Source organism: Rhizobium sp. RSm-3 (genome assembly GCF_001854685.1).
GTDB classification, from domain to species: domain Bacteria; phylum Pseudomonadota; class Alphaproteobacteria; order Rhizobiales; family Rhizobiaceae; genus Rhizobium; species Rhizobium ecuadorense.
The window spans coordinates 54650-282905 of the sequence record NZ_MAWZ01000024.1 but is presented as its reverse complement, the minus strand read 5'-3'; the positions used below and the strand labels follow the sequence as shown (position 1 = coordinate 282905).

The 228256-nt window shown below is 61.7% G+C and carries 209 protein-coding genes, 2 pseudogenes and 2 riboswitches (2 of these 213 cut by a window edge); of the genes and pseudogenes, 78 read left to right on the top strand and 133 right to left on the bottom strand.

Annotation, left to right across the window (positions count from 1 at the left end; genetic code table 11):
* Together BBJ66_RS20390 and BBJ66_RS20385 are read left to right on the top strand one after the other, a co-directional pair.
* A protein-coding gene (locus tag BBJ66_RS20390; protein ID WP_071089271.1) for a hypothetical protein crosses the window boundary here: on the top strand, positions 1-3414 show its 3' portion. It extends 3606 nt beyond the left edge of the window; 3414 of the gene's 7020 nt are visible here — the last part of the coding sequence; its start codon lies off the left edge, out of view; its stop codon occupies positions 3412-3414.
* Positions 3415-3636: 222 nt separating this feature from the next.
* Positions 3637-4197 carry a cysteine hydrolase family protein gene (locus tag BBJ66_RS20385; RefSeq protein ID WP_071089268.1) on the top strand — a complete coding sequence of 187 codons (561 nt, stop codon included), beginning with the start codon at positions 3637-3639 and terminating at the stop codon, positions 4195-4197.
* 42 nt (positions 4198-4239) lie between these two features.
* Here the strand turns inward: BBJ66_RS20385 and BBJ66_RS20380 are convergent, their stop codons facing one another.
* Both BBJ66_RS20380 and BBJ66_RS20375 read right to left on the bottom strand, forming a co-directional pair.
* Positions 4240-4740: an AAA family ATPase gene (locus BBJ66_RS20380; protein ID WP_071089265.1), complete on the bottom strand. Its 501-nt coding sequence runs from the start codon at positions 4738-4740 to the stop codon at positions 4240-4242.
* Between the two features lie 165 nt (positions 4741-4905).
* On the bottom strand, positions 4906-5655 hold the full coding sequence (locus BBJ66_RS20375; RefSeq protein WP_071089262.1) for an aminoacyl--tRNA ligase-related protein: 750 nt from the start codon (positions 5653-5655) through the stop codon (positions 4906-4908).
* A gap of 367 nt (positions 5656-6022) precedes the next feature.
* Between BBJ66_RS20375 and BBJ66_RS20365 the strand changes: the two genes are divergently transcribed.
* Positions 6023-6898, top strand: a complete 876-nt coding sequence (locus tag BBJ66_RS20365) for a D-alanyl-D-alanine carboxypeptidase family protein (protein WP_049732013.1) — start codon at positions 6023-6025, stop codon at positions 6896-6898.
* 12 nt (positions 6899-6910) lie between these two features.
* Here BBJ66_RS20365 and BBJ66_RS20360 read toward each other — a convergent pair whose 3' ends face one another.
* From BBJ66_RS20360 to BBJ66_RS20340, 5 genes are all read right to left on the bottom strand, one after another.
* Positions 6911-8164 (bottom strand): sensor domain-containing diguanylate cyclase, encoded by a 1254-nt coding sequence (locus tag BBJ66_RS20360; RefSeq protein WP_071089256.1) that lies wholly within the window; start codon positions 8162-8164, stop codon positions 6911-6913.
* 147 nt (positions 8165-8311) lie between these two features.
* Complete coding sequence (locus BBJ66_RS20355) at positions 8312-8923, bottom strand: ABC-type transport auxiliary lipoprotein family protein (protein ID WP_049732011.1); 612 nt, start codon at positions 8921-8923, stop codon at positions 8312-8314.
* Between the two features lie 24 nt (positions 8924-8947).
* Positions 8948-10318, bottom strand: a complete 1371-nt coding sequence (locus BBJ66_RS20350; protein ID WP_049732010.1) for an MlaD family protein — start codon at positions 10316-10318, stop codon at positions 8948-8950.
* An 8-nt stretch (positions 10319-10326) separates the two neighbouring features.
* Positions 10327-11169 (bottom strand): ABC transporter ATP-binding protein, encoded by an 843-nt coding sequence (locus tag BBJ66_RS20345; RefSeq protein WP_071089253.1) that lies wholly within the window; start codon positions 11167-11169, stop codon positions 10327-10329.
* Position 11170: 1 nt separating this feature from the next.
* Positions 11171-12340: an ABC transporter permease gene (locus BBJ66_RS20340; protein ID WP_184345536.1), complete on the bottom strand. Its 1170-nt coding sequence runs from the start codon at positions 12338-12340 to the stop codon at positions 11171-11173.
* 98 nt (positions 12341-12438) lie between these two features.
* Between BBJ66_RS20340 and dgcA the strand changes: the two genes are divergently transcribed.
* Complete coding sequence (gene dgcA, locus BBJ66_RS20335; protein ID WP_049732007.1) at positions 12439-13422, top strand: N-acetyl-D-Glu racemase DgcA; 984 nt, start codon at positions 12439-12441, stop codon at positions 13420-13422.
* On the opposite strand, the gene BBJ66_RS20330 is transcribed toward dgcA, so the two are convergent.
* The 3 genes from BBJ66_RS20330 to BBJ66_RS34775 all read right to left on the bottom strand — a co-directional run bounded on the left by BBJ66_RS20330 (position 13374) and on the right by BBJ66_RS34775 (position 15766).
* On the bottom strand, positions 13374-14591 hold the full coding sequence (locus BBJ66_RS20330; protein ID WP_071089249.1) for an MFS transporter: 1218 nt from the start codon (positions 14589-14591) through the stop codon (positions 13374-13376). The genes dgcA and BBJ66_RS20330 overlap by 49 nt on opposite strands.
* A 165-nt stretch (positions 14592-14756) precedes the next feature.
* The gene (locus BBJ66_RS20325) at positions 14757-15599 is read right to left on the bottom strand and encodes a UDP-2,3-diacylglucosamine diphosphatase (protein WP_049732005.1); all 843 of its coding nucleotides are present in this window, start codon (positions 15597-15599) and stop codon (positions 14757-14759) included.
* A gap of 8 nt (positions 15600-15607) precedes the next feature.
* Positions 15608-15766 (bottom strand): hypothetical protein, encoded by a 159-nt coding sequence (locus BBJ66_RS34775; protein ID WP_160320268.1) that lies wholly within the window; start codon positions 15764-15766, stop codon positions 15608-15610.
* Between BBJ66_RS34775 and BBJ66_RS20320 the strand changes: the two genes are divergently transcribed.
* Positions 15743-16492: a histidine phosphatase family protein gene (locus BBJ66_RS20320; protein WP_071089638.1), complete on the top strand. Its 750-nt coding sequence runs from the start codon at positions 15743-15745 to the stop codon at positions 16490-16492. The genes BBJ66_RS34775 and BBJ66_RS20320 overlap by 24 nt on opposite strands.
* Positions 16493-16583: 91 nt before the next feature.
* Here BBJ66_RS20320 and BBJ66_RS20315 read toward each other — a convergent pair whose 3' ends face one another.
* Positions 16584-19736, bottom strand: coding sequence for an efflux RND transporter permease subunit (locus BBJ66_RS20315; protein WP_071089247.1), 3153 nt, complete (start codon positions 19734-19736; stop codon positions 16584-16586).
* A 5-nt stretch (positions 19737-19741) separates the two neighbouring features.
* Positions 19742-20959: an efflux RND transporter periplasmic adaptor subunit gene (locus BBJ66_RS20310; RefSeq protein ID WP_184345535.1), complete on the bottom strand. Its 1218-nt coding sequence runs from the start codon at positions 20957-20959 to the stop codon at positions 19742-19744.
* A 194-nt stretch (positions 20960-21153) separates the two neighbouring features.
* Here BBJ66_RS20310 and BBJ66_RS20305 point away from each other — a divergent pair, with 194 nt between their 5' ends.
* A complete protein-coding gene (locus BBJ66_RS20305) occupies positions 21154-21714 on the top strand; it encodes a TetR/AcrR family transcriptional regulator (RefSeq protein WP_049732047.1) in 561 nt (186 codons plus the stop codon).
* 216 nt (positions 21715-21930) lie between these two features.
* Here BBJ66_RS20305 and BBJ66_RS20300 read toward each other — a convergent pair whose 3' ends face one another.
* On the bottom strand, positions 21931-23370 hold the full coding sequence (locus BBJ66_RS20300) for an FAD-binding oxidoreductase (protein WP_049732002.1): 1440 nt from the start codon (positions 23368-23370) through the stop codon (positions 21931-21933).
* A gap of 300 nt (positions 23371-23670) precedes the next feature.
* Between BBJ66_RS20300 and BBJ66_RS20295 the strand changes: the two genes are divergently transcribed.
* A complete protein-coding gene (locus BBJ66_RS20295) occupies positions 23671-25983 on the top strand; it encodes an NADP-dependent malic enzyme (RefSeq protein WP_071089243.1) in 2313 nt (770 codons plus the stop codon).
* 46 nt (positions 25984-26029) lie between these two features.
* Here BBJ66_RS20295 and BBJ66_RS20290 read toward each other — a convergent pair whose 3' ends face one another.
* The gene (locus tag BBJ66_RS20290) at positions 26030-26560 is read right to left on the bottom strand and encodes a ribonuclease H family protein (RefSeq protein WP_071089241.1); all 531 of its coding nucleotides are present in this window, start codon (positions 26558-26560) and stop codon (positions 26030-26032) included.
* 153 nt (positions 26561-26713) lie between these two features.
* Here BBJ66_RS20290 and BBJ66_RS20285 point away from each other — a divergent pair, with 153 nt between their 5' ends.
* Complete coding sequence (locus BBJ66_RS20285; protein WP_049731999.1) at positions 26714-27805, top strand: DUF2865 domain-containing protein; 1092 nt, start codon at positions 26714-26716, stop codon at positions 27803-27805.
* Between the two features lie 22 nt (positions 27806-27827).
* Here BBJ66_RS20285 and bluB read toward each other — a convergent pair whose 3' ends face one another.
* On the bottom strand, positions 27828-28517 hold the full coding sequence (gene bluB, locus BBJ66_RS20280; RefSeq protein ID WP_071089239.1) for a 5,6-dimethylbenzimidazole synthase: 690 nt from the start codon (positions 28515-28517) through the stop codon (positions 27828-27830).
* 42 nt (positions 28518-28559) lie between these two features.
* A riboswitch (cobalamin riboswitch) is annotated at positions 28560-28746 on the bottom strand.
* Between the two features lie 171 nt (positions 28747-28917).
* Between bluB and BBJ66_RS20275 the strand changes: the two genes are divergently transcribed.
* From BBJ66_RS20275 to BBJ66_RS20260, 4 genes are all read left to right on the top strand, one after another.
* A complete protein-coding gene (locus tag BBJ66_RS20275; RefSeq protein WP_071089237.1) occupies positions 28918-30324 on the top strand; it encodes an MFS transporter in 1407 nt (468 codons plus the stop codon).
* A 200-nt stretch (positions 30325-30524) separates the two neighbouring features.
* Positions 30525-32399 carry a methyl-accepting chemotaxis protein gene (locus tag BBJ66_RS20270; RefSeq protein WP_071089235.1) on the top strand — a complete coding sequence of 625 codons (1875 nt, stop codon included), beginning with the start codon at positions 30525-30527 and terminating at the stop codon, positions 32397-32399.
* A 59-nt stretch (positions 32400-32458) separates the two neighbouring features.
* The gene (locus tag BBJ66_RS20265) at positions 32459-33040 is read left to right on the top strand and encodes a hypothetical protein (RefSeq protein ID WP_071089233.1); all 582 of its coding nucleotides are present in this window, start codon (positions 32459-32461) and stop codon (positions 33038-33040) included.
* A gap of 322 nt (positions 33041-33362) precedes the next feature.
* Complete coding sequence (locus BBJ66_RS20260) at positions 33363-34427, top strand: 3-deoxy-7-phosphoheptulonate synthase (RefSeq protein WP_071089231.1); 1065 nt, start codon at positions 33363-33365, stop codon at positions 34425-34427.
* Here the strand turns inward: BBJ66_RS20260 and BBJ66_RS20255 are convergent.
* Positions 34424-35251, bottom strand: coding sequence for a TolB family protein (locus BBJ66_RS20255; RefSeq protein WP_071089230.1), 828 nt, complete (start codon positions 35249-35251; stop codon positions 34424-34426). The two genes, BBJ66_RS20260 and BBJ66_RS20255, sit on opposite strands and share 4 nt — an antisense overlap.
* Positions 35252-35348: 97 nt before the next feature.
* On the bottom strand, positions 35349-37031 hold the full coding sequence (locus BBJ66_RS20250) for an NAD+ synthase (RefSeq protein WP_071089228.1): 1683 nt from the start codon (positions 37029-37031) through the stop codon (positions 35349-35351).
* 190 nt (positions 37032-37221) lie between these two features.
* On the opposite strand from BBJ66_RS20250, the gene BBJ66_RS20245 reads away from it, so the two are divergent.
* Entirely contained in the window at positions 37222-37752 is a 531-nt protein-coding gene (locus BBJ66_RS20245) for a DUF1003 domain-containing protein (RefSeq protein WP_049731991.1), read from the top strand.
* On the opposite strand, the gene BBJ66_RS20240 is transcribed toward BBJ66_RS20245, so the two are convergent.
* Entirely contained in the window at positions 37749-38147 is a 399-nt protein-coding gene (locus tag BBJ66_RS20240; RefSeq protein ID WP_071089226.1) for a GFA family protein, read from the bottom strand. The two genes, BBJ66_RS20245 and BBJ66_RS20240, sit on opposite strands and share 4 nt — an antisense overlap.
* Before the next feature lie 297 nt (positions 38148-38444).
* Between BBJ66_RS20240 and BBJ66_RS20235 the strand changes: the two genes are divergently transcribed.
* On the top strand, positions 38445-40280 hold the full coding sequence (locus tag BBJ66_RS20235) for an ABC transporter ATP-binding protein (protein ID WP_071089224.1): 1836 nt from the start codon (positions 38445-38447) through the stop codon (positions 40278-40280).
* A 72-nt stretch (positions 40281-40352) separates the two neighbouring features.
* On the opposite strand, the gene BBJ66_RS20230 is transcribed toward BBJ66_RS20235, so the two are convergent.
* Complete coding sequence (locus BBJ66_RS20230) at positions 40353-41726, bottom strand: class II 3-deoxy-7-phosphoheptulonate synthase (protein WP_049731988.1); 1374 nt, start codon at positions 41724-41726, stop codon at positions 40353-40355.
* Between the two features lie 254 nt (positions 41727-41980).
* Between BBJ66_RS20230 and BBJ66_RS20225 the strand changes: the two genes are divergently transcribed.
* On the top strand, positions 41981-43264 hold the full coding sequence (locus BBJ66_RS20225; protein WP_049731987.1) for a pilus assembly protein TadG-related protein: 1284 nt from the start codon (positions 41981-41983) through the stop codon (positions 43262-43264).
* Positions 43265-43279: 15 nt separating this feature from the next.
* Here BBJ66_RS20225 and gor read toward each other — a convergent pair whose 3' ends face one another.
* Complete coding sequence (gene gor, locus BBJ66_RS20220; RefSeq protein WP_071089222.1) at positions 43280-44665, bottom strand: glutathione-disulfide reductase; 1386 nt, start codon at positions 44663-44665, stop codon at positions 43280-43282.
* Between the two features lie 183 nt (positions 44666-44848).
* On the opposite strand from gor, the gene BBJ66_RS20215 reads away from it, so the two are divergent.
* Positions 44849-45067 (top strand): hypothetical protein, encoded by a 219-nt coding sequence (locus BBJ66_RS20215; RefSeq protein WP_003569075.1) that lies wholly within the window; start codon positions 44849-44851, stop codon positions 45065-45067.
* A gap of 45 nt (positions 45068-45112) precedes the next feature.
* On the opposite strand, the gene BBJ66_RS20210 is transcribed toward BBJ66_RS20215, so the two are convergent.
* The 3 genes from BBJ66_RS20210 to rpiA form a co-directional block, all read right to left on the bottom strand.
* Positions 45113-45397, bottom strand: a complete 285-nt coding sequence (locus BBJ66_RS20210; RefSeq protein ID WP_049731984.1) for an acylphosphatase — start codon at positions 45395-45397, stop codon at positions 45113-45115.
* 95 nt (positions 45398-45492) lie between these two features.
* On the bottom strand, positions 45493-46062 hold the full coding sequence (locus tag BBJ66_RS20205; RefSeq protein ID WP_003579679.1) for a DUF2059 domain-containing protein: 570 nt from the start codon (positions 46060-46062) through the stop codon (positions 45493-45495).
* Positions 46063-46077: 15 nt separating this feature from the next.
* Positions 46078-46776, bottom strand: coding sequence for a ribose-5-phosphate isomerase RpiA (gene rpiA / locus BBJ66_RS20200; RefSeq protein ID WP_049731983.1), 699 nt, complete (start codon positions 46774-46776; stop codon positions 46078-46080).
* Here rpiA and BBJ66_RS34770 point away from each other — a divergent pair.
* A complete protein-coding gene (locus BBJ66_RS34770; protein WP_160320266.1) occupies positions 46775-46927 on the top strand; it encodes a hypothetical protein in 153 nt (50 codons plus the stop codon). The two genes, rpiA and BBJ66_RS34770, sit on opposite strands and share 2 nt — an antisense overlap.
* A 39-nt stretch (positions 46928-46966) precedes the next feature.
* Positions 46967-47677: an HAD family hydrolase gene (locus BBJ66_RS20195; RefSeq protein WP_049731982.1), complete on the top strand. Its 711-nt coding sequence runs from the start codon at positions 46967-46969 to the stop codon at positions 47675-47677.
* Positions 47678-47843: 166 nt separating this feature from the next.
* Here the strand turns inward: BBJ66_RS20195 and BBJ66_RS20190 are convergent, their stop codons facing one another.
* Together BBJ66_RS20190 and BBJ66_RS34610 are read right to left on the bottom strand one after the other, a co-directional pair.
* Positions 47844-49754, bottom strand: coding sequence for a L,D-transpeptidase family protein (locus BBJ66_RS20190; protein ID WP_071089220.1), 1911 nt, complete (start codon positions 49752-49754; stop codon positions 47844-47846).
* Between the two features lie 70 nt (positions 49755-49824).
* Positions 49825-50091: a hypothetical protein gene (locus tag BBJ66_RS34610; protein WP_128146124.1), complete on the bottom strand. Its 267-nt coding sequence runs from the start codon at positions 50089-50091 to the stop codon at positions 49825-49827.
* 61 nt (positions 50092-50152) lie between these two features.
* On the opposite strand from BBJ66_RS34610, the gene fumC reads away from it, so the two are divergent.
* Complete coding sequence (gene fumC / locus BBJ66_RS20185; protein ID WP_071089218.1) at positions 50153-51544, top strand: class II fumarate hydratase; 1392 nt, start codon at positions 50153-50155, stop codon at positions 51542-51544.
* Between the two features lie 173 nt (positions 51545-51717).
* Here fumC and BBJ66_RS20180 read toward each other — a convergent pair whose 3' ends face one another.
* Entirely contained in the window at positions 51718-52545 is an 828-nt protein-coding gene (locus BBJ66_RS20180; RefSeq protein ID WP_071089216.1) for a VCBS domain-containing protein, read from the bottom strand.
* Between the two features lie 258 nt (positions 52546-52803).
* Between BBJ66_RS20180 and BBJ66_RS20175 the strand changes: the two genes are divergently transcribed.
* Positions 52804-54411, top strand: a complete 1608-nt coding sequence (locus tag BBJ66_RS20175) for a fumarate hydratase (RefSeq protein ID WP_071089214.1) — start codon at positions 52804-52806, stop codon at positions 54409-54411.
* A 23-nt stretch (positions 54412-54434) separates the two neighbouring features.
* Here the strand turns inward: BBJ66_RS20175 and BBJ66_RS35655 are convergent.
* Positions 54435-54615, bottom strand: a pseudogene (locus tag BBJ66_RS35655) (hypothetical protein).
* Between the two features lie 348 nt (positions 54616-54963).
* Between BBJ66_RS35655 and BBJ66_RS20165 the strand changes: the two are divergent.
* Positions 54964-56031, top strand: coding sequence for a GGDEF domain-containing protein (locus BBJ66_RS20165; protein ID WP_071089212.1), 1068 nt, complete (start codon positions 54964-54966; stop codon positions 56029-56031).
* A 49-nt stretch (positions 56032-56080) separates the two neighbouring features.
* Here BBJ66_RS20165 and BBJ66_RS20160 read toward each other — a convergent pair whose 3' ends face one another.
* On the bottom strand, positions 56081-56692 hold the full coding sequence (locus tag BBJ66_RS20160) for a pyridoxamine 5'-phosphate oxidase family protein (protein WP_071089210.1): 612 nt from the start codon (positions 56690-56692) through the stop codon (positions 56081-56083).
* A 36-nt stretch (positions 56693-56728) separates the two neighbouring features.
* Positions 56729-57709 carry an alpha/beta hydrolase gene (locus BBJ66_RS20155; protein WP_071089208.1) on the bottom strand — a complete coding sequence of 327 codons (981 nt, stop codon included), beginning with the start codon at positions 57707-57709 and terminating at the stop codon, positions 56729-56731.
* 47 nt (positions 57710-57756) lie between these two features.
* On the opposite strand from BBJ66_RS20155, the gene BBJ66_RS20150 reads away from it, so the two are divergent.
* A complete protein-coding gene (locus BBJ66_RS20150) occupies positions 57757-58224 on the top strand; it encodes a MarR family winged helix-turn-helix transcriptional regulator (protein ID WP_071089206.1) in 468 nt (155 codons plus the stop codon).
* Positions 58225-58227: 3 nt separating this feature from the next.
* Here BBJ66_RS20150 and BBJ66_RS20145 read toward each other — a convergent pair whose 3' ends face one another.
* Entirely contained in the window at positions 58228-59418 is a 1191-nt protein-coding gene (locus BBJ66_RS20145) for a low temperature requirement protein A (RefSeq protein ID WP_071089203.1), read from the bottom strand.
* Between the two features lie 23 nt (positions 59419-59441).
* Positions 59442-59816, bottom strand: coding sequence for a gamma-butyrobetaine hydroxylase-like domain-containing protein (locus tag BBJ66_RS20140; protein ID WP_071089636.1), 375 nt, complete (start codon positions 59814-59816; stop codon positions 59442-59444).
* A gap of 136 nt (positions 59817-59952) precedes the next feature.
* Between BBJ66_RS20140 and moaA the strand changes: the two genes are divergently transcribed.
* The gene (moaA, locus tag BBJ66_RS20135; protein ID WP_071089201.1) at positions 59953-60999 is read left to right on the top strand and encodes a GTP 3',8-cyclase MoaA; all 1047 of its coding nucleotides are present in this window, start codon (positions 59953-59955) and stop codon (positions 60997-60999) included.
* A 384-nt stretch (positions 61000-61383) separates the two neighbouring features.
* Here the strand turns inward: moaA and BBJ66_RS20125 are convergent, their stop codons facing one another.
* The gene (locus BBJ66_RS20125) at positions 61384-62169 is read right to left on the bottom strand and encodes a class I SAM-dependent methyltransferase (protein WP_071089197.1); all 786 of its coding nucleotides are present in this window, start codon (positions 62167-62169) and stop codon (positions 61384-61386) included.
* 115 nt (positions 62170-62284) lie between these two features.
* Here BBJ66_RS20125 and BBJ66_RS20120 point away from each other — a divergent pair, with 115 nt between their 5' ends.
* Genes BBJ66_RS20120 through BBJ66_RS20110 form a run of 3 tightly spaced genes read left to right on the top strand, consistent with a single transcriptional unit; the run spans position 62285 to position 65244 of the window.
* On the top strand, positions 62285-63421 hold the full coding sequence (locus tag BBJ66_RS20120; RefSeq protein ID WP_071089195.1) for an ABC transporter substrate-binding protein: 1137 nt from the start codon (positions 62285-62287) through the stop codon (positions 63419-63421).
* Positions 63422-63427: 6 nt separating this feature from the next.
* The gene (locus BBJ66_RS20115) at positions 63428-64498 is read left to right on the top strand and encodes a FecCD family ABC transporter permease (RefSeq protein WP_071089193.1); all 1071 of its coding nucleotides are present in this window, start codon (positions 63428-63430) and stop codon (positions 64496-64498) included.
* Positions 64492-65244 (top strand): ABC transporter ATP-binding protein, encoded by a 753-nt coding sequence (locus BBJ66_RS20110; RefSeq protein ID WP_071089191.1) that lies wholly within the window; start codon positions 64492-64494, stop codon positions 65242-65244. Before BBJ66_RS20115 ends, BBJ66_RS20110 begins: the two co-directional genes overlap by 7 nt.
* Positions 65245-65355: 111 nt before the next feature.
* On the opposite strand, the gene BBJ66_RS20105 is transcribed toward BBJ66_RS20110, so the two are convergent.
* From BBJ66_RS20105 to BBJ66_RS20090, 4 genes are all read right to left on the bottom strand, one after another.
* Positions 65356-66306, bottom strand: coding sequence for a sugar-binding transcriptional regulator (locus tag BBJ66_RS20105; protein ID WP_049731965.1), 951 nt, complete (start codon positions 66304-66306; stop codon positions 65356-65358).
* Positions 66307-66327: 21 nt separating this feature from the next.
* Positions 66328-67794 carry an FGGY family carbohydrate kinase gene (locus BBJ66_RS20100; protein WP_071089189.1) on the bottom strand — a complete coding sequence of 489 codons (1467 nt, stop codon included), beginning with the start codon at positions 67792-67794 and terminating at the stop codon, positions 66328-66330.
* Positions 67795-67863: 69 nt separating this feature from the next.
* A complete protein-coding gene (locus tag BBJ66_RS20095) occupies positions 67864-68820 on the bottom strand; it encodes a transketolase family protein (RefSeq protein WP_071089187.1) in 957 nt (318 codons plus the stop codon).
* Positions 68820-69629 (bottom strand): transketolase, encoded by an 810-nt coding sequence (locus BBJ66_RS20090; protein ID WP_071089185.1) that lies wholly within the window; start codon positions 69627-69629, stop codon positions 68820-68822. The genes BBJ66_RS20095 and BBJ66_RS20090 overlap by 1 nt, the downstream gene beginning before the upstream one ends.
* A 211-nt stretch (positions 69630-69840) precedes the next feature.
* On the opposite strand from BBJ66_RS20090, the gene BBJ66_RS20085 reads away from it, so the two are divergent.
* The 5 genes from BBJ66_RS20085 (at position 69841) to BBJ66_RS20065 (ending at position 75196) form a co-directional block, all read left to right on the top strand.
* The gene (locus BBJ66_RS20085; protein WP_071089184.1) at positions 69841-70821 is read left to right on the top strand and encodes an ABC transporter permease; all 981 of its coding nucleotides are present in this window, start codon (positions 69841-69843) and stop codon (positions 70819-70821) included.
* A gap of 115 nt (positions 70822-70936) precedes the next feature.
* Complete coding sequence (locus tag BBJ66_RS20080) at positions 70937-71866, top strand: sugar ABC transporter substrate-binding protein (RefSeq protein ID WP_003540275.1); 930 nt, start codon at positions 70937-70939, stop codon at positions 71864-71866.
* A gap of 28 nt (positions 71867-71894) precedes the next feature.
* Entirely contained in the window at positions 71895-73373 is a 1479-nt protein-coding gene (locus BBJ66_RS20075; protein WP_049731961.1) for a sugar ABC transporter ATP-binding protein, read from the top strand.
* Positions 73374-73395: 22 nt separating this feature from the next.
* Positions 73396-74184 (top strand): SDR family oxidoreductase, encoded by a 789-nt coding sequence (locus BBJ66_RS20070; protein WP_071089182.1) that lies wholly within the window; start codon positions 73396-73398, stop codon positions 74182-74184.
* Between the two features lie 229 nt (positions 74185-74413).
* Positions 74414-75196, top strand: a complete 783-nt coding sequence (locus tag BBJ66_RS20065) for a glucose 1-dehydrogenase (protein WP_049731959.1) — start codon at positions 74414-74416, stop codon at positions 75194-75196.
* On the opposite strand, the gene BBJ66_RS20060 is transcribed toward BBJ66_RS20065, so the two are convergent.
* The 5 genes from BBJ66_RS20060 to BBJ66_RS20040 all read right to left on the bottom strand — a co-directional run bounded on the left by BBJ66_RS20060 (position 75186) and on the right by BBJ66_RS20040 (position 81565).
* Positions 75186-76943, bottom strand: a complete 1758-nt coding sequence (locus BBJ66_RS20060) for an acetyl/propionyl/methylcrotonyl-CoA carboxylase subunit alpha (protein ID WP_049731958.1) — start codon at positions 76941-76943, stop codon at positions 75186-75188. The two genes, BBJ66_RS20065 and BBJ66_RS20060, sit on opposite strands and share 11 nt — an antisense overlap.
* A 10-nt stretch (positions 76944-76953) precedes the next feature.
* On the bottom strand, positions 76954-78585 hold the full coding sequence (locus tag BBJ66_RS20055) for a 5-oxoprolinase/urea amidolyase family protein (protein WP_049731957.1): 1632 nt from the start codon (positions 78583-78585) through the stop codon (positions 76954-76956).
* A gap of 7 nt (positions 78586-78592) precedes the next feature.
* Positions 78593-79399, bottom strand: coding sequence for a putative hydro-lyase (locus BBJ66_RS20050; RefSeq protein WP_071089180.1), 807 nt, complete (start codon positions 79397-79399; stop codon positions 78593-78595).
* Between the two features lie 20 nt (positions 79400-79419).
* The gene (locus BBJ66_RS20045; RefSeq protein ID WP_071089178.1) at positions 79420-80184 is read right to left on the bottom strand and encodes a LamB/YcsF family protein; all 765 of its coding nucleotides are present in this window, start codon (positions 80182-80184) and stop codon (positions 79420-79422) included.
* A gap of 124 nt (positions 80185-80308) precedes the next feature.
* The gene (locus tag BBJ66_RS20040; RefSeq protein WP_049731954.1) at positions 80309-81565 is read right to left on the bottom strand and encodes an NRAMP family divalent metal transporter; all 1257 of its coding nucleotides are present in this window, start codon (positions 81563-81565) and stop codon (positions 80309-80311) included.
* 417 nt (positions 81566-81982) lie between these two features.
* On the opposite strand from BBJ66_RS20040, the gene BBJ66_RS20035 reads away from it, so the two are divergent.
* Positions 81983-82645 carry a GntR family transcriptional regulator gene (locus BBJ66_RS20035; RefSeq protein ID WP_049731953.1) on the top strand — a complete coding sequence of 221 codons (663 nt, stop codon included), beginning with the start codon at positions 81983-81985 and terminating at the stop codon, positions 82643-82645.
* A 213-nt stretch (positions 82646-82858) separates the two neighbouring features.
* On the opposite strand, the gene BBJ66_RS20030 is transcribed toward BBJ66_RS20035, so the two are convergent.
* Positions 82859-83626: an SDR family oxidoreductase gene (locus tag BBJ66_RS20030; RefSeq protein ID WP_071089176.1), complete on the bottom strand. Its 768-nt coding sequence runs from the start codon at positions 83624-83626 to the stop codon at positions 82859-82861.
* Positions 83627-83968: 342 nt separating this feature from the next.
* Here BBJ66_RS20030 and BBJ66_RS20025 point away from each other — a divergent pair, with 342 nt between their 5' ends.
* From BBJ66_RS20025 to mobB, 3 genes are read left to right on the top strand one after another with little or no spacing between them, the layout of a single operon-like run.
* Positions 83969-84877, top strand: a complete 909-nt coding sequence (locus BBJ66_RS20025; RefSeq protein ID WP_049731951.1) for a DMT family transporter — start codon at positions 83969-83971, stop codon at positions 84875-84877.
* Between the two features lie 9 nt (positions 84878-84886).
* The gene (mobA, locus tag BBJ66_RS20020) at positions 84887-85516 is read left to right on the top strand and encodes a molybdenum cofactor guanylyltransferase MobA (RefSeq protein ID WP_049732044.1); all 630 of its coding nucleotides are present in this window, start codon (positions 84887-84889) and stop codon (positions 85514-85516) included.
* Positions 85513-86031, top strand: coding sequence for a molybdopterin-guanine dinucleotide biosynthesis protein B (gene mobB / locus BBJ66_RS20015; RefSeq protein WP_049731950.1), 519 nt, complete (start codon positions 85513-85515; stop codon positions 86029-86031). The genes mobA and mobB overlap by 4 nt, the downstream gene beginning before the upstream one ends.
* Here the strand turns inward: mobB and BBJ66_RS20010 are convergent.
* The 3 genes from BBJ66_RS20010 to BBJ66_RS20000 form a co-directional block, all read right to left on the bottom strand.
* Complete coding sequence (locus BBJ66_RS20010; protein WP_281024334.1) at positions 85966-88107, bottom strand: ATP-binding protein; 2142 nt, start codon at positions 88105-88107, stop codon at positions 85966-85968. The genes mobB and BBJ66_RS20010 overlap by 66 nt on opposite strands.
* The gene (locus BBJ66_RS20005; protein ID WP_071089171.1) at positions 88100-89611 is read right to left on the bottom strand and encodes an ATPase domain-containing protein; all 1512 of its coding nucleotides are present in this window, start codon (positions 89609-89611) and stop codon (positions 88100-88102) included. Before BBJ66_RS20005 ends, BBJ66_RS20010 begins: the two co-directional genes overlap by 8 nt.
* 159 nt (positions 89612-89770) lie before the next feature.
* On the bottom strand, positions 89771-90664 hold the full coding sequence (locus BBJ66_RS20000; RefSeq protein ID WP_071089169.1) for a LysR family transcriptional regulator: 894 nt from the start codon (positions 90662-90664) through the stop codon (positions 89771-89773).
* Positions 90665-90810: 146 nt separating this feature from the next.
* Between BBJ66_RS20000 and BBJ66_RS19995 the strand changes: the two genes are divergently transcribed.
* Together BBJ66_RS19995 and BBJ66_RS19990 are read left to right on the top strand one after the other, a co-directional pair.
* The gene (locus tag BBJ66_RS19995; protein WP_049732043.1) at positions 90811-91206 is read left to right on the top strand and encodes a (R)-mandelonitrile lyase; all 396 of its coding nucleotides are present in this window, start codon (positions 90811-90813) and stop codon (positions 91204-91206) included.
* A 117-nt stretch (positions 91207-91323) separates the two neighbouring features.
* Positions 91324-92313, top strand: a complete 990-nt coding sequence (locus tag BBJ66_RS19990; protein WP_071089167.1) for an aldo/keto reductase — start codon at positions 91324-91326, stop codon at positions 92311-92313.
* 192 nt (positions 92314-92505) lie between these two features.
* Here BBJ66_RS19990 and BBJ66_RS19985 read toward each other — a convergent pair whose 3' ends face one another.
* From BBJ66_RS19985 to BBJ66_RS19935, 11 genes are all read right to left on the bottom strand, one after another.
* Positions 92506-93981 (bottom strand): HlyD family type I secretion periplasmic adaptor subunit, encoded by a 1476-nt coding sequence (locus tag BBJ66_RS19985; RefSeq protein WP_071089165.1) that lies wholly within the window; start codon positions 93979-93981, stop codon positions 92506-92508.
* Positions 93978-96185, bottom strand: coding sequence for a type I secretion system permease/ATPase (locus tag BBJ66_RS19980; protein ID WP_071089163.1), 2208 nt, complete (start codon positions 96183-96185; stop codon positions 93978-93980). Before BBJ66_RS19980 ends, BBJ66_RS19985 begins: the two co-directional genes overlap by 4 nt.
* A gap of 66 nt (positions 96186-96251) precedes the next feature.
* Positions 96252-103997, bottom strand: a complete 7746-nt coding sequence (locus BBJ66_RS19975) for a beta strand repeat-containing protein (protein ID WP_244511718.1) — start codon at positions 103995-103997, stop codon at positions 96252-96254.
* Between the two features lie 32 nt (positions 103998-104029).
* Positions 104030-104920 carry a hypothetical protein gene (locus BBJ66_RS19965; protein ID WP_071089157.1) on the bottom strand — a complete coding sequence of 297 codons (891 nt, stop codon included), beginning with the start codon at positions 104918-104920 and terminating at the stop codon, positions 104030-104032.
* A 933-nt stretch (positions 104921-105853) separates the two neighbouring features.
* A complete protein-coding gene (locus BBJ66_RS19960; RefSeq protein ID WP_071089155.1) occupies positions 105854-106285 on the bottom strand; it encodes a hypothetical protein in 432 nt (143 codons plus the stop codon).
* A 347-nt stretch (positions 106286-106632) separates the two neighbouring features.
* Positions 106633-107268 (bottom strand): maleylacetoacetate isomerase, encoded by a 636-nt coding sequence (gene maiA, locus BBJ66_RS19955; RefSeq protein ID WP_071089153.1) that lies wholly within the window; start codon positions 107266-107268, stop codon positions 106633-106635.
* Positions 107265-107417, bottom strand: a complete 153-nt coding sequence (locus BBJ66_RS35020) for a hypothetical protein (RefSeq protein WP_190238024.1) — start codon at positions 107415-107417, stop codon at positions 107265-107267. Before BBJ66_RS35020 ends, maiA begins: the two co-directional genes overlap by 4 nt.
* Before the next feature lie 31 nt (positions 107418-107448).
* Positions 107449-107868 (bottom strand): organic hydroperoxide resistance protein, encoded by a 420-nt coding sequence (locus tag BBJ66_RS19950; RefSeq protein WP_071089151.1) that lies wholly within the window; start codon positions 107866-107868, stop codon positions 107449-107451.
* 212 nt (positions 107869-108080) lie between these two features.
* Entirely contained in the window at positions 108081-109403 is a 1323-nt protein-coding gene (locus BBJ66_RS19945) for a sensor histidine kinase (protein ID WP_071089149.1), read from the bottom strand.
* Complete coding sequence (locus BBJ66_RS19940; RefSeq protein ID WP_071089147.1) at positions 109400-110140, bottom strand: response regulator; 741 nt, start codon at positions 110138-110140, stop codon at positions 109400-109402. Before BBJ66_RS19940 ends, BBJ66_RS19945 begins: the two co-directional genes overlap by 4 nt.
* Positions 110141-110254: 114 nt before the next feature.
* Positions 110255-111289: an alpha/beta fold hydrolase gene (locus BBJ66_RS19935; RefSeq protein ID WP_071089145.1), complete on the bottom strand. Its 1035-nt coding sequence runs from the start codon at positions 111287-111289 to the stop codon at positions 110255-110257.
* Between the two features lie 327 nt (positions 111290-111616).
* Here BBJ66_RS19935 and BBJ66_RS19930 point away from each other — a divergent pair, with 327 nt between their 5' ends.
* On the top strand, positions 111617-113383 hold the full coding sequence (locus tag BBJ66_RS19930) for a cytochrome c biogenesis protein DipZ (protein ID WP_071089143.1): 1767 nt from the start codon (positions 111617-111619) through the stop codon (positions 113381-113383).
* A 53-nt stretch (positions 113384-113436) separates the two neighbouring features.
* Positions 113437-114195, top strand: a complete 759-nt coding sequence (locus tag BBJ66_RS19925; protein ID WP_071089141.1) for an alpha/beta fold hydrolase — start codon at positions 113437-113439, stop codon at positions 114193-114195.
* Between the two features lie 88 nt (positions 114196-114283).
* On the opposite strand, the gene BBJ66_RS19920 is transcribed toward BBJ66_RS19925, so the two are convergent.
* Positions 114284-116479, bottom strand: coding sequence for an OmpA family protein (locus BBJ66_RS19920; RefSeq protein ID WP_071089139.1), 2196 nt, complete (start codon positions 116477-116479; stop codon positions 114284-114286).
* A gap of 330 nt (positions 116480-116809) precedes the next feature.
* Here BBJ66_RS19920 and BBJ66_RS19915 point away from each other — a divergent pair, with 330 nt between their 5' ends.
* The 4 genes from BBJ66_RS19915 to BBJ66_RS19900 all read left to right on the top strand — a co-directional run bounded on the left by BBJ66_RS19915 (position 116810) and on the right by BBJ66_RS19900 (position 119769).
* Positions 116810-117583, top strand: a complete 774-nt coding sequence (locus BBJ66_RS19915; RefSeq protein WP_071089136.1) for a transporter substrate-binding domain-containing protein — start codon at positions 116810-116812, stop codon at positions 117581-117583.
* 113 nt (positions 117584-117696) lie between these two features.
* On the top strand, positions 117697-118503 hold the full coding sequence (locus BBJ66_RS19910; RefSeq protein WP_071089134.1) for an ABC transporter permease: 807 nt from the start codon (positions 117697-117699) through the stop codon (positions 118501-118503).
* Positions 118500-119330: an ABC transporter permease gene (locus tag BBJ66_RS19905; RefSeq protein ID WP_071089132.1), complete on the top strand. Its 831-nt coding sequence runs from the start codon at positions 118500-118502 to the stop codon at positions 119328-119330. The genes BBJ66_RS19910 and BBJ66_RS19905 overlap by 4 nt, the downstream gene beginning before the upstream one ends.
* Positions 119331-119502: 172 nt before the next feature.
* Positions 119503-119769: an usg protein gene (locus tag BBJ66_RS19900; RefSeq protein WP_003594110.1), complete on the top strand. Its 267-nt coding sequence runs from the start codon at positions 119503-119505 to the stop codon at positions 119767-119769.
* Between the two features lie 16 nt (positions 119770-119785).
* Here the strand turns inward: BBJ66_RS19900 and BBJ66_RS19895 are convergent, their stop codons facing one another.
* Complete coding sequence (locus BBJ66_RS19895) at positions 119786-120511, bottom strand: DUF2270 domain-containing protein (RefSeq protein WP_071089130.1); 726 nt, start codon at positions 120509-120511, stop codon at positions 119786-119788.
* A 113-nt stretch (positions 120512-120624) separates the two neighbouring features.
* Between BBJ66_RS19895 and BBJ66_RS19890 the strand changes: the two genes are divergently transcribed.
* From BBJ66_RS19890 to BBJ66_RS19875, 4 genes are all read left to right on the top strand, one after another.
* Positions 120625-121443: a class I SAM-dependent DNA methyltransferase gene (locus tag BBJ66_RS19890; protein WP_049731930.1), complete on the top strand. Its 819-nt coding sequence runs from the start codon at positions 120625-120627 to the stop codon at positions 121441-121443.
* A gap of 102 nt (positions 121444-121545) precedes the next feature.
* Positions 121546-122232 (top strand): glutathione S-transferase family protein, encoded by a 687-nt coding sequence (locus BBJ66_RS19885; protein WP_071089128.1) that lies wholly within the window; start codon positions 121546-121548, stop codon positions 122230-122232.
* Positions 122229-122570: an ArsR/SmtB family transcription factor gene (locus BBJ66_RS19880; protein WP_071089126.1), complete on the top strand. Its 342-nt coding sequence runs from the start codon at positions 122229-122231 to the stop codon at positions 122568-122570. Before BBJ66_RS19885 ends, BBJ66_RS19880 begins: the two co-directional genes overlap by 4 nt.
* Positions 122567-123043 (top strand): SRPBCC family protein, encoded by a 477-nt coding sequence (locus BBJ66_RS19875; RefSeq protein ID WP_071089124.1) that lies wholly within the window; start codon positions 122567-122569, stop codon positions 123041-123043. The genes BBJ66_RS19880 and BBJ66_RS19875 overlap by 4 nt, the downstream gene beginning before the upstream one ends.
* A gap of 16 nt (positions 123044-123059) precedes the next feature.
* Here the strand turns inward: BBJ66_RS19875 and BBJ66_RS19870 are convergent.
* From BBJ66_RS19870 to BBJ66_RS19835, 9 genes and pseudogenes are all read right to left on the bottom strand, one after another.
* A pseudogene (locus BBJ66_RS19870) lies at positions 123060-123501 on the bottom strand (DUF1801 domain-containing protein).
* Positions 123502-123534: 33 nt separating this feature from the next.
* Positions 123535-124005: a DUF1801 domain-containing protein gene (locus tag BBJ66_RS19865; protein ID WP_071089120.1), complete on the bottom strand. Its 471-nt coding sequence runs from the start codon at positions 124003-124005 to the stop codon at positions 123535-123537.
* A complete protein-coding gene (locus BBJ66_RS33385; RefSeq protein ID WP_083335589.1) occupies positions 123975-124223 on the bottom strand; it encodes a hypothetical protein in 249 nt (82 codons plus the stop codon). The genes BBJ66_RS19865 and BBJ66_RS33385 overlap by 31 nt, the downstream gene beginning before the upstream one ends.
* A gap of 35 nt (positions 124224-124258) precedes the next feature.
* Positions 124259-124669: an SRPBCC family protein gene (locus BBJ66_RS19860; RefSeq protein ID WP_071089118.1), complete on the bottom strand. Its 411-nt coding sequence runs from the start codon at positions 124667-124669 to the stop codon at positions 124259-124261.
* Complete coding sequence (locus tag BBJ66_RS19855) at positions 124666-124989, bottom strand: ArsR/SmtB family transcription factor (RefSeq protein ID WP_071089116.1); 324 nt, start codon at positions 124987-124989, stop codon at positions 124666-124668. Before BBJ66_RS19855 ends, BBJ66_RS19860 begins: the two co-directional genes overlap by 4 nt.
* Before the next feature lie 211 nt (positions 124990-125200).
* Entirely contained in the window at positions 125201-127981 is a 2781-nt protein-coding gene (locus tag BBJ66_RS19850; RefSeq protein ID WP_071089114.1) for a hypothetical protein, read from the bottom strand.
* Between the two features lie 4 nt (positions 127982-127985).
* Positions 127986-129668 (bottom strand): molecular chaperone HscC, encoded by a 1683-nt coding sequence (locus BBJ66_RS19845; protein WP_071089112.1) that lies wholly within the window; start codon positions 129666-129668, stop codon positions 127986-127988.
* Between the two features lie 476 nt (positions 129669-130144).
* Positions 130145-131320 carry an FMNH2-dependent alkanesulfonate monooxygenase gene (gene ssuD, locus BBJ66_RS19840; RefSeq protein ID WP_049731921.1) on the bottom strand — a complete coding sequence of 392 codons (1176 nt, stop codon included), beginning with the start codon at positions 131318-131320 and terminating at the stop codon, positions 130145-130147.
* Positions 131321-131670: 350 nt separating this feature from the next.
* Positions 131671-132042, bottom strand: a complete 372-nt coding sequence (locus BBJ66_RS19835; RefSeq protein WP_071089111.1) for a hypothetical protein — start codon at positions 132040-132042, stop codon at positions 131671-131673.
* 161 nt (positions 132043-132203) lie between these two features.
* Here BBJ66_RS19835 and BBJ66_RS19830 point away from each other — a divergent pair, with 161 nt between their 5' ends.
* Together BBJ66_RS19830 and BBJ66_RS19825 are read left to right on the top strand one after the other, a co-directional pair.
* Entirely contained in the window at positions 132204-133073 is an 870-nt protein-coding gene (locus BBJ66_RS19830; RefSeq protein WP_071089109.1) for an NAD(P)-dependent oxidoreductase, read from the top strand.
* Entirely contained in the window at positions 133070-133753 is a 684-nt protein-coding gene (locus BBJ66_RS19825) for a DNA alkylation repair protein (RefSeq protein WP_049731918.1), read from the top strand. Before BBJ66_RS19830 ends, BBJ66_RS19825 begins: the two co-directional genes overlap by 4 nt.
* Positions 133754-133798: 45 nt before the next feature.
* Here the strand turns inward: BBJ66_RS19825 and BBJ66_RS19820 are convergent, their stop codons facing one another.
* The 5 genes from BBJ66_RS19820 to BBJ66_RS19800 all read right to left on the bottom strand — a co-directional run bounded on the left by BBJ66_RS19820 (position 133799) and on the right by BBJ66_RS19800 (position 138578).
* Positions 133799-134698, bottom strand: coding sequence for a LysR substrate-binding domain-containing protein (locus BBJ66_RS19820; protein WP_071089106.1), 900 nt, complete (start codon positions 134696-134698; stop codon positions 133799-133801).
* Positions 134699-135142: 444 nt separating this feature from the next.
* Positions 135143-136165, bottom strand: coding sequence for a porin (locus BBJ66_RS19815; RefSeq protein ID WP_049731916.1), 1023 nt, complete (start codon positions 136163-136165; stop codon positions 135143-135145).
* A 660-nt stretch (positions 136166-136825) separates the two neighbouring features.
* Complete coding sequence (locus BBJ66_RS19810; protein ID WP_003540387.1) at positions 136826-137314, bottom strand: Lrp/AsnC family transcriptional regulator; 489 nt, start codon at positions 137312-137314, stop codon at positions 136826-136828.
* Positions 137315-137383: 69 nt separating this feature from the next.
* Positions 137384-138016, bottom strand: a complete 633-nt coding sequence (locus BBJ66_RS19805) for a uracil-DNA glycosylase family protein (protein ID WP_071089104.1) — start codon at positions 138014-138016, stop codon at positions 137384-137386.
* 4 nt (positions 138017-138020) lie between these two features.
* Entirely contained in the window at positions 138021-138578 is a 558-nt protein-coding gene (locus tag BBJ66_RS19800; RefSeq protein WP_049731914.1) for a thermonuclease family protein, read from the bottom strand.
* Between the two features lie 106 nt (positions 138579-138684).
* On the opposite strand from BBJ66_RS19800, the gene BBJ66_RS19795 reads away from it, so the two are divergent.
* A complete protein-coding gene (locus BBJ66_RS19795) occupies positions 138685-140220 on the top strand; it encodes a sensor histidine kinase (protein WP_071089102.1) in 1536 nt (511 codons plus the stop codon).
* A 48-nt stretch (positions 140221-140268) separates the two neighbouring features.
* Here the strand turns inward: BBJ66_RS19795 and BBJ66_RS19790 are convergent, their stop codons facing one another.
* Together BBJ66_RS19790 and cobT are read right to left on the bottom strand one after the other, a co-directional pair.
* Positions 140269-140658: a diacylglycerol kinase gene (locus tag BBJ66_RS19790; protein ID WP_049731912.1), complete on the bottom strand. Its 390-nt coding sequence runs from the start codon at positions 140656-140658 to the stop codon at positions 140269-140271.
* Positions 140659-140785: 127 nt separating this feature from the next.
* Complete coding sequence (gene cobT, locus BBJ66_RS19785; protein ID WP_071089100.1) at positions 140786-141802, bottom strand: nicotinate-nucleotide--dimethylbenzimidazole phosphoribosyltransferase; 1017 nt, start codon at positions 141800-141802, stop codon at positions 140786-140788.
* 188 nt (positions 141803-141990) lie between these two features.
* Between cobT and BBJ66_RS19780 the strand changes: the two genes are divergently transcribed.
* The 5 genes from BBJ66_RS19780 to BBJ66_RS19760 all read left to right on the top strand — a co-directional run bounded on the left by BBJ66_RS19780 (position 141991) and on the right by BBJ66_RS19760 (position 145348).
* Positions 141991-142773: an adenosylcobinamide-GDP ribazoletransferase gene (locus BBJ66_RS19780; protein WP_071089098.1), complete on the top strand. Its 783-nt coding sequence runs from the start codon at positions 141991-141993 to the stop codon at positions 142771-142773.
* Between the two features lie 18 nt (positions 142774-142791).
* The gene (locus tag BBJ66_RS19775; RefSeq protein WP_071089633.1) at positions 142792-143010 is read left to right on the top strand and encodes a DUF1289 domain-containing protein; all 219 of its coding nucleotides are present in this window, start codon (positions 142792-142794) and stop codon (positions 143008-143010) included.
* Positions 143007-143708, top strand: coding sequence for a TIGR02281 family clan AA aspartic protease (locus BBJ66_RS19770; protein ID WP_049731909.1), 702 nt, complete (start codon positions 143007-143009; stop codon positions 143706-143708). The genes BBJ66_RS19775 and BBJ66_RS19770 overlap by 4 nt, the downstream gene beginning before the upstream one ends.
* Positions 143709-143869: 161 nt before the next feature.
* Positions 143870-144307, top strand: a complete 438-nt coding sequence (locus BBJ66_RS19765; RefSeq protein WP_071089095.1) for an EamA family transporter — start codon at positions 143870-143872, stop codon at positions 144305-144307.
* Positions 144308-144421: 114 nt separating this feature from the next.
* Positions 144422-145348 carry a LysR family transcriptional regulator gene (locus tag BBJ66_RS19760; protein ID WP_071089093.1) on the top strand — a complete coding sequence of 309 codons (927 nt, stop codon included), beginning with the start codon at positions 144422-144424 and terminating at the stop codon, positions 145346-145348.
* Here the strand turns inward: BBJ66_RS19760 and BBJ66_RS19755 are convergent.
* The 12 genes from BBJ66_RS19755 to BBJ66_RS19700 form a co-directional block, all read right to left on the bottom strand.
* Positions 145311-146048 carry an SDR family oxidoreductase gene (locus BBJ66_RS19755; RefSeq protein WP_049731906.1) on the bottom strand — a complete coding sequence of 246 codons (738 nt, stop codon included), beginning with the start codon at positions 146046-146048 and terminating at the stop codon, positions 145311-145313. The two genes, BBJ66_RS19760 and BBJ66_RS19755, sit on opposite strands and share 38 nt — an antisense overlap.
* A 108-nt stretch (positions 146049-146156) precedes the next feature.
* The gene (locus BBJ66_RS19750) at positions 146157-146918 is read right to left on the bottom strand and encodes an ABC transporter permease (RefSeq protein WP_049731905.1); all 762 of its coding nucleotides are present in this window, start codon (positions 146916-146918) and stop codon (positions 146157-146159) included.
* Positions 146915-147841, bottom strand: coding sequence for an ABC transporter ATP-binding protein (locus tag BBJ66_RS19745; RefSeq protein ID WP_071089092.1), 927 nt, complete (start codon positions 147839-147841; stop codon positions 146915-146917). The genes BBJ66_RS19750 and BBJ66_RS19745 overlap by 4 nt, the downstream gene beginning before the upstream one ends.
* A gap of 466 nt (positions 147842-148307) precedes the next feature.
* Complete coding sequence (locus BBJ66_RS19740) at positions 148308-149921, bottom strand: glycoside hydrolase family 43 protein (protein WP_071089090.1); 1614 nt, start codon at positions 149919-149921, stop codon at positions 148308-148310.
* Between the two features lie 249 nt (positions 149922-150170).
* Positions 150171-151202, bottom strand: a complete 1032-nt coding sequence (mgrA, locus tag BBJ66_RS19735; RefSeq protein WP_049731902.1) for an L-glyceraldehyde 3-phosphate reductase — start codon at positions 151200-151202, stop codon at positions 150171-150173.
* Positions 151203-151408: 206 nt separating this feature from the next.
* Positions 151409-152542, bottom strand: a complete 1134-nt coding sequence (locus tag BBJ66_RS19730) for a Gfo/Idh/MocA family protein (RefSeq protein WP_071089085.1) — start codon at positions 152540-152542, stop codon at positions 151409-151411.
* A gap of 8 nt (positions 152543-152550) precedes the next feature.
* Positions 152551-153312 carry a sugar phosphate isomerase/epimerase family protein gene (locus tag BBJ66_RS19725; protein ID WP_071089083.1) on the bottom strand — a complete coding sequence of 254 codons (762 nt, stop codon included), beginning with the start codon at positions 153310-153312 and terminating at the stop codon, positions 152551-152553.
* A gap of 38 nt (positions 153313-153350) precedes the next feature.
* Positions 153351-155810 carry a beta-mannosidase gene (locus BBJ66_RS19720; RefSeq protein ID WP_071089081.1) on the bottom strand — a complete coding sequence of 820 codons (2460 nt, stop codon included), beginning with the start codon at positions 155808-155810 and terminating at the stop codon, positions 153351-153353.
* Between the two features lie 294 nt (positions 155811-156104).
* On the bottom strand, positions 156105-157211 hold the full coding sequence (locus BBJ66_RS19715; RefSeq protein ID WP_071089080.1) for an ABC transporter ATP-binding protein: 1107 nt from the start codon (positions 157209-157211) through the stop codon (positions 156105-156107).
* A gap of 4 nt (positions 157212-157215) precedes the next feature.
* Complete coding sequence (locus BBJ66_RS19710) at positions 157216-158160, bottom strand: carbohydrate ABC transporter permease (RefSeq protein ID WP_049731897.1); 945 nt, start codon at positions 158158-158160, stop codon at positions 157216-157218.
* Positions 158153-159061, bottom strand: coding sequence for a carbohydrate ABC transporter permease (locus tag BBJ66_RS19705; RefSeq protein WP_049731896.1), 909 nt, complete (start codon positions 159059-159061; stop codon positions 158153-158155). Before BBJ66_RS19705 ends, BBJ66_RS19710 begins: the two co-directional genes overlap by 8 nt.
* Before the next feature lie 166 nt (positions 159062-159227).
* Entirely contained in the window at positions 159228-160463 is a 1236-nt protein-coding gene (locus BBJ66_RS19700; RefSeq protein WP_071089077.1) for an ABC transporter substrate-binding protein, read from the bottom strand.
* 453 nt (positions 160464-160916) lie between these two features.
* On the opposite strand from BBJ66_RS19700, the gene BBJ66_RS19695 reads away from it, so the two are divergent.
* Complete coding sequence (locus BBJ66_RS19695) at positions 160917-161954, top strand: LacI family transcriptional regulator (RefSeq protein ID WP_049731894.1); 1038 nt, start codon at positions 160917-160919, stop codon at positions 161952-161954.
* 30 nt (positions 161955-161984) lie between these two features.
* Here the strand turns inward: BBJ66_RS19695 and BBJ66_RS19690 are convergent, their stop codons facing one another.
* A complete protein-coding gene (locus tag BBJ66_RS19690) occupies positions 161985-162902 on the bottom strand; it encodes a LysR family transcriptional regulator (protein ID WP_071089075.1) in 918 nt (305 codons plus the stop codon).
* 173 nt (positions 162903-163075) lie between these two features.
* Between BBJ66_RS19690 and BBJ66_RS19685 the strand changes: the two genes are divergently transcribed.
* From BBJ66_RS19685 to BBJ66_RS19675, 3 genes are read left to right on the top strand one after another with little or no spacing between them, the layout of a single operon-like run.
* The gene (locus tag BBJ66_RS19685) at positions 163076-163690 is read left to right on the top strand and encodes a C39 family peptidase (RefSeq protein WP_071089631.1); all 615 of its coding nucleotides are present in this window, start codon (positions 163076-163078) and stop codon (positions 163688-163690) included.
* A 32-nt stretch (positions 163691-163722) separates the two neighbouring features.
* Positions 163723-164799 carry a D-alanine--D-alanine ligase family protein gene (locus BBJ66_RS19680; protein ID WP_049731892.1) on the top strand — a complete coding sequence of 359 codons (1077 nt, stop codon included), beginning with the start codon at positions 163723-163725 and terminating at the stop codon, positions 164797-164799.
* Positions 164800-164801: 2 nt separating this feature from the next.
* Positions 164802-165335, top strand: a complete 534-nt coding sequence (locus tag BBJ66_RS19675) for an AAA family ATPase (RefSeq protein ID WP_071089073.1) — start codon at positions 164802-164804, stop codon at positions 165333-165335.
* Between the two features lie 31 nt (positions 165336-165366).
* On the opposite strand, the gene BBJ66_RS19670 is transcribed toward BBJ66_RS19675, so the two are convergent.
* The 5 genes from BBJ66_RS19670 to gndA form a co-directional block, all read right to left on the bottom strand.
* The gene (locus BBJ66_RS19670; RefSeq protein ID WP_049731890.1) at positions 165367-165984 is read right to left on the bottom strand and encodes a class I SAM-dependent methyltransferase; all 618 of its coding nucleotides are present in this window, start codon (positions 165982-165984) and stop codon (positions 165367-165369) included.
* Positions 165985-166078: 94 nt separating this feature from the next.
* Complete coding sequence (locus BBJ66_RS19665; RefSeq protein ID WP_049731889.1) at positions 166079-166588, bottom strand: GNAT family N-acetyltransferase; 510 nt, start codon at positions 166586-166588, stop codon at positions 166079-166081.
* Between the two features lie 13 nt (positions 166589-166601).
* On the bottom strand, positions 166602-167108 hold the full coding sequence (locus BBJ66_RS19660; RefSeq protein ID WP_049731888.1) for a GNAT family N-acetyltransferase: 507 nt from the start codon (positions 167106-167108) through the stop codon (positions 166602-166604).
* A 13-nt stretch (positions 167109-167121) separates the two neighbouring features.
* Positions 167122-167880 carry a carbon-nitrogen hydrolase family protein gene (locus BBJ66_RS19655; RefSeq protein ID WP_049732041.1) on the bottom strand — a complete coding sequence of 253 codons (759 nt, stop codon included), beginning with the start codon at positions 167878-167880 and terminating at the stop codon, positions 167122-167124.
* A 102-nt stretch (positions 167881-167982) separates the two neighbouring features.
* The gene (gene gndA, locus BBJ66_RS19650; RefSeq protein ID WP_190238023.1) at positions 167983-169434 is read right to left on the bottom strand and encodes an NADP-dependent phosphogluconate dehydrogenase; all 1452 of its coding nucleotides are present in this window, start codon (positions 169432-169434) and stop codon (positions 167983-167985) included.
* A 204-nt stretch (positions 169435-169638) separates the two neighbouring features.
* Here gndA and BBJ66_RS19645 point away from each other — a divergent pair, with 204 nt between their 5' ends.
* The 3 genes from BBJ66_RS19645 to BBJ66_RS19635 all read left to right on the top strand — a co-directional run bounded on the left by BBJ66_RS19645 (position 169639) and on the right by BBJ66_RS19635 (position 171259).
* Positions 169639-170430, top strand: a complete 792-nt coding sequence (locus BBJ66_RS19645) for a helix-turn-helix domain-containing protein (RefSeq protein WP_049732040.1) — start codon at positions 169639-169641, stop codon at positions 170428-170430.
* Positions 170431-170500: 70 nt separating this feature from the next.
* Positions 170501-170899 (top strand): polyketide cyclase, encoded by a 399-nt coding sequence (locus tag BBJ66_RS19640; protein WP_071089069.1) that lies wholly within the window; start codon positions 170501-170503, stop codon positions 170897-170899.
* Positions 170900-171259 carry a VOC family protein gene (locus tag BBJ66_RS19635; protein ID WP_071089067.1) on the top strand — a complete coding sequence of 120 codons (360 nt, stop codon included), beginning with the start codon at positions 170900-170902 and terminating at the stop codon, positions 171257-171259.
* Positions 171260-171273: 14 nt separating this feature from the next.
* Here the strand turns inward: BBJ66_RS19635 and BBJ66_RS19630 are convergent, their stop codons facing one another.
* From BBJ66_RS19630 to BBJ66_RS19600, 7 genes are all read right to left on the bottom strand, one after another.
* Entirely contained in the window at positions 171274-171990 is a 717-nt protein-coding gene (locus BBJ66_RS19630) for a PAS domain-containing protein (RefSeq protein WP_049732039.1), read from the bottom strand.
* Between the two features lie 284 nt (positions 171991-172274).
* Complete coding sequence (locus BBJ66_RS19625; protein WP_049731884.1) at positions 172275-173210, bottom strand: lipid A biosynthesis lauroyl acyltransferase; 936 nt, start codon at positions 173208-173210, stop codon at positions 172275-172277.
* A 7-nt stretch (positions 173211-173217) separates the two neighbouring features.
* Positions 173218-174246: a zinc-binding dehydrogenase gene (locus tag BBJ66_RS19620; RefSeq protein WP_049731883.1), complete on the bottom strand. Its 1029-nt coding sequence runs from the start codon at positions 174244-174246 to the stop codon at positions 173218-173220.
* Between the two features lie 151 nt (positions 174247-174397).
* Positions 174398-175684: a beta-ketoacyl-ACP synthase gene (locus BBJ66_RS19615; protein ID WP_071089065.1), complete on the bottom strand. Its 1287-nt coding sequence runs from the start codon at positions 175682-175684 to the stop codon at positions 174398-174400.
* 12 nt (positions 175685-175696) lie between these two features.
* Positions 175697-176902 carry a beta-ketoacyl-ACP synthase gene (locus BBJ66_RS19610; RefSeq protein ID WP_071089063.1) on the bottom strand — a complete coding sequence of 402 codons (1206 nt, stop codon included), beginning with the start codon at positions 176900-176902 and terminating at the stop codon, positions 175697-175699.
* Complete coding sequence (locus BBJ66_RS19605) at positions 176899-177381, bottom strand: 3-hydroxyacyl-ACP dehydratase FabZ family protein (RefSeq protein WP_049731880.1); 483 nt, start codon at positions 177379-177381, stop codon at positions 176899-176901. Before BBJ66_RS19605 ends, BBJ66_RS19610 begins: the two co-directional genes overlap by 4 nt.
* A 115-nt stretch (positions 177382-177496) precedes the next feature.
* Positions 177497-177775: an acyl carrier protein gene (locus BBJ66_RS19600; protein ID WP_003540486.1), complete on the bottom strand. Its 279-nt coding sequence runs from the start codon at positions 177773-177775 to the stop codon at positions 177497-177499.
* Positions 177776-178216: 441 nt separating this feature from the next.
* Here BBJ66_RS19600 and BBJ66_RS19595 point away from each other — a divergent pair, with 441 nt between their 5' ends.
* Positions 178217-178939, top strand: coding sequence for a Crp/Fnr family transcriptional regulator (locus tag BBJ66_RS19595; protein ID WP_071089061.1), 723 nt, complete (start codon positions 178217-178219; stop codon positions 178937-178939).
* Here BBJ66_RS19595 and BBJ66_RS19590 read toward each other — a convergent pair.
* The 8 genes from BBJ66_RS19590 to BBJ66_RS19555 all read right to left on the bottom strand — a co-directional run bounded on the left by BBJ66_RS19590 (position 178929) and on the right by BBJ66_RS19555 (position 185569).
* A complete protein-coding gene (locus BBJ66_RS19590; RefSeq protein ID WP_049731878.1) occupies positions 178929-179357 on the bottom strand; it encodes a L,D-transpeptidase in 429 nt (142 codons plus the stop codon). The two genes, BBJ66_RS19595 and BBJ66_RS19590, sit on opposite strands and share 11 nt — an antisense overlap.
* Positions 179358-179505: 148 nt before the next feature.
* Positions 179506-179706 carry an ECs_2282 family putative zinc-binding protein gene (locus BBJ66_RS19585; protein ID WP_049731877.1) on the bottom strand — a complete coding sequence of 67 codons (201 nt, stop codon included), beginning with the start codon at positions 179704-179706 and terminating at the stop codon, positions 179506-179508.
* Positions 179707-179799: 93 nt separating this feature from the next.
* Positions 179800-180780 carry an adenosylcobinamide-phosphate synthase CbiB gene (gene cbiB, locus BBJ66_RS19580; protein WP_071089059.1) on the bottom strand — a complete coding sequence of 327 codons (981 nt, stop codon included), beginning with the start codon at positions 180778-180780 and terminating at the stop codon, positions 179800-179802.
* The gene (cobD, locus tag BBJ66_RS19575) at positions 180777-181799 is read right to left on the bottom strand and encodes a threonine-phosphate decarboxylase CobD (RefSeq protein ID WP_071089057.1); all 1023 of its coding nucleotides are present in this window, start codon (positions 181797-181799) and stop codon (positions 180777-180779) included. Before cobD ends, cbiB begins: the two co-directional genes overlap by 4 nt.
* Positions 181796-183103: a cobyrinate a,c-diamide synthase gene (locus tag BBJ66_RS19570; RefSeq protein ID WP_071089055.1), complete on the bottom strand. Its 1308-nt coding sequence runs from the start codon at positions 183101-183103 to the stop codon at positions 181796-181798. Before BBJ66_RS19570 ends, cobD begins: the two co-directional genes overlap by 4 nt.
* Complete coding sequence (gene cobA / locus BBJ66_RS19565; RefSeq protein WP_071089053.1) at positions 183100-183939, bottom strand: uroporphyrinogen-III C-methyltransferase; 840 nt, start codon at positions 183937-183939, stop codon at positions 183100-183102. Before cobA ends, BBJ66_RS19570 begins: the two co-directional genes overlap by 4 nt.
* Positions 183940-184128: 189 nt before the next feature.
* Complete coding sequence (locus BBJ66_RS19560; protein WP_071089050.1) at positions 184129-185079, bottom strand: nucleoside hydrolase; 951 nt, start codon at positions 185077-185079, stop codon at positions 184129-184131.
* A gap of 70 nt (positions 185080-185149) precedes the next feature.
* Positions 185150-185569: a cobalamin biosynthesis protein gene (locus tag BBJ66_RS19555; protein WP_071089048.1), complete on the bottom strand. Its 420-nt coding sequence runs from the start codon at positions 185567-185569 to the stop codon at positions 185150-185152.
* A gap of 148 nt (positions 185570-185717) precedes the next feature.
* Here BBJ66_RS19555 and BBJ66_RS19550 point away from each other — a divergent pair, with 148 nt between their 5' ends.
* Complete coding sequence (locus BBJ66_RS19550; protein ID WP_071089046.1) at positions 185718-186503, top strand: TSUP family transporter; 786 nt, start codon at positions 185718-185720, stop codon at positions 186501-186503.
* A gap of 37 nt (positions 186504-186540) precedes the next feature.
* Here BBJ66_RS19550 and cobO read toward each other — a convergent pair whose 3' ends face one another.
* The 4 genes from cobO to cobU are packed head-to-tail and all read right to left on the bottom strand — an operon-like array spanning position 186541 to position 192732.
* Positions 186541-187176, bottom strand: coding sequence for a cob(I)yrinic acid a,c-diamide adenosyltransferase (gene cobO, locus BBJ66_RS19545; protein WP_049731869.1), 636 nt, complete (start codon positions 187174-187176; stop codon positions 186541-186543).
* Between the two features lie 4 nt (positions 187177-187180).
* Positions 187181-191149 (bottom strand): cobaltochelatase subunit CobN, encoded by a 3969-nt coding sequence (gene cobN / locus BBJ66_RS19540; protein WP_071089045.1) that lies wholly within the window; start codon positions 191147-191149, stop codon positions 187181-187183.
* 4 nt (positions 191150-191153) lie between these two features.
* On the bottom strand, positions 191154-192203 hold the full coding sequence (gene cobW, locus BBJ66_RS19535) for a cobalamin biosynthesis protein CobW (protein WP_071089043.1): 1050 nt from the start codon (positions 192201-192203) through the stop codon (positions 191154-191156).
* Between the two features lie 4 nt (positions 192204-192207).
* Entirely contained in the window at positions 192208-192732 is a 525-nt protein-coding gene (cobU, locus tag BBJ66_RS19530; protein WP_071089042.1) for a bifunctional adenosylcobinamide kinase/adenosylcobinamide-phosphate guanylyltransferase, read from the bottom strand.
* Positions 192733-193034: 302 nt separating this feature from the next.
* Positions 193035-193431: riboswitch (cobalamin riboswitch) on the bottom strand.
* Between the two features lie 227 nt (positions 193432-193658).
* Here cobU and BBJ66_RS19525 point away from each other — a divergent pair.
* Complete coding sequence (locus BBJ66_RS19525; RefSeq protein WP_071089040.1) at positions 193659-195449, top strand: chloride channel protein; 1791 nt, start codon at positions 193659-193661, stop codon at positions 195447-195449.
* A 20-nt stretch (positions 195450-195469) separates the two neighbouring features.
* Here the strand turns inward: BBJ66_RS19525 and BBJ66_RS19520 are convergent, their stop codons facing one another.
* From BBJ66_RS19520 to BBJ66_RS19510, 3 genes are all read right to left on the bottom strand, one after another.
* Positions 195470-196555 carry an adenylate/guanylate cyclase domain-containing protein gene (locus BBJ66_RS19520; RefSeq protein WP_071089038.1) on the bottom strand — a complete coding sequence of 362 codons (1086 nt, stop codon included), beginning with the start codon at positions 196553-196555 and terminating at the stop codon, positions 195470-195472.
* Positions 196556-196772: 217 nt separating this feature from the next.
* Complete coding sequence (locus BBJ66_RS19515) at positions 196773-197543, bottom strand: SDR family oxidoreductase (RefSeq protein ID WP_049731863.1); 771 nt, start codon at positions 197541-197543, stop codon at positions 196773-196775.
* Positions 197544-197762: 219 nt separating this feature from the next.
* Positions 197763-199217, bottom strand: coding sequence for a cobyric acid synthase (locus tag BBJ66_RS19510; RefSeq protein WP_071089036.1), 1455 nt, complete (start codon positions 199215-199217; stop codon positions 197763-197765).
* A 733-nt stretch (positions 199218-199950) separates the two neighbouring features.
* On the opposite strand from BBJ66_RS19510, the gene BBJ66_RS19505 reads away from it, so the two are divergent.
* Together BBJ66_RS19505 and BBJ66_RS19500 are read left to right on the top strand one after the other, a co-directional pair.
* Entirely contained in the window at positions 199951-200952 is a 1002-nt protein-coding gene (locus BBJ66_RS19505; RefSeq protein WP_184343503.1) for a glycine betaine ABC transporter substrate-binding protein, read from the top strand.
* Between the two features lie 34 nt (positions 200953-200986).
* Positions 200987-201337 carry a hypothetical protein gene (locus tag BBJ66_RS19500; RefSeq protein ID WP_049731861.1) on the top strand — a complete coding sequence of 117 codons (351 nt, stop codon included), beginning with the start codon at positions 200987-200989 and terminating at the stop codon, positions 201335-201337.
* A gap of 76 nt (positions 201338-201413) precedes the next feature.
* Here the strand turns inward: BBJ66_RS19500 and BBJ66_RS19495 are convergent, their stop codons facing one another.
* From BBJ66_RS19495 to BBJ66_RS19485, 3 genes are all read right to left on the bottom strand, one after another.
* Entirely contained in the window at positions 201414-201569 is a 156-nt protein-coding gene (locus tag BBJ66_RS19495) for a hypothetical protein (RefSeq protein ID WP_003540537.1), read from the bottom strand.
* 99 nt (positions 201570-201668) lie between these two features.
* Entirely contained in the window at positions 201669-202610 is a 942-nt protein-coding gene (locus tag BBJ66_RS19490; protein WP_184343505.1) for a LysR family transcriptional regulator, read from the bottom strand.
* Between the two features lie 404 nt (positions 202611-203014).
* Positions 203015-203623 carry a LysE/ArgO family amino acid transporter gene (locus tag BBJ66_RS19485; protein ID WP_071089034.1) on the bottom strand — a complete coding sequence of 203 codons (609 nt, stop codon included), beginning with the start codon at positions 203621-203623 and terminating at the stop codon, positions 203015-203017.
* A gap of 101 nt (positions 203624-203724) precedes the next feature.
* On the opposite strand from BBJ66_RS19485, the gene BBJ66_RS19480 reads away from it, so the two are divergent.
* Positions 203725-204618: a LysR family transcriptional regulator ArgP gene (locus BBJ66_RS19480; protein WP_071089032.1), complete on the top strand. Its 894-nt coding sequence runs from the start codon at positions 203725-203727 to the stop codon at positions 204616-204618.
* Between the two features lie 40 nt (positions 204619-204658).
* On the opposite strand, the gene BBJ66_RS35800 is transcribed toward BBJ66_RS19480, so the two are convergent.
* Both BBJ66_RS35800 and greA read right to left on the bottom strand, forming a co-directional pair.
* Positions 204659-204931 (bottom strand): hypothetical protein, encoded by a 273-nt coding sequence (locus BBJ66_RS35800; RefSeq protein WP_425287884.1) that lies wholly within the window; start codon positions 204929-204931, stop codon positions 204659-204661.
* 125 nt (positions 204932-205056) lie between these two features.
* On the bottom strand, positions 205057-205539 hold the full coding sequence (gene greA / locus BBJ66_RS19470; RefSeq protein WP_049731856.1) for a transcription elongation factor GreA: 483 nt from the start codon (positions 205537-205539) through the stop codon (positions 205057-205059).
* 234 nt (positions 205540-205773) lie between these two features.
* Between greA and BBJ66_RS19465 the strand changes: the two genes are divergently transcribed.
* Entirely contained in the window at positions 205774-206493 is a 720-nt protein-coding gene (locus BBJ66_RS19465) for an MgtC/SapB family protein (protein WP_049731855.1), read from the top strand.
* A gap of 35 nt (positions 206494-206528) precedes the next feature.
* Here the strand turns inward: BBJ66_RS19465 and BBJ66_RS19460 are convergent, their stop codons facing one another.
* The 3 genes from BBJ66_RS19460 to BBJ66_RS19450 are packed head-to-tail and all read right to left on the bottom strand — an operon-like array spanning position 206529 to position 207243.
* Positions 206529-206714, bottom strand: a complete 186-nt coding sequence (locus tag BBJ66_RS19460) for a DUF3008 family protein (RefSeq protein ID WP_049732037.1) — start codon at positions 206712-206714, stop codon at positions 206529-206531.
* A 32-nt stretch (positions 206715-206746) separates the two neighbouring features.
* Complete coding sequence (locus BBJ66_RS19455; RefSeq protein ID WP_049731854.1) at positions 206747-206956, bottom strand: DUF2945 domain-containing protein; 210 nt, start codon at positions 206954-206956, stop codon at positions 206747-206749.
* Positions 206957-207009: 53 nt separating this feature from the next.
* Entirely contained in the window at positions 207010-207243 is a 234-nt protein-coding gene (locus BBJ66_RS19450) for a DUF2171 domain-containing protein (protein WP_049731853.1), read from the bottom strand.
* 278 nt (positions 207244-207521) lie between these two features.
* On the opposite strand from BBJ66_RS19450, the gene BBJ66_RS19445 reads away from it, so the two are divergent.
* Positions 207522-207722: a hypothetical protein gene (locus tag BBJ66_RS19445; RefSeq protein ID WP_049731852.1), complete on the top strand. Its 201-nt coding sequence runs from the start codon at positions 207522-207524 to the stop codon at positions 207720-207722.
* A gap of 93 nt (positions 207723-207815) precedes the next feature.
* On the opposite strand, the gene BBJ66_RS19440 is transcribed toward BBJ66_RS19445, so the two are convergent.
* Positions 207816-210608, bottom strand: a complete 2793-nt coding sequence (locus BBJ66_RS19440) for a DEAD/DEAH box helicase family protein (protein ID WP_071089030.1) — start codon at positions 210606-210608, stop codon at positions 207816-207818.
* Between the two features lie 411 nt (positions 210609-211019).
* Between BBJ66_RS19440 and BBJ66_RS35890 the strand changes: the two genes are divergently transcribed.
* On the top strand, positions 211020-212042 hold the full coding sequence (locus BBJ66_RS35890) for a GlxA family transcriptional regulator (protein WP_049732036.1): 1023 nt from the start codon (positions 211020-211022) through the stop codon (positions 212040-212042).
* A gap of 55 nt (positions 212043-212097) precedes the next feature.
* Here the strand turns inward: BBJ66_RS35890 and BBJ66_RS19430 are convergent, their stop codons facing one another.
* Positions 212098-213429: a diguanylate cyclase gene (locus BBJ66_RS19430; protein ID WP_049731850.1), complete on the bottom strand. Its 1332-nt coding sequence runs from the start codon at positions 213427-213429 to the stop codon at positions 212098-212100.
* A 186-nt stretch (positions 213430-213615) separates the two neighbouring features.
* A complete protein-coding gene (locus tag BBJ66_RS19425) occupies positions 213616-214446 on the bottom strand; it encodes a response regulator (protein WP_049731849.1) in 831 nt (276 codons plus the stop codon).
* Positions 214447-214698: 252 nt separating this feature from the next.
* Between BBJ66_RS19425 and BBJ66_RS19420 the strand changes: the two genes are divergently transcribed.
* Positions 214699-215682 (top strand): squalene cyclase, encoded by a 984-nt coding sequence (locus BBJ66_RS19420; RefSeq protein WP_071089028.1) that lies wholly within the window; start codon positions 214699-214701, stop codon positions 215680-215682.
* Here the strand turns inward: BBJ66_RS19420 and BBJ66_RS19415 are convergent.
* The 3 genes from BBJ66_RS19415 to BBJ66_RS19405 form a co-directional block, all read right to left on the bottom strand.
* Positions 215668-216279 (bottom strand): TetR/AcrR family transcriptional regulator, encoded by a 612-nt coding sequence (locus tag BBJ66_RS19415; protein WP_071089628.1) that lies wholly within the window; start codon positions 216277-216279, stop codon positions 215668-215670. The genes BBJ66_RS19420 and BBJ66_RS19415 overlap by 15 nt on opposite strands.
* An 11-nt stretch (positions 216280-216290) precedes the next feature.
* Positions 216291-216800: a DinB family protein gene (locus BBJ66_RS19410; protein ID WP_071089026.1), complete on the bottom strand. Its 510-nt coding sequence runs from the start codon at positions 216798-216800 to the stop codon at positions 216291-216293.
* Positions 216801-216918: 118 nt separating this feature from the next.
* Positions 216919-217443, bottom strand: a complete 525-nt coding sequence (locus BBJ66_RS19405) for a DUF6428 family protein (protein WP_049731845.1) — start codon at positions 217441-217443, stop codon at positions 216919-216921.
* Positions 217444-217485: 42 nt separating this feature from the next.
* Between BBJ66_RS19405 and BBJ66_RS19400 the strand changes: the two genes are divergently transcribed.
* From BBJ66_RS19400 to arsC, 4 genes are read left to right on the top strand one after another with little or no spacing between them, the layout of a single operon-like run.
* Entirely contained in the window at positions 217486-217842 is a 357-nt protein-coding gene (locus tag BBJ66_RS19400; RefSeq protein WP_071089024.1) for an ArsR/SmtB family transcription factor, read from the top strand.
* Entirely contained in the window at positions 217839-218297 is a 459-nt protein-coding gene (gene arsN2 / locus BBJ66_RS19395) for an arsenic resistance N-acetyltransferase ArsN2 (RefSeq protein ID WP_071089022.1), read from the top strand. The genes BBJ66_RS19400 and arsN2 overlap by 4 nt, the downstream gene beginning before the upstream one ends.
* A gap of 5 nt (positions 218298-218302) precedes the next feature.
* Positions 218303-219376, top strand: coding sequence for an ACR3 family arsenite efflux transporter (gene arsB / locus BBJ66_RS19390; protein WP_071089020.1), 1074 nt, complete (start codon positions 218303-218305; stop codon positions 219374-219376).
* A 2-nt stretch (positions 219377-219378) separates the two neighbouring features.
* Entirely contained in the window at positions 219379-219801 is a 423-nt protein-coding gene (arsC, locus tag BBJ66_RS19385; RefSeq protein ID WP_071089018.1) for an arsenate reductase (glutaredoxin), read from the top strand.
* 6 nt (positions 219802-219807) lie between these two features.
* Here the strand turns inward: arsC and BBJ66_RS19380 are convergent, their stop codons facing one another.
* From BBJ66_RS19380 to BBJ66_RS19360, 5 genes are all read right to left on the bottom strand, one after another.
* Positions 219808-220074: a hypothetical protein gene (locus BBJ66_RS19380; RefSeq protein WP_049731840.1), complete on the bottom strand. Its 267-nt coding sequence runs from the start codon at positions 220072-220074 to the stop codon at positions 219808-219810.
* Between the two features lie 112 nt (positions 220075-220186).
* Complete coding sequence (locus BBJ66_RS19375; protein WP_071089016.1) at positions 220187-222733, bottom strand: mechanosensitive ion channel family protein; 2547 nt, start codon at positions 222731-222733, stop codon at positions 220187-220189.
* 90 nt (positions 222734-222823) lie between these two features.
* Positions 222824-223375, bottom strand: a complete 552-nt coding sequence (locus BBJ66_RS19370; protein ID WP_071089014.1) for a DUF924 family protein — start codon at positions 223373-223375, stop codon at positions 222824-222826.
* Between the two features lie 83 nt (positions 223376-223458).
* Positions 223459-224523 (bottom strand): histidine kinase dimerization/phosphoacceptor domain -containing protein, encoded by a 1065-nt coding sequence (locus BBJ66_RS19365; protein ID WP_071089013.1) that lies wholly within the window; start codon positions 224521-224523, stop codon positions 223459-223461.
* 231 nt (positions 224524-224754) lie between these two features.
* A complete protein-coding gene (locus BBJ66_RS19360) occupies positions 224755-226200 on the bottom strand; it encodes an MFS transporter (protein WP_071089626.1) in 1446 nt (481 codons plus the stop codon).
* A 533-nt stretch (positions 226201-226733) separates the two neighbouring features.
* On the opposite strand from BBJ66_RS19360, the gene BBJ66_RS19355 reads away from it, so the two are divergent.
* Complete coding sequence (locus BBJ66_RS19355) at positions 226734-228059, top strand: ABC transporter substrate-binding protein (RefSeq protein ID WP_071089012.1); 1326 nt, start codon at positions 226734-226736, stop codon at positions 228057-228059.
* Positions 228060-228178: 119 nt separating this feature from the next.
* On the top strand, positions 228179-228256 hold the beginning of the coding sequence (locus BBJ66_RS19350; protein WP_071089623.1) for a carbohydrate ABC transporter permease. Its footprint extends 891 nt past the window's final position; only the first 78 of its 969 coding nucleotides appear in the window; the start codon lies at positions 228179-228181; its stop codon lies beyond the right edge, outside the window.

The window sequence follows — 228256 nt, the reverse complement described above, 5'->3', positions numbered from 1 at the left end:
GGCCGTCTGACCGATGCCCATGTTCGGCTCGGAGGCCTCGCCGACGAGGCCGCGGCACGCATCGAAGGCGGGCTCACCTCTGCCCATGAGCGCATCCGCACGACGCTTGAGGATCGCGCCAACGCCATCGACCTATCGCTGAACCAGGCCCATGCGCTGATCAACGATACGCTGACCGAACACGCGACCAGCATCGGCACTTCGGTGGCGACGAGCGTCAGCATGCTCGAAATGTCGCTGGAGGACCGTGAAGCCGCGATCCGCCAGGCCATCGATGCCGGCGCCCAGACGTTGGAAGACCGCATGCATGCCGGCGCCGGCCAGATCGCCGGCCGCTTCCAGGAGGCGGCAAATGCGATTTCCAGCTCCACCCAGAATCTCTCCGCCCAACTCGATCAGTCGGTCGGAAGCCTGGCAGGCCGTTTTGAAGAAACCGGATCGCGTGTTGAATCCGGACTTGCGGCGATCGAGACCCGCATCCGCGACGGCGTCGGCGGCGTTGCCGAAAAGGTCGAAGCCGCCAGCGGCCAGCTCTCCGGCGTGCTTACCGACGGCATCTCCCGTCTCGGCGCGCTCAGCGACGACGCCAACCAGCGTATCTCGGCGACGCTCGAAGGCAGCGCCGCAAACCTCACGCAGGCGATCGACAGCCGCACCGCCAATCTGGCCGAGACGCTCGACAGCCGTGCCTCTAGCCTGACCGGCGCCATCGACGGCCGCACTATGAGCCTTGGCGAAACCCTCGACCGCGGCAATGAGCGCATCGAGGAACGTCTCTCCACCATGGACCGTGCGTTGACCGTCGGCCTCGATGCCGTCAACCGCACCATCGAAGGCAAGGCCGCCGGCCTCGCCTCGACGCTGCGCAGCGCGGTTGCCGAAGCGGCTCAGGGAATGGAAGGCGAAGCGACGAGAACCACCGAACTGCTCGGCAAGACCGGCCAGCAATTCGCCGTGGATCTCAATGCCAAGAGCGACGAATTCACCCGCACCATGGATGAGCGCTCGTCGCAGATCGTCACCCGCGTCGCTGAGGCCCAGAGCAGGCTCGCAAGCCAGGCCGCTGCCGTCGCCCAGACCTTCTCGGAAGCCGGCAACGCCATCGTCAACAAGGTTGCCGAGGCCGAGACCATCGTCGGCACGCAGGTCAATGCCATCTCCAAGACACTGTCGGATGCCGGCCAGTCTCTGGAGACGCGCGGCGATGCCATCCGCTCGACGCTGTCGGGAGCCGGAAGCGAGATTTCCGCCACCATGGCGGATGTCGATCGGGCGCTCGAAGCCCGCAGCAGCGCCATCCGCTCCAATCTCGAAGAGCGTGCCCGCGAGATCGATACGACCTTCTCCGAGATCGACCGGGCGCTCGAAGCGCGCGGCAATTCGATCCGCGCGACGCTGGACGAGCGCACCCGCGACCTCAACTCGATGCTGGCGGGCCGTTCGGTCGAATTGACGCGCATCCTCGACGAAACCGCCCGTCCGATCATCGATCGCTACACCGATGCCGGCGAGCAGGCCGCCGCCCGCATCACCGCCGCGGCCAACCTCAGCGCCGATCGTCTGCGCGCCGAAAACGAAGCGCTCGCCAGCGCCGTTGCCGCCCGCACCGAGAATGTCGCCAATGCCGTCAGCGCCATCGAGAACAGCCTGGTCGGCAACGTCAACGGCCTCGTCGAGCGCATGTCGGAAAGCAGCGCGGCGATGGCGATGATGATGAACCGCGCCGCCGAGCAGCTGGCGAGCGTCGACAGCCGTCTCGGTGAAACCACGACGCGCTTTGCCGACTCCACCACCAAGGCTGCCGAGATGGTCAACGCCTCGACCCGGCTTCTCGAAGGCAAGGTCGACCGTCTTTCCGACATTTCGGGCCAGACGCTGTCGCAGGTCGGCGGCATCATCGGCCGCTTCGACGAACACTCCAAGGTCCTGACCCAGGCCTCGCAGCTTCTCGGCGCCGCCCAGTCCAACCTCGCCTCGACGCTCGAGGAGCGCGAAGGCGCGCTGCAGGCTCTCTCCGTCAGCCTGGTCCAGCGCTCCGACGAGATCGAAAACACCATGCGCGGCCTCGGCGGCATGATCGAGACGGTATTCGAGCGGGCGGAGCAGCGCTCCAACCAGGTCACCGGCAATCTGCGCCAGGGCGTGCAATCCTCCTTCGCCGATATCGGCCGTATTCTCACCGAAACCGAAAAGCGCGCCCAGGAAGCCGCCGAGACGATGCGCGAGGCGATCACCCGCGCCGGCGACGAGGCCAATACGACGATCGACGGCACCTTCGCCAATGTCGAGCGCCGCTCCGGCGATCTCTCCAACCGTATTCGTGGCGGTCTGACGGCCTCGCTGTCGGAAGTCGAGCGCATGCTCGGCGAAGCCGGCCGCGCCTCCGACGGTGCCGCCCAGAACATGCGGGAAGCGTTGCGCGAGGCGATCGATGATGCCGTCGGCCGCTTCTCCGGCGCCACCGATGATATCCGCCGCTCCGCCGCCGACATCCGCAACGAGCTCGACGCCACCCGCGCCGAATTGAAGCGCGGGGCCTTCGACCTTCCCGAGGAAGCCAAGGAAAGCGCCTCGGCCATGCGCCGGGCCGTCGCCGAGCAGATCAAGGCGCTGCAGGACATCTCCCAGCTTGTCGGCCGCTCCAGCCAGCAGCTTGAGATCTCCGAACCCGTCGCCCGCACGCTCGCCCAGGCGCAGCCGACCCCACGTGCCGCCCAGCCCCCCGCAAGCCAGCCAGTCGCAAGCCAGCCGGTCGCAGCCCAGCCGCAGCAACCGGTGGCGCGTCCGCCAATCGAAGCGACGGGTCTGCGCGGAACGATCGCCCCGTCTGCACCGGCTGCCGCCCCACAGCGCGCCGCTCAGCAGCCTGCCCCCACCCGTCAGGAGCCAAGCCGTCAGGACGTAGGCCGCCAGGAACCGGCCCGTCCGGAAAGCGGCGGCTGGATCAGCGATCTTCTGCGCGGCGCATCGCGTGAGGAGGCCGCCGACGAGGCGCCTGCCCGTACCCCGGCCCGCCCGACGGAAACCGCCGCACCGGCCGCGCGCAGCAATGACAGCCGCAATCCGCGCCACGTCGTCGAATCGCTGAACTCGCTCTCGGTCGATATCGCCCGCGCCATCGACCACGATGCCTCGGTGGATCTCTGGCGGCGTTACCAGCGCGGCGAGCGTGACGTCTTCACCCGCCGCCTCTATACGCTGAAGGGCCAGCAGACCTTCGACGAGATCAAGCGCAAATACGACCGCGAACCGGAATTCCGCACCGCCGTCGACCGCTATATCGGTGATTTCGAAAAGCTGCTCGCCGACGTCGCCCGCACCGACCCGAACCAGACTGTCACACAGTCTTACCTGACCTCGGATACGGGCAAGGTCTACACCATGCTCGCCCATGCAGCCGGCAGGCTCAGCTGAGTTTGCCGATCTGAATTGAAGAGGGAAAGCCGCTTGAACATGGGTCAGGCGGCTTTTCTCGTAAGATGCCAGCGCGGCTAAAGCGCGTCGCATCAAATTTGATTCATGCGGCGCGCTTTAGTACTTTGTTTTTATGCATGTCATTATTCCGGAACCGCTGCACACTTCCGGGCGACATGCATTAGGATCTCTCTGGCGACAAGCAAGGAAAACCTCCCCCGAATGACCCAGGCCCTTCTGATCATCGACGTGCAGAATGCGATCCTCTCCGGAAAAGCCTCACCGGAGCGGCAGCCTCAGATTGATAGCGCACTCGACGAGACCGTCTCGCGGCTGGCCGCGCTTCAAGAAAAAGCCCGGCAGGCGGGCGCGCCGGTCGTGCTGGTCCAACATGACGGCGATAGCGGCCATCGACTGGCGGTCGGCACGGAAGGATGGGCGCTGCGGCGGGAGATTGCGCCGGGACCAGGCGAGGTCGTCGTGCGCAAGAAAAGCGCCGACTCCTTCTTCGAGACCGACCTCGCCGAACGCCTCGACGAACGCTCGGTCACCCACCTCGTCATCGGCGGCTGCATGTCGCAATTCTGCGTCGACACGACGGCCAGACGCGCCGTGTCGCTCGGATACGACGTGACGCTGATTGCCGACGGTCATACCACCGGCGACACAGCCACCCTCACCTTCTCCGAGATTGTCGCCCACCACAATGAAACGCTCGACGGTTTCGATGCAGGCAAGGCGACGGTGGATATCCGCCCTGCCGCCAACATCGCCTTCTCTTAAAACTCTGCATGCCCGACTTGAAATCAAACCGGAAGCGGGCGATCAATTCCCCAGCCTGACGATCAGCGCATCGACGATCTCTTGTACGTGCTTCGCAGCCGTATCGACAACGATCGGCCTCTGCCCCCAGTCCTCATAGACGTGCTCGACGATTTGCTGCCACGTCGGTTTGACAAGACCTTCGACGTCGGTTTTACGCGTCTCGGCCCGGCGGCGGTGCTCGATCTTGTCGGAGCAGATCACCTCGACCTCGATCGCGGTCACCGCAGACCGCGCCGCGACCGCCAGCCAGGCGTCGCGGGTTATCTCAAGCGGATTGACCGAGTCGGCGATCACCACGCTGCCGAGCGTGAGATTGTCCTCGGCAACCCCATAGGCGACGACATAACCTGCCGGACCGACCTCTCTTGAAGGGTCACCTGCGGCTCTGATCGCCTGCTCGATCGTGTCGACCCTCACATGTACGGCTCCCAGCCGTTTCGCGAGCGCGCGGGCCAGAGTCGTTTTTCCGCACCCCGGCAAACCGCCAAAGATAATCAGCATGGTTTCTCCTACTGTTGTTCAAGGAATGCGCGGCAGGCCAGGGAGATACAGCAATCGTAGCAACGAGACGCCCGAACGTTCAAGACGGGCAAGCGACCACAGCTCGCGTCCAACCGCACCGTTGCATGAAAAACCGGGACCGCAGCGCGATCCCGGCTCCCATTCTCACCGATCGGCCGCTATGCCCCAATTATAGATGCAACGGTCGAGGCCGATGGCGATTTCGAGCACGAGGACGTCATGGTCGATGGCCGGTCCCTTCTTCGGTTGCGACCGGTAGCGCTGCGGAAAATCAGTGCGCCGCGAGATCGAGCAGATCTCCATCCACTTGTCGCCATTGTCGACCTCGATATCCATCGTCACCTCGGAATAGGCGGGCAGCCGGTCGGAGGGCACGATCCGCGTCGGCAGATGGATGAGCGAGGCAATCATCCGGCGTACCGGTTCGAGGCAGGCGGCGTGATAGTCGTTGCCGCTGTCGGCCGTGAAGGCGCATTGGAATTCGAGCTGCCAGAACTCCTTCAGCCGCATGTGTTTGGTCGGCTGCTCCTGCTCGCGGCGATAGGACCGGCCGGCCTGCCAGACGCAAAGCGGCAGCCGCGTCTTCGAGTGATTGCCGAGAACATGCTGCATATAGGCATAGGTCGACGGCGTGGTCTCAGGCCTCAGCACCAGCGCAGTATCGCTGGCGGAGAGCTGTTCCTGGACCCAGATATCGGCGTTCGAATAGGCGTTGGAAACCAGCGCCCGCGGCATCAGCGCCGGCGCCTCGACCCTCCTGACATCCCAGGCCGGATTGACCGATCTGAGAAAGCTGCGGACCTCCTGCGAAAAGAAGCCGATCATATGATCGCGCAGATGGATCTCGCGCTCCTCCCAATGGACGAGCGAATTGACATGATAAAGATTGAGCACGGTGCCTGTCTCCCTGGCAGCCTTGATAGACGTGGTGAGGGGCTTTACGTCCAGCCGTGCGCTGGACGCCTGGAGCGCCCAACGTCACAGCAGGACGCGGAGACCTCGTCCGTCGAAAGCGCGCATAATCGCGACCTGCAGGCAGGTGCTGAAATGGCCGGAGAAAGGCGCGCGCTTCATGCTCATGATGAATTTTCTATGGGCCGCGCGCGCCATTGTCAAAACCCAAGACGGTGAGACAAAATGAATCAGCTGTGGATGGGGCTTTTTAATTGCTGCCTGTCCTTCATTTTGTCACAAACTTTCTCGATCCGCTTGCGTTTAGCCAACGGCTCCCCTCCGTTCAACGACAGAGACAGTAACATCGATGACCAAGACGACCTCCCGGCTCCTTGCCACCGCGCTCTCTTCCGCCGTGCTGGTGGGCGCATTCACCCAGGCTCAAGCCGGCCAGGCAAGCTTCGTCGTCGATGCGCAGTCCGGTCAGGTTCTCGAAGCCTCCAATCAGGACGATCTGAACTATCCGGCGTCGCTGACCAAGATGATGACGCTCTATCTCGCCTTCGAGGCCCTGCATGAGGGGCGTCTCAGCTGGGACCAGAAACTGACCATGTCGGAAAATGCCGAGAGCAAGGAGCCCTTCAAGCTCGCCGTCGGCGCCGGCCGCCAGGTAACGCTGCGCGAAGCGGTCGAAAGCATCGTCGTCCTGTCTGCCAACGACTCTGCCGTGGCGATCGCCGAACAGCTCGGCGGCTCCGAACAGACCTTCGCCAAGGCGATGACCGACAAGGCACGGCAACTCGGCATGTCGAATACGGTCTTCAAGAATCCTTCGGGTCTTCCCGATCCGGAGCAGGTCACCTCGGCGCGCGATATGGCGACCCTCGGCCTCTCGCTGATGCGGGACTTTCCCGAGGAGTTCAAGCTCTTCTCCATGCGCGGCTTCCAGTTTCGCGGCATGAAGCTGCGCGGTCACAACAATCTCATGTATCGCTATGACGGCGTCGACGGCATCAAGACCGGCTATACCGATGCATCCGGCTACAATGTCGTGACGTCGGCGCTGAAGGATGGCCGCCGCGTCGTCGGCGTCGTCATGGGCGAGAAGACTGCAAGCTTGCGCGATGACAAGATGGCAGGCCTGCTGGATAGCACGCTTCCGTCGTCCTCGACCGCCACGGCATCCACGACACCAGGCAAACAGCCGGGAGCGACGATGACGGATGCGCAGCCGACGAAGTAGGCTGTATCCTGTCTATCTGAAAGCCACTTCCAGGTGCTGCCGGTCCTGGGCGATCACCTTGCAATTCGTTTCGAATGCTTCTCCCTTGATGGCAAGAATGAACTCGGAAGGAATGCCGGCCGAATTCGAAACCGAAATGCCGGCGCTTTCCGAGCCGATGGATTTGACGGTGCAGTCGATGGTCGAGCGCCGATCGTTGAAGAGGATCGAACCTGCCTTCAGTACCCGTCGCCGCGCGCCGATCGCATGATCGGCGTGGATAGAACTCCATGACACGCAGCGGTTCCGGCCACCATGTTTGGCCTGATACATCGCGGCATCCGCCTGCGCTAGCAGGGTCTCGATGTCCTTGCTGACGATCGAGAGCGCCGAGCTTCCCAAGCTCGCCGTGACATGCAGGACGCCATGATCGCCGCGGATCGGCTGCGAGGCGATGGCGGCCCTGAGCTTTTCGGCGACGGCGATAGCCCCTTCCCGATCGACATGCGGCAGGACGACGGCGAATTCTTCGCCTCCGATACGCCCGAAAAGATCGCCGGCGCGAAGGGTCGCCTTACAGATCGATGCTACCGCCTTGAGAACCTCGTCCCCGGCGGCGTGCCCATGCCTGTCGTTCACCTGCTTGAAATGGTCGATATCGAAGACGATGCAGGACAGGTCATGCTGGTGCCGCAAAGAAATCGAAATCAGCTGATCCGCTTCCTGCTTGAAAGCGCGCCGCGTCATCGCCTCCGTCAGGCTGTCGGTGGCGGCCGACTGCACGAGTTCGAGACGGTCCATCGCCGCCCCCGCCAATTCCTCGAGAATGGCAAGGTCTCTGCTGCCGAACGATCTTGGCCGGCGATCGATCGCGCAGACCGTGCCGATCATGTGCCCGGCTTTCGTTCTCAACGGCACGCCGGCGTAAAAGCGGATATGGTCCTCGCCCGTCACTGCGGAATGTTTTGAAAAGCGCGCATCCTTGGTGGCATCCTGCACGATAACAGGTTCGTCGCAATCCACGACGCAGCGGCAGAACGTGTCCTCGAGCGACACCTCATCGGCTGCAAGGCCGGAACAGGCCTTGTACCACTGCCGGTGCCCATCGATCAGGGATACGATGCCGATATCAATGGAAAATATCTGCTTTATCAGGCGGACGATCCGCTCGAAGCCTTCGTCCCTCGGCGTGTCGAGGAGATCGAGTTGCTGCAGCGCAGCCAAACGGTCGTTTTCACGCTGGATCGCTTCCGACGACGATTTTCCGAATACGCGTGCGACCACCATGCAGCATGCCTCCTGACAGCGATAACATGATGCGTTCCACAAATTCGTGAAGAAATTGAATACGATGGCAGCCCCAGCCTCATGGGACCAAATATTTTTCAGAATCGGCAACTCTCGATGTCGACGCAGCCGCCGCCAAAGGCCATCTCAGATTGAGCGCAGCGTCCAGTTGACGATCTCGGAGGCCACCGTGGAGAAGGCGCGGTCGAGGCCCTTGACGAAGCCGGCATTGTCGCCACCGGCCGGCGCCATGGCGCGGAACACCTTCTGGGCGCGCACCGAGCCGTTGCGGTCGTTGAGAATCTTGGCGGAAATTTCGACCACCGCCTGGTTGCCGTTCGAAGCGTCGATCTCGAAGGAGCGGATATCGGTGACGACCTGATAATCGATCGCCAGTCCCTGCCCCGGCATGCCGACGCCACCGAGCTTGCCGGAGTTCTCGAAGGCTTCCACCAGCTTCGACTGCACCATGCGTGGCAGCTTGTCGCCCCATTGCGCCTTCGAGAGATACTGGATTTCCGAAGACGATACGCGGATGACGATCTGCTCGCTGCCGAGCGCACTCAGCGCCGTTGGTGATGCGATCAGGATCTGGCGGGATTTGGCCGCAGGTCCGTCGCCGTCGACTGCGGCGGACAGGTCATAGGTATCGTTCTTGGCCGCGGTGCCGCACCCGGAAAGGATCAGCGCCGTCAGCGGCAGCGCGATCACCGTTCCCCTGATCCAAGAACGGCGCGACAACAGATGCGATGCGACCATATTAGGCTACCCCTGACTTCCCAGTTAACGCCGCGTCCGGCCGTCATATTGCTTGACCGTGTCCCCGCCGAAGATCAGGCGTTGCGGATTGCGGTCGAAGTTGGTGATCGTATCGTTCAGATTATTCACGGTTCCACGCATGTCGTTGACGAGCGTCTGCACGTCGCGCAAGCCGCCGCTGGAGAATTTCTGCAGATTGTCGGCGATAGGCCCGATGCGCGCATTCAGGTTGTCGGCGACCTTCTTGAAGGATTCCAGCGTCTCGCGCGCTTGAGCGAACATCGATTGCGTATTGTCGGTTCCGAGCAACGCGTCGACTTTGATAAGGATGCCGTCGATGCGGGTCGAGGCCGAATTCAGCTTGTTGGCAAGCTGCGAGACGTCCTGAATCGTCTGGTCGATATCTTTCTGGCGCGACGAAACCGTGTTGGCGACATCGCGGATCGAGGCGACCGCGGCACGTGCATCCTTGGTTGCCTGCGCGATGTCGTCGACAGAGCCCTTCACCTTGGTGGGGTCGATCTGGGCGACGAGCGTGTCGACGCGGTCGAGCGTCGCCTGGGCCTGTTTGCCGAAATCGTTGAAGGTGGTGGCCGTCTGGTCGAACTTCTGGATCGCCCCCTTGAGGTCACCGGAGGCATCGGCGACATTGGCGGTGATCTTCTCGGCGTTGGAAACGATGTTGTCGATCTTCTGCGCGTCGACCGCCTTGACCAGCGACTCCACCGCTTGAAGCGTCGAATCGACACGGCCCGAAACCGCCTTGACCGTATTCGAAAGCTCACCGACGCTCTGCAGGAAGGCATCGATATTGCCGGAGTTCTTGGCAAGCGCATCCGAGAAGGTCTCGGCATTCTTGAACGTCTGGGTCAGGGGCGCGCGTGAATCTTCGATGAATCCCTGAAGTTCGCCGACCGCGTCGTTGGCGCGATCGAGGATCTTGTCGGCGGTGGCGAGAAGATTGGTGACGCTCGACTGGTCGGCGACGATGACGGCGCGTTTGCCGTTGTCGATCGCGTGCTGGAGGATGCTTTCCTCACCCTTGCGGCCGCCGGACAGTTCGATGTAGGCGGCTCCCGTCAGGCCTTGGATTTCAAGGGCGGCCTTGGTCGAGGGGTAGATCGGCGCATCGGTGCGCACCTGGGTGAAAGCCAGCGAATATTGCGGATCGTCGGCATCGATCGACAGCGTCTGCACCGAGCCGATCTGAATGCCGTTGAAACGTACCGGCGAGCCGACGCTGAGGCCGTTGGCCGAGCCCGGAATACGCACGATCAGCTCTGTCATCGGGCCGCCGCGGCCATATTCGGCCATCCAGTAGACGAAGCCGAAGGCCGCCGCGATCACCAGCACCGTGAAAAAACCGACAATCGTGTAATTGGCTTTGGTTTCCATTTATCCGGTCACTTCCCGCTGCTGCCGTGCCGCGCGCCATCATTCTGCGGCACGATCGAGCGCGCCCGCTTACCCTTGAAATAGGCCTGCACCCACGGATCGTCATAGGCCAGCATGTCGTCGATTGTGCCTTCCACCATTACCCGTTTCTTTCCGAGCACGGCAATACGGTCGCAGACCGAAAACAGGCTGTCGAGGTCATGCGTCACCATATACACGGTCAGTCCCAGACTATCACGCAGGTTGGCGATCAGGTCATCGAATTCGGCCGCGCCGATCGGGTCGAGACCAGAGGTCGGTTCGTCCAGGAAGACGAGTTCGGGATCGAGTGAGAGCGCCCGGGCAAGGGCTGCGCGCTTGATCATGCCGCCGGACAGTTCGGACGGGTATTTGTCGGCGGCATCGGCGGCAAGCCCGACCATGCGGATCTTCAGATGCGCCAATTCGTCCATCAGCGAGCGCGGCAGGTCGAGATATTCGCGCATCGGCACCTGGATGTTTTCCTTGACCGTCAGCGACGAAAACAGCGCTCCCTGCTGAAACAGCACGCCGAGCCGCATGTCGAGCGCGTTGCGCTGCGGCTCGTCGAGCTCGTCGAAATCCTGGCCGAGGATCTTGATCGTGCCGGAGCGGCGCGGCAGCAGCCGGAGCACGGTGCGCATCAACACCGATTTGCCGGTGCCCGATGCGCCGACGAAACCGAGGATCTCACCGCGATAGATATCGAGGTTGAGATTGTCGAGAACGACCTTGGAGCCGAAGCCGACGGTGACGTCGCGCGCCGAGAGCACGATGTCTCTCTCGTTCCTGTCTTCCGTATCGATCGGTTTCTCGTCCACGCGATTCGCCATGCTAGAAGTCGATCGCTGCATAAAACATCGCAAAAAGCCCGTCCATCAGGATGACGACGAAAATCGCCTTCACCACCGCGGCGGTCACATGCTGGCCGAGCGATTCCGCGCTGCCGCCCACCTTCAGCCCTTCGACGGCGGCGACGATGCCGATGACCAGCGCCATGAACGGCGCCTTGATCATGCCGGAGAGCACCGTCGACAGCGTTACCGCCTCATGCAGACGCGACAGGAAGTTGGCAAAGGTGATGCCGGAATAACCCCAGGCGACGGCTGCCGCACCGGCGAGCGAGGCGAAATTCGCCAGCACCGTCAAAAGCGGCAGCGCGATGGTCAGCGCCACCAGCCGCGGAAAGATCAGCACGCCGATCGGGTTCAGCCCCATCACCTTCAGCGCGTCGATCTCCTCGCGCATCTTCATCGAGCCGATTTCGGCGGTGATCGCGCTGCCCGAACGGCCGGCGATCATGATCGCGGTCAACAGCACGCCGATCTCGCGCAATTGCAGAATGCCGACGAGGTCGACGACGAAGACCTCGGCACCGAAGTAGCGCAGCTGGAAGGCGCCCTGCTGGGCAATGATCGCTCCGATCAGAAACGACATCAGAAGGATGATCGGAACGGCGCGAACGCCCATATGGTCGATCTGGTTGACGATCGAGGCCGGCGAAACGCCGCTGCCGCGGCCGAACTTCATCTGCGCGCCGCGCACGGCCGAGCCGAGGATATACATGGCGGCGGCAAAATTGTCCCAGACGTCGTAGGTCATCTTGCCCACAGGCGCGAGGATGCGCGCGGCAATCGAAACCTTTTCCTTCTGCTCCGGCTCCGGTTTGGCCGGCTCCTCGGAAAACATCGCCAGCATTTCGTCGATATGCGGATTGGTGCCTTGGAAGCGGACGGTCCGACCGGCCGCCTCCTCTTCCTTTTTCAGCCGGCACAGCAGCCAGATCCCGGCGGTATCGATATCGGTAATGTCGGAGAGATCGACCGTCAGGTCACCGGCCTTCTGATGCAGCAGCTTCTCGAAGTCGCGCAGCACGAAATGCACATAGGCGCTGCGCCAGTTGCCCTTAAGACGCACATGCTGCCCCGAACCATCGGATTGGTCGTCCACATCTAGTGAGGCAATGTTGCGATTCTCGGCGTTCAAGATACTTCTATCTTTCAGGGCTTACGGTGACATTGCCGACTCGGCGGATCCTTCGTCGCCCGGCGCGTCAATATACAGAAGCAACGTGCGATTTCCATGCTCACAGGACAGCAATAATGCCGCGCACCCTCGATATCCAGATGAATTCCTTTCCGATTGCCGGGACCTTCACCATCGCGCGCGGCGCAAAGACTGCGGCCGATGTGATTACCTGCACGCTTGCCGAAGACGGTGCGCTGGGGCTTGGCGAATGCGTGCCCTATCGCCGCTACGGTGAGACCATGGAGAGCGTTTTTGCCCAGATCGAGGCCGCGCGTCCGCTGATCGAGGCCGGACTTTCGCGCCGCGACCTCTTGTCGGCGATGCCGCCGGGGGCTGCCCGCAATGCCGTCGATTGTGCCCTCTGGGACCTCGAAGCGAAACGAACGGGTCAAAGCGTCGCGGCCCGCCTCGGCCTTGCCGATCCGAAGCCGCTCACCACCGCCTACACCATTTCGCTCGGTGAGCCGGAGGTGATGGCTGCAAAGGCGCGCGAACATGCCGGCCGCGCCCTGCTGAAAGTCAAAGTCGGAACCGGCGACGACGAAAGCCGTATCCGCGCCGTCCGCGCCGCCGCGCCCGATGCAACAATCATCCTCGACGCCAATGAGGGCTGGCCGGAGGCCGTGCTGGAGCGTCATCTCGACATCGCCGCGCAAGCGGGCGTGGCTCTCGTCGAGCAGCCGCTGCCGGCCGGCCGCGACGCTTTGCTTGCCGAAATCCGCCGCCCGCTTCTCGTCTGCGCCGACGAGAGCGTTCACCACACCGGCGATCTCGCAAGTCTTGCCGACCGTTATGACGCGATCAACATCAAGCTCGACAAGACGGGCGGCCTGACGGAGGCCTTGGCGATGAAGGCCGAGGCCGAACGGCTCGGCTTCAGCATCATGATCGGCTGCATGGTCGGCACCTCGCTTGCCATGGCGCCGGCCGTGCTGCTCGCCCAGAATGCCGATTTTGTCGATCTCGACGGCCCGCTGCTACTTGCCCGCGACCGCGAACCCGGCCTGCGCTATGCCGCTTCCCTGGTCTTTCCGCCCGAAAGCATGCTCTGGGGCTGAAGGTAATAGGCTGAGATGACGAGGCCGAGGCCGGAGAACGCGACCAGCGCCATGACGTAGTAGCTGACGACGCCGAGCCAGGCATAGAGATAACCCGACGCTAGCGTCATCAGCGCCATCGCCATGCCGACATAGAAGAAGTAGGCGCCCTGCGCCGAGGATTCCTGTGTCTCCTGCACCGTCGCCATGATCCGCCGCTGCACCCCTGTGTGCACAAAGGCATAGGTGAAGCCGTGGAAACATTGCAGCAGGAAAAACCCGGCAAAACCCGTATTCATCGGAAACAGTATCCAGCGGCAGACGCTGACGGCACAGCCGAAGCGGATCAGCGTCCAGGCGTTGAAGCGCCGGTTGAGACGCTTCGACAGGAAGAACACCGTCACCTCCGAAGCGACGCCGGCGCTCCAGAGCAGGCCGACCTCGGTGCCGGAAAAGCCGAGATGATGCCAGTAGATCGACGAGAACGCGTTGAGCACCGCATGGCTCGACTGCTGGATGGCGACCCCGATCAGCAGCAGCAGCAAATGCGGCTCGCGCAGCCCGCTGCCGGTGGCGGCCGGAATGTTGATCGGCTGGCCGCGCCGCCGTGTCGGCCCGATCCGCGGGCAGAAGATCGCCATGACGACCGTCATGGCAAAGCCGAACACCATGACATCAAGCACCAATCCGCCGCCCCACCGGTTGATCAGCTGGCCACCAACCAGCGTCGAGACAATGAAGGCAATCGAGCCCCAGACGCGCATCGATCCGTAATCGAGCCCCCAGCGGCGCACACCCGAAATGACAATCGATTCGACAACGGGCACATAGGGCGCGAAGGTGGCGCCCTGCAGCGCATAGACGATCGTCACCGGCCAGAAGCTCGTCGTCCAGAAAAGCGCGATCGCCGTCAGCAGCGACAGGCCGCCCGACCAGAGCAGCACGTCGGCGCGCTCCTTCAGACGGTCGGCGATCATGGCAACGACAGGCGCCACCAGCACGCGGACCACCATCGGTATGGCAAGGATAATGCCGATCTCGTGGTCGCTGAAGCTGTGGGTCGCGAGCCAGACGGGAAAGAACGGCAGGACGATGCCGTTGACGAGCAGCGGCGCGCAATAGGAAAGCGCGCTGAGCAACCGGAAGCGCGGCGGCGCTCCCTCACTCGGGGAATGTTGAGCGGGAATCATTGGTGGACCTGAAGGAAACTGGTCGTTGTCCTAACACACCACCCTGGAGGCGACCATTGCGAGAAATAGCCCTCCTGAAACGTTTTAGAAAATAAATACGCCCTGTCGCCTGACGGTAACGGCCAAATCAATGGGAGCGCGGCGCGGATCCGCCGACGCCGAAAATCAGGCCGCTTGCGGAGCCAATTCGCCTTCGTTGCGCATTTCGATGGCGGCAAGCGCCGGCACGCTGCTGGCGAGCGCCCGCCAGGTGATCAGTTCGAAGGTGCCGTCCTCATGCTCGGCGACCGCCGTGCAGCTTTCCACCCAATCGCCCGTATTGATGTAGCGGATGCCGTCCATCTCCTGGATGATGGCATGATGGATGTGTCCGCAGATCACGCCGTCTGCGCCGCTTTTGCGGGCTTCCTCTGCCACGACGCGCTCGAACTCGCCGATGAAGTTGACGGCATGTTTGACCTGCAGCTTTGCCCAGGCCGAGAACGACCAGTATGGCATGCCGAGGCGGCGGCGCACGGCCGCCAGCAGGATGTTGATGCGGATCGCCGTATCGTAGGCCCAGTCGCCGAGATAGGCGAGCAGACGGGCGTTGCGGACGACGACGTCGAATTCGTCGCCGTGCAGGATCAGATATTTCTTGCCGTCGGCGCCGTCATGCATCATGCGGTCGACGACCTCGATGCCGCCGAAATGCATGCCCGGGAAGTCGCGCAGGAATTCGTCGTGATTGCCGGGGATATAGACGACGCGTGTGCCTTTACGCGCTTTGCGCAGCAGCTTTTGGACCACGTCGTTGCAGACCTGCGGCCAGTACCAGCTGCGCTTCAGGCGCCAGCCGTCGACGATGTCACCGACCAGCACGATCGTATCGGCCTCGTGGTGGCGCAGGAAATCCAGGAGGAAATCAGCCTTCGCGGCCTTCGAGCCGAGATGGACATCGGAAATGAAGAGCGTGCGGAAATGTCTGGGTTCCATCATGTCTATCACGAGCTTTCGCTCATGCCCCATCTTTCATCTCACCTTCCAAAACCAGACTCGTGTTTCAGGAAGATGACAAACCGGGGAAAAGCCGGCGCGGTGGCGATGTTGCCCTGCACATCGAGCACGTTCATGATGACGGCGATTCCAGATCCGACAATGCGGGATGGCTGATGCGCCTCTTTCTCGTTCGCCACGGCGAATCTCTCGGCAACCTCAACGAACAGGCCTATCGCCAATTCGGCGATCACAACGTGCCGCTGACTGAGTGGGGCCACCGCCAGGCGGTCGAAGCCGGCAGCGCCATCGCCACCTATCTGAAGGCATTGCCGCGCGCCGATTTCGGCAAGCTGCAGATCTGGTATTCGCCATTCCTCAGGACACGGCAGAGCAAGGATGCGTTGCTCACAGCCCTGCCGGAAAGTGCCGTCGGCGACATCCGGGAGGATTACCTGCTGCGCGAGCAGGATTTCGGCCTCTTCACCGAAATCTACGACCATGCCGAACAGAAGCAGAAGTTTCCCGAAGAGTTCGAAAAATGGGCGAGGCTGCGCAGCAACAGCGGCAAGTTCTACGCCCGGCCGCCGGATGGCGAGAGCCGGGCGGATGTGGCTCAGCGGGTGCGCCTGTTCCTTCAGACCGTCATGCGCGACGCCGAAAACAGCAGCCACAACGTCGTCATCGTCGGTCATGGCGTCACCAACCGGGCGATCGAAATGAATTTCCTGCACCGCCCCGTCGAATGGTTCGAACGCTCAGACAATCCCGGCAATGCCGATATCACGCTGATCGAGGGGACGCGCTTGCAAGGATACCAGTCGATCCTGCTGCACCAGGCCGCCGACCGGCAGCCGGGACAGGAAGGTGAGTTGCGCGACGCCTATGGCGCCGACGTGACGATCGCGCCCAAGGCCAGCGAGTAGGTTTCGGCGGGTTACGCAAGGCAACCCGCCAACTCTTCACTTCAGATCATTCGTCACCTCAGGCGATCAATCACTCCGGTGACTCGTCACCCTATGTCGGCGACGTCACCGTTGCCGGTTCCGGTCCGGTCTGGGCCTCCTCGGTCACGGTCTCCGGCGGCTTCGTCCGCAACAGACGCAGCACGAAGACGAAGAAGACGGGAACGAAGAAGATGGCCAGAACCGTTGCCGAAATCATGCCGCCGAGCACGCCGGTGCCGATCGCATTCTGGCTGGCCGCACTTGGGCCGGTGGCGATCGCCAGCGGCACCACGCCCAAGGTGAAGGCGAGCGAGGTCATGATGATCGGCCGGAAGCGCAGGCGAGCGCCTTCGATCGCGGCATCCATCAGCGACTTCCCTTCGGCGAAACCATCCTTGGCGAATTCGACGATCAGGATGGCGTTCTTCGCCGACAGGCCGATGATCGCGATCAGGCCGACCTTGAAATAGATGTCGTTCGACATGTCGCGGCTCATCACCGCGAGCACGCAGCCGATCACCCCAAGCGGCACGACCAGCATCACCGACAGCGGGATCGACCAGCTCTCGTAGAGCCCCGACAGCAGCAGGAAGACGAAGAGGATGCTGAGGCCGAACAGGAACGGCGCCTGCGATCCCGATCTGAGTTCCTCCAGCGACTGGCCGGTCCATTCGAAACCGAAGCCATCTGGAAGCTCGGCGGCGAGCCGTTCCATCTCGGCAATCGCCGCGCCCGATAAATATCCCGGCGCCGGAGCGCCCGAAATGCGAACGGAAGGATAGCCGTTATAACCGACGATCTGTGCCGGTCCCTTCTGCCACTCGGCGACCGCGAAGGATGAGAGCGGCACCATGCCGCCGCTCGCATTGCGGACGTTGAGCTTCATCAGGTCTTCGGCCTGAAGCCTGCTCTTGTCCTGCGCCTGCACGATGACGCGCTGCATGCGGCCGGAATTCGGGAAGTCGTTGACGTAGCTCGAACCGAGATTGGCGGTGATCGTGTTGTTGATGTCGGCGAAGGCGATGCCGAAAGTGTTGGCCTTTTCGCGATCGATGACGAGCACCAGCTGAGCGGAATCCGGCATGCCTTCCGGCCGGATGCCTGATATCACAGGATTCTGCGATGCCTTGCCGAGCAGCATTCCCGCCGCCTCGGTCAGGGCCGCCTGGCCCTTTGCCCCGCGATCCTGCAGGCGAAAGGTGAAGCCGTTGGTCGTGCCGAAGCCTTCGATCGGCGGCGGCGACAGCGCGAAGGATGTCGCATCCTTCAACGCAAACAGCTGCATGTTGACGCGGTTGGAGATCTCCTGCACCGAATTGCCCGCGCCGCGTTCGGCCCAGTCCTTGAGGGTGACGAACACCAGGGCGGCATTCGGCCCCTGCCCGGAAAAGCTGAAGCCCTGGATCGCGACGACGTTCTCAACCGCCGGCTCCGTCTTGAAGATCGCCTCGATGCTTTCGAGCGAGGCGACCGTGCGGTTGCGGCTCGCCTCGGGAGGCCCCTGCACGTCGACGATCAGGAAGCCCTGGTCCTCATCCGGCACGAAGCTGCTCGGCAGGTTGACGAAGAGATAGCCGAGACCGACGACGAGCGCGACATAGACGACCATGACCCGCCAGGAGCGCTTGGCCAGTCCCTCGACAGTGCGGGCATAACGGCCGGTCAACCGGTCGAACTTGCGGTTGAACCAGCCGGCGATGCCCTTCTTCTCGTGATGGCCCTTGATCGGCTTCAGGAAAGTGGCGCAAAGCGCCGGCGTCAGCGACAGCGCCAGGAAGGCCGAAAACAGGATCGAGACGACCATGGTCAGGCTGAACTGGCGGTAAATGATGCCTGTCGAGCCGGGGAAGAACGCCATCGGCACGAAGACGCAGGACAGCACCAGCGTGATGCCGAGGATGGCGCCGGTGATCTGCCGCATCGCCTTTTTGGTCGCCTCCTTCGGCGACAGCCCTTCCACCGCCATCAGCCGCTCGACGTTTTCGACCACGACGATGGCGTCATCGACCAGAATGCCGATAGCAAGCACCATCGCGAACATCGTCAGCACGTTGATCGAGAAGCCGGCGGCAAACATCACCGCCAGCGTCCCGAGCAGCGCGACGGGCACGACCAGCGTCGGAATGATGGTGTAGCGGAAGCTCTGCAGGAAGATGAGCATGACGATGAAGACGAGGGCCACGGCTTCTGCGAGCGTATGCGCCACCTTCTCGATCGATGCCGAGACGAAGGGGCTGGTATCATAGGGAACGGAATATTCGACGCCCGCAGGGAAGAAGCGCGACAGCTCCTGCATCTTCGCCTTGACCAGATTGGACGTGTTGACGGCATTGCCGGTCGACGACAGCTGGATGGCGATGGCAGCACTCGGCTGCCCGTTCAGCCGGGTGGAGAAGCTGTAGCTTTCACTGCCCTCCTCGATCCGCGCGACGTCGCGCAGCCGGACGTTCGAGCCGTCGGCATTGGCGCGCAACACGATGTCGCCAAACTCCTTGCTGTCGGTCAGCTGCCCCTTGACCAGCACCGTCGCCGTCAGGTCCTGCGAGATCGGATTGGGGGCGGCGCCGATCTGGCCGGCCGCGACCTGAGCGTTCTGCGCCGAAATCGCCGTGCTGATATCGGATGCGGTGAGGTTCAGGCCGACCATCTTGTCGGGATCGATCCAGATTCGCATCGCCCGCTGCGAGGCAAACAGCTGCGCGCGGCCGACGCCGTCAAGACGGCGCAATTCCCCGATGACGTTTCTGTTGAGATAGTCGCCGAGCGCCACCTCGTCGGTCTTCCCGTCCGTCGATGTCAGCGAGATGAACATCAGGAATCCTGACGACGCCTCCTCAACCGTGATGCCCTGATCCCTGACGGTCTGTGGCAGCCGCGGTTCGACACGGCGGATGGCGTTCTGGACGTCGACGGAGGCCTGGTCGATGTCGGTGCCCGCCGCAAAGGTCGCGGTGATCGTCATCGCGCCCGAGGTATCGGAGGTCGATTCGAAATAGGAGAGATGTTCGACCCCGTTCAGCTCTTCCTCGACCTGGCGGGTAACGCCCTGATAGATGTCCTGCGGCGATGCGCCGGGATAGCTGGTGGTGATGCTGAGCTGCGGCGGCGCGACCTTCGGATATTGCGCCACCGGCAGGAACGGCAGCGCGATCAGGCCGGCGATGGAGATGAAGATCGCAAAGACCCAGGCAAGGATCGGGCGATCGATAAAGAAACGTGCCATCGATCTTACTCCGGCTTCCTGGCGTCACCTGAGGCGACTTCGCCGCTACGCCACTCCTCAGGCGCAACCTTGGCGCCCGGCTGCAGTTTCTGCACGCCGTCGACGACCAGGCGTTCGCCTGCGGACAGGCCGCTTTCGACCACCCATTCATTGCCGGAGGATTGACCGAGTTCGACATCGCGCGGCTGCGCCACGTCTCCCTCTTCCACGACATAGACCTGCGCCTTGCCATCGGCCGCGCGGATGACGGCGCGCTGCGGGATGAGGATCGCTTTCTCGCGGACGGCCTGCTCGATGCGGACCCTGACGTAAAGACCCGGCAGCAGATCGCCCTTGGGATTGGGGAATTCGCCGCGCAGGGTGACCTGGCCTGTCGTCGCATCGACGCTGGCGCTGCGGAAGAGCAGCTTTCCGGCTTGGCCGTAGACCGTGCCGTCGTCGAAGACCAGCTTGATGTCGGCCTTGCCCGGTTCCGTCGAGGCGAGGCTGCCGTTTTCGACCGCCCGCTTCAGCGCCAGCAACGCGCCGGAGGATTGCGTGAAGTCGGCATAGACGGGATCGATCTGCTGGATCATCGCCAGCGCATCGCCGGCATCGGCCGTCACCAGCGCACCTTCCGTCACCAGCGCGCCGCCGATGATGCCTGATATCGGCGCCCGGACGTCGGTATAGCCTAGATTGATCTTCGCTTCGTCCAGTGCCGCCTGCGCCAGCGCGACATCGGCGTCGGCCTGGGCAAGGGCGACAGCGGCCGCATCATATTCGACCCCGCTTGCGACATCGCGGTCGCGCAGCGACTTCTGGCGATCCAACTGCTGGCGCGCATTCAGCTGCGTCGCCCCGGCACGCTCGAGGCTTGCCTCGGCGCTTGCGACGCGAACCCGGAACAGGGCCGGATCGATCCGGTAGAGCACGTCGCCCTGATGAACGAGACTGCCCTGCTCGAAGACCCGCTCCTGCAGGATGCCGGAGACCCGGGCCCGCACCTCCGAAACCCGCGTCGCGGCAATGCGGCCGGGCAATTCGCTGACAACGGGAACCGGACGCGCATTCAACGTCAGCACGCTGACGGCAGCCGGCGGCATGGCGCCGCCTTCCTGAGCGTAAGCCCGCGGGCCTGCACCGAGGAACAGCGCCAGCACCAGCGCATAACGCAATGATTTCGTATGAAAAAACATGTTCACAAGCCTTCCTGACGGTCCCGCTGAGGTCCAAAAAAGCATAGCCCGCCGAAATGACGTTCGGCGGGCCTCCTGAGCCGACAGATAGTCGATCTTTTTTCGATTTTCAAGATACCTACCGGTTGGTATGATAGCTGCATCACTTTTCGAGGTGCCATAGCCCGGTGATCCCGGGAGTGATAATGATCCCCTCCGGTTTCCTCTTCGCGAATCTTATCTCGAACACAGGTCATGCATTGGTAGATAGCCCCCGCAACAGAAAGAAACAGCCGGATGTGGTGCGCCAGGCTCTCCTCGATTGCGCCACCCGGCTGGCGCTGGAGCACGGCCTGCCCGCCGTCAGCCTGCAGGCGGTCGCCAGTGCTGCCGGCGTCACCAAAGGAGGCCTGTTTCACCATTTCCCGAATAAACAAGCTCTCGTGGAGGCCGTCTTCGACGGCATGATGGAAAGCTTCGACCGCGAGATCGATGAAGAGCTGGAAAGGGATAGCGGCGGCCACGGCACGTTCACCCGCGCCTATGTCCGCACCCTGTTTGCCGACCGCGCCCTCAACAGCAGCCCGTGGTCGGCGCAAACCATGACCGTGCTTGCCGACCCCTACTCCAAGAGCCTCTGGCACAAATGGATCAATGACCGGCTCGCCAGACACGCCGGAACGGATGCGGGCACGCGGCTCGAGATCGTCCGCCTGGCGGCGGACGGGGCCTGGCTGACCCATGTTCTAAGGCCCGACGACCAAGCCGCGTCCGACGACACGGCTCTGCTGCAGGAGTTGATCGAGCTCACCACTAAGTGACGCGCAACCGGCCTGTCACCGTCCGGCGCTCGCAAACCTACGGAAAAACCCCTCCCCACAAGGGCGAGGGACTTAGATGCGGTGCCGGCGTACTCCATATCATCGTGTCATCCGCGGAACGGCCGATGTCTGCCTCAGGTGGCGCCGCGCGTTAGTCCCTCCCCCTTGTGGGGAGGGGTTGGGGAGGGGTTTTACGACTGCCGGTTCCGTATCCCTTCAGGCAGCCCGCACAGCCGCCATCGGTTTGACGTTCTGGTTCATCCGGAACAGATTGTTCGGATCGTAACGCCGCTTGATTTCGGCAAGCCGCCCGTAATTGGCGCCGTAGGCCATTTCGACCCGATCGGCCTCGTCCTCAGGCATGAAGTTGATATAGGCGGTACCGACTGCGTGCGGCTTGGTTGCTTCGAAAAGTTCCCGCGCCCAACCGGTGCAGCTTGCGTCCATCCCGGCCTCCCGCCAGCGCGCATGCACATTCATGACGAAATGCGAGTTGCGCTGCGGAAATGCGGTGGCTTCGGTCGGAATGCGGCCGGCCGCGCCGCCGACATGGCCGACGAATATCTCGCATTCCGGGCCAGGCAGCCTGCGCACGGCGTTGAGAAGAACGTCGATCGCCGCATCCGAGAGCGAGGCGAAATCCTGGCTCTTCCAGTAATTGCGCGCACCTGGCGTCAGCAGCGGATCGAATGCCTGCTGCCAGCCGGTAAACGGCACTGGGCCGACGACATCGGCAATCGGTTTTCCGATCGCCCGCAATCTTTCCGTCGCCTTTTCCCCGGCCGCGATGTCTCCGCAATAGCACATGGCGAGCACCACGATCTCCTTGCCGTGCCATTCGGCCGGAAGGAAGGGCAGCGGCGGCGCCTGGCGCATCACCACCCAGCAGGTCAGTTCATCGGGTGCGGCTTCCAGCGCCTGCCGATATTCCCTCAGCACCTTTTCCGCGTCAGCGAAGGGATGCACCACCAGTCCGGCGAGAACCTCTGTCTTGAGCGGGTTGAGCTGGAACTCGAAAGAGGTGACGACGCCGAAATTGCCGCCGCCGCCGCGCAGTGCCCAGAAGAGGTCCGGTCTTTCCGTCTCGCTCGCCTTGACCAGTTCGCCGTCGGCCGTCACCACATCGACCGAGACCAGATTGTCGATCGTCAGCCCGAATTTGCGGGTCAGCCAGCCGAAGCCGCCGCCGAGCGTCAGGCCGGCAATGCCGGTGGTGGAATTGATGCCGGTCGGCAGTACCAGCCCGAAGGCCAGCGTTTCCTGGTCGATATCGGCAAGCGTTGCCCCCGGCTCGATCCTGGCGCGGCGCGTCTCCGGGTCGACCCGCACCGATTTCATCGCCGACAGGTCGATGACGACGCCGCCCTCGCAGACGGCGTTGCCGGCAATGCCGTGGCCGCCGCCGCGCACCGAAACGAGCAGATTGTTGTCGCGTGCAAACCGCACCGCGCGCACGACATCGGCAGCCCCGGCGCAACGCGCGATAAGCCCGGGCCGACGGTCGATCATCGCATTCCAGATCGCCCGCGCCTCGTTGTAATCCATGTCTTTACTGGTCAGGAGATTACCGCGAAATCCGGCGGCAAACGCATCGATGGCCACATCATTGACCATCGTCTGCCCCTTTTGCAGGGTCGTCAGGTTCAAATTGTCCATGATTTCCTCCATGCGACCGGCGCCCCGCACCGTCGCGGCGGCATATTGCGCCTGCCGTGGTCGCCAAACAAGTTTTCAAAAAGGATTAGCTAGTTGCTCCCGCCGCGATGAGACTCCACGCAAAGAACGCATTGGGTGTGCCGTGGTTACCCCCCTCTGCCATGCCGGGCAGAGGGGGGTAACCCCACGGCACAATCTAGTCCTCGCGAAAACTTCTCCCATCCCCCATTTCCATACTGTCGCCCGTATCCGATTGATGTATGGAGGGAACTCCAGAAAAAGACGTGCACGGAGGCGGCAATGGATCACCAGGATAAATCCAAGACGGACAAGAACCTGACAAGCGGCGATCTCGACGCGCAGGCGCTGTTCTTCCACCGCTATCCCCGCCCCGGCAAGCTGGAGATCCAGGCAACCAAACCGCTGGGCAACCAGCGCGATCTGGCGCTCGCCTATTCACCCGGCGTCGCCGCCCCTTGCCTTGCCATCCGCGACAATCCTGAGATGGCGGCTGAATATACCTCGCGCGCCAATCTCGTCGCCGTCATCTCCAACGGCACCGCCGTGCTCGGCCTCGGCAATATCGGCCCGCTGGCCTCGAAGCCGGTCATGGAGGGCAAGGCCGTGCTCTTCAAGAAATTCGCCGGCATCGATGTCTTCGATATCGAGATCGACGCGGCAAGCGTCGACCAGATGGTCTCGACCGTCAGCTCACTGGAGCCGACCTTCGGCGGCATCAATCTCGAGGACATCAAGGCGCCGGAATGTTTCGAGGTCGAGCGGCGTCTGCGCGAAAAGATGAAGATCCCGGTCTTTCACGACGACCAGCACGGCACGGCGATCATCGTCGCCGCCGCGATCCTGAACGGGCTGGAACTCGCCGGCAAGGCGATCGAAAACGTCAAGATCGTCGCCTCAGGCGCGGGTGCGGCCGCCCTTGCCTGCCTCAACCTGCTGGTGACCCTCGGAGCAAAACGCGAAAATATCTGGGTCCACGATCTCGAAGGCCTCGTCTATGAGGGCCGCACCGAGCTGATGGACGAATGGAAATCCGTCTATGCCCAGAAGAGCGACACCCGCACGCTCGCCGAAAATATCGGCGGCGCCGATGTCTTCCTCGGCCTGTCGGCCGCCGGCGTGCTGAAGCCGGAACTGCTGGCGCAAATGGCCGACAAGCCGTTGATCATGGCGCTCGCCAATCCGACGCCCGAAATCATGCCGGATCTCGCCCGTGCCGCCCGCCCCGACGCGATGATCTGCACCGGCCGTTCGGATTTCGCCAACCAGGTGAACAACGTCCTCTGCTTCCCCTATATCTTCCGCGGCGCGCTCGATTGCGGCGCCGAGACGATCAATGAGGAAATGAAGATGGCCGCCGTGCGCGCCATCGCCTCGCTTGCCCGCGAGGAACCGTCCGATGTCGCCGCCCGCGCCTATTCCGGCGAGACCCCGGTCTTTGGCCCGGATTACCTGATCCCCTCGCCCTTCGACCCGCGCCTCATCCTGCGCATCGCGCCTGCCGTTGCCAGGGCCGCCGAACAGAGCGGCGTGGCGCGCCGCCCGATCCAGGATTTCGACGCCTATCTCGATCAGCTGAACCGCTTCGTCTTCCGCTCCGGCTTCGTCATGAAGCCGATCTTCGCCGCGGCCAAGGCCGCCGAGCGCAAGCGCGTCATCTTCTCCGAAGGCGAGGACGAACGCGTGCTGCGCGCCGCCCAGGTTCTGCTGGAGGAAGGCCTTGCCGACCCGATCCTGATCGGCCGCCCGCAGGTCATCGAGACGCGCCTCAAACGCTACGGCCTGCGTATCCGGCCGCTGCAGGACTTCGAGGTCATCAATCCTGAGGACGATCCGCGCTTCCGCGAATATGTCGATCTCTATTTCTCCCTCGTCGGCCGCCGCGGCGTCATCCCCGAAGCCGCCCGCACCATCGTTCGCACCAACACCACCGTCATCGGCGCGCTGGCGCTGAGGCGCGGCGAAGCCGATGCGCTGATCTGCGGCCTCGAAGGCCGCTACGAGAAGCACCTGCGCGACGTCCGCCAGATCATCGGCAAGCGCAAGGATGTCCGTGATTTCTCCGCCCTCAGCCTGATGATCTCGCAGCGCGGTGCCACCTTCTTCACCGACACCTACGTCACCTTCAACCCGAGCGCCGAGGAGGTTGCCGAGGCAACGGTGCTGGCGGCCGAGGAAATCCGCCGGTTCGGCATCACCCCGCGCGCCGCCCTCGTCTCGCACTCCAACTTCGGCTCGCGCGAATCCGAAAGCGCCACCAAGATGCGCAATGCCCTGCAGCTCGTGCGCGAGACCGCCCCCGATCTCGAAGTCGACGGCGAAATGCACGGCGAAAGCGCCATCACCGAAGAGCTGCGCAAACGCGTCATGCCTGATACGACGCTGCATGACGAGGCGAACCTGCTGGTCTTCCCGAACCTCGACGCCGCCAACATCACGCTCGGTGTGGTCAAATCGATGACGGACGGCCTGCATGTCGGCCCGATCCTGCTCGGCACCGCCCTGCCCGCCCATATCCTCGCCCCCTCGGTCACCTCCCGCGGCGTCGTCAACATGGCCGCACTCGCCGTCGTCGAGGCATCGCAGCCGGCGTAAGCCGCTTGCGGCCGAGCAACGACGCCTGAAATCGGCCAGCGCCGTATCAGCCCCGGATCGACAGGCGTCCTCTATCGGCGAGCGCGTCCGCGCGCTCGTTACCGGCAATCCCCGAATGCCCCTTGCACCAGGCAATGGTCACCTGGGCGTTTTGGGATAGCTGAAGATCGACGGCTTTCCAGATGTCCGCATTGTCGATCATTCGCCTTCGCCCCTGTCCATTCGGGCTGCTTTTCTTCCAGCCGTTATTCTTCCAGATATGTCGCCTGCTGTTGCAGCCTTTGACGGCATAGACGGAGTCGGACCAGATGGTCGCGGGTTCGCCGGTCGGTTGGCTGTTGACCCACATGGCGGCCCTGAGAACGGCGGTCAATTCCATGGAATTATTGCTGGAATCGTTGACGCCACCGAAGTCGGAGGCGATTTCCACCCCATCGCGATAAGCGACAAACGACCAGCCTCCATGCCCGGAACCGGGCTCAAAACAACCGTCCGCGAAGAGGTGAAGGCCGTGTTGGGTCTCCGAGACGCCTGATGTCGGCGCAAAGGATCGGGTCTCGTCGGGAATGCCTGTCATTTTAACCGAGTCTCGGGCGATTGCTGGATAAGATCAGGAAAATACGCTAATATTTTCTCTGAGCTTATTAAGAGAAATCCGTTAAGGGAAAACGCGCGGCCGATTGAAGTCGCATTCGACCCACCGACCGTTTGCTCATTCCGGGACGACGCCGTGAAACGCCGAAACCTGTCTCTCGCCCTTCTCCTCGCCTTCGCAGCGCCCGCCGTCGCGCAGACCAATGCCATCTGCGAGGACCTGCGCGGCCGCCTCGCCGACCTGCCGCGATCGATCGGCAATGGCAATGGCCCGGAAGCCCGCCAATATGCCAGCGCCATGGCCGAGCAGAACCTCGAACTGCGCAAGGTTCGCAACGACATGCGCAGTTACGGCTGCACCTCTGGCAGCATGGTGGTGATCGGCGGCGAGAATGCCGATTATTGCGCCGAGCTCTCACAGGCCGAAGGCCGGATGATCGACAATATCGCTTATCTCCAGGACCGTCGCAACGAGCTGACCGGCCGGAACGGCGCCGATGACGACCGCCGCGAACTGATGGCCGCGCTCGACAGCAACGGCTGCAACAGCGAGAATTTCTATGCGCCGGACGAGCGCAGCGCCGACGAGCCTGCCCCGAGCGTCGAGGAGCAGGCGATGCGTTCCGATACCTTCATTCCGCTCGGCGGCGGCGAGGAGGCCGATCCGCGCTACGGCCTGCCGCGGGCCGAGATGCTGTCGCCGGTCAGCACCATGTGCGTGCGCAGCTGCGATGGCGGTTTCTTCCCGATCAGCTCGAACGCCACCTCGGTCGATTTCGGCCGCGACGCTGAGACCTGCGCCAAGATGTGCCCGGGGATCGAGACCGAACTCTTCTATCGCGAGGTGACGAGCACGGAAGCCTCGAACATGATCTCGGTCGCAACCGGCACGCCTTACAGCGCCATGAAGAACGCCTTCGCCTACAAGAACCGCGCGCCCGGTGAAAAGAACGCCTGCGCCTGCAATCTCACCGCCTATTACGACGAGATGCGCGGCAAGCAGGCAGCAAGCCAACCGCCGCAGCAGGGCTCGATCACCACCATCCGCACCAATCCGCCGGTGAAGGCCGCCGCGACACCAGCCGCGCCGCAGACACCGGTGCCGGATCGCCCCTACGACCCCACGCAAAACAAGGTCCGCCAGGTCGGCCCGCAGTTTCTGGCCGGCGACCAGGGCTCGATCGATCTCGCCAATCCCGCCGCACCTGGCCCCCAACCGCAGCAGTAGCAGCCGCAGCAGCAGTGATTGGCTACGGCTCGTTGCGTCCCCAACCGTCGTGAAAGACGAGTTCTTCGAGCGGCAGCCGCTGCCGCCAGCCTTTGACCGATAGTTCCGGCTGGTCATAGAGCCGATCAACGAAACCGGCGCAGAGCCAGGCGACCACCTCGATATGCTCGGGTATGCCGAGAATGCTCTTCAGCTCGCCCTCGCGAAAAATGCTGACCCAGCCGATGCCGACCCCTTCGGCGCGGGCCGCCAGCCAGAGATTCTGGATGGCGCAGACCGTGGAATAGCTATCCATCCGCGGATTATGCGTACGCCCCAGCACGACGCTGCCGCTGCGGGTGGGATCGCAGGTCACGCAGATGCCGAGCGGCGCCTCGACGATGCCTTCGAGCTTGAGGGAGCGGTAGGCCTGGCGCCGCTCACCCTCGAACATCGATGCCGCTTCCTCGTTGGCCTTCGAAAAGGCATCCCGGACGCGCGCGCGCACCGTTGGGTTTTTCACCAGAATGAAATTCCACGGCTGCATGAAGCCGACAGAGGGTGCATGGTGGGCGGCCGTCAGCAGCCGCGCCACCACATCGTCGGGCAAGGGATCGGGCAGGAACTGGCTGCGAACGTCGCGCCGCGTCATGATCGCATGATAGACGGCCTCGCGTTCGGCCGAGGAAAAACCGGACGCCACTGACAGGGCATCCTCATCTAAGGGTCGCATCGTCAAATCCCCAACAACGCAACCGCCCGCCGTCCGCGCGGGTTGGGTCTATCTTGCCAGGCCGGTCTTCTGACTTGGCGTCACCCGTCTGCCGCAGCCTTCCCGGCAAAAGCCAGTGGCATGATAAAACGGCGGACGTCGGCCTTACAGCGTTGGGCACGTTCCGGTCTTGCACCGGATTCCCGATTCTCCCGCTTGAAAAGCGGGCACCTGACGGCGCATCTATTTCAGCAAACCGGCTCTGCGGCAAGCGGCCTCATGCCGCGTTCACCCGTATGTGACATCGATCGCGTGGACAGCTGCGCATCGCTCCCGTAGAACTCAACAGATCCCGACCGACGCCCATGGCGCCGCGATTTGTCTCTTTGCACCCCGGTTGCCCGTGCCCCGCTTCACGCCCATGATCCTTGCGGTCGCCCTGTTCATGGAACAGATGGATTCGACCGTGATTGCCACCAGCCTGCCGGCGATAGCCGCCGATATCGGCACATCGCCGATCGCGCTGAAGCTTGCCGTCACCAGCTATCTCGTGGCGCTGGCGATCTTCATTCCGATCAGCGGCTGGATGTCGGATCGTTTCGGTGCGCGCAACATCTTCCGCATGGCGATCTTTGTCTTCATGGTGGGTTCGGTCGCCTGCGCCTTTTCCAATTCGATCGCGGCCTTCGTCGTCTCGCGGCTGATCCAGGGGGCCGGCGGCTCGATGATGACGCCGGTCAGCCGCCTGCTGCTGGTCCGGGGAACGCCGCGCCACGAACTCGTCGATGCCATGGCGTGGCTCACCATTCCGGCGCTGATCGGCCCGATCATGGGGCCGCCGATCGGCGGCTTCCTCACCACCTATCTCAGCTGGCACTGGATCTTCTGGATCAACATCCCGATCGGGGTGCTCGGCATCATCCTCGTCACGCGTTTCCTGCCGGCGGTCGAACCGCGCAGCCCACGGCCGATGGATTTTCCGGGCTTCTTCCTTTGCGGCATCGGCTTTTCCGGCTTCGTCTTCGGCCTCTCGGTCATCAGCCTTCCCGCCGTGCCCGTCATCTACGGTTACGTCACGGTGGCGATTGGCATCCTTGCCGGCCTCCTCTATCTCCTGCATGCCCGCCGCGCGCCCTATCCGCTTCTCGATCCGAAAATGTTCCACTACCCGATGTTCCGGGCGGCGATCCTCGGCGCCTCCAATTTCCGCATGGGGCTCGGCGCCCTGCCCTTTCTGATGCCGCTGATGCTGCAGCTCGGCTTCGGCCTGACGCCGCTGCAATCGGGTTCGGTCACCTTCGTCAGCGCGCTCGGCTCGATGGGGTCGAAATTTGCCGCTTCGCGCACCTTCAATGCCTTCGGTTTCCGCACCGTCATATCGATCACCACCTTGCTGGCGGCGATCTTCCTCGGCATCAACGGGTTCTTCACCACTGAGACGCCGCTGCCGCTGATCATGGCCTGCCTGCTGATCGGCGGCCTCTTCCGCTCCATGGCCTTCTCGGGCGTCAATGCCATGGCCTTCGGCGATGTCGACGATGCCGACAGCAGCCAGGCGACCGCAATCAATGCCGTCGCCCAGCGTATCTCCATGGCGATGGGTGTGGCGATCGCCGGCGGCATCCTCGAAATTTCGAGCAGTCTTCATGGCGGCAGGCTGCTGGTTTCGGATTTCCACATCGCCTTCTTCAGCGTCTCGGCAATCTCGGCGCTCGCCTGCATCACCTTCCTGCGCCTGCCGCGCGACGCCGGCGCGGAACTGACGACACGCCGCCGTAAGCACCGCCAGGCCGAGCCGGAAGAGGCCATGGCGGAAAACAGCCCTTGATCCCGCAGGCCGCCGCTTCGGTATCCCATTCTACTTTATGATTTATTCACACATCGAAGACACACTGCGTCTGCTCGTTTTGGGTCGCAAGGGGGACATGGGTATGAGTGCTCATGCTGCGACCGCCGGCGTGGATGCCTGTATTGATAGGCTGGTCGGGACCATAGCCGACTGAGCCCGCGTTTCGAGGCCCCCGCGGCATGTTCCAATTTTTAAAAGCGATGCCTCTGACAGCCAAGCTGGCGGCGATTATCGTGGCCGTCAACCTTTGCGGCATCTCCGCCTTTGCCACCTATACGTGGATGTACGAAACCAAGGCGTTGATCGATGGCGCCAAGGCGAACTGGTCCAAGGATGTGGAGCAGTTCGCCTCTCTGGCCGCCGGCGGCGTCAAATGGGGCAAGGCGAATGCTGTTCGCGAGGCCTATTCGCTGTATCGCGACGATCCCACGCTTGACCTTGTTCAGTTTGCCGCCTTCAACGCCGAACTTGCGGCCGTCGATACATGGACGCGCGACGGCGTTGACGGTTTGCCCGCACCTGCCGATCTGGCGAAGCGCCTCAGCGCCAAACCTGAGAAAACGACGATCGATGACAGCGGAATATCTGCCGGTGTTGTGACGATCATCGCGCCGCTTCCGCTGGATAAATCAGGCAAGGCCACCGGCTACGTCGTCACCAACTGGTCGGTCGAAAAAATCGCTGCTGAGGTCAAGCAGAAAGTGCTGATCTCGCTGCTGACGCAGTTCGCGATCACCGCCATGGCCGTTGTCGCTTTCCTTCTCGCCATGCGCAGCCTCGTCGGCCGCCCGCTCAGAATTCTCAGCGCGCGGATTAGCGCCTTGCAGAAAGGCGATCTGGCCTCTCCCGTCACCTACCGGGAAAATGGCGATGAGATCGGTTTCCTGGCGCGTGCCCTGGAAGTTTTCCGTAACGAGGCGATTGCCAAGATCGAAAGAGAGCAGGCCGCTGCCGAGCAGAGCGCCTCGTTCGATGCCGAACGGGCACGCAACGCATTGTTGACGGAAGAGACCAGCAACGCTCAGCGCCTGGTCATGACAGCGCTCGCAAATGAACTGGAAAAGCTCGCCGCCGGCGACTTTTCGATACAGCTCGCCGATCTCGGTCCTGAATTCGATAAATTGCGGCAGGATTTCAACAACATGGTCCACGCGGTCGCAGCCGCGCTGACCGAGATCAAGACCGCCTCCGTCGCGGTTGAAGGCGGCTCTAGCGAGCTGGCATCCTCCGCCGATCAGCTCGCCAGGCGGACAGAGCAACAGGCAGCCGCTCTGGAACAGACCGCCGCGGCACTCGATGAGGTGACCACGACAGTCAGAACATCGTCGCAGCGGGCCGAAAATGCCGGCAAGCTGGTCGAGGAAACGAAGCGCAGCGCCCATGTCTCGGCGACCGTGGTACGCGATGCGATCGGGGCGATGGACCGGATCCAGACCTCATCGAGCCAGATCGGCCGCATTATCGGCGTCATCGATGAAATCGCGTTCCAGACGAACCTGCTGGCGTTGAACGCCGGCGTCGAGGCGGCGCGCGCCGGCGAAGCCGGCAAGGGTTTTGCGGTCGTCGCGCAGGAAGTGCGCGAACTCGCCCAGCGCTCCGCTAATGCGGCAAAGGAAATCAAGAATCTGATCAATGTCTCCGGCCAGGAAGTGGCGGCCGGCGTCGGGCTGGTGAACGAAACCGGCGATGCCCTCTTGAAGATCGAGGAGCAGATCAACCGCATCAGCGACAGCATCGCTTCGATCGTCCAGTCCTATCGCGAACAGGCGACCGGCCTGCAGGAAATCAACGGCGCCATCAATCAGATGGACCAGGCCACGCAGCAGAATGCAGCAATGGTCGAGGAGACCAACGCCGCCTGCCAGGAGCTGCGCACGCAGGGACGCCTTCTGCAGGACTCGGCCGGCCGGTTCACTGTCGGCGCCTCTGCCGCCAGCCAGCCCAAACCCGCTCAGCTCGTTCGTCAATCTCACCCCGAACCCAGAGCCTTGGTGCAGCGGCATGCAGGAAATGCCGCCGTTGCCGCTGCTCCCGGTGCCTGGGAGGAGTTCTGACCTCGTCTTAGTTCGATAAGCTTTATTCCTCAGCACCCATAATCAGGAAGGGAACAGTTATGAAGAAAGTTGTGTCCGCATTTCTTTTGGCCTGCACCGCAATTGCCGTGCCGACGGGCGTATCCATGGCGCAGGATGCGAAACTCGCCCCGATCTCCGACTACGTCACAAGCGATATAAAGCCATGGCTTAACGACCCGGTCATCATCGAGGCCATCAAGGCGCAGAATACCGCAAACGCCAATCTGGGCCAGGCCGATATCGACGCTCTCGACAAGAAGTGGCGCGCCGAGGTCGATGGTTCCGACCATTCGATGATCGACGGCGTGCTTGGCAATGCGTTGTCGAAATTCCTTCAGGAAAAGAAAGAGGCTTCCGGCGGCAAGATTGCCGAGATCTTCGTCATGGATGCAAAGGGGCTGAATGTCGGCCAAAGCGATCCCACCTCCGACTACTGGCAGGGCGATGAAGGCAAGTTCCAGAAATCCTTCGGCGCCGGCAAGGACGCCGTCTTCGTCGATGAGATCGAAAAGGACGAATCGACTCAGACGCTGCAGTCGCAGGCAAGCGTCACCATATCGGACGATAAGGGAACACCGATCGGCGCCATCACCGTCGGCGTGAACGTCGACGCCCTCTGATCTCAGGTTCTGCGTTCATATCGCCCAGAAGCCACGCGCTTTTGGGCGATATGCTTTTTGTCTCCTTTCGATAGCGATTGGTGATCCCGCAGGAGCCGGATTTTCAAGCCGCAAATTCTGCGTGACAACGGGCTGCTGCAACGCTACATACGCCTGATGTCGACCACTTCGATCTACGCCTCGCGATTTTATTGGTACCGCTACTCTCAGCGGATGCGGGTCTATGCGTAACTGAAGTCGACGCGACGACAACCCGAACAGCCGCTAGTCTACCTGGCGGCTTTTTTTGTTCCGCACGGTATGACCAAACAGGAGCCATACCGTGTCCGATACCATTGACGATCTCCGTATCCTCGAGATCACCCCGCTGACCAAACCCGCCGATATCATCGCGGAAATCCCCCGAACCGTTGCCGTCAGCGAGACGGTGACCAGCAACCGCCATGCAATCCATAGGATTCTCGAGGGAGAAGACGACCGCCTGATCGTCGTCATCGGCCCCTGCTCCATCCATGATCCTGCTGCGGCACGCGAATATGCCGAGCGGCTTCGGGAACAGCGGCAGCGCTTCTCCAGCGATCTCGAAATCGTCATGCGCGTCTATTTCGAAAAGCCCCGCACCACGGTCGGCTGGAAGGGCTTGATCAACGACCCGCATCTCGATGGCAGCTACCGCATCGAGGAAGGGCTTCGGATTGCCAGGCGCCTGCTGCTCGACGTCAATGCCATGGGTCTTCCCGCCGGTGTCGAATTCCTCGAGACGATCACGCCGCAATACATTGCCGACCTCGTCAGCTGGGGCGCGATCGGCGCACGCACGACCGAAAGCCAGATCCATCGCCAGCTCGCCTCCGGCCTCTCCTGCCCGATCGGTTTCAAGAACGGCACTGACGGCGGCGTCCGTGTTGCGCTCGACGCTATCCTGGCCGCCTCGCAGCCGCATCACTTCCCCGCCGTCACCAAGGACGGACAGGCGGCCATCGCGTCGACGAGGGGCAATGAGGACTGCCACATCATCCTGCGCGGCGGCAAACAGCCGAACTATGAAGCGGCCGACGTGGAAGCTGTGGTCGGTGAGGCCGTCAAGCTTGGCGTAACCCCGCGCATCCTGATCGACGCCAGCCATGCCAACAGCAGCAAGGATCCGATGAACCAGCCGCGCGTCGTCAAATCCGTAGCCGCGCAGATCGCCTCCGGCAATCGCCACATCAAGGGCATGATGATCGAGAGCAACCTCGTCGCCGGCCGCCAGGATCTCGTCCCCGGCAAACAGCTGGTCTACGGCCAGTCCATCACCGACGGCTGCATCGACTGGGATATGTCGGTGGCGACGCTGGAAGACCTAGCTCAATCCGCCCGCGAACGGCGCAAGGCAGCGGCTGTCTAAGCGACTGGAAAATAGCGCACATAGGCAAACTCGTCACCGTCTGGTGACCAGCAGGGCACGTTGATCGTGCCCTGCCCGCCGAACAGCTCGAACAGCGTCTTCAGATTGCCGCCATCCATATCCATCAGCCGCAGCCGCACGTCGAGATCGCGCGGGTGGTCGAAAACCGAGGGGTCGTAGGACAGGATCAGCACCTTGTCGTTCTGGGGCGATGGATGGGCGAACCAGTTGCCCTGATTGTCCGAGGTCACCTGTTCGAGGCCGGTGCCATCGGGATGGATGCGCCAGATCTGCATCAGCCCGGTGCGGCTGGAGTTGAAGTAGATCCATTGCCCGTCGGCAGAATAATCCGGCCCGTCATTGCGGCCCTCGCCATGCGTCAGCCGCGTCTCGGCGCCGCCGTCGACGGAGATCGTATAGATGTCGAAGAGGTCATCGCGGATGCCGCAATAGGCAAGCTGGCGGCCATCCGGCGACCAGCCGTGCCAATAGGAGGGCTGATTTTCCGTAACGAGCCGCGGCGTGCCGCCCTCGATCGGCAGGACATAGATCGTCGACTTGCCGAATTCGGTCTTGTCGGAGATGACGATCTTGGTGCCGTCGGGCGAAATACCGTGATCATTGTTGCAGTTGACGGCAAAGCCGGTATCGACCTTGCTGACTTCGCCGCCATTGAGCGGCAGCCGGTAGAGCAGCCCGTCGCCGTTCAAAAGCAGGTAGGAACCGTCAGGCGCGAAGTTCGGCGCCTCCACGAGCATGTCCGTCTGCCAGACCTCGCGGGCTCTGCCCTTCCTGACATTGTAGATCTCGACCGAGCTGCGCATGTTTCCTCCCGATATTCCGATCGCGCCAGTGATCCCGATCGCTTCTGTGATCCCGATCGCGCCAGTGATCCCGATCGCGCCAGTGATCCCGATCGTTTCAGTCCCGATCCCGGAAACGGTTGGTGATCGGATAGCGCCGGTCGCGCCCGAAATTCTTCTTGGTGATCTTCACGCCCGGCGCCGATTGCCGCCGCTTATATTCGGCGAGATAGAGCAGGTGCTCGATACGATGGACGGTCGCCACGTCATGGCCGCGCGCGACGATCTCTTCGACCGCCATCTCCTTTTCCACCAGGCATTCGAGAATATCGTCGAGGATGGGATAGGGCGGCAGCGAATCCTGATCCTTCTGGTCGGGGCGCAGTTCGGCCGACGGCGCCTTGTCGATGATATTGTTCGGGATCACCTCGCCGGACGGCCCCAGCGCACTCGGCGGCACATTCTCGTTGCGCCAGCGGGCCAGCGCATAGACCTGCATCTTGTAGAGGTCCTTGATCGGATTGAAGCCGCCATTCATGTCGCCGTAAAGCGTGGCGTAACCCACCGACATTTCCGACTTATTACCCGTCGTCACCACCATCGAGCCGAACTTGTTGGAGATCGCCATCAGAATGACGCCGCGCGCCCGGCTCTGCAGGTTTTCCTCGGTGATGCCGCTGTCCGTGCCCGCGAAGAGATCGGACAGCGCATTGCTGAAGCCCGTCACCGGTTGCTCGATCGGCACGATGTCGTAACGGCAGCCGAGCGCCTTTGCGCAATCGGCCGCATCTTTCAGCGAGTCTTCCGATGTGTACCGGTAGGGCAGCATGACGGTGCGCACTCGCTCCTCGCCCAGCGCATCGACGGCGATTGCCGTGCAGATCGCCGAGTCGATGCCGCCGGAAAGGCCGAGCACCACCGTCTTGAAGCCGTTCTTGTTGACGTAGTCGCGGAAGCCGAGCAGGCAGGCGCGGTAGTCGGCCTCCTCGCCTTCAGGAATATGCGCCATCGGACCTTCGGCGCAGTGCCAGCCGGCCTCACCGCGTTTCCATGTCGTCACCGCCAGCGCCGTCTCGAACTGGCTCATCTGGAAGGCCAGCGACTTGTCGGCATTGAAGGCGAAACTCGCGCCGTCGAACACCAGTTCGTCCTGGCCGCCAAGCTGGGCGGCATAGACCAGCGGCAGGCCGGTTTCGATCACCTGCTTCAACACCACCTGATGGCGGATATCGACCTTGCCGCGATAATAGGGCGAACCGTTCGGCGACAGCAGAATCTCGGCTCCGCTTTCGGCCAGCGTCTCGCAGACGCCAAGATCGCCCCAGATATCTTCGCAGATCGGAATGCCGATGCGCACGCCGCGGAAATTCACCGGCCCCGGCATGGCGCCCTGGTTGAAGACGCGCTTCTCGTCGAACTCGCCGTAGTTCGGCAGGTCGATCTTGTCGCGCACCGCGATCACCTTGCCGCCGTCGAGCACGGCGACGGAATTATAACGTCCCGTCTCGTCCTGACGGGGAAACCCGATGAGAACGCCCGGCCCGCCATCGGCGGTATCGGCCGCAAGGCTCTCCACCGCTTTCCAGCAGGCGCGGATGAAGGCCGGCTTCAGCACCAGATCTTCAGGCGGATAGCCGGAAATGAAAAGCTCGGTCAGGACGAGCAGATGCGCGCCTTCGCGAGCCGCATCGGCGCGCGCTTCGCGTGCCTTGACGAGATTGCCGGCGACATCGCCGACTGTCGGATTGAGCTGCCCGATGGCAATGCGGAAGATATCAGAAAGAGCGTTTTCCTGTGTCATGTCATTTAATTAGCCTGCACCTTCCGCAACCGCAACATGTCCCGCGGCAAAAGCCGCGCCTAGCGGTGACGAAATTTTTGTGAACGGACACGCCGCAGCCTCGCGGCATGGACACGCATTGCAATTTGGCGGAGGAACGGAATACTGCCCGAAACGCGACTGCATCGATAACGGGCACCGGAAACAGGCCATGTCTAATCTTTCGAACTTCATGCACCATCATTTCGACAAGCCGGCCGACGAACTCGGCGACATCGAAAAACGCGTGCTGGCGAAGGCGCACGCGCGCAAGGTCATCTCGACCGATATCAACGCCGCTCTTTCCGCCGAGGCCTCGTTCGGCGAGCGTGTCGCCGATGGAATCGCCCGCGTCGGCGGTTCCTGGTCGTTCATCCTCGCCTTCCTGGCCTTCCTTGTCGTCTGGACGCTGATCAACACCATCATCCTGGCAACAGGCGCTTTCGACCCCTACCCCTTTGTTTTCCTCAACCTGATCCTGTCGATGCTCGCCGCCATCCAGGCGCCGATCATCATGATGTCGCAGAACCGCCAGGCCGAACGTGACCGCTTCGAGGCCGCCAAGGATTACGAAGTCAATCTCAAGGCCGAACTCGAGGTGCTCTCCCTGCACCAGAAGATCGACATGCGCGTGCTGACCGAACTGACGGCGCTTCGCGAGGACGTCGCCCGCCTCAGCGCCGAGCTTGCCGCCAGGGGCTAAACGGGAAACCTGTCATATTGCGGCAGGCCATCCGTGATCTCATAGAAATCGCCCTTGTCGGCGCAGTAGATGTGATGGCTGAAGGCAAGGCCGCTCGGCTCGTCGAAGCTTCCGGCCATGACGGAAATCTCCGGCGATTGGTCGCCCTGCCAGAACAGCGCCGAACCGCAATTCGAGCAGAAGCCGCGCTGGGCTTCGGGGCTCGACCGATACCAGCGGATCGCGCCTGCATCTTCCACCGAAAGAGCCGCACGAGGCACGTTGACCGCCGCATAATAAAACCCTGTCTGCCGGCGGCATTGCGAGCAATGGCAGCCGACGACGGGTCCGGGCTTTGCCCCGATTGAATAACGCACGGCGCCGCAAAGACAGCCGCCTGTATGCCGTTCGGTCATGATCGCTCTCCCCTTTTTGACTGGAAATTGCCGCCGATCGCGCCTGCCGTCAAATCCATTCCGTTCAACAAAATCATCAGAAATCTTGAAGGCCGCAGGCCTTGCCGATGCTCGGCTGCTGCGGTCATCGCTGTTGCTTGTCGACAACAGCCGTCCCTCTCGTCCCCTCCCGGCATTGAATCCGTCGCGGTTGTCGGCGATACTGCGGCTCCAATTTCGTTCGTCCCCGGGAGACTGATATGAGAGCGACCCTGTCCAAACAGAAAGGAAACATCGCCCACAGGGACATTCTGCCTCATGAATATTCGGTTCTCCCGCGCGAGGAAAAGCTCGCGACGCCATAACGCCTTCCTGAAATTATTCCTGCAAGGCCCCACCGTCGACCGCGGCCGACGCTGGTCGCGCATGCGAAAATTTCTCTCCTATTATCGCCCGCATCTGCCCTTGCTGCTGGCGGATCTGCTATGCGCCATCCTTGTCGCCGGCACGGCGCTCGCGCTGCCGCTCTGCGCCAATATCGTCACCAGCCGCCTTCTGGATCTGCCCGACGCCCCTGAGGCCTTTGCCCAAATCCTCGGGATGGGCGGCGTCATGCTGGCCGTCCTGGTGGTCCAGATCGCCGCCATCTTCTTCGTCGATTATCGCGGCCACGTCATGGGCGCCCGCATCGAGGCGACGGTCCGGCAGGAACTGTTCGAGCACTGCCAGAGGCTCTCGTTCAGCTTCTACGACCGCCAGCGCACCGGCCAGCTGATGAGCCGCATCACCAATGATTCCCTGTGGCTGGGGGAGCTCTTCCATCACGGTCCCGAGGACTTTTCCATCGCCGTGCTGAAATATGGCGGCGCCATGCTGGTGCTGTTCTTCATCGATCCGCCGCTGGCCGGCCTCATTCTGCTGCTGACGCCTGTCGCGGTGATCTATGCGCTCTATTTCAACCGGCGCATGAACCGCGCGCTGGAAGCCAGCAAGCACCAGATCGCCGCGGTCAACGAGCGCGTCGAGGATGCGCTGGCCGGCATCCGCGTCGTCCAGTCCTTCGCCAACGAGGCGCTGGAAAGGGAACGCTTTGCCGAGCAGAACCGGCGCTTCCTGCAGAGCCGCGCCGAAGGCTACCGCAGCGAGGCGTGGTTTTCGGTGGGCACCGAAACCTTCGCCCAGCTCGTCACCATATTGGTGATCGTCGTCGGCGGCTTACGCATCCTGGCGGCGGAACTGACCGTCCCGGATATGCTGACCTTCCTGCTCTGCGTTGCCGTGCCGGTCGATCCCGTCCAGCGGCTCGCCAATTTCGTGCGTCTCTGGCAGGAGGGCTATACCGGCTTCATCAGGGCCATGGAGATCCTGGAGATCGACCCCGATATCACCGATCGGCCGGCCGCCCGGCCGATGCCGGCGCCAAAGGGGGAGATCAGTTTCTCTAATGTCGCCTTCGGCTACGAGGCCGATGGCCCGCGCGTGCTGGAGCGGCTTTCCCTTACCATTGCGCCCGGCGAGTTCGTTGCCCTCGTCGGTCCTTCAGGGGTCGGCAAGAGCACGCTTTGTGCGCTCATACCGCGCTTCTACGATGTCGAGGCCGGAGCGATCCGCATCGACGGCACCGATATAAGAGATGTGACGCTGGCCTCGCTCCGGCGCCATGTCGGGGTGGTGCAGCAGGATGTCTATCTCTTTGCCGGCACCGTGGCGGAGAACCTGCGCTACGGCAGGCCCGACGCCAGCGATGCGGAGCTGGAGGCGGCGGCCCGCGCCGCCAATGCGCACGATTTCATCATGGCCCTGCCGCAAGGGTATGACACCGATATCGGCCAGCGCGGCGTCAAGCTCTCCGGCGGCCAGCGCCAGCGCGTCACCATCGCCCGCGCCTTCCTCAAGGATCCGGAGATCCTGATCTTCGACGAGGCGACCAGCGCGCTCGACAACGAAAGCGAAAGGGCGGTGCAGCAGGCGCTGCTCAGCCTCGCGAATGGCCGGACCACCCTGGTCATCGCCCATCGCCTGTCGACCGTCCGCCATGCCGACCGCATCCTGGTGCTGACGGCTGACGGCATCGTCGAACAGGGCACGCATGAGGAGCTGATGGCGCAGGATGGCGTTTACGCCAACCTGCACAGCGTCCAGGCCAGCATCTGAGCGAGCGGCCAGCTCCACAGCAATAAAAAACCCGGCTCGCGCCGGGTTTTTGTCGTCCGTTGTGTAAAGATCTCAGCCGTTGGCGACCATGCGCTTTTCGTCGCGGCCGCCCTTCATGCGCTCGGCAAGCAGGAAGGCGAGTTCGAGTGCCTGGTCGGAGTTGAGGCGCGGGTCGCAATGCGTGTGGTAGCGATCCTGCAGGTCGTCGGCGGTAACGGCGCGGGCGCCGCCGGTGCATTCCGTCACGTCCTTGCCGGTCATTTCGACATGGATGCCGCCGGGATGCGTGCCTTCGGCACGGTGGATCTGGAAGAAGCTTTCGACTTCCGACAGGATCCGCTCGAAGGGACGGGTCTTGTAGTTGTTGAGCGTGATCGTGTTGCCGTGCATCGGGTCGCAGGACCAGACGACCTTGCGGCCCTCGCGCTCGACGGCGCGGATCAGCCGCGGCAGGTTTTCAGCGACCTTCTCATGGCCGAAGCGGCAGATCAGCGTCAGGCGCCCGGCTTCGTTGGCCGGGTTCAGAATGTCGATCAGCTGCAAGAGATCGTCGGCCTGCAGCGACGGGCCGCATTTCAGGCCGATCGGGTTCTTGATGCCGCGGCAATATTCGATATGCGCATGGTCGGCCTGGCGCGTGCGGTCACCGATCCAGATCATGTGACCCGATGTGGCATACCAGTCGCCCGACGTGGAATCGACGCGGGTCAGCGCTTCCTCGTAGCCAAGCAACAGCGCCTCATGGCTGGTAAAGAAATCGGTCTCGCGCAGGCTCGGATGGTTTTCCGAGGTGATGCCGATCGCCTTCATGAAATCCATGGTTTCGCTGATGCGGTCGGCAAGCTTGCGGTAGCGCTCGCCCTGCGGGCTGTCCTTGACGAAGCCGAGCATCCACTGATGGACGTTTTCGAGGTTGGCGTAGCCGCCCATCGCGAAGGCGCGCAGAAGGTTCAGCGTCGCGGCCGACTGACGATAGGCCATGGCCTGACGTTCCGGGTTCGGGATGCGCGACTCTTCGGTGAATTCGATGCCGTTGATGATGTCGCCGCGATAGGCCGGCAGCGTCACGTCGCCCAGCTTCTCGACGTTCGAGGAACGCGGCTTGGCGAACTGGCCGGCGATGCGGCCGACCTTGACGACCGGCAGTTGCGCGCCGAAGGTCAGCACGACGGCCATCTGCAGGAAGGCGCGGAAGAAGTCGCGGATATTGTCGGCGCCGTGTTCGGCGAAGCTCTCGGCGCAGTCACCACCCTGCAACAGGAAGCCGTTGCCCTCGGCGACATTGGCGAGATGCTTCTTCAGGCGGCGCGCCTCGCCGGCAAAAACCAGCGGCGGATAGCTGGCGAGCGTGGCCTCCGTTGCCGCCAAAGCGGCTGCATCCGGATATTCGGGAACCTGCAGGATCGGTTTCTGCCGCCAGCTGCTCGGTGTCCAATTCTCTGCCATGTCACTCACCTCATTCACATCCATCCCTGGGATGCACCTATCCTTGATTGCGGCGGCTTATAGACCTTTAGACCGGGCTTGCAAAGGCCAATCGGCCGACGCTCCATGCCGTGCCGCCGCCACCGGCCAATGCTCGCATATAGGTGGCAAAAATCCCCGATTCCACCGTTAAACCAGCATATACCATGTCGGTTTCCCCATATTTTAGACTTTGAATGTAGAACCGGGAAGAGTTTCAACATTGGGGACATGTCATGGCGATCCTTCCGCCGGGCTTCATATCGGACCGTTCAGGCAATTTCGGCATCATGACGGCATTGCTGATGGTGCCGCTCCTTGGCACGGCAGGCATGGCGGTGGATTTCGCTCACGCCATGAGCCTGCGCACCCAGCTCTTCGCCGCCGCCGATGCTGCCGCGGTCGGCTCGATCGCCGAAAAATCCGGCGCGGTCGCCGCCGCCATGACCATGAGCGGCAACGGCACGATCTCGCTCGGCAAGACCGACGCCCGCAGCATCTTCATGTCGCAGGTGTCGGGAGAACTGGCGGACGTGAATGTCGATCTCGGCATCGACGTTACCAAGACCGCCAACAAGCTGAATTCGCAGGTTTCCTTCACCGCCACCGTGCCGACCACCTTCATGCGTATTCTCGGCAAGGATTCTATCACCATCTCCGGCACGGCAACGGCCGAATACCAGACCGCCGCCTTCATGGATTTCTACATCCTGCTTGACAATACGCCCTCGATGGGCGTCGGCGCGACACCCAACGATGTTTCAAAGCTGGAGGCCAAGACAGGCTGCGCCTTTGCCTGCCACCAGATGGATCAGAGCACCAACAATTACACCATCGCCAAAAGCCTCGGCGTCGCCATGCGCATCGACGTGGTGCGCCAGGCGACCCAGGCGCTGACCGATACAGCCAAGACCCAGCGCGTCAGCAGCGGCCAGTTCCGCATGGGCGTATATACGTTCGGCACCAAGGCCGAGGACGCAAAGCTCACGACGATTTCCGGCCTTACTTCCGACCTGACGAAGGTGAAAAACTATACCGACGCGGTCGATCTGATGACCATTCCCTACCAGAACTACAATAGCGACCAGATCACCAACTTCGACAGCGCCATGACGCAGATGAACACCATCATCGATCCGGCCGGTGACGGCACGTCGAACACCAGCCCCGAAAAGATCCTATTCTTCGTTTCCGATGGCGTCGGCGACAGCTACAAGCCGTCCACGTGCACCAAGAAGACAACCGGCGGCCGTTGTCAGGAGCCGATCGACACCTCCTTCTGCAAGCCCTTGAAGGATCGCGGCGTCAAGATCGCCGTGCTCTATACCACCTATCTGCCGTTGCCGAGCAACAATTGGTACAATACCTGGATTAAGCCTTTCCAGAACGAGATCCCGACGAAGATGCAGGCATGCGCCTCGCCCGGCTTCTATTTCGAGGTATCGCCGACCGAAGGTATTGCCGACGCGATGAAGGCGCTCTTCCTCAAGGTCATCCGCGCGCCGCGCATTACCAGCTAAGCGCACAGGGAAGACTTAGACGCGCTGCCCGTTACGGACCCGATAGCTCGGCGCATACATGGTGACGAGCTCTTCGGCCGCCGTCGGGTGCAGCGCCATCGTCTGGTCGAAATCGTCCTTGGTGCAGCCGGCCTTCAGTGTGACGCCGAGCAGCTGCGCCATCTCGCCGGCATCGTGGCCGAGGATATGGGCGCCCACCACCTTGCGGCTTGCCGCATCGACGATCAGCTTCATGATCATCCGCTCGGCCCGACCGGAAAGTGTCGCCTTCAGCGGCCGAAACTGCGCCCGATACACCTCGAGCTCGCCGTAACGCTTGCCCGCCTCCTCTTCCGAAAGACCGACGGTGCCGATCTCCGGCTGCGAGAAGACGGCGGTCGGGATCAGCTCGTAGTCCGGCCGGGTCGGATTGTTCTTGTACTCGGTTTCGATGAAGCACATCGCCTCGTGGATCGCCACCGGCGTCAACTGTACCCGATTGGTGACATCGCCGAGCGCATAAATATTTTCGACATTGGTGCGGGAATAGTCGTCGACGATAATCGCGCCGCGCTCGTCGACCGCGACACCGGCCGCATCGAGGCCGAGACCTTCGGTGTTCGGATCGCGCCCGAGCGCCAGCATGACGACATCGGCCTGCAGCGTGCCGCTGTTCAACGTCTCCAGAACGAGCCCGCCCTCACCCTTCGACACCTTCTGCAGCGTGTCGTGGCAGAGGACGCGGATGCCCTTGGCGACCATCGCCTCGTGCAGCCCGCGCCTCAGATCCTCGTCGAAGCGCGACAGGATCTCGGCGCCGCGATAGATCAGTGTCGTCTCGACGCCGAGGCCATGAAAAATATTGGCGAACTCGACGGCGATATAACCGCCGCCGGCGATGACGATCGATTTCGGCAGCTCTTCGAGATGAAAGGCTTCGTTGGAGGAGATGCAGAACTCGTGGCCGGGAAGGGCTGCATGCGGGTTCGGCCGTCCACCGGTGGCAATCACGATGGTCTTTGCCGTCACCGTCTGCCCTGTTTTCACAAGCCGCACCGTATGGGCGTCGACGAGTTCGGCGCGCGTTTCCAGGATCTCGGCATTGGCGCCGGCAAGGCCCTTCTTGTAGAGGCCTTCCAGCCGGGCAATTTCGCCATCCTTGGCCGCCACCAGCTTCTTCCAGTCGAAGCTGCTTTCGCCGACCGTCCAGCCGAAGCCGGCGGCATCCTCGAAATGCTCGTGGAACTGCGAGGCATAGACGAAGAGCTTCTTCGGCACGCAGCCGCGGATGACGCATGTGCCGCCGTAGCGGTACTCCTCGGCGATCGCCACCTTTTTGCCGAGCGAGGCGGCGACGCGCGCGCCGCGCACGCCTCCGGAACCGCCGCCGATGACGAAGAGGTCGTAGTCGTAGGAAGACATGAGGAGCTCCGGAAGGGAATCGCAGAAAGGATGCTCCTGATATAGGGGCGATCGTCCTGAAAACAAAAGCCCGCTCCTGCATCATCCCGTTCCCTTCGCCCGAATCTTCCCGTCAAACGGTTGACCCGGTCGCCTGGGGCTGGCAGGCAAATCCACACAGTAAAAAAGAAGCCGGAGCAAACGATGGATCAAACTCTCTTCGCCAACCTGTGCAAGGCTGGCAAATTCAAGGAAGCGCTCGGCCTCGCCATCCAAGGCCACGAGAACGAAAAATACGCGCCGAGCCGCTTCGCGATGGACAAGAAAACCGGACTGCCGATCTTCTACCGCGGCAACAAGCGCGTCGAGCCGGATGAAACGGGCGTATGGCAATTGGCCAAGAGCTCGAAAGATTGGGGCTGAGCGTCAGGCGTATCTGCGATGCACATCCCCTGGCGGTTGCAGCTTTCAACCGGTGATGCGGAAATCCGGCGGCATTTTCTCAAGCGGGCTCGGTTCCGTCTCAACGCCGGAAACCGATGCTCCCGCAGGCCCGCGGCCAAAACGCTCGATCATGGTCGATATGGCGGTATCGGGCCCTGCGATCAAAGCGGCGACAGATCCGTCCGCTTCATTGCGCACCCAGCCTGTGAGCCCGAGCCGCAACGCCTCATCGCGCGTCCACATGCGAAACCCGACACCTTGGACCCTGCCTGATACCCGCACGCGCATTGCCTCGTAATGAGCGGACATGTTGCCTCACCAAAAGCCTCATCGCTGTTGCGGCATCCATCATAGCAAAAAAGCCCGGGCGATGCCGGGCTTTTGCAAATCCGCTGAGGCGGACTTTACTTCTGGGCAGCCGGCGCCGGAGCGGGCGCGGGTGCAACCGGGCTGTCGGTTGCCGGCGGCGGCGCCTTGATGACCTTGGAGAGTTCGGCATTGCTCTGCTTTTCCAGGTCGCGGGAAATGCCCTGCGCCCAAATGTCGGCAGCCTTCGCCGTCTCGCGCGAGGCGACCGGGCCGTCGCGCAGCAGCTTCTTGCCGACGTCGGAATTGTAGAAATCGGCGATCGCCTTCAGTTCGTCGGCGGTAAAGGTCTTGGCATAGGTGAGCGCCGCTTCCTTCTCCAGATCGCCGCGGCGGGGCGCCAGCGCCAGCGCCTGCGCATCGACCGTCGACGAAATGATGTCCTGGTAGTTCGGCGAATCCTGGATCAGGCCGGCCTTCAGGCGCTCGGCAAGACCGGGCAGGATGTTGTCGAACTGGGCGGTGGCGCCGATGGCGTCGATCGCCGCGCGAGACGCCTTCAGCTGCTCTTCGGAGACCTCCTGCGCCTTGACGGCGGAGCCGAATGCAAGCCCGGAAAGAACGATCGTCGCAGCGGCAAAACGGCCAAGACCTGCAATGTTCATCATGAGTGTATGCTCCTGTTATCTGTTTGCCTGCAGCGTGCGCGCACCCGCAGGACCGGCAATGATCGCAAGTGCCGCCATATTGATAAAGAGCCCGTGTTCGACGACGCCGGGTATGGAATTCAGCTCGCTCGAAAGCGCCTCTGCATCAGGAATGCGGCCAAAAGATGCATCGATGATGTGATGGCCGCCATCCGTGGTAAACTCTCCGTCACCGGATTGGCGCAGGCTGAGTTCGCCGGAAAGGCCGAGCCGGGCCGCGACCTTGTCGATCGCGATCCGTGTCGAGACGAGCCCGAACGGATTGACCTCGATCGGCAGCGCGTAGGCGCCGAGCGTTTCCACAAGCTTGCTCTCGTCGGCAATGACGATCATCCGCTCGGAAGCGGCCGCGACGATCTTTTCGCGCAGCAGCGCGCCGCCGCCGCCCTTGATCAATCTGAGCGCCGGATCGACCTCGTCGGCGCCGTCGATCGTCAGGTCGAGTGCCGGCAGTTCATCGAGCGACTTCAGCGGCACGCCGAGTTCGACGCAAAGCCGCGCCGTTCTTTCAGACGTCGGAACGCCTTCGACCCTGAAGCCGCCCGCGACCTTCTCCGCCAGCAGACGAACGAATTCTTCTGCCGTGCTGCCCGTGCCGATGCCAAGGCGCATTCCGTCTTCGACATGGGCGAGTGCGGCCGCGGCGGCCTTGATCTTCATTTCGCGGGCATCCATGCGCCGCCAACTCCGAATTATTGCGTTGGATGTGCTGTTTACACGGCTCGCCTGGCAAACGAAAGTCAAAATCATCACGGAAAATGAAAAGCCGAAACAAATGCCTGCGGCCTTCCCGGCCAGCATCCTAACGTTGCTTTCCGCCGCATGATCGCCTACCTCAGGAACGATTGCGCAAAGAGGAAAACCCTTGACCCCTTCCCCTATCCGCCCGGCACTGATCGTCTTCGATCTCGACGGCACCCTTCTCGACACCCATACGGATCTTGTCGAGAGCTTGAACCATACGATCGCAGCCCTTGGCCTCGAGCCGGTCAGCTATGACGACCTCACCCATCTCGTCGGCCATGGCGCGCGCGTGATGATCGAGCGCGCCTGCCGGCTGCGCGGCCATCCGCTCGAAAGCAACGCCCTGCCGCCGCTGGTCGAGCGCTTCGTCATCCATTATGCCGGCAACATGCCCGGCCGCACCGAGCCCTATCCCGGCCTCGTCGCGGCGATGGACCGGCTTAAATCCGCCGGTTACCGCCTCGCCGTCTGCACCAACAAGATGGAAAGCCTGGCGCTCGGGCTCATCGAAAAACTCGACCTCGCCAGCTATTTCGACGCCATCACCGGCGGCGACAGCTTCCCCGTGCGCAAGCCCGACGCCCGCCACCTCACCGGCACCATCGACCGCGCCGGCGGCGACATCGCCCGCACCGTGATGATCGGCGACAGCATCAACGACATCGCCGTCGCCAGGAACGCCGGCGTACCGTCGATCGCTGTGCCCTTTGGTTATTCCGACGTGCCGGTCTCCAACCTCGATCCGGATATGGTCATCACACATTACGACGAGCTGACGCCGGATCTGGTGGAGAGGCTGTTGCGGGAATATGCGGTGAAGGTCGCAGTCTGAGGCTGTCACCCAGCCCTGGTCCTTCCTTTGCCGGCGTGCCGTGCCGGCCCCTCTCCTTCGTCATTCCTACTTTGGACTTAAGCCCAGAACGACGACGTCGGCAGTCGGCTAAAAACAAAACGGGCGGCCCGAAGACCGCCCATTCAATTACCCACTAAACCTTACGTCAAATCTGCGCGCCACGCGCCTTCGTCGTCGCGTCGAAAGCCTTGTCGACATAGGCGTCGCGGCCATAGACGTCGTCGAAATACTCTACCACGCCGTCCTTGTTTGGCCAGGCGGTGAAGTAGGAGACGTAGACCGGGATCTTCTGCGGCACCTTCACCGCATGGTTCTGCCCGCTGGCGATCTGCTTGGCGACATCGTCGACCGACGTGCCGAGCACGGCGGCGGCCATTGCGCGCGGATTGGACAAGCGCACGCAGCCATGACTCAGAGCCCGCATGTCGCGCTTAAAGAAGCTCTTCGACGGCGTGTCGTGCATGTAGATCGCGTGGCTGTTCGGGAACAGGATCTTCAGTTCACCGAGCGCATTGTCGCTGCTCGGCGGCTGGCGCACCGAAACATTATTGGTCGAGCCGTACCAGTCGACACTCGACGAGGCGACGGCATGGCCGTTCACTTCGACTTCATAGCCGAGCTGGTCGAGATAGTTCGGGTCCGAGCGCAGCTTCGGCAGCATCTCGTTGATGATGATCGACTGCGGCACGCCCCAGAACGGGTTGAACTCCACCGTCTCGATCTCGTCGTCGAAGAAGTAGGTCTGGTTATTCTTGCCGCCGACAACGACGCGCATCGACAGCTGTTCCTTGCCGTCATTGTGGTAGTAGGCCATGAAGGCCGGCTGGTTGATCATCACGTAGCGTGAACCCAGATCTTCCGGCAGCCAGCGCGCCTGCTCCATGGCGACATCGAGCTTTTCGATCTTCGAGGCATTGGTATCGCCGCCTGTCATGGCGCGCACCGTCGCCTGGCCGATGACGCCATCGGCCTTCAGTCCACGCTCCTTCTGGAAGGCCTCGACCAGCGAGACGATATCGGGCGAATAATCGATGCCGCCGGCATAAGCGGCAAGTGTTGCCGCGTGATCGGTCTTCAGCGTTTCGGAACCGTGCTTGCCGATCGCCTTGACGATGTTGGCAATCTCCGGGGAGCTGTCGCCGGGCTTCAGCAACCCGCTGAGCGAAATGACGATCTGCTCCTCATTGCCGCCATCAGCGGCGCGAAGCTTGGCAAGCTCCGCTTTCAGCGCCTCGAACTGCGGACCATCGGGCGAGCGGCTGGCGATATAGGCGCCGGCATCGGGGCTCATGCGGGCAAGCTTCAGCACCGGCGTCAGATTGACCGCCTTGCGCTGGAAGTCGTGATAGCCGGAAATCTTGTTCGGATCGATACGGCCGCGCACCGTATCCTGCACGAAGGCCAGCACCTTGGCCGAGAGTTCGAGCTCGAACTGCGTCAGCGCCCGGTCGCGGGCGGCGGGATCGGGATTGGCAGGATCGATATCAGGCGTCTGGACAGCGTAATCGGCCGGGTCGAGACCGACGGAAGCCACATCGGCAAGTGCCGCCATCGCCGACTTGGCGCGGTCGTTCACCTGGTTGCCCTCGACCCAGACGAGCGGATTTCGGCTGTCGCCGTAATAGGCTTCGAGCGCCTTTGCGACATCAGCATTGGCGCGCACCTTGGCCTGCGCCAGGAAACGGCGCTGCACGGCGGGTTCGGCGCCGGCATCGCCGCTCGCCGAAACATCGGCGACCGCGCCGGTGACGACGGGATCGGCAAACTTGCTGGTGTCGACGAACTGCAGCGTCTCAGTCTTGTAGGTGTAATAACGCGGGCCGCTAACCTTCGGCAGCGGCGCTTCCGGATCGAGCCCGCCGAGCGAACCGCCGTCGGCGCCGCGCGGCACTGGACGGCCGGGCGCCTGATCCATGAAGATGGTGCTTTGGGTCCGCTGCCTGTCGCCGCGCAGCATGTCCATCAAAGTATAAGCATGCGCGGGTGCGGCACTCATAACTGCCACGCCGCAGGAAATTGCCAATGCGGATGCCGCGCTTTTCAAAACGAACGTCATATATCTTCCAGTCCCGGTGTCATGCTGTTCTCAGCTCAAATCCCGCGAAACTCAGCGTCCGGCCCATTGATCAGAAACCGGCCTGCGCCGCCAGCGCCGGCGGACTCAATTCTGTGTGACAGAGATCCTGCATGGCGCCATGCAGAAGTTCACACAAAATTATGAAATTATTAGTTAATTTTTTACCGAATTTTCGCATCCGGGCCAGTGGGGCGAAAACGGCCGCGCGCATAAAATTTTCAAAGTGGCCTAAAAAGCACGCCGCACAACCCACGAAAACATGAGTTCCAATTTCAATATTTCCTATGGCGTCCGGTTTTCTTGTCGGACGTTCCAACCTATAAGATCTCATCTTTCTCAGATGACCGAAAACAGCATGTAAAGGGAAGGCAAGGCCGATGACCGCAACCCGCACAGAAACCGACACTTTTGGTCCCATCGACGTCGCCGCCGACCGATATTGGGGCGCCCAGGCCGAACGTTCGCTCGGCAATTTCAAGATCGGCTGGGAAAAGCAGCCGCTGTCGATCGTGCGTGCGCTCGGCATCGTCAAGCAGGCGGCCGCCCGCGCCAACATGTCGCTCGGCCAGCTCGACCCCGCGCTTGGCAAGGCAATCGTCGATGCCGCCCAGGAAGTGATCGACGGCAAGCTCGACGAGCATTTTCCGCTTGTCGTCTGGCAGACCGGTTCGGGCACGCAGTCCAACATGAATGCCAATGAGGTGATCTCCAATCGCGCTATAGAAATGCTTGGCGGCGTCATGGGTTCCAAAAAGCCGGTGCATCCCAACGATCACGTCAATATGAGCCAGTCGTCGAACGACACCTACCCGACGGCGATGCACATCGCCTGCGCCGAACGGATCGCCCATCACCTGCTGCCGTCCCTGAAGCACCTGCATGCCGCCCTCGACATGAAGGTCACCGAATTCAGCCACATCATCAAGATCGGCCGCACCCACACCCAGGACGCGACGCCGCTGACGCTCGGCCAGGAATTTTCCGGTTATGCCGCCCAGGTCGGCTCCGCCATCAGGCGCATCGAAATGACCCTGCCCGGCCTTTGCGAACTCGCCCAGGGCGGCACCGCCGTCGGCACCGGTCTCAATGCACCGGTGGGCTTTGCCGAAAAGGTCGCCGAAGAGATCGCCGCCATAACGGCCATGCCCTTCGTCACCGCGCCGAACAAGTTCGAGGCGCTCGCCTCGCATGACAGCATGGTCTTTTCCCATGGCGCCATCAATGCGGCCGCCGCCGCCCTCTTCAAGATCGCCAACGACATTCGTCTCCTCGGCTCCGGTCCGCGCGCCGGTCTGGGCGAACTGGCGCTGCCGGAAAACGAGCCCGGCTCGTCGATCATGCCCGGCAAGGTCAACCCGACCCAGTGCGAGGCGCTGACGCAGGTCTGCATCCACATCTTCGGCAATCATGCCGCCCTGACTTTCGCCGACAGCCAGGGCCATTTCGAGCTCAACGTCTACAATCCGATGATGGCCTATAATTTCCTGCAGTCGGTGCAGCTGCTCGCCGACGCCGCCGTCTCCTTCACCGACAACTGCGTCGTCGGCATCGAGGCACGCGAAGACAATATCAAGGCCGGCCTGGAACGCTCGCTGATGCTGGTGACCGCGCTCGCCCCGAAGATCGGCTACGACGCCGCCGCCAAGATCGCCAAGACCGCCCACAAGAACGGCACGACGCTGAAGGAAGAAGCGCTTGCGAGTGGCCTGGTGACGTCGGAAGAGTATGACGCGATCGTGCGTCCGGAGACGATGATCGGGCCGAAATAGAAAACGAGGGCTGCCCCTCATCCGGCTGCCGCCACCTTCTCCCCGTAAACGGGGCGAAGGGGATATGCCGCAAGCTCTCCGTCCCTCACCAGCGCCTCGCGGGGCACGTCCCCTCGCCCCGTTTTTACGGGGAGAGGGTTAGGGTGAGGGGCAAACCGCGCACCCGAGCCAGTTCACACCAACAGCGAAAAATTATCCATCACCACCGAATTCCCCATGAAATCGAAGCTGATTTCATCGATGTCTTCGATCTCGACCATAAGATTGGGACCGGTAACCTCAAGCTCCTGCTGATAGACGATCTGGCCGTCGTTCAAGGCAGTGAGCGTCAGGTGAAACGGCGATGCCGACAATTCGGCGATCGAGACGCCCTGAAAGGTGAACTCCCCGCCATCGACCATTTTCAACGTCACGGGCGCCGAACCCGGCGATAGGACGGTATCGCTGAAGCCGTCCTCGGTGATGGCGTCGACGCCAGGGATGGTATCGTAGACGATACCGTTCAGAAGCGTCAGCTCCTGACTGCCGTCCACGGAGAGCGCAAAGCCCCGATAGTCGGGAAGGAAGAAATTATCCGCCCTCGACGTGACGCCCATGTCGTCGAAATCCAGGACCTCGTGGTATTTTTCGCCTTCGTTGACGCCGTCGATCGCCAGCGTCAGCACGCCGAGGTCCGTGCCCCCTGAGCCATCGGACATCTTGTAGCTCAACGTCTCGATGAGCTGATCGTATTTCCCTAAATTCTTCACCACGTCGAGCGTGTAGTCCAGCTCATATGTGAAGTGACCGTCAGGTTTCACCTTGAAGGTTCCGTACCTGCCTTCAATGATCGTTTCATGGTCAGGCCCATGTTTGGCGTCGATACGCACGCCATTGACGAAGCGGGCATACATCTGCGCTCCCTCGGGATCGCTGGCGAGGCGCAGCAGATCGCCCCTGATCCAGTCATGTTCGAAAAAAACGAGAAGGTCGTCGACAGCAGTTGGCTTTGCATTCGTCATGGGAAGCCCCGGCAGGTTAACGCTGGCGGGAATATGAACTGGCCTCGAACGGAAGGCAACCTGAAGTCGTCAACTTCGCGACAAATGTCGATTTCACCTCTGTCTCACTCGCCCATAGCGTGTAGCAGTGCAGACTGCAAAACGCGGCACGACCTGGCTCCATTCCAGAGTCCGGCCGCATCCAGATTGCTTTTGCTCCGCGGCGGATTTAGACCGGTTCCAATTTCGCGACAGACGCCCACCAGAAAGGTCACTTCGATGGCTGACGATCTCTTCCCGCTCGGCAACGATGCCACCCCCTACCGCAAGATCAGCAGCGACCATGTCTCGGTCGACAGCTTCAAGGGCCAGGAGATCCTGACCGTCGAGCCGGAAGGCATCCGCCTGCTTGCCGAAACCGCCTTTGCCGACATCAACCACCTGCTGCGCCCCGGCCATCTGAAGCAGCTCGCCTCGATCCTCGACGACCCCGAGGCAACGGACAACGACCGCTTCGTCGCTTACGACCTGTTGAAGAATGCCAATATCGCCGCCGGCGGCGTGCTGCCGATGTGCCAGGATACCGGCACGGCGATCATCATGGGCAAGAAGGGCCGCCGGGTCTGGACCGAAGGCGGCGATACTTCAGCCCTCGCCCGCGGCGTCATGGATGCCTATGAAAAGAAGAACCTGCGTTATTCGCAGCTCGCGCCGGTGAAGATGTTCGAGGAGAAGAATACCAGGAACAACCTGCCGGCCCAGATCGACATCTACGAGGAAGGCACCGACGCCTACGAGTTCCTCTTCGTCGCCAAGGGCGGCGGCTCGGCCAACAAGACCTTCCTCTACCAAGGCACACCCTCGCTGCTGACGCACGACCGGATGATCGACTTCCTCAAGGAGAAGATCCTGACGTTAGGGACGGCAGCCTGTCCCCCCTACCATCTGGCGATCGTCATTGGCGGCACCTCGGCCGAGATGAACCTGAAAACCGTCAAGCTTGCCTCGACCCGCTATCTCGACGAGCTGCCGACCGAAGGTTCCGAGAGCGGCCACGCCTTCCGCGACATCGAGATGGAAAAGGAAATCCATAAGCTGACGCAGCAGATGGGCGTCGGCGCCCAGTTCGGCGGCAAGTATTTCTGTCATGATGTGCGCGTCATCCGCCTGCCCCGCCACGGCGCCTCGCTGCCGATCGGCCTCGGCGTCTCCTGTTCCGCCGACCGTCAGGCCAAGGGCAAGATCACCCGCGACGGCATCTTCATCGAGCAGCTCGAAACCGATCCGTCGAAATACATGCCCGAGATCGACGAGGCGAAACTGTCGGAATCGACCGTCCATATCGACCTCAACCGGCCGATGGCAGAAGTGCTGGCCGAACTGTCCAGGCATCCGGTCAAGACGCGCCTGTCGCTCACCGGCACCATCATCGTCGCCCGCGACCTGGCGCACGCCAAGATCCGCGAGCGGCTGGAAAAGGGCGAAGGCATGCCCGATTACCTGAAAAACCACCCGGTCTACTATGCCGGCCCGGCCAAGACGCCGGCCGGTTACGCCTCCGGCTCCTTCGGCCCGACGACGGCCGGCCGCATGGACAGCTACGTCGACCAGTTCCAGTCCTTCGGCGGCTCGATGGTGATGCTTGCCAAGGGCAACCGTTCGCGCGCCGTGCGCGAGGCCTGCAAGAAACACGGCGGCTTCTACCTCGGCTCGATCGGTGGCCCCGCCGCCCGCCTCGCCCAGGACTGCATCCGCAAGGTCGAAGTCTTCGAATATCCCGAACTCGGCATGGAAGCGGTCTGGAAGATCGAGGTCGAAGACTTCCCCGCCTTCATCGTCATCGACGACAAGGGCAATGATTTCTTCCAGGAATTAAACCTCGGTTGAATGTCTGGCCGCGGGCGGATCTTCTACCGCATTGTTCCGCCCGCAATATCCACAGCACTCACCACGTCGCCATCATCCACCCTCGCCAGGATTTCCGTGCGGAAAGCACCGGCCGAGCAGACCGGTATACTCCAGTAGCAAGGCGCCCGCGGCGATAACGGCGACGGTGATGATGGCGAAGGAGGCGTGACGAGACCTTTTCATGATCTTACGCCTGAATTTGCGGGCTGCGACCGGGTTCGCCCCAGGAAGTATCACTGCAAAATACTCGGTATGAAATAGCCGGCGGCCAAAACCAACTGTCGACAAGATGAATACGACCCCGAGCACAAAGAATAACTGTAAGTTTTTCAAACGCCATTCTCGCGCAGCGGGTATGCATTGTCCCGCCAAAAATACGTTTTTCGATGGAAAATCATAGGCCTGCCGGAAGTATTGCGACCTCGGAAACTTGTCGTATGTAATCTTTGGTATATATCGCTTTAATCTTTTCCCAAGAAATTTAAGCTAGCAAATAGATTATTGCCTTCGAATATATGAGGAGTTCGCCGGATGAATACGGCTGTCGCGCCCAAGGTGCAGGTTCCCGATGTCGCGGGCCAGATCACCTATGCCATGCGCTCGATGGGCGTTGCGCCGATACCGCGCAATTACGAACTCTTCTACGAGGCCTATATCGGCTCCAATCCGGCGCTGACACGGGAGCTTTCAGCGCTTGGCAGCCAGGCGACGCAGGCCGAACTCGATGCACTCGGCGCGCAATATTTCACCAGCAGCCCGGCCCGCGTCGTCGACGACGCCCATACCCGCATATCAGGCGAGCTCGACGGCTTGCTCAGGATTCTGAGGCAGGAGCAGAGTTCGCTGGAAAGCTATACCAGGTTGCTTGGCGAAACCCATAAGCGCATCACCTCCAAGAGCAATGCCAGCGTCGAGCTGATCGAAAACGCCATCGAGCTCCTCAGCCAGGCGACCGGCGACACCATGGCGCACGGTGAACGCACCGTCGAGGATGTCGTTCAGCGCTCGCAGGAGATGGACCAGGTCCGCAAGGAACTCGACGAATACAAGCGTATTGCCAACACCGATTCGCTGACGCGCCTTTCCAACCGCCGCGCCTTCGACGAGCGCCTCGCCGCCGTCTTCAACAATCCCGGCATGCGGCCGGTGACGGCCCTGCTGCTTGCCGATATCGACAACTTCAAGAAGATCAACGACACCTACGGCCATCCCGTCGGCGACAAGATCCTCGCCACCGTCGCCTCCGTCATCCGCAGCAATGTCCGCCGCGATGTCTTCGTCGCCCGCGCCGGCGGCGAGGAATTCGCGCTGATTATCGACGGCAATACGCCCGAGGAAATCACCGCGATCGCCGAGCGCATCCGTCGCACGCTGGAAACGACCCCGTTCAAAAATTCCCGCACGCGGGTCAACTACGGCCCGATCACCGTCTCGATCGGCATCTGCATGGCCTCCAGCGCCGAGGACGCCGGCGAACTCTACAGCAAGACCGACATCGCCCTTTACGGCGCCAAGAATGCCGGCCGCAACTGCACCATCCTCTATCAGGACGGCATGCAGAAGGATTTCACCAAAAGCTGGCTGATCTATAAGAGCTGACGGCAATTCTGCGCTGCAGGTGCCCTGTCACCCAGGGGTGACAGCGGCTTTACCACATCGTCTTTGCCGCGCGTCCCGGCCATTCCCGGTCATAGGTTTCCTGGTCGAAATCGCCGACGGCGGCCTTCAACATGTGGCCGGGTGTCGGCAGACCGGCGGGATCGGCGAAGTGCTCGGCATTCCAGAGTTCCGCCCGCATCACGGCGCGGGCGCATTGGAAATAGACCTCGTCGATCGAAATCACCACGACGGTGCGGGGATGTTTGCCATCCATTTCGAAACTTGCAAGCAGCGCCTCGTCGTTGGAGACGACGCCGCGGCCGTTGATGCGCATCGTCGTATTCGAGCCGGGGATCAGAAACATCAGCGCCAGCCGGGGATCGCGCACGATATTGGAGAGTGAATCGACGCGGTTGTTACCGCGCCAGTCCGGCAGATGCAGCGTCCCGTCGTCGACGACGCGCACCACGCCGCCGAGATCGCCGCGCGGCGAACAGTCGAGCCCTTCCGGCCCGACGGTCGCAAGCGCGGCAAACGGCGAGATCTCGATCATCTCCCGATAGAGAGGCGTCAATCGCTTCGTCACCTTGTCCACCGACGCCTGCGACAGGCCGGCGCCGTAGATCGTGTTGAGTTCTTCGATGCTGCTGATGATTTTCATGGGGCGTCCCGCCGCGGCTTGATGTCGGGACGGACGCTACAATGCCGCGCGCCGCGCCGGAAGCTCAAAAAACGGAATGATCTCCGCATCTTTTTTGATGCTTTGATCCGCCAGGCCCTCGTCACTCCGATCACCTTGGAGAAATGCCACGATCGCACCAAGCACAGGAGGCGCGGCGAGGATGCGCCGGTGCCCAAAGCCGTTCGCCCAGAACAGCCTGACGTCCTTCCCGGCCGCCTGATAGTGCCTGGCATGGTTTGGCGGCACCTCCTTGTCGTCCTCGGCGTGAATGACGAGCACGGGCCGGCCGATCGCACTCGCCGCTTCGCCGGCATCGAAATCCTCAAGTCTTCGTGCCGTGACACGCTGAACTTCATCCTCCAGCGCGGCCTGCGCGGCGGGACGAAGGCCGATCATCCGGCCGAAATCGACAAACAGCCAGCGCATCTCGCTGGGCGCGCCGATCAGCACCAGCCGCTCACAGGCGAGAGGCGCCACCTCAGGCAGCAGGCCCGCCGCCGAGACCATCAGCGCCGCACCGCCGAAGGAATGGCCGATGACCGCATCGAATGCGCCGAACCGCTGCTCGGCCGCGGCGATCGCTCCGACCGCAAGCCCCATATGCAGGAAGCGCCCGCCGGCGTGCCCGTGGCCGGGAAAATCGAGCGCCACCACCTCCGCGCCCGTCGCCGCAAGCATCGAGACGAGCTCGGCCATATATTCGCCGCTCGAGCCCCAGCCATGCGTCACCAGGAAGCGCTGGCGTTTGCCCCGCGCCCCGCCGTTCAGCCGATAGGCATGCGCTTTCGCGCCGCCGGCAAGCCTGAGCGTGAAGCGCTCGGCGCCGGCAAGCCGGGCCGCACCCGCGGCATGCGCCGCTTTCGCCCTGGTTCCCTTCGGCCGCGGCGATGGTGTGCGGCAGAACAGCTGGAACGCCATCCTGCCGGCCAGATCAGGCGAAATCGCCTGCAGAGCCGAAAATCCGAAGCGGGTGACCTCAAGCGCAAAATTTGCCATAGTGAGAATCCAAAAGACTGTTCAACACTGAACAATAAAGTACAACGATGAACAAAAATCAATCCCTTCCCTGGGATCATCCGCGTTTTCGCAGCTGGATCGCGGTGGCGCGCGCCTGCCAGCTGATGCAGCAGTCGCTGACGCGCTCGCTTGCCGATCTCGATATCAAGCCGCCGCACCTCGACATTCTGGTCAATCTATACCGTTTCGAGGGCATCTCGCAGCAGGAGCTGGCCCGCAAGCTGCTCGTCGGCCGCTCCAATATGAGCATGCTCTTACCGCAGATGGAAAAACGGGATCTGATCGAGCGGCGCGGCGACGCGCGCGACAAGCGCGTGCTGCGCCTCTACCTCACTGCGGAAGGCCGCCGGCTGACCGAGGCGGCGATGGCGATCCAGACCGACCTCATCGAACGCACCCTCTCCGACGAGCCGATCGAGCAATGCATGGCGACCGCCACCTCAATGGAGCGCATCATCGTCACGCTGCTCAAGGATCTCAGCGACGACGACTGATGATCAATGCAGCGTCGGCGTCGGCGATGCACCGCTCAGCGAGCGGTATTCCCAGGCCGCGACGATGATCAGCACCAGCGTCGCCAGAATGCCCAGCAGATAGATCTCGATGAAGGGTGCTGCGAAGGCAAGCAGGATCAGCAACACGAGGCCGGCAAGATGCGACAGCGGCAGCTGCCCGCTGGTCGCGCCCTTGAACCAGAGATTGCCGATCAGGAACAGGCCGGAGCCGCCGAGCACCGCGGCGGCGATGCCGAAATCGCCCGTCTCGTGCGGATGCGAGAACATGAACTCGACGGCGACCGCATGCACGATGATGCCGGCAAGGATCGGGATATGCCCGTAGGTGAAGGCCTGCCGCGCCAAGGCGCCTGGCGTCGCCTCATGCTCGATGCGGTGGGCGGCGCGCCCGTGGCCGAAGCGGAAATAAAGCCACCACATGGCGACCGTGCCAACGAAGCCGGTGATGAAGACGATGCCGGTCAATCCCGTAACCGGCAGCTCCGAAAAGGTGCGGCCGGAAACCAGGATCGCTTCGCCGAGGCAGATGATGACGAAGAGCGCGCAGCGCTCGGCCATATGCGCGCCGGAAACATCCCAGTCACTCGGCGTCGAGCGGCCGAGCCCCGGCACGGCAAAACCCGCGGCCGGCCCGATATATTCGATCGCCAGCGCGATCACCCAGGCGATCAGCCGGGCCTCATGCTCGAGCAGCCCGCCGGCGATCCAGAAGACCGCAGCCACCACGAGCCAGGTGGTGATGCGAACGAAATTCAGCGTATTGGCGCGGTCGACGCGCGTCATCGCATAGGTCGTAAACAGCGAACGCCCGACCTGCATCGCCACATAAGCGCCGGCAAAGAGCAGCCCCTTGTCGCCGAAGGCTTCGGGGATGGAGGCCGACAGCAGCAGGCCGAGCATCATCAGCGCCACCAGCATGCCGCGCACCGGCATCTTGTCGGGATCGAGCCAGTTGGTCACCCAGGCGGTGAAGATCCACACCCACCAGACGGCAAAGGTCATCAGCGCCGCTTCGGCCGCACCGAGCGGCGTATAATGAGCGGCAAGCGCATGCGAAAGCTGCGAGATCGAAAAGACGAAGACCAGGTCGAAGAATAGCTCGAGGAAGGTCACCTTGCTGCCGCTGGCACTGCCCTTGGAGCGCAGCCAGTTCTTTCCGTTCGCTTTTGTCATGTATCCCCCGATACCCGTTGATTTCAGCGCGGCTTTTCCGCCGTATCGCGGTTCATGCCTTTTTCCCTGAGCTCGTCCTCATAGGCCGAAAACAGCTCTTCGCCCCGTTCGCCGAGTTCGCGCAGATAGGTCCAGGTGTAGATGCCGGTATCGTGCATGTCGTCGAAACCGATCCTGACGGCATAATTGCCGGTCGGCGTCATCGAGATGATTGCGACGTTGCGCTTGCCGGGCACCGTCACCCGCTGCCCCGGCCCGTGGCCCTGCACCTCGGCCGACGGCGACAGCACGCGCAAAAGCTCGGCCGATAGGTCGAAGCTCTGGCCGTCGTCGAAGGTTATCGCCAGCCGCTGCCGGTCTTTCGAAACGCGAAGTTCGCTCGGCCAGATATCGCTCATCATCTTGTCCTCTTCTCCTGCGAGGAGTAGGCGCTGATGTTTTTCAGCGCAAGCTGAAATTGGCATATGCACACCGGCTGTTTCCCTTGACGCGACAATAGCATATGCCCACATTGAAGAGACTACGGAGATACAGGTGAATACCAGGGTAGGAACGATAGGCAACGCATCGCCGCTCACGGCGGATGCACATCCGATGATCGACCCTTTCGGCCGGGCGGTCACCTATCTGCGCGTCTCCGTCACCGACCGCTGCGATTTCCGCTGCACCTATTGCATGGCCGAGAACATGACCTTCCTGCCGAAGAAGGACCTGTTGACGCTTGAGGAACTCGACCGGCTCTGTTCCGCCTTCGTCGCCAAGGGCGTGAGGAAGATCAGGCTGACCGGCGGCGAACCGCTGGTGCGCAAAAACATCATGTATCTGGTCCGCCGGCTCGGCGAAAAGATCGGTTCCGGCCTCGACGAGCTGACGCTGACCACCAACGGCTCGCAGCTCGCCCGCCATGCCGAGGAACTCTATGATTGCGGCGTGCGCCGCATCAATGTCTCGCTCGATACGCTCGACCCCGACAAATTCCGCAAGATCACCCGCTGGGGCGATTTCGCCAAGGTGATGGAAGGCATCGACGCCGCTCAGAAAGCCGGCATCAGGATCAAGCTCAACGCCGTGGCGCTGAAGGATTTCAACGATGCGGAGATGCCCGATCTCCTGCGCTTCGCCCATGGCCGCGGCATGGACCTCACCGTCATCGAAACCATGCCGATGGGCGAGATCGACGAGGACCGCACCGACCAGTACCTGCCGCTCTCCGAGCTCCGCGCCGATCTGGAGAGGCAGTTCACGCTCACCGATATCGACTACCAGACCGGCGGCCCGGCCCGTTACGTCAGGGTTACCGAGACCGGCGGCCGCCTCGGCTTCATCACACCGATGACCCATAATTTCTGCGAAAGCTGCAACCGTGTGCGCCTCACCTGCACCGGCACGCTCTATATGTGCCTCGGCCAGAACGACGCCGCCGATCTGCGCGCCGCACTGCGCGCCAGCGAAGACGACGCCCTCCTCCGCACCACCATCGACGAGGCCATCACCCGCAAACCGAAGGGCCACGACTTCATCATCGACCGCACGCATAACCGGCCGGCCGTGGCCCGGCATATGAGTGTTACGGGTGGGTGATGTTTGCGCTAGATTTTCTAGAGAGCGAATGCTGGCGTCAAGTTGGCGAGAACGCCTACGTCGTCCTTCATTCCTGTGCCTGTCACAGGAATGAAGGATGAGAGGGCATGCCGTGCAGCCCCCTCATCTGCCTGCCGGCATCTTCTCCCCGAGGGGAGAAGGGATCAGGCCGCACGACCGCCATTCCCACAACTAAGTTCTCGAGGACGCGAGGCGCTGCGGCGATTCCGCTTCTCCCCAGCGGGGAGAAGATGCCGGCAGGCAGATGAGGGGGCCACACGGCACGCCCTCTATTGCCTTCGCTAACGCTCAGCGCACTCGCTCCCTTGCTCTGCCGGGCATCTTTCCGCTGGAGAGAGCGAATTTGCCGCAACGCCATCCCCATCACCCCGGCTTACGCGCACAAATCGCAAACCGCTCCTGCACCATCCGCTCCAGCCCCCGCAGGAACGGCATCTTGCGCGCCTGCGCCCAATGAATATCGCCAAGCTTGCGGTCGACCACAATGTCCACGAAGCCGGCCTGACGGAGAAGATCGACGATCGCTTCGGCCGGCATCTCGCGGGAGAAATGCACGCGGGAGCGGATGCTTTGGTGCCGCGCCATCATCTCCGGTGAGATATGGCTTGCCGCCGGCTTGCCCGTCACCTTTGTCCAAAACTTCTGCAGGCTCTTCACCCAGGTTTCCCGGCCCATATTGCCGTCGACGATCAGCACCTTGCCGCCCGGCTTCAGCACCGAAAACCATTCCTTGAAGGCCGAAGCCGGGTCTACCAGCGTCCAGACGAGATGCCGGTTGGTGATGGCGTCGTAGCTGTCCTTCGGCTCCATGGTGTTTTCGGCGTCGCCGGAGATGAAGCGGATATCGGTGCCGCGTTTCTTCGCCTTGGCGCGCGCCTGCGCCAGCATTGCATCCGACCAATCGAGGCCGGTCACCTTGAAACCGACATCATGCATCAGATGCGAGATGACGGCCGTACCGCAGGCAAGATCGAGCAGCGGGCGCCCCTGGCCTTCGCCGAGATGCTTCCGGATCAGCCGCTGCCAGCCCTTTCGCTCTTCTTCCGAAAAGATTTCATGGCCGACGCTCTGGTCGAAGGTTGCTGCCCGTTCCGACCAGAAATCGCGGATTTCGTCGCGGATGGAGTAGTTTGTATTCATGGAATTCATCTTGAGGGACCCGGCATAACATCAGTTTGGAAATGCTCTAAAACATATAACTTGATTCACAAAGTCATATTTCTTATGCCTGCGGACATTATTCAGACGTCAGGGGAATTTCCAGATGAATTTCGCAAAAATGTTCGCAGTCTCCGCAGCTGCGATTGCCGGCTTGATGCCGCTTTCGGCTTGGGCGCAATCCTTCACCATCAAGGATGTCGCGGGCCGCGAAGTGGCCTTCGACAAGCCGGTCGAGCGTGTGATCCTTGGGGAAGGCCGCATGCTCTACGCCGTCGCGCCGATCGAGAAGGAAGATCCCTTCGCCAAGATCGTCGGCTGGCGCAACGACCTCTGGACCACCGACAAGGACGGCTTCAACGCCTATGTCGAGAAGTTTCCGAAGGGCAAGGACCTGCCCTTCCTCGGCAACTTGACCGACGGCACACTGCAGACCGAGACGGTCGTCAAGCTGCATCCGGATGTGCTGCTGCTGCCGATCGGCAACAAGACGGCCGCCGACGAGGTGAAACTCGAAGACATGCTCGCCGGCATCGGCGTGAAGATCGTCTATATCGATTTCCGCGAGCACATCCTCGCCAACACCGAACCGAGCCTGAAGATCCTCGGCCAGCTCTTCGGCCATGAGGACCGCGCCGAAGCCGTCGCCGCCTACTGGAAAGAGCAGATGGCGCGGGTGACCGACAGGCTGAAGGCCGCCAATCCGCCGAAGCCGAATGTCTTCATGTACCGCGCCGCCGGCCTGGTGGAATGCTGCGGCACGTTCGGCCCGGATAATTTCGGTCTGATGGTCGATCTGGCCGGCGGCCACAATCTCGGCTCCGATTTCCTGCCCGGTTATACCGGCTCCATCAATGCCGAACAGGTCGTCGCCTCCAATCCGGAGGTCATCGTCGTCACCGGCTCCAACTGGAGCCAGACCAAGGATGCCAAGGATTTCGTCAATGTCGGCCCGAACGCCGCTGCCACCCTCGGCGACAGCCGCAAGGCATTGATCACGCTGATGGAAAACCCCGCCTTCACCGGCTCCAAGGCGGTGGCCGGCGGCAATGTCCATGCGATCTGGCACCAGTTCTATACCAGCCCCTATCAGTTCGTCGCTGTCCAGCAGCTGGCAAAGTGGTTCCATCCGAACCTCTTCGCCGATCTCGACCCGGATGCCACCTTCAAGGAATTCCACGAAAAATTCCTGCCGGTCGCCTATCAGCCGGGTTACTGGGTCGACGCCAAGGCCGGCCAGTAAATCGCAATGGCCGAGATCGCCGCACATTCGATAGACGTGGAAGCCGGGAGGGAGCGCTACCGCGCCCTCGCCCGGCGCAAGCTGCTGATCCTTTTCGCCATGACGGCAGCACTATGTCTGTCCTTCGCCGTCGATCTCGCCTGGGGACCGGCCCGCTACAGCCTCGGTGAGGTCGTCTCCGCCCTCCTCGACCCGTCTTCGGTTTCCGATCAGGTGCGGGCCGTCGTCTGGGATATCCGCATGCCGGTCGCCGTCATGGCGATCGTCGTCGGCGCCTCACTCTCCGTCGCCGGCGCGCAGATGCAGACGATCCTCGCCAATCCGCTCGCCAGCCCCTTCACGCTCGGCATCTCGGCGGCCGCAAGCTTTGGCGCGGCTCTGGCGATCGTCACCAGCGTTCCGCTTCTGCCGGTGGCCGCCGGCCTGCTGGTGCCGGTCAATGCCTTCATCATGGCGCTGATCGCCACCCTCTTCATCCATTTCGTCTCGCAGGCCCGCGGCGTCTCGGTGCAGACGGTGGTGCTGCTCGGCATCGCTCTGGTCTTCACCTTCAACGCGGCCCTCGCCTTCCTGCAATATCTCGCCTCCGAGCAGGCGCTATCGGCCGTCGTCTTCTGGACGATGGGCAGTCTCACAAAAGCCACCTGGCCGAAGATCTGGGTGACGCTTGCCATTCTGCTGCTTGCCCTGCCGCTCTTTGCCCGCAACGCCTGGGCGCTGACCGCAATTCGCCTCGGCGAAGACAAGGCCGCGAGCTTCGGCGTCAATGTCCGCCGCATCCGCCTGGAAACCATGCTCGTCGTCTCGCTGCTGGCCGCAGTCCCCGTGAGCTTCGTCGGCACGATCGGTTTCGTCGGCCTCGTCGGGCCGCACATCGCCCGCATGATCCTCGGCGAGGATCAGCGCTTCTTCCTGCCGGGCTCTATCCTTTCGGGCGCGCTGCTGCTGTCGCTGACCTCGATCGTCTCGAAGTCGATCATCCCCGGCGTCGTCTTCCCGATCGGCATCATCACCGCGCTGGTTGGCGTGCCCTTCTTCTTCTCGCTCATCCTCTCGAACAGGAGCCGGTCATGGTAGCGCTTCAGTTACAGTCAGTCGGCGCCTATCACGGCCGCAAGCTCTTCGTCGAAGATGTGACCACGCCGGTGATGAAATCGGGTGAGATCGTCGCGGTCATCGGCCCCAACGCAGCCGGCAAGTCGACCCTCTTCAAGCGCATCACCGGCCTGCTCAAGGGTCCAGGCGATGTCGTCGTCGAAGGCTCGAAGGCGAAGAACGCCATCAGCTACATGCCGCAGGATACCTCCGCCAATGCGGTGCTGACCGTCTACGAATCCATCCTGCTCGCCCGCAAGCAGGGCCAGTCCTGGGCCGTCGGCGACAATGACCTGCGCTTCATCGACGAGATCATGGCGGCGCTCGATATCGCAGCGTTGGCTTTCCGCGATCTCGGCGCCCTTTCCGGCGGCCAGCGCCAGCTCGTCTCGATCGCCCAGGCGCTCGTCCGCGAACCCGAAATCATGCTGATGGACGAACCCACAAGCGCGCTCGACCTCCACCGCCAGGTCGAAGTCCTCGACTTCATGCGCCGCCGGGCCCGCGCCAAAGGCATGATCGTCCTGATCGCCATCCACGACCTCAACCAGGCGCTCCGCTTCGCCGACAAAGTCCTCCTCATCGCCAACGGCCGCATGCGCGCCTGCGGCGCCCCCAGGGACGTCGTCACCGCCGAAATGCTGCGGGAAATCTACCGGGTCGAGGCTCGGGTGGAAAAATGCTCGCTGGACCACGATCACGTGATCGTCGATGGGACGGCGCATTGACGCGAGAGAGCCTTTCCTAACGCGCCAATATTCAAGAGAGCCTCATCCTGAGGCGCGTAGCCCAAAGGGCGAAGCCTCGAAGGACGAGGCGGGCGCTCCACCCTGCCCGCATCAATCGATCAATCGCTGCGCCGTAAACTTGTCCGTAACCAACATATCGATCACCCCGACGCGCAGCGCACCTGCGATAGCGTCGGTCTTCTTGGACCCGCCGGCCAGTGCAATGACCCGGTCCACCCGTTCGAGATCCTCGAGCGGAAGCCCTATGACCCGATCATCCAGGGGCGTCTTCACCGGCTTGCCGTTTTTATCGAAGAAGCGCAGCGAGATATCGCCGACGGCGCCCGCTTCCGCGAGATCGGAGAGTTCCCGAGACGAAAAGATGTTGCCGGAGCGGGCGAGAAGTTCGGAGGGCTCGACGGCTCCGATGCCGACGATCGCCAGCGTGATGCTGCCGAACAGATCCATCGTCTCGCGGACGAACGGGTCGGCCTGCATCAGAAGCTTTGCCTCCCTCGACGTCGTCACGCCCTGTACGGGGAGCAGTTTCGGCTCGGCGCCGGTCAGCCGTGCAAGCCGCGTGGTCAGCTGCGTCGCGTGCGTCTGCACCGAAGGATCGCCCATGCCGCCAAGGGTCTGGACGACGTATTTCACCTGAGCGCTCTTCGAAGGATGAATGTTTTCGACCATCTTGAAAATGGTCTGGCTCCAGCTCGAAACGCCGATGATCTCTCCTGGCGCAAGCGTCACCTCCAGGAGATGCGCCGCCGCCTCGCCGATACGGGCCATGATGGCGCCGTCCCGGTCTTCCGTGCACTCGACGACGATCGCCTCCGGCAGATCGTATTTTTCGCGAAGCGCGCTCTCGAGTTCGCTGTAGGTACCGACGGGAGGGATGACGCTGGTTCGCACGATATCTTCAGCCTCGGCACGCTTGAGCATGCGCGACACCGTCGCCTGCGACAGGCGAAGGTGCTCTGCGATCTCCGCCTGCCGCCGCCCCTCGATGTGGTACATCTGGGCGACCCTTGAAATGAGGCGGAGTTCGTTGAGGCGAGTCATCGCTAATCCCAGAGTGAATTTTTATTCACCTTTAGCCTGTGTTTCGCGGGACGTCGAGCGGGCGAGCGCATCATTCCAAGTGTGGAGAAGTGCTGCGCGATCCACGGGTTGCGGCCCAATGGTTTGGGTGTTTCGCGGCAAATCCGCGACCACGTGGAGATCGCTCCACAAGCCGAGGGACAGCCCCGCCAGATAGGCGGCGCCCAGAGCCGACGCCTCGGGTGCCTCGCATTGGATCACGGGATGTTGGATGAGGTCGGCGACGCACTGCATCAGGAAGCGGTTCTGGCTCGGGCCCCCATCCACATAGAGCGCCCCAAGCGCGCCGCCGCTCTGTGCCCGCATGGCCGCGATCACGTCATGCACCTGGAAGGCGATGGAGTCGGTGACCGACCGCGCCATTTGCGCCCGTGTCGTGTTGAAGTTGATCTGGGAGAACAGGGCGCGGGCGTCGGAATGCCAGTAAGGCGCCCCCAGTCCGACGAAGGCCGGCACGAAACCGGGTCCTCCAGGCGCAGCACTCGCCGCAAGTTCGACAAGGGCCGCCACATCCGCAAGGCCGAGAATATCCGCCATCCAGGGCAGGCTGGCGGCGCAAACCAGAATATTGCCTTCGAACGCGAAAGTCGGCTTTCCCCCGATACGCCATGCGACGGTGGTTGTGACGCCGTTGCGCGGGGCGATGAATTGCGGCAGCGTCGTCATGATAGAAGAGCCGGTTCCGAAGGTCACCTTGCCGTCGCCCGGCTTGAAGGCTCCATGGCCGAACAGGGCTGCGTGGCTGTCGCCGATCGCGGCCATGATGGGCGTGCCGTCCGCCACTCCCGGCAATCCTTGCGTTCTGCCGAAATCGGCGGAACTGTCGAGAACTTCGGGCAGCAGCGCGATATCGACACCGAAGATCGCGCCGAGCTCTTCGCTCCATCTCTGCTCCTGGAGATCGAACAACTGGCTCCTGGCGGCATTGGACGCGTCGCAGACATGCCGGCGTCCGCCCGTCAGGCAGTGGACGAGCCAACTGTCGATCGTTCCCAGCCGCACCGGCCGCCCGGCAGGAATCCGGTCGAGCAGCCATCGGAATTTCGAACCCGGGAACATCGGATCCAGTGGCAGACCGGTCAGCGCCTGCACCCGGTCAAGGCGGCCTTCGGCAATCAGACGTTCGCAATCCTGCGCCGTTCGACGGCACTGCCAGCTGACCACCGGTCCGAGCGGCTCTCCCGTTTCGGCGTCCCAGGCGGTGACGGACTCGCGCTGGTTGGAAATGGCGACCGCCTCGATCACCACAGCCGGGCTGGCCTTCAGGCAGGCCTCGATCGCTTCGCAGACCGATGCGTAGAGCCGGCGCGGGTCTTGTTCGACCCAGCCCGGCTTCGGATAGGAGATGCCGACAGGAGCCGAACCTCTGCCGACGATTTCTCCCTTTTCGGAAACGAGAACTGCCTTTGAATTGGTCGTGCCCTGGTCGATTGCCAGAATTGCCCGCATTCCATCCTCCCGGATCAGGTGGCGGCCGCAGTGGCAAAATGCACCCCGGCCGCTTCACGCGATCCCCAGTTACTTGCGCTTGATCAGCGCCTGTGCAGCATCGGCGATTGCCGACGGCGCCATCCCGTATTCGTCGAGCAGGAATTCTGCCGAACCTGTGGGGGCATAGACGCCGGGAACGCCGAGACGCTTCATCGGCACCGGAGCATTGTCGACCACCACTTCGGCGACCGCGGAGCCGAGCCCGCCGAAGATAGAATGCTCTTCGGCCGTGACGATCGCTCCGGTTTCCCTTGCCGCGGCGATGATGGCTTCCTCGTCGATCGGACGAACCGTTGCGAGGTTGAGCACCCTGGCATCGATGCCGCGGGCTGCGAGGATTTCGGCCGCCTTCACGATACGATGGGTCAAAGTGCCGTTGGCGATAAGGGTGACGTCGGAACCCTGGCGAAGCAGATTTGCCTTGCCAAGTTCGAACGTATGACCCTCCGGAAGCAGATCGGGCACGCCGACGCGAGACAGACGCAGGAAACAGGGCCCGTTGTAAGTCGCGGCCCACGCAACGGCGGCAGCGGTTTCGATGCGGTCGCAGGGCGCAATGACCGGAAGATTGGGCAGGACCCGCAGCCAGGCGAAATCTTCGATCGAGTGATGCGTCGGGCCGAGCTCGCCATATGCCATTCCGGAAGAAATACCCACAAGTTTGACGTTGGCATTCGAGTAGGAAATATCGGCCTTGATCTGCTCCAGCGACCGCCCCGTGAGAAACGGGGCAGCGGCGCACACGTATGGAAGACGCCCGCCATTGGCAAGGCCCGCTCCAACGCCGACCATGTTTTGCTCGGCAATGCCGACGTTGACGAGGCGCTCTCCGAACTTCGACTTGAAGCCGCCGAGCTTGGAGGAGCCGACGGAGTCGTTGCAGACGGCAACGATCGTTTCGTTTTCAGCTGCCAGCCGCTCGAGCGTGGAAGCAAAGGCGTCGCGGCAATCGTGGAGCTTGGGTGGGTTTACTGGCGCGTTCATTAGAGTGCCTCCGACAATTCTGCCAATGCGATTTCGTATTGTTCCTTATTGGGCACCTTGTGGTGCCAGTCGACCCGGTCCTGCATGAACGAAATTCCATGGCCCTTGTTGGTATGGGCAACGATGCAATGCGGTCTCGATCCCCGGTGTTCGAGCGCCGGAACGATCTCGCTCATCGTGTTGCCGTTGATCTCGGTGACGTCCCAATCGAAGGCCTCGAGCTTCGGCCGAAGCGGAGCGAGATCGTTGGTTTCCGCCAGCGCCGCCCCCTGTTGGAACCTGTTGTGGTCGATGACCAAGGTTAAATTGTCGAGCTTGAACTGCGCGGCCGCCATGATCGCCTCCCAGTTGGAGCCCTCCTGCATCTCACCGTCGCCGGTGACGACATAGGTGTGATATCCGGCGCCTGACAGCTTGGCGGCTTTCGCCATTCCGACTGCGACCGGAAGACCGTGGCCGAGCGGCCCGGTATTCGTTTCGACGCCGGGAACCTTGTTGCAATTCGGATGCCCGTTCAACCTCGAATGCGGCTGCAAAAAGGTGGAAATCTCCTCCTCCGGCATGAAGCCGCGTTTTGCGAGGGTCACATAGAGAGCGCAGGCCGTATGTCCCTTTGAAAGAACGAACCTGTCGCGGTCGGGATGCTTCGGCTGATCCGGCCAGACCTTCAGCACACGAAAATAGAGCGCCGTCAAAATGTCGATGACCGACATCTCCCCGCCAATATGGCCGGCGCCCGCTTCGAAGACCGCCTGAAGATCGCGCAATCGGATCTCGCGGGCGATGCGCTCAAGTTCTGTCGTATCCATGATTCCTCGCGTGCATAAATATTCACTATCCAATATTTTTGCACAAGAAACCGATTAGTCAAGCCTTTTAAATGATGCCATCAGCGCAAGCGCTCCCAGAAATCTTGTTGACAGCCGGAAAGCAAGTTGTTAATGAATTTTCCAGCAGGAGTGAATAATTATTCTAGCCTGAACAAATATCGGAATACAAGCCTAGGCAGAGGGAGGAGCAATGGTGGCGCTCGATATCAATGAACACGGGCTTTCGTCCGGCGCCTGGCTCGGCAAGCTCAAGGGAGCGACCGGTCCGCTCGTGGGACTGCTGGCGCTGTGCGTCTTTCTGAGCCTCAGCACAGATACGTTTCTTTCGGTTCGAAACGGCCTCAACATCCTCGACCAGATCACCGTTCTCGGCATCATGGCGGTTGGAATGACCTTCGTCATCCTGATCGGCGGCATCGATCTCTCCGTCGGCTCGGCCCTCGCTCTGGCGATGATGGTCATGGGCTGGACCGCCAATGTCGCCGGCCTGCCGCTGCCGGTCGCGATCGCTTTTGCTCTGGTCGCATCGGGGGTTTCTGGGCTGATCGTCGGACTTCTGGTGACGCAGTTCAGGGTTCCTGCCTTTATTGCCACGCTTGCAATGATGTCCGCGGCACGCGGCGTCGCCAATATGATCACCGACGGCCAGCAGATCGTTGGATTCCCTGACTGGTTCATGATGCTGGCAATCGATCGCCATTTCGGCGTGTTGACCGCCACCGTGTTTCTCATGCTTGCTGTTGTTCTTGCGGCGTGGCTTTTCCTGCACTTCCGGTCCGAAGGTCGCATGCTCTACGCGGTCGGAGGAAATCCGGAAGTCGCGCGCCTTGCGGGTATCAACGTCCCGCTCGTGACGATTGGCGTCTACGTCGTAAGTTCAGTGCTTGCGGGGCTTGCAGGCATCGTACTCGCCGCCCGGCTGGATTCCGTCCAACCGTCCAGCGGTCTGGGCTATGAGCTGGACACCATCGCGGCTGTCGTCATCGGCGGGACTTCACTCTCCGGCGGCGCGGGCGGTATCGGAGGAACACTGATCGGTGTTCTCATCATCGGCGTGCTTCGCAACGGGCTCAATCTTCTCAACGTCTCGCCGTTCCTGCAGCAGGTGATCATCGGCATCGTCATCGTGCTCGCGGTCGGCGCGGAGACCATTCGTCGGCGTCGCGCCTGACGAGCAGGGTCCGCCGCGTTGGCGGCCCCAAAATTCCGCCCCGAAATTGGGGGCGGATCAATACCCCGAGGGGGAGGACATACCCGAGGGTTCCATCAACAACGGAGGAAATACAATGAAAATAGCGCGCACCATGCTCGCATCTGCTGCACTGCTCGGTCTCATGCTCGGCCCCGTGCACGCGGCGGAACTGAAGAAGCTCGGCCTGGCCGTCGCCAATCTTCAGGCAAACTTCTTCAACCAGATCAAGCAATCGGTCGAGGCCGAAGCCAAGAAGCGCGGCATCGAAGTCATCACGGTCGACGCAAAGGGCGACGGACCGACGCAGGTCAACCAGATCCAGGATCTTCTGACCCAGAAAATCGACGCGCTGATCTACATTCCGGCAGGTGCAGCGGCTGCGACCGTTCCGGTCAAGCTGGCCAAGAGCGCCGGCATCCCGGTCGTCAACGTCGACCGCAACGCCGAGGGTGCACCGGGCGATACCTTCCTCGCAACGGATTCCGTCGCCTCAGCCAAGGCGGTCTGCGACTACATTCTGAAGGAAGCCGGCGGCAAGGGGAAGATGGTCATCATCCACGGCCAGAAGGGCACGACGCCGGAAGTCGATCGCTCGAAGGGCTGCGCTGAATCCCTCAAGGCCTATCCTGACGTGAAGGTTGTCGCCGAGCAGTTCTCGAACATCTGGAGCCAGGACGAAGGCTTCCAGATCATGCAGAACATGCTGCAGGCAAACCCTGATGTTTCGATCGTCTTTGCACAGGCCGACGGTCTCGCCCTTGGCGCTGCCCAGGCGATCAAGGTCGCCAATCCGTCGCAGAAGATCGTGGTTGGCGGTTTCGATGGCGACACCGCGGCACTCGAAGCCCTCAGCAAGGGCGTCTTCAACGTGACGGCGACGCAGCAGACGCAGAAGATGGGCCGCGATGCGGTTGAAAATGCCGCCAAGCTTGTCGCCGGAGAAAAGGTGCCGCCGGTCCAGCTCCTGGATGCCACGCTGACCACCAAGGAAAACGTGGCAGGCTTCATCGCCAACCATCCCTGATAAAGTTGAGGTCTTGAGGAGGTGTGCCGTGACTGATCCCGTTCTTTCCCTGAGGGGCATATCCAAGTGGTATGGGCCGCTCCAGGTTCTGAAGGATGTCAGCTTGGACGTCTATCCGGGCGAAGTCGTTGCACTTCTCGGTGAAAACGGAGCGGGCAAGTCGACACTGTCGGGCATCATCGCCGGCTCACGCACGCCCTCCGAAGGATCCATGACATGGCTGGGGCAGCCTTATGCCCCGGCCACCCCGAGGGAAGCCATCGACAAGGGCGTCGTCCTGATCCATCAGGAGCTGCAGCTTCTGCCGCAGCTGTCTATCGCGGAAAACGTCTTCATCGGACGCTGGCCGATGAAGAACGGCGCCGTCGACCGTGCCCAGATGGTTCGCCGAGCCCAGGACCAGCTCGCTCGCTTGAACCTTCACATACCCGCGACGCGGAAGGTTGCCGGCCTTTCCACGGCAAATCAGCAGCTCATCGAGATCGCCAAGGCGCTGGCTCTCAACGCAAAGCTGCTGATCCTCGATGAGCCGACAGCCGCCCTTGGCGGCGCGGAGACGGAAGCTCTCTTCGAACAGGTTCGCAAGCTTCGCTCGGAAGGCGTCGGCATCGTCTACATTTCCCACCGAATGGAAGAGATCAAGCAGATCACCGACCGCATCGTCGTTCTTCGCGACGGCGAGCGCGTGCAGGAATTCTCCGACAGCGCGACCCCGGTGCGAACGATTGTCGAGAGCATGGTCGGACGCCCGCTTGACCGTTTGTTCCCCACTCTGCCCGTTCCGACAGATCGTCCGGTGCTTGAAGTGTCCGGGCTAAGCTCGCCGGACGACTCGTTCCGTGACGTTACCTTCGAGGTGCGGGCCGGCGAAATTCTCGGCATCGCCGGGCTGGTCGGCGCCGGCCGCACCGAACTGGTGCGGGCGATTTCGGGCGCCGATGCGATCAGTGCTGGTTCGATCAAGCTGGAAGGCGAGGAACTCAGACTGCGCGACCCGGCGGACGCCATCGCCAGGGGGATCGTGATGGTTCCGGAAGACCGCAAGGAGCAAGGCCTGATCGTCGGGCACCGGATCAGCGAGAACATTATCTACGCCAATCTCGACAAGCTGGGCGGCGGCTGGATCACACCGCGCATCAAGCGCTCCTTTGCGGAAAAGGCCGTTGCCAAATTCGGCGTCAAGGGCCGTGCCGAGCAGTACGCCTCGGACCTATCAGGCGGCAACCAGCAGAAGGTCGTGATCGCCAAATGGCTCATGCGCGATCCCAAGGTCGTCGTGCTCGACGAACCGACGAGAGGCATCGATGTTGGCGCCCGCGCGGGCATCTACGACATCATCGTCAATCTCGCCAAACAGGGCGTCGCGGTCATCGTCGTAAGCTCGGACCTCGAGGAAGTTCTCGGCGTCTCCAATCGCATTCTCGTGCTTGCGCAAGGCAAGCAGGCGGGCATCCTCAATCGTGACCAGGCAAATGACGTCTCGGTCATGGAACTGGCTACCATCTAAACATAAAGAGAAAGGAAGAGCGGTGTCCGACATCACTCTGAACGCCCCGAAGCTTTTCGATCTCAGCGGCCAGGTTGCCATCGTCACCGGCGCCGGGAGCGGCATTGGGCAGCGCATTGCCATCGGCCTTGCGCAATGCGGCGCCGACGTGGCCCTGCTCGACCGCCGGACCGATGACGGACTGGCCAATACGGCTGAACATATCCGCGCCGCCGGCCGCCGCGCGATCGAGATCGCAGCTGACGTGACGAGCAAGTCTTCCCTCGGAGAAGCAGTCGCACGGACCGAAGCGGACCTCGGCGCCTTGACGCTGGCCGTCAACGCCGCAGGCATCGCCAATGCGAACGCGGCCGAAGAGATGGAAGAGGATCAATACCAGACGTTGATGGATATCAACCTCAAAGGCATCTTTCTTTCCTGCCAGGCCGAGGCCCGCGCCATGCTGAAGAATGGACGCGGCTCCATCGTCAACATCGCTTCCATGTCGGGCGTGATCGTCAACCGGGGGCTGAGCCAGGCGCATTACAACGCCTCCAAGGCGGGCGTGATCCACATGTCGAAGTCTATGGCGATGGAATGGGTCGACCGCGGCATTCGCGTCAACACCATCTCCCCCGGATATACGGCAACGCCGATGAACACCCGTCCGGAGATGGTTCATCAGACCAAGCTTTTCGAGGAGCAGACGCCGATGCGGCGCATGGCAGCGGTCGACGAAATGGTCGGTCCGGCGGTGTTCCTGCTGTCGAATGCGGCAAGTTTCGTCACCGGCGTCGATCTTCTCGTCGACGGCGGTTTCTGCTGCTGGTGATGGATAAGAAGACGCATTGCCGGCAACAGAAAATGAACCGGTCTCGCTTCCTCCCTGGCTGAGACCGAGGCGCTGAAGGGACCAACGGGCAAGACGGCGCAATATCGCCGCCTGCTCGCCCTTCGCGCTGATCGAACGGCTGTCGCAGCCGCTTGAGCTTCAACAATGATCGCACGGCAGGTCGCGCGCGGATTTGCCGTTTATATCAGGATACCGGGAAGGAAAGAGCATGAAACGCTTTGAGCAAAAGACGGTCGTCATTACCGGAAGCAGCCGCGGCATCGGCGCGGCGATCGCCAGGCGTTTTGCCCGCGAAGGCGCCAATCTTGTCGTTTCGGCCAACGAGGATCTGGTCCACGGCGTTGCCGAGCAGATCCGGGCCGAAGGCGGCAAGGCGATCTCCTTCATCGGCGACGTTACCGACAAAACAAGCGTCATCGCCCTCTATGACGCTGCCGAGGCGGAATTCGGCTCTGTCGACGTCTCGATCCAGAATGCCGGCGTCATCACCATCGCCCGCGTCGAGGACCTGACGGAGAACGAGTGGGACAAGGTCATGGCCGTCAACACCAAGGGCGTCTTCCTCTGCGCCCAGGAGGCGATATCGCGCATGCGCAAGCACAAGCGCGGCGGCCGCATCATCAACACCGCCTCCGGCCAGGCCCGCGACGGCTTCATTTTCACGCCGCACTACGCCGCCTCGAAAATGGGCGTGGTCGGCATCACCCAGAGCCTGGCCAAGGAAGTCGCGACCGAAAACATCACCGTCAACGCCTTCTGCCCCGGCATCATCGAGACCGACATGTGGGCCTATAACGACCAGGCCTGGGGCAAGCTGCTGGGCAGCTACGCCCCCGGCGAACTGATGAAGGAATGGGTCGAAGGCATCCCGATGAAACGCGCCGGCTCCGGCGAGGACGTCGCCGGCCTGGTCACCTTCCTCGCCAGCGATGACGCCGCCTACATCACCGGCCAGACGATCAATGTCGATGGCGGGTTGATCATGTCATAGGCGGAGCAGAGAACAGCGGGTCCTCGAAGCGGGCGATTTCCGCTCCGGCCTGGAGATATGCGCCAACCTCTGCCTTGATCCGAATCTTGCCTGCCCGCGATGCCGTGACCTGGGTTTCCATCTTCATCGCCTCCATGACGGCGATGAAGTCACCGGCAACAACCTCCGCGCCATCTTCGACCTTGAAAGCCTGCAGCGTGCCGGAAATCGGTGCGGTTATGGTCGCTGCGTCTTCGGTCTTTGGTGATGTCGCACCTCCGTTACCCGCGCCCGCAAGTTTGCCGAGACCGGCAAGAAGAGCCGCGGGAATGCCGAGTTCATGTCGCTTGCCGTCGATTTCGACGTGGGTGCGGATCAGGTCGCCGTCGGCAACCGGCTCGGGTCGGGCGACGGCCGAAAGCCGATCGGCGAATCCGGTCTCGATCCAGCGCGTGTGCACCGTGAATCCCGTCTCCCCGATAAATTCGTCGGCCTCGATCGCGGCGCGGTGGAACGGAAGGACCGTTGCGACGCCCTCGATCCGGAACTCCTTCAGGGCGCGGCGGGCGCGTCTCAACGCCTCCTCACGTGTACTGCCCGTGACGATCAGCTTCGCCATCAGGGAATCGAAGGTGCCGGGAACGGTCGAACCCACGCCGACGCCGGTGTCGAGACGGATGCCGGGACCGGAGGGTGCGTCGAAAACAGTGATCGCACCGGGTGTCGGCAGGAAGCCACGGCCCGGATCTTCGGCGTTGATACGGAACTCGATCGAGTGGCCACGCGGGGTAGGCGTTTCGGTGATGCGCAGCGGCAGGCCATCGGCGATGCGGAACTGCTCGATCACGAGATCGATGCCGGTCGTCTCCTCGGTGACCGGATGCTCGACCTGAAGGCGCGTGTTCACTTCGAGGAAGGAGATCGTGCCGTCGACGCCGAGCAGGAACTCGACCGTTCCAGCGCCCGAGTAGCCGGCCGCCGCACAGATCTTCTTCGCGGCGTCGTGGATCGACTGGCGCTGAGCGTCGGTCAGAAACGGTGCCGGCGCCTCCTCGACGAGCTTCTGGTTGCGCCGCTGTAGCGAGCAGTCACGGGTGCCGAGAACGAGCACATTGCCATGCTTGTCAGCCAGCACCTGCGCCTCGATGTGGCGCGGACGATCGAGGAAACGTTCGAGGAAACACTCGCCGCGGCCGAAGGCGGCCTTGGCCTCGCGCACGGCGGATTCGTAGAGTTCCGCCACCTCCTCCATCTTCAAGGCAACCTTCAGGCCGCGTCCGCCACCCCCATGCGCCGCCTTGATGGCAACGGGCAGGCCGTGTTTCTCAGCAAAGGCGGTGACTTCCGCGGCGGTCTCGACCGGACCGTCACTGCCGACGACGAGAGGCGCGCCGACACTTAGCGCAATGCGCCGGGCCTCGACCTTGTCGCCAAGCGCTTCGATGACATGCGGGTCCGGTCCGATCCAGATGAGGCCCGCATCGATCACGGCTCGGGCGAACTCGGCACGCTCGGACAGGAACCCGTAGCCGGGATGAACGGCATCGGCGCCCGAACGCTTGGCAATGCCGATCAGTTTGTCGATATCGAGATAGGTTTCCGCCGGACGGCTGCCGGGAAGCCCGTAGGCTTGGTCCGCTAGCTTGACGAAGAGCGCATCCATGTCCGGATCGGCATAGACGGCGACCGATTGCAGGCCGTGATCGCGACAGGCCCGGATGATGCGCACCGCAATCTCGCCCCGGTTGGCGATCAGGACTTTCTGCATGGATGTCTCCTCACTTATTTCTGGGCGCCATCGCTTCGGTGTCCTGCACGGGCGGCCGAACTTCGGCAAACTTCGTCACGGGCCGGAAGCATATCCGGGCATTGACCGGGATCTGCCCGGCGAGATCGAGATGATATTCGGCGACAGTGCCGATGACCGGGTAACCGCCGGTCATCGGATGATCCGCAAGGAAAAGCACCGGCTGGCCGCTATGCGGCACCTGGATCGCGCCGGTCGCCGTTCCCTCGCTCGGCAGTTCCGCCTTGTCCTTGCGCTCGAGCGCTGTGTCGCCGGAAAGACGGATGCCGACGCGGTTGGACTGCGGCGTCACCTGCCAGAGTTGACCCGAGAGACTGGCGATGCCCGCCTCGGTGAACCAGTCGCTGCGCGGTCCCATGATCACGTCGAGCGTCACGATCTCGCCGGAAGCCGGAAACGCGAATGCCGGCGCTTCGGAAAGCGATACGCTGTCAAGAGACTGCACCGCCGTTTTCACTGTCAAAATCGTTCCCGTAGTGACCGGGTCCGGACCGACGACGGCAAGCGTATCGGTCGAGGCGCTGCCGAGCACCGGCCCGACGCAGAGGCCGCCGCGGATCGAAACATAGCTTCGCATGCCGCACGGCGCATGACCAAGGGTCACCACGTCGCCGGGCTCCAGCGAGATAGGCCGATAGGTTTCGACGGCGATGGTGCGCCCCTGGGCATCGCGGATGGATATGGGACAAGGCGCGCCGGTGAGTGCCATCACCGCCCGGCCCGACACTTCGAATGAAAAGCCGCCGAGGATGATTTCGAGGCAGGGGGTGCCGGCAGCGTTGCCGACGATGCGGTTGGCGGCCTTGAGTGCCCCTTGATCGAGCGCCCCTGATGAGGACACGCCCTGGCCGGTCTGGCCGAAGCGGCCGAGATCCTGGAACAGTGCCGGCATGGGTGCGGCCAGGACCTTTAGTGTCACGGCCTCGCCGGTGAACTCGGCCGGGCCCGGATCCACGACCTTCGTCGCCGGAGTGGAAACCGCAACCGGCCGCTTTTCGAGATCGAAGAAGCGGACGCGGTAGCCGGGTTGGAACAAGGCCGGCGGATCGCGCGACAGGTCCCACATTTTTTCCGGCGTCGTGCCGATGATCTGCCAGCCGCCGGGACTTGCCTGCGGATAGACGCCGGAAAAGGCGCCGGCAAGGGCGACCGAACCCGCCGGAATCCGGGTCCGCGGGCTTTGGCGCCGCGGCACCTGCAGCGCGGGATCACCACCGACAAGATAACCGAAACCGGGGGCAAAGCCACAGAAGGCAACGGTGAAGGTGCTCTCGGTGTGACGACGGATGACCTCTTCGACTGCCAGACCGGTCAGTTGCGCCACATCGGCAAGGTCTTCGCCGTCATAGTGAACCGGGATTTCGACGAACTGGTCGGACGGCGCGATGCGGGCCGAAAGGTCGCGGATGGCGATCTCGCCGGCGAGCCGTTCCGCGGTGAGCTTTTCTGCGCGAAAGCCGATCATCAGCGTGCGGGCGGCCGGCACTATGTCTTCGATGCCCTCCACCGGATCGGTTTCGAGCGAAGCAAACAGCGCCAGCGTCTGGTCGAGATCGTCGAGTTCGACCAAAAGGGTCGTCAGGTTGACGGGCAGGAAACGCATCGGATCCTCAGGCGTGATAGGCGGTGTCGGGAATGTCGGTAATGAACATATGCCCCGGCGCGTGGGTGATGGCAAAGGGCACGCCGGATGCCATCACGGCGGCCTGCGGGGTCACACCGCAGGCCCAGAACACCGGGATTTCACCAGGCTCGATACGCACCGGATCGCCGAATTCCGGCTTCGACAGGTCCCGGATGCCGATCTCTTCCGGCGCACCGATATGGATGGGCGCTCCATGCACCGCCGGGAAGCGGCCGGAGATCGTCGCGGCATCGGCAACGCGGCTCGCCTTGATCGGCCGCATCGACACGACCATGTTGCCGCGCAGCCGGCCTGCCGGGCGGCAGGCACGGTTGGTCAGATACATCGGAACGTTCGACTTGTCGGTGATATGACGGATCTCGATGCCCGCCTCGACCATCGACGTTTCGAAGGTGAAGCTGCAACCGATGAGGAAGCTGACGAGATCGGCATGTTCCGCCCAGGCCGTCGTCGCATCCGCGATTTCCTCGGCGAGCCTGCCGTCGCGCCAGATGCGATAGAGCGGCAGATCCGTGCGAAGATCGGCTCCTGGAGCCAGAAGCGTCATGTGCGAGCAGGGATCGGAAACGTCGAGCAACGGACAGGCCTTCGGATTGCGCTGCGCAAAGAGCAGGAAATCGAAGGCCCAGTCGCGCGGCAGGACGATCATGTTTGCCTGGGTAAATCCCGGCGCCACACCCGACGTCGGCTCGACACTGCCGGCCCGATAGCGCCGACGCGCGAGGCGCGCCGCTTCGGCATCGATGTGGCCGAGGTTCTCAATCGCAATCATGGTTTCCTCCCGATATTTGCTTATGCCGCCAGGAACGAGCGAACGGTGATCCCGTCGGTCTCAAAGGCCTGGCGAATTGCCTGGGCGATCGCCACGGCACCGGGGCTGTCGCCATGGACGCAGATCGACTGAGCATCGACCTTGATGGTCGAGCCGTCGGTCGCTTCGATCGTACCCTCGTGAGCAAGCTGCAGCATGCGACGGGCGATCGCGTTTGCGTCGTGCAGAACTGCGCCCGGTTCCCGACGCGAAACGAGTTCCCCGCCGGGCGTATAGGCGCGGTCGGCGAAGGCCTCGGCCACCGTCTTGAGGCCGGATTTGTGCGCGAGTTTGAGGATGGGTGCACCGGCCAGGCCCATCAGCACGAGATCCGGATCGACCGCCCTGATGGCGTCGATCACCGCCTGACCCTGCTTCGGATCATGGGCAATGCGGTTATAGAGAGCGCCGTGCGGCTTGACGTAACCGACGGCTACACCGGCGGCTGCGGCAACGCCCTTCAGCGCACCGATTTGATAGATAACGTCGGCCGTCAGCTCCGCACTCGTGACGTCCATGTCGCGCCGTCCGAAGCCGACGCGGTCGGGATAGGAAACATGGGCTCCGATCGAAACGCCCCGGACAGCGGCGGCTTTGACAGTCTTCAGAATGCCGAGCGGATCGCCGGCATGGAAGCCGCAGGCGATATTGGCGCTGGAGACGATGGCCAGCATAGCGGCGTCGTCGCCCATGCCCCAGGCGCCGTAGCTCTCGCCGAGATCGCTGTTCAAATCGATGGCAGTCATGTCAGATCTCCCTGTGAATAACGAACGATGTAGGCCGGGCTGTCGCGAACCGAAAGCGTGATCAATTCTGAAAGTCAGAGCGGGCCCGGGCGCAAAGGCGCCCGCACCTTTCCTCGTCCTGCCGTTACGCGGCAAGCAGCGCGAAGATCGGGCCGATCGACTTGTAGCCCATGTACCAGGTCAGTGCGCAGACCATGACGCCGAGCAACAGCAGCCAACGCGGATAGCGATAGCCTCCCATCAGGTCGGACCGAGCCCAGGCCGCATAGATGAAGATCGACAGGCCGATCGGCAGGATCAATCCGTTCAGCCCCCCGACGAAGACCAGCATCTGTGCCGGCGGCGTGGTGATGATCACGTAGAAGAACAGCGACACGGCAATGAAGATGACAGTCGCGATGTTGCGGGCCCGCTCGGTGATGTCTTTCTTGAAAATGGTGATGAAGGAGACCGAGGTGTAAGCGGCGCCGATGACAGATGTGATCGCGGCGGCCCAGAGGATGACGCCGAAGATGCGCAGGCCAATGTTGCCAGCCGCGGCCTGGAAAGCCTGAGCAGCCGGATTCGCACCTGCGCCGGAAACATCGATGGCCGCCCCGCCCGCAACCACGCCGAGGACGGCCAGGAAAAGCACGTAGCGCATCAGGCCGGTGACGGCGATGCCGGTCAGCGCTGCACGGTTGATCGCACCGAGATTCTCGATGCCGACCGTGCCCTTGTCGAGCAGTCGGTGTGCGCCGGAATAGGTGATGTAGCCCCCGACCGTGCCGCCGACGATGGTGGTGATGGTGGCGAAATCGATGGTGGACGGCAGAAAGGTCTGGAACAGCGCGTCGCCAACTGGCGGAGCCGAGGCGAAGGCGACATAGACTGTCAAGGCGATCATCAGGATACCAGCCAGGATAATGAAGCGATCGACCGCCATGCCGGCACGCTTCGACAGGAAGATGCCGATCGAAAGCAGCGCGCTGATCGCCCCGCCAAGCTTGGGATCAAGGCCGATCATCGCATTGATGCCGAGGCCTGTGCCCCCGATGTTGCCGATGTTGAAGAACAATCCGCCGACGATGACGAGAATTGCGAGCAGATAGCCGGAGCCCGGGAGGGCCGCATTGGCGAGATCGGAAGCCCGCATCTTCGTCAGCGTCACGATCCGCCAGATGTTCAGCTGAACGACGAAATCGATCAGGATAGAGGCAAGGATCGCGAAGGCGAAGGCCGCACCGAGTTTTGTTGTGAACGTCGCCGTCTGGGTGATGAAGCCCGGACCGATGGCAGAAGTGGCCATCAGGAAGATGGCCGCCATCAGCGCAGCGCGGCGCGACTTGGCCGACATCTGCGCCGGCGCAGCGGCTGCAATTGAAATGGCTGACTGTTCCATGAACCCCTCCTTATGTGCAGATCGCCGCCGAATTCTCGGCGGGCCCGCCTAGGTTTGTTGACAGGCATCACGGTGACATGTTTTACAATTCTGTCACGATTGTTCAACGATTTTTCTATATCGTTCTACCAGGCGGCCAAAATTCGGCGGCAATCAACTCATTTGGGCGCGATTTCCTTGATTGTTGCAAGTGCTGCCAAATCCGAAGTGGCGCTTGCCTCCTTTTGTGCATCAACGATAAGGAAGCGGTTGCGGACTTTTCGTTTCCTGTCTGCCCGGGGGGCCATGTACGGCGCCTGGCGTTGACCCGGCCCGCGTGGTCAAGCCACTCCTCTTATGGCTCCCGGAGATGCAAACCGCTATATCGATGCGCAAGAGCGCGGACGTTTCATCCGTGCCTGTGCATTAGGGGCTTTGATGGTCGAACAAAATATCACATCGGCGCTTGCGTCGCGGCTGGCGGAGGAAATCCGCGACAAACTGATTGCTGGCGAATTGAAGCCGGGCCAGCGCCTTTCCGAGACAGCGCTAAGTGCAGGCCTGGATGTATCGCGCAACTCTTTGCGTGAGGCATTCCGCCTCCTGACAAAAGAGGGGCTCTTGCGGCACGAGCCGAATCGCGGCGTTTTTGTCGCCACACCCAGTATGGCCTCGATCATCGACATCTATCGCGTGCGCCGTGTGATCGAATGCCAGGCGCTCGCCAAGGCGTATCCCAACCATCCGGCGGTGGCACGCATGCGCGCGGCCGTCACGCGTGCCAAGCTCGCGCGCGAGGCCAAGGACTGGGGCATGGTCGGCAGTGAGAACATGGTCTTTCACGCGGCGATCGTAGATCTCGCCGACAGTCACCGTCTGAACATCTTTTATGCGCAGATCGCCGCAGAGCTGCGCCTCAGCTTCGGCCTGCTTTCCGAGCCCGAGTTGTTGCACGCTCCTTACGTCGACCTCAATGCGGCGATCCTTGAAAAGCTTGAGGCAGGGATGACGGCCGAAGCCTCAGCGGCACTTGAGGTGTATCTGATGCAGTCTGAGCGCACTGTTCTCGCCGCTTTCTCACGCATTGCCGGCGCCGAATGAACCGCACGCGGGGCCGCGCCTCTCGATGCCGCATAGGCCCGCGGCGCATCGGTGACGGATGGATTTCAACAGGTCCGCGACCATGGAGCATGTCTCGCAAAACGGTGCAGCGGTTTGCGATAAAGACATGCTAAAAACAGAGACCTAAAGCGTGACAAGCGAATCTGAAAGATCGCGACGCGCTTTAGCCTGCCGATCCCGCCCTCACCCATCCTACGTCCGGCTGATTGAAACCCCGCCGTCGGCGAGCATCGCGGTCCCGGTCACGAAACTCGACATGTCGGAGGCCAGGAACAACGCCGCATTGGCGATCTCTTCCGGCTGGGCCATGCGCTTCAGCGCATGCAGCCCCTCCACAAAAGCGAGCAGTTCCGGCGTCGCATCGGGCGCGTTGGTGATCGCAGCCGGCGTATCGGTGCCGCCGGGCAGCAGCGCGTTGACGCGGATGTTCTGCCGGCCGAGTTCGGCGGCGAGCACCTGCACGAAGCCGATAAGCCCCGCCTTACCAGCCGCATAGGCGGCCATCCCAGGCATGCCGGCGGTGTGGCCGACGAAAGTGGAGGTGAAGATCAGCGACCCGCCGCCTTTTCCCATCGCCGCCGACTGGTGTTTGGCGCCGACGAAGGCGGCGGTGAGATTGGTCTCGATCGTTTCGCGCCAACCCTCGAGCGACAGCCCGGCGACCGGCCCCATCTCGCCGAGGATGCCGGCATTGTTGAAACCTATGTCGAGCCGGCCAAAGCGTGAGACCGCAGTCTCGACGAGCCTTGCCTGCAGCGTCTCGTCCCGGACATCGCCCGATATGGCGACGGCCTGCCCGCTCTCCGCCTCGATTTCGCCGACGACGGCATCAAGCGCCGCCTGTCGCCGACCGGTGACCACCAGCTTCGCACCCTCCCGCGCAAAAAGTTTCGCCGCCGCGCGGCCGATGCCGGAGCTTGCGCCGGTGATGATCGCGACCTTGTCGTTCAGAAGTGCCATGTCCGTTTCTCCTCAGTTGTCGAGGCATCCGGGATCGCAAACATCCGGCGATGCAGCCACCCGTTTCCCGCGCGGACAAACGAAAAACGCCTATGACCGATGATCTCGGCCAGTGATTAGCTTCATCGCCGAAGGAGGTCGGAAGTCTCGATCGACGCGTTGGAAACATCGGAATTTGCATTGTAAAACGCTGACTTGCTGGGTGTCCCAAACACACACCTACCCCAGCGTCAGCACCATTGTGCGGTGCGTCATCGATTTATCCCGGGTGTGACATTCATCCGATTCCCTTCATGTATCTTCCCGACTAAGAAGGGGCGCACAGGTAAAGGGAATCTCTTCATGCCGCGGTCACGCAATACTGAGGGCGCCATCTATATGAGCATGGCGATGGCCGGCTTTTCCGCGAGCGATGCTCTCTCCAAATCGGTGGTCGCCTATATGAATGCCGGCGAGATCATGTTCCTGCGTGGCCTCTTCACCAGCCTGCTCGTTTATCTGATCGCCAGGAAAATGGGCGCGCTGCGCTCCTGGCGCCTCGTGCTTAAGCCGATCATCATTCTCCGCATCATCTGCGAGATGTTATCCGCCGTCACCTATATCACCGCGCTCGGGATGATGCCGATCGCCAATGCCTCGGCGATCCTGCAATCGCTGCCGCTGGTCGTCACCTTCGGCGCTGCGCTCTTTTTCCGCGAGCCCGTCGGCTGGCGGCGCTGGTCGGCGATAACAGTCGGCCTCGTCGGAGTGATGATCATCATCCGCCCCGGACCGGAAGGTTTCACCGCCGCCGCCCTGCTCTGCGTCGGCGCGGTGCTGACGACGGCCGGCCGCGATCTCGCCACCCGCTCGATCGATCCGGAGATTCCCTCGCTGATGATCACCGTCATCACCGCCGTCTCCATCTCCGTCTTCGGCGCTTTGCTCCTCCCGGTGCTCGGCGGCTGGCAGCCGGTTAGCGCCACGTCGCTCGGACATCTCCTGCTCGCCTCGGTGCTGGTGCTCGTCGGCTATCAGTCGGTGATCCTCGCCATGCGCACCGGCGAAATCTCCTTCGTCGCACCATTCCGCTATACCAGCCTTATCTTTTCCTCGCTGCTCGGCTTTTTCTTCTTCGCCGAAGTGCCCGACAACTGGACGCTGCTCGGAGCTGCGATCGTCATCGCTTCCGGCCTCTATACGTTCTATCGTGAAGCCAAGCGCCGCGTGCCGCCGATCGCGCAGGAATCCGCGCCGCGATCACCGGTTTGAGGCAGGATGATGACAGAATTCTCACTCGACAGATCCGATATAGCAGGCGTCGTGCTGGCCGGCGGCCGATCGCAGCGCATGGGCCGCGACAAGGCGGGCGCAATGCTCGGGGCCGAAAGCCTGCTCCGCCATGTGCTGACCCGCCTTTCGCAACAGGTCGCCCCCGTTGCCGTCAATGCCGATGCCGCCGGCGAGGATGCGCCTGTCGTCCCAGACCGGTTTCCCGGCAAGGCTGGGCCATTGGCCGGCATCCATGCGGCGATGGTCTATGCCGCCACCGTTCCCGCGATCACCCATGTCGTCACCGTCTCTGTGGATTGCCCGTTCTTCCCGACCGATCTCGTCGCCCGGTTGGCCGCAGCGCTCGAACGCCCATCGCAGATCGCCATTGCCGCTTCCGAAGGCCGCAGCCATCCCGTTTTCGGGCTCTGGCCGGTGACGCTCGCCGCCGATCTCGAGACCTGGATCGCCACCGACGAAAAGCGCCGCGTGCGCGACTTCCTGTTACGGCATGACGTAACGGAAGTGGCGTTTCCGCTGCATCCGACCCGGGCCAGCCTGCTCGATCCCTTCTTCAACATCAACACGCCTGACGACCTGATCGAGGCGGAACGCTGGCTGGAGGCCCTTCGCGCATGACCGCACCCAAAATCTTCGGCATCGCCGGCTGGAAGAACTCGGGCAAGACGGGGCTCGCCGTCCGGCTGGTGACGGAATTCGCCCGCCGCGGCTACACGATCTCGACGATCAAGCACGCCCATCACGATTTCGACATCGACAAGGTCGGGGCCGACAGCTACCGGCATCGCGAGGCCGGCGCCCATGAAGTCACCATCGTCTCCGGCACCCGCTACGCCATCATGCACGAGCTGCGCGGCGCGCCCGAACCGGAATTCGAGGAAATCCTTGCCCGTCTCGCCCCCTGCGATCTCGTGCTGATCGAAGGCTACAAGCGCGAGCCGATCCCGAAGATCGAGGCCCGCCGCCTGGAGGCCGCCAATCGCCAGCCGCTGGCGCCGAGCGATCCTCATATCCGCGCCATCGCCGCCGATCATGCCGTTACGGATACCGCCCTGCCCGTCTTCGATCTAGACGATACGGGCGCCATCGCCGATTTCATCGCAGCGATCGTCGGCCTTGAACAGCGTCCCTGAACCACGCGCGCTGACGGATCCCATCCCCGGACCCCTCTCGCGGGCCAGCGCCTTGGCGATTTCCTTCGCAAGCTGGGCCTGATTATAAGGCTTTCCCAACCTCGGAATATCGATATCGGTGCCGGCGGGAAGGTCGGCATAACCCGTTGCCAGCACGATCGGCAGCCCCGGATGAATGTCGCGCACGGCTTCGGCAAGCTGTGCGCCGGTCATACCGGGCATCGAATAGTCGGTGATCATCATATCGAAATGCTGACCAGCCGTGATTAACTCCAGGGCCGCTGCACCGGAATTTGTCTCGACGACCTCATGGCCGAGATCTTCGAGCATGTCGACCGAACTCATGGCGATCAAGGCATCGTCGTCGACCAGCAAGATCTTCAGTCTGGATGCGGCCCGTGGGGTGGGCTGCTCCGGCTCGGCGCGCCGCTCAGGCCAGCGTTCGGTCGCCGGAAGCCACAATTCGGCGGTCGTTCCCACCCCAGGCGCACTTATCAGAAGAAGTGCGCCATTGAGCTGAACGGCAAGTCCATGGATCATCGACAAGCCCAGGCCGGTGCCCTTTCCGAGTTCCTTGGTCGAGAAAAACGGGTCGACTGCCTTCTTCAGCGTCTCCGCGTCCATGCCGGTGCCGCTGTCGGCCACCGCCAACACCAGATAGGTTCCCTCGCCGAGATCGGCGTGATGACCGGCAACCTGTTCCTCGCGCAGCGATATCGATAGTTTTCCGCCATCAGGCATCGCATCACGGGCATTGACCGCAAGGTTGAGCAGCGCCAGTTCGAGCTGGTTCGCATCGACCAAGGCGGGCGGCAAAGCCGCCGGCAGAATGGTCTCGATGCTGACGGAGGATCCGACCGAACGCCGCAGCAGGTCATTCATGCCGGAGACCAGTTCGGCCAGATCGAGGGGCTTGACCTGCAGATCCTGCTGCCTGGCAAAAGCCAGCAGGCGCTGCGTCAGCGCCGCGCCGCGGCGCGCGCCTTGAAGGGCGCCATCGACCAGACGCGCCGCCTTGGCATCTCCGGCAACGTGTTTGCCGAGCAGTTCCAGATTTCCGAGAACCACCATCAGCAGATTGTTGAAATCATGCGCAACGCCGCCTGTGAGTTGACCGATCGCCTCCATTTTCTGGGATTGGCGAAGCTGCTCCTCGGCTCTCTCACGTTGGGCGACCTCTTCGAGCAGGGTCTGGTGGGCGGCATTGACCTCCCGGGTCCGTTCCCTGACACGCTCTTCGAGCGTCTCATTGAGCCGTCTCAGATTTTCCTCGATGGTCTTGCGGACGGTGGTATCGGAGCAGACCCCGACAAGCTTCCTGGCCGATCCATATCTGTCCGCATAAAGCTGGGCATGCACCTCGGTCCAATGCAGTGATCCATCCGGCCAGATCGTCCTGTGTTCGATCGAATAGTCGCGACCGGTATCGATCGTCTGCCGCAGGCGTGCCAGAACAAGCTCGCGATCGTCGGGGTGGATGCTCGCAACCAGATCGTCGTAGCTCACCTCATCATCCGGCGCTCGGCCGAAGATTTCCTTGCAGGTCGCCGAAGCCGACAGGGCCATCGTGGACAGTTCCAGCTCCCATGCACCAAGGCGGCCGGCGGCGAGCGCGGTCTGCAACCGCCGCTCTCCCTCGCCCAGAGCCTCGAGCCGGGCGCGCGCTTCATATTGGCGCAGCCGGCCTTTCAGTGCGGTCCGCGCAACGCTGATGAAGGACGTGGCATGGAACGGCCTCTCCAGAAAAGTCACATTGCCGAGAACCTCGGAAAGCATCGCGGCGGCGGGATTTCGTTCAGGTCCCCCACCGCGTTGGGTGAGAACGATGAACGGCAGGTCGGACCAGCTTGGCTGACCGGCAACCCAGGCAGCAATCGGTTTCAGGTCGCTCCCGCGGACGGCCTCCTCAGTCAGAATGCCAACCGCGATTTCATCATCGAGTGATGACGCGAAGAGTGTCAAATCGGTAACGGCTATCGATGGCAGTCCAGTCTCATCGGTCAACGATGCCGCGACCTGGGCATCGCGTCCGGCCGGTGCATAGATCAGGGCCTTCGGGTTGTTAAAATTAGGAATTGCCGCCGTCCTCGTTGTCGGTGGGCAAAAGCGGAGCGGACGTTGAGACGAATTCCGGAACGCCGCGAAGCACCCCCTGGAAACCGACGATGGGCTCTCCGAAAGTCAGGCCGCCGGCATCGATCCGATACTCCCGGATGGTGTCCTCGTGGTAGCCCGTCCTCTTCTTGACGACGGAGACCGCTCGCCGCACACGTCCGACCGCCTCGAAGTAACGCAGCAAGATGACGGTGTCGGCGAGATAGGTCACGTCGACGGGTGCCTTCATGTCGCCGACCAGTCCGTGCTGGGCGACGGTGAGGAAGGTGTTTGCGCCTTGCCTGTTCAGATATTGCAACAGCTCATGCATGTGCAATATCAGCGAATTTTCATCCGGCATCGAGGCCTGATAGCCGTTGATGCTGTCGATGACCACGGTTTTCGCTCCCGACCTGTCGACGGAAGCACATACGCGATGGGCAAATTCACCGGGCGACAACTCCGCGGCATCGAGCTGCTCGATATGCAGCAGACCCTCATCCCTCAGGGCCTCGAGATCCATGCCGAGCTGTTTCAGGCGCATGAGCAGCAAGCCGAGTTCCTCGTCAAAAATGAAAACAGCCGCCTTTTCGCCGCGCGCGATGGCCGCCATCACAAATTGAAAAGAGAAGGTGCTCTTGCCGGTGCCGGCAGGACCGAGGATCAGCGTACTCGATCCCCGTTCGAGCCCACCGCCGAGGAGCAGGTCCAGCCCGGAAATACCGCTGGAAAGCTGATCGCGTGCATAACTCGTCCTGTGTTCGGCGGCGACGAGGCGCGGAAATACGACGACACCGCCGGTCTGGATGATGAAATCATGATAGCCACCGAGGAAGGCCTGCCCACGGTATTTCATCACCCTTAAGCGTCGACGTTCGGCGCCGTAATTCGGCGCCAGCTCGTCGAGATGGATCACCCCGTGCACCACACTGTGCACCGTCTTGTCGAGCGTGTCGGAAGTCATATCGTCGAGGAGAAGGACGGTCGCCCCCTGTCGGGCAAAATAATGTTTGAGCGCAAGAATCTGCCGGCGGTAACGCAGCGAGCTTTGGGCCAGCAGCCTTATTTCGGACAGGCTGTCGAGAACCACCCGGCTCGGTTTGACCCGCTCGAAAGCCGTGAAGATTTCTTGTGTCGACTCACCGAGTTCAAGATCCGACGAATAAAGCAGGCTTTGCTGCTGGTCTGTATCCAGCAAGCTTTCCGGAGGCACGAGTTCGAAGACCTCGATATTTCCGTCGATCGCCATGCCGTGCGATGCGGCACCGGCCCGCAGCTCGCTCTCGGTTTCCGAAAGGGTGATGTAGAGCCCCTGCTCGCCGAGCCGCGCCCCTTCGATCAGAAACTGCAGTGCAATGGTTGTCTTGCCCGCTCCAGGATTTCCCTCCAGGAGAAAAACGTGGCCCGTCGAAAGCCCTCCCGCCAGTATTGTGTCCAAACCGGACACCCCGGTCCGGGCTTTCGTGGCAGGAAGCGCAGTATTCATTCATTGTTTCCTTCAGTTTCAAGTGTCAATTAGTGGCGACTGATGGAATGTCAAATCGCCGGCGCAGCATGTTTTCGCCTGCGGCATAGAGCCTCTCAGGAGGTGGAACAGGCTCTGCGCGGATACCCGCTGATTGGCGGGATCTGTAAATGTCGGCTGCTATCCTCGATAACGAAGCGCATCGACGAGAAGGGTGAAGGCCGCCGAAGCGTGCCGGCGGCTGGGATAGTAGAGATGGTAGCCGGGGAACGGCGCACACCAGTCTTCAAGCACGCGCACCAGCCGCCCGTCGGCAAGATGCGCCTGCACGGCATCTTCAGGCAGATATGTCAGTCCCGCCCCGGCAAGCGCAGCGTTCAGCCTGAGGGCGATGTTATTGAAGGTCAACTGTCCCTCGACGCGAACGTTCATCTCGTGCCCGTCCCGCTCGAACTCCCAGGCATAGACACTGCCATAGGTCGGCAGGCGCAGATTGATGCAGTTGTGATCGGTGAGATCCCGCGGCGTCAACGGTGTCGACCGCATCTCGAAATAGGCGGGAGCACCGACCACAGCCATGCGCATGTCGGGGCCGATGCGCACCGCAATCATATCCTTCGCCACCTGTTCACCGAGGCGCACACCCGCATCGTAGCGTTCGGCGACGATGTCGGTCAGGCCGTAATCGACGATGATCTCGACATGGATGTCGGGATAGTCAGGCAGGAGTTTTTCCAAGGCGGGCCAGAGGATGGCATCCGCCGCATGTTCTCCGGCATTGATGCGGACGGTGCCGGCCGGCTTTTCCCGAAACGCGCTCAAGGCCGCAAGCTCTGTCTCGATCTCGTCGATCCGCGGGCCGATGGTGAGAAGCAGGCGTTCACCCGCCTCCGTCGGCGAGACGCTGCGCGTCGTGCGTGTCAGCAAGCGCAACCCAAGCCGCTCCTCAAGTCCCCGGATGGTATGGCTGAGCGCCGATTGCGACACGCCGAGCCTCCCTGCCGCCTTCGTGAAGCTCCGTGCGCGGGCAACGGCAAGGAAGGCGATCAGATCATTGACGGCTGGACGCAGCATTTATGAAACTTTCTCATAAGTCCTTGCCACAACTACCATCTAATCGCGACCAAAGGCACGCGCTAAATATCCTGTCATCTGAGGACGAAGACATCCGCCGCGGCGGACGAACCGTCCCACAGTCTCCGACACAGGAAAGGACGATCATGGAAATCAAGCGAAGCGGCTCGCAGCCTTCGGCCAAGGGACCGGCGGACTGGTTCACCGGCACGGTGCGCATCGATCCTCTGTTTCAGGTGACCGACCCGGCCCGCGCGGCCGGCGCCAGTGTCACTTTCGAGCCCGGCGCCCGCACCGCCTGGCACACCCATCCGCTTGGCCAGACGCTGATCGTCACATCCGGCTGCGGCCGCGTCCAGCGCGAAGGCGGGCCGATCGAGGAGATCCGCGCCGGCGACGTCGTCTGGTTCGCACCGGATGAACGCCATTGGCACGGCGCAGCGCCGACGACGGCAATGACCCATATCGCCATCCAGGAACAGCTCGACGGCAAGGTGGTCGACTGGATGGAGCACGTCACCGACACGCAATATCAAGCTTAAAGCATGTCGCGCAAAAGTGGCCGCGGTTTTGCGGCAACGACATGAGTAAAAACAAAGAGCTAAAGCGCGTCGCTTGAATCAAGTTTGACGCGACGTGCTTTAGGAAAGGAAACGGCGATGCAAAAGCGTGAACTCGGAAAGAGCGGACTTGAAGTCTCGGCCATCGGTCTCGGCTGCATGGGGCTGAGTTATGGATATGGTCCGGCGACAGATATTCAGGAAGCGGTCGCCCTGATCCGGCAGGCATTCGAACGCGGCGTAACCTTCTTCGACACCGCCGAGGCCTATGGACCCTATAAGAACGAAGAGCTTCTGGGAGAAGCGCTTGCTCCCTTCCGCGGCGAGGTGGTGATCGCCACGAAATTCGGCTTCAACTTCGATGCCAATGGCGGCCAGAGCGGCATGAACAGCCGTCCGGAGCAGATCCGCGCGGTTGCCGACCAGGCGCTGAAGCGCTTGAAGACCGATGTCATCGATCTGTTCTACCAGCATCGCGTCGATCCGGATGTTCCGATCGAGGATGTCGCAGGCACGGTCAAGACGCTGATCGCTGAAGGCAAGGTCAAGCATTTCGGCCTCTCGGAAGCCGGCGCCCAGACGATCCGCCGCGCCCATGCGGTCCAGCCGGTGACGGCGCTGCAGAGCGAATATTCGCTCTGGTGGCGCGAGCCCGAGCAGGAGATCCTACCGGTGCTCGAAGAGCTCGGCATCGGCTTCGTGCCGTTCAGCCCGCTCGGCAAGGGCTTCCTCACCGGCGCGATTAACGAGACGACCAGCTTCGACAGCAAGGACTTCCGCAACATCGTGCCGCGGTTTTCGGCAGAAGCGCGAAAGGCCAACCAGGCGCTCGTCGATCTCCTCGCAGAGATCGCCGCGCGCAAGAAGGCAACCTCGGCGCAGGTGGCGCTCGCCTGGCTGCTGGCGCAAAAACCCTGGATCATGCCGATCCCCGGCACCACCAAGCTGCACCGCCTGGAGGAGAACATCGCCGCCGCCGGGGTCGAACTGACAGCGGAGGATCTCGGCAATATCGAAAGCGCGCTCGCCACCATCAAGGTGGAAGGCGATCGGTATCCCGCGCATCTGCAGGCAAGGGTCAACCGCTGAGAAGAGAAGCGGCCGCCATCGCGCGCGGCCGCTTCTTCATTGATCGCATCATCGTTTCGGGTGTGATTTGACGTCCACGTTACATCCTGCACCAAACGAGGCGATATGACGGAAGAAGCGAGCCGCCCTCGCGGTAGATCTGTTGAGGTTTCCGTGACCGCGATCGAGCGCCGCCGATAATACTACTTCCGTTCATCGCTCCTGCATCGCTTCCGAGGCAATTTCGGCGAGCGGCGAGTAGAGATATTCGAGGATGCGGCGGCTGCCGGTCTTGACCTCGACGGTGACAGACATGCCGGGAGAGAGGGGTACGCGCGCTCCATCGATGTTGATGCTTGCGACGTCTGGCTTGATGACGACGGGGAAGACCAGGTTCTGGACGCGTTGGGCATTGCCGATAGGGATCAGACTCTGCAGCTCCTTGGCGGGCTGACCTTCGAGCTGCTGCGCATCCGGTTCGGGAATAGCATCGGTCGCGACACGGGTGACCGTGCCATTCAGGATGCCGTAGCGCGTAAAGGGAAAGGCCTCGACCTTGATGACGGCGTGCTGGCCCGACGAGACGAAGCCGATGTCACGGTTCGGCAGATAAGCCTCGATTTCGAAAGATGAGTCGTCCGGCACGATCCGCATCAGCTCGGCGCCTGATGTCACCACCTGGCCGACCGTTGTGATGGCCGATGTCTGAACTATACCCTTGATCGGGCTTTTGATCGTCATCGAGTCGAGCCGCTTGGCGGCTTTGACCAGTTGCTGTTCCTTCTCGTCGATCTCTCGTGATGCTGCTGCCTGCTTCTCAGCGTTATCGGCGACGAAGGTCTTGAGTGTTTTCAGGCCTTCGCTGGTCGCTGCAGCGATCGCCATCTCCACCTCCGCCCGCTGACCGATCTGCTCGGCGAGATTTGCCTCTTCCTTCTGCTTGACCTCGACGGCATCGATGACGCCGGATCTCGGACCTGCACTCATGTCAACGAGGTTGGAGCGCATGGAGACGCGGTCTTCGAGCGTGGCGACCAGTGCCTGTTGAGCGGTGATCATCTCGCTGTATCTTTTCGAAGCGGCAAGCTGCTGGTTGCGCTGGGCTGCGAGGCTGTCCAGCGTCGATGAGAGCTGCTCGAGATCGGAATTGTAGAGCAGCGTCTCGCGCGCGCGGATGTCGGCTGGTATGGAATCGGCAAATTCGGGAGCGATCTCAATCCGGCGTTCTCCGCTCCAGAGATCGCTATGCAGCCACGCCTCTACCTCAGCCAATGCTGCTTTACGTCTGGCGACTTCCGCGCGTAGCGCCGAAAGGTTGATGGATAGCGTGTCGACCTCGGCGCGCGCTTCGGTCGGGTCAAGCTCGACGAGAACATCGCCGGCTTCCACCTTGGCGCCGTTCGACACCGGGACGGCAATCGTCTTGCCGACCTCGATGGACTGGATCACCTTCACGCGTCCGGTCGGCTGGATCTTTCCCTGTGCTGTCGCGACGATATCGAAAGTGCCGACATAACTCCAGACCAGCGCGCCGGCGGTAAGCAGGCAGATGAACCAGATGAGCGCGGTGCGGATCGGCGAGGCCGGCGTTTCCAGGATTTCGAGCGCGGCCGGCAAGAACTCGTTGTCGACCCGCAATCGTTTCGGAGGCTTCGGCGGAAGCCGGGGTGGCTGGACGTTCTGGTTCATGATTCAAGAGGCCCCGTCTGCAATTGCCAGAGATGGGCATAAAGCCCGTTCGGGCGGGCAAGCAGCTGCTCGTGGGTTCCTTCTTCGACGATGCGGCCGTCCTTCATGCCGATGATGCGGTTGCAGTGCCGCACGGTCGCCAGACGATGGGCGATGATGATGACGGTGCGGCCGCGGACGATCTCGCGCATGTTGCCGAGGATGATGCGCTCGCTCTCATAGTCGAGCGCGCTGGTGGCTTCGTCGAGCATCAGGATCGGTGGATTGGTGGCAAGCGCACGCGCAATGGCCAGCCGCTGCCTTTGGCCGCCGGAGAGATTGGCGCCGCGCTCTTCGATCAGCGTGTCGTAGCCGCGCGGCAGTTTGGCGATGAACTCGTCGGCGCCGGAGAGTCGCGCCATCTGGATGGCGGCGGCCCGCGACATGGCCGGATTGACCATGCAGATATTGTCATGGATCGTCCGGTTGAACAGCATGTTTTCCTGAAGCACGACGCCGATATTCGACCGCAACCAGGCCGGATCGACCTGGGCGATATCCTGGCCGTCAACGAAGACCTGGCCGCTGTTCGGGATATAGAAACGCTGCACCAGCTTGGTCAGCGTCGATTTGCCGGAGCCGGAGGGGCCGACAATGCCGATGACTTCGCCGGGCCGGATCGAAAAGCTGATGTCCTTCAGAACATCCTGACCATCCGGGGAATAGCGGAAGTTCACCGACTTGAAGCCGATCGCGCCTTTCGGCGGCGGCAGGCTGACGGCGACGCTCGGGCGCGGCTCCTGGGGAGCGTTCAGAATATCCGAAAGCCTGGCGACGGAGACCTGCACCTGCTGGAAATCCTGCCAGAGCTGCGACAGGCGCAGGATCGGCTGCGAGACCTGGCCTGCGATCATGTTGAAGGCAACCAGCGCCCCGACGGTCAATTCACCGTCGATGACCGCCTGCGCGCCAAAGAGGAGCAGGGCGGCGGAGGTGATCTTGTTGATATACTGGATGGCGTTCTGACCCTTCGCCGCCAGCATGGTCGCGAGAAACGACGACCGCACATAGGCGGCCAGCCGCTCTTCCCACTGGGAGGAGACCACCGGCTCGACGGCCGAGGCCTTCAGCGTCTGGATGCCGACGACGGTTTCGACGAGCAATTGCTGGCTGAAAGCGCCGCGCTCGAATTTCTCGTCGATCCGCTCCTTGAGGAAGGGACGGATCAGAAAGCCGATCGCCATGTAGAAGGGAATGGAGGCGACGACGATCCAGGCGAGCTTCGGCGAATAGGAAAACAGCACGAAGATGAAGATGATGGTGAAGATCAGATCCAGGCCGGAGAACAGGCCCTGGCCGGTGAGGAAGTTGCGGATGGTTTCGAGCTCGCGGACTCTTGCGACCGTTTGGCCGGTGGCGCGCGTTTCGAAATAGCTGAGCGGCAGGTTGAGGAGATGACGGAACAGCCGCCGGCCGAGCTCGACATCGATGCGATTGGTCGTGTGCGACAGCGCATAGGTTCTGAGATATTGGAGGACGACATCGAAGAGCCCGACGGCGGCGAGGCCGATGACGAGCACGATCAGCGTGGAATAGCTGCGATGCGCCAGCACCTTGTCGACGACGACCTGGAAGAACAGCGGCGTCACCAGCGCGAAGATCTGGATGACGAGGGAAGCGATCAGCACATGGCCGAACGCCCGCCGATAGCGCCAGATCGCCGGCAGGAGCCAGCGGAAGCCGAAATTCTGCTGCGAGGCGCCGGGGCCGGCAAAGAGACGCTGGACGAGAATGAACTCGCCCGAGGTCAGAGCGAGAAGCTCGCCGGCCTCGACACTGCGGGCGGAGAAATCGATGGGATTGATCAGGCGATATCGCCCCTCGGCGGCCGCGCCGGCAAAGACTGCGAAGGTGCCATCCTTCAACGAGGCAAGGGCGGGCGCCGGAAGGGTCGTCAGCCGTTTGGCATGATCTGCCCGGACGATGCGCGCCTTCAAGCCGATGATTTTTGCGGCGCGCAGTAGGTCGTCATGCGTCGCCTGGCTCGTCAGGGCGAGTTCCCGGCTCAGCGTATCAGGACGCGATGCGATCCGGAAATAACCGGCAACGGCAGCAATCGCCGCCAGCCCGCTGTCGGCGATCGCTGCTTCCGGTACGGGTTGTGGCTCGCCTGTAGTCTCTGCCTCCGCCGCGCTAGGATCGGATGCTGTCTGGATGTCGGCCATTGTGTGTGATCAATCAAAAGAGGGTATGCCGGCGCCACAGGCGCCGACACGAAGCGGTACATCTGGTTACACGACATTTGCCGCTTGGCTTGACCGCGAGGCGAGAACTGCGTCACCAACCAAGTACTGGTTCGTGCCGTCAATAGTTTGATAAGAGCTCGTGCCTGTGATCATCGATCCATCGGAGAAGGATTGCGCCCCATCACTGCTCGGCAGCAGATTGATCAATCGAATGCCGGCGTCGGTCATCGTCTGCAGTTCGCCGGCGTCGCTAACGCCATTCTGGTTGAGGTCGCGCCAGACCCTGAACTCGCTCCAACGAGCATCGTTGATGTCAAGGACGTTGTCGTGATTGGTATCGAAGGCGAGCCGCAAGCCGTTAAGGTCCGATGTCGCCGTGTCGTCCCAAAGACTGAACGCCAACTCTCGCGCCTGGTCGATCTTGCCGTCTGGGCCGGTCGTACCATCCGCGCCGAGATCGATTGCCAAGAAACCATCCTGAGGACCAACCCAAGCCGTTTCGTCTGCAACACCATCGCCATCCCAGTCGAAGCCTACAGATGGGCCAAGTGAGTCAAGAGGACGAAGATCGACGTGGCTGTCGCCATTCAAATCGAGGAGGATCGGGGAATTCGCATAATATGTTTCAATGACTTGCCCTTGGGCGTTATATTTCTTCCACCAATCCAGCGTGCCACCCCGATCGGAATGGTACTCATACTCTATCCGCGTACCGTCATCGAAATAGGTATCGCCGCTGGTTTTGACTCCGTACCTGTCAAAGCGAATGATGTCCCTGGTCCATGCCTGGTTATTGAGATAGTCTTGGTATTCGTAATACCACTTCTTTGCCTCGTCCATCTGTGTGAACGTCTGCATCAGGGCGCCCGATGCCGAGTATGAGGCTATCTGATATGACCAGTTGCTAGCGTTGCCGACGTCATTCGTTCTCTTGTCCGTTTGACCGCCATCGAATTTCGTTTCTTCGTAGGTCGTCTGCCCGGCGCTATTCTGGATCACGAGGTGGTATGACCAGTTTACAGCATTCGCCCGATCCCATGCCTCATAGCGTTTGCCGCCGTCGTCGTAATAGATGTTCTGAACTGTGAGCTGACCGCCGGCGTTGTAGGAATAGTCGACGCGAGACCACACCGCCGCATTCGCGGGGTCATAGCTAGTGACATAGCGTGTGGTGTCATCATTGGTCTGATCGACGCCGATAAGCCTGTTTGCCGCGTCATAGGATTGCTTGATCGTCGACCATGACTGGGTGCCTGCAACGTCGTAGGCAGTCTTCGAGCCGTCGTCGCCCGTTTCAAGCTTGTACGTCAGCTGTCCTGCCGCATTATAGTTTTGTTGTATCTGCGACCACGCCGCAGCATTTGATGGATCGAAGCTGATCTCGATCCGTGTGTTGTCGTCGTAGAACTGCTTTTCCAACGTCTCCCTGCCGGCAGTGTCATATTGCCGCTCGATACTTTTCCACGTGTTCGCACTCAGCGGGTCGTAGAAAGTCACGGTCGTCAGTAAGCCGGCCTTATTTGCATTGGCGACACTCAACGTCTGCCCGCTCGCCCCGTCGTAGGTCGTCGTCAAGGAGCTTCCGTCCGCAGCGAAGATGGTCTCGGCGGTCTTGCGGCCAGCCGAGTCCGTCGTGAGGCTGGAGGAAAGCGAGCCGAGCGCGGTAACCTGATCGACGGTCGTCTGCATCATTGCTCCGCTGGCGTTAAGATCGACCTTGGTCCGGGTGATCGAGCCATCGGCATGGATTACCGCCGTCTCGGTATGATCGATGCCGCCGTTGTTGCCGACATCTTTCGACAGCGTGGTGATCAGGCCGTCGGCGCTGGTCGAGATCGTGCCCTTTGCCGTCACCGTGCCACTGGCATTGGTTTCTGTCACCGCCGTGACGATGGAGCCGTCGACTTGGATGGTCGACTGCATGATCGTCTCGTAGACGCCGTTGCCGTCGTAGTCGTATTTGGCGACCTTGGTGCGGCCATCCGCCGATGTGGTCGTCTCGATCTTCGCCGCGATTGCCTGGATCCAATAGACGCCGCCCGGCGTCAGGTTGGAAACCAGTCGCGCCGTCGCATTGTTGGTGACCGCGGAAGCCGAGGCGCCCGTGGAATCGATGGTGACGGTTTCCACCTGGTCGGTCGTTCCGTCACCGTTGGTATCTTTCGACGTCGTCTTCAGTCTGCCATCGGCAGAGGTTTGGATCGTCGTCGTTGCAGCCAGCGTGCCGGCCGGCAGATCCGTATCGGAAATGACAGTGATGCTGCTTCCGTCGGCATTCGCGGTAAAGTTCGTCGCCCGCTGACGATCGATCGCACCATCGCCATCGAGATCCCAGGTCGTGGTCGTCAGGCGACCGTCGGCGGATACGACGACGGTCGACTTGTCCCTGACAGAGCCGTCGGCCCTGAAGTCGGTAGTGACCGATGTCTGGACGCCTGAATTGGCGGTGACCGTTTCTTGGTGCTGATCGACGATACCGTCGCCGTTTCCGTCACGGTCGATGGTGACCGTCAGCTTATCGGCGCTTGTGAGGGTGACGGTCCTGCCGATCAAGGCTCCGCCGCCGTCCCTCGTCTCGACGATCTCGCGAACAGCGCCGTCCGCCAGCACCGTGGTCGTGTCGGTGACGGTCTGGTTGGTAAAGCCGGGGCGCTCTTGGCTAGATGAGGTGACCAAGCCGTTGGCGCTAATCGTGGTGATGGTCCTGGAGACCAGCGAACCATCAGCCTTCGTGCTTTCCACCGTCCGCGTCTTGGTGCCGTTGGCATTCAGGACGGTCACGTCGGTCGCCTTCTGGCTGTAGGTGCCGGCACCTGTGGGATCGATCTGGGTGGTGATCGATAGTCCATTGGCGCTTGTCGTGACGAGATAGCGGCTGGTCAGTACCGTGCCGGTCAGATTGCTGATCGTCTGCGTCGTCGAGCCATTGGCGTTGAGGACGGTGACATCGGTTCGGCTCTTGTCGAAGGTCGTGCCGCCGCCGGTGCCTGTCGTGTCCCATTTAGTGGTCACGGTCAGGCCGTCTGCCGACACCTCTGTCAGCGTGATGCTCTTGGTGACGCTGCCGACGATATCCTTCGTCATGGTCGCCGTGCTGCCATTGGCCTTCAGAACCGTCGTCTTGGTCGTCTTCTTATCGATCGTGCCATCGCCATTGCTGTCGTATTCGACAGTCTGCGTCAGGCCGTCAGCCGACGTCGTGACGGTCTTCGTATCCGTCAGCGCGGCATTGGCGCCGAAGTCACTAAGGGTTTGGATCGTCGAGCCGTTGGTCTGCTTTGCTGTGACCGATTTGTTGTCGATAACGTTGTCACCGTCGACATCGACGGTGACCGTGGTCGTAAGACCATGAGCTGCGACAGTGGCGACAGTCTTGCTTTCCAGCGTCGTCCCATCCGCCTTGAAGTAGGACAGCGTCTCCGTCGTACCGCCATCGGCGTTGAGAACGGTGACGTCACTCAAGGAGCGAACCGTCGTGTCGCTGGCATCGGCCCAGCTTATTGCCTTGCTCAGACCGCTGGCGCTGACATTTGAAGTCGTGCGGGAAATCAGCGCATCGCCGATGCCCTTTTTCGAGACCGTCTCGGTGCGGCTGCCGTCCGTGTTCAGCACCGTGACATCGGTCGTGACGAGTTCAAAGACGGCGTTGCCGTCCAGGTCCGAACTCGAGGTCTTCGACAGCCCGTCATCGGAGATAGTGGCGACCGCCTGGCTTTCGAGCGCGCCAGCAGCGTTATACTGCTTGATCTCGTCCTTCTGCGTTCCGGCGTTGTCGATGGTGATTGTTTCTACAAAGTCGACAACGGCGTCACCATCGATCTTGGTGTTCACGGTGGTGGTTCTCTGGTCGGCGCTGACCGTGGTGATCGTCTGCGAGATTAGCGTCGCGGCGGCGTCGGTTGCCTTGACCGTTTTGGTGGTGGTGACCGATCCGAGCGGATCGAGCGGTGTTTTCTTCCACGACAAGGTCTGATTGACCGTTCCATCGCCGTCCAGATCGTAGTCGGTTGATCCGGAAAGGCCGTTGAGGTTGGTCGTGACCTTGGTTGATCCTACGAGCGACGTTCCCCGGTAATCCGATACGGTCCGGAACTGCAGCCCATAGGTGTCGAATGTTGTGACATCAGTTGTCTTGGTATCGACCACCTCGTCGCCGTTGATGTAGTCGCTCGTCGTGATCGACATGCCGTTGCCTGACGTGACGATCGTCTTCTTGTTCAGACGCGTGGCATCGCTGCTCGTCAGAGAGACCGTCTCGGTCTTGCTGCCGTCGGCATTCAGCACCGTCTGGTCGTTCGTGATGCGATCGCCGACGCCGTCGTGGTTCAAATCCGCCGATACGGTCTTGGTCAGGCCATTGCCGCTGATGTCGGTGATTGTCGTGCTGATTGTCGATGCATCCGCAGCGTATTGCCGCTCCCAGATGTTGACGCTGCCGCTGGCCGAGACCGTCTCGACCCGGCGCGTATCAGTCCTGCCATCGCCATCCGCATCCGTTACGATGGTGGTGGTCCGCCGATCGGCGCTAATGTCGGTGACGATCTGGGTCTTGAGCGTTCCGTCGGCGCTCGTGCTCCTCACCGTTTCCGTTCGCTTGCCGGTGCTGTCCAGAACGGTGACGCTTTTCGTGGTGTCTTCGTAAACGCCGTCACCGTTGGCATCAGTCTTGACGTACTGGGTCAGACTGTCGACCGATGTGTTGGTGAGAGTCGAGGCGATGGTCGCGCCGTTGGCGTTCTTCGATGTAACCGTTTCAGTGCGGCTGCCATCCGACCACGTGGTAATGACATCCGTCACCACGAGATCGTTGACAGTATCGCCGTTGACGTCCGTGCTCGTCGTCTTCGACAAGCCGTCGGCGGATGTGACCGCCATGGTCTTCAAGACCAGCGAGCCGTCGGCATTGAGGGTGCGGACCGTTTTGGTCGTCTTGCCATCCGTTCCGACCACAATCTCGGTCAATCTGTCGGTCTTGGTGTCACCATTCGCATCTTCGGTGATCGTGATAGACTTGCCGTCAAGGCTGGTCTTCGTGACCGACTGCGACAGCAGCGTACCTGTTGTCCCGGTCTTGGTGCGATGCTGCACGGTCTGCGTCCGGCTGGTGGCATCGATCACTGTCACATCGGTATCGGTGAAATCAATCACGCTGTCGGCGTTTACGTCGCTCGTCGTCGTCTTCGACAATCCGTTGGCGGTGGTGACCGTCGTCGATTTCGAGCGCAGAATAGAGGATGCGTTGGTGTTGTAGGTTGAAGTGACGAGCGTCACGTCGCCTGACGTCGCTGTGTTGGATGTGGTGACAGTTTTGGTTTCGCGGGGTCCGTTACCGTCTGCATCGACTGATACGGTGATGGTGCGGCCGTCAGCACTCGTGGACGTGTCGACCTCTGACAGAACCTTACCGTTCGAACTGCGATCGATCACTGTTTTGGTGCGGCTGCCATCCGCCGCGACCGTCGTGGTCTCGGTGACGATATCCTCGTAGGCCCCATTCCCGTCCCGGTCGAGACTGGTCGTCTTGGTCAGGCCATCGGCGGAGCCGGTGACAGCTGTGCCAAACAGGAGCGTCCCGTTGACGCTGAGTTGTTGCGTGGTCGTGGTGGTCGAACCATCGGCGCTTTTGACAAAAGTCTGCCGCTGGTCGGCGGTGCCGTCGCCGTCCTGGTCGACTGTCGTCGTCACGGTCAGGTGGTCGGCGCTGGTGATCGTCGTCGTGCGATCCGCAAGCGACCCATCCGCATTGAAGTTGGAGACGGTCTTCGTCTGGACGCCTGATGCATCGACGGTGAGCACATTGGTCTGCGAGCGGTCAAAAGTGCCATTGCCATCGTCGTCGAACTGCGTCTGGACACTTTTGCCATCAGCGCTTGTCGTAACGATATTGCGGAAGGCTAGGCTGCCATCCTTGTCGTAAGCAAGAATCGTCTTCTCGACCGAACTGTCGGCCTTCGTCGCGCTGGTCGTCTTGACGATATAGGCGTCGTCATCAGCCATCAGTTGCGCATCACCGACGGTTCCCGTCGTGCCATCAGCACGGGTGAAGGTCGTGGTTCCAGTGATAGCGGAGCCGTCGCTAAAGGTCTGGCCGCTGCCCTTCGGCGCCAGGTCGATCGAAGTGATGCCGAGACTGTCGAGCGTGACGAGTTGTCCGTTTACATCCACACGGAATTTCGACCATTGGACATCGCCGGCGTCGAGCTTGCCGTTGCCATTGGTGTCGAAGACATGCTTCAGCGCCTCAAGGTCGCTCGTCGCCGAAGAGTCCCACTCGGCAAACACGAATTCATTCGATTGGCTGATCTTGCCGTCACCATTTGCATCGATGACAAGCACACCGGTACCGGCACCTGCCCAGGCGGTCCGATGCTGATATCCATCGCCATCGAGATCTACGAATTTCGAGGAGTTTGACAGCTCGTCGATGCTCAAACCGTTACCGGAAAGATCGAGGAGAACTGGTACACCTTCGACCGCGTCGGGATCATAATCTCCTGAATCCGTCGCCCAATGGGATGATCTTTGCCCCCACCCCACGTCATGGGCGTTGCGCGCTCTGACGCCTTCATCCGGCCCTTGCCATTGATCGAATGGATTGGACAATTGTCCCCATCCCATACCGGTAGCAGTGCGCCCTCTGACGCCTTCATCCGGCCCTTGCCATTGATCGAATGGGCTGCTGCCACCACCTCCGGACGAGCTGCCACCTCCAGACGAGCCGCCGCCTCCAGACGAGCCACCACCTCCAGACGAGCCACCACCTCCAGACGAGCCACCACCTCCAGACGAGCCGCCGAATGAAGATCCACCGCTCCAAGATGACGCGCCATACCCGCCGTAGATATCGGCGGAGCCACCGCGACCGGACCCACTCGAATATCCACGGCCCTCGTCATAGGAAGAGGCGTCCCAGAAATTCCTAAAATCCGACAACGATGCAGGTGTAAGTGGAGTGACGGACGTGAGTGGCGAAGGAGCAGAGAGGGGCTTGAAACTTATCGGGTCAACAGGAAGAGTGGGGGCGGTCGGCAATTGAGGTGCCGAGTTCAATGTATTCAGAGGCGCAAGACCCTGGCTGGCAGCGGTTCCCCACTGGTCAATTGCGTTGCCGGTCTGGACGATGGCATCCAGCGACTTCTCTACGTTCGCATGAATGGTTCCTGTGGCTTCGATTCCACTTCCCAACCAGGAATTCGGGCCGGAATACAAGAAGCCTGCTCCCGCCCTTGAGAGGATATTCCCCGCTTCGATGTTGGGAATGGTAGTGTGCGGCAAATCCTGAGTTATGCTAATCTTCAAATTAGCGGCCTTTGCGGCGTCCTCCACAAACTGGATGCAATTTACACCAAGGATGCCGTATGATTGCTTGCCGGCGTTCACGTTAGCGATGAATGATTTCAGATATTTAGAAACGTCGCGATATTGCTCGTCGGTGATCCCAAATTGAGTAGCCACAGCAACTCCGGTATCTGACTTATACATACCAGATGCGCCATACACATGATCCAATGCACTGCGTAGAGAATTCTGAGAGATCTTTCCATCTTCATCAAACGACATCAAACCCGGAATTGAAACGCTGCGAACGTTCCCAGAATTAGTAGGGTGGTTCGTGATGAGGTTGCTATTTTTGGCCGCACTATATCTCCCGAACTCATAGTATTGAGCGCGTCCGAGTGAATCGACAATCATGAAGCCAGCGTGTCCCAAGCCGGGCGCCTCAAGCTGGAGAGGAGACATTACGTTGTAGTTGGGAAGAACTAAAGGTACAAATACGGATGAATTTTGCATTTTCCTCACCTTATAAAATAGTGTCAGTCTCTTTACCTGCAACCCTCAAGAATAATGGCTGTTGGGCCGTATATATCGTTCAACCAGTTTTGGCAGGCATCGTCATATCGGGATCGAGAAACGATGAGCGTACCATCTGCGTCGACGAAAATATCTGGATCTGGCATAAAGACGGCATCATTCGATCCAAGACCAAAGAGCGTGACATACGGCTCAGTTTCGCACGGGATGCCAGGCCGATAACAGAAGCCAATGGGGCGGTGCCGGTCATCCCTCAAGAGCTTCGAACTACTCGGGTTTGGTGCACTTCCCTCAAGATCGCTGATGCCGCAATTCGTGATGCCCCAATTATAACGCGCTGGGATCTTGTCCGTCACAATTTGCCGAACCGCGAGTAGAATGCGCCTTTGGCCATTAATGTTTAGGCCTATATGCCCTTGGAGGTCGGCATACTGGATATATTCTTCCCTTAGTGGTGGAAGAGGTTCGATCGACGTCTTATAGTAGATGCTGACCATTTTCACATTTGCGTTGGCGATGGCGCAACCCAAGATGAAATGGGAGTTTCCGCCGTCATCGTCGAAGAGAACACGGTAGTATTCTTCTTCCCCCTTGTTGCCGCCGCTAGGATAAAACGTTCTGCCAAAAGGAACGGCGTCTTTCTGACATCTCTCATAAAATGCGTCGGCAGAGGGTAAGAGCTTGTGACACTGCAACTCGAATTCGCTCGTAGCGAATGCGATCGTCGGAAATAGCACCAATGCGGCCAAGCCAAGGAGCCTCAGCAAATAGCGATATGCCAGCACGTACGAGCCCATCAAGAGGGCGACGAACGGCGCGATCTGGCCCATCAGTAGACAGATTAGCCATCTAACAGGCAGTTCGTGAAACGCGATGAAATCGCGCTCGTAGTTATCTTCCACAATAACATCCTTGGTCTATTCAACCTTTAGACTTCAACAAGATTGCAGCACATATCAATTTTCAGCCAAGCCAGCCGGCCGAGGTAAGGCGCAAAGCAGAGTTGAAAATGTCCTAAGTAAAAAAAATTGTTCCCCGGCAAAATGCGGGCTTAATCCTCACTAAGTCAGTGGCGAACCTTGCGATAAAAGATGATCTTTTCTCTCCTTGGCTGTCGCCACATGCTTGCAAAAGCCCGTTATATCGACCTTTACGATAAAAGCGTTTTTATGATTCAATCAAGTAGTTTTCACAATCTTAGCTTGATTTCCGAGAGCGACAGAAGGACGCACCCGGGAACCCCCTAGATTCCTATTGGAGTTATTCTGCTAAATTCGTCGCGGGCTGTTGCTTTCCTGCAATCGTTTCTAGTGGCTCGCGAGCGAACGATTGTTAAATCGAACATAGTTTCTATCTTTATTAGGAATAATGCATTTTTAAATGATGCAAGTCTGGTTACGGAGACGACGGTTACTCATTCATGAACCCGCCACTGGCAAAACGCGCAGTCCGGCGCGTCCACCACGTCAACAAGGGCAGCTCGTTAGGTCTCCATACCGAAGACAGATAATTTCGATTGCCGGATGGCTTCTTTGTGCTTGACTTGCAGCCACCGGCGGTTGTGATAGTCGCTTATCTTGAGATGGTGATGCCGGGGCTGCAGAATTTGGCGCCATTTGGGACGGCAATGCGCTCACCCTTTGCGCCTATAACGGCTAATTCGCTGCCATCCGTCAAACGGGCGGGAGGGGAGCGCGAGGGGAAGCGGCCACGGGGCTCCCCTCGCCCTGGCGTGGTCGGGTCGACCACGGCCGGGACAGGCCACCGACACCGTACCACCAAAGCAAAAGCCCGGAGACGGGTCCGGGCTTTCATGGTCATATCGGGTCAGCGAACTACGCCGAGGCGTCGGGCAAGGCTCCCTGCCCTTCGGTGCGCAACGCAGCCGGGAGCCAGCCCTTACCGGCCAGTTGCTTTTTGGCTTCGGCCACCACCTCAGCCTTCGAGGCCTTCTCGATGGTGCGCACTACCGCCGAAGCGCACCCGGCCTCCTCCAGCACCTCGGCCATGCCCCTCTTGCCCAAGCGGTTGAGGAACGTCGCATCCGCCGTCCAGTGCCCGCGCATGTAGAGACCGACGGCCACCGCTACCTGTTCGGCGTTCTCCAGCAGACCCCGGCTCTGGTCATGTTTAGCCTTCACGCCATTGAGATTGGCGGCGGTGACGAACGCCAGCAGTTCCTGCAGCTTGTCGGTGTGCTGGTCGAGCAACCACGTCCACAGGTCCGCAGGGGCACCGGGCAGCGTGTCGCCCCATGCCTCCTTCATCGCCTGCGATGCCGAGAGCAGGCGGGCCTCGCCCAGCTCCTTGATGGAGGCGGCAAGCTCACGCGCTGGCCGCTCACCTCCGCCACCGCATTATAGCTCGTGTAGCCGCTATGGAAGATGCGGCCCACCAGTGGATAGAGCAGGCGGCAAGAGCCACGGCAGGGCGATTGGCAAGCTCGACCCGCATCGCGGCGGTGCGGATGACAACGGCATTTCATAACACCTCCCGCCTGGATGTCGAAGACGTTCATTCCCCGCCCTTTCTCCCGCGCATCTGCAGGCAAGGGTTCAATCGCTGAGAAAAGAAGCGGCCGCTATCGTGTGCAGCCGCTTCTTCGCCAATCGCATCATCGTCTCGGCGCCGGCGCATTCTCCTGGAAAGCCGGGATCGCCTCGAGCCTACCGACAATCTCCGTGATATTGGGCCAACGGGCGAGATCGAAACCCATGCGCCGGGCGCTGATCGCCTGCGGGAAGAGAAAGATATCGGCAATACCAGGCCGATCGCCGACGGCGAAGGCGCCTTGCCTGCGGCCGGCGATCATCGTCTCCACCGCGGCCATTCCCTCGCCAACCCAATGGCGGCTCCAGGCGGCAATGGCATCGGCGTCGGCCTGGAAGGCCGTTTTGAGATGCAGGCCGATCCGCGGCGGCAGCAGCGCATGGATCTCGGCTGCGATCCCCAGCGCGATCGAGCGCGCCAGCGCCCTGCCCTCCGCCGTATCCGGCAGCAGCGGCGGTTGCGGCCGGATCTCATCGAGATATTCGACGATCGCCAGCGACTGAGTGATGAGAACGCCATCATCCGTCAGCAAGGCCGGCACCAGCCCCTGCGGATTGACGCTACGATATCCGGCCTGCCGGCTCTCGGCCTCTTCGCCGAGGATGGTGACCGGCAGCGCCTCGGCCGTCAGCCCCTTCAGGGCGAGCGCGATCCGGACCCTTGCGGTCGCCGAGGAAATTTCGTTCTGATAGAGTTTCACTGTCTTTCTCCCTGACGGCCTGAAGAGGAAACCGTGGACGCCGCCGTCATGAGGCCGGCGAGCGGCGAAGGCTCCCGCGAGCTTACATCGTAGATGCAGGGCGCGGCGAAGACCGTCGCGCCCAAAATGCAGATGATCATCAATCGCATCAAATCCTCCATCGGTGCGGTCGATCGGTCGTCATCCCGCAACGGTCAATTCGACATGGATATTGCCGCGCGTCGCCTTCGAATAGGGGCAGGTCCGGTGCGCCTCATCCACCAGCGCCTTTGCGACATCCGCTTCGATACCGGGCAGGCTGACCCTGAGGCGGGCCTGCAGGAAATAGTCGCCGTCGGTCGTTCCGAGATCGATCTCGGCATTCACGGCGGTCTCTGCCGGAAGCTTGACCTTCAGCTTGCCCGCGGCAATGCCGATTGCGCCGATGAAGCAGGCCGACCAGCCGGCAGCGAAAAGCTGTTCCGGATTGGTGCCCGGCCGCGCGCTGCCGGGGGGCGAGAGCTTGATATCCAGCTCGCCGTCGTCGCTTCGCGAAGCGCCGTCGCGCCCGCCGGTGGTGCGGGTCTTGCCGGTATAGAGAACCTTGTCGATCTTGGTCATGGAAACACTCCTTGGGTGGGTCGCCCCAAACGATTGGTCGCGACTTGCGACCGGATCGCCTCAGGCGACTGGGGTTGAACGGAGTGTGGTTTGACCGGCTGATATATCCGGCATGTTTCCGAAATCGGCCGAAATGTCACAAAACGTAGCATCCGGTATCGAGGACATTTTCCCATACAAAACCACCGGAAAACTTTCGGCGGCCCCAACCGTCACCGAAGGGTGACTTCCGCCGCAAGCCCGCCGCCGGCGCGATTGTAGAGCCGAAGCGATCCGCCGATCTTGGCCGTCAGCTGCTGGGCGATTGCAAGACCGAGACCGGTGCCGCCGGTCTCCCGGTTGCGGGATTGCTCCAGCCGGAAGAAGGGCTGCATGGCAGCTTCGAGCATATCGTCAGGGATACCAGGCCCCCGATCCATCACGGTGATGACGACATTGTTTTCCGCATTGTGCTCGACGCTGATTTCGGCGGCACCTGCAAACTTCAACGCATTGTCGATGAAGTTCGACAGGATGCGGCGAAGGGCGTGTGGCTTGGTCAAGGCAGCGCCCTGAACCAGCCCGACGACCGTCACCGCCTTGCCGGTGTCCTGGTAGTCGTAGGCTATGCTGTCGATGAATGAGGCGAGATCGATGCGGGCATTCTTCTCGCCGCTGCCGTGGGCGCTGCGAGCATAGGCTATGCCGTCCTGGACGAGGCGCTGGATCTCGCCGAGATCGTGCACCAGCTTGTCCTTCTCGGGCGAATCCTCGGCCATATCCGCGCGCAGCCGCATGCGGGTGATCGGCGTCTGCAGGTCGTGCGAGATGGCCGCCAGTATCTGCACGCGCTCTTCGAGATAGTGGGCGATCCTCTCCCGCATCGCATTGAATGCCCTCGCCGCATGCGCGACCTCGCTCGGACCCGCCTCACTCAAGGCGGAACCGTCCTTGCTGGGGTCGAGGGCATCGGCGGCGGCGGCAAGCGCGCCGAGCGGCCGGATCGCCTGGCGAACCGCAAACCAGGTGCAGAGGATGAGCAGCAGCATCTGGATGATAAAGACATAGGGCAGCCATGCGGCGATCGGCATGACGCCCTTCGGCGTGACGTCGATCGTCAGCGGGCTTCCGTCGCTCAGCGTCAGATGCGCCTGCAGCCGGTTCACCTCGCCCGGGATCCGTTCGATGCTGATCGGAAAGCGGTGCCCGATCGCATCCTCGATCTTGCCTGATATCTCCGCCCCCTTGCTCGACGTATCGGGCACGCCGGGAAGGCCTGGTCCGAGCACGAAGCGGTAGTTGCCGCGGCTCAGCCGATCGAGGAGATCACCGCGCTCGGCTGGCGGAAGCCGGTCGAGAACGGCGATCGACGTTGCAACGTCATTCTCCAGCGTACCGAGCATCACGGCCTTGGCCGACATGGTGCGCTCCATATAGAGCACGCTGAAGGAGAGCCCGTAGGCAAGGGCGAGACCGATCAGCAGGATAAGGAATATCCGCGACCGCAACGTCCTCGGCCACATCAAACCCGGCAACGAAGGGATCGCCGCCCTCATGGACGCAGCTCCATGATTTCGACGGGAACGGAAAAGACATAGCCTTCGCTGCGCACCGTCTTGATGTAGGTCGGTTCACGCGCATCGTCGCCCAGCCGCTGGCGCAGGCGGCTGACCAGGAGATCGATCGAACGATCGAAGAGATCGGCGCCGCGGCCCTGCGTCAGGCTCAAAAGCTGGTCGCGGTTCAGCACCCGCTGCGGGTGATCGATGAAGACGCGAAGCAACCGGTATTCGGCGCCGCTAAGTGCAATCGCGGTCCCCTCCTTGTCGAGAAGATGCCGGGCGACCGTGTCGAGCCGCCAGTCGCCGAAGCTCAGCAGCTGCCCGGCCTCACTGATCTGCAGGTTGGGCGGCAGCATGCGCGTGCGCCGCAGCACCGCCTTGATGCGGGCCAGCAGTTCGCGCGCGGCGAAGGGTTTGGCGAGATAGTCGTCGGCGCCCATTTCCAATCCGAGGATCCGGTCCATCTCGTCGGTGCGGGCCGTCAGCATCAGGATCGGGATCGCCTTGTGCCGGCCGGCGCGCAGTTCGCGGCACAGCACCAGCCCGTCGTCGCCGGGCATCATCACGTCGAGCACGATCAGGTCGACGGCATTGGCTTCGAGAAAACTGCGCATCTGCCGCCCGTCCGCGGCAACGCTGGTCCTCAGGCCGTTCTTCTGCAGATAGCCCGAGACCAGCTCGCGGATTTCGCGATCGTCGTCGACGACCAGGATGTGATCGACATGATCCATATGTCCCTGTTCCCTTACCGATAGAGCAGCCGCGCCCTCCTCCTCGGCATCGAGGCGGCTGACGCGACCTACGCATATTCCGCCGGCCAGAGCAATGCGGCCGGCCGCCTGCGATCAGAAGCGGTCGACGTCGATCACCGCCTGCGCAAAAGCCTGCGGTGCCTCCTGCGGCAGGTTGTGGCCGATGCCGCCGCCGATGGTGCGATGCTCGTATCGGCCGGAGAATTTTCCGGCATAGGCGGAAGGCTCCGGATGCGGCGCGCCGTTCGCATCCCCCTCCATGGTGATCGTCGGCACGGAGATCATCGGCAATGCGGCAAGCGTCTTCTCATAGGCATCGTATTTGGCCTCGCCTTCGACAAGTCCGAGGCGCCAGCGATAATTGTGAATGACGATCGCGACATGGTCGGGATTGTCGAAGGCGGCGGCCGACCTGTCGAAAGTCGCATCGTCGAAATTCCACTTCGGCGAGGCCGTCTGCCAGATGAGCTTTGCGAAATCATGCGTATTGCTCTCGTAACCGAGCCGCCCACGGTCGGTTGCAAAATAGAACTGATACCACCAGGCCAGCTCAGCCTTCGGCGGCAGCGGCTTCATATTGGCCTCCTGGCTGCCGATCAGATAGCCGCTGACCGAGACCATCGCCTTGCAGCGCTCCGGCCACAATGCCGCCATAATGTTGGCCGTCCGCCCGCCCCAGTCATAACCGGCAATCACCGCCTTCTCGATATCGAGTGCATCGAGCAGCGCGATCATATCCGCGGCGAGCGCCGACGGCTGACCGTTGCGCGCCGTTGCCTGGTCCAGAAACCGGGTCGTGCCGTAACCACGCAGATAAGGCACGATCACGCGATAGCCCGCCGAGGCCAGCAGCGGCGCGACATCGACGAAACTATAGATGTCATAGGGCCAGCCATGCAGTAGCAGCACGACCGGTCCATCCGCCCTGCCCGCCTCAGCATAACCGATATCGAGCACCCCGGCATTCACCTGCTTCAGTGCTTCAAAAGACGTGTTGCTTCCGGCCTTCACCTCAGGCAGCGCCGACTGGGCGACAGCCGTGCCAGCCACGCCAAATTCAACGGCCGCAAGGGCAATGGCCGTCATGCCGAAGAAGCGGCGGCGGTGATGGTTGATTTGCTCTGACATCGGTCTCTCCTGTCGAATGAATCACGTCCTCAAAAGACGTTCCACTTGTATCAGCGATATGTCATGAGCGACCATTATTGAATGCTGATGTAGCTTCCGGCGGCCGGGATACATTCCGATACAATCGCGCCGTTTTCATCGTTGGCCGCCGTCGCGACGCCGGTTTGTGTCGCTTTGTATCGGCCAAGCTGATCAGCAACACTTCGGTACATTTTCCCGAAAAACCGGACACATCCGGGATACGTCCGCCCGGCCATATCCCCGCCGTTGCTGGTTCAGGCCCATCGCCGTCCAGAGCCCGATCAATCGGTTTCAAAGGAAACGATGATGACACTTCTGATCATTGCCTATCTCGGAGGCGCGCTGACGATCCTCAGCCCCTGCATCCTCCCGATCTTGCCCTTCGTCTTCGCCCGCGCCGGCCAGCCCTTCATCCGCAGCACGCTGCCGATGCTGGCGGGCATGGCCGCCACATTCGCCCTGGTCGCCACGCTGGCCGCGGTCGGCGGCAGCTGGGTCATTCGCGCCAACGAATATGGCCGCCTTGCCGCGATCGTCCTGCTGGCGCTCTTCGGCGCCAGCCTGCTTTCGCCGCGCTTCGCAAGCACCCTTGCCCGCCCGATCGTCGATCTCGGCAACAATATGGTTGCCAGCGGCAGTGGACGCGCCGCGCCGACGGTCAAGAGCGCCCTCATCCTCGGCGTCGCCACCGGCCTGCTCTGGGCGCCCTGCGCCGGGCCGATTCTCGGCCTTGTCCTCACCGGCGCCGCCCTGCAGGGCGCCAATCTGCAGACGACCTTCCTGCTGGCCGCCTATGCCGCCGGTGCTGCGACCTCGCTTGCCGTCGCCCTGCTTGTCGGCGGCAGGATATTCGCGGCCATGAAACGGTCGCTCGGCTTTGGAGACTGGATTCGCCAGGGCCTCGGTGCTGCGGTACTCGCGGGCGTCGCCATCATAGCGCTTGGCCTCGACACCAGCCTGCTGGCGCGGCTTTCCTATGCCAGCACCGCCTCGCTGGAACAGGCCGTGCTCGACCGCCTGCATGCAAAGCCCGTCGGCGGCGCCCCCTCCGAGCTCGCCAGCAACGACGCGACGATCGCCGATGCAAAGAAGCCGTTTCTCAGCGATCTGCCGGTCGAAGGTTATGCCCCTTCGCTCGACGGCGCGGTCGAATGGCTGAACTCCAAGCCTCTGACCAACGAGCAACTGCGGGGCAAAGTGGTGCTCGTCGATTTCTGGACGTATTCCTGCATCAACTGCATTCGCACGATCCCCTACGTCAGGGGCTGGGCGGAAAAATACGCGGATCAGCGCCTCGTGGTGATCGGCGTCCACGCGCCGGAATTCGCCTTCGAAAAGAAGATCGACAACGTCAGGAAGGCGGTCGAGAACTTCCAGATCGGCTATCCCGTTGCGATCGACAATGATTACAAAATCTGGCGCGCCTTCGAAAACAGCTACTGGCCTGCCGGCTATCTGATCGACGCCAAGGGGCAGATCCGCTACCACCATTTCGGCGAAGGCAATTACGGCAGGACCGAAAAAGCCATTCAGGATCTGCTGCGCGAGGCCGGCAGCCAGATGACGGCAAGTGCGCCGGTCGCGCCCAATGCCAAGGGCGTGGAAGCAGCTCCGGACCTCGGCAATATCCGCTCCGGCGAAACCTATATCGGCTATCAACAGGCGGCGAATTTCGCCTCGCCCGAGAGGCTCCAGGCCGACGCCCCGCAGAACTATTCGATCGCCGAACCCGGCCTCAACGGCTGGGGCCTGTCGGGAACCTGGACTGTCGGCAAGGATCAGGCGACGCTTGACCAGGCCGGTGGCGGCATCACCTATCGCTTCAGCGCCCGCGACCTGCATCTCGTCCTCGGGCCTGGCGCCGACGGCAAGCCGATCCGCTTCCAGGTGACGGTCGACGGCAAGGTGCCCGGGCCGGACCACGGTTCCGACATCGATGCCGATGGCAAAGGCACGGTCACGGCGACCAGGCTTTATCAGCTCGTCCGCCAGTCCGGCACGGTCGGCGCCCGCAATTTCGAGATCCACTTCCTCGATCCCGGGGTGCAGGCCTACGCCTTCACCTTCGGCTGAGCCGCAGACCGATCAATTCCGATCCTCAACGACGACCAAAGGAGCAATCCCCCATGAACAGACGTCTTCTTTTCACCGCAGCCCTTGCCTTCGCCACCACCGCCATCGCCTTCGCAGCAGAGGCTGCCACGGTGAAGAACATCGTCATCGTCCACGGCGCGCTCGCCGACGGCTCGGGATGGCGCAAGACGACGGAGCTTCTCGAGAAGCGCGGCTTCAACGTCACCATCGTCCAGGAGCCGATCACCTCGCTCGAAGACGATGTGGCAGCGACGAAGCGGGTTCTCGACCTCCAGCAAGGACCAAGCCTGCTCGTCGGCCACAGCTATGGCGGCATGGTCATCACCGAGGCCGGCAACGACCCCAATGTCGCAGGCCTCGTCTATGTCGCGGCCTTCCAGCCCGACAAGGGTGAAAGCCTGCTAAGTCTCGCCAGCTCCAAGCCGGCCGGCAGTATGGATATCAAGGAAACGAAGGACGGCAAGTATCTCTATCTCGACCCGGGCGCCTTCGCCGCGGATTTCGCCGCCGATCTTCCAAAAGCAGACGCCGACTTCCTGGCAAAGTCACAGGTCTTCGCTGCGAAGCAGGCGTTTTCCGCCAAAATCAAAGACCCGGCATGGCGGACAAAACCGAGCTGGTCCATCGTCGCCACTGAGGATCGCGCCATCAACCCCGAATTGGAGCGCGACATGGCCAAACGAGCCGGCAGCGAGGTGACCGAGATCAAGGCAAGCCACGCCGTCTTCGCATCCCAAGCAGAAAAGGTCGCCGACGTCATCGAAAAGGCGGCTGGGAAAGCCGGCGAGTAGAACCGGCGGGATGAGGGCGGCAGATAATCTACGGCCGCCCTCAGCCAACAAGATGCCCCTCCCCACGAATGGAGAGGGGCAACGGTATTTACTGGTTGGCAGCCACCGGACGAACCAGCGGCGTGACGCGGCGGACGGTGACGCGGCGGTTTTCCTGTTCGGGGCCCGACGTGTTGACCTTCAGATATTGCTCGCCATAGCCCTGTGTCGCCAGGTTCTCCGGCGGGATGCCGTAGACGTCGGAGAGCACGTTGGCGACCGATTCCGCCCGCTGGTCGGAGAGGATCAGATTGCTCTGATCGGTCCCGACGGCATCCGTATGGCCTTCGATCAGGAAGGTCTCGCTCGGATCCTTCTTCAACACCTGGCTGATCGCATCGGCAACCTTGCGCAGGGTGCGCGCCTGCGTCATCGGGATATCGGCGCTGCCGGTCGCGAAGGTGATCGTGTCGAGGTCGATGCGGCGTACCTTGTCGCGGATACGAGCCGAATACTTCACTTCGTCGAGCGAGTAGACACGCTCGACCGGCTCGACCGGCGGCTCGCTCAGGAACTCGTAGTAGTCCCGGTTCGGATCGCTGCGGGTATCGACGATATAATCGCTGAGCGGAACGCGCAGCCGCATCGGCGGCAGGTCAGCGCCCGGATCCTCGAAATAGTCGCGGTCCGGATCGTCGTAGAGGTCCTGCGAATAATAGAGCACATGCTCGCGCCCGCGATCATCGACGCGCGACCGCTGGATGATGTCGCCGTAGCGGTTGCGGATCGTCACGATGCGATAGCCTTCCGGCCGCATGATCGTCTCGCGGTAGCGATCGCCCGAGAGTTCCTCGTAGCTTGGCCGTTCGCCGTCGCGCAGGAACCGCCTGTCGTCGTCGCCACGCACGATCACCCGATTGTCGTATTGGATGATTACACGATTGTCGTCGGTGCTGTCGTCGACGCGCGCGCCGTCGGGGCGGACGAATTGCGGCCGCGCATCGAGCTTCTTGCCCTTCTCGCTGGTTACCGCCTCGAGCTTGATCGTCGGCGCCTTGGCGCCGCTGGCGGCCTGCGCATCGGCATCCGAGGTCGGCACCTTCACCTCTTGGGTCTCGGCGCGCTGCCTGTCGCGGTCGCGGCGGCCTTCCCGGCCCTTGCTGCGGTCGGCATCCTTGTCGCTGTCGAGCACGGCGGCACCATTCTCGACCGGCAGCACGACGGTCTCGTTGCTCTTGGCCGGATCCGCGGCGATCGTCTTGCGGCGCTCCAGCTCTTCGGGCGAAACCTTTTCCGGCGCCGGAATGGCCTGTTCCACCTGCTGGCCGCCGCTGGCATCCGGCAGCGGCTGGGCAGTGTCGGTCGCAGGCGCGGCCGGCTTCTCGCCGGCGGGCTGCTCGCCGGCAGGTTTTGCCGCAGTGCCGTCCTTCGGTTTTTCAGCGGGTGCGGCCTCCGGTACCGCCGCTTTGTCCTCGGGCGCTTTACTTTCGGTCGGCTTGCCTTCGATCGGCTTCTCCGCCGGTGCTGCGGCTTCACCCTTTGCCGGCTTCTTCTCAGCCGGCGCCTCGGCGGCGGGTTTTGCCTCCGGCTTGACTTCGGGCTTGGCCTGTTCCTCGGTCGGCGTCACGGCCTCGGGAGCGGCGGTCTCGGTCTTGCCCTTAGCTTTATCTTTGCCCTGGGCCTTGTCCTGCCCTTTGGCGCGCTTGCCGCCTTCCGGCTTGGCTTCCGGCTGCGCCTGCTCCGTCTCCGGCTGCGCTTCCTTTGCAGCCGGCTGCTGTTCGGGCTGCGGCTGAGCCTCCGGCTCGGCCTGCTTCTTCGGCTTCCTCGGCTTCTCTTGTGTTACCGGCTGCTCCTGCTGTGGCGCGGCTTCCGGCTTTGCCTCGGGCTGAGCTTCCTGCTTGGCTTTCCGTTCGGGTTTGCTTTCGGCTTGCGGCGCGGGTTTTTCCTTCGGCGCTTCGGCCTTCGGCGGTTCCGGCTCTGCCTTGGGTTCAGGCGCCGGTGCCTCCTTGCGCTCGGCCTTCGGCTTTTCGGCAGGCGCCTCCTTCGGCTGCTCGGCGGCCGGTGCCTTTTCGGCCGGAGCCTCTTCCTTCTGCTTACGCTTCTTCTTCAGCAACTCCTCATCGGAAGGCGCATCCTGAGACGCGTCCTGCGCCACCTCGAAACTGCCTTGTTCGACTTGCCGCACGGCCTGTGCCTGCGTCGCGACGTCGCGCACGGCAGCCATTGCCGATGCCGGCTGGAATGCCAGCGAGAGGGAAAGCAGCGGAAAAGCCGCGCTTGCGAACAATCTTGATTTCATGCCCATCGGGTTTCCTCGATCCTGTTTGAGCTTCCTGAAGGCCGATAGGCCCTGCTTCCGCCCCTAGCGTCGCAATGAGGCGAAACGGCGAAATGGCAATCGCCGAAGCGCCGATTTGTTCCGGTTCTAGGAAGCCGAGGATTAACCTCGCGTGAATGTTGCAGTCTGCCGAGGTTCATCTCGCCTGCTATTTGCACCGCCCAATTGCGGTGGGATTTGTGTTGCAATTCCCTGAAAAAAAGTCTGATTATCGCCGCAAGGCGGTCTCGGTACCGTTGAACTGCGGCCGTCAGCCCACGAGAAAAAGAGCGGCGGCTACCAACAGAGAGGATCCTCATGCATATCTCCACCCGTATTTTCGCGGCAGCCTCGATCGCGGCAATGTCCCTTTTCGCCGGCTCGGCCATGGCCGATGGCGAGAAGTATGTGATCGGCACCGATTCGACCTATCCGCCCTTCGAATTCGTCGACGCCAGCGGCACGATCCAGGGCTTCGACATCGACATCACCAAAGCACTCTGCGCCGAGATGAAAGCCGACTGCTCCTTCGTCAGCACCGACTGGGATGGCATCATTCCGGCGCTCAACGCCAAGAAGTTCGACATGATCGTTTCCTCCATGTCGATCACGCCGGAGCGTCTGAAACTCGTCGACTTCTCCAACAAGTACTACAACACCCCGCCGGCCATCGCCGTGCCGAAGGATTCGAAGATCGCTGACGTTGCCGGCCTCAAAGGCAAGGTGATCGGCGCGCAGACCTCCACGACGCACGCCAACTATGCCGAAAAGCATCTGGCCGACACCGAGCTCAAGCTCTATCCCACAGCTGACGAATACAAGCTCGACGTTGCCAGCGGCCGTGTCGACGCCGTCATCGACGACGTCGTCGTTCTCTCCGAATGGGTCAAGTCCGACGCCGGCGCCTGCTGCAAGATCCTGACGACCCTGCCGGTCGACAAGGAAATCAACGGCAACGGCGCAGGCATTGCCATCCGCAAAGGCGATCCGCTCAAGGAAAAGCTGAACACGGCAATCGCTGCGATCCGCGCCAGCGGTGAATACAAGAAGATCCAGGACAAGTACTTCGACTTCGACGTTTACGGCGAATAAGAAATTCGCTATCTGGCCGATCAAGGTAATGGCGGAAGGCTTGCTCTTCCGCCATTTTTGTTTGACAAAGATTGCAAGATCAAAACGGCAAAAGCCGTGAGGGGAATTCACGCATGGGCGGATTATTTTCCGCGTTCGGCTCCTTCTGGAGCTCACTTGTGCACATTTTCGATCCGCTGTGCGGACCCGTTGGCATCTTTACCTGGTTAGGTCAGTCGACGATCCTTGCCTGTGGCGATACCGGCTGGGGCGACGAGATCGCTCTTGGCCTGCAGGTCACCGTTTCGGTGGCGATCGTCACCCTGCCGATCGGCCTCGCCATCGGCTTCCTCGTGGCGCTCGGCCAGCAGTCGGAGGAAAAATCACTTAGGCTGGCGGCCGGCATCTACACGACGATCTTCCGCGGCCTGCCGGAGCTTCTGACGCTCTTCATCATCTATTACGGCATGCAGATGCTGATCCAGTCACTGCTAACCTTCGTCGGTTATGACGGGCCGCCGGTCGAGATCAACGCCTTCCTCGCCGGCGTCATCGCGCTTTCGGTGGTTTTTTCTGCCTACTGTTCGGAAGTGCTGCTCTCGGCCTTTCGCGCCATTCCCAAGGGGCAGTATGAAGCAGGCGATGCGCTTGGGCTGCATCACGGCCGCACGCTGCGCCTGATCATCCTGCCGCAGCTCGTGCGCATCGCGCTGCCGGGCCTGACGAACCTCTGGATGGTGCTCCTGAAGGACACTTCCTACGTCTCGATCATCAGCCTTGCCGACATCCTGCGCCAGACGAGTGTCGCCGTGCGCGTGACCAAAGAACCCTTCTTCTTCTATGGCCTGGCCTGCTGCCTCTATCTGGTGCTCGCCATCCTCTCCTCCTTTCTGCTCGTCTATGTCGAGCGATGGGCCAGACGTTCGGAGGTCCGCCGATGAGCTACGCCGAAACGCTGATCCCGCCGCAGCCCGCACCTCGCGAAGTGATGAAGCCGATGACGCCGGCGCGTATGGCCGGCTATATTTTCGTCGCCGTCTGGGCAGTATTCGGCGCGCTGCTGGTGATCTCCGTCGTCAACGGCTGGGATCCGGAAAAATTCACCCGCTACGGACCGCGCTATCTCCACGGTCTCGGGGTTACACTCAGCCTCGTTTTCATTTCTGTCATCTGCGGCGCAGTTCTGTCGCTGCCGCTTGCCGCGGCGCGCATGTCGAAGAACCGGGTGCTGAATGCGCTCGCCTACGGCTATATCTATTTCTTCCGCGGCACGCCGCTGCTTGCCCAGCTGTTCCTCGTCTATTACGGCCTCGGCGTATTCCGGCCGCAGCTGGAGAGCGTCGGCATCTGGTGGTTCTTCCGCGAAGCCTGGTATTGCGGCCTTTTTGCCATGACCATCAATACCGCGGCCTACCAGGCGGAAATCCTGCGCGGCGCCATCGAGAGCGTACCGCACGGCCAGCGCGAGGCGGCAGCCGCCCTCGGCATCCACAAGTTCATCGCCTTCCGCAAGATCGTTCTGCCGCAGGCTCTCATCGTCGCGTTGCGCCCCTATGGCAACGAGATCATCCTTTTGATCAAGGGCTCGGCGGTCGTTGCCATCATCACCGTACTCGATCTGATGGGCGAAACCCGCTACGCCTTCTCCCGCACCTTCGACTATCAGACCTATCTCTGGGCGGCGATCTTCTACCTCACCATCGTCGAAGCGCTACGCCACCTCTGGGCTTGGATCGAACGCCGCTTGACCCGGCATCTCAAGCGTTGATGAATTCGGCCGGACTTGGCAGCACTCTCGGATCGATGCTGCCAAGCCATTGATATCAAAAATGAATTGTCCTTTTATGAGGTATCTGTAAAGCTTCCGTTAACCACTCGCATGTTTCCATATTACGTAGCGCTAACAAGCGCGCGAGTGGGAACGAGAAGAAGTGAACACGATGCACAAGGACATGGAAAAACAACTGCAGGGCTATGGTCTGACAACCGCCCAGATCCTCTACCACCTGCCTGATCATCCGGCGATCCTGCAGACATATGTCTGGCAGGAATATGATCTCGCCCCCGATTTCCCCGAAATGCGCGGCTTCCTGAAATTCTGGGAAGAAAAGCTCGACGGACCGCTGCATTCGGTACGCTACATCCATCGCAAGCTGATTTCGGCGACTGAGTGGCGGGCGCTGAAGGGAGAGTTCATCCTGCATTGATCCGGCACGCACGGCATCAGACATGCGCCTCGCCATGGCCGAATTCGCCCTCGTCGCGATCCGCACGCAGGGCGAAACAAAGAATGCCGAGATAAAAGGCGACGACGATTGCGATGACCGCAAGGCCGGGAACCGGCCCGAGCACGGCATTGTCGATGACATAGCTCCATGAGTGCGCCTGCAGCGCCTGCACGCCCTCCGTCTGGAGTTTCGGCGTCGAAATCTTCAGGCACCAGGCGAGGAACAAGATGAAATACATCCAACCATAATTGCGTTTGAGACGACGGTGCATTGCTTCCGAATAGCTGAGCAGGAAGCGCGGGTGACGCAAACTATTGGCGACCACCTCTGCCCATTCGCTGCCGGCCTTGGCGTCCGGTGCTAGGATTTGCGCGAAATAGCAGCGCTCGATCTGCCGGATGCGGGCGCGGTAGATATCGAAGAAGCGGTAGCGCCGTGCCTCGATCATCAGAAGCAGCGTCACCAGCATTATCCCGAACAACAGCACGCCGTGATGCGAGGTCGGCGTCGACAGCGACACCGAGAGCAGAGCTGCCACCACGGTGATCGCCCAGTTCGACGTCCGGTCGATGCGGTCGCGCCAGCTCGTCATCCGACCCAGTTCGCCGCGGTAATAATGAATGAGCGTATTGGTGACCTCGCCCGGCGTGCTGGGCAGCAGCAGGGTTCGTGCGCCCTCGCCTTCCCTTGCCGATGGCACCGTGTCCTGCTCCATATCCATGGCTGTTCCTCCCTTGGTCTTCTTTTCTGCCATTCTGCGCCAGTCGCCACGCCATTGCAAAACATCGAAAGCCGCCTTAGAGCCATGGCTGAAACAGAAGGACGATGGACGCGATGGCAAAGAAGATCGACGAAGAAGCCCTTGGCGAAGCCTATAACCGCGCGCTGGCGCTGGAGAAGGCCGGCGATGTCGACGCGGCCGTTGCGGCCTATGAGGAAGTCCTGGCGATCGATCCCGACGATCACGGCGGTGCCGCCGTGCGCATCGCCGCGATGGGCCGCGGCGAAACGCCGGTCAGGGCGCCCGACGCCTATGTCGAGACCCTGTTCGACCAGCATGCCGAGGTTTTCGAGGACGTGCTCGTCGAGCAACTCGGCTATCACGTGCCGATGCTGGTACGCCAGCGCCTGCAGGCGCTGAAGCTTGGGCCGTTCAAGCGGCTGCTCGATCTCGGCTGCGGCACGGGCCTCACCGGCGGCGCGCTGCGCGACCTCTGCGAGGATATGACCGGCATCGACCTTTCGGAGAAGATGGTCGAGATCGCCCATGAGAAGGATCTCTACGAGACGCTTTTCGTCGCCGAGGTCGAGGATTTCCTCGACGACAATGATGAGGAAGCCTTCGACATCATCACCGCCACCGACGTGCTGCCCTATCTCGGCGCACTCGAACCGCTGTTCTTCGGCGCCGCCGAGAACCTGACGCAGGGCGGCCTGTTCATCTTCTCCTCGGAGACCCTGCCTGAAGAGACCCTCGCCGGCCGCGCCTACATGGTCGGCCCACACCAGCGCTTCGCCCATGCCGACGCCTATGTGAAAGAACGCCTGGCGGCCACCGGCTTCGAACTCGTCGAAATATCGGATATCAACGTGCGCATGGAAGACGGTCAGCCGACACCCGGCCATCTGGTGATCGCCAGATATATCTCCTGAGATAATAGTTACACGATCGGCGAACTATCTGTTGCGTATTCCTTTCCGGCCTGATACTTAGTCGGTCGGTAAAGTTTTCCACCAAACAGGAAAGGTCGCCGCATGTCGCTCGTGTTCTATGGGCATCCGCTCGCCTCCTTCTGCCACAAGGTGCTGATCGCGCTTTACGAAAACGGCACGCCCTTCGAAAATCGCCTCGTCGATCTGTCCGACGAGGCCTCGCGCGCCGATCTTTTCCGCTTCTGGCCGATCGGCAAGATGCCGCTGCTCAGGGACGAAGCGCGCGACAGCACGGTTCCCGAGACGTCGATCATCATCGAATATCTCGACCATTATTATCCCGGCCCCGTTTCCCTGCTGCCGCTGGAAATCGACCGGGCGCTGCAGGTCCGCCTCTGGGATCGCTTCTTCGACCATTACGTCCAGGCGCCGATGCAGACCATCGTCAGCAATCGCCGGCGCCCCGAGGGCAAGGAGGACGAGACGGAGGTGGCCGCCTGCAAGGCGACGCTTGCCACCGCCTATGCGATGATCGAAAAACAGCTCTCCGAAAGCCCATGGATCTCGGGCGAGGCCTTTACCATGGCCGATTGCGCCGCAGCTCCCGCCCTCTTCTACGCCGAGACGCTGGTCCCGTTTTTAGAGGAGCAGCCGAAGCTTCGCGCCTATTACGACCGGCTTCTCGCCCGCCCGTCCTTTGCAAGGGCGCTGGAGGAAGCCCGCCCCTATTTCAAGTTCTATCCCTACCATGACAGGCTGCCCAGCCGCTTCCGGGATACGGCGGGATGATCGACGGCCAGGCGGGTCTTGACCGCATGTTCCACGCGCTTTCCGACCGCAGTCGCCGCGGCATGATCGACCGCCTCGGCCGCGGCCCGGCGTCCGTCACCGAGCTGGCCGCGCCGCTTGCGGTCGCCCTGCCGACAGTGATGAAACATCTGCAGGTGCTGGAGGAAAGCGGCCTCGTACTCTCCGAAAAATCCGGCCGGGTGCGAACCTATCGCCTGCAGCAGGATGCGCTTGCCGCCGTCGAACACTGGGTAGAACAGCGAAAGAGCCGCTGGACCGCCAGCTTCGACAGGCTGGATCAATATCTCGCCGAAGAACCGGAGACCTTTTCCGAATGACGACACGATCCACCGAACACGCCACCCTCGTCATTGAGCGCCACCTGAAGGCGCCGGTCTCCCGCGTCTTCCGCGCCTGGTCGACGCCGGAGGCCAAGCGCCAGTGGTTCGCCTGCCACGGCGAATGGCTGCCGCTGGAATACGGGCTCGATTTCAGACCGGGCGGTACGGAAAGGAACCACGTCGCGGACACCGATGGGCTTCTGCACGCCTATGACGCCCATTACATCGATATCGTGCCGGATACCCGCATCGTCTATGCCTATGAGATGAAGCTCGGCGAAACCCGTATCTCCGCCTCGCTCGCCACCGTCGTCTTCGAAGCCGAACCCGCCGGCACCAGGATGGTCTTCACCGAGCAGGTGGTCTTCCTTGACGGCTACGCCGACAACGGCGCCCGCCTCCAGGGCACCGAGATCGGCCTCGACAATCTCGAACTTTTCCTGGAGCGCGAGGCGAGCCCGATCCACTAGCCGAATCTCAACCGCTTCACCTCTTCCGGGAGGCCGCGGCCTTTGCGGACATATTCAATGCCGCAGCGGCGCGAAAGAGCGCCTTCAACGCCTCCTCGTCGATCTCGTCACCCTCATGGAAATCGATGGCGCGCCTGGTATTGCCGTCGAGGCTGGAATTGAAGAGACCTGAAGGATCCTCCAATGAGGCGCCCTTGGCGAAGGTCAGCTTCACCGCGCTCTTATAGGTCTCGCCGGTGCAGATGATGCCGCCGCGCTCCCACACCGGAACCCCTCGCCACTTCCATTCCTCGACCACCTCGGGCTCGGCTTGCTTGATGAGCGCACGGACCCGGCCGAGCATTTCGCCGCGCCAATCGCCAAGTTCCTTGATCCTCGCGTCGATCAGTTGAGACGGCGAGGCTCCCCCGTTTGCGTCCCCGGAATCGCTCTTCTTCATGGCTGCTCGCTTTCTTCATGGTTCCTCCCGCCCGTCATTCGAGGGGTATTAGTTACATCCGTTCGCCGGGCAGTTGACTGGCCTGCTCCACCCAGGCGGCAAGCTGGGCTTCATCGATTTCGTCGTCCTCGCGGATATCGAGGTAGCGGACTTCCTTCTGCTTGGAATGGCCGGGCGGCAGAGGCTGCAGCGACGCACCCCGGAAGAATGCCACCTTGACGTATTTCGTGAAGCAATGAACGCCCAGGAACCAGCCCTCGCCCTCAATGCCGTAGAAGGGCGAGTTCCATTTAACTGCCTTATATACATTGGGCACGGTGCGTGTGATCAGTGCATCGAGGCGGCGCCCGACGTCGCTTTTCCAGCCCGGCATCGCGGCGATATAGGCCTGCACCGGAGCTTCGCCGTAACCCTTGGCGATCTGCGGATTGCCGCCCGACAGAAGGGTCGGCTCCGCAGCCGTCGGCTTGGCGACGGTCTTCGTGGTGAGCGTCATTTGGGTCTTGGACGTCTTGCCGGCCATTGCGTCACTCCTAATCTCCCACACCATCTGCCGGCATAGGGCAGCAGGAAGAGGTAAAGACCGGCCAGCAACAGCAGGCCAAGCGGCAGCAGTGCCAAGACGCCGCCCCAGACGGTCGATCTCTCCTGTACCATGGCGATAATATTGAGAATGACCGCCACGGTAAAGGCAACGGACAGCCAGCGGGGGATCTGCCGCAACCAGTTGCTCCAGCTCAATAGGGCCTCCCCCGTTTACATCAGCCCGGGCGGCCTCACTCTATCCGGGCCAGCACCTGCTCCAGATTTCCAAGGAACTGCGTCCACCCGCTCCTGGCGCCGCCGTAAGCCTGCCGCTGATCCGGCCGGAAACCCGACTGCTCCATACGCAGATGCGTTCCCGTGCCGGTTGGAGTGAGAGTCCAGGTGACGGTGCTTTCAAGACCGTAGGCATCCCAGCTATAGGACAGGGTCTTGTTCGGCTCGACCTCCAGAACCTTGCAGTCGACCGAGCCCCAATCGGCGTTGAAGCTGAAGCGATGATCAACGGCCGGCTTGAAGTCGCTTTTCATCAGCCACTCCTGGATCAGGTGCGGCTGGGTCAGCGCCCGCCAGATCTTTTCCGAAGGAAAAGGGATTTCCCGTTCGATGACGACGGAGCGCGTTTCTGTCGATATGCCGGTCATTGATCCATCCTTTTCAGCAAATCTTCGAGATCGTTGAAGCGGTTTTGCCAGAACCCGGCCATCTCGCGGGTCCAGTCGACCAGCGGAGCAAGCGCACCGAGCTGCGCGCTATAATGCGTCTGGCGGCCCTCATGGCGGTCGCGTACCAATCCGGCCTGCTTCAATATGCCGAGATGTTTTGAAACGACCGGCTGCGAGACCCCGGCCCGAGCCGTCAGAGCCCCCACCGTCTTCTCCCCTTCCCGGCACAACCGCTCGAACAGAGCCCGCCGGGTCGGATCAGCGAGCGTTTTGAACAGCGCGTCTTGAGCATCGGACATTTGTAATTCATACCTATTCAGCTATGAATTAACGTATAGCCACAGAGGTATGGGTGAGTCAAGCGATCAAGCTGGAGCGAGAAAGAAAACAGGCAGTACGCCGCAAGATCCTGATATAATTTATCCACGGACAACGGATAGCCTACAAGCTATACATTCCTATAATCTTCTTTCGCCGTGGAATATCGTCGGCACCGTAGCCGGACTGGGATCAATGGCTGTTCTCTTCCAACGCCGTACGCAACGACTGCAAGCCATCCGTGCCGCCAATCAGGCACCATTGGGAGGTCTCGCGTGCCAGCTGAAAGTCTGCGTTTGCCCGTTTTTCATCGCCTGCTGCCCGAAGCGCTTCGCCTCGACGAACATAAAACTCGTTGCACTGCTTCGCTTTCAGCGCCTGATCGTACTCCAGAATCGCGCTGCGATACTCCCGCTTGTTGAGGAACCAGTTGCCAAGCAGAAAATGGGCATGCGAGACCACTCGATTGCGGGTAAAACTGTAAATGCCTTCTTGCGGGACAACAAACTGGAGAACTTCTCCCACGGCGTCCGGTTCGGCCTCGGTCAAATGATCCAGTTCATCATCAATGGCGTCGAACTGATCATCCACCTGGCGGAGCGGCAGTTCAGCCCCGGCCACTCTTCCAGTTACGGAAGCCATACGATAGCACGCAGGTTCTGCGAGCGCGGCCCGTCCCAGTCTCAGCCAAAGATCGGCGCTCGACGAAATGGCGGCGTCAGGGGGATTTGCCAGGGATCGGGCGAACACCTCGCGCATATATAATCGATCCTTTTCGCTGGTTGCGTCAAAGCACGTGCGGGCTATATCGAAATAGCTTGAGCGCGCCAGTGCCGCATCCATGCGAGACAGGGCCGGCAAGTAGACTTCGGACGCCGGGCGATCGCCCTGCTGTTTGGAATAGCGTGCAACGACGTTTTCTTTCTGACCGCCGGCCGCCAGAGGCGGACCGCTTGCCGCATCACCGCCAATAACAGTCGCTTCGTTTCCGCCCGCCGGAACCAGAGCGGTCGAATCGAACGGCCGGAGTGGCCCCACGTCGTAAAGCCTATCGGCCGGAGCCGTCAGCAGCCAATGGAATTGACTGGCGAGTTGGACATCGCCATCGACAAAATTGCCGATCGCGTTCGACAGGAATTTACTAATCAGCAGCCTTCGCATTTCCTCCGGGAAGGCGTCCAGGTTTGAACCGTTGCTGCGCGGCGGAATGGCGGCCCATACTGCCGCGATGGTTTGTGGGTCCTTTGCAAAATTGAGCGTCAGCTTCCAGGATGCAAGCGATCGTTCGATCTGCATGCGCGCCTCCGGCGTTGCCGCGTGGTATAGGTCGGCAAGGACCCGCAGTTTGCGTTCACGTTCTGCTGCTACCGTTGCGATAGTGGGACCAATCAATACTCGCTCCGAGCCTCGCAGCCAGCTCTCGCCGAGCAGTTGATCCTGGCGGCGGCGCAGTTCGGCCAGCCATCCGCGGTTTTTGACATCGCGCACGAGTAGGTCGGCGTCCTTGCCGCGATCGCTGAAATTCGTCTGCTCGGACTTGACGACGAAGTCTATCAAATCGAAGAGCGTACTGTCAGGCAGCCGATCGTCGCTTGCAACGCTATTGAGCGCAGAGACAACGATCTCGGAAACGACGGTTTCGACGGGCTTGTCCAGGTCATCCTTAAGCTGCCAGAAGTTCGAGATTGCGATCGGTATCGAGACGAGCACCATCAAGGACACAAAGAGCTCGCACAGGAAAATGGGGCGCTCGTACTCGCGCCAGTTATTGCGCAAGGCGTCCGGTCTCGGTTTCCTTGACCACAGCCCAAGACGGTCGGCATACATCACCCGCTGCAGCGCCGCTGCGACCGCCAGTCGGTTGAGCAAGAACGCCATAGCGATGCGGCCGCCGAATAGAACAGGAATGGCTGCCAAGGCACTGATCTGCGCGGTGTCGTTGGCCAACGAGAAGCCGCCCATCGCAATCGCTGCCAGAACCAGAAGAAAAAGGCCACCTTGCCAGGCCAATCCGGCAGATACCAACCGCGTTGTGGGAATGACTAAGGTTTTGAAGTCAATACGGAACGGCCAGCGACCACGGTCGACCGTTTCCTTGTGGAATTTGACCAACTCAGCCGTTTCCAAGGCGAAAAGCCTGTCTTCTGCCGGAAAGACCGGCATCCCAGTGCGTCCGTCCGAATAGGCGGCCCGCCCGGCCGCTCGACGTTGCAATACGCTACGAGCCGATTGCGCATGCGCCAGCCACGAGAAATAAATCATCGCGGTCTCTTGACCGCAAAGATGCACAAGGGTGGCCGGACGCTCCCCAAATCTGCATTGCTGCTCGATCGCTTCAACGACAGCAGAAATGCCGTGCCCTTCGACAAACTCCCTTACGGTTTCCAGCCCTTGAAGCCCGATTTGCGGAAGAATCGATGGAAACTCGCGACCAATAGCTTCGAGGAAAAGCTCGTGACGTTGCAGGCTCATTCCCGCAGCGAGATCAAACAGCTCGATCCACGGTTGAGCCTCGTACTGCGCCGGATCAGTTCCCCAGGGGCGCCCTTTTTCCCGGGCCACAATTTCGTTCAAGCGCACAAAGACTAAACCATCATCCCCGTCATCGTTCGGCTCGATCTCCAGCGAAAATTCCGCAGGCTTTACGGCCGGTGTTTCGGGTTGCGGCATTTCGCCCGGCTTATCCAATTTCCGCTGCTCATCCGAGTCGTCGGCGGCATCAGTCCTCGTCAGCAGCGCAAGGTCGGCATTCCTCTCCGGATCGTCCCACCCCTCGATGGTCAAAGCCGGCAAGTCGACATGCTGCGCACTCGCCCAGTTCAGCGCCGCTTCTTTCGCGCCGACCAACCGCTGGAATCCCTCCGGATCCTCATCGGGCCGAAAATCGCGCAGCCGCCGGGCATAGGCGCGTCGAATGTCGTTCTCATCCTGAGTCGGTGCGATCTGCAGGAGCGTCCAGCAAGTCTCAGCCATGGGATCAAAGCATTCTGTGTTCGAACTGGTTCAATGTTTCGGCGAATGCGCGGCGTACGGCTCCGAGATCGTGGTTCGCCTGATCGTTCAGCGCGGTTTCGAATTGTAGGAGAAGCTGCGCGATATGCTCCCGCACGGGTCCGAGCGATTCGACGTATAGTCTTTCCGCCCGCGCGATCAGCGAACGATTTTCCTGCTGGTCGCGTGGCGCTAGCTTGATGGACGCGAGTGCCGCGAAGCTCTTGTCGAGTTCGTGGTCGCTGAGATTGGATTGGTTGCGGAAGACTTTCCGTTCGACATGCTTCGTCGAAGTCACCTTGACCTCGACTTCCAGGGCACCGTTGATGTCATAGGTGAATCGTACGCCTACAGATTCCCGGCCGGCTGGCCCCGGCGGGACCGATACATCCACGGTGCCGATCCGCACATTCTGGGACGGACGCATGTGCTCCCCCTGCAGCACCTCGATGCTTACGTGCGTCTGCATGTTCGACGCCGTCCAATAGATATTTTCCCGGCTGATGGGGACTACGGCATTGCGCTCGATGATTGGTGACAGAATGACACCATCAGGCGCCCTTGGATCGAGGACCGACGTCCCCAGGGTGAAGGGGCATACATCGGTCATGATGATTTCATCGAGAGCACCGCGGCGATGCTTTAAGCCCGCCTGCACCGCTGCACCGATCGCAATGGCGTGGTCGGGCCGCGCATGGATCAACGGAAAGCGGCCGAACAGCCTAGTAACGAGGTTGCGCACCAGCGGCATCCTTGTGGCGCCGCCGACCAAGACGATCTGATCGATCTTGGCAATGTCGATGCGGGCGTCGCGAACGGCGCTTTCGATCGGCGTACGCATCCGCCTCAAGAGCGACGCTGCCGCCTCCTCGAATGCAGCACGGCTGACTTCCCCTGCGCATTGGGTCTTGCCGAGCGAGAAATCATAAGCCGCTTCCGCCTTGTCGGTCAGCGCGAGTTTGAGCGCTTCCGCCTCGCGCAGCAGTCGCGCCCGCTCGGCCGGATCGAGCCTGGCTTCGTTCAACTTATGCCGCTTGACCAGGAATTCGACGAACACATCACGAAAATCATTGCCGCCAAGCAGGGAATCGCCAGCAGACGCCCGGATTTCCATCACGTTCTCGTACTTGTGCAGAAGCGATACGTCGAACGTTCCGCCACCAAGGTCGAGGATCAGGAAACAACCGTCTCCGGTCGCCTCCAACCCATGCGCCAGCGCCGCTGCTGTTGGCTCATTGATCAACCGCTCGACATTCAGACCGGCGAGCCGCGCCGCATCCAGCGTTGCCTTGCGCTGCGGATCGTTGAAATAGGCGGGAACCGAAATCACCGCCTCGACGATCTTTTCGCCAAGCTTGGCCTCGACATCGTCCTTGAGCGACTTCAGCACCAGCGCCGACAGTTCCTCGGCCCGCCAGGACTTGCCGACGAGCTGTGCGCTGTTGGCGCTTCCCATCCACCGCTTGAAGGAGGCGACGGAGCGCTCCGGATGCGTGATCAACCGGTCGGCCGCCGCCCGTCCCACCAGCAACACGCCGTCATCGGCAACGCTGACCGCCGACGGCGTCAGGGTTTCGCCAAGCGCATTGGGAACGAGTTCCGCACCACTCTCGGACCAGACCGCCACCAACGAATTGGATGTGCCAAGATCGATACCGACAATTGCCATAAAAACCTCAAATACGAATAGGGTGGCGCGCCCGCTACCTGGATGGAAACAATGGGTCGTCTTCTATCCCGCGCGGGTCATCCTAGTTCGAGAACTGGCCGCACTGCGTGTTCGACTCGGTACGGCATGAGGCCGGGCGGCGAGCAAAAATGCGCTTTTGGCGACCAACGATTGACGGGAACTGGATATTTGGAGGGTGCGGGATGCATTCTGGATAACAGGTGAGATGTCTTTATACATCTCATAGTTGATCTAAATTGCAACATGCTTCAAAAAGCCGATAAAAATTTATAGATGGATGTGTTGACCTTCAGAGTCCGGCTTGGCGTCAGGTCGCGCAATCTTAACCGGCCCTCCGGACAGTCGCGGCAGGATCGCCGTCAGACGCGACCAAACTCGCCAGCACCTCATACAGTAAAAACGCCGAAAGCCACGGGCGGCTTCCGGCGATTCAGACTTACCCGCTTCGTTCGACCTCAGGAACCGGAAACGACCTTCAGATTGCCGCCATGGCTGCCGCCTGCGAAAACCTGCTTGCGGCCGAACTCGTTGTTGAAGGCCAGGCGCTGCTGCTCGCGGGTGATGCCGAGCTCAGGGAAGAGCAACTCGGCGACGCGATAGGCTTCTTCAAGGTGCGGATAACCGGAGCCGATCACCGTATCGATGCCGATCTCCTGGTATTCCGCAAGGCGCGCGGCCACCGTCTTCGGCGAGCCCACAAGCGCCGTGCCGGCGCCAGCGCGCACCAGACCGACGCCAGCCCAGAGATTCGGCGAGACCTCGAGCTTGTCACGGCGGCCGCCGTGAAGGGCAGCCATGCGCTTCTGGCCGACCGAGTCGGATTCATGGACGAAGCGCTCCTGCGCCTCGCGGATGGTATCGTCGTCGAGGTGGCGGATCAGCCGCTCCGCCGCCTCCCATGCCTCTTCGTCGGTTTCGCGCACGATGAAGTGCAGGCGGATACCGAAGCTCACCTCACGGCCACGCTCGGCGGCGGCCTTGCGCACCTTGGCGACCTTTTCGGCCACCTGCGCCGGCGGCTCACCCCAGGTCAGATACTTGTCGACGCGGCCGACCGAGAAATCGATGCCGGCATCCGACGAGCCGCCGAAATAGAGCGGCGGGCGCGGGTTCTGCACCGAGGGAAAGCCAAGGCGCGCGTTGGTCGCTTTGATATATTTTCCGTCAAAGCTCGCCGTGCCCTTGTCCAGCAGTTCCTCGAAGACGGTGAAGAACTCCTCGGCATGGGCATAACGCTCGTCATGTTCGAGATGGATGCCATCACCGGCAAGCTCGGCCGGGCTGCCGCCGACGACGATATTGAGCAGCAGGCGGCCGTTGGAGATGCGGTCGAGCGTCGTCGCCAGGCGCGCGTAATAGGCCGGCGACGCCGTGCCGGGGCGGATCGCCACCAGGAACTGCAGCTTCTCGGTCTTGGCCGCGAGCGCCGCTGCCGTCACGAAGGATTCCTCGCAGGCAACCCCTGTCGGCAACAGCACACCGGAATAGCCGAGCCGGTCGACGGCCTGGGCGATCTGCGTGAGATAGCCGATCTCGGGCGCGCGGTTGAGATCGGCGGAACCGAGATAGGTGCCGTCGCCCGATGTCGGGATGAACCAGAGGAAATTGATGGGATCGGATGTGGCGGTCATGGAAACGGTCCTTTGCTGCGAAATTCGAAAATCAGCCCGCGCGGTTTAGCTGGCCTCCGGCATGCGACCACATGCAGGACATACCTGGCGCGCCGCCACGCGGATGCTTAGGAGGATCGCGGTGGCGGCGGAGCGAATGCCGGGGCTTTGGTTGCGCGTGAACATCTGAAATATCCTGTCGATCGATCGCGGCTGGCAGGAAGCGGGAGTCGCCTTCGATCGCCGGAATATTGCCATAGACTATAAATTATATCGACAATATCAATTTTCCATTGTCGTCCGCTTCGAGGAATAATTTTTCCCGTTCTGTTGCTCGTCGGCAAGCGCCTGCCGATAGCAGCCTTCTTTCGCTATCCCTCCCGACGTTCGGCAGCCAGCCGCTCCCGGATAAAGCCGGCCCCGCCGGCAAGGCGCGTCGCCAGCAGGCTGGTGGGATCGATCATGCGCCAATAGGGCGTGAGCGTCGAAACCGGCTCACCCTTTTGCAACGCGAGGAAAGACAGATCGGCAATCGCGCGCAAATGCCGCTGCACGGTAACCGGACAACAGGCGTCCGCCCCGTATTCGGCAGCGAGGCGGCGGCGAAGGATGCCAAGCTCGGTGAAAACACCTTGCTGCGCCGATCGAATCTCTTCTGCGACCATCTGCTGCGATGGAATAAGCATCGACTGCATTCCACTGCGGCCTTTACGCCGCGGCTCGATCGTCGGAACTTCGCGCATGTCATCCCCGTACACATTTGCCTGGTTCCCATCTAGGGCTGAGGCGAACGGCGACCAGCCTCATATCCGTCTATCGCAAGGAAGTCCGTCTTCACGGCTTTTCTGCCCCGGCCGTTTCGGTTAATCCTCAGGGCCTCGCACTCCGGATAAGGACAGGACATATGGCTAAAGTCGCATTCATCGGTCTCGGCGTCATGGGCTTTCCCATGGCCGGTCATCTGAAGACGAAGGGCGGCCATGATGTCACCGTCTACAATCGAACAGTCGAAAAAGCCGCCGCCTGGGCAGAAAAATTCTCCGGCAAATCCGCATCCACCCCGGCCGAGGCTGCCGCGGGCGCCGATTTCGTCTTCGTCTGCGTCGGCAATGATGAAGATCTCCGGTCGGTGACATCGGGCGAAAACGGCGTCCTGCACGGCATGAGGCCGGGGTCGGTGCTGATCGACAACACCACCGCCAGCGCCGAGGTCGCCCGCGAACTTTATGCCGCGGCCAAGGAAAAAGGCGTCGATTTCATCGACGCTCCCGTTTCCGGCGGCCAAGCCGGCGCTGAAAACGGCGTCCTGACCGTGATGTGCGGCGGCGACGAGGCCGCCTTCGAACGCGCCAGGCCCGTTATCGACGCCTATGCCCGCATGGTCGGCCTGATGGGGCCGGCAGGTTCTGGCCAGTTGACCAAGATGGTCAACCAGATCTGCATCGCCGGCCTCGTCCAGGGGCTTGCCGAAGGGCTGCATTTCGGCAAGCGCGCCGGCCTTGATATCGAAAAGGTCGTCGAGGTGATTTCCAAGGGTGCGGCGGGCTCCTGGCAGATGGAAAACCGCCACAAGACCATGAACGCGGGCAAATATGATTTCGGCTTCGCGGTCGACTGGATGCGCAAGGATCTCGGAATCGTGCTCACCGAATCCCGCCGCAATGGCGCCAAGCTGCCGGTCACCGCCCTCGTCGACCAGTTCTATGGCGACGTCCAGGCGATGGGCGGTAATCGCTGGGATACATCCTCGCTGCTCGCCCGTCTCGAAAAATGATTGCCCCCTCCTCCGATGCAGCCGAACTGATCGCGCATCTCGAAACGCTGCGTTCGGAGGAGAATATCGCCGGCATGGCGCGCTTCGGCATCGTCACCACCAGCGCCCTCGGCATTCCCAATCCCGATGTCAAGGCGATCGCCAGGCAAGCGAAGAAGGATCACGCCAGAGCAATGAATCTCTGGCGTAGCGACATCCGCGAAGCCCGTCTGCTCGCCCTCTTTACAGCCGAGCCGAGCCGGCTGACGGCGGAAGAAGCCCGGAATTGGACCAATGATTTCAACTCCTGGGAAATCGTCGATTGCGCTGCCGACCTTTTCGTCGAGGCCCGGCTGGACGAACTCATCGCAGAATTCGCTGACGACGAGCGCGAATTTGTCAGGCGCACTGCCTTCGCCATGATTGCAGGCGCCGCCGTCCATCGCAAGACAGAGCCCGACACCAGCATCCTTGCCTGGCTGCCGCTGATCAGAGCCCATTCGGGCGACCCTCGGAACTTCGTGCGCAAGGCGATCAATTGGGCGCTCCGCAGCATCGGCAAGCGCAATCTCGCCTGCCATACGCCGGCGCTCGCCCTTGCAAGGGCGCTCGCGGAAAGCTCTGACAAAACTGCCCGCTGGATCGGCAAGGACGCCGTCAAGGAATTGGCCGGCGAAAAGCTAACGACACGGCTGAAATAAACGCATGCAGGCGCCAAGCTGAAGCCCTTCTTCGTCAATGCTGCCTTATGAATGCTGCCGGGATTTTTCGACCAGGAAATCGATCAGCACCCTCACTGCCGGCGGCATGCCCTTGGCGGTCGTGAAGACGATATAAAACTGGCTCTCCTCCGACTGCCAATCCGGCAGCACCCGCACCAGTCTGCCGGTCTGGAGATCGGCTTCGCAGGCGCTTTCGAGCAAAAGCCCGAAGCCGAGACCGGCACGGGCCGCGTCGAGGATGGCGGTCATGCTGCGGCAGGTGAGCCGCGGCTGATGCCGAATCACCCGTTTGGCATCATTCGGTCCGATCAATTCCCAGCTGTGGAACGACACCCATGACGTCATGGCCAGCGTCGGAAGCTCGGCGAGTTCGTCCACACAATTCAGGCCGCCGGTGCGCTCGACCAGCGAGGGACTTGCGACCAGAATACGCCGCGCCCGCTCGAGCTTGCGCATCGTCAAGCTCGTCTGCGTCTCCGGCTCGTTGGTTGCCCTCACCTCAAGATCGATCCGTTCGTTGATGAGGTCGGCGCGCCGGTCGGAGCCAATGATCTGCAGCTTGATCTTCGGATAGCGCTCCAGGAATTCAGGCAGGATTCCGCCGACGGAGATATCGACGAGGCCGAGCGGGCAGCCCATCCGCACCACGCCTTGCGGATCGGATTGAGCCTCGCTGACGATTGACTTGGCGCGGTCGGCCTCCTGCAGAATGGTCTGGCATCTTTCGTAGAAAGCCTGACCGATCTCCGTCACCCGGAAGTGGCGAGTCGAGCGTTCTATAAGTCTCGCGCCAAGCCCGTCCTCTAGTCGGCTGACCCGCCTGCTCAGCTTCGAACGCGGTATCTTGAGATCGCGACTTGCGGATGCGAAGCCGCCGCTGGAGACGACAGCGGCGAAATAATAGTAGTCGTTGAGATCGTCCATCAGAACAAGCTATCCGCGAGAAGGAATGAAATACGAGCCCCCTGCAAAAGTTGTATCCGCTCTCCAAAAAAGCTGTAATCACATTGTCGGCATTGGATTTTTTTCGCGACCTGTTGCGGCAAGCCAGCCGACCCCCGAATAGGCAGGGAACCAACAGCTCCATCCACGAGACGATGCTATCGACCGATCCAGCTCGCTTGAAAATTGAAATGGGTGCCACAGAACAAAGCTGGAATAAGCCGCCGTGCGATACGCAACAGACGGATTCGGTTCACCTGAAAAGGTTTCCGAAAGACTGCCCAGAGGACTGTGCGTTAAAAACGCTGCAAGGACGGTCCGGCAGGGAAGACCGGACCCGTCCCCGTAGCTGATCGGAGGTCACTCGGATCAGAAACTGATTTGAAGTGCCCCCGGTCCGAAGACCGGGAGCATCCACTAAGTGGATTAGAACGAACGCTGCAGGCGGAAGTAGCCCGTCGTGGAGTCGTCGCCATCATCCGGATCGAGGTACTGAACCGAAGCCTTGGCATAGAAGTTGTCGACGATCTGGTAATCAACCGTCAGACCAACCTTCCAAGCATCGCCGAGACCGTCGTAGTCATCCGGAACAGCCTTGCCACCGCCGAAGTAGTTGCCGTAGTACTGAACGGCCGGGGTGATCTTCAGCTTGTCGGTTGCCTTGATGGCGTATTCGGCAGCAACAGCCCACTCAGCCGAAGAGTAGTAGGAGTTCGGGCCGGAGGAGTATACGCCAGCGAGGCCGAGCGTGCCGGGGCCGATGTCAACCGTACCCATTGCGCGGATTGCGCCATCTTCGTTGTCGAAGTCCCAGCCGCCAGTAACCTGGTAGCTGAACGCGCCAGCCGTGCCGCCGACGCCGAAGGCAACGCCAACGTTGTTGGCTTCTTCGCCAGCCTTGTAAACGCCGTCTTCCAGTTCGTCGACGCTGAGACCGGCGTAGAAGGTGCCGCTTTCATACTGGTAACGCATGGAGTTGTGCAGCGTTACGACAGAACCGATGTCGTCGGTTTCGCCGGAGAGGCCATCGTCCCACCAGCTGTAGAACAGACCAGCGCGGAAGCCCGCGATGTCGAGGTAAGCGGAGTCGAGGATGGCGTCCTGATCGGTGGCGTTGTCAGCATTGAACTGCATGACGATGACGCCGGTCAGCGGACCATACTCGGTGTCGCTCTTGGCCGTGAACTGAACCTGACCGCGGGTAACGGCATCCCAGTCCGAATCGCCGCCGACATCTTCGCCGACGTTAACCTGGAAACGGATGTAACCTTCGATCTTGAGGCAGGTTTCGGTGCCCGGGATGTAGAAGTAGCCGGTGCCGTAAGCGTCGCAGACGCGAACATATTCAACCGGTTCCGGCTCAGCAGCAACGATAGCGTCAGCTGCAAGAACCGGCGTCGATGCAGCAAATGCTGCTGCTGATGCAAGCAAAACCATTCTGATGTTCATTTACCAATCCATTCCTTTGTCGATCGGGGCTGGCTTCCAATCGGGTAGTCGATTTGAAGCCGGCCCAGTTTGAACAGCCATCTCGGCGTGCGGATCGATCGAACCGCCAAACCGTCATCCCATATGAGGTCCTCTCAAGCAATTCTCGACACACGCAAGATGGGCCCCCTAGAGCAAGTTTCCCCGGCAACGTGATTTTTATACAACAATTTCAATTATCTAGACGACAGAAACGCCAAGCGGCCTCGCGACGGAAATCCTCCATCGCAAGCCGCAAACGCTACGCCCCATTTGTCAAATTCTCCACCGTTCGACCCCCGTCGAACATATTGGTGAAGTGCATAAACTCTACCGCCGGCTAATCAACACATACAAGGCAGCAGTTTAGAACATCGTGTCCTGAATTCGATACCAATGAGACGAAATGATGACACAACGCGCACTGGTTCCATTCAACATAGCCTCGTATTTCTTACCAGGCTATGTATTTTTCCGAACCTAGGCGGGATTCGAGCGTTTTTTCGCTATTTCTGGGGCTTTTCTGCAGTCTTGATCGCATTTCACCCCTCCGCACTTACCGGATCGGCGCACTCAGATGTGGCCGGATCGACTCAGGTAGCACAATCCTCAGGCCTTCGCGTCGTGCGCCGAACGCCGATTTCAATCCTCATTGGATTTGGCATTGTCGAGAATCATATAGTCGAGCGGCAGTTGCGTCGAATACTTGATCTGCTCCATCGCAAAGGCGGAGGAGACGTCGCGAATCTCGATTTTGGCGATCATCCGCTTATAAAAGGCGTCATAGGCGGCGATATCCGGCACGACGACTCGCAGGAGATAGTCGACATCGCCGCTCATCCGGTAGAATTCCACCACTTCGGGGAATTCGGCGACCACCTCGGAAAAGCGCCGCAGCCATTCGATCGAATGGGTGGCCGTGCGAATCGACACGAAGACCGTGACCTTGGTGTTGACCTTCTCCGGATCAAGGATGGCGACTCGGCGCTTGATGACGCCATCTTCTTCCATTTTCTGGATGCGCCGCCAGCATGGCGTCGTCGACAGCCCGACTTTTTTGGCGAGGTCGGCCACGGCCAGGGTCGAATCTTCTTGTAGAAGACGCAGTATTTTTCGGTCGAGGCGATCCATGCGAGCAACAGTCCTTTCGAATTATTTTCTTTGTATAACGCGATTCCGCCCGACGAAAAGAATTTTGTTTCAGGAAAGCAGCATTTTTGTCCGATCCCGCAAGACCGGGAGCAATTCTTCCTCGAACCACGGATTGCGCTTCAGCCAGCCGCTGTTGCGCCAGCTCGGATGCGGCAGTGGCAGCACCGCCGGCGACCGATTGGACAGAAGGCTGTCCTGCCACGCCCGCACCGTCTCAGTCATATTGTCCCGCCTTTCGGCCCTCATATGCCAGGCCTGCGCATATTGGCCGATGACCAGCACCAGTTCGATCTGCGGCATGGCCGCAATCAGCCTTTGCCGCCAGAACGGTGCGCATTCGCGACGCGGCGGCAGATCCGCGCCCTTGGCGTCATAGCCGGGAAAGCAGAAACCCATCGGCACGATGGCGAATCGGTCGCGGTCGTAGAAGCTCGCTGTATCAACGCCGAGCCATGACCGCAGCCGATCGCCCGAAGCATCGTCGAACGGCAGGCCGCTCTCATGCACCCGAAGCCCGGGCGCCTGCCCGGCGATCAGGATGCGTGCGCTCGACGAAATCACTGCCACCGGCCGCGGCTCGTGCGGCAGCCGATATGCGAGGCCTTTCGCCGGCGCGTCACGACAGATACGGCAGGAGGCGATTTCCAGCCGCAGGCCTTCCAGTCCGATTTCATTCGTCATGACCTCACTCCCATCCGACGATCCGCCTGATGAAGCGCAGGGGGCCATCGGAAGCAGACCTCTGGCGCGCGTGGTCGCGCACATCGCGCGGTCGCTCGAAAGTCCCCACCCAGAGCCCCGCCTTCGCGGCCCTCGCCTCGGCCTCCTCCTTGCCGTAATCGCCATAGGAGATTGCCATGCCCCGGCGCACCATAGCGGCGTTGATGTCGCCGATCGTCCCGCTCCGGCAGATGACAAGCAGTCTGTCGTAGCGGTCGCGCCGGCTGCCCCGGCAAAGCGTTCCCGATGCCAGAACCATGCCCTGCAGCGCCTCACGCGCCGCCCGCCCGCAGGCCCAGGCATGTCCCGCGCGCTCGCAGCTCTGGTTGAGCTCCGGTGCATCGATGCCTTCGAGGCGCAAACGTTCCTCTCCTAAAGTCAGACTGTCGCCATCGGCAGCATGGAAAGCGCCCGCATGTTCGATTCTTCCTGCATCGTTGAGCTTGGCGGCGATCAGCGCCAGGAGCGCCAGCAGGGCAAGAGCGGTCACGCCGTCGCGAATCAGGCGCAGGCTCCGTGTCACGCTTTCGCCTCCTTAAAAAACAAATCCTTGGCAAAGATGGCAAACATCTTCTTAAGAATTGCCGGTTAAGCTCTTATCCACCCTGGGATGAAGTTTCAACGTGCACATGAGTACCGGCGTAAGCACATCGACCGACAAGATTATCGTCGACAGGTCGCGCAGCCACCGCAACAAGGCCGTTTCGAAGGCCGTGCGGCAGACGCGTGAACGTCTTCAGTCCGGCCATGCGTCCAATTCCTCCTTCGACCGTGACGCGCTCAAGATGTATGTGGCGTCGATGCTGCAGAGCGCGACGATCATGCCGCTCTTCGTCGTGATCATCACCGCCCTCGGTGTTTATTTCACGCAGGATACGCAGTTGCTTTTGTGGGCGCTGCTGACGCTCACCTGTCACACCGGCAATATCCTGCTGGCGCGGCGCGCCCGCCGTCAGGAAATCACCTCCGAGAGCGCCCGAAAATGGCGCCGCCTGCTGCTGCTCGGCCAGTTGCTACTCGGCTGCTGCTGGGCGGTCTTCGCGCTGCAGGGCTGCGATACCTGCGAGCCGTCGAGCTTCATCCTTTATAAAGGTGCGACGCTTTTGATCGCGCTCTCCGTCACGGCGATGTCGAATTTCATGCTGACGCCTGCCGTGCTCGCTGCCTTCGCGCCGGCGGTTCTGGCCCTCGCCGCCAAGAGCGGCCTGTCCCGCGACCTTCTCGAAATCAGCCTGACGGGGCTCTTCACCAGCACCCTCGTCTTCTTCAACTATATCAGCGACCGGCTGTTCAAGTCGAACCTCAGGATTCTTTCCTACCAGTCGGAAAAGGACGACCTGATCGCCGAGCTTGAAGTGGCGAAATCGATGTCGGACGAGGCGCGCCGCCGCGCCGAGGAGGCAAACCTCGCCAAGTCCCGCTTCCTTGCCTCCATGTCGCACGAGCTCAGGACCCCGCTCAACGCTATCCTCGGCTTCTCCGAGGTGATGTCGGCCGAAGTCATGGGGCCGCTCGCCAATCCGACCTACAAGGAATATGCCGGCGATATTCACCGCTCCGGCCAGCATCTGCTCGATCTCATCAATGAGATCCTCGACCTCTCCCGCATCGAGGCCGGCAAATACGAGCTGAGCGAGGAGGCGATATCGCTTCTCGATATCACCGAGGATTGCATCGGCATGGTGCAGTTGCGCGCCCGCGCCAAGAACATCGCCATTTCGGATCAATTCGAGCGGCAGCTGCCGGCCATCTGGGCGGACGAAAAGTCGATGCGCCAGGTGGTGCTCAACCTTCTCTCCAATGCGGTCAAGTTCACCCCGCAGGGCGGCGAAATCAACGTCAAGGTCGGCTGGACGGCCGGCGGCGGTCAGTACATTTCGATCAAGGACAACGGCCCCGGCATTCCGGAAGAAGAGATTCCCGTCGTCCTGTCGGCCTTCGGCCAGGGCTCGATCGCCATCAAGAGCGCCGAACAGGGCACCGGCCTCGGCCTGCCGATCGTCCAGGCGATCCTTGCCAAGCATGACGGACAGTTCCTGCTGAAATCGAAGCTGCGCGAGGGCACCGAGGTCATCGCCATCCTGCCCGCCAAGCGCGTGCTCCAAAGCCTGCCGGCCGTGGAAGAGGCCCAGGCCGTCGCCCGCAAGCGCAAGAGTTTCGCCTGATTCAGCTAAAGCATAATGCCGAAAAGTGTGAGCGGTTTTCGGACGACATCATGCGGATCCAAAGAAGATATGTTTGCCGAGGATGAAGCCGAGATAGAGGCAGCAGGCGGCGATCATGCAGCTCACCGCGAAGGAGCCGAGATCCTTGGCATGTTTGCCGACGATCGAAATCTCGGGCGAGATCCGGTCGATCACCTCTTCGACGGCGGTATTCATCGCCTCCATCGAAAACAGCCCGAGAAACAGCAACACTGCAACGACGATCTCGCCGGCGCTCGCCCCGACCAGCGCCAGCGCCGCGATCGAAATGACTGAGAATCCGAGTTCTTGGCGGAAGGCTGCCTCTCTTAGAACTCGCAGGAAGCCTGCCCAGGAATAGCTGGCGGCGGCGATGAAGTGCCGAATTCCGGTCTCTTTCGTCACCGCAGGCTTCGTCAAGGCGCCCTCTCCTCTCGCAGACCGGGAAAGGCTTTGCCGCCCCGCTTGATGACCGAATACGCAGATACCGAATCCATCTGGGCGGCGCAAGCGAAGCCGCGTGCGGATCGGCGGCGCCGACCGCGCGTCAATCCTTGCCGCTCACACCGGCCTGGGCAAACGTCGCCATGCCGGAATGGCAGGCAGCGGCGGCTTTGACGATGCCGGCGGCGAGCGCTGCGCCCGTGCCTTCGCCGAGCCGCATGCCAAGCGCCAGAAGCGGCGTCTTGCCGAGCATCTCGATCGCGCGCAGATGTCCGGGCTCTGCGGAAACGTGGCCGATCAGACAATGATCGAGCGCGGAGGGATTGGCGGCTTTGAGGATCGCCGCAGCAGCAGTCGCGACATAACCATCGATCAGCACCGGAATGCGCTCCATCCGCGCGGCAAGAATGGCGCCGGCCATCGCCGCGATCTCACGGCCGCCGAGGCGTCGCATGATTTCCAGCGGATCGTCGAGATGATCGCCGTGGAGCTCGACGGCCTTTTCCACCGCCGCGACCTTGCGCTCCAGCATCTCGCCTTCCGAGCCGGTGCCGGGTCCGACCCAGTCCCGCGCCGAACCGCCATAGAGCGCATAATTGATCGCGGCGGCAATCGTCGTATTGCCGATGCCCATTTCGCCGATGCAGAGCAGGTCGGTGCCGCCGGCAATCGCCTCCATGCCGAAAGCCATGGTTGCGGCGCAATCGCGCTCGGAAAGCGCTGCTTCCTCGGTGATGTCGCCGGTGGGGTAATCCAGCGCCAGATCGAACACCTTCAGCCCGAGATCGTAAGCGACGCAGATCTGGTTGATCGCAGCACCCCCGGCGGCGAAATTCTCCACCATCTGCTGCGTCACAGCCGGCGGAAAGGGCGTGATTCCCTGCTTGGTGACGCCGTGATTGCCGGCGAAGATCGCCACCAGCGGCCGGTTGACGGCAGGGGAGCGGCCCGTCCAGGCGGCAAGCCAGAAGGCGATTTCCTCGAGTCGCCCGAGCGCGCCCGGCGGCTTGGTCAGCTGCGCGTCGCGTTCGCGCGCGGCCACCAGCGCACGGGCGTCCGGCCCCGGCAGGTCGCGGAGCAGGGTACGGAAATCGTCGAACGGCAGGCCTGAAACGCTCATCTGTGCGGTTTTCCTATGAATCCGGGTATTCTTGTTTTCACGCAAACCACTTGTTTGCGTCGAGCAAATCAGCTTCTTTGCGGGTCGCAATTCTCTTAAAGCGGGCCGACGGGGCGAACAACACCAAAAGTACCGCCGCGACCATAAGCCAACGTGATAAGCCGAAACCTTGAGCAGAACGAAGCAGAATGAAGATCAAGGACCATGCGGTCGATACCGCCCGCGCCGTCGCCTTTCTCAGCCGCATTCCCATGCCGCAATCGCTGTTCAAAGCCTATGACGGCAGGCTCGGCCGGCTGGTGCGCGCCTTTCCCTTCGCCGGCATCGTCATCGGCTTCGTTCCCGCATTCGCCCTCTTCTTGGCTTTGGGGCTGCGCGCCGATCCGCTGATGGCCGCTCTGATCGCCCTTTCCATCCAGGTCATCGTCACCGGCGCGCTGCACGAGGATGGCCTGGCCGATACCGCCGACGGCATTGGCGGCGGCAAGAGCCGCGAGCACAGCCTCGCCATCATGAAGGACAGCCGGATCGGCACCTATGGAGCGATCGCGCTGATCCTCTCCTTCGCGATCCGCGCCGCAGCACTTGCCGCCATTGCCCGCCACGCCTTGCCGCTCACGTCGGCCCTTGCCATTCCCGCCGTCGCAGCGCTCAGCCGTGGCGCCATCGCCTGGCACTGGCAGCGGCTGCCGCCGGCCAAGGCCGATGGCGTCGCCGCTTCGACCGGCCAGCCGGATGAAGCGGCGATGCAATTTGCCCTCGCCTCGGCCGGCCTCGTCGCAGCGCTTCTGATCTGGCCGGCCTTCGGCCTGCGGCCGCTGGTCGCCAGCCTGCTCGCCACCGGCATCGCCGCACTTGCCTTTACCGCTTTCATCCGCCGCAAGCTTGCCGGACACACCGGCGACACGCTGGGCGCGACACAGCAAATTTGCGAGATCGCCACCCTTTGCGCCCTTGCCACGGCTCTTTGAAACTCCGATATGTCCTTCATGCAAACACCCTGCATTCACGTCTGCTCGCTGGAGCCTGCCACCGGATTTTGCGCCGGATGCGGCCGGACTCTCCAGGAAATCGGCAACTGGGTGAGCTACTCCGACATCGAGCGAAGCCGGATCATGGCGCTGCTGCCGGCAAGGCTTGCAGGCGCCGCCGCGGTATCGAACCACATGGAAACAGGCCTCGCCAGCGGGCCGGAGCGGCCTTTATGATCCGTTTGACCGTCGTCCTCGTCGTGATCGGCATCGGCCTTGCCGTGCTGATCGTCAACAATGACAGCAGCCGGATCATCGGCCTGCAGAGTGACGATTTCGTCCGCGTCGTCTATCTGCTGCCGATTGCGCTGATGCTGTCGGCCGGCATCTGGGCGAGCCGGCGCAACCTCGGCGAAACGATGCGCCACATGATGATCTGGCTGGTGATCATCCTGGCGCTCGTCACCGTCTATCTCTATCGCCAGGAAGCACTCGGCGTCGGCAACCGGCTGCTCGCCGGCCTCGTTCCCGGCCGCGCCGTCGTCGTCACCACAAGCGAAGGCGGCCAGGAGATCATTCTGCACAAGCTGCTGAACGGCCATTTCGAGGCCGATGTCGCCGTCAACGGCCAGACGATCGAGATGCTCGTCGATACCGGCGCCAGCATGGTGGCGCTGTCGCACGAAGATGCCGAGCGGATCGGCATCGACCTTTCCCGCCTCAGCTATTCCATGACCGTCATGACCGCCAACGGCCGCGGCCGCGCAGCACCCGTCACGCTCGACCAGGTGGCGATCGGCCCGATCGTCCGCAACAATGTCGCAGCCAGCGTCGCCGAGGACGGCCGGCTCGACCAGAGCCTGCTCGGCATGAGCTTCCTGGAAACGCTGGGTTCGCTGCAGATGCAGACCGACGAGCTGCGGATGCGGAATTGAACCGGCCCAGCTTTACGCCGGCATTCGGATCTGTCACCTTCAAACGCAACAACAAGACCACAAAGAGCAAAAAGAAACTCCTAGTCTGGTGGCACCGCACGTTCGACCGGCTTTCGCCTTTGGCGAGGCCCCTGATCCACGGGTACGACAGGAGTTTCGCGATGAATTCACTCTGGCCGATCGTCATCGGCGGCGTTTTGCCGGCGTTATTCTGGGGCATCACCGCCATCTTTCAGAAGCAGAGCGCCACATCAGCCACCGGCTCCGCCGTCTATCTGATCGCTTTCGGCGCCGCCTGTGCGCTGGCCGGCCTGATCGCCGCATTGATCTGGCGCCCCGCCCCCTGGACGGTCGAAGGTCTTGGTTTTGCCGCCACCGCAGGCGCCTGCTTCGCTTTCGGCACCGGCCTCATCAGCTTCGCGCTCTTCGCTTACGGCATCCCTGTCTCGAAACTCGCCCCGATCTGGAGCTGCAACGTGCTGGTGACGCTGGCAATCGGTGCTCTGTTTCTCGGCGAAGCTGCCGAGTTGAACATCGCGAAGCTCGTCGCCGGCACTCTCCTCATCATCTCAGGCGCCCTGCTCGTCAGCAGCGCCTGAGGAGAAAGGGCGCAACACAGACGGGCCCTTCGTCGAAAATGCTCCTGCGTTGCAGCAGGTTCCGCTTTATTAATATCTTGCGTCAAGGCGCCTGCGCGCCCACCGGAGCTCGAGATGAATCCACGACAATTGAAGACATTCCTTGCGGTGATCCGCCATGGAAACCTCACGCGCGCTGCTGCCGAGGTCAATCTCGCCCAATCGAGCCTCAGCGACCAGATACAGGCGCTGGAGGAAGAACTCGGCGTCGAGCTCCTCTTCCGCTCCCGCCAGGGTGTCGCCCCGACGCCGGCGGGTGCGGCCCTAAAGGCCTATGCGGAGGAGATCCTGGCGCTGAATGACGAGGCAAAGGCCGCCGTCTATGCTGCAGTCGGCAGAAGCGAGCAGTCCATCATCCTGGGCACGCTCGAAACAATTGCCGCCGAAAGGCTGGCGCCCTGGCTCTCCCTCTTCCGCAGGCAGAACCCCGGCCTTGCTCTCAAAATCAAGATCGGCGGCAGCGGCGAATTGCAATCGCAATTGCAGCACGGCTCGATCGACGTCGCCTTCACCTTCGATCGCGGCCAGCAGGACGAGCGCTTCGCGACGCGCCGCATCTCCAGCGAACCGCTGGTGCTGATCGCCGGCAGCAATTCGCAGGCCCCATCATTTGAAAGTCTCGCGGCGCTGAGCACGGCGCCCTTCGTCGCGACCGAAACCGGCTGCGTTTATCGCTACCTTTTCGACACCACTTTTGAAGAAGCAGGCCTGCCGGCACCGCCCATCGTCGCGCAAGCCGACAGTATCGCAACGATCATCCGGTTCGTTGCATCGGGCGCCGGTTACGGCCTCGTCCCGCGTCTTGCAGTCGGCCCGGCCGCTGCGCGCAGCGATGTCGTCGAACTGCCGTGGCCGGGCGGCGCTCCCCCGGCCGCCTCGCTGATGATGATGTGGCGGCGCCGGCGCGTGCAGCCGCCGGCGCTCGCCCTCCTGCTGCAATCGGCCAGCGAAGAATTTTTGCCCCTCAGACCAGCCGATGCCCGCCTTCGACATGCAGGATAGTGCCTGTGGTGAAAGCGTTGCCGATCAGGAAGCGAATCGCATCGGCGATATCCTCCGGCTGGCCTACACGCCCGGCCGGCAGCCGTTGCGCCATCGCGTCGAGCGTTGCCTGCTTGGCGTCACCGGCAACGGAATTCCAGATCGGCGTATCCACCCACCCCGGCGACACGGCATTGATACGGAGCGGCGCCAGCTCGACGGCAAGCGCTCTTACCAGGCCTTCGAGCGCCGCATTGACGGCGGCGACCACAGATCCGCGCGCCGCCGGTCGATAGGCGGCGATACCTGACGTAAAGGTGATCGATCCCGCCGGCGGCAGGTGGGCGGCGCCATATTTCGCCAGCAGCAGCGGCCCGTAGAACTTGCTCTCGACCACCCGTTGCGCTGCGGCAAGCTCGATCGACGGCAGCAACTGATAGGCGCCTTCAATATCGGCCGCCGTGCTGACGATATGGTCGACCGGTCCGCTATCCCGAAACAGCGCCGCGACCTTCTCCTCCCGCGATATATCGGCAGCGCACGTCCCGAGTTTCGGATGGGCGCCGAGCTGGTGGCAAGCCGCCGCAAGCCTCTCTTTGCTGCGCCCCGCGATCGTCACCCACGCCCCCTCGTCGAGCAGGCGCCTGGCAAGCGCCAGTCCCATGCCCGAGCTGCCGCCGACGATCAACACCTTCGCACCTTCGATCCTGATTTCAGTCATCTCGCATCTCCTTGAATGAGAGAGCAGATGCCTCGGATCGAAGCGGAAGAAAAACGGAAGAAACCGATAGCATCATCGGCTTTCCCGATGATGCTACTCAGGAAGCGATCAATTGCGCAGCCGGTAGCCGGTCCTGAAGATCCAGCCGAGCGTGCCCAGGCAGATCGCCAGGAACACCGTGATCATCGCCAAGCTGATTGCCGGGTTGACGTCGGCGATACCGTAAAAACTCCAGCGGAAACCGCTGACGAGATAGAGCACCGGGTTGAGATGGCTGACCGCCTGCCAGAAGGGCGGCAGCATGTTGACCGAGTAGAAGCTGCCGCCGAGGAAGGTCAGCGGCGGCACGACCAGCATGGGAATGAGGTTCAGCTGTTCGAAATTGCCTGCCCAGATGCCGATCATGAAGCCGAACAGGCTGAACGTGATTGCCGTCAGCAGGAAGAACAGGATCATCATGAAGGGATGTTCGATCCTGACATCGACGAAGAGATTGGCTGTGAGCAGGATGATGAAGCCGATGAGCATCCCCTTGGTGGCGGCGGCCCCGACGTAACCGAGCAGGATCTCCGTCATCGCCACCGGCGCCGACAGCACCTCGTAGATCGTGCCGGTGAATTTCGGGAAATAGATGCCGAAGGAGCCGTTGCTGATGCATTGGCCGAGCAGCGTCAGCATGATCAGGCCGGGCGTGATGAAGGCGCCGTAGGATACGCCCTCCACCTCCTGGATGCGCGAGCCGACCGCGGCGCCGAAGACGATGAAATAGAGCGAGGTCGAAATCACCGGCGAGATGACGCTTTGCAGCAACGTGCGGCGCGTGCGTGCCATCTCGAAAAAATAGATCGATTTGATCGCCTCGATGTTCATTTGTCCGCTCCTACCAGCGCCACGAAGATGTCTTCCAGCGTGCTCTGCCGCGTCGAGAGATCCTTGAAATGGATATTGTTTTCACCGAGCCGGGTCAGCAGCGCGGCGATGCTTTCCTGTTCGTTGTCGGCGTCGAAATCGTAAGTCAGCCGGCTGCCGCCGGCTTCCAGCGTCAGTCCGTTGCCGGCAAAACAATCCGGAAGCCGCTCGAGCGGCTCGGTGAGATCGAGAATGAGCTGCTTGCGGCCGAGCTTTGCCATCAGCGCCGCCTTGTCCTCGACGAGCAGCAATTGCCCGCCATTGATCACACCGACGCGATCAGCAATTTCCTCCGCCTCTTCGATATAATGGGTGGTCAGGATGATGGTGACGCCCGAGGCCCGCAGCTCCTGAACGACATTCCACATGTCCTTGCGCAGCGTCACGTCGACGCCGGCTGTGGGTTCATCGAGGAAAAGAATATCCGGCTCATGCGAAAGCGCCTTGGCGATCAGCACCCGCCGTTTCATGCCGCCGGAGAGCTGGCGCAGCATATTGTCCTTCTTGTCCCAGAGCGAAAGCGCCCGCAGCACCTTCTCGATATGGGCCGGATTGGCCTTCTTGCCGTGCAGTCCGCGCGAGAAACTCACCGTATTGAACACCGTCTCGAACTGATCGGTGGTCAGTTCCTGCGGCACCAGCCCGATCATTCCACGGGTGGCGCGAAAATCCTTGACGACATCGTGGCCGGCAACCAGCACCTGGCCGCCGCTCGGATTGGCGATGCCGCAGATGATCGAGATCAGCGTCGTCTTGCCAGCGCCGTTCGGCCCGAGCAGCGCCAGGATCTCGCCCTTTTCGACGTCGAGGTTGATGCCTTTCAGGGCCTCGAACCCATTGGCGTAGGTCTTGGTGAGATTCTGAACGGAAATGATGGGGGCCATGCGGTACTCTTGCGGATTCTTAAGTGTTACTTCGGCCCGCTATATAATGCCTTCATGACGCTTTGACATCCTTGGGAACGTGAACACAGCATTCACGCCCCGCCAACACCGTCGGCCATCGGCGTAGGCTATTCGGCCGCGAGAGAGAAAGGCTGCGGCCGATTTCGGATGTCATCATCCGGTGATCTTCGTGCCCCATAACAGAGCCGAGGCCAGCACCGGCATCCGCCCCGCCGCCTACCCCTTTGCGGATCCGTCTCCGGGTGTTCTCGTTGCACCCCTTTTTTGCTGCCTCGGCATATAGTGAAAGTTATTGTTCAGTCACGAAGTGCTTGGAACCGGCCCGCATCCCCTGTCGGCCGCGTTCGTCTTAGCCGGCCCTGCGCCGGCTTTCTTTTTGTGGGGACTGGACGGTGGCCGTCCTTGGCCTTCAATGTCCCTTCGGGAGGAAAGCGAGAGTGTCCCCTCACAACTCGTCATAATTAAACCAGTCGAAATCCGCGACCTTCCCTCGCCCCGACGTATCGAAGGCAAACATGCCGGCGAAGGCGCCGGTGAAGGAGCCGTGTTCGCCGCGTCCGCCTTCGTCGGAAATCATGCCGGCGTCGAGGATCGGGCCGATCGGCTGCCAGGCGCCCTTGCCTTCGGTCTGCCAGAAAAATTGCAGGTCGTTCTCGCGAATTTCCATGGCGAGCTGGACGCGGCCATCGGCTGGGATCGCCACACCGCTTTCGGCAGGAAAGTTGAGGCGTCCGTTCGGATAATCGCCGTTGCAGGAGAGGATCGTCACACAGCGGCCGAGTGTTTCGTGCAGCGTCACGGCAACGGCGTGGAACTTGTGTCGGTTGTAATAATGCGCCAGCCCCGCGACCTGTTGATAGGTGTCGGGCGAGAACTCGACCACGGTCTCGGCGCGGAAGCTGTGATGCTCCTGGCGGCGGGCGACCAGCGACTGCTCGAACCAGGAACCGACGCTTTCTCGCCCGATCAGCCTGAGATGGCCGGGACGGTCCGTCAGGTTGAAGATGCGCGCGGGCTCGGGCGTGCGCAGCCACTGGAAATCGGCCGGTAGCGTGCCGCCGTCGAAGCCGTATTCGCTGCGCATCGGCTTTTCCGCGGGCACAGCGCCGAACAGACCGGGCACATCGACGTCTGGCACCGAGGTGCCGTTCTCGAGATAGAGCCAGTCATCGTCGCGCCAGACGCACTTCTGCAGGCTCGTCTCTCGCCCCAGCGTGCAGCGCCGTTTCGGCGGCAGCGGCCGGCCGCAGAGATGGGTGTGATAGGCCTCACCGTCCTGCGTCTCGACATATTGGCCGTGACCTGCCCGCTGCAGCACCGCCCCCGGATGATCCTTGGAGGTGATGAGATGCATGTTCGGATGCATCTCATAAGGCCCTTCGATGCGGCGCGCGCGCGCCATGGTGACGGCGTGGTCGTAGCCGGTGCCGCCTTCGGCTGTCGTCAGATAATACCAGCCATTGCGCCTGAAGAGATGCGGGCCCTCGACGAGGCCGAGCGGGCTACCGGCAAAGATGTTCTTGATCGGGCCCTTCAGCGCCTTCGTCGCCGGATCCCACTCCTGCAGCAGGATGCCGTCGAAGGCAGGCGATTTCGGCGAGCCGCCATAACTTTCGGTGCGGTGGTTCCACTGCATGTTGACGAACCACTTGCGGCCGTCGTCGTCATGGAACAGCGAGGGATCGAAGCCGGAGGAATTGACATAGACGGGGTCGGACCATTCCGCCTCGATCGAGGGCGCCGTCACGATGTAGTTCGGCGCATCCTTGAAACTGCCGTCGAAACGCTTGACGTCGGTATAAACAAGCCAGAACTGCCCGTCGGCATAGGAAAGGCACGGCGCCCAGATGCCGCAGCTGTCGGGATTGCCGCGCATGTCGAGCTGCGACCGACGCTCCAGCGGCCGGCGCACCAGCGTCCAGTTCACGAGATCCCGCGAATGGTGGATCTGCACGCCGGGATACCATTCGAAGGTCGAGGTCGCGATATAGTAATCCGCGCCGACGCGGCAGATCGACGGATCGGGGTTGAACCCAGGCAGGATGGGATTGCGGATCATAATGCGGCCTCCTCCGAGATTATTGTTGTGGTACGTACGTCAAATGTGGGCGGTTACTTCACCTCCCCACCCTCATTCCTGTGCTCGTCGCAGGAATCCAGCCGCCGCGCGTCCGCGCGGCGAAAAGAACCCATTCCGCCCAAGGACTTGGGCTGGCTGGATCTCTGTGGCATCCCTCAGGCAAGCCCTGAGGTCACAGAGATGAGGGCGGTGTTGCATCGTGCCGCCCCAAACTCCGGCTCGACCTACCTATTCCCGCTCCGCCGATTTCGCCCAGAGATTGATATCCGCCTCACGGGCATAGACGTCGATCTCGGCGAGCTCCTCGGCCGAAAATTCAAGATTATCCAGCGCCTTGACGCAATCGACGATCTGCGACGAGCGGCTGGCGCCGATCAGTGCCGAGGTCACGCGTCCGCCGCGCAGCACCCAGGCGATCGCCATCTGCGCCAGCGTCTGGCCGCGCCTTTCGGCGATGTCGTTGAGCTTCCTGATATTGTCGATGATCGAAGGGCGGATGAAGTCGCGCTTCAGGAAATGGTTCTGCGCCGCGCGGCTGTCATCGGGAATACCGCCGAGATACTTTGTCGTCAGCATGCCCTGGGCGAGCGGCGAGAACACGATCGAACCCATACCGACCTCGTCGAGCGTATCGAGCAGTCTGTCGTCCTCGACCCAGCGGTTGAGCATCGAATAGCTCGGCTGGTGGATCAGGCAGGGCGTACCGAGATCCTTGAGGATGGCGGCGGCTTCGCGCGAGCGTTGCGAATTGTAGGAGGAGATGCCGACATAGAGCGCCCGGCCGGAGCGGACGATATGGTCGAGTGCGCCGCAGGTTTCTTCGAGTGGGGTTTCGGGGTCGAAACGGTGGGAATAGAAGATGTCGACATAATCGAGGCCCATGCGCTTCAGGCTCTGGTCGCAGGAGGCGATCAGATATTTGCGGCTGCCCCACTCGCCGTAAGGGCCAGGCCACATATCGTAGCCGGCCTTGGAGGAGATGATCAGTTCGTCGCGAAGCCCGGAAAATTCGGTGCGCAGGATCTCGCCGAAAGCGGTCTCGGCGCTGCCGGGAGGCGGACCGTAATTGTTGGCGAGGTCGAAATGGGTAATGCCGAGGTCGAAGGCCGTGCGGCACATGTCGATCTTGCGGTCATGCGACGTGTCGCCGCCGAAATTGTGCCAGAGGCCGAGGGAGACGGCCGGCAGCTTCAGGCCGGAACGGCCCGTGCGGTTATATTTCATCTTCGAATAACGGTCTGCGGCTGGTTGCCAGCTCATTCGGAAGTCTCCTGAACCTGTCTAAAATTGCTTCCCTTTCGTATCCGTCCTGAGCGACGGCCGAAAGCTAAAAACATCTCCACCTTCCAACGTCGTTATCCTCGGGCTTGTCCCGAGGATCTACTAACAGCGCGGCAGATCCTCGGGACAAGCCCGAGGATGACGGAAGCTTGGGAGCGCGCGCCGGGCGGATGCGCGCTATCCTATCACTTCAACAGCGCCTGCGCCTCTTCGATACCGAGTGCCGCCGGCTGCGTGCAGGTCGTGGTCAGGTCGATGAAACGGCCTTCCTCGCCCGACTTCAGGATCGAGGTCATGACGTCGACGCCGTGCAGCGTGCGGTCGAGCGAGCAGCGCGCGTCGCGGCCTTCGATCAGCGCCATCGCCATGTCGGCAAGGCCAGCGGTGCGGTAGTTGGCGCGCGAGCCGCTCGGGCTTTCCTGGTTGATCTTGCCGAATGGATGCTCCCAGACGTCGAGCGGCTTGATCTCCTTGTCGCGGCCGCTTGCCTCGACGACACCGCCGAAGAAGTTCGGATCCGGCACGTAGAGCGAGCCGTCGGTGCCGTAGAGCTCCATATTGGCGTGACGATGCGACCATACATCCCAGCTCGCCGTCAGCGTCACGGTGGCGCCGGAGACGAATTCGAGCAGCGCCTGGATCGTCGTCGGCGTCTTGACCGGGATGATCTCGCCGTTGCGCGGCTCGCTGGTGATGGTGCGGGTCGGCGACGCCATCGAAGTCATGGCGCCGACACGTTTGACCGGGCCGATCAGGTTGATCAGATTGGCGATGTAGTAGGGGCCGAGATCGAGGATCGGGCCGCCGCCCGGCAGGAAGAAGAAATCCGGGTTCGGATGCCACATCTCCATGCCGGGGCTCATCACATAGCAGGCCCCCGACGTCACCCGGCCGATGCCGCCGTCATCGATGAACTTGCGGGCAAGCTGATGGGCGCCGCCGAGGAAGGTGTCAGGCGCGCAGCCGACGGCGAGGTTCTTTTCCCTCGCGATGCGGCGAAGCTCTTCGCCCTCTTCGAGCGAAAGCACCAGCGGCTTTTCGGAATAGACGTGTTTTCCAGCCTCGAGGATCGACTTCGATACGCGGAAATGCGCATCCGGGATCGTCAGGTTGACGACGACGTCGATCTCGTCATTGGCGAGAAGCGCGTCGATCGTCTGTGCTTTGACGCCATATTCCTTGGCGCGCGCCTCGGCGGCCTGCAGATTGATATCGGCGCAGGCCAGCACCTTCAGCCCCTTGAAGAGCGGTGCCAGCGAAAAATAGGTGGTGGAGATATTGCCGCATCCGATGATGCCGACGCCAAGTTCCCTGGTCATGATGTGCCTCAATAAGTCTGAAAGGATGCAATCGAACGGCTGATGTTGCGGTCGATGTCTTTGGGATTGTCATGTTCAACGACGAAGTGCTTGGCTTTGGTGGCGCGCAGGGCCGCAATCAGCTTCGCCCACTCGACCTTGCCATGGCCGACATCGGCCCAGCCGTCTTCATCCGTCGCTTCGCCGGCCGGCGCAATATCCTTGACGTGGACTGCAGTGATGCGCGGCCCGAGCTTCTCGACCCAGGCGAACGGATCGGCGCCGCCACGGATGACCCAGGCGATATCGGCTTCCCAGGAAATGTCGGGCGCGCCTTCGAAGATGCGCTCGATCGGCAGCGAGCCGTCGGCCAGCTTGACGAATTCGAAATCATGGTTGTGCCAGCCGAACTCGTAGCCGGCTTCCTTGTAGGGCTTGCTCATCTCCTGCAGCCGCTTGCCGAAGGCGGTCCAGCCAGCGGCATCGGATGGGCGCTGGTCAGCTGCCAGATGCGGCGCATAGATCGAATCCATGCCGAGAATCTTGGCAATGTTCAGCGACTTCTGCACGTCCTTCTCCAGGAAATCAGGGCTGAAATGGCCGGTCGCCATCACCAGGCCGTTCTTGTCGAGATCGGCGCGCAGGTTGTTCAGGCCGGCATCGTCGAGATCGGCATAGATGCCGCCAAAGCCCTCGACCTCGGCATAGCCCGCCTTGCCAAGCTTTTCGAAAATCACCGAATAGGGCTGGAAATTGCGGGCGCTGTACAGCTGGTAGCTAAGTTTCGTCATCATGTTCTCCTTGGGCCTCGTGCCCATGCTTGGGAAGATCAATCCGCCGATTGGCAGGAATGCAGGTCGTAGAACCGGAACTCAGGAAGCGCGCCGCGATCGAGCGGCCGCGCCGGGGTGAAGATGATGCGGCGGCTCTCGCCGGCCGCAAGATCGAAGGCGTTGTCGGAATATTTGCCGTCCGTCTCGCTCTCGATCATCACGAAGAGCGCAAGTCCCCTGGCGGTGACGTTGATATCGATCGCGCCGCTCGCCTCGACATATTCGTGGGTAATGGTCAGGCCCGAAGGCTCCAATTCCAACGCCTTATAGGTGCCGTTGACGTAATGCCCCTCGCCGCCCATGCCGTTCGATGCGGTGAAATGCCAGGCAAGCAGCGTGCCCTCGTCAATGTCGGAGACGTCGATTGTCGCAGCCGTAACCGCCGCATCCGGCGAGCATACGGCTTGCACGTCTTTCACGTGCCGACGTTCGCCTTTCATCGTCAGGATAGACATCGAAAGATCGATGCTGACATCTTCAAGCGTGTCGTTGACCAGCGAAAAGCGGATCGTCTTGCCGTCCTCGGAAGGAATGGCGGCGACCGCGACCGGCTGGAAGAAACGCTTGACGAGATAATGCATCGCTTTCCAGCGGCCGCCATAGTCGAGGCTCGACCACGAGGCGACCGGCCAGGTGTCGTTGAGCTGCCAGTAGATCGTGCCCATGCAATGGGGTTTCAGCGACCGCCAGTATTCCACCGCCGTCTTGATGGCCAACCCCTGCTGGATCTGCGAGAGATAGACGAAGTTCGGAAAATCCTTGGGGAAACGGAAATAGCGGAACATCGTGCCGGCGATGCGCTCATTGCCGCCGGCATTCTTCTGGTGCAGCTCCATGACCGGGGAAGCGACATTCATGTCCTTCTCCTCGGCATAGGTCTTGATGACCGGCAGCGAGGTATAGGACTGGAAGCCGAATTCCGAACAGAAGCGCGGCCGCACCGAACGGTAATTGTCGAACGACTTGTTCTCGTGCCAGACCGACCAGTAATGCATGTCGCCGGATCCGTCGGCATGCCAGGCATCGCCGAAATCGAGATAGCCCGAGGCCGGGCTCGACGGCCACCAGAGCGCGCCCGGCAGCGCCTTCTTCACCGCCTGCTCGATCGTCCGGTTGAGCCGGTCGTAAGAGACGAGATAACGGTCGCGGTCCTTGCGCGATTCTTCGAACCAGGTGAGTGCTCCCACAAGTTCGTTATCGCCGCACCAGAGCACGATCGACGGGTGCGACGAAAGCCGGCGCACCTGGTAATCGACCTCAACAGCCACATTGCCGAGGAAGTCGTCGGTCGAGGGATAGAGGTTGCAGGCGAACATGAAGTCCTGCCAGACCATCAGGCCCAGCCGGTCGCATAGATCGTAGAAATGATCCTGCTCGTAGAAGCCGCCGCCCCAGACACGGATCATGTTCATGTTGGCGGCTTTCGCCGATTGCAGGAGATCTTCGGTCTTCTCGGGCGAGGACAGCGAATAGAGCGCGTCGGCCGGGATCCAGTTGGCGCCGCGGAAGAAGATCTCGCGGCCGTTGACCTTGAAGGCGAAGCGGCTGCCTGATGCATCCGGCGCGGTGATCAGCTCGATGGTGCGAAGGCCGATCTGCTTCGTCACCTCGTCCGCCGGCAATGCGACGGACAGCCTGTAGAGCGCCTGCTCGCCGCTGCCGGAAGGCCACCAAAGCCGCGGATTGTCGATATGGAAGAGGTGGTTGACATGGGTCTCGCCATGGACGCCGACATCGAGGCGCACCCGCTCGCCGTCGAGATCGAAATAGACCTGGGCAATGCTCGGCCCTTTGGAATGGAGCGTCGCCGTCACCATCAGATCGACCGAACCATCGAAATTATGGCTCTGGCGGGTAACCACATGCTCGATGCGCGCGGTCTCGAGCTTTTTCAGCGCAATCGTGCCGTAAAGGCCGAGCGGCGCAATGGCGATATTCCAGTCCCAGCCGAAATGGCATTGCGGCTTGCGCAGCATGTTGCCGTCGGGGATCGGCGAATTGCCGGTACTGTAAGGAATATAGAAAGGCTGCTTCTTCTGGCGCTCGGCGCCAACGGCGGGGTTGGAGGCGAAGACGATACGGATGACATTGTCGCCGGATTTCAGCATGCTCGACACGTCAGGCCGATAGCGGCGGAAGCTGTTGTCGGCTTCGAGCGCCAGGACGCCGTTGACATGGACGCTGGCGACCGTGTCGAGATAATCGATATCGAGATACCAGTCGCCTTCGACCTCCTGCAGCGTGAAGCTGCGCTCGACCACCCATTCGCGCTGGGCAACCCACTGCACCTTTTCCTCGTTGCGGCCGAAATAGGGATCGGGGATCAGGCTTGCCCGGTGAAGCGCGGTATGCACGTCGCCCGGCAGCATGATCGCAGTGCGAATCTCACCGTCGACGGAGGCGAGCTGCCACGAACCGGAAAGGTCGATGCTGGAGGGGGGCGGTTGTTGAGTCACGATTTCAATTCCGATTCACGTTTTTGAAATGGATGGCGCATGATCGCCGTCCGGTCATTGTCGTTCGTTGTGACCCCTTCTCCTCCGTCATGCTCGGGCTTGACCCGAGCATCCACTCGGCATCCAGCAGCAGCCGCGGCATGGATCCTCGGGTCAAGCCCGAGGATGACGGAGAGCGGAGTTGGCCTCTTGCCAAGCTCGCGCCGGCCTGAGGGAGGGTGGAGCGTTAGTCGAATTCATACAAACAGCCTTGCAAGCAGGCGGCACCATCCGGCCCCGCCCGCAGAACCTCTCCTAGAGCCGCAACTCACTCTCGGCATCGAACACCGAAGCGACCGTCATGTCGAAGCTGAGTTTCACCTTGGCTCCGACGTTGAAGCGGCGGGCACCATTGACGCGTACCGACATCGTGTGACCGGCATGTTTCAGCCACAGAAGATTGTCCGCGCCCATCGGCTCCTCGATATCGACGGTGGCGTCATGTTCTTCGCCGCCGGCATTCTCGTTGACCTTAATGTGCTCCGGGCGAACGCCGAGCACCACCTTGCGGCCGGGCTGCAGCGCCTCGCTGGCCTCGTAAGCAGCGAGCGAGAAAATGACGCCGTTGGCGGAAAAGGCAATGCCATCGCCTGACTTGACCAGCTCGCCGCGCAGGAAATTCATCGACGGCGAGCCGATGAAGCCGGCGACGAAAAGATTGCGCGGCCGGTTGTAGATCGTCGTCGGATCGTCGAGCTGCTGGATGATGCCGCTCTTCATGATGGCGATGCGGTCGGCGAGCGTCAGCGCCTCGATCTGGTCGTGGGTGACATAGATCATCGTGTTCTTCAGCGACTGGTGCAGGCGCTTGATCTCGACGCGCAGCTCCGAGCGGAGCTTGGCGTCGAGGTTGGACAGCGGCTCGTCGAACAGGAAGACGTCGACATCGCGCACCAGCGCCCGGCCGATCGCCACGCGCTGGCGCTGGCCGCCGGATAGTTCGGCCGGCTTGCGCTTCAAGAGCGGCTGGATCTGCAGGATCTCGGAGGCACGCGCCACCCGCTTGTCGATCTCGGCCTGCGGGACCTTGGCGACCCGAAGGCCGAAGGACAGGTTCTTCTCGACGGTCATCTGCGGATAGAGCGCATAGGACTGGAACACCATGCCGATGCCGCGGTCCTTCGGCTCCTCCCAGGTGACGTTCTTGCCCTTGATGAAGATCTGCCCTTCCGAGGCATCGAGCAGGCCGGCAATGCAATTCAGCAAGGTCGACTTGCCGCAGCCGGACGAGCCGAGCAGCACCAGGAATTCACCGTCATTGATGTCGAGGTTCAGATCCTTCAGCACGCTGACCGCGCCGAAGTTCAGCGACAGATCCCTGATGGAAACACTTGAATTGGAGACACTCGAATTCATGTTCATGCGATCAACCCTTCACTGCGCCGGCGGCGATGCCGCGGACGAAAAGCCGTCCCGACACGAAATAGACAATCAGCGGCACCAGACCCGTCAGGATCGTTGCCGCCATGTTGACGTTGTATTCCTTCACGCCCTGGACGGAATTGACGATATTGTTGAGCTGCACGGTCATCGGATAGGTATCAGGCCGGGTGAAGACGACGCCGAACAGGAAGTCGTTCCAGATGCCGGTCACCTGCAGGATCATCGCCACGACGAAGATCGGCAGCGACATCGGCAGCATGATCTTCAGGAAGATCTGCCAGAATCCCGCTCCGTCGACACGCGCCGCCTTGAACAGTTCTTCCGGCAGCGAGACGAAATAATTGCGGAACAGCAATGTCAGGATCGGCATGCCGAAAATCGAATGCACGATGACGAGGCCGGTCAGCGTGCCGTAGATGCCGATTTCGCGCAGGATGATGACGATCGGATAGATCATCACCTGATAGGGAATGAACGCCCCGATGATGAGGATCGAGAAGAAAAGCTCGGATCCTTTAAAACGCCAGTTCGCCAGCGCGTAGCCGTTCACAGAGGCGATCGCGATCGAGATGATCACCGATGGCACCGTGATGCGCACCGAGTTCCAGAAACCGCGCGACAGGCCATCGCAGTTGAGGCCGGTGCAGGCTTCGGCCCAGGCTTTCACCCAAGGCTCGAAAGTGATCTCCATCGGCGGCGAGAAGATGTTGCCGAGACGGATTTCCGGCATGCCCTTCAGCGACGTCACGACCATCACGTAGAGCGGCAGCAGATAGTAGAGCGCGGCGACGGTCAGCGTGCCGTAGAGCACGATGTTGCGCGACGACAGCGCCGGGCGCGGTTTCGCGCCGCTCGGGCCTTCGCCGAGTCTCGGTGCGACGGCATCGATGCCGGCAGCGGTGGTGTTGAGAGTTCCTACATCAGCCACGCTTGCGCCCTCCGCCGAATTCCAGATAGGCCCACGGAACGATGATGATCGCGACGGTGACGAGCATCATGGTCGAGGCAGCAAAGCCCTGCCCCAGGTTCTGCGCCTGGAACATGTAGTCGTAGACATATTTCGCCGGCACTTCCGACGAAATGCCCGGTCCGCCCGAAGTCTGCGCCACGACGAGGTCGTAGACCTTGACGATACCGGAGGCGATGATGACGATCGTCGTGATGAAAACCGGCCGCATCATGGGAATGACGATCTGGAGATAGGTCTTCCACATCGGGATACCGTCGACGCGCGCGGCCTTCCAGATATCCTCGTCGATGCCGCGCAGGCCGGCCAGCATCAGGCACATGACGAGACCCGTTCCCTGCCACAGCGCGGCAATCAGAATGCCGTAGATGACGATTTCAGGCGTATAGAGCGGATTGAAGGTGAAGCTCGTCCAGCCCATCGAACGCACGACCGACTGAATGCCGAAATCCGGGTTCAGAACCCATTGCCACACGAGGCCCGTCACGATGAAGGACAGCGCGAAGGGATAGAGGAAGATGGTGCGGAAGGTGTTTTCGAAACGGATCTTCTGGTCCATCAGCGCGGCGAGCATGAAACCGATGACCAGGCTGAAGATCAGCGAGAGCACGCCGTAGAGAGCCAGGTTCTCGATCGCCGTCACCCAGCGGGGTGCCGCCCAGAGGCGTTCGTACTGATCGATGCCGACGAAACTCAACCGCGGAAGGAGCTTGGAATTGGTGAAGGAATAAAAGACCGTCCAGAACGTGCCGCCGACAAAAATCACCAGCGCCGTCAGGATCATCGGTATGGACGCAATCTTGGCATTCAGATTGCGCAGTAACTTGATTGGCCGGCCTGCTTGCGCTTGACCCGTCGTCATGAACTCTTCTCCTCAAATCGCAGCCGCGACCGTGACAGAGCGGATTTGCCGTCTGCCATCCCTGCCCGGCTTGCCGGGATGTCGGAGAGACGCCGCCGTCCGAACATTTGTCCGGGTACGATCCGGCTCTTGCGGAGCCGGATCGTGAAGGCAGCGTATCTATCGATCAGTCAGCCGAAGCGATGATCCCGGCGAAGCGCTTCTGAGCGTCTTCCGGCGTCATCGATGGGTTGGCGAAGAATTCGGAGAAGAGGTCTTCCTTCTGCTTCTGGCTATCGGCCGAAAGCAGCTGGTCGGTGCCCTGAATCACGTTGCCCTTCGCCAGGATATCGAGACCCTTCTTCATGCAATCATTGGCGGCGGCGAGATCGACATCGCCGCGAACCGGCAGAGAGCCCTTCTTCAGGTTGAAGGCAACCTGGGTCTTGGGATCCAGCAGGGTCTTGGCAAGAACGGCCTGTGCCTTGGACTTTTCCTCGTCCTTCAGCAGCGGGAAGTAGAAGGCGTCGCCGCCGGTCGAGATGATCTCGTTGACGCCGAGGCCCGGCAGGCAGGTATAGTCGGTACCGGCCTTCTGGCCGGCAAGCGCGAACTCGCCCTGCGCCCAGTCACCCATGATCTGGCCGCCGGCCTTGCCTGTAATGACGAGGTTGGTGGCCTGGTTCCAGTCCTGGACGTTGCTGCCCTTGGCCATGCGCCGTGCATCGTCGGCCGCCTTGAACACCTTGGCGATCTCAGGACCGGCAGCAACTTCCGCATCCTTGTCCTTGAAGACCTTGTTGAAGGTATCCTTGCCGGCGACGGCGACCATCAGCACGTCGAAGGCGCCTGTCGCCTGCCACGGCTGGCCGCCGACGGCGAGCGGAATGATGCCGGCCTTTTCGAGAGCCGGAGCGGCAGCGACGAACTCGTCCCAGTTCTTCGGAACCTCCACGCCGGCCTTCTTGAAGGCGGCGTTCGAAAGCCACAGCCACTGCCAGGAGTGGATGTTGACGGGGGCGCAGTAGATCTTGCCGTCGATAGTGCAGGAATCGAGCAGGCTTGCCGGACGAATGATGTCCTTCCAGTGCTCGGCGGTCGCCACGTCGGTCAGGTCGCGCATCAGCCCGGCCTGGACGAGTTCCTCGGCCTGACGGCCGTGGTTGAACTGGGTGGCGCCCATCGGGTCCCCGCCGGTGATGCGGCTGATCATGATCGGACGGGCAGTACCGCCGGAACCGGCGATAGCGCCGTCGACCCAGTGATTGCCGGTGGCGTCGAACGCCTTTGCCAGCTCGGCGACGGCAGCCGATTCGCCGCCTGAAGTCCACCAATGCGTGACTTCGAGATCGGTAGCATTGGCGGCGCCGAACGGAAGCGCGACCGAAGCGGCAAGCACGGCCACCGTGATACGGATTTTCATGAGTTTTCCTCCCTCACTGAAACGTTGCCGGAAAAACTTAGATCAATCGATTTGAGCGCGCAACCGTCCGCCTCCAAATTTTTCCGCGAGAACGGGAATTGCTACTTGTACCTGTTTCCAGTCGGATCATAAGAGCCTTCTAACGGACATCCAGCACCACGATTCCGCATGTACACAATCAATTTATCACATTGAAAATATGTATAAATTTTTTGTTATTGCTTTCTTCATCCGCTTCACCCTCTTCGCAAGTGCAGAAAAATAGAGATGAATCAAAAATTCAACCTATGCGCATAACGCCGCAGCGCACACACGAAAAAGCCCTCGACATTTCTACTGTATCGTTACAGATTGCATTCCTTAGGGAGGCGCGATTTTGGCAGGCGGCGGGCTTACGGCGCTTGAAAAAGCCTCTATAAGCGACACCAATTCGCGCGAGGCAGGCCTACAGGGATGGAAAACAACGGAAATTTCGGGCAAGCGGCGCCTGCGTCGCGCGAGCGCCCCACGCTGAAGACGATCGCCTTCATGACCGGCCTTGGCGTGACGACGGTGTCGCGTGCGCTGAAGGATGCGCCCGACATCGGGGCTGAGACCAAGGAGCGGGTGCGCATGGTCGCCCGCCAGCTCGGTTACCAGCCGAACAGGGCGGGTGTGCGCCTGCGTACCGGCAAGACCAACGTCATCGCCCTCGTCCTCAGCATCGACGAGGAGATCATGGGATTCTCCAGCCAGATGGTCTTCGGCATCTCCGAGGTATTGTCCGGCACGCCCTATCATATTGTCGTCACGCCGCATTCCCACAGCAAGGATCCGATGCTGCCGGTGCGTTATATCCTCGATACCGGCTCGGCCGACGGCGTCATCATCTCGCGCATCGAGCCGGACGATCCGCGCGTGCGGCTGCTGACCGAGCGCGGCATGCCCTTCGCCACTCATGGGCGCACCGATGCGGGTCTGACCCACCCCTTCCACGATTTCAACAACGAAGCCTTCGCCCACCAGGCGGTGGAGCGGCTGGTCAAGCGCGGCCGGCGGCGCATTGCCCTGCTGCAGCCGCCGAGCAAGCTCACCTATTACGCCCATATCCGCATCGGCTTCCAGACCGGCCTGCATGACTACGGCGCCGAGGAAGTGCCGCTGCGCATCAACAGCGATGCGCCGCTCGCCGACATCCGCGATGTCGTCGAGGTGATGATGCGCTCACCCAATGCCCCCGACGGCATCGTCTGTTCCGCCGGCAGCGCGGCAATCGCCGTCAATGCCGGCATCGAGGCTGCCGGCAAGGCGCTCGGCCGCGATCTCGACATGGTGTCGAAGCAATCGGTGCCGATCCTCAACTGGATCCGCCCGGAGATCATCACCGTCCAGGAAGACGTACGCCAGGCCGGCCGCGAAATGGCCAAAGCCGTCATCGCCCGCATCGACGGCGTCGAACCGGAGCTGCTGCAGAGCATCAGCCAGCCGATCTGGCCGGAGGGCGGGAAGTAAGTTGGGATTGGCGGAGGTGGACGGCTGATCTCAGCCTGTTTGAACCGCCTCCAGACCGCGCGGTGCGCTCCTCGCCAACTGCCCCAGCACCGCCGCGATCTTCGGGTTGCGTCCCTCGCCGCGCCGCGTGATGGCATGGATACCGCGATAGACCGGTGGCGCGAGCGGTTTGACGATCAGGCTTTCGCCAAACTCCCGAAGCGCCAGTCCCGGCATCACCGAAATCGAGCAACCGGCTTCGACAAGCGCAAACACCACTTCGAAACTGTCGCTGAAACCGTTGATGACAGGCTCGAAACCGGTATCGCGGCACGCTTGGCGCATCATCTGGCAATATGCGCTGGAGGCGACGTCGAGCGCCCAGCATTCATTCCTCAACTGTGCGAGGTCGATGACCGCCTCGGCTTCCAGCCTGTGGCCGGGGGGTAGAAGCACGAAGAGTTGGTCTCGGCACAGGAACAGCGGATCGACCGTGTCCGCCAAGGTATGCGGATCGAACGATATGTCGTCGGCAATGACGATATCGGCCTGCCAAGCTCTAAGCGCCGCGACCCCTTCAGCAGGTCCCATCGTCGTCATGACGATGTCGAGATGCGGATGGTCGAGCGCAAGCTGACGCATCGCAACCGGAATGAAGGATGACGCCGCCGAGGGTTGGGCGGCGATCCGGAGTTCACCCGCGACAATGTTTTGCAGCTCGGCAATATCGGTTCTGGCTTCCTCGACGACGGCAAATATCCGGTCGGCATGCAGGACGAGCCGCTGGCCGGCCGGTGTCAGCGTCACCCCTCGCCCGCGCCGCTCGATAAGTGCAATGCCGACTTCATCCTCGAGCTGGGCGATCTGTTGGGAAACCGCAGACGACGAAATGCCGAGCGCATCGGCGACCGCCGCCATCGTTTCGCGGCGTGAGAGTTCGCGAAGCGTGCGCAATCTGAAAAAGTCCAAACCCTGCTCCTCTCCAGCCGATCAATCAGCCAAAATTTCTAAACTATATTCTTATTTTAATTAAGTGGACCTGAAGAAAATCTCTTCCTAGCGTGGAAAATCGCAAACGGCCTGACTCGAAAAAAGCCAAGATGTTCCGCCATCTCGCAGCCAGTTACGGAGATATCGACAGAATGCAAGAAAGCAGCGTGCCCTATTTCAGCCAATGGGAAACACCGGGCATGACGCTGCCGGTGCTTGCCGAGGGGTCGCAGGCCTTGCTCGGCGATCCGCTCTGGCGCCATTCCGGCGCCGCGACGATCGAGGAATATGCGCGCTGGGCGGTCAATGTCTGCGGCATGGCCTGTTTGAAGATGATCCTGGCCGCCCGCGGTGAGATCCATCCGACCCTCGAGCTTGCCCGGGCCTGCACTAGATATGGCGGTTATGTCGTCAGCGAGATCGATGCCTCGATCAAGGGGCTGATCTACGCACCCTTCGTCCGCTTCGCCGCCGACCGATTCGCGCTGAATGCGGAGACGATGACAGGCGTCGAGACATCGGCCATTCCAAAGCTTCTATCGAAACGGCGCTTCTTCATCGCCTCTGTGCATTCGGGCATCCGCTGGCCGGAGCGCCAGCCACCTTCGAAGGGCGGGCATCTGATGCTGGTGACGGCAGCAAGCGACGAGACGATCCGCTTCCACAACCCGTCCGGCCATGATGAGGCGAGCCAGGCTGATGTGACGCTGCCGCTTGCCGTCTTCGACCGCTTCTTCGCCAATCGCGGCATATCTGTCGACGCCTGACCTTTCAACACCAGATCGTTTCGGAGGCTTGCATGACCCCTTCCCCAAACAGGCTGCGCATCGCCGTGCTCTTCGGCGGCCGCTCGGCCGAGCATGAGGTTTCCATTCTTTCGGCAACCAATGTCATGGGCGCGCTCAAGCCCGAGAAATATGATGCCATCCCCGTTTTCATCACCCGCGAGGGACAATGGCTGCTGAGCAATTTCGAGGACGGCATATTGGCGACACCGTCATCAGGCGTCGAAATCTGCCTCGTGCCGGGCGGACGCGGCCGGATGCTAGCGATCCCGGCCCATGGCGCGGCCCATGAATTGCCGGGGATCGACATCCTGTTTCCCGTGCTGCACGGCCTGCATGGCGAAGACGGATCGGTGCAGGGTCTGGCGGAGGTGGCGCGCGTGCCGCTCGCCGGCTGCGGCATTCTTGGCTCGGCCGCGGCGCTCGACAAGGACATCGCCAAACGCCTGCTCAGGGCGGCCGGCCTGCCGGTGGCGCGTGCCGTGACGGTGCGCGAGGATACTGCCCCCTCGCTGGCAGCTCTCGAAAGCGAGCTTGGACTGCCGCTCTTCATCAAGCCGGCGCGGCAGGGATCGTCGGTCGGCGTCGCCAAGGTCCATGCCAGCCAGGAATTCGCAGGCGCCCTTGCCGAGGCCTTCCGCCACGATCGGATACTGCTCGCCGAGGAGTTCGTTGCCGGCCGCGAGATCGAATTCAGCGTACTGGAGGATGCGGCCGGCGAACTCTTCGTCTCCCGGCCGGGCGAGATCGTGCCAGCCGAAAGCCATGGCTTCTACAGCTACGATGCCAAATATATCGACGAACAGGGCGCGGCGCTGAAAGTCCCGGCCGACCTGCCTGAGGAGGTCGAGGCCGCCATGCGCGACATGGCCGCGAGAGCTTTCCGGGCGGTCGGCTGCGACGGCATGGCCCGCGTCGATTTCTTCCTGACGGATGACATGCGGTTCCTCGTCAACGAGCTCAATACCATCCCCGGCTTCACCGATATCAGCATGTATTCCAAGGCGATGGCGGCAAGCGGCGTCGGTTACGCCGAGATCATCGACCGCCTCGTCGATCACGGCCTGGCGCGCGCCGGCCGGGCTGCCTGAGCATGAACAGGTCGGTCCTGATTTCAGGCTGTTCCGGCGGCGGGAAATCGACGCTGCTGGCCGAACTTGGCCGTCGCGGTCATGCGATCGTCGAAGAACCGGGCCGACGGATCGTCAGGCAGGAGCTAGAAAGCGACGGTACAGCCCTGCCCTGGATCGACATGGCGGCCTTCGCCCGCCGCGCCATCGAGTTCGCAACGGCCGACCACGCGGCGGCGTGCGGGCGGGCCGGCTGGACGTTTTTCGACCGAGGGCTGATCGATGCCGCAGCAGCGCTTCAGCATCTGACCGGGGAACCGGTCCTGGAAAGACTAAGCGCCCTCCACCGTTATAACAGCAGCGTTTTTCTCACCCCGCCATGGCCGGAAATCTACGTCACCGATCGCGAGCGGCGCCATGGCTTCGACGAGGCGGTCGCCGAATATGACCGGCTTGTCGCAATCTATCCGGCGCTTGGCTACGACGTCGTCATGCTGCCGAAAATCGCGGTCGCCGACCGGGCGGATTTCATCCTCGATCGACTAAAAACGAGGTAGCCGCCTCTCGGCTGCTTTCTCAAGGGGAACCTCAGCGCCTGCGGAAGACGCACCACTGAAACGACTGCCGGCCACCGCCGGGGGTCGTGTGCTCCTCGCGCCAGTCGCGTTGAAGCGCGAAGGCGGACGAGACTTCGCGTGCAAGAGCGGCCGCGTCGTAACGTTCGACCGGCAGGCCGCTGCATCGTTCCGGCCCGTCCGGTGCGAAAGAGGCAATGATCACGGCGCTGCCCGGCGCCGTGCCGGTTTCGAGTGCGCGGCGATAAGCCAGCCGCTGCTCGCGCTCGGTGAGGAAGTGAAAGACGGCGCGGTCGTGCCACACATCGTACTGACGTCCTGGTCGCCACACGGTGACATCTTCAATCATCCAGGCGATGCGGGCCGCCTCGTCCCCCAGCCGCGCCTTGGCAACATCGAGCGCCGGCGCAGCGATGTCGAGAACGGTGAGATCGGACCATCCGCGCTCGAGAAGACGATCGACAAGGCTCGATGCGCCGCCGCCGACATCGATCAGCGAAGCCGTGACCGGCAGTTGCAGCGCGTCAAGCGCCCGCAGGGAAGGCTCGGGCGTCGGCTGATACCAGCTGACGCTGTCGGCAGCTTTCGTGCGGTAGACCGCGTCCCAATGCTCCCGCTTCGCCTCCGTCATCCGGCATCCCCATTTTTGCAGCGCCCGATCCTGACCGATCAACATGTAAGGATTGAGACGTCTGCCTCCAAGCGCCGTTCCCATGACCATTTTATCAGGAAGCGGAATGACGATAAACGAGATCCGCGGGATCGGTTCGAGATGCCGTCGGATCGAGACGCGCCCCCAGCCGCTCCGCCACGGCAATCGAGGCTTTGTTGCCGGGGGCGATATAGCTGACGAGCGACGGCAGGCCGAGCGTCGCAAAGGCCCAGTCTCGTAACGTCATGACCGCCTCGGTCGCATACCCCCTGCCCTCATGGCTCTCATAGACGAACCAGCCCAGCTCCTTTTCCGGAAAGAGCGGCCCGTGATTGATCCCCACCTGACCGACGCATTCGCCGGTCTCGGCAAGGTCGATCATCAGCGCCCCGTGCCCGAACAGTTGCCAGAGCGCCACGTCGTGACAGAACATTCCCCAGGCCGCGCGCAGATCGAACGGCCCGCCCATCCCGGCCGACCGCGGCGAGGCCATGAGCCGCGCATAGGCGGCGAAATCGTCTATACTAGGCATGCGAAGTCTCAGACGCTCGGTTCGGATTTTTATCGCGCCGGTTTCGGACATGTCGTCGCCTCTGTCAGATGGGGTTTGGCGTTTCAAAGGCTGGGGCAAATTGCAGCATTCCGCTTGGCGTGGTCCCGCGGAAAACAATCCGTTGTACGAGCCGCCTATCGAAGTCGAGATACGTCAGCTGCCCATCGTTGCTGAAACCGACGCGGCTATAGATGTCTGGGTTGCCGATCAACGCACAGCCGGCGGCACCGCTCTCCTTCAACAGGTCAAATCCCCTGACAATCAACGCCTTGCCGATCCCCTGCCGCTGTCTCTCCGGTTTGACGGATATCGGACCCAGTCCGAACCAGCCACCATGCACGCCGTCGATCGTCACCGGCGAAAATGCGACATGCCCCAGGATCTCGCCTTCTTCTTCAGCAACCAGCGATATCGTCAGATCGCCCGCTGCGCGAAGCCTGCTGACAATCTCCGCTTCGGTACCATCGCTGTAGGGCATTGGCTTGAACGCTACCTCGGTCAGATCATGGATCGCATCGATATCCGCCGGTGTTTCATATCGGATGAGCATCTCGGTCAACTCCTCATGCCTGATCTACCGCGGATGCCGTGCAGTGATAGTCGAAAATCAGCAAGCCGGGTTCTTCCAGCGGCAATTGCGCCACGATCTGCCCTTCCGCGTTCAGCACCGCCGTCGGTCCCCAGGCGACGCGCCCGTCGCGCTCGCCCGTCACATCGGACGATATCATCCATAGGCCTGTTTCACGGCATCTCTCGGCGCGGACCACATTGTGCCGCTCCTTGAATATTTCCGCTTTATCTCGTGGCATCATATTGTTGGAGCAACATAAGATCAGGGATGCACCCAGCGCTTCGAGCTTTGCGGCCGCTTCAGGAAAGTTGGTGTCGTAGCAGATGTTTATACCAAAGCGCAGATCGCCGATCGCAAAGAGTGGACTCTCTTCCCCCGCTTCGAAGGCCTGTTCGCCACGCAGCAAATGGGCTTTCCGGTAGCGGCCGAGGAGAACGCCGCGTTCGACGACGATGGCTGTGTTGAACAATCGCCCGTCATCGATCTCGATCAGCCCCATGACCAGCATCGGTCCTGACTTCGGTAACCGATCCAGGACCGCCACGAACGCAGGCGATGCGAGATCGAGGGCAACGCGACGTGCCGACGGTTCATCGGTCAGGTAGCCCTGGAGAAACCCCTCGGGAAAGAGCAGCAAGGCCACGCCATCGGTCTCGGCCAGTGCTGCGATCCCAATGGCATAATCCAAGGCCGCCCCGACATTTTCCCGAAATTCCGGCGTCTGCGCAGCGGCTATCCGGATGCTTCCCACGTCGATCTCCCTTTCGAACGTCTCACCGCCTGAGCGGCCGAAGCTACGAAAAAGCCCGGCGCGACGGCCGGGCTCTTCCTTGATGTCTTCCCTCGGCAAACCTTAGAAGCTCGCAGCACCGCTGCCCCAGGGGCCGTGGTGGAAGTCCTTGCCATCCAGGCGGTCGAAGCCGTGGGCGCCGAAGAAGTCGCGCTGCGCCTGGATGAGGTTGGCCGTTCCCCTGCCCTGGCGGTAGGCATCGAAATAGGTGAGCGCCGAGGTCAGCGCCGGCACCGGCAGGCCGGCGGAGATGGCCGCGGCAACGACGCGGCGCAGCGCCGGGATCGATTCCTTGACCATGTCGGAGAAGGCGGGCGTGACGATCAGGTTGGCGGCATCAGGCGCCTTGGTGAAGGCCGAGGTGATCTCGTCGAGGAACTGCGAGCGGATGATGCAGCCGGCACGCCAGATCCTGGCAATCGTCGGCATCGGCAGTGACCAGTTGAACTCGCGCGAGGCCTCCGCCATCACCGCGAAGCCCTGGGCATAGGCGCCGATCTTGGCGGCAAACAGCGCCAGTTCCAGATCCTTGTTGAGTTCGGGGCCGTAAGCGATCGGGAAGGATGCGGCCTGCGTGCCGAAAATCTTTTCGGCGGCTTCGCGCTGCGACTTCATCGAAGAGAGGCTGCGGGCGGCGACCGCGGCCTCGATTGCCGTTGCCGGAATGCCCATGTTCTGCGCCTCGATCGCCGACCATTTGCCGGTGCCCTTCTGGCCGGCCTTGTCGAGGATCATGTCGACCATCGGCCCGCCGGAAACCGGATCGGTCGCAGCAAGCACCTTCTCGGAAATCTCGATCAGGTAGGAGTTCAGCCGGCCCTTGTTCCACTCGCCGAAGATGCCGGAGATGTCGGAGGCGCTCTTGCCGAGACCGTCGCGCAGGATGCCGTAGATTTCGGCGATCATCTGCATGTCGGCATATTCGATGCCGTTATGGATGGTCTTGACGAAATGGCCGGCGCCGTCATTGCCGAGCCAGGCAACGCAGGGCTCGTCATTGTAGCGGGCGGCAATCGAGGTCAGCACCTTCTCGACGCGCTTCCAGGATTCCTCGGTGCCGCCGACCATGATCGACGGGCCGTGGCGCGCACCTTCTTCGCCGCCGGAAACGCCCATGCCGATGAAGGTCAGATCCGTGTCCTTGAGGCGGTCGAAGCGGGCGACGGTATCGCGGAAATTGGCGTTGCCGGCATCGATCATGATGTCGCCCTTGGACAGATGCGGGCGCAACGCCTCCATCTGCTGATCGACGGCATCGCCGGCCTTGATCATGATGATGATCGGGCGCGGCGGCCGGATCGCATCGACGAACTCTTCGATCGTCTTGCAGGGAATGATCTGCTTTTTCAGATCGCCGGCGCTTTCGTAGAATTCGTCGGTTTTCTCAGGCGTACGGTTGAAGACCGCAATTTTATTGCCTTTCTCCGCGATGTTGAGCGCCAAGTTTGAGCCCATGACCGCAAGACCGATCAGTCCGATTTCTGCCTTTTCCACGACAAACCTCCGATGTGTCATTTGGACCGGTGTTGTGGCACTGTCTCGGTCAAACGGCAAGTCTCGCAAGGGTCTAATCGGTTCGCAAAAACAATGAAATGAAGCTTGCAATATCGCGACTTGTCCGACAACCGCTTGCGCCGGCTGATCGGCAACCAAGTTTTTTCGCGACCTGCCCTTGATGCCCTATCTGGTGGTATCATCGGCATTTCGGGAGATCTCGCCTTGGAATCGGGAAGACGAAAAGATACGGCCCTGCTCGCCGCCCGTGCCGGCCGCTACCGCGAATATGCGCCGTCGCCGCCGCTGCGGCGCCATTTCAGCCGGTTCTGGTCACATACGCTCCATGACGGACCGCCGGCACATGTGGCAATCGTGCCGGACGGCTATTGCGACCTCCTCTGGATCGACGGCCGGCTGGCCGTTGCCGGACCCGACAGGACGGCGGCCTTTCCCGTTCTCCGGCCGGACGCGACCATCATCGGCGCACGTTTTGCGCCGGGCGCCGCCGCGCCCTGGCTGAAGACGCCGCTCTCGGCGCTGGTCGGCTGCTCGGTGCCGCTTGCCGAAATCGGCTGGAAGGACACGGCCGAATTCGAGGCACGGCTTGGCGATTGTCCCGATCCCTCGAATGCCATGGCGCTATTCGCCCGCTTGCTCGAAGAGGCCGCGCGCGATACCGACGAACCGGCCCGGGACGCCGCGGTTATCTTCGCCGCCGCCGATGGCGGCCGTCCGGCGTCCGAGCTGCTCAGCCGGCTCGGCGTGAGCGAAAGGGAGTTGCGCCGCCGCTGCCACCACCATTTCGGCTATGGCGCCAAGACGCTGGAACGCATCCGCCGGTTCCAGCGTTTCCTCGATCTCTGCCGCAAGGCGGGCACGATGCCGCTTGCCCGCCTTGCGCTCGAAGCGGGCTTTGCCGATCAGGCCCACATGACGCGCGAGGTCGGCGAACTCTCGAGCCTGACACCCGCCGTCATTGTCGGCCAACTCGGCATGCCGAAAAGACCAGGCTGACCGTTTTGTTCAAGACGCCGCAGATCAGCCTGCTACGACAGCGAGACCCGATATCAAGGACCTGCAAGCCATGTCGACGATGCCCGCGAAAATCATCCACCAATCGATCGAGCGCGACTGGCGCGACGTCTACGACTTCGCCGGCAAGCCGGAGAACATGCCGCTCTGGGCCTCCGGCCTTGCAAGCGGCCTCGAGCCTCACGGCGCCGACTGGATCGCCGACGGCCCTCTCGGAACCATCAAGATCAGCTTCGTGCCCGGCAATGAATTCGGTGTGATCGACCACACGGTGACGATCGAATCCGGCCTCAGGGTCTATAATGCGCTGCGCATTGTGCCGAACGGCGATGGCTGCGAGGTCATGTTCACGCTGTTGCGGCTGCCCGGCATGACCGATGCGCAGTTTTCAGCCGATGCCGCCCATGTCGAGAAGGATCTCGCCATGCTGAAAGCCCTGATGGAGAGATAGATGACCGTCAAATCAGACAACAACGACCGCCGCATCGATTATGTCGAATTCAACGTCGCCGACATCGCCGCCGCCAAAGCCTTTTACGGCTCGGCCTTCGGCTGGCGTTTCACCGATTACGGCCCGAACTACTGCGAATTCGACGATGGCCGGCTGAAGGGCGGCTTCACCGATTTCGGCCCCGTGCGGCCGGGCGGCCCGCTGGTCGTCGTTTATGCCAGCAATCTGGAAGAGGTGCTGATCTCGGTCGAGAGGGCTGGCGGCACGATCGTCCGGCCGATCACCGATTTCCCAGGCGGCCGGCGCTTCCACTTCCTCGACCGCGACGGGTATGAGCTCGCCGTCTGGGCGGCCGCCTGAAGGCGGCCGATTGATCAGCCAGTTGGCCGCTGTCGATCGATATCCTCCATGACGAGCAGCGCGCCAATCACGGTACCGCCGGCATCGCGCAACGGCGACATGCGACAGCGCACCTGCCCTGATCCGCCGTTGCCGTCCGGACATTTATAGGCATAGTCGATCTGCTCACCGGCAAAGCAGGCGTCGAGCTTGTATTTGGCGCACGCGGCAAACAGCTCCTCTCCGATGAATTCGGAAAGATGGCGGCCGATAAGCTCCATCGGCTTCTTGTTGAGATGGGCGCAGTTGGCTGGATTGGAATAGAGGAAGCGATAGTCCTTGGTCAGCACCGCCACCCGGTCCGGCAGGCTTTCGAGGATCGCCGAATTGAGGAACTGGCCGTTGTCGGTATCCGGCACATAGGCCGGCGGCGGCTCGATGCGCACGTCCTGCGGCGACGGCACGCGCCAGTCCGGCCCATGCGTGCCGAAATAGCGGTCGAGCAGGTAGGAAAGGACCGTCGTGTGCTCGGCGACGCTGGCGCTGTCGTCGGCGTCCTGGCCGATCAGATGAGTCACAAACTGCAGCTGCATGTAGGCTTCGAGCAGATTGACCGCTTGATGGGCGAGGATTGCCTCGACCAGCGGCTCGACATGGCCGTCGAGCGCCGTGACGCGCTGATCGTCACCCAGGCGTATGGCTTCCTCTATCTGCGTGCAACGCAAGGAAAAAGCTCGAAAAAGCTCCAGCAAGACGCCCAACTCCCATTGGCCCAAGAGACATGTCCGAGACCTGACATGGCTGCATCTTTCGAAAAATGCGCCTTTCGGTAGACATTGTTCGCGTTTTGGTAGCGACGGGTACCATGAATTTACACTCAGTTTCAATCCGCGAGCACCTGCCGCTTTTCACCGCTGATAAATGGGGGTGGATATTCCTGGAGCATGTCTCGCAAAAGTGCGCCGCGGTTTTGCGATAACGACATGCGTCAAAACAAAGAAGCGCGAAGAGCGAATCCGAAAGATCGCGACGCGTGCTAGGAGTCGAGCGTCTGCTTGATCTGCCAGCGGTCATGATACCAGAGCCACTGTTCCGGGTATTCCCGCACCCAGCTTTCCACCTTGTCGTTGAGCAGTTGGGCCGCCGCCGGCAGGTCGAGATTGCCCTTGGCATCGCGCGGCATGTCCAGCCGCGGCTCGATTTCCAGCCGGTAGCGGTTGTCGGGCAGCCGGACGCAGCGCGCCGGATAGACCTCGCAGTCGAACTGGCGCACCAGCTTCGGCAGCAGCGGATTGGTCTTGACGTCGCGCCCGAAGAAAGTGCCCTTCAGCCCCTTGCGGAATTTCTGGTCGACGAGCACGCCCACGCCCTGGCCGGCTTCCAGCTGACGGGCGAGCGCAAAGGAGGAGCCCGCATGCGAGGGCACCAGCTTGCCCATCCGCGCGCTCCTGAAATCGAAGACCTTCTTGGCGACATAGGGATTGTTCGGCGGCCGGAAGAGCACGGTCACATGAAGCCCGAAGGCGGCGCCGGCCACCGGCAGCAGCTCGAAATTGGCGGTATGGCCGGTAAAGACGATGAAGGGGCGCGGATTGTCGCGCAGATCGAGGAAGATCGGGATACCCGACACCTCCACCCTGCCCGGCTCCGATTTTTCAGGGTCGTAGTCGAACAACTGGTCGAGGAACACGTATTCGGCCGCAAGCCGGCCCATATTGCCCCAGCTTCCGAGCGCGATCTCTTCGATCTCGGCCTCGCTCTTCTCGGGAAAGGCGTTGCGCAGATTGACGAGCATCAGCCTGTGGCGGCGTGTCCGCCGGCCGAGGCGGCGCATCATCCTGTCGGCGAAGCGAATCGCGCCATCAGCCGGAAACAGCTTCAGCACGTTTAGAAAACCGAACATCACCTGCGCCACCAGCCATTGCTGGAAGTGCCTGAGCGCCAGAACGATCCGGGTGATGAAGAGCTTCACTTGGGGCTCAATCCATCTTCAAAATGATCTTGCCGAAGATCTGGCGCGATTCCATCCGCTCCAGCGCCCGGTCGATATCGCTGAAGCTGACCTCGGTGTCGATGACGGGATGCACGAGCCCGCGGCCCATCTTCTGCATCGCATCGGCCATGTTCTCCATGCGGCAGCCGAAGGAGCCGAAGAGCTTCAGCTGCTGCTGGAACAGCATCATCAGGTTCATCTCCGTGGAAACACCCGAGGTCGAGCCGCAGGTGACGAGCCGCCCGCCGCGCTTCATGCAGAGCATCGAGCCTGCCCAGGTATCCTTGCCGACATGTTCGAAGACGACGTCGACGCCCTTCTTCTTGGTGAGCTTGCGCACCACGCCCTCGAAGCGGTCGGTGCGGTAGTTGATGACGTGATCGGCGCCGAGAGCCTTGGCCTTTTCGATCTTGTCGTCCGAACCAACCGTGGTGATGACAGTGCAGCCGATCTTCTTGGCCAGCTGGATCGCCGCCGTGCCGATACCCGAGCCGCCGGCGTGGACGAGGATCGTCTCGCCGGGCTCGAGCCTGGCATTGTCGAACAGCATGTGCTCGACGGTGCCGAAGGTGACGGGCGCAAGTGCAGCACCGATCGCATCGACACCGGGAGGAGCCGGCACGAGCAGCCGCGCGGGAAGGTTGACCTTCTCCTGCGCGAAGCCGTCGAGATGGAAGCCGTGCACGCCGGAGACATGTTCGCAGAGATTGTCGCGGCCTTCGCGGCAGGGGCGGCAGAGACCGCAGGTGCGCGCGCCGTAGATCGAGACGAGCTGGCCCGGCAGCACATTGGCGACACCCGCGCCGATCGCTTCCACGACGCCGGAAGCCTCGGCACCGATGACCAGCGGCATCTTGCGCTTGGCGAAAGCCATGCCGCGCCAGCCCCAGACGTCGATATGGTTGAGCGCCACCGCCTTGACGCGCAGCGTCACCTCACCGGCGGCAGGCGCATCCGGTTCCGGCAGGTCGGTGATCTCAAGCTTGCGGTCATCGATCAGTTGCAAAGCGCGCATGATTTATAGTTCTTTCTTCTACGTGGATCGTCGTCATGCTCGGGCTTGTCCCGAGCATCTGCCAGCGGTCATTGAGTGATGCAAGTAGATCCTCGGGACAAGCCCGAGGATGACGTTAAAAACCACTTCGTCCCAAAATCAAGGAGGGTCTCTAAGCCGGTTCGAGCGCCATGACAAGGCTGGCATTCTGCCCGCCGAAGCCGAAGGAGTTGGAAAGCACGGCGGAAACCTGCGCTTGCCGCTTTTTGTTCGGCACGACATCGAGAACGATCGACGGATCGGGATTGGTATAGTTGATCGTCGGCGGCAGCGTGCCTGTCAGCATCGTCTGCAGCGAGAACACCGCCTCGACTGCGCCCGCCGCCGTCAGCGTATGGCCGATCATCGACTTGTTCGAGGAAACCGGGATGCCGGCGATCCGTTCGCCGAAGACGGCCGACATCGCCCCATATTCCATCTTGTCGTTCTCGGGCGTCGACGTGCCATGGGCATTGATATAGCCGATGCCGCTCTCGTCGATGCCGGCATCGGCAAGGGCCGCGCGGATCGTCGCGATCGCCGGTCCGCCATCCGGCGACGACCGCGTGCGGTGGAAGCTGTCGGCCTTGTCGCCGGCGCCCTTCATGATGCCGAGCACCTTGGCGCCGCGGGCGACCGCCGCTTCCAGCGATTCCAGCACCAGGGTCGCCGCACCTTCGGCGATGACGAAGCCATCGCGATCCTTGCTGAACGGCTTGGAGGCCTTGGTCGGCGGATCGTTCTGCGTCGAAAGAGCCGAGAGCAGCGAGAAACGGATCAGCGCTTCGGCGCTCAAAGAGCCGTCGGTTGCAACCGTCAGGGCGCGGGTCGTCCGGCCCTGGCGGATCGCCTCGATGCCGAGCTGGATCGCCGTGACGCCGGAAGCACAGGCCGTCGACAGCGTGACGGGAAGGCCGCGTGTGCCGAACCGGTCGGCAAGCCGCTCGGAAATAGCGCCGAACAGGGCCGCCTCATGGAAGGCCGGGTCCGGCCGCTGGCGCAGCGCCGTCAGGAAACGCTCATAGGCGTCGCCGGGACGCTCGGAGGCCGGCGAACGGTCGGCAAGTTCGAAACGCGCGCTCCATTCCGGCTCGATCGGCGGGGCGGCGAGGAACAGCGGGCCGTTGAAATCGCCGGAAAGGCCGGCATCGGCAAGCGCCTCGATCGTCGTTTCGCGGGCGAAGGCGTAGGAGCGCTCGACGGCATTCGGGGCCGGGATGCTGATAAAATCAACGGTGCCGGCGATCCGCGTCGACAGTCCCTCGGTCGGGAAACGATTGATCTCGTGAATACCCGACGTGCCTGACGAAAGCGCTGCCCAGTTATCGCTGAGACCCTGACCGAGGGAGGTGATGATACCCATTCCGGTCACGGCCACGATAGGGCGGCCGAGATGATCCCTGTAAGCGGAAGCTGTCATATCTTTCACTCCTCACGCATTTGCGGAAAGGACGGCGACGCCCTCGCCGCGCTGGTGTCCGACCGCGGTCACGACGGCGGCGGTGGCGCCTGCCCGCATCGGCGCCTCATGGGCGGCATCGAAGGGCGGAACCTTGGCCTTGCCGTCGACGGCAAGTGCTGCAAGCGCCAGACCCAGCGTGAACTGCGTTTCGATCGTATGGCCGGTGACGCCGCCGAAGCCGCGGATGGCGGCCCCCGGTAGCTGGTGTTCGAGCACCGCCCGCTCGCGGGCGGCAAGGTCGTGCATGCCGGTCGAGCCGGAAAAAATCGCCGTGCTTTCGGCGGCAAGCTCGGCGGCGGGTGCTAAAAGCCGCTCCAACCGGACCTCGAGATTGCCGGCATTGCGGTTGCCGCGGTCGCCCTCGACCGCGTCGATGACGGCATAGATGTGAGCGCCGCGCGCTTCCGCATGCTGGCGCGATTCCATCACCAGGAAGGCGCCGGCCGAACCGGTGATCATCCCGCCGCCGTCGCTTGATTTGCGTGACCAGAGCGGCACCCAGTCGCCGCGTGCATGAGCGCCGATCGCTTCGGTGAGCAGGATCATATCAGGCCGCTCCGCCGCAAAGGCGCCGCCAACAAGCGCATGCGAGGATTCACCCGATTTGATACGGTAGAAGGCGGTCTCGACGGCTGAAATGCCTGCCGCTTCCTCGCCCATGAAGGTGCGCGACGAACCGGTGACCTTGTGCACGATCGAGATATTGCCTGCGAGCAGGTTGGAAAGCTGGGCGAGGAACAGCGTCGGCCTGAGCTCCGTCGTCAGCTTCTCGTTCAGCAGCAATTCGCGGTCGTTGCGCTTCAGCGCCTCGTCGACGATCAGCGTATCGACATTGATGTCGCGCTCGCCGCCGCCGGCCGCCACGATCATGTCCATCGTGCCGCAGGCCTCGAGATCGTCCTTAAAGCCGGCATCGTCGAGTGCCAAGCCGGCGGTGAAGACGCCGATGCGCTGCCAGTTTTCCATCTGGCGCTGGTCGCCGCGCTTGGCGATCTGCTGCGACCAGTCGATCTCGGGCAGCGGATGCACCGGATAGGGCTTGAACTTCTCGGTTTCGACGATCGCCTTCGGAGCTTTGTCGGCCTGGAGAAGGGCGATATGCGCATCCTTGCCGACGCCCTGACAGGTGACGATGCCGATGCCCGAGATGACGACGTCGTTTGCAGCCTTGCTCATCCAATCACTCCCTGCGCCGCGATCGCTTCGAGAAGCCCGATCTCGCCGGCACGTTTTTTCACGATATCGCCGAGCGGCACCTCGGAAAACGGCATAGTGCGAAGCTTTAGCTGCGCATCGCAGACCTTCTTGCCGGCGCTGGTGATTTTAGCCTTGGTAACCGCGAAACCCGAACCGTCGTGTTCGAGCACCGCCTCGATATCGAGCACGGCTTCCGGCTCGACGAAGGTGCGCATCTTGGCGCCATCGACCGTCATCAGGAAGGGCATGGCGGCAAAATTGGTGACGGCAAGCACCAGCATGCCGGAGGCCTGCGCCATGGTCTCGATCAAAAGCACACCGGGAACGAGCGGCATGCCGGGAAAATGACCCTCGAAGACAGGGCTCTTGGCCGGCACGACGGATCGCGCCTTCAGCGTGCCCTTCTTCAGGTCCACCGCTTCGACGCGGTCAATCATCTGGAAATATTCCAGCAGCATTCGGATCCTCCGGCCCGACAGGCCAGATCCGCCCGCCGGTGACGCCTAGTTAGGAACGAAACCGCCCGGCCGCCATAGTCAGGCGGCAGGGCGGTCAAAAAAGACGATTATGTCCTCAGGCCTTGGCTGCTTTAAGCTCGTCGATCTTGGCACAGAGGTTCTTCAGCACGAAATATTCTTCGGTGGAAACCTTGCCCTCGTTGACTTCCTGCGTCCACTTTTCGAGCGGAATCTTGATGCCGAATTCCTTGTCGATCGCAAAGACGATGTCGAGGAAATCGAGGCTGTCGATACCGAGGTCGTCGATCGTATGGCTCTCCGGCGTGATCGTCGCGCGGTCGATCTCGCTGGTTTCTGCAATAATGTCGGCAACTTTATCGAATGTAGCGGTCACGCGCTGTACCTCATGAAATGACGATTTAAATCCCCTCATAGGCAAATCCATTTCAAAAGCCAATGCTTTCGTCCGGGCGTTGCGGCAATTTGGCGATCGGGTGTTGCCTAAACAGCAATGGAATGCAGGCCGTTGCAATCACCCGAGGCGCGGCGATGCCGCTGCAGCCCCCTGCGCCGGCGGCGTAAACAAGCCGTCCGAATCGAAGCCGCATACGGTCTCGCCTCGGCGCGAGCGCCCTTCCCGGCCGGAGCCGCAAGCACGGACAGTTGATCTGGATCAAATCGCAAGCCCGGCGAATTTGATAATCATCAAGCGGCGCGGGAAGAGATCGGGATATCCGAACCCGCAATCGCGGCGTCATCGTCTCGGAAGCGTCAGCCATGCCTCTCGGCATGCTGGCCATGCCCGGGCATGCCAGGATTTCGAAGGGATCAGGAGATGGACGTCGCACGCCGTGAGGTTTCCGAGGCCGGCACGCCTGTCGCTTGCCGTTCCTGCCAGGCGCGGCACGGCGTCGTCTGCGGCGCCTTGTCGAGCAGCCAGCTGCGAGAACTCGGCCGCCACTCGCTGCGCCGCAAAATCGATGCCGGCTCAGAGATCGTCGCTCAGGGGTCGGAAAGCTCTTTCTATTCGAACATCATGCGCGGGGTGGTGAAGCTCTGCAAGGTGATGCCGGACGGCCGCCAGCAGATCGTCGGCCTGCAATTCGCCCCCGATTTCGTCGGCAGGCCCTTCATGCGCGAAAGCACGCTGTCGGCCGAGGCTGCGACCGATGCGGAGATCTGCGTCTTCCCCCGCAATCTACTCGACCGCATGATATTGGAGACGCCGAAACTGCAGCGCAGCCTGCACGGTCAGGCGCTGAAGGAACTGGATGCCGCGCGCGAATGGATGCTGACGCTCGGCCGGCGCACCGCCGAGGAGAAGGTCGCAAGCCTGCTCTACCTCATCGCCACGCACGCCGAGCCGGAAACGGCCACCAGCACCGCCTTCGACCTACCGCTATCGCGCGCCGAGATCGCCGATTTTCTCGGGCTGACGATCGAAACCGTCAGCCGCCAGTTGACCCGGCTGCGCAAGAGCGGCGTCATCCGCATCGAGAACATCCGGCATATCGTCGTCCCCGATATGGATGAACTGGAAAAGAAAATCAGCGCGTAATCACCACACGGGTATTGGCAAGGCCGGCCTGGCGCGCCAGCGAGAAGAACTCGGCGGCATTGTCGGGATGCAGGCGGACGCAGCCATGCGAGGCTGGCCGGCCCAGGCGCTTCAGGTCGAAGGTGGCGTGAACGGCGTAACCACCGTTGAAGAACACCGCATAGGGCATCGGCGCATTGTCGTATTTCCGGGAACGGTGGTCGCGTGACAACCACTTGGCGCTCCACGAACCGGTCGGCGTGACATAGCCGTTGCGCGCGGTCGAAACCTTCCAGCGATACTTGACGAAGCCGTTCTCGGTGACGGTCATCGTCTGCTTGCCGATGCTGATATTGGCGACCAGCGTCGCCGCCTCGGCGGCAACAGGAGAAAACTGCAGCAATAAACTTGCGGCCGCGGCCGCTAAAATCGTCTTCATGATAACCCCTCTTCGCACCCGCGCAGTTTAATTGCGCCCTCACGATAGAGAGACTACGGCAATACTTTCTATATTGCTTTAATCCGAATGGTAATCACAATTTTAACACGTTTCAGCCGGAAGCGCCGCCGCAAGACAGCGGCCCGCCTCACTGGAGCTTGCGTGGCGCCGCAGGCCGGTTGAGCCGCTGGTAAGCCTTGTTCATCTTCTCGCGGATGGAGGCCATCGTGCCGAGATTATGACCGCAGGCGGCACAGGTGATGATATCCGTCTCGCGGATCTCCGGCCGCTCGAACTTCATCTTGGTGCTCTTGCACTTCGGGCACGGTAATTCAACCTGAACTGTCATCGCTCTGCTTCCGGTCTGATGAGATACGAGGCGCTTCGCATAAACGTTTGAGCCGGAGCTGTCCACTGGGGCATAGACGCAGTGCGTGGCACCCTACAAAAAACACAGAAACAACCCGAAGATCAGGCCGGTCAGCACCATGCAACTGGCATAAAACACCGACACGCCGTCCTCGATGTCGCCGGCGGTGGCGACGTCGCGGCCGGCATTGTTGATCATCGGCTCCGTCACGACGACACCACCATAGATGCGCGGGCCGGCGAGCTGGACGTTGAGGGCACCAGCCATTGCCGCCTCCGGCCGGCCGGAATTCGGCGAGCGGTGCAGGCCGCCGTCGCGCACCGCCACCCGGATCGCCTCGCGGCAGGGGCTCATGCCGCGTCGGATCCAGGCGCCGGCGGCGATCAGCAGGATGGAGAGCCGCGCGGCCGGCCAGTTGGCGATATCGTCCAGCCGGGCCGCGGCCCAGCCGAAATCGATGTATTTTTCCGACCTGTGGCCGATCATCGAATCCGCCGTGTTCAGCATCTTATAGGCGAGCAGGCCCGGCAGGCCAAAGACCGCATAGCAGATGGCCGGCGCCACGACGCCGTCGGAGAAATTTTCCGCAAGGCTTTCGATCGCCGCGCGGCAGACGGCCGGCTCGTCGAGCGTCTCCGGATCGCGCCCGACGATGCGGGAGACGGCGTTCCGGCCGCCGGCCAGCCCCTCGCCGCGCAAGGCCGCAGCGACGGCTGCGACATGATCGGCAAGACTCTTCTGCGCCAGAAAGATCGCCACCAGCCCGGCCTCCAGCACGAGGCCGGCAAGGCCGAAGAGCGCGAAGAACCGGTCGAACACGAGCCCTGCGGCGATCGACAGCAGAAGCAGCGCCACGATCGCCACGACGCCGTTCATCCGGCGCTGGGTGCCCGTAAGACTTGAGGGATTGAGCTGCTGGTCGGCGTAAGAGATCGCCGCGCCGAAAATGACAACAGGATGCGGCATGCGCGACCACAGCCATTGCGGATCGCCGGCGATCCGGTCGAGCAGCAGCGCCAGAAGCAGTACCAGAAGGTTTTCGTCGATCGTCATCGCTCAAATCCCTGAAGGGCTTCGCCAAGCCGCCTGTCCGCCGCCGGATCCGGCGTCAGGCCGAAACGCAGCCAATCCGGCGCATAATCGAACTTGCGGACGAGAATATGATGCCGGCAAAGATGCGTGTAAATGTCGCTCGCCCTGCTATCGGCGACAAGGGTGAACAACGCCGTTCCTCCCCTGATCCGCAACCCGGTGGCATTCAGCGTCGCCTGCAGGGCGGCGCTGCGTTCATCGAGAGAGTGGCGGATCGCAGACATGTCCGAGCGCAGCAGCGAGGCGGCGAGCGACAGCGCCGGGCCGGAGACCGCCCAAGGGCCGAGCCAGTTCTCGAAACGGGCGAGAATATCCTCGCGCGCAACCGCAAAACCGAGCCGCAGGCCGGCAAGCCCGAAAAACTTGCCGAAGGAGCGGAAGACGATCAGGTTGGGAAGCTCCTGCGCGCGGGCAGCGAGGCTAAGCGCCGGATCGGTATCACCGAAGGCCTCATCGACGACGAGAAGTCCACCTGCCGCCGTCATCCTGTCGTGCAGGGCAATCAGCATTTCCACTGGCCAGACCCTGCCGTCCGGATTGTTCGGATTGACGACGACGGCCAGCCGATGCTCGCCCCCGATTTCGGCGACATCGCCGACCGCATCGACGGCAAAACCGGCCGATGTAAAGGCGCGCGCATATTCGCCATAGGTCGGCGACACCACGGCGATACGATCGTCCGTCACGACAACCTGCCTGTCCTGCGAAAGCAGGCGCGGCAGAAGCTGGATCACCGATTGCGTTCCGGGCACCGGCAGCGGCAGGATCTCTCCGCTGCCATAATGAGAGCGGGCCGCGAACCTCGCCTCGTCGAAGAGATGCCTGTCCGGCAGTCGGTGCCATGCCCCTGGCGGAATGTCAGGCAGGGCAACGGGGCACGGATTGATGCCGGTGGAAAGGTCGAGCCAGTCTTCCGGCCTGCCGCCGAAGGCGGCGGCAGCGGCGGTGATGCCACCGCCATGGACGATGGGCGCGCTCATACGGCCGCTCTCGCAAGATCGATCAGGTGCATATAGGATCCCGCCACCTGGCCACGTCGGAGCCCGACAGTGCCGAGATCAGTTCCCAGCGCATCTTGCGCGGCAAACAGCCGCTTTCCTTCACCCTCGGAGACAACGGTGGAATAGTGGAATTCATGTGCCGTCATTGTCCGCGCGAAGAAGGCCCCGTCGAGCGGCGTCACGCGGCGATAGCCGAGATGGCGCCGGCGCTCGGCATAGCTGGTGACCACAGGCAGCAGCCCAAGCATTTCGTGGCGCTTGCCCGCCGCATCGATCAACCCATCGCCCAGCACCATGTATCCGCCGCACTCGCCGTAGATCCTAATGCCGCGCGCCGCCGCATCGAGCATGCCGGCACGGAAATTCTGCGCTTGCGAGAGCCGCTCGGCATGCAGCTCGGGATAACCGCCCGGCAGATAGATCGCATCGGCGTCGCCGGCCGGCGCCTCATCGGCGAGCGGCGAGAAGAAGGATATAGCAGCCCCGCGGCGGCGCCACCCAAGCAGCATATGCTCATAGGAAAAGGCGAAGGCGACATCGCGCGCCACGGCGATGCGGGCGCCCAACGGCATCAGCCGATCGATATTGGCAGCCGACGGCCGGTTGAGCCCCTGCCTTGCAATGCGCAGCAGGAATTCGAAATTGCACTTCTGGGACACGGCATCCGCCGCGTGATCGATGAAATTCTCAAGGGTCGCGTGCTCGCCGGCCTGGACGAGACCGAGATGACGCTCCGGCAGGGAAAGCGCCTTGTCGCTGCCGATCATGGCGACAACAGGCATGCGGATCGCTTCGAGCGCCTGACGCAGCATCGCCTCATGCCGCTCGCTGCCGACCTTGTTGAGGATGATGCCGGCAACACGGACATCGGCGCGGAAGCCGGCAAAGCCCGATACCAGTGGCGCCACCGATTGCGACATGCGCGAGGCGTCGACGACGAGCACCACGGAAAGACCGAGCTGGGCGGCAAGATCGGCCGCCGTTCCCCTTCCGTCGGCCGCTCCGTCGAACAGACCCATCATCGCCTCGACGACCAGGATGCGGTCGCCGGAGCGGTGAAGGGCTGAATTGGCCGAGATCAGTTCCGGGCGCATCGCCCAGGGATCGAAATTCAGGCAGGGCGTGCCGCTCGCTGCCGCATGGAAGGCGGGATCGATGTAATCGGGGCCGGCCTTGCCGGGCGCGACCGCCACGCCGCGCCGGCGAAGCGCTCTCAATAGCCCGAGCGTTACCGTCGTCTTGCCGGCGCCGGAGGAAGGGGCTGCGATCAGGAGGCCGCTCATATCAGCACCTTGCCGGCCTGGCGGAACGGATCGGGCTGCAGGCGCCGGCCGGCGAGCGCACCGAGCCAGTCGAGCGAAGCTCTGAGCCGCACCACCTCACCGACAACGACCACCGCCGGCGGCTCGAAGCCGGAGGCGGCGATGGCTTCGGACGCCTCCCCCAGCGTCGTTTCCAGCACCTGTTGCCGGCCGGTGGCGGCATTGCAGACGAAGGCGACCGGTTCGGTCGGCGGCCGGCCGGCGGCGATGAGATTGGCGCTGATCTCGGCGATATGTTTCATCGCCATATACATGACGATCACGGGCGAGCCCCGGCCGATCGCATCCCAGTCGATCCTGTCGGGTACGATGCCGGAGGAATCATGGCCGGTGAGGAAGGTGACGGCGTGGTTGATGTCGCGATGCGTCACCGGAATGCCGGCATAGGCGAGCCCGCCGATGCCGGCGGTGATGCCGGGCACGATGCGGAAGGGGATATTGTGCTCGACCAGCATCAGCGCTTCCTCGCCGCCGCGGCCGAAGACGAAAGGATCGCCGCCTTTCAGCCGCAGCACCCGCTTGCCGGCGCGCGCCAGCTCCACCAGCCGCAGCGAAATGTCGCGCTGTTTTGCCGAAGGCTTGCCGCCGCGTTTTCCCGCATATTCCACCACCGCTTCCGGCCGCGCCAGCGCCAGGCATTCCTCGTTGACCAGCGCGTCGTGCACGATGACGTCGGCCTGGGAAAGCCCCTTGGCGGCAAGCAGGGTCAGGAGGCCTGGATCGCCGGGACCGGCGCCAACGAGCCAGACGCTGCCCGGCTCCAGCGCCGGAAGATGGGAGAGTTGGCTATTCAGCATTTTGTTGATCTAGGCCCCGGAAAGGCCAAGGTCAACGCCGCGCGCCCCGCCTCACTTGAAGTTGCTGAGATGACCGTGACTCACTTTGCGAGGAAGCGGATTCGAATTCTCGAAAAACCCGAATAACAATATGAATATATTATCATATGGTCGCGAAGGCCGGCCGCAATGCAGCCGGCCTCCCAAGCGTCAAGCGGTAAGCAGCGTGTCGCGGATGAGATCGATGACCTTCCCCGATTCGATGCCGGTGCAGACGACCTGGCTGGGCAGGCCATCCCAGTCGCCCGGCGGGAAACGGCGGCCGTCCGGCTTGACGATGGTCTGACCGTCGGCAACGCCGCCGCAGACGACGCGCACCGCGCCCGATATCGACGAAAACAGCTCCGGCGCCACGACATAGACCGAGGCGCAGCTGTCATGCACCATCATGCCGTCTTCGACCGCATGCTTGTAGAAATCGATATAGGACTGCGACAGCGCGTCGAGCAGCTTCACCGCCCCGTCGCCCCTGGCTGCCATCTCGCCGAGATAGCTGCGGCTCATCGTGGTGATCGAGGTGACGTCAAGGCCGATGACGACGACCTTCCAGGGCGCGGTCATGACGATGTCGGCGGCTTCGGGGTCGCCATGGATATTAGCTTCCGCGACCGGCGAGACATTGCCCGGCACATAGAAGTTGCCGCCCATGATGACGACGTCCTTGACCAGGCTCGCAATCTCCGGATCGTCCTTGAGCGCCCGCGCCAGATTGGTCATCCGCCCGACGGCGACGAGGCGCACTTCGCCCGGATGGGCGCGGACCATATCGATGATGAAACGATGCGCCGGGCGTGGATCGAGCGGCAGGTCGATCGTCCCGGGCACTTCGATATCGCCGAGGCCGTTCTCGCCATGCACCATGGCCGGCCATTCCCGCTCGGCGCGCGAGGGGTCGATGGTGACGCTGGCGCCCTTGGCGACGGGTGCCGGAATATTCCATTCGCGCTTGAGGAAGAGCGCATTGCGCGTCGTCGTCTCCACCGAGGCATTGCCGAAAACCGTGGTGATGCCGATCAGATCGATTTCGGGATGGCGATGCAGGAAAAGAAGCGCCATAGCGTCGTCGACGCCCGGGTCCGTGTCATAAATGACCTTGTGCATGATATGTCCTCTAGATGTGAATCGCGAGGCTGCCGGACGGCGCCGCGAATTGCCGCCACCATAACGCCCGTCAGGCTTTCTGCAACCCGCGGCTGGCAATCGCCGCCGTCGCATGGGCGGATTTGATCTTGCCGAGCAGCAGTTCCGCATCCGGGCCAATGGCCGCCAGTGCCGCAGATTCCGCCACGCCATGGCAGCCGACGCGGGCAAAGACGATCGAGGAGGGATTTTTAAGCCGCGGCGTTTCCTCTTCCAGCCGCGGCGCCTCGAAGAACATCGCCGGCACTGAGAAATGCGCGGCAACAGCAAGGATTGCCGGCTCATGCCTGCGGCTGTCGATGGAAGCGATGGCAGCAAGCTCCGCTCCGCCGCTACCGGCCGCCTCAAGCGCCGCGATGGCCAATGCCAGCACTTCGGCCGGCGCAGTCCCGCGCTCGCAGCCGAGCCCGAGCACATGGCGCCGTGCCGTGTCGAAGGGAATGTCGTTCATGGAAGCCGCCGAATGCGCTCTGCTGTGTCTCAGAAGATGATGCCGTCGGAAAACCGCTCCTGCTTTTCGGCATCATGCTCTGGCAGCCATTGCAGCTTGAGACGGGAAATGCAACAAAGCCATCCGAAAGTCCCTCCGGAATACCGTCTTGCCTGACATTGCCCTTCATCTGCTTCTGCTGCTCTGCGCGGCGGCCTTCTTTGCCGGTTTCGTCGATTCGATTGCCGGCGGCGGCGGCCTCATCACCGTTCCCGCCATGCTGATCGCCGGCATTCCGCCGCTGCAGACACTCGGCACCAACAAAGTGCAATCGATCTTCGGCGCGGCCTCGGCAACGCTCGCCTATGCCCGCAAGGGCCATGTGCAGCTTCACGAACAGCTGCCGATGGCGCTGATGGCGGTCATGGGTGGGGCGCTCGGCGCTGCCCTTGCCACGATCGTGCCCGGACAGGTGCTGCAAGCGATCATGCCGGTGCTGCTGCTGTCGATCGCGATCTTCTTTGCCGTCAAACCGAACCTCAACGACGTCGACACCCATCGCCGCATCACGCCCTTCGCCTTCGGCCTGACGCTGGTCCCGGCCATCGGCCTCTATGACGGGGTCTTCGGTCCTGGCACTGGTTCCTTCTTCATGCTCGCCTTCGTCACACTCGCCGGCTTCGGCGTGCTGAAGGCAACCGCCCATACCAAGCTTCTCAATCTCGGCTCGAATTTCGGCGCGCTGATCGTCTTCGCAAGTTTCGGCGCGATCCTCTGGAAGATCGGCCTGTTGATGGGTGCCTGCCAGTTCCTCGGCGCGCAGCTCGGTTCGCGGCTTGCCATGCGCATCGGCTCGAAGCTGATCAAGCCGCTGCTCGTCATCGTCTGCGTCGCCCTTGCGGTAAAGCTGCTCGCCGATCCGGCAAATCCGCTGCGCGTCTGGCTCGGCGTCTAGCCGCCGAACCTAATCTCGTCCATCGTCGTCGAACGCCTCAGAACTCCACCCCCGGCTGACCCTTGATGCCGGAGCGGAAGGGATGCTTGACCAGCTCCATTTCGGTCACCAGATCGGCGATCTCGATCAGTTCCTCCTTGGCGTTGCGCCCCGTCAGCACGACATGCGTCATCGCAGGCTTCTCGCTCTTCAGGAAGGCGATGACCTCGTTGATGTCGAGATAATCGTAGCGCAGCGCGATATTGATTTCGTCGAGGAGCACCATGGAATTGCGCTCGTCGCGGATCAGTTCCTTGGCCTTTTCCCAGGCGGCCGAAGCCGCGGCGACGTCGCGGGCGCGGTCCTGCGTTTCCCAGGTGAACCCCTCGCCCATCGTGTGGAACTGGCAGAGATCGGAGAAATGCGTCTCGATCAGGTCGCGTTCGCCGGTCCACATCGCGCCCTTGATGAACTGCACGACGGCCGATGGTTTGCCGTGGGCGATGTGGCGGAAGATCATGCCGAAGGCAGCGGATGATTTGCCCTTGCCCTTGCCGGTGTGGACGATGATCAGTCCCTTCCCGTCGGTCTTGGTTGCCATGATCTTGTCGCGCGCGGCCTTCTTCTTCGCCATCTTCTCGGCATGGCGCGCATCGTCCTTGCCCGTTGCGTTGTCCGGGATCTCGTCGCTCATCGGTTCACCTCATTCTGTTGTTGGCGGCCAGGTCGAACCGGGCCGAATTGCTGCGCGGCGTCCAGAGGCCGCGGTCGATCGCCTCGCATAGCCGCGCTGTCATCTCGTCGAATGCCGCCGGATTCTTCTCCACCATGAAATCGCGCACAGTCGGATCGATGACGAAAGCCTGGTAGACCGCCTCGAAATGATGGGCGCCGACCGCGCCCGTCGTCGCCGCGAAAGCGAAGAGATAATCGACGGTGGCGGCGATCTCGGCCGCGCCCTTATAGCCGTGGCGGATGACGCCCGATATCCATTTCGGATTGACGACACGCCCGCGCACGACGCGGCCGATCTCCTCCTCCAGCGAACGGATCACCGGCTTTTCCGGTCTCGAATGATCATTGTGATAGATCGAGGGACGCGCGCCGGTCAGATGTTCGGCCGCCGCCGCCATGCCGCCCTCGAACTGGTAATAGTCGTCGCTGTCGAGCAGGTCGTGCTCGCGATTGTCCTGGTTCTGAACGACGGCCTGCACCGAGCGCAGCCGCTCCTCGAACAGCCCGCGTTCGGCCTTGCCCTCCTCGCCGGCGCCATAGGCATAGCTGCCCCAGACGAGATAGGCCTCGGCGAGATCGGCGCGCCGCTCCCAGCCCTTTTCGTCGATCAGCGCCTGCAATCCGGCACCATAAGCGCCGGGCTTCGAGCCGAAGACCCGGTAGCCGGCCCGGCGTTTCGCCGAGGCGGCGTCGAGACCGGCCGCAGCAAGTCTTGCCGCTTCGCCGCGCATGCGCGCCGCTATCGGATTGTCGGTCTCGTCCTCTTCAAGCGCGCCAACAGCGCGGATCGCCTTATCGAACAAGGCGATCTGCTCGGGAAAAGCGTCGCGAAAGAAGCCGGAGATTCTGAGCGTCACGTCGACACGCGGCCGCCCAAGCACGGCCTGCGGTATGATCTCATAGCCGGTGACGCGGCGTGAACTCATGTCCCAGAGCGGCTTGACGCCGATGAGCGCCAGCGCCTGGGCGATATCGTCGCCGCCGGTGCGCATGTTCGACGTGCCCCAGGCGGTCAGCCCGAAGGTATCGGGCCATTCACCATGATCCTGCACATAGCGGCGCACCAGCAGCTCGGCGGATTTTTTTCCGAGTTCGTAAGCCGCCGGCGTCGGCACGGCGCGGCTATCGACCGAATAGAAATTTCGGCCGGTAGGCAGCACATCGGGTCGCCCGCGCGTCGGCGCGCCGGAGGGGCCAGGGGCCACGAAGCGGCCGTCGAGGCCGGCAAGCAGGCCCGATATCTCAGCCGGGCCGCAGGCAAGGATCGAAGGCTTGAGACGGGTCTCGATCTCGGAAAGCACCAATCTGGTTTGGGACCAGAGAGTCGGGCATTCCATCTCACCGGCAACGAACTTCGCCGCCAGCAGCTCGATGCGCTCGACAGTGTCTCCGTTGGTGCGCCAGGGGGCGTCGAGGAGGTCTGCGAGGATGGCGGGACGTGGGCCGGTCCAGAGGGCGGCCATGTCGCAGTCGAGGGGGTCGAATGTGGGAGCTACAGGCACGCCGCCCACCCCCACATCCCCCGCAATCGCCCGCTGCAAACTCGCATCCCCGCCCTCGCCCAGACCACGCGGCACCCGCGCCAACGCCACGGTCAAATCGGTCAGCAGCCGCCCCTCCGGCGAAACGCCGAACACATGCAGTCCATCGCGAATCTGCATTTCCTTGAGGTCGCAGAGATAGGCGTCGAGCTTCTTCAGCGCTTCGCCTTCGCTTTCGCCGCTGACGATGCCGGCATCCCGGTCGAGGCCGATATCGGTGACGAGATCGAGGATCTGCCGGCTGAGCAGGCGAATGCGGCGGGGATCGCCGCCGGATGCCTCGTAGTATTCGTCGACCAGCGCTTCCAGATCCTTGAGCGGCCCGTAGCTCTCGGCCCGCGTCAAAGGCGGCGTCAGGTGATCGATGATGACGGCGGCAGTCCGGCGCTTGGCCTGCGTGCCCTCGCCCGGATCGTTGACGATGAAGGGATAAAGATGCGGCAGCGGCCCGAGGATCGCCTCGGGATAACACGCGTCCGACAGCGCCAGCGCCTTGCCCGGCAGCCATTCGAGGTTGCCGTGTTTGCCCATGTGGATGACGGCGTCGGCGCCGAACTCGCGCCGCAGAAAAGCATAGAAGGCGAGATAACCGTGCGGCGGCACGAGATCCGGCGAATGATAACTCTCCTTCGGATCGATATTATAGCCGCGCGCCGGCTGAATGCCGACCAGAACGCCGCCGAAACGGGCGAAAGGCAGGGCGAACACGCCCTCGCGAAAATACGGATCGTTCTCGGGATCGCCCCAACGGCCTCTCACCTCATCCTGAATCTTGTTGGGAAGAGACGCCAGGAAACTGTTGTAACGACTCAGGGATAACGTCTCGCGGATGACGCGGCCGTCATGTCCCGAATTGGTCGGCCCTTGCATCAGATGCCGGATCAGCGCATCGCCATCGGCTGGAATGTCGGCGAGCGGATAATCCGCTGCCGCCATCGCCCGTAGCACCTCGACGCTGCCGGCCGGCGTATCGAGGCCGACCCCATTGCCGAGCCGGCCGTCGCGGTTCGGATAGTTCGCCATAATAAGCGCGATGCGCCGGTCGCGTGCCGGCGTGGCGCGCAGCCGCGCCCAGTTGGCGGCAAGTTGCGCGGTATACCCCACCCGGCCGGCGTCCGGTTCGCTGGAGACGATGTTGGTCTCGACGGCCGCGTCGTAACGCGCCGCCGTCTTGAAGGAGATCGCCCGCGCCAGCACGCGGCCGTCGACCTCGGGCAGCGCCACATTCATGCCGAGATCGCGCGCCGACAGGCCTTGCGAGGAGGCGGCCCATGCCTCCCGCGACGAGGCCGACAGGATGGCCTGCAGCACCACAGCCCCGTTCGCCTCCAGCACTGTCGGCTGCCGGTCGGCGCCGGGTGCGGAAACCGCAAAGCCGGTCGTGTTGATCACGACATCGGGTTTCACCGCGGCAAACACACTTTCGAGAATGCCGGTCGAGACGGGATCCTTCAGGCTGTAGGCAAAGACTGGCAGCGGCCTGAGGCCGAGCGCTTGCAAGGATTGGATCAGCGCTTCGATTGGCTGGGTTTCGCCGCTCTGCACGAGGGCTCGGTAGAAACTGATCGCGACGATAGGGGAAACCGTAGGTTCGAATCCCCCCTCTTCCGTCGAGCTTGGGTTACCCCCCTCTGTCCTGCCGGACATCTCCCCCACAAGGGGGGGGATCGGCAAGACGCTAGGTCTCAACTCCACATCAGTTGCTTGGCGAAGCCTTAGCGCCCATCCGATCTCCCCCCTCGTGGGGGAGATGTCCGGCAGGACAGAGGGGGGTGCCACAACCTCAGAAGACGAAGAAGACATACTAGCGGCAACCCGCCGCCACTCATCGACCCCGATCAGCCCCCGCCCCGGCCACCAGATGCCGGCCTTCATCAGAGGCACCGCCGGCGCCGGCTTCTCCGCACCCGACAGCATCGCCCCGGCATAATCGAGAAAGGCGCGCGCATTGGCATCACCGCCCTCGATCAGATAGGCCCAGAGCGCATCGAGATCATCGGAGGCGATGTTCGAAAACGGCGCCAGCCCTGCATCCGGCCTGGAGTCACCCGGCAGCACCGCAATCAGCGTGCCATTGCGGGCTGCACACGCATGCAGCGCCTCCAGCGCATAGCGGAAATAGCTGGCGCCGCCGAGCGCACGTACGACGATGAGCCTGGCGTGTCGCGCCGTGCGCTCGACATAGGTATCGACCGACATCGGGTGCTTGAGGCTCATCAGGCTGGCGAGCCGCAGCGAATGCGGTCCACCACGCGCTTGATGGGCGGCCGCGACCGCCGCAAGCTCGCTGTCGGCAGCCGACAGGAACAGGATATCGCCCGGCGTCTGCCCGAGGTCGATCGCCTCCTCGCCGTCGCTGATCGTTCCCTGCTGGGCCAGAAGCAGATGCATGGGGTTACGCCAGCGCCTCGATCGCTATCCGCACAGCATCCTGATCCATTTCGTGCAGGCCGATAACAACGAGACGCGTGGCGCGCTTTTCACCAGGCGTCCAGGCGCGGTCGAAATAGTGGTCGATGCGGCTGCCGACGGCCTGAAGCTGTAGGCGCATCGGCTTGCCTGAAACGTCGACGAACCCCTTGAGGCGCAGCACGTCATGGGCTGATATGATGGCCTCCAGCGCCTCGACGAAGCCGGCAATGTCGGCGACTGCGCCGAGTTCGACGACGAAGCTGTCGAATTCGTCGTGGTCGTGCGCCACACCGTCCTCATGCTCCAGCTCGTGGTGCGACTTGCGGTTGGCGATATCGTCCTCCGTGCCGATGCCGAGGCCGAGCAGGATGCCGGCCGGCACCTCGCCGTTCCTCGCCTCGATCATCGCAGGCTTTCGTGCGGTGCGGGAGGCGACCTCATCACGCACCCGGCCGAGTCCGGCCACGTCGATCAGGTCGGTCTTGTTGAGTACGATCAGATCGGCGCAGGTGAGCTGATCCTCGAACAACTCCTCGATCGGGCTCTCGTGATCAAGCGATTCATCTGCGCCGCGTGCCGCCTCGACCGCATCGTGATCGTCGGCGAAACGGCCGGCGGCGACAGCGGCGCTGTCGACCACCGTGATGACGCCGTCGACGGTCACCTGGGTGCGAATGTCAGGCCAGTTGAAAGCCGCAACCAGCGGCTGCGGCAAGGCAAGGCCCGAGGTTTCGATGACGATATGGTCGGGGCGCTGTTCGCGTTCGAGCAGTTTCGTCATCGTCGGAATGAAGTCGTCGGCGACCGTGCAGCAGATGCAGCCATTGGTCAGCTCGATAATGTCGTCTTCCGTGCAATTCTCCGCGCCGCAGCCCTTCAGCACGTCGCCGTCGACGCCGAGATCGCCGAATTCGTTGATGATGAGCGCGATCTTCTTGCCGCCCGCGTTAGTGAGCAGGTTGCGGATCATCGTCGTCTTGCCGGCACCGAGGAAGCCGGTGATGACGGTTGCGGGAATCTTCTGCTGGTTCATGGATTTAACCCTTCATTTTCAGCGGCAGGCCTGCCGCGATGAAATAGACTTCGGCGGCCTTCGCCGCGATCATCTGGTGGAGACGGCCGGCATGATCGCGAAAATCCCGCGCCATGCGATTGTCGGGCACGATGCCAAGGCCGACCTCGTTGGAAACGAAAACGAGCCGCGCCTTTACGCGCGGCAGAAAATCGGCGAGTGCTGCAAATTCCCCCGCCATCTCGCGCCCCTCCATCATCAGATTGGTAACCCAGAGCGTCAGGCAGTCGATCAGCACGATACGCCCCTCGCCGTCGATGGCGGCGAGCGCGCCGACAAGATCGAGCGGTTCCTCATGTGTGGTCCAAGACGGACCGCGATCGGCCCTGTGCTGGGCGATGCGTGCCTGCATCTCCTCGTCCCACGCCCGGCCGGTCGCGAGGTAGTGACGATCGAGGCCGGTCGACACGACAAGAGATTCGGCGAAGCGGGATTTGCCGGAGCGTGCGCCGCCGAGGATGAAGGTGGTGTTCGAGAGAGCCGTCGTCATGCGCAAGCGCTCCCGCTAGAGAGGGCGCGGCGGTGCCACATCCCCCTTCTCCCCAGCGGGGAGAAGGTGCCGGCAGGCGGTTGAGGGGGTGAGCGGCAAAGCCGCGAATGCACTGAGCGCAAGCGAAGGGCAAAATGACGGAGGTGCCGTGCGGCCCCCTCATCCGACCCTTCGGGCCACCTTCTCCCCGCGGGGGAGAAGGTGAGATCGCAGCGTCGCACCGCACGAGGCAGCGCCGAATTCAATCGTACAGCCAAAACAACCTCCGTGCTGGCAGCGGGTCTCTTGCCCAGGGTTGGGCTTCTCGCCCGGCACGAATGGCAGGTCTCCTGGCTCACGGTTGTCGGCCGCGATCGGGGCAGACCGGAATCCGGTCGCCCCTGATCGTGCCAGCGAATCTGCCTCGCCTTCCCGGCTGCATCGGAGAAGAGGTGGACGATTCGTAGAAATAGAGGCGTCCGACCCCGGTTGATCACCATGCATGTCCAGTGGCTTTTCCGGCATGTCGCCCGTCCCGCCCGCCTGCACCATTGCAGACTGCCGGCCGAAAGGGCTCGATGCCGGATGGAAGACCCTGACCGCTCTACAGTCGCGGGGTCGGCTGTGATGAAGGCGCCCGGTGTGGGTCCACCCCGTCACATTCCCTTTTCATCCGGAATGGCGTAACACCGATCCGGAACCATCCGTTATATCCTAGGATGGTTAGGCAAGCTCAGGGGTGAAGTCAACCGGCCGATACGATCGGGAACGGCCAGCCAGTCGGCGCAACGCTCGCAACACGACTTACTCTACCTAAAACATCGTCATTTATCAGATACTTACGTCATAAATATTTGACCCGGGCGCCAGCTTTTCGCCGCAATTACATCGCAAGCGGTCTGCGCCATCGCCCTTGACCGGGCCTCCTCCTGCCTAGTTGTCTTGCCATGCTTATGAAATTGGATCGGCGCCGGTTCCGGGCGCTGCGTGTTTTCTTTGATCCGGGGCGGCTGCGGGCGCTGACGCGACGCAGCGAAGTCGGCCTGTCGCTGGCGGGCGCCGTCGTCGGCATCGCCTCGGGGCTTGCCGTCACCGGCATGAGCTTCGTCTCCAACGAACTGCATCAGCTGGTCTTCGGCATACCAGACAGTGAAAGGCTGAGCTCGTCGGTGATCGACGACAAGATGCTGCTGTTGACCGCCCCCGTCATCGGCGGCATTCTGCTCGGACTGTTGCTCTTCGTGTTGGCCAAACGCCGCAAGAAACCGATGGTCGACCCGATCGAGGCCAATGCCCTGCATGGCGGCCGCCTGTCCTTGACCGACAGCGTTATCGTCGCCGTGCAGAACCTGATCTCCAACGGCTTCGGCGCCTCCGTCGGCCTGGAAGCCGGCTATACCCAGCTTGCCGCCGGCCTTGCCTCGAAATTCGGCCTGAAGCTGCAGCTTCGCCGCTCGGATCTGCGCATCCTCGTCGGCTGCGGCGCGGCCGGCGCGATCGCCGCCGCCTTCAACGCGCCGCTGACCGGCGCCTTCTATGCCTTCGAGCTGATCATCGGCACCTATACGATTGTGTCGCTCACCCCGGTCGTCGTCTCCGCCCTCGTTTCCACTTTGATCGCAAGGCTGCTCGCCGAAGGCGATTTCACCATCGATATCGGCAGCTTCGGTTCGGTCGTGCCGGCCGATTATATCCCGGCGCTGCTGCTCGGCGTCTTCTGCGCCGGCGTCGGCATCCTGATCATGCAGGGCGTCTCCTTCGTCGAGGAACTGGCCCGTAAGAGCTCGATCGCCCCGCCCTTCCGTCCCGCGCTCGGCGGCATCGTCGTCGGGCTGCTGGCGATGATCTCTCCGCAAGTGCTTTCGGCCGGCCACGGCGCGCTGCATCTCAACCTCTCGCGCGAGGTAGCGATCCCGGCGCTGATCGGCCTCTTCCTGTTGAAATCCTTGGCCTCGGCGATATCGATCGGCTCCGGCTTCAGGGGCGGCCTGTTCTTCGCCTCGCTGTTCATGGGCGCCCTGCTCGGCAAGCTCTTTGCCTATTGCGGCCCCTATTTCGCCGCTGCGACGCTGACGCCCGTCATCTATGCCGTGGTCGGCATGAGTTCGCTTGCCGTCGCCGTCATCGGCGGACCGCTGACGATGACATTCCTGGCGCTCGAAATCACCGGCGATTTCCCGATCACCGTGCTGGTGCTCGCCGCCGTCATCACCTCCTCGCTCGTCGTGCGCTCGACCTTCGGCTATTCCTTCGCCACATGGCGCTTCCATCTGCGCGGCGAAAGCATCCGCAGCGCCCACGACGTCGGCTGGATCCGCAACCTGACGGTGGACAAGCTAATGCGCGCCGACGTCAAGACGGCAAAAGCGGGCATTTCACTGGAGGAATTCAAGCAGGCCTTCCCGATCGGCTCGGCCCAGCGCGTCATCCTCGTCGAGGAGAGCGACAAATATGCCGGCCTCGTGCTGGTGCCGGAGATTTACGCCAACCCGACCGACACCCAGGACGAGGGCAAGACGCTGGCCGATTTCATCCACTACCGGAACGATTTCCTGCAGCCGCAGATGAATGCCAGGCAGGCGGCGGCGATCTTCGACAAGAGCGAAAGCGAAGCGCTCGCCGTCGTCAACAACCTGATCGAACGCAAGGTGATCGGCCAGCTCAGCGAAAGTTATACGCTACGCCGCTACAGCGAAGAACTAGACCGCCGCCGCCGCGAGGTCTCAGGCGAGATCTGATCCCATCGCTTGCGCCGCCGCTACCCCGCGTCGGCGAGCTTGAACACGTCGGCCCGCTTCGAAACCCCGCGCAATGCGAACGATCCGAGATACTCGCAAGCCACGGCACAGGTCGCCGCGAAACTGTCCGACAGCAGCAGGGGCTGCTCAAGCGTGCCGCAGAGCTTTTCCAGCCGCGAAGCCTCGTTGACGGCCCTGCCGATTACCGTGAAGTCGAGCCTGCCGTGGGCGCCGACATTTCCGTAGAAGACCTCGCCGAGATGCAGCACCACATCGACGCCGATATCGGGGCCTCCGTTGCATGTCCGCTCGCGATTGAGCTCTTCGTTGGCCTTCAGCAGATTCTGCGCCGAAGCCAATGCCGCCCTGCAGGCCTTTTGCGGGTCCTCTGCCTCGGTCGGAAAGATCGCCAGCACGCTGTCGCCCATGAATTTGAGGATCTCGCCGGAATTTTCCTCGACATGCCGGCCGATCAGCTCGAAATGCTCGTTGAGAAACCCGACGATCTCGGCTGGCTGATAAACCTCGGTCAAAGCCGTGAAATTGCGCAGGTCGGCCAGCAGGATGGCGGCATCGATGGAGCCGCCCATTCCCCTGCGGGTTTCGCCGGCAAGGATGCGCGCGCTCGTCCTGGCGCCGGTATAGACTGCGAGAATGTCGCTCGCGGTCTTCGAAACCGCCACGCGGTAAGCCGCCAGCCCGAGCGCTGGGAACAGCGCCGCAACGATCGCCAGTTGATCGTCGGAAAATCCGCCCGGCGCATCGCTCGTCAGCGAGAAGCCAAGTCCGCGCAGCGCGACTTCCTTCGGGAATTCGAAAAGGCTGATCACGTGATCCGTGCCCCCGCAAAGCGCGAATTCGTTCAGCTCGGTATAATCGAGACCCTCCCCGTTCGCCAAATTCCATCGCCCCGTTCTTTCGCCGCGGCTCAAAAGGTAGAAGATCGGCGTCTTCTCGAAGTCACGCTCCGTCTCGCTGCCGTGCTCGGCATTTTCAAGGACGGTCTCACCGCCCCGCATGAAATTGGCAGCGACGCCGCGATACATGGGATGCAGGGACGGCATTCTGATACTCGCCCGCCAGATCGGAAACCCGTCCGCAATCAGCCGCTCGCATAGGCCGGAAACGAGGTCGCCAATATGCTCGCTGGTGATTCCCTGCTCTATAATCCATTGAATATGGTCGCTAATTTTCGAACCTCCACATGAGCCGGCGCAATCTTATGACGGCAAATCGGGCAAATGGGCGGCGATGCCGAACCGGGCTGCCGCCATATCAATTGATAGTCGCCCCCCGTCGATATTTCCAGCCGTCGATGACGGCTCACATCCTGACTGTCATGCCACCGTCGACAGTCAGCACGTGGCCGTTGACGAAGGAAGCGGCGCCGCTTGCAAGAAACAGCGCCGCGCCGGCAATCTCGTCCGGGCGTCCCCAGCGTTGGACCGGGATGCGTTGGCGTACGAAGGGCATCAGTTCCTCGTTCGCTGCCATCGCCGCGTTCGTCTCGGTGGCAAACCAGCCGGGCGCAATCGCGTTGCTGGTGATGCCATGCGGACCGAATTCGACCGCCATACCGCGCATCAGGCCGGTCAGACCCAGTTTTGCTGCGGGATAGACACAGTCACCGGGCATGACGACATGACCGCTGATAGATGTCACCGCGATCAGGCGGCCGTGATTGCGCCGCTTCATAAGCACGGCAGCGTCCCGCGAAAGCGTCATGGCGGCGGCCAGGTCGGTGCGCAGCAGTTCGATGATGGCATCATCATCGAATTCGGCCAGCGGCCGCCGGTCACGGGCGCCGACATTATTGATCAGAATGTCGAGACGGCCGTGAAGCCTTTCGATATCGGCCATCGCAGCACGCTGTGCCTCGCGGTCGGCGACGTCGAAGGCGACAGCCTCCGCTGTGCCGCCGGCGGCACGAATGATCCGGACTGCGTCTTCCAGCGTCGCCGCCGTGCGTCCGGTAACGATGACATGAGCACCGGCCTCTGCAAGGGCACGTGCCATCTCGAAACCCAGACCACGACCGCCGCCGGTCACGAGCGCCACCTGACCTGCCAGTGAAAATCTATCCAATACGCTCATGGTTTTCGTCGCTCTCGCCCGGATTCTCGTGGGGAGAATTAATGGACTCAGTCAACTAATTTGGCAAGTGCGGAAAGGCAGACGTTGGACGCAAATTGGTGCTCTGAGCATCTCTTCTTTCGATAGCGCCCACCTCTGATCAACCACACATATCGTAGGGGACCTCCTTCCAGCGAGAGCAAGGCAGCGCAGCAATCCCCGCCCGACACACATCCATCCCTACCCCAGCAACTCCGCAAGCCAGCGGGCATCGAGATGCTTCTCCAGGTCGCTCGCGATCTCATCCAGCGCCCGCTCGACGCTCTCGCGGTAATTCCGCCGCTCGCCGGAGAGGCCGAAGCTTTGAAGCAGCCGGGCGCGATAGGCGTCGCTGTCGAAGAGCCCGTGCAGATAGGTGCCCATGATCCGGCCGTCGGCCGAAAGCGCCCCGTCGGGTGCTCCATCGACGATGGACGAAGGCCGGTCGCAATCCGGGCCGTGGGTGATGCCGAGGTGGATCTGGTAGCCGACAAGCGGCGCGTCGTATTCGGTCGAGCGGGCATGGCTGTTGCGCACGATTTTTTCAGGCACCATCTCGGTCTCGACGTCGAGAAGCCCAAGCCCTGGCGCCTTGAGCGTCCCGCCCTCGATACCGAGCGGATCATGCACCGTGCGGCCGAGCATCTGGTAACCGCCGCAAATGCCGATCACCCGGCCGCCGCGCCTGACATGCGCCCGGAGATCCCGGTCCCAGCCTTGAACCCTGAAGTCGGCGAGATCCGATATCGTCGATTTCGAGCCGGGAAGAATGACCAGGCCTGCATCGGCAGGCAGCCGTTCGCCTGATCGCACGAAGACCAGTTCGACGTCCGGTTCAGCCCGCAGCGGGTCGAGATCGTCGAAATTGGCGATGCGCGGCAGCACCGGCACAGCGATCTTCAGTGCGCCCGCCCCGCCCTTTGCCAGCCGTTCGAGCACGACCGAATCTTCGGCCGGCAGGCGTGCCGCACCCGGCAGCCACGGCACGACGCCGAAACACGGCCAGCCGGTAAAGCCTTCGACCGCGCGGATGCCGTCGTCAAACAGCGAGATGTCGCCGCGGAACTTGTTGATGATATAGCCCGCAATCATCGCCCGGTCGCCCTCATCGAGGATTGCATGCGTGCCGACCAGCGAGGCGATGACACCGCCGCGGTCGATATCGCCGACGAGCACGACAGGCACGCCGGCACGCGTTGCAAAACCCATATTGGCGATATCGCCGGCTCTGAGATTGATCTCGGCCGGCGATCCGGCACCCTCGACGATAACGAGATCGGCGCCCGCAGCGACTTTTTCGAAGCTTTCCAGCACCGCGCCGAGCAGCTGCGGCTTCAGCCGCTGATAGTCCCGCCCCTTCGCCTGCCCGAATACCCTGCCCTGCACGATGATCTGGCTGCCGTTTTCCGATTGCGGCTTGAGCAGCACCGGGTTCATGTGCACCGAGGACGGCGTGCGCGCCGCCAGCGACTGCAGCCACTGCGCCCGGCCGATCTCGCCACCGTCATCGGCAACCGCTGCATTGTTCGACATGTTCTGCGGCTTGAACGGCCGCACAGTAAGCCCGCGATTGGCCGCCAGCCGGCAAAGACCGGCGACCAGCACCGTCTTTCCGACATCCGAGCCGGTTCCCTGCAGCATGATCGCTCTTGCCATGGTGGCCGCCTTTCGCTGAGGCGAGGCCTACAATGGGCGACGACGCCGGGTCAAGGCGTGCCCTCGGTCAAGATCTGCCCTGAGTCAGGACGTGACCCTGCTCAAGCTTCCCGCAGAAACGCGAAAACCGCGCATGGCCTTAGCTCTGCGCGGTTTGCCGAAAACTCTGGCGTCTTCGCCCCTACACGGCGAAGCTCGCTTTCCCCGAACGCACTACCTGAACCGGAGAAGCGGCGGTCATTGCCGCCACGACCCAACTGATAACGGCACATTCTTACCGGAGAGTTATTGAAGGCTTACGCAAATGTTAATTTCGATCTTTTTTGACTTACTCGCCGAAATTTCTGCCGAAGATCCGCCGGCGATCGCCAAGAGCGTGCAGTTCGCTCAAAGGGGCCATTTTCGGGATGTTGAGATAAATTATTGGAATTCAAGCATTTAGTCTTACAACCATCAGCAGAAGATAGTTGATTTCTGCGCGCGAACGCGTAGGCTTCCCAAAAACGCCATTTTCGAGCCATGACCTGCGATAAGCTGCCGGAGCCCGCAAGGACGAAAGGCGCTCGTGAACCGGAAATGTCTGTCGCGGCATCGCCCGCAAGGCATTTCCCTTCGGGCGCCGGAGAAACTTGCGGCTGATTTTCCGCCCCGGCTGTGCGTCCATAAATTCAAAGCCTCACAGCGTCCTCAGCGCGTCGCAAAAGACGCGGCGCTGTAAAGAAGAATTCGGGGAATGACGATGAAGACGTTTCTGATTCCGGCCGTCTTTGCCGCGGCTCTTTCTACCGTCGTGCCGGCCGAAGCCGCAGAATGCGGCAAGGTTTCGATCGCTGAGATGAAATGGGCCTCGGCCGGCATTGCGGCGAATTTCGACAAGATCATCCTGGAAAAGGGCTACGGCTGCTCCGTCACCATCGTCGACGGCGACACCCTGCCGACCTTTGCCTCGATGAACGAGAAGGGCACCCCCGACATTGCCTCGGAATACTGGATCAATTCCGTCAGGGCCTTGCTCGATCAGGCCGTCAACACCGGCCGGCTGGTGCAGGGAGCCGAGATCCTGGCCGACGGCGCCGTCGAGGGCTGGTGGATCCCGAAATTCATCGCCGACGCCAATCCCGACATCCGCTCGGTTGAAGATGCAATGAGGCATCCGGAACTTTTCCCCGCCGAAGACGGTGCGTCGAAGGGTGCGGTCTACAATTGTCCCGCCGACTGGAGCTGCCAGATATCGACCACCAACCTGTTCAAGGCGCTTGCCGCGGACAAGAAAGGCTTCGAACTCGTCGAGACCGGCAGCCCCGAACAGTTGGACGCTTCGATCGCCCACGCCTTCGACAACAAGGTCGGCTGGCTCGGTTATTACTGGGCGCCGACGGCTATCCTCGGCAAATACGACATGACGCGGCTGAGCTTCGGCGTCGGCCACAACAAGGCCGAGTGGGACCGCTGCACGGCGGTTGCCGGCTGCATCAGGCCGGAACTCAATTCCTACCCCGTGTCGCGCGCCTTCACCTTGATGACCAGGTCTTTTGCCAGCCGTGCCGGGCCTGTCACCACCTATCTCAAAACCCGCAAATGGGACAATCAGACGATCAACCAGGTGCTTGCCTGGCAGGACGAAAACCGCGAGAGCAACGAGGATGCCGCGATCCATTTCCTTCGCAATTACGAGGGCCTATGGATGAAATGGGTTCCCGCCGATATAGCCGAGAAGGTCAAGGCGAGCTTATAACGGCGAAAACACCATCAAGCATGGACGATTCGAGATGACAGGCAACGTTCCCTTTCCCGACCGCGATACCGTTGCGGAAAAGCTCGCCGCGCTGTCGGAGACGGACAAATCATATCTGACGCTGCTCATGGAAAATGTCGCTCAGGACGACAACCTGCTTGACGGCCTGCGCCGCCATCTCGATCTGGCAGCCGGTTCGCGGTTCCTGAACTCGCTGAAGCTCGAAAATCTCGGAGTATGGCTCGGAGCTCAAGCGCCGGATCGACTGCAGATCCGGCTGATGGAAACTGCCCGCTCAAGCCAGCATCCCGCCTACCAGGCCTTCCGGACCGGTCTTGACCGATCCGGCGGCCTGGAAAAGGCTTATCCCCCGGTCAACCCTTGATCCGGCCCGGTCAATTTGATCCGGTCCCGGTCAATTAATTGATCCGGCGATCCCCCAGAGGAAATCTGAACGATCATTACTTCTTTGCGGCGCGGTCAACCGAGCGGCCGGCATCCTGGGTAGCGTTCACGGTGTTTGCCGTATCTTTTCCTATGCCGCGAATCGTGTTGCCGCAGGAGGAAAGGGCAAGAAGAACCATCAAGGCTGCGGCAATTTTGGCCGTTGTCGTCATTTCGAATATCCTTGTTTGAAATCAACCCCGAACGGGACTTATGCCGTTCGCGCCGATAACGCACAAGGGGACAAAAGGTTCAACGCCTGAACGAGATCATCAGGCGGCGACCGCCTTCGCTCTCTCGGCGAAGGCGCCGCGAATGCTGTCGGCCACCGTCTCGATCGGCCCCGACACCTGCGAAGCGGTCAGCAGGCGGATATCGAAAGCGCCGAGTTCCGGCAGGCCTTCCTGCGGGCCGAGTATCGCCATGTCCTCATTGATATAGGACAGCGGCAGCGGCGCAATGGCGAGATCGGAGAGCACGGCGGCGCGCTGCGCCATGGTGTGGCCGCTGAGATAGGCGACGCGATAGTGCCGCTTGTTGCGTTCGAGCTGGGAAAGAGCCTCCTGGCGCCAGATGCAGCCATCCTCCCAGATCGAGATCGGCAGCGGATCGCGACGATGTGCCGAACCGCACCGGGCGCCGGCCCAGACCAGCCGCTCACGGAATACCACCTCGCCGCCTGTGGGGAACGGCCGCGTCGCACAGTTGATCAAGGCCAGGTCGAGCCGCTGCTCCTCCATGCGCTTCTTCAAGCCCATACTCATGTCGATCGTCACGTCGACCATGATGCCGGGATAACTCTCGGCGAAACTCTTCAGGATGCTCGGCAGCAGCCGCTCGCCGATATCCTCCGGCGCGCCGAGCCTGACGACACCGCTGAGTTCCGGCATGATGAAGCGTGACACCGCCTCGTTCGACAGCGCCAGGATATTGCGGGCGTAGGACAACAGCATTTCGCCATGGCGCGTCAGCGATACCGAGCGGGCGTCACGCAAAAACAGCGTCGCGCCCAGTTGCTCCTCAAGCTTCTTGATCTGCATCGACACTGCCGACGGCGTGCGGAAGACCGCCTCCGCGGCTGTGGAAAAATTGCCTGTCTCGGCGATGGCGACGAAGGTACGCAGCACATCGTTGTCAAGCAGCGGAATGGGACGGCGAAAGGGAAGGCTCATCGTCGCATCTTTCAATTTTTCTGATTTATAACCCAATATCATTTTGTTTGATTGAATGTCAATCGCGCGCCATATTTCGAGGGGTCAGCAGCCGATGCAGCAAAAAGAGGCCCCGACATGTGGAACATGAGCATCTGGAATATCGTACAGGCCCTTTCCGCGTTCAAGTCGCAGAGGCGCAGGGATGCGAACCATGAGCATGCGCTCCGGCAGCTGAGGCGTTTTCCGTCGCATCTGCTGGCTGATTGTCAGCCCAAGATAGAGTTGACGGTCGCCGCCTCCGCCGCTAGCCGAACCGCTGCTGAAGATTGTAGGATCAGCGTGCCTTATCGGATGCGCACATCCGGAAACATCCGTCCATCAAAAAGCTTGCGCGCCCTTCTGATCGTCCGCACCCCCTGACCATTAACCGCCGGATCCAGCAGATCTCGCCGGTCGAGCGGCGATCACATCCCGCCCAGCAGCTTGAACGCGATGATCCACATGATGAAAGCGACGAGCGTTTCCAGCATCCGCCAGGATGAAGGTTTCGAGAAGATCGGCCGCAGCCATGTCGCGCCATAGCCGAGGGAAAAGAAGAACAGGAAGGAACCTGTCACCGCCCCCGCGGCAAACGAAGCCTGTTGCCCGGGATAGCGCGTCGAGATCGTGCCGAGCAGCACGACCGTATCGAGATAGACATGCGGATTGAGCCAGGTGAGCGCAACGCAGGTCGCGAGCGTCTGCCGGAAACTCGCCGTTTTGGTCTCCGCTGCGGCCAGGGTCGCGGATGACCGGAGGGCGGAATAGAGGCTTTTCGCCCCATACCAGGCCAGAAACGCCGCTCCCCCATAACGCATGACCGGATCGAGCCACGGCATGAAGCGGGCGATCTGCTGCAGGCTGGTGACGCCGAGCACGATCAGCACTGCATCCGACAAGGCGCAGGCGAAGCAGACGGCGAACACGTGTTCGTTGCGCAGGCCCTGGCGCAAGATGAAGGCGTTCTGTGCGCCAATCGCAACGATCAGGCTAAGGCCCACCATTAGGCCGGTAAAATAGATCGAAAAATTCATCGTTTCGGCAAACGCCCCAGACTTCGGTGGGGGTTGCAGTATCGCCATTCATTGAATTAGGCTAATTAAACCAACTTATCCAAAGTAAGCAGATCTAATCAATGCTCGACTATCCCGCTCTCCGCGCCGTCGCAGCAATCGTCCAGACGGGCAGCTTCGAGAAAGCTGCGACCGTGCTGAACGTCACGCCGTCGGCCATATCGCAGCGTGTCAAGCAGCTTGAAGAGCGCCTCGGCACTGTCCTCATCGTCAGAGGCGCTCCCTGCACGGCGACCGAAAAGGGAGAATGGCTCTGCCGCCATATGGAGAATGTCGGCATGCTCGAAGCCGAACTCTTCGGGCAGCTGCCGGCTCTCGTCCATCCCGACGAGCCACGCCAAAGGGTGACGCTCCAGATCGCGACCAATGCCGACAGCCTCGGGACATGGTTCGTCGAGGCCATGTCGAACTTCGCCAGGAACTCTTCCCATCTCTTGAACATCGCCGTCGACGACCAGGATCACACCGCCGAATGGCTGCAGCGCGGGCGGGTGATCGCAGCCGTCACCAGCCTGGAAAAACCGGTCCGCGGATGCCGGCGCTTTGCCCTCGGCGTGTTGCGCTACCACGCCACAGCAACACCGGACTTCGTCACCCGCCACTTTCCGAATGGCGTCACCGACGAGGCGATCCGCAACGCGCCTGCCCTGACCTTCAACCAGAAGGACAGGCTGCAGAGCAGTTGGGTGAGGCAGACATTCGGACACGATCTCGATTATCCCACCCACTGGCTGCCGTCGCCGCAAAGTTTCGTCGAGGCCACCCTTTCGGGCATGGCCTGGGGCATGAACCCGACCCAGCTGACCCGCGAGCATCTCGCCTCGGGACGGCTCGTCGAACTCGTTCCCGACACGCCGCTCGATGTCCCGCTCTACTGGCAGATAAACCGTCTCGCCGCCGATCGCCTGGCGGAACTGACGCGCGAGGTCATCACCGTGGCCAAGCGCAATCTCTGAAGCGTCGCTCAGAACAAACAGCGGCTCAAAGCAGGCGCTGTCATACGTAAGCCGTGCGGCTGCCGAACTCGCTGGCCTCGGTCTTGCTGCTCTCGGACGCCTCGAGCTTGGCAATCCTGGCTTCCAGCGTCTCGATGGATTTTTCGATTGTGGCCTTCTTCTCCTCGTCCTGTGTCTGCGACAGCGCTGCTTTCTTTCCGGCAAGTTGCGCATCGAGAGAAGCGAGCTGATCGGACGAACTGGAAGACGAGGTTGACGCGGCTGAACTCAAAAGGGTGGACGCAGAACTGGAAATTGCGCTGACCATAAGCATGACTTTCGATGGCGGAATGTCACCTTCTAGGCCGCGATCGGGAAACGTCCGACGAATAAAGAACTTCTCGGTACCATTTTTGTATTGATCATTGCGCATCGCCAAACCCGGTGCGCTTTGCGCCCCTACGCGATAGCGATAATCTCCAGCTCCTGGCCACCCGTTTCCACCACATCGCCAACCGCCTTTCCCATCAGCAACCGGGCCACCGGCGAGACATAGGAAATCGATCCGGCCTTGGGATCGGCTTCGTCCTCGCCGACGATCCGATAGGTCTGCACGCGCCCGTCGTCACGGCTGAAGGTCACCGTGCTGCCGAAGGCGACAATGGCAATTGACGTGGGGTCAGGCATGAGCTGGGCGGTGCGCAGCCTTGCCGCGAGGTAGCGCAGATCGCGCAAAGGACCCGCCGCCTGCCGCCGCCGTTCGTTGACGTCTTCGATGGGGTTCGCTGCATCATAGGCCTCGCGCGCCCGCTGGAACTGCAATTCCAGTGCCTTCAACCCCGCCTCCGTGACCAGGTTCAGATGCGGCGAAACCGGACGATCGGGCAGCAGGGTTTCCGAAGCGGTTTCGAAACTCTCTTCCTTGGTGAAGGCGACGGCCAATTCTATACTCCGTTTTGGGCGCGGTGCCCTTTAGTTGACGGGCGAACCGCCCATATTTGAGACCATACATACACCGGCTGCAGCCGAACCGCCAATCTCGACCTGTCGGCGGCGACGCCGGCAATGGGGAGCGTCCTGCGCCGCATGGCGTTCAGACCCCTGATGCATCGAGGCTGAGGAGGATCGAATGCCCGGCGAGCAGCGGAAAGGCCATGACGAAGTCTGGAGCGAGACATGCCTTCGCTCCTGACCGACGTCATGCCGCTGACGCCTAGCTGGTGGGATATCGCCGCCCGCATCATGCTGACGGTGATTGCCGGCGGCCTTATCGGCCTCGACCGCGAGCGCGGCGGCCATGCCGCGGGCTTCAGGACCACGATCCTGGTGGCGCTTGCCGCCTGCATTGCGATGGTCCAGGCGAACCTGCTTCTGTCGACCTACGGGAAAACCTTCAGTTATTTCACGCAGATGGACGTGCTGCGCTTTCCCCTCGGCGTCCTCACAGGCGTCGGCTTCATCGGCGGCGGAGCAATCCTCAGGCGCGGCGACATGATGACCGGCGTCACCACGGCGGCGACCCTGTGGTTCATGACGGTGGTCGGTCTCTGCTTCGGCGGCGGCCAGATCGTCACAGGGACAGTGGCAACCGTCGTTGCCTTCATCGTGCTGTCGCCGCTGAAACGCCTGGACACCTGGCTGCGCTGCGAACGCAAGGCGACGCTCGTCGTCTACGGCTCGAGCGCCGATATTCCCGACCTGTCAGATGTGCTGGGATCTCTTGAATGCAGCGCATTGTTCGTTTCGCTGGGACAGACCGAAGATGGCCGGATCGGGGTGACGTTCGAATTGCGTTGGATGGCGAAAGATCCGGATGCATCAGCACGCGCAATTCTTTTCGCCGTCGCCGAGACGCACGAGGTCGCGAATTTTTCGATGCATTCTACGACGACGTGAACGGACGCCGCCGCCGTCGCTACCGCTGTCTCGACCTATTTGGAGGCGTGCTCCGGTTTACCCTTTCTTTTGGTGGATGCGAACTCCTCGAGCTGCTTCTCGCTCATGGATTCCTCCATCTGCTTCGAAGCACCCTTCAGCTCCCTCTTGGGCGTCTCGCCGCGCTTGGCCGAGAGTGCGGCACCCGCCGCCTTCTGCTGGGCCTTGGACTTGGCCGGCATATCGATCTCCTTCTCGTTGGCATCAACCGCTCTCAAAGCTTCCTGAGTTCGTCTGGCTTGTGCGCGGCTCGTTTTCCCGATTTGTCGCTCTGGACGATATATTGCGGTTCCGCCGGCGACGCTTTCACCGTGTGATCTTTGATCTTCGTCGGGCTGGTCTGCTTCTTGACCACCCTGCCCTCGGTCTTTCCCTGGCTGGTATCCCAGCTCACTTCGTCGCCCTTTTTCAATTGCCTGGACATGTGGGTTTCCTTGCGGCGAGGAGGCTGCGGCAAAAGCCGCAGCCGACCGCTCGTCAGTTGATGGTGGCCCACTGGCTGCGGACATCCCTGGCGTTTTTCGACAGGTGAACATGCGCGTCGACGTGATCGACCCAATCGATCGGGATCAGGTGATGCTTGCCGTCCTCCGAGTCGGTTTTCGTCAGCTTGATGCGGGTGGGACCATCGAGATGATCGACCGTCCCGACATGAGTGCCGTCGGCCGTCAGCACTTCCATATGTTCGCGAATCTGATCTGCGGAAATCATCGTTTCCTCCTTTGCGTCATTGTCAACTACGAAGCGGCAACGAGGTGGAGCGGACTTAGTTCCGAGTCGCCTCTCCGTGCCTCGATTTGGCATTTTGCAACCCCGCAAAGTTCAGCGCGTCGGCCCCTCGGGCAAACGCTGATCATTCAATATCTCTGATGTTATCCATAAGCTCTATTCGTTTGAATGATGGGTCCCGGAGGCCCATATTGTGATCACGGACATGGACGAACCTCCCATCGATGACCATGCCCCGACCTAAAGAAAGGAACCGGAAAATGACCACGCTCACCTATCGCGGTGGCGGCAAGCCCTTCACCTCCGGCGCAGGCCGCTTCGATCTTGCATATCATGCCCGCAAGCTCGTGCTTGCCTGGACACGCTGGCGGACCGCCCGCGAAATCGAAGCCATGCCCTTCGACATCCGCAAGGACATTGGCTGGCCGAGCACGGACGACAACAAACACCGGACCGTTTAATGAATGCGACATTCCTCTCAAGATGACGGCGGCGTCTGCATCAAGCGGCGCCGCCTTTTCCATCTTCAGAACGCGTAGGATTCGCCCCGGCTTTCACTCCCAACGGCTGACTCTATCTGTTTTCCTGGTAAATGCCGAAGCAAACGATTTCGCGCGAAATTGGAGTAGCGTCAGGCGGCCCTGTGCGCTGCGCGTGTAGACGAGATCCGAAGGGCCGACGTAGCGATCCCACAGCTGGGCGAAATGCATGGCATCCTCCCTTTTCCGACCGATGATCGAAGGGACTGCATGATAATCCACCCGGTTCAGCCGCCAGAATTTTGACGACCTGACGAGAATGTAGCGAGGATTCTGTGGTGGAACGAGAACTTCTCGCAGAGCGTCGAGAAAGTGAGATCGTTCGATCGTCGTAGCACCCTCAAGCCGGCAGTAAATGATGCCGTTTTGGTCGAGCGTTGCCTCGACGCTCATTTTTCCAAGCTCGCTCCTTATGACGCTCATATTATGCAGCGTCTCCAGAACGGTTTTCCCCACCTGCTTCATGCTTCCCTCAAGGGAGCCATTCCGCAGCAGCAACAGACTGGCTTTGAATGCGCCCGGCAAACAATAGATAGCCATCATTGAGAACATAACGAATAGGAACAGCGCCAGTTGTTCGAGTAAACGAATATCCATATCCGAAAGCGTGTCCAGGAATGCGCTTAAGATCATTCCCGCAAGGGCGGCGCTTTGCGCATAAAGAAATTTGGTCGTATTCCAGTTGAGCAGCCCCTTGGGGGCATAGTTGCTTTCCAATGTTTCCTGCATCCTCGGAAAAGCACGATAGCTACGCAGCGCGCTATGCCATCGGACTTTCAGTGATTCGCGGTCTGCAGCGCCGCGTTCCATTATTTTGTTAATGTCGTCGACACCCCGCGCATTCCATTTTGCGGCACCGAGCATCAGCCGGTGAAAGCCGCTTTCGATCGACGGATGCTCACCGAAGGACAAACCCTCGAAGGCATAAAATCGGCGTTTCAGCGCATCGACGTCGCTGCCCAAGTCTATCGTCATGGTATCAAATGGATCGGGCGCCTTTCTATCGGTCGATTTCCTCCCGAACCGCAGCGGTATTCTCTGCTCAAACTTCTCAGGGTCGATGACCGCCAGATGCCAGACGTTCGCGGCCTTCTGAGGGCTTCGGGGGTCTGTGCGAATGGCGCGGCCTCGCATCTGATTGGAGAGTACATATGATCCCACCGTACTTGCCAGTATCAAAGTGTTTACGGAGGGGGCGTCCCATCCTTCACCCAGCAATGCCTGCGTGCCGACCAAAACCGTGATCCCACCGCGATTGAACAATTCGGTGATCATATGAACGCTATTGCGGCTCAGGGCACCGCTGATTTCAACGGCTAGAAAGCCGGCATCGAATGCCGTTTGTTGGTAACGGATATGTTCCCTACCGATGCCAAGATGGCCTGCGATCTCATCAAGAATTACTTTTGATTCCGCCGGAATGAGAATGAGACTCCCGGTCAGAATTCCGAGCTTGAGATCAAGTCCGGACCGCCGCAGCGTCTCGAAGATCGGCACGACGCCCATCCTCTCGATGGGCGGAAGGTCCGCGGGGCCGGTGGGCAACGCATCCTTCCTGATGTAGTCGGAAAGGATAACCATACGGAGTTCGTCACGCATCGACGCGCTTTCGAGCCGGGTGATATCGACGATCGCGTTGAGCTTGCTGACACTCGATACCAGCAGCTTCTGAACCGACCGCGCATCCGTTAGCCGCACTCTGCCGTGCTCGACTCCCCTGATGTCCCTCAGCCTGCCTTCTTGGAGGCGGAGTACTTGTTCCGCTTCTTCGAAATCGTTGCGATAGGTGTAGATGACGCCGTTCAGCAACACCTCTATCCATTCAAGCGTCAGATCCGGTATTTCGCGCGCCTTGACGCCGAGAATGTCGAGAGTCGATTGCGGCAAGTCGACATATTGCGCATTCAGGAAGACCAGCATGCTGGAGAAAAAGCGTGCATCATCCAGTATATGCTCCACATTCTCGAGCGGCTGGGTAATCCATGGATGGTGCAGAATTGCCTGCTTGAATTCTGCACTTTTGAGCAGCGCCTCGATGAAGTCTCCGATCTGCGCGCGAAACTCTGCCAGCTTCTGTGCTTCCAACTCGCTCGGCAGGCTGAAGTGGACATAGTCCTGATGCGGGCAAAGATCGCCTTGCAGCACAAGTTCCGGCACGGAAATTTCACCGTCGATCGGCCCGCAAAGCGCCTGATAACGGTCCCATTCCAGGGGATCCACATCATAGGGCGGTGTAGCGGTTAGCGCTACGACCGTGGGCTTGCCCAATGCTTCCTTGAGCATCGTCAGCGCTTTCCACCACTCGTTTCTAAGGTGGTGCGCTTCATCGAGCACAAGGGTGCGAACCTTCTCTTCGCGCAGCTTCGCGATGATTTTCTTTCTCGCCCTCTCCGTCTCCTGCTTGCCCGTTTCGACGGATTGCACGCCGTCGCTGCCCTCCTCTTCACTGTCTATAATTTCTTCCTCGGCCGTATGACCCGAGAACGCCGCATGCAGAGCCTGATAGGTGATAATCGTGATAGTGCGAGGCGCTCTTACATCATGAGAAATCCAGTCCGGTTCACCAGCATTGGCGGGCAGGAACATCATGCGTAGCCGCTGCGACCATTGATCCCTGATGGTCTTGCTCGGGGCCAAGATCAAGGTCGCCTCACCAAGCCTGCGCATCACTTCAAGGCCCAAAATCGTTTTGCCTGAGCCGGGCGCTGCGACGATATGCAAACCATCATCGCTCATGAGATTTGTCAGATCATCAAGTATCTTCTGCTGATAAGCTCGCCAGGTGCCCTGAAAAGCGAGGTCCTTCATTCAATTCTGCCCTTTAGATTAAATGCGACGAGCCACTGTGAAAACTGCGACTAAAATTCTTCAGTGGCATTGCATCATCTTGGCGTGGTTCATGCAACGTCAGTGTCTAGAGGAAATTTCAACGGCATCCGCCTCCCAAGATGAGGGCGGCGTCAGCATCACGCAACGCCGCCTTTTTCGTGCGCGCCCATTCGTTCCTCAGCCGTCTTCAGACTTGAATTTCAGTCCTCTGTAACGCAACCCGCATCCGGCCCGTCCCTATTCCAGCGGTTTAACCGGTCAAAACGCGGTCAATGTCGCATATTTGCTCTTCCCGGCCGCATTTTTCCATGTCAGCGTCGCTTTCAGGACATCGGCGCGACGCATTCCGCGCAACGAATATGTCATCGTTCCTCGAGCATGGATTTCGCTATGAACAGGATGCAGATCAAGAAGCGTTCGCTGGTCTTCTTTATGGTACCGCAATTCACCATGCTGCCCTTTTCGGCGGCCGTGGACACTTTGCGCATCGCCAATCGCATGCTCGGCTATCAGGCCTATAGCTGGCGGCTCGCCTCCCTCGACGGGGAGAAGGTCTATTCCTCCTGCGGCATCGGCGTCGAGGCGAATTCCTCGCTCGCCGAGGAGCGCCGCCATCTCGGCGGCGAAAACCGGCCGGGCATGGTGCTCGTCTGTTCCGGCATCGATGTCGAGCAATTCAACAACAAGTCGGTCAATGCCTGGCTGCGTGAATGCTACAATCGCGGCGTCGCCGTCGGCAGCCTCTGTACGGGCGCACATGTGCTGGCCCAGGCCGGCCTGTTGAATGGCAAGCGTTGCGCCATTCACTGGGAAAACCTGCCGGGCTTTTCGGAAGCCTTTCCGCAGGCGGAAGTCTATGCCGATCTCTACGAGATCGACGGCAATCTCTATACCTGCGCCGGCGGCACCGCCTCGCTCGACATGATGCTGAACCTCGTCGGCGAGGATTTCGGCGAAAGCCTCGTCAACCGCATCTGCGAACAGCACCTGACCGACCGCGTGCGCAACCCGCACGACCGCCAGCGCCTGCCGCTGCGCGCCCGTCTCGGCGTGCAGAACGCCAAGGTGCTGTCGATCATCGAACTGATGGAAGGCAATCTGGCCGAGCCGCTGTCGCTGATCGAGATCGCCGACGGTGCCGGTCTCTCGCGCCGCCAGATCGAACGGCTGTTCCGCCAGGAGATGGGCCGCTCGCCAGCCCGCTACTATCTGGAAATCCGCCTTGACCGCGCCCGCCATCTTCTGGTGCAGTCCTCGATGCCCGTCGTCGAGGTCGCGGTCGCCTGCGGCTTCGTCTCGGCCTCGCATTTCTCCAAGTGTTATCGCGAACTCTACCATCGCTCGCCGCAGCAGGAGCGCGCCGAGCGCAAGATGACCATGGCGACCGCGCGCCAGCAGGCGGTCGCGGCCTGAGAGTTTGAAAGAGCGCGCCGCCTGACATGAAAGGGCGGCGCTTCGCCTGAATACCTTATTGCGCCGCTTCTTCCGTCATCCTGGCGTCGGAATAGACCTGGTTGCGGCCCCTGTGCTTAGCCATATAGAGGAACTGGTCGGCGGCGTTGAGATAGTTCTCGAAGGTTTCGTAGCCCTCGATTTCGGCGATGCCGATCGAAATCGTGACGCCGAGTTCCTCGTCGTCGGCGGTGACCTTCAGCCGGGAAATGTCGGAGCGAATTTCGTCGCAAAGCTTGGTCGCGGCAAGGGAATCCATCTGCGGGAAGAGGATAGCGAATTCCTCGCCGCCAAGCCGCGAGAGAAGATTGTCGCTGCCGTCGAAGATCGTGAACAGCCTGTTTGCGACAGCCTTCAGCACCTTGTCGCCGATCTCGTGGCCATAGGTGTCATTCAGCCGCTTGAAATGATCGATATCGAGAATGGCCACCGAACTCGGCACTTTCAGCCGCAGACACTCGTTCACCAGCTTCGGGCCGTTGTCGTAAAAATAGCGGCGGTTGTAGAGGCCGGTCAGGTAGTCGCAGGCCGCCGCCGCCCTCAGCTGCCGCATCTGCGCCAGCGTCTCGGCGTTGTTGGCGATGCGGCATTGCAGCTCCTCGGCGACGAAAGGCCGGTAGACGAAATCGCTGGCGCCGGCCTTGAGGAAACTAGCAGACAGCATGCGGTCGTTGGAGGCGGAAACGCCGATGACGCGCAGCCTGTCCGAACCGAAGCGATGGCGGATACGCCGCGTCAGTTCATAGCCGCTCATATCGGGCATGTGGTGGTCGGTGACGACCAGTTCGATATCGCTGTAAGCCTCGAGAGCGGCCAGCGCCTCAAGCCCTGAGCTTGCCTCGACGACGAGATATTGCTGCGCCTTCAGCAGATCGACCAGCACCCGGCGCGCGGAGACGACATCATCGACGACCAACACCCGCGTCTTGCGGTTGGAGATCGCGCGGCGGACGGTGGCGACCAGATTGTCGAGCGCGAATTCATTGTCCTTCAGCACGTAATCGATGACATTGCGCTCCATGATCTTGTTGCGCGTGTTGAGATCGAACGTGGCGGTGAAGACGATTGCCGGGATATCGTGCTCGATCGTGCAGTCGAGCGCTTCGCCATAGGGCGAATCCGGCAGGTTGAGATCGACGACGGCCATGGTGTAGCCGTGACCGTCCTCGGCAAGTTCTTTGCGAAGCGCCTTTAGCGAGGGGCAGGATTTGACCGCAAGGCCCAGTTCGGTCTGGAACCGATGGCAAAGCACGGCGGAAAACATCCGGGAATCTTCAACCAGAAGTATCTTGAGCCCGCCGGAGCGGAGCCCGATGCCATCCCGCTGAAAATCCGCTTGAAAAGCCACAGCCGCTAATCTCCCATGCGTCCGATGGCCTCGACTCGGCCCTCTCCCCGGCGGGGCGAACGATAACCGAGAGGCCTGCGCGCGTGAAGGGGACAAATAGCGGCGTTACTTGCAATTGCAGAAATTCGACGACGGTGCGCTGCCGTCGTCTCCGCGCCTGAGGCGACGCCGATACTGGAAGGGCCGTCAGGCAACCGCCCGCTCCTTGCGCATCGACTGGATTTGCAGCAGCGTGTCGAGGTTCTGGTTGACGCGGCAGTAGAACTCCTCGTCGATGAACGGGCGCAGCATGAAATCATTGCCGCCGGCCTTCAGGAAACGCGCCGAAAGCAACCGGTTCGAGGAGGATGAAACACCGATGATGCGCAGCTCGTGCGAGCCGATATTGGAGCGAATGCGCCGCGTCAGCTCGAAGCCGTCGATGTCGGGCATGTTGTAGTCGGTAATCATCAGGCCGATATCGCGGTTGGCCTTCAGGATCTCCAGCGCCTTGGCGCCGTTCTCGGCGGTGCTGACACGGAAATTGTAGCGTTTCAACCGGCTCGACAGCAGCGCGCGGGCCGTCGCGCTGTCGTCGACGATCAGCACGTGGTGACGATGATTGGTCAGGAACCGGCAGATCGATTCCGCCAGAAGATCGACGGCGAAGATATTGTCCTTGAGGATATAATCGACAATGTCCTTGGCCATCAGCTTGTCGCGCATGCTTTCATGGAAGGTGCCGGTAAAGACGATTGTCGGTATGGAAAGATCGACCAGATATTCCAGCGCTTCGCCGTTTTCGGCGCCGGGCAGGTTGATGTTCGAAATTGCCAGCGTGATCGGATCGGAAGACTTGTCATAGGAAAACTGCAGATCCTCGAAGCTGCGGCAGATTTCGACGTCAATGTCGAACAGCTCCTTGAGGCGTTTGCTGATCATCGAGGTGAATACGTTGGAATCTTCCGCGACAATAATGCGCGCACCGGCAAACATTTCCCCGGAATATTGCATCCCCGAAATACCTAGAAACGCCATAGCAAACCTTTGATGTAAAATCTGTCCCCGGATCAATTTGGTACATCAATTGATTTGACTAATGATTAATCAGCCCTGCTGGATATGAAGCGAAGAAGCGGCCGGAAGAGGCTGCCTCGGATTTCTTGCAGATATGATTAAGAAATCAGCCGCGGTACGCCGATCAACTCCAGCCGCAGGGCACACCGATCAGCCATCACCCTACGAAGCGATTATAAACACGCTGCGACCGACCCGCTGAGAGGTTCCCCCATGACCCAATCCGAACCGGTGATCGAATGGCTCCTCGGCTCCGACCCGTCGATCCGGTGGCAGGTGATGCGCGACCTGCTTGACGCCCCGGAGCGAAATTGGATGGCCGAGCGGGCGAAAGTCGAGACCGAAGGTTGGGGCGCCAGGCTGCTTGCCTGCCGGGATGAGGACGGGCAATGGGCGGGCGGCGCCTTCCTGCCCGCCGGTTTCGATCCCCAGGAGTGGCGCGAACACGGCCAGCCGTGGACGGCCACGAGCTTTTCGCTATCGCAACTCAGGGAATTCGGTCTCGATCCCGCCTGCGAGCAGGCCAGACGCACCGTCGAATTGATCGGCGCCAATGCCTGTTGGGAAGAAGGCGGCCAGCCCTACTGGCAAGGCGAAGTCGAAGAATGTATCAACGGTCGCACCGTCGCGGACGGCGCTTATTTCGGCATTGATGTCTCGCCGATTGTCGACAGGCTGGTCGGCGAGCGTCTCGACGACGGCGGCTGGAACTGCGAGAGGACCAACGGTTCTCACCGATCCTCCTTCGCCAGCACCATTAATGTGCTGGAAGGACTGCTGGAGGTCGAGAAATCGACCGGCGGCACGCTACGATCTCGCGAAGCGCGCCGGACGGGCGAGGAATTCCTGCTCGAGCGTCACCTCTTCCGCCGTCTCGGCACGGGCGAGCCGGCCGACAAAAATTTCCTGCTGTTCCTGCATCCGAACCGCTGGCGCTACGACATCCTGCGCGCCCTCGATTATTTCCGCGCCAGCGCCATCCTGACCGGTACCGCTCCCGATCCGCGCCTCGGCGAGGCGATCGAGCACCTGCGCTCCCGGCGTCTTCAGGACGGCTGCTGGCCACTCGACTGGAGCCTGCCGGGGCGTGTGTGGTTCGAGGTCGACGACGAGCAAGGCGAGCCCTCGCGATGGATCACGGTCCGCGCGATGCGGGTGCTCAAATGGTGGGACGCTCAGCTCTCAATCAATGCCTGATACCAAACCCAGCGCACGCAGGAAATGCGCCTCGATCTTGCGCAGCAATTCGGCGCGATCAGCCGGTGTCTCGCCGATCGGCTGATTGACGACGCCATGCAGGGCATTGAACAGGAATACCGCCGTAAAGCCGGGATCATCGACCGACCAGGCATCCCCACCTGCCCCGCCGGCGAGCAGTTCGCTCAGATGATCGATCAGAATGTTGCGCGAAAGCCCTTCCCGCGTTGCCGGGGGCTCGGCCACGAAGGCCAGATGATGCAGCCCGGCCGCGTCGAGATAGCCGGTGGCGCATGCCGTCGACCAAGCGGCGAGCTTGCCGCGCCAATCCGCTTGCTGTCGTTCCGCGACCGCCGCGACGATGCCATCGAGCACGCCCTGCACGAAACGAGTGCGCAGTGCCAGGAGAACATCGGCCTTCGAGGAAAAGTGCAGGTAGAAGGTGCCTTTGGCGACCCCGGCCCCGGCCGTGATCTCCTCGACGGTGGTCTGTTCCAGGCCCTTGTCCAGGAAAAGCCGCTCGGCCGAACGCATCAGCTCGTCGCGCCGCTCTTCGGCAGGCTTGGTTCTCGGTTTTGCAACAGGATCGGTCGGCATCGGCAGCGCGCTCATTGACGGCGCGCGGGATCGGCCCTGTGCAGGTAGCCGGTAAACACGTCGCGCATCGCGGTGCTCTCGATATCAGGCAGCAGCCGGCCGACCTCGCCGCGATGATAACCGGCATGCGTCACCACATGCGCCAGCATCTCCTCGCGGGACATACGCCCGCGCCCGCCATCGGTGAAGGTGAAGGTGAAGCCGACGACCTCCTCCATTTCGTCAGGCGCTATGCGCGCGGTGTAGTCGATATACCAGCGGTCCGTCTCGCGGATATCGGAGGCCAGCTGCGCCAATGGCGGCGCTTCGCTGCTCCAGCTCGCGGTGAAGGAATGATCCAGCCGCTGAAGATTGGCGGCGAAGATGCGGTCAACGAGGTGGGCATGATTGAGCACGCGAAGGGCCGACCGAAACACATCCGACCGCGCCTCCTCGCCGAGCGCGCTCAGCGCGTCGAGAAGCTCGCCGTCGGCGCTGGCTTTGTAGCGGAACAGGGAGTTCAACAGGGTCTTGGCGCTCATGGCGATCTCCGGGATGAAACGGGCGGCGCCGACATGTCGCCGGCGCCTCCATTTATCCGACTGACTGGTGGTCAGTCAATGGATGATCTGCCGCGTCAAGTCGCTATTTCGTCCCTTCTTAGGCGCAGCAGGCGCTTCCTGCCGCTGATGGGCCGCAGCAGGCCGCGGCCTGCCTATTTTCTTCGGCAAGCCACCGGTCACGCGGCTTGCAGCTTGCCGGCCGCGGTGAAAGCGCCACATGCACGGCGCCGGCGCGGAGAACCGGCATCGCCGCGCAATAGAGCTGCATCGGCCGCACGCCGTTGCTGACTTCGAAGGTGAGTTTGGCCGAAGCGTCGAGCCGCACATGCTCCGTCACCTTGCGGACGATGGCGCAGAACTTGCCGGCCGGCATGTGCTTGCGGTTGTCTTCCTCGATATCCCAGAGCTGGATGAAGATCTCCGTCCAAGCCTCGGGATTGGCGCCGCAATCGAGACCCGCGAATTGGCCCGCCTTGACCTCGGTGATATGGTAGCCTGATTTCACCGGCTCCCCATCGTAGTAGAAAATCAGCGGCACGTCCTTTTGACCGGCGAGCATATCGAGCAGTGTGCCGAGGCTGATATCGTTTTCTTGGATTTTTCGGTTGTCGATAGCGTTCATATCGGCTAATCCTCATTTCAATGATTCAAGGATTATTGAAATATGGATCAACGTCAAGCCCTCGCCGCATTCAGCGCGCTTTCGCAGGAAACGCGCCTGCACATCATCCGCATGCTGGTTGTCTCCGGCCCGGACGGAATGGCGGCGGGCGCCATCGCCGAAAAGGCGGAGGTCTCGCCATCCAACGTCTCCTTCCATCTGAAGGAGCTGGAACGGGCCGGCCTGATTGCCCAGCAGCGCGAATCCCGCTCGATCATCTACACCGCCAATTATGAGAGGCTCGGCGGCTTGATCCGCTTTCTGATGGAAGATTGCTGCGACGGAAACCCTGAGATCTGCGCGCCTGCCGCAAAGGTCGCCGCCTGTTGTTCCCCTAAAATGGAGGGGAAATTCCAATGACCGCGAACCGGATCGACACCTTGCTGGCGCTCCTGCCAATTGCGGGACATGAAGGCGAGCTACGCAGCGCACTCGAAAGCGCCGACCTCCCGACTGATGATATTGACGAAACGGGTCGGACTTTTTTCCGAATTGCACAGGGCGACGATACTGTGGGTTATTGTGGATATGAATTGTATGGAGACAGTGTGCTTTTGCGATCCGTGGTCATCACGCCGGCCAATCGTCACAAAGGCCTGGGCCGCGGTGCTACCGATCTCCTAATCAGACGCGCCTATGCAGAGGGCGCTCGCGCTGCCTACCTGCTGACCACCAATGCTGCTCCGTTCTTTGAAACGCTCGGCTTCACGCCGATCGACCGCGCAAGAGCACCCGCCGCGATCCTGCAAACCCGCCAAGCAATTAGCCTGTGCCCAGCCTCAGCACTATTGCTCGCCAAAACGTTGGAGGGATAACGAGTATGTCCAGTTTTGAACGTTATCTCACCGTCTGGGTGTTTCTCTGCATTGCGGTCGGCGTCACTCTTGGGCATTTGATGCCCGGCGTATTCCATCTCATTGGATCGATCGAGATTGCGCAGGTCAATATTCCGGTGGCGGCACTGATTTGGCTGATGATCATTCCAATGCTGATCAAGATCGACTTCGCGGCGCTGGACCAGGTCGGCCGCCATTGGCGCGGAATTGGTGTGACCCTCCTCATCAACTGGACCGTGAAGCCCTTTTCAATGGCGCTGCTCGGCTGGGTGTTCATCGGTTATCTTTTCCGGTCGATGCTACCGGCGGACCAGATCGACAGCTACATCGCAGGCCTGATTATCCTCGCAGCTGCACCCTGCACCGCCATGGTGTTCGTCTGGTCGAACCTTACCAAGGGTGAGCCGCATTTCACGCTGTCTCAGGTGGCGCTCAACGACGCCATCATGGTCGTCGCCTTCGCCCCGATCGTCGGACTGCTACTCGGTCTTTCGGCGATTACCGTACCTTGGGACACGTTAATGATTTCCGTGGTGCTCTATATCGTGCTACCGGTCGCCGCCGCACAGCTTCTGCGCCGAAGTGTCCTCGCCGGTGGCTCGGCCGCTTCCCTCCACCGCCTCCTGAACATTCTCCAGCCGCTTTCGCTTTTGGCGCTGCTGGCAACTTTGGTGCTGTTGTTCGGCTTCCAGGGTGAACAGATCATCGCGCAGCCCGCAGTGATCGGGATGCTGGCCGTTCCGATCCTGATCCAAGTCTACTTCAATTCGGGACTGGCCTATCTGCTGAACCGGGCGACCGGCGAGGAACATTGCGTTGCCGGACCATCAGCGCTGATTGGCGCATCGAATTTCTTCGAACTTGCCGTTGCGGCGGCCATTAGCCTGTTCGGCTTCAACTCGGGTGCAGCCCTGGCCACCGTCGTCGGTGTGCTCATTGAGGTGCCCGTGATGTTGTCAGTGGTCTGGATCGTCAACCGGAGCAAAGGTTGGTACGAGCGCGGCGCAGCTGTGCGCTCGGTGTCCGCTTCGAAAATCACCTCGACAACGAAAGCCTGATCATGAACGTCACCATCTACCACAACCCGGCATGCGGCACCTCGCGCAACACGCTGGCGATGATCCGCAATGCCGGCATCGAACCCACCGTCGTCGATTATCTGGAAACCCCGCCGTCGCGTCAGGAACTGGCCCGGATGATTGCCGATGCCGGTCTCACCGTGCGGGAAGCCATTCGCAAGAAGGATACGCCCTACGCCGACCTCGGCCTCGACAATCCCGATCTGACCGACGACCAGCTGCTCGACGCCATGCTCACGCATCCGATCCTGATCAACCGGCCGTTCGTCGTGACACCGCTCGGCACCCGTCTGTCCCGGCCCTCCGAGCTGGTTCTGGAAATCCTGCCTGAGACCCACAAGGGCGCCTTCACCAAGGAAGACGGCGAGAAAGTGCTCGACGCCGCGGGCAAGCGGATCGTCTGATCCCGCTTACTTGACGACGGCCGAGCCCTTGACGATTTCGATCGTCTCGCCGCCGTCGAGCCCGATGCGGTCGCCGTCGGGCGTCGTCATGAAGCAGCCGGAGGCGCAGAGGTTTTCCGAAGCCCCGGCATCGACCACGACTTCGACCCGCTGGCCGCTCTCGGTGATGACGAGCACCACGGCTGCCGGATCGGTGTTGGTGATGGATGCGGCTTCCGCCGCGGGCGCGGCAAGCAGCGGGATAAGCAAAACGGCGGCAAACCTTGCCATCATGTGCGGCGGCGCGGGCGCGCCCTCCCCTCGAACGATCGGTGCTGCCCTCGGCAGCAATCCCGATGGTGGAGATCATGCACACAGACCTGTGAATGATGGCTGAATGAGCCGTTCAGCTCTTCAGGCTGCCATCCGCCGTCCGCCCGCGCAGCTGCCGCACCGGCCGCTCCTCGTCCTCGATGGGCTTGTTCGTTGGATCGTCCTGGCCGTCCGTCCGCTCCTTGGCGGCATTGGCAAGGACCGGCGCGGCATCGCGATGGATGGTGAGGTCGCTCTGCGGCAGCGGGATCTCGATACCCTCGGCCTTGAAGCGCCGGAGGATCTCGATCCTCAGATTGTTGCGCACCGTCATGCCGTCGCCCATGTCGGCGAGAAAGAAGCGCAGCTCGAAATCAAGCGAATAGGGGCCGAAGCGCAGGAACTCCACCTGCGGTTCGGGATTGCGCATGACGAGCGGTATCTTGGCCGTCAGCTCGAGCAGAATATCCATCACCTGCTGCGGATCGGCATCGTAGCTGACAGAAACCGGAATTTCCGAGCGGCCGATCTTGTTGCGGTGCGTCCAGTTGCCGACCAGGCCGTTGATCAGCTCCGAATTCGGCACGATGATCGACTGCTTGCGGAAGGTCTCGATCTCGGTGGCGCGCACCGAGATGCGTTTGACGATGCCTTCGGCCGTGCCCGATACGACATGGTCACCGACCTTGAACGGCCGCTCGACGAGCAGGATCAGGCCGGAGACGAAGTTGGAGACGATGTTCTGCAGGCCGAAACCGATGCCGACCGAAAGCGCGGAAGCGACGAGCGCCAGGCTGGACAGATCGATGCCGGCCGACGAAACGCCGATGATCGCCGCCATGCCGACGCCGAGATAGCCGATGCCCGTCTTGACCGAATTGCGCACGCCGAGATCGACATGGCTGCGCGCCATCACATTGCTGTCGAGCCAGCGCTGCAGCCAGCGCGACAGGAGATAAACGCCGGCAAACAGCAGGATGCCGGTGCAGATGCCGAGCAGCGAGATGCTGATGCCGCCGAGCTTGACCTCGGTGAACAGCCGGTAGGCGATGAGCTGCAGGTCCTGCACATGGAAGCCCCAGAGCAGCAGGATCAGCGGTACGCCGACGACCAGCGCCACCGCATAGATGGCGAGGCCGACGAGCAGACCGGCCTGGTCGATCGCCACCGGCCCGAGATTGAAGCGGCGCGTCAGGAAGCGCGCGAAGAAGGTATCGCCGAAGCTTTCCTGCCGCGATATTGCCTTGCCGGAAAGCAGGCCGACATACATGGTGGCGACGACAGCGCCGGTGATGATGAGCTGGGTGGCGACGAAGCGCGCCAGCCCGACGTAACCCGCAAGCGCCGTGACGATCAGGCCGGCGCCGACGACGCGCAGGATGATCGCCATGCCGCGCGGCCAATGCCGGCCCGGAGCATCGGGATCGCCGTTCTTCGCCAGCATCGGCTTGCCGAAGGAGGCCACGATCAGGATCATGCCGATGATCAATGCGGCGATCAGGCTTCTAACGACCGTCAGCACCAGCGGCGAGCCCATCGCTTCGCCGATGGAGCCGAAGAAATAATCGAGCCCGTTGATGATAGCCATCGCCAGCAGGCAGTAGCCGATCGAGCGTGCGCCGAGATTGGAAAGCCGCACCAGCCGCCAGTGCGGTTCGTGCGGCGCGAAGATGGCGTTGACGAAGCGGCCGACGAAATAGACGAGCCCGATCGTCCCGAACAGCGCACCGATGACCGGCGCAATGTCGGGCCGCAGCACATTGAAACTGTTGAGGAAGAAGAACGACGTGACGAGCAGGACCGCAAGCGCCAGCGTGCGGATCAGCGTCGACCAGAAGGCGATCGACAGCCGGCCGATATAGGACGGGTTCTCGATCGCCTCGTCGCGGCGCAGATAGGCGCCGAACAGTCGGTAGCTGCCGGAGAGCAGAATGAGCGCCGAAGCGAGCGACAGGAAGATCGCCGCAAACAGCGGGAAACGCTTGAACTTCCAGACGAAAGAGGTCCAGCTCGACAAAGCCTGCGAGAATTCGCCGACCTCGTGCACAAAGGCACCGGCGGCATCGTCAAGCACCGAGACGGAGATCTCGGTGCGTCTGAAAAGTGTGTCGGCGAAAAGCCGCCGCCGCATCTCGATGATCTCGTTGACGAGCTTCGTCACCGCGATCGACAGGTTTTCGGCGTCGCCCGTCACCGCATTGATCTGCGCCCGCTCGGCGGCGAGCACGTTGCGCTCCTGTGTGACGATCTCGGCTTCGGGAGGCTGGCCATCCTTCGGCGGCTCGCCGATCTCGGCAAGCCGGTTCTTGATCTGGTCGAAACGCGGCCTGAGATTGACCGATATCGTGATAACGGCGCGGCTGAGCTCGTCAGCCTTGGTCGCAAGCCCGACCAGGGCATCATCATTGTCGGCATTCCCTTTGACGCTGTCCTGAAGGGCGACAAGCTCCGTCTTCGCCTTCTCGATCTCCTTCGCTGCCTGGTCGAACGGCGTATCCACCGGTGCCGGCGCGGCTGCCTGTGTCTGCGCTGCCTGTGTCTGCGCTTCCTGCGCGAAGGCCATGGCACCCTCGAAATGCGCGCCGGCAAACGCCAGCGTCACGAGAAGAATGGTGCGAAGCAGGATGGACCTCAGCCGCAAAAGCGCCTCCGGAAAGGTTGTCGTCGGAATGGAATTCCAGCTTTTCCTAGCAAAGAAAGGCGACAGAATGGCGGAAACTCCTGGAAAGGTTTAGAAACCGGCGCCGGGCTTGGAGAGGTAATCGCGCTCCCCAGCCGTCGACTCCCGCCCGAGCATGGCATTGCGGTGTGGGAAGCGGCCATAGGCGGCGATCACCTCGCGATGGCGGATCGCATAATCCAGATACTCCGCATCGCCGAGGGCGCTGAACAATGCCACCGAGCGTTCCTGCTCGCCAAGCTCTTCGGCATGTTCGAACGGCAGATAGAAGAAGGTGCGGCAGGCGGTCTCGACCGCTTGGTCGGCGCCGGCGGCAAGCGCGAGCTTGGCCTCCCGAAGCGCCAGCCCGTCGGTCGCAAAGGCTAGCGGCGTGCCGCGATAAATGTTGCGGGAAAACTGGTCGAGCACGATGACGGTAGCAAGCCGGCTTTCGGCATCCGCCCGCCACTCGTCACCGATGCCTGCGGCAAGGGCAAGATGCGTCTCGCGAAAACCCTCGCGGATCTCGACGTCGAGCTCCGCCGGTGGCCGAAACCACAGCTCTCGGCCGCATCGGACAAACCAGAAATCGTAAACTTCCCGCGGCGTACGGATCGTCGTCATGTTCGACTTCCCTAACGTTATGTTTGATAATGCGATGTCGGCAAGCTATTGTAGAGAAACAGATAATTGTGTGAAGTGCGCCCCTACTTCTCCTCGCCCAACGAAAACACCAGCGTCGCCTTTGTCCCGTCATGTCCGGGATCATAGGCGAAATCCGATTTCAAGCTCGCAGCCATGGCCGTCAGAATACGTGCGCCGAGCCCGGTTCCCCTCGCCGGGCCCTCTGGATCGAACCCCGCCCCGTCATCCTCGACGACAAGCCTCAGCGCCTCGTCCGTCTGATCGACAAAAACGCGGATCTCGCCCGGCACGCTGTCCGGATAGGCATATTTGAAGGCATTGGTGACGAGTTCGCTGACGATCAGCCCGAGCGTGATCACCTTGTCGGTCGCCAGATTGACCGGTTCGGCGGTCAGCACGATGCGGTGCGGCCGCTTGTCGTCGCGCATCGAGGCTTCGAGTTCGGTGAGCAGGCTGTCCAGATATTCGTCGACCTGCACCGAGCCGACCTGCCGGTTGGTATAGAGCCGGCGGTGCACGCTGGCGATGGCGTTGATGCGCATCTGCGTTTCGTGCAGCGCATCGATCGCCACCTGGTCCTTGGTCATCGAGGATTGCATGCGGATCAGCGCGCCGACGAGGCCGAGGCTGTTGGCGATGCGGTGATTGACCTCGGCAAGCAGCATTTCGGCAAGGTCGCGCTGCTGGCGGATCACCTCCTGCGCCTGCGCCGTCTCGCGGCGAAAACGCGCCCGCTCCAGCGCCTGTTCTAGGGCCGCGGCGAGCAGGTCGAAATAATCGGCCGAGACCCCCTTGAGCATGTAGTCGTCGGCGCCGGCCTTGAGCGCCGCGACCGCGATGCTGGTATCGTCCGAACCCGTCGCATAGATAACCGGCGGATGATCCGGCAGCGCCGTGATGCAGGGCAGAATGTCGAGGCCGGTCTCGTCAGCCAGGACATGATCGAGCACGACGGCGTCGAAGCCGCCTTCGCCGAGCCTGGCAAGGCCGGCAGCACCGTTCTCGGCCCATTCGACCGAAAAGCCGCGCCGGCCAAGGTTCTTCTGCATCAAGAGGGCGAGCCCCTCGTCGTCATCGATATAGAGGATGTGGATCAGGGCATCCGCATCGCCGCTAGAATTGCTCATTCCGTCTCCCGGCTTTCTCTCGCAGCGACGACCGGCGGCAAGCGTCCGAGTCGCCCGCATGGCAATGTCGTATTGCATTGGCCGCCTGCGGTAAACAGCGGGTTATCCCTCGCCCTTGTCGCAGGCGGCGCAGAGGGAGGATGACGGGAAGCCGTTGAAGGAGATCGGGAAACGGAAAGGTTGAAAAGAAATGCCGATGCGCCGAGCGGCCCGATTGGTTCCGCAGGCAGGCTAATTTTTCTGGAATTTCCGATGGCCGGATACTTCGGCACCCGCCCCCGACGGCAGCTGCAGGAAGCGCAGCGACGAGACGACGCCGATCACGCCGACCACGACGAAAGCCCAGCGGAAATCGGCAAGCGCGGGATTGTCGGCGCCCCTGAGAGCAGAGGCGATATTGAGCACGGCCGCGGCCACCGCGACGCCGAGCAGCATCGACGCCTGCTGCAGCATACTCGACAGCGTCGAGGCCGAGCTTCGCTGCGCCGGGCCGATATCGGCGAAGGCGAGCGTGTTCAGCGCGGTGAATTCCATCGATCGCGACAGGCCGGCAAGGAAAAGCAGCGCATGGATGACAAACTGCGGCGTATCCGGCGTGAGGAAACCACAGGCGGCGATCGAAAGCGCCGCGATCAGCCCATTGAGCACCAACACAGTGCGGAAGCCGAAGAAGCGCAGGAGCGGCGTCGTCACCGTCTTCATGCCGAGATTGCCGAGGAAATAGACGAGCAGATAGGTGCCGGCGGCAATCGAGCTCAACCCGAAACCGAGCTGGAACAGCAGCGGCAGCAGGAACGGCGTCGCATTGATCGCCACCCTGCAGGCCGTGCCCGCCGACAGCGTCGACATCGAGAAGGTTTGGACGCGGAAGGCCGAAAGGTCGAGCAGCGGATTATCGACGGCGAGGAAATGTCGGGTCGCCATCACAGACAGCACGATACCGGCTGCAAGCATAAGCGTGACGGGCAAAAGCCCGCCGTCCCATTTGACCGAAAGCTCCAGGGCGGCGAGCAGGAAGGTCAGGCCTGCAGCACTCAGAACGAAGCCGACGAGATCAAGCCGGCCGGGATCGATTTCCCGCTGCTCCGGCACGAAGCGCAGCACGAGGCCCATGCCGAGAATGCCGATTGGAATGTTGATGAGGAAGTTCCAGTGCCAGCTGGCATAGGTGGTGATGAAGCCGCCGAGCACCGGGCCGACCACGGGTGCGGTCAGCGCCGGCCAGGTGATCAGCGCGATCGCCTGGACGAGCTCGGATTTGCGGGCGTTCTTCAGCACGATGATGCGCCCTACCGGCGTCATCAGCGCGCTGCCCGCACCTTGGACGGCGCGCCAAAGCACGAATTCCGTGAGGCTGCCGGACAGCCCGCAGAACAGCGAAGCGGCGGTAAAGACGGCGATCGACATCAGGAAGATACGGCGCGCACCGAACCTGTCGCCGAGCCAGCCCGACAGCGGAATGAAAGCGGCCATCGTCAGCATGTAGACGGTGATGCCGATGCTCATCGACACCGGCTGAACGTTAAAGCTCGCCGCCATCTGCGGCAGCGAGGTAGCGACGATCGTGCCGTCGAGGATCTGCATGAAGAAGGAAACGGCAACGACCAGCGCCACGATCTTCGCCTGGCGGCCGCTTGCCGCCTCTTGCTCATTCTCGCTCGTCTCTGCCGTTGCCATCGATCTGCCAATGAAAATTCTGGATACCGCGGCAGGAAAACAGGAAGGAAGCCGATCGGAGATCTGCCGCGCGGGGATACGCGGATACGAACCGCGCACCGGGTGCATACGCTCGTTGCCTCAGGCTTGAAAGGCTAAATCTCGCACTGCGCGGGAATATTCCCGATGTGGCGGCCCGCGTAAGAAAAAGGCCCCGCCGGAGCGAGGCCAAGTTTGAACCGCTCCCGGGAAAACAGGAGCGGCGTGACGTCCATAGCCTGAGGTACGTTGCGCAGCGAGGCCAGATTTCGCCGTATCGGTACGCTCGCGAAGGAAATTTCCGGAAAGCGATGCGATTGGTCCGCAAAGTTCTCGCCCGCATGGCGAGTCTCCTGTGCACTGCAGCAACGATTGCCGCTTGCAATGTTTATAAAAAGAGTTATCACTAAACATATTGCTAAACATGATGATTGAGGAGTTCATGTGAGCATTCTCTGAAATGGGTGAACATGCGACGCCGGCGGGGAGCCGGCCCTTGGTTCTGGGAGGACCTTATGCAGAAAACATCGAAAGCCCTTTTGGGGCTGGCTGCGGCATTCGTTATGTCGTCGGCATTGCCCAATCTCGCCAAAGCCGATGAACTGACGCTGTGCTGGGCCGCATGGGACCCCGCCAATGCGCTGGTCGAGCTGTCGAAGGACTTCACCGCCAAGACCGGCACGCAGATGAAGTTCGAATTCGTTCCCTGGACGAGTTATGCCGACCGCTTCCTCAACGAGCTGAATTCCCACGGCAAGCTCTGCGATCTCATTATTGGCGACAGCCAGTGGATCGGCGGCTCGGCCGAGAACGGCCACTACGTCAAGCTCAACGACTTCTTCGACAAGGAAGGCATCAAGATGGATGACTTCGTGCCGGCGACGGTCGTCGGCTACTCGGAATGGCCGAAGAACACACCGAACTACTGGGCACTGCCTGCCATGGGCGATGTCGTCGGCTGGACCTACCGCAAGGACTGGTTCGAAAAACCGGAACTCCAGAAGGAATTCAAAGCGAAATACGGCCATGATCTCGCAGCCCCGAAGACCTACGACGAACTGAAGCAGATCGCAGAATTCTTCCAGAAGCGCGAGATTGACGGTAAGACCGTCTACGGCGCCTCGATCTATACAGAGCGCGGTTCCGAAGGCATTACCATGGGCGTGACCAACGTCCTCTACGACTGGGGTTTCCAGTACGAGAACCCGAAGAAGCCCTACGACATGGAAGGCTTCGTCAACTCGGCCGATGCGGTCAAGGGACTGGAATTCTACAAGTCCCTTTATGATTGCTGCACACCGCCCGGCAGCTCGAACGTCTACATGGTCGAATCCGCCGACGCCTTCAAATCCGGCCAGGTCGCCATGCAGATGAACTTCGCCTTCACCTGGCCCGGCCTCTACAAGGACGAGAAGGTCGGCGGCGACAAGATCGGCTTCTTCCCCAATCCGGCTGAAAAGGCGCATTTCGCCCAGCTCGGCGGTCAGGGCATCTCGGTGGTTTCCTACTCCAACAAGCGCGACGCCGCCCTGCAATACATCAAATGGTTCGCACAGCCCGATGTGCAGGCCAAATGGTGGGAGCTCGGCGGGTTCTCTTGCCTCAACTCCGTCGTCAACGCGCCGGATTTTGCCAAGAGCCAGCCCTATGCCCAGGCCTTCCTGGACTCGATGGCGATCGTTAAGGACTTCTGGGCCGAGCCGAGCTACGCGTCGCTGCTGCAGGCCATGCAGAAGCGGGTCCATAACTACGTGGTCGCCGGCAACGGCACCGCCAAGGAAGCGCTCGACGGCCTGGTGAAAGACTGGAGCGACGTCTTCAAGGACGACGGCAAGATCTAGTGCCGGACGACGGGACAGGCGGCAACCCTCTGCGCGCCATCCTCACCAGGATGGCGGCCCGGATCGGCAGACGAGCCGGGCCGCCAGATCTTCCATATCGCAATAGACTGGGTGAAAAATTGACCATTTCCCATTCCTCCATTGTCGAGAAGGCGGCCAATGCGACAGCAAGGGCAACGCCGGTCTCGGTCGCCCGG

Bases quoted from the DNA above. Each gene is read 5' to 3' on its own strand.
- BBJ66_RS20385 (WP_071089268.1), top strand. From the start codon at position 3,637: ATGACCCAGGCCCTTCTGATCATCGACGTGCAGAATGCGATCCTCTCC.
- BBJ66_RS20380 (WP_071089265.1), bottom strand. From the start codon at position 4,740: ATGCTGATTATCTTTGGCGGTTTGCCGGGGTGCGGAAAAACGACTCTG.
- BBJ66_RS20365 (WP_049732013.1), top strand. From the start codon at position 6,023: ATGACCAAGACGACCTCCCGGCTCCTTGCCACCGCGCTCTCTTCCGCC.
- BBJ66_RS20360 (WP_071089256.1), bottom strand. From the start codon at position 8,164: ATGGTGGTCGCACGCGTATTCGGAAAATCGTCGTCGGAAGCGATCCAG.
- BBJ66_RS20355 (WP_049732011.1), bottom strand. From the start codon at position 8,923: ATGGTCGCATCGCATCTGTTGTCGCGCCGTTCTTGGATCAGGGGAACG.
- BBJ66_RS20350 (WP_049732010.1), bottom strand. From the start codon at position 10,318: ATGGAAACCAAAGCCAATTACACGATTGTCGGTTTTTTCACGGTGCTG.
- BBJ66_RS20345 (WP_071089253.1), bottom strand. From the start codon at position 11,169: ATGGCGAATCGCGTGGACGAGAAACCGATCGATACGGAAGACAGGAAC.
- dgcA (WP_049732007.1), top strand. From the start codon at position 12,439: ATGCCGCGCACCCTCGATATCCAGATGAATTCCTTTCCGATTGCCGGG.
- BBJ66_RS20330 (WP_071089249.1), bottom strand. From the start codon at position 14,591: ATGATTCCCGCTCAACATTCCCCGAGTGAGGGAGCGCCGCCGCGCTTC.
- BBJ66_RS20325 (WP_049732005.1), bottom strand. From the start codon at position 15,599: ATGGGGCATGAGCGAAAGCTCGTGATAGACATGATGGAACCCAGACAT.
- BBJ66_RS20320 (WP_071089638.1), top strand. From the start codon at position 15,743: ATGCGCCTCTTTCTCGTTCGCCACGGCGAATCTCTCGGCAACCTCAAC.
- BBJ66_RS20315 (WP_071089247.1), bottom strand. From the start codon at position 19,736: ATGGCACGTTTCTTTATCGATCGCCCGATCCTTGCCTGGGTCTTTGCG.
- BBJ66_RS20310 (WP_184345535.1), bottom strand. From the start codon at position 20,959: ATGCTTTTTTGGACCTCAGCGGGACCGTCAGGAAGGCTTGTGAACATG.
- BBJ66_RS20300 (WP_049732002.1), bottom strand. From the start codon at position 23,370: ATGGACAATTTGAACCTGACGACCCTGCAAAAGGGGCAGACGATGGTC.
- BBJ66_RS20295 (WP_071089243.1), top strand. From the start codon at position 23,671: ATGGATCACCAGGATAAATCCAAGACGGACAAGAACCTGACAAGCGGC.
- BBJ66_RS20290 (WP_071089241.1), bottom strand. From the start codon at position 26,560: ATGACAGGCATTCCCGACGAGACCCGATCCTTTGCGCCGACATCAGGC.
- bluB (WP_071089239.1), bottom strand. From the start codon at position 28,517: ATGCGACCCTTAGATGAGGATGCCCTGTCAGTGGCGTCCGGTTTTTCC.
- BBJ66_RS20275 (WP_071089237.1), top strand. From the start codon at position 28,918: ATGATCCTTGCGGTCGCCCTGTTCATGGAACAGATGGATTCGACCGTG.
- BBJ66_RS20270 (WP_071089235.1), top strand. From the start codon at position 30,525: ATGTTCCAATTTTTAAAAGCGATGCCTCTGACAGCCAAGCTGGCGGCG.
- BBJ66_RS20265 (WP_071089233.1), top strand. From the start codon at position 32,459: ATGAAGAAAGTTGTGTCCGCATTTCTTTTGGCCTGCACCGCAATTGCC.
- BBJ66_RS20255 (WP_071089230.1), bottom strand. From the start codon at position 35,251: ATGCGCAGCTCGGTCGAGATCTACAATGTCAGGAAGGGCAGAGCCCGC.
- BBJ66_RS20250 (WP_071089228.1), bottom strand. From the start codon at position 37,031: ATGACACAGGAAAACGCTCTTTCTGATATCTTCCGCATTGCCATCGGG.
- BBJ66_RS20245 (WP_049731991.1), top strand. From the start codon at position 37,222: ATGTCTAATCTTTCGAACTTCATGCACCATCATTTCGACAAGCCGGCC.
- BBJ66_RS20240 (WP_071089226.1), bottom strand. From the start codon at position 38,147: ATGACCGAACGGCATACAGGCGGCTGTCTTTGCGGCGCCGTGCGTTAT.
- BBJ66_RS20235 (WP_071089224.1), top strand. From the start codon at position 38,445: ATGAATATTCGGTTCTCCCGCGCGAGGAAAAGCTCGCGACGCCATAAC.
- BBJ66_RS20230 (WP_049731988.1), bottom strand. From the start codon at position 41,726: ATGGCAGAGAATTGGACACCGAGCAGCTGGCGGCAGAAACCGATCCTG.
- BBJ66_RS20225 (WP_049731987.1), top strand. From the start codon at position 41,981: ATGGCGATCCTTCCGCCGGGCTTCATATCGGACCGTTCAGGCAATTTC.
- gor (WP_071089222.1), bottom strand. From the start codon at position 44,665: ATGTCTTCCTACGACTACGACCTCTTCGTCATCGGCGGCGGTTCCGGA.
- BBJ66_RS20215 (WP_003569075.1), top strand. From the start codon at position 44,849: ATGGATCAAACTCTCTTCGCCAACCTGTGCAAGGCTGGCAAATTCAAG.
- BBJ66_RS20210 (WP_049731984.1), bottom strand. From the start codon at position 45,397: ATGTCCGCTCATTACGAGGCAATGCGCGTGCGGGTATCAGGCAGGGTC.
- BBJ66_RS20205 (WP_003579679.1), bottom strand. From the start codon at position 46,062: ATGATGAACATTGCAGGTCTTGGCCGTTTTGCCGCTGCGACGATCGTT.
- BBJ66_RS34770 (WP_160320266.1), top strand. From the start codon at position 46,775: ATGCGCCGCCAACTCCGAATTATTGCGTTGGATGTGCTGTTTACACGG.
- rpiA (WP_049731983.1), bottom strand. From the start codon at position 46,776: ATGGATGCCCGCGAAATGAAGATCAAGGCCGCCGCGGCCGCACTCGCC.
- BBJ66_RS20190 (WP_071089220.1), bottom strand. From the start codon at position 49,754: ATGACGTTCGTTTTGAAAAGCGCGGCATCCGCATTGGCAATTTCCTGC.
- fumC (WP_071089218.1), top strand. From the start codon at position 50,153: ATGACCGCAACCCGCACAGAAACCGACACTTTTGGTCCCATCGACGTC.
- BBJ66_RS20180 (WP_071089216.1), bottom strand. From the start codon at position 52,545: ATGACGAATGCAAAGCCAACTGCTGTCGACGACCTTCTCGTTTTTTTC.
- BBJ66_RS20175 (WP_071089214.1), top strand. From the start codon at position 52,804: ATGGCTGACGATCTCTTCCCGCTCGGCAACGATGCCACCCCCTACCGC.
- BBJ66_RS20165 (WP_071089212.1), top strand. From the start codon at position 54,964: ATGAATACGGCTGTCGCGCCCAAGGTGCAGGTTCCCGATGTCGCGGGC.
- BBJ66_RS20160 (WP_071089210.1), bottom strand. From the start codon at position 56,692: ATGAAAATCATCAGCAGCATCGAAGAACTCAACACGATCTACGGCGCC.
- BBJ66_RS20155 (WP_071089208.1), bottom strand. From the start codon at position 57,709: ATGGCAAATTTTGCGCTTGAGGTCACCCGCTTCGGATTTTCGGCTCTG.
- BBJ66_RS20150 (WP_071089206.1), top strand. From the start codon at position 57,757: ATGAACAAAAATCAATCCCTTCCCTGGGATCATCCGCGTTTTCGCAGC.
- BBJ66_RS20145 (WP_071089203.1), bottom strand. From the start codon at position 59,418: ATGACAAAAGCGAACGGAAAGAACTGGCTGCGCTCCAAGGGCAGTGCC.
- BBJ66_RS20140 (WP_071089636.1), bottom strand. From the start codon at position 59,816: ATGAGCGATATCTGGCCGAGCGAACTTCGCGTTTCGAAAGACCGGCAG.
- BBJ66_RS20125 (WP_071089197.1), bottom strand. From the start codon at position 62,169: ATGAATTCCATGAATACAAACTACTCCATCCGCGACGAAATCCGCGAT.
- BBJ66_RS20120 (WP_071089195.1), top strand. From the start codon at position 62,285: ATGAATTTCGCAAAAATGTTCGCAGTCTCCGCAGCTGCGATTGCCGGC.
- BBJ66_RS20115 (WP_071089193.1), top strand. From the start codon at position 63,428: ATGGCCGAGATCGCCGCACATTCGATAGACGTGGAAGCCGGGAGGGAG.
- BBJ66_RS20110 (WP_071089191.1), top strand. From the start codon at position 64,492: ATGGTAGCGCTTCAGTTACAGTCAGTCGGCGCCTATCACGGCCGCAAG.
- BBJ66_RS20105 (WP_049731965.1), bottom strand. From the start codon at position 66,306: ATGACTCGCCTCAACGAACTCCGCCTCATTTCAAGGGTCGCCCAGATG.
- BBJ66_RS20100 (WP_071089189.1), bottom strand. From the start codon at position 67,794: ATGCGGGCAATTCTGGCAATCGACCAGGGCACGACCAATTCAAAGGCA.
- BBJ66_RS20095 (WP_071089187.1), bottom strand. From the start codon at position 68,820: ATGAACGCGCCAGTAAACCCACCCAAGCTCCACGATTGCCGCGACGCC.
- BBJ66_RS20090 (WP_071089185.1), bottom strand. From the start codon at position 69,629: ATGGATACGACAGAACTTGAGCGCATCGCCCGCGAGATCCGATTGCGC.
- BBJ66_RS20085 (WP_071089184.1), top strand. From the start codon at position 69,841: ATGGTGGCGCTCGATATCAATGAACACGGGCTTTCGTCCGGCGCCTGG.
- BBJ66_RS20080 (WP_003540275.1), top strand. From the start codon at position 70,937: ATGAAAATAGCGCGCACCATGCTCGCATCTGCTGCACTGCTCGGTCTC.
- BBJ66_RS20065 (WP_049731959.1), top strand. From the start codon at position 74,414: ATGAAACGCTTTGAGCAAAAGACGGTCGTCATTACCGGAAGCAGCCGC.
- BBJ66_RS20060 (WP_049731958.1), bottom strand. From the start codon at position 76,943: ATGCAGAAAGTCCTGATCGCCAACCGGGGCGAGATTGCGGTGCGCATC.
- BBJ66_RS20055 (WP_049731957.1), bottom strand. From the start codon at position 78,585: ATGCGTTTCCTGCCCGTCAACCTGACGACCCTTTTGGTCGAACTCGAC.
- BBJ66_RS20050 (WP_071089180.1), bottom strand. From the start codon at position 79,399: ATGATTGCGATTGAGAACCTCGGCCACATCGATGCCGAAGCGGCGCGC.
- BBJ66_RS20045 (WP_071089178.1), bottom strand. From the start codon at position 80,184: ATGACTGCCATCGATTTGAACAGCGATCTCGGCGAGAGCTACGGCGCC.
- BBJ66_RS20040 (WP_049731954.1), bottom strand. From the start codon at position 81,565: ATGGAACAGTCAGCCATTTCAATTGCAGCCGCTGCGCCGGCGCAGATG.
- BBJ66_RS20035 (WP_049731953.1), top strand. From the start codon at position 81,983: ATGGTCGAACAAAATATCACATCGGCGCTTGCGTCGCGGCTGGCGGAG.
- BBJ66_RS20030 (WP_071089176.1), bottom strand. From the start codon at position 83,626: ATGGCACTTCTGAACGACAAGGTCGCGATCATCACCGGCGCAAGCTCC.
- BBJ66_RS20025 (WP_049731951.1), top strand. From the start codon at position 83,969: ATGCCGCGGTCACGCAATACTGAGGGCGCCATCTATATGAGCATGGCG.
- mobA (WP_049732044.1), top strand. From the start codon at position 84,887: ATGACAGAATTCTCACTCGACAGATCCGATATAGCAGGCGTCGTGCTG.
- mobB (WP_049731950.1), top strand. From the start codon at position 85,513: ATGACCGCACCCAAAATCTTCGGCATCGCCGGCTGGAAGAACTCGGGC.
- BBJ66_RS20005 (WP_071089171.1), bottom strand. From the start codon at position 89,611: ATGAATACTGCGCTTCCTGCCACGAAAGCCCGGACCGGGGTGTCCGGT.
- BBJ66_RS20000 (WP_071089169.1), bottom strand. From the start codon at position 90,664: ATGCTGCGTCCAGCCGTCAATGATCTGATCGCCTTCCTTGCCGTTGCC.
- BBJ66_RS19995 (WP_049732043.1), top strand. From the start codon at position 90,811: ATGGAAATCAAGCGAAGCGGCTCGCAGCCTTCGGCCAAGGGACCGGCG.
- BBJ66_RS19990 (WP_071089167.1), top strand. From the start codon at position 91,324: ATGCAAAAGCGTGAACTCGGAAAGAGCGGACTTGAAGTCTCGGCCATC.
- BBJ66_RS19985 (WP_071089165.1), bottom strand. From the start codon at position 93,981: ATGAACCAGAACGTCCAGCCACCCCGGCTTCCGCCGAAGCCTCCGAAA.
- BBJ66_RS19980 (WP_071089163.1), bottom strand. From the start codon at position 96,185: ATGGCCGACATCCAGACAGCATCCGATCCTAGCGCGGCGGAGGCAGAG.
- BBJ66_RS19975 (WP_244511718.1), bottom strand. From the start codon at position 103,997: ATGCAAAATTCATCCGTATTTGTACCTTTAGTTCTTCCCAACTACAAC.
- BBJ66_RS19960 (WP_071089155.1), bottom strand. From the start codon at position 106,285: ATGAAGGAGGCATGGGGCGACACGCTGCCCGGTGCCCCTGCGGACCTG.
- BBJ66_RS35020 (WP_190238024.1), bottom strand. From the start codon at position 107,417: ATGCGATTGATGATCATCTGCATTTTGGGCGCGACGGTCTTCGCCGCG.
- BBJ66_RS19950 (WP_071089151.1), bottom strand. From the start codon at position 107,868: ATGACCAAGATCGACAAGGTTCTCTATACCGGCAAGACCCGCACCACC.
- BBJ66_RS19945 (WP_071089149.1), bottom strand. From the start codon at position 109,403: ATGAGGGCGGCGATCCCTTCGTTGCCGGGTTTGATGTGGCCGAGGACG.
- BBJ66_RS19940 (WP_071089147.1), bottom strand. From the start codon at position 110,140: ATGGATCATGTCGATCACATCCTGGTCGTCGACGACGATCGCGAAATC.
- BBJ66_RS19935 (WP_071089145.1), bottom strand. From the start codon at position 111,289: ATGTCAGAGCAAATCAACCATCACCGCCGCCGCTTCTTCGGCATGACG.
- BBJ66_RS19930 (WP_071089143.1), top strand. From the start codon at position 111,617: ATGACACTTCTGATCATTGCCTATCTCGGAGGCGCGCTGACGATCCTC.
- BBJ66_RS19925 (WP_071089141.1), top strand. From the start codon at position 113,437: ATGAACAGACGTCTTCTTTTCACCGCAGCCCTTGCCTTCGCCACCACC.
- BBJ66_RS19920 (WP_071089139.1), bottom strand. From the start codon at position 116,479: ATGGGCATGAAATCAAGATTGTTCGCAAGCGCGGCTTTTCCGCTGCTT.
- BBJ66_RS19915 (WP_071089136.1), top strand. From the start codon at position 116,810: ATGCATATCTCCACCCGTATTTTCGCGGCAGCCTCGATCGCGGCAATG.
- BBJ66_RS19910 (WP_071089134.1), top strand. From the start codon at position 117,697: ATGGGCGGATTATTTTCCGCGTTCGGCTCCTTCTGGAGCTCACTTGTG.
- BBJ66_RS19905 (WP_071089132.1), top strand. From the start codon at position 118,500: ATGAGCTACGCCGAAACGCTGATCCCGCCGCAGCCCGCACCTCGCGAA.
- BBJ66_RS19900 (WP_003594110.1), top strand. From the start codon at position 119,503: ATGCACAAGGACATGGAAAAACAACTGCAGGGCTATGGTCTGACAACC.
- BBJ66_RS19895 (WP_071089130.1), bottom strand. From the start codon at position 120,511: ATGGATATGGAGCAGGACACGGTGCCATCGGCAAGGGAAGGCGAGGGC.
- BBJ66_RS19890 (WP_049731930.1), top strand. From the start codon at position 120,625: ATGGCAAAGAAGATCGACGAAGAAGCCCTTGGCGAAGCCTATAACCGC.
- BBJ66_RS19885 (WP_071089128.1), top strand. From the start codon at position 121,546: ATGTCGCTCGTGTTCTATGGGCATCCGCTCGCCTCCTTCTGCCACAAG.
- BBJ66_RS19880 (WP_071089126.1), top strand. From the start codon at position 122,229: ATGATCGACGGCCAGGCGGGTCTTGACCGCATGTTCCACGCGCTTTCC.
- BBJ66_RS19875 (WP_071089124.1), top strand. From the start codon at position 122,567: ATGACGACACGATCCACCGAACACGCCACCCTCGTCATTGAGCGCCAC.
- BBJ66_RS19865 (WP_071089120.1), bottom strand. From the start codon at position 124,005: ATGGCCGGCAAGACGTCCAAGACCCAAATGACGCTCACCACGAAGACC.
- BBJ66_RS19860 (WP_071089118.1), bottom strand. From the start codon at position 124,669: ATGACCGGCATATCGACAGAAACGCGCTCCGTCGTCATCGAACGGGAA.
- BBJ66_RS19855 (WP_071089116.1), bottom strand. From the start codon at position 124,989: ATGTCCGATGCTCAAGACGCGCTGTTCAAAACGCTCGCTGATCCGACC.
- BBJ66_RS19850 (WP_071089114.1), bottom strand. From the start codon at position 127,981: ATGGCTGAGACTTGCTGGACGCTCCTGCAGATCGCACCGACTCAGGAT.
- BBJ66_RS19845 (WP_071089112.1), bottom strand. From the start codon at position 129,668: ATGGCAATTGTCGGTATCGATCTTGGCACATCCAATTCGTTGGTGGCG.
- ssuD (WP_049731921.1), bottom strand. From the start codon at position 131,320: ATGACCGCCACATCCGATCCCATCAATTTCCTCTGGTTCATCCCGACA.
- BBJ66_RS19835 (WP_071089111.1), bottom strand. From the start codon at position 132,042: ATGCGCGAAGTTCCGACGATCGAGCCGCGGCGTAAAGGCCGCAGTGGA.
- BBJ66_RS19830 (WP_071089109.1), top strand. From the start codon at position 132,204: ATGGCTAAAGTCGCATTCATCGGTCTCGGCGTCATGGGCTTTCCCATG.
- BBJ66_RS19825 (WP_049731918.1), top strand. From the start codon at position 133,070: ATGATTGCCCCCTCCTCCGATGCAGCCGAACTGATCGCGCATCTCGAA.
- BBJ66_RS19820 (WP_071089106.1), bottom strand. From the start codon at position 134,698: ATGGACGATCTCAACGACTACTATTATTTCGCCGCTGTCGTCTCCAGC.
- BBJ66_RS19815 (WP_049731916.1), bottom strand. From the start codon at position 136,165: ATGAACATCAGAATGGTTTTGCTTGCATCAGCAGCAGCATTTGCTGCA.
- BBJ66_RS19810 (WP_003540387.1), bottom strand. From the start codon at position 137,314: ATGGATCGCCTCGACCGAAAAATACTGCGTCTTCTACAAGAAGATTCG.
- BBJ66_RS19805 (WP_071089104.1), bottom strand. From the start codon at position 138,016: ATGACGAATGAAATCGGACTGGAAGGCCTGCGGCTGGAAATCGCCTCC.
- BBJ66_RS19795 (WP_071089102.1), top strand. From the start codon at position 138,685: ATGAGTACCGGCGTAAGCACATCGACCGACAAGATTATCGTCGACAGG.
- cobT (WP_071089100.1), bottom strand. From the start codon at position 141,802: ATGAGCGTTTCAGGCCTGCCGTTCGACGATTTCCGTACCCTGCTCCGC.
- BBJ66_RS19780 (WP_071089098.1), top strand. From the start codon at position 141,991: ATGAAGATCAAGGACCATGCGGTCGATACCGCCCGCGCCGTCGCCTTT.
- BBJ66_RS19775 (WP_071089633.1), top strand. From the start codon at position 142,792: ATGCAAACACCCTGCATTCACGTCTGCTCGCTGGAGCCTGCCACCGGA.
- BBJ66_RS19770 (WP_049731909.1), top strand. From the start codon at position 143,007: ATGATCCGTTTGACCGTCGTCCTCGTCGTGATCGGCATCGGCCTTGCC.
- BBJ66_RS19765 (WP_071089095.1), top strand. From the start codon at position 143,870: ATGAATTCACTCTGGCCGATCGTCATCGGCGGCGTTTTGCCGGCGTTA.
- BBJ66_RS19760 (WP_071089093.1), top strand. From the start codon at position 144,422: ATGAATCCACGACAATTGAAGACATTCCTTGCGGTGATCCGCCATGGA.
- BBJ66_RS19755 (WP_049731906.1), bottom strand. From the start codon at position 146,048: ATGACTGAAATCAGGATCGAAGGTGCGAAGGTGTTGATCGTCGGCGGC.
- BBJ66_RS19750 (WP_049731905.1), bottom strand. From the start codon at position 146,918: ATGAACATCGAGGCGATCAAATCGATCTATTTTTTCGAGATGGCACGC.
- BBJ66_RS19745 (WP_071089092.1), bottom strand. From the start codon at position 147,841: ATGGCCCCCATCATTTCCGTTCAGAATCTCACCAAGACCTACGCCAAT.
- BBJ66_RS19740 (WP_071089090.1), bottom strand. From the start codon at position 149,921: ATGATCCGCAATCCCATCCTGCCTGGGTTCAACCCCGATCCGTCGATC.
- mgrA (WP_049731902.1), bottom strand. From the start codon at position 151,202: ATGAGCTGGCAACCAGCCGCAGACCGTTATTCGAAGATGAAATATAAC.
- BBJ66_RS19730 (WP_071089085.1), bottom strand. From the start codon at position 152,542: ATGACCAGGGAACTTGGCGTCGGCATCATCGGATGCGGCAATATCTCC.
- BBJ66_RS19725 (WP_071089083.1), bottom strand. From the start codon at position 153,312: ATGACGAAACTTAGCTACCAGCTGTACAGCGCCCGCAATTTCCAGCCC.
- BBJ66_RS19715 (WP_071089080.1), bottom strand. From the start codon at position 157,211: ATGAACATGAATTCGAGTGTCTCCAATTCAAGTGTTTCCATCAGGGAT.
- BBJ66_RS19705 (WP_049731896.1), bottom strand. From the start codon at position 159,061: ATGACGACGGGTCAAGCGCAAGCAGGCCGGCCAATCAAGTTACTGCGC.
- BBJ66_RS19700 (WP_071089077.1), bottom strand. From the start codon at position 160,463: ATGAAAATCCGTATCACGGTGGCCGTGCTTGCCGCTTCGGTCGCGCTT.
- BBJ66_RS19695 (WP_049731894.1), top strand. From the start codon at position 160,917: ATGGAAAACAACGGAAATTTCGGGCAAGCGGCGCCTGCGTCGCGCGAG.
- BBJ66_RS19685 (WP_071089631.1), top strand. From the start codon at position 163,076: ATGCAAGAAAGCAGCGTGCCCTATTTCAGCCAATGGGAAACACCGGGC.
- BBJ66_RS19680 (WP_049731892.1), top strand. From the start codon at position 163,723: ATGACCCCTTCCCCAAACAGGCTGCGCATCGCCGTGCTCTTCGGCGGC.
- BBJ66_RS19675 (WP_071089073.1), top strand. From the start codon at position 164,802: ATGAACAGGTCGGTCCTGATTTCAGGCTGTTCCGGCGGCGGGAAATCG.
- BBJ66_RS19670 (WP_049731890.1), bottom strand. From the start codon at position 165,984: ATGACGGAGGCGAAGCGGGAGCATTGGGACGCGGTCTACCGCACGAAA.
- BBJ66_RS19665 (WP_049731889.1), bottom strand. From the start codon at position 166,588: ATGTCCGAAACCGGCGCGATAAAAATCCGAACCGAGCGTCTGAGACTT.
- BBJ66_RS19660 (WP_049731888.1), bottom strand. From the start codon at position 167,108: ATGCTCATCCGATATGAAACACCGGCGGATATCGATGCGATCCATGAT.
- gndA (WP_190238023.1), bottom strand. From the start codon at position 169,434: ATGACACATCGGAGGTTTGTCGTGGAAAAGGCAGAAATCGGACTGATC.
- BBJ66_RS19640 (WP_071089069.1), top strand. From the start codon at position 170,501: ATGTCGACGATGCCCGCGAAAATCATCCACCAATCGATCGAGCGCGAC.
- BBJ66_RS19635 (WP_071089067.1), top strand. From the start codon at position 170,900: ATGACCGTCAAATCAGACAACAACGACCGCCGCATCGATTATGTCGAA.
- BBJ66_RS19620 (WP_049731883.1), bottom strand. From the start codon at position 174,246: ATGCGCGCTTTGCAACTGATCGATGACCGCAAGCTTGAGATCACCGAC.
- BBJ66_RS19615 (WP_071089065.1), bottom strand. From the start codon at position 175,684: ATGACAGCTTCCGCTTACAGGGATCATCTCGGCCGCCCTATCGTGGCC.
- BBJ66_RS19610 (WP_071089063.1), bottom strand. From the start codon at position 176,902: ATGAGCAAGGCTGCAAACGACGTCGTCATCTCGGGCATCGGCATCGTC.
- BBJ66_RS19605 (WP_049731880.1), bottom strand. From the start codon at position 177,381: ATGCTGCTGGAATATTTCCAGATGATTGACCGCGTCGAAGCGGTGGAC.
- BBJ66_RS19595 (WP_071089061.1), top strand. From the start codon at position 178,217: ATGGACGTCGCACGCCGTGAGGTTTCCGAGGCCGGCACGCCTGTCGCT.
- BBJ66_RS19590 (WP_049731878.1), bottom strand. From the start codon at position 179,357: ATGAAGACGATTTTAGCGGCCGCGGCCGCAAGTTTATTGCTGCAGTTT.
- BBJ66_RS19585 (WP_049731877.1), bottom strand. From the start codon at position 179,706: ATGACAGTTCAGGTTGAATTACCGTGCCCGAAGTGCAAGAGCACCAAG.
- cbiB (WP_071089059.1), bottom strand. From the start codon at position 180,780: ATGACGATCGACGAAAACCTTCTGGTACTGCTTCTGGCGCTGCTGCTC.
- cobD (WP_071089057.1), bottom strand. From the start codon at position 181,799: ATGAGCGCGCCCATCGTCCATGGCGGTGGCATCACCGCCGCTGCCGCC.
- BBJ66_RS19570 (WP_071089055.1), bottom strand. From the start codon at position 183,103: ATGAGCGGCCTCCTGATCGCAGCCCCTTCCTCCGGCGCCGGCAAGACG.
- cobA (WP_071089053.1), bottom strand. From the start codon at position 183,939: ATGCTGAATAGCCAACTCTCCCATCTTCCGGCGCTGGAGCCGGGCAGC.
- BBJ66_RS19560 (WP_071089050.1), bottom strand. From the start codon at position 185,079: ATGCACAAGGTCATTTATGACACGGACCCGGGCGTCGACGACGCTATG.
- BBJ66_RS19555 (WP_071089048.1), bottom strand. From the start codon at position 185,569: ATGAACGACATTCCCTTCGACACGGCACGGCGCCATGTGCTCGGGCTC.
- cobO (WP_049731869.1), bottom strand. From the start codon at position 187,176: ATGAGCGACGAGATCCCGGACAACGCAACGGGCAAGGACGATGCGCGC.
- cobN (WP_071089045.1), bottom strand. From the start codon at position 191,149: ATGCATCTGCTTCTGGCCCAGCAGGGAACGATCAGCGACGGCGAGGAG.
- cobW (WP_071089043.1), bottom strand. From the start codon at position 192,203: ATGAACCAGCAGAAGATTCCCGCAACCGTCATCACCGGCTTCCTCGGT.
- cobU (WP_071089042.1), bottom strand. From the start codon at position 192,732: ATGACGACGGCTCTCTCGAACACCACCTTCATCCTCGGCGGCGCACGC.
- BBJ66_RS19525 (WP_071089040.1), top strand. From the start codon at position 193,659: ATGCTTATGAAATTGGATCGGCGCCGGTTCCGGGCGCTGCGTGTTTTC.
- BBJ66_RS19515 (WP_049731863.1), bottom strand. From the start codon at position 197,543: ATGAGCGTATTGGATAGATTTTCACTGGCAGGTCAGGTGGCGCTCGTG.
- BBJ66_RS19510 (WP_071089036.1), bottom strand. From the start codon at position 199,217: ATGGCAAGAGCGATCATGCTGCAGGGAACCGGCTCGGATGTCGGAAAG.
- BBJ66_RS19505 (WP_184343503.1), top strand. From the start codon at position 199,951: ATGACGATGAAGACGTTTCTGATTCCGGCCGTCTTTGCCGCGGCTCTT.
- BBJ66_RS19500 (WP_049731861.1), top strand. From the start codon at position 200,987: ATGACAGGCAACGTTCCCTTTCCCGACCGCGATACCGTTGCGGAAAAG.
- BBJ66_RS19495 (WP_003540537.1), bottom strand. From the start codon at position 201,569: ATGACGACAACGGCCAAAATTGCCGCAGCCTTGATGGTTCTTCTTGCC.
- BBJ66_RS19490 (WP_184343505.1), bottom strand. From the start codon at position 202,610: ATGATATTGGGTTATAAATCAGAAAAATTGAAAGATGCGACGATGAGC.
- BBJ66_RS19485 (WP_071089034.1), bottom strand. From the start codon at position 203,623: ATGAATTTTTCGATCTATTTTACCGGCCTAATGGTGGGCCTTAGCCTG.
- BBJ66_RS19480 (WP_071089032.1), top strand. From the start codon at position 203,725: ATGCTCGACTATCCCGCTCTCCGCGCCGTCGCAGCAATCGTCCAGACG.
- BBJ66_RS35800 (WP_425287884.1), bottom strand. From the start codon at position 204,931: ATGCTTATGGTCAGCGCAATTTCCAGTTCTGCGTCCACCCTTTTGAGT.
- BBJ66_RS19465 (WP_049731855.1), top strand. From the start codon at position 205,774: ATGCCTTCGCTCCTGACCGACGTCATGCCGCTGACGCCTAGCTGGTGG.
- BBJ66_RS19460 (WP_049732037.1), bottom strand. From the start codon at position 206,714: ATGCCGGCCAAGTCCAAGGCCCAGCAGAAGGCGGCGGGTGCCGCACTC.
- BBJ66_RS19455 (WP_049731854.1), bottom strand. From the start codon at position 206,956: ATGTCCAGGCAATTGAAAAAGGGCGACGAAGTGAGCTGGGATACCAGC.
- BBJ66_RS19450 (WP_049731853.1), bottom strand. From the start codon at position 207,243: ATGATTTCCGCAGATCAGATTCGCGAACATATGGAAGTGCTGACGGCC.
- BBJ66_RS19445 (WP_049731852.1), top strand. From the start codon at position 207,522: ATGACCACGCTCACCTATCGCGGTGGCGGCAAGCCCTTCACCTCCGGC.
- BBJ66_RS19440 (WP_071089030.1), bottom strand. From the start codon at position 210,608: ATGAAGGACCTCGCTTTTCAGGGCACCTGGCGAGCTTATCAGCAGAAG.
- BBJ66_RS35890 (WP_049732036.1), top strand. From the start codon at position 211,020: ATGAACAGGATGCAGATCAAGAAGCGTTCGCTGGTCTTCTTTATGGTA.
- BBJ66_RS19425 (WP_049731849.1), bottom strand. From the start codon at position 214,446: ATGGCGTTTCTAGGTATTTCGGGGATGCAATATTCCGGGGAAATGTTT.
- BBJ66_RS19420 (WP_071089028.1), top strand. From the start codon at position 214,699: ATGACCCAATCCGAACCGGTGATCGAATGGCTCCTCGGCTCCGACCCG.
- BBJ66_RS19415 (WP_071089628.1), bottom strand. From the start codon at position 216,279: ATGCCGACCGATCCTGTTGCAAAACCGAGAACCAAGCCTGCCGAAGAG.
- BBJ66_RS19410 (WP_071089026.1), bottom strand. From the start codon at position 216,800: ATGAGCGCCAAGACCCTGTTGAACTCCCTGTTCCGCTACAAAGCCAGC.
- BBJ66_RS19405 (WP_049731845.1), bottom strand. From the start codon at position 217,443: ATGAACGCTATCGACAACCGAAAAATCCAAGAAAACGATATCAGCCTC.
- BBJ66_RS19400 (WP_071089024.1), top strand. From the start codon at position 217,486: ATGGATCAACGTCAAGCCCTCGCCGCATTCAGCGCGCTTTCGCAGGAA.
- arsN2 (WP_071089022.1), top strand. From the start codon at position 217,839: ATGACCGCGAACCGGATCGACACCTTGCTGGCGCTCCTGCCAATTGCG.
- arsB (WP_071089020.1), top strand. From the start codon at position 218,303: ATGTCCAGTTTTGAACGTTATCTCACCGTCTGGGTGTTTCTCTGCATT.
- arsC (WP_071089018.1), top strand. From the start codon at position 219,379: ATGAACGTCACCATCTACCACAACCCGGCATGCGGCACCTCGCGCAAC.
- BBJ66_RS19380 (WP_049731840.1), bottom strand. From the start codon at position 220,074: ATGATGGCAAGGTTTGCCGCCGTTTTGCTTATCCCGCTGCTTGCCGCG.
- BBJ66_RS19370 (WP_071089014.1), bottom strand. From the start codon at position 223,375: ATGACGACGATCCGTACGCCGCGGGAAGTTTACGATTTCTGGTTTGTC.
- BBJ66_RS19365 (WP_071089013.1), bottom strand. From the start codon at position 224,523: ATGAGCAATTCTAGCGGCGATGCGGATGCCCTGATCCACATCCTCTAT.
- BBJ66_RS19360 (WP_071089626.1), bottom strand. From the start codon at position 226,200: ATGGCAACGGCAGAGACGAGCGAGAATGAGCAAGAGGCGGCAAGCGGC.
- BBJ66_RS19355 (WP_071089012.1), top strand. From the start codon at position 226,734: ATGCAGAAAACATCGAAAGCCCTTTTGGGGCTGGCTGCGGCATTCGTT.